The organism is Burkholderia sp. AU33423, from assembly GCF_002223135.1.
Taxonomy (GTDB): domain Bacteria; phylum Pseudomonadota; class Gammaproteobacteria; order Burkholderiales; family Burkholderiaceae; genus Burkholderia; species Burkholderia lata_D.
The window spans coordinates 56,284-281,034 of the sequence record NZ_NKFH01000005.1; the positions used below are offsets into that span (position 1 = coordinate 56,284).

Annotated in this window: 210 protein-coding genes, 3 tRNA genes, 1 other RNA gene and 1 riboswitch (2 of these 215 cut by a window edge); of the genes, 97 read left to right on the plus strand and 117 right to left on the minus strand. The window is 67.0% G+C overall.

All coding sequences use genetic code 11. From position 1 onward, the window contains the following. Window positions 1–1,538, plus strand: partial view of an ArnT family glycosyltransferase gene (locus CFB50_RS12705; RefSeq protein ID WP_089446121.1) — the 3' portion only. Its footprint begins 355 nt before the window's first position; the window shows 1,538 of its 1,893 coding nt (coding positions 356–1,893); its start codon lies beyond the left edge, outside the window; its stop codon occupies window positions 1,536–1,538. Between the two features lie 185 nt (window positions 1,539–1,723). Here CFB50_RS12705 and CFB50_RS12710 read toward each other — a convergent pair whose 3' ends face one another. From CFB50_RS12710 to CFB50_RS12785, 17 genes are all read right to left on the minus strand, one after another. Continuing rightward, complete coding sequence (locus CFB50_RS12710; RefSeq protein WP_089446122.1) at window positions 1,724–2,341, minus strand: DUF924 family protein; 618 nt, start codon at window positions 2,339–2,341, stop codon at window positions 1,724–1,726. After that, window positions 2,338–3,069, minus strand: a complete 732-nt coding sequence (locus CFB50_RS12715; RefSeq protein ID WP_089446123.1) for an alanyl-tRNA editing protein — start codon at window positions 3,067–3,069, stop codon at window positions 2,338–2,340. The genes CFB50_RS12710 and CFB50_RS12715 overlap by 4 nt, the downstream gene beginning before the upstream one ends. Before the next feature lie 104 nt (window positions 3,070–3,173). Beyond that, window positions 3,174–3,584: a group II truncated hemoglobin gene (locus tag CFB50_RS12720; protein WP_089446124.1), complete on the minus strand. Its 411-nt coding sequence runs from the start codon at window positions 3,582–3,584 to the stop codon at window positions 3,174–3,176. Between the two features lie 43 nt (window positions 3,585–3,627). Continuing rightward, complete coding sequence (locus tag CFB50_RS12725) at window positions 3,628–6,243, minus strand: ABC transporter permease (RefSeq protein ID WP_179254186.1); 2,616 nt, start codon at window positions 6,241–6,243, stop codon at window positions 3,628–3,630. After that, the gene (locus CFB50_RS12730) at window positions 6,240–6,857 is read right to left on the minus strand and encodes a DUF4126 domain-containing protein (RefSeq protein WP_069248492.1); all 618 of its coding nucleotides are present in this window, start codon (window positions 6,855–6,857) and stop codon (window positions 6,240–6,242) included. Before CFB50_RS12730 ends, CFB50_RS12725 begins: the two co-directional genes overlap by 4 nt. 210 nt (window positions 6,858–7,067) lie before the next feature. Further along, window positions 7,068–7,388, minus strand: a complete 321-nt coding sequence (gene sugE / locus CFB50_RS12735; protein ID WP_089446125.1) for a quaternary ammonium compound efflux SMR transporter SugE — start codon at window positions 7,386–7,388, stop codon at window positions 7,068–7,070. A gap of 138 nt (window positions 7,389–7,526) precedes the next feature. Further along, window positions 7,527–7,811 (minus strand): putative hemolysin, encoded by a 285-nt coding sequence (locus CFB50_RS12740; RefSeq protein ID WP_089446126.1) that lies wholly within the window; start codon window positions 7,809–7,811, stop codon window positions 7,527–7,529. A gap of 158 nt (window positions 7,812–7,969) precedes the next feature. Next, window positions 7,970–8,668 (minus strand): two-component system response regulator KdpE, encoded by a 699-nt coding sequence (gene kdpE, locus CFB50_RS12745; RefSeq protein WP_069248495.1) that lies wholly within the window; start codon window positions 8,666–8,668, stop codon window positions 7,970–7,972. Continuing rightward, the gene (locus CFB50_RS12750; RefSeq protein WP_089446127.1) at window positions 8,661–11,504 is read right to left on the minus strand and encodes a DUF4118 domain-containing protein; all 2,844 of its coding nucleotides are present in this window, start codon (window positions 11,502–11,504) and stop codon (window positions 8,661–8,663) included. The genes kdpE and CFB50_RS12750 overlap by 8 nt, the downstream gene beginning before the upstream one ends. 162 nt (window positions 11,505–11,666) lie before the next feature. Continuing rightward, complete coding sequence (kdpC, locus tag CFB50_RS12755) at window positions 11,667–12,248, minus strand: potassium-transporting ATPase subunit KdpC (RefSeq protein ID WP_089446128.1); 582 nt, start codon at window positions 12,246–12,248, stop codon at window positions 11,667–11,669. 25 nt (window positions 12,249–12,273) lie between these two features. Then, on the minus strand, window positions 12,274–14,358 hold the full coding sequence (gene kdpB, locus CFB50_RS12760; RefSeq protein ID WP_089446129.1) for a potassium-transporting ATPase subunit KdpB: 2,085 nt from the start codon (window positions 14,356–14,358) through the stop codon (window positions 12,274–12,276). A 54-nt stretch (window positions 14,359–14,412) separates the two neighbouring features. After that, on the minus strand, window positions 14,413–16,218 hold the full coding sequence (gene kdpA, locus CFB50_RS12765; RefSeq protein WP_089446130.1) for a potassium-transporting ATPase subunit KdpA: 1,806 nt from the start codon (window positions 16,216–16,218) through the stop codon (window positions 14,413–14,415). Beyond that, window positions 16,215–16,307, minus strand: a complete 93-nt coding sequence (kdpF, locus tag CFB50_RS12770) for a K(+)-transporting ATPase subunit F (protein WP_006752209.1) — start codon at window positions 16,305–16,307, stop codon at window positions 16,215–16,217. The genes kdpA and kdpF overlap by 4 nt, the downstream gene beginning before the upstream one ends. Then, a complete protein-coding gene (locus CFB50_RS39975; RefSeq protein ID WP_256093628.1) occupies window positions 16,304–16,426 on the minus strand; it encodes a hypothetical protein in 123 nt (40 codons plus the stop codon). Before CFB50_RS39975 ends, kdpF begins: the two co-directional genes overlap by 4 nt. 192 nt (window positions 16,427–16,618) lie before the next feature. Then, a complete protein-coding gene (locus tag CFB50_RS12775; protein WP_089446131.1) occupies window positions 16,619–17,593 on the minus strand; it encodes a quinone oxidoreductase family protein in 975 nt (324 codons plus the stop codon). 177 nt (window positions 17,594–17,770) lie between these two features. After that, window positions 17,771–18,163 carry a methylglyoxal synthase gene (locus tag CFB50_RS12780; RefSeq protein WP_011352738.1) on the minus strand — a complete coding sequence of 131 codons (393 nt, stop codon included), beginning with the start codon at window positions 18,161–18,163 and terminating at the stop codon, window positions 17,771–17,773. Between the two features lie 48 nt (window positions 18,164–18,211). Beyond that, window positions 18,212–18,991 (minus strand): SDR family oxidoreductase, encoded by a 780-nt coding sequence (locus tag CFB50_RS12785; RefSeq protein ID WP_069257219.1) that lies wholly within the window; start codon window positions 18,989–18,991, stop codon window positions 18,212–18,214. A 230-nt stretch (window positions 18,992–19,221) separates the two neighbouring features. On the opposite strand from CFB50_RS12785, the gene upp reads away from it, so the two are divergent. The 11 genes from upp to CFB50_RS12840 all read left to right on the plus strand — a co-directional run bounded on the left by upp (window position 19,222) and on the right by CFB50_RS12840 (window position 29,244). Then, window positions 19,222–19,872: a uracil phosphoribosyltransferase gene (gene upp, locus CFB50_RS12790; protein WP_011352740.1), complete on the plus strand. Its 651-nt coding sequence runs from the start codon at window positions 19,222–19,224 to the stop codon at window positions 19,870–19,872. 217 nt (window positions 19,873–20,089) lie between these two features. Next, entirely contained in the window at window positions 20,090–20,818 is a 729-nt protein-coding gene (locus CFB50_RS12795; RefSeq protein WP_011352741.1) for a YebC/PmpR family DNA-binding transcriptional regulator, read from the plus strand. Between the two features lie 104 nt (window positions 20,819–20,922). Continuing rightward, on the plus strand, window positions 20,923–22,200 hold the full coding sequence (gene purD / locus CFB50_RS12800; protein ID WP_089446132.1) for a phosphoribosylamine--glycine ligase: 1,278 nt from the start codon (window positions 20,923–20,925) through the stop codon (window positions 22,198–22,200). 118 nt (window positions 22,201–22,318) lie between these two features. Next, on the plus strand, window positions 22,319–23,242 hold the full coding sequence (gene hemF, locus CFB50_RS12805; RefSeq protein WP_089446133.1) for an oxygen-dependent coproporphyrinogen oxidase: 924 nt from the start codon (window positions 22,319–22,321) through the stop codon (window positions 23,240–23,242). Beyond that, entirely contained in the window at window positions 23,239–23,970 is a 732-nt protein-coding gene (locus CFB50_RS12810; RefSeq protein WP_083265903.1) for a nicotinate-nucleotide adenylyltransferase, read from the plus strand. The genes hemF and CFB50_RS12810 overlap by 4 nt, the downstream gene beginning before the upstream one ends. Window positions 23,971–23,974: 4 nt before the next feature. After that, on the plus strand, window positions 23,975–24,421 hold the full coding sequence (gene rsfS / locus CFB50_RS12815) for a ribosome silencing factor (RefSeq protein WP_069248505.1): 447 nt from the start codon (window positions 23,975–23,977) through the stop codon (window positions 24,419–24,421). Window positions 24,422–24,446: 25 nt separating this feature from the next. After that, window positions 24,447–24,917, plus strand: coding sequence for a 23S rRNA (pseudouridine(1915)-N(3))-methyltransferase RlmH (gene rlmH / locus CFB50_RS12820; protein ID WP_011352746.1), 471 nt, complete (start codon window positions 24,447–24,449; stop codon window positions 24,915–24,917). Between the two features lie 51 nt (window positions 24,918–24,968). Then, window positions 24,969–25,601: a Maf family protein gene (locus CFB50_RS12825; protein ID WP_069248506.1), complete on the plus strand. Its 633-nt coding sequence runs from the start codon at window positions 24,969–24,971 to the stop codon at window positions 25,599–25,601. 7 nt (window positions 25,602–25,608) lie between these two features. Next, entirely contained in the window at window positions 25,609–27,078 is a 1,470-nt protein-coding gene (gene rng / locus CFB50_RS12830; protein ID WP_069248507.1) for a ribonuclease G, read from the plus strand. A gap of 127 nt (window positions 27,079–27,205) precedes the next feature. Next, a complete protein-coding gene (locus tag CFB50_RS12835) occupies window positions 27,206–27,541 on the plus strand; it encodes a YggL family protein (RefSeq protein WP_039370464.1) in 336 nt (111 codons plus the stop codon). 479 nt (window positions 27,542–28,020) lie between these two features. After that, window positions 28,021–29,244 (plus strand): collagen-like triple helix repeat-containing protein, encoded by a 1,224-nt coding sequence (locus CFB50_RS12840; protein WP_089446134.1) that lies wholly within the window; start codon window positions 28,021–28,023, stop codon window positions 29,242–29,244. On the opposite strand, the gene CFB50_RS12845 is transcribed toward CFB50_RS12840, so the two are convergent. Continuing rightward, window positions 29,237–29,473: a hypothetical protein gene (locus CFB50_RS12845; protein ID WP_179254187.1), complete on the minus strand. Its 237-nt coding sequence runs from the start codon at window positions 29,471–29,473 to the stop codon at window positions 29,237–29,239. The genes CFB50_RS12840 and CFB50_RS12845 overlap by 8 nt on opposite strands. 184 nt (window positions 29,474–29,657) lie before the next feature. Between CFB50_RS12845 and CFB50_RS12850 the strand changes: the two genes are divergently transcribed. Genes CFB50_RS12850 through CFB50_RS12860 form a run of 3 tightly spaced genes read left to right on the plus strand, consistent with a single transcriptional unit; the run spans window position 29,658 to window position 32,487 of the window. Continuing rightward, entirely contained in the window at window positions 29,658–30,623 is a 966-nt protein-coding gene (locus CFB50_RS12850; protein WP_089446135.1) for a PRC-barrel domain-containing protein, read from the plus strand. Then, complete coding sequence (locus tag CFB50_RS12855) at window positions 30,620–31,879, plus strand: MFS transporter (protein WP_089446136.1); 1,260 nt, start codon at window positions 30,620–30,622, stop codon at window positions 31,877–31,879. Before CFB50_RS12850 ends, CFB50_RS12855 begins: the two co-directional genes overlap by 4 nt. A 41-nt stretch (window positions 31,880–31,920) precedes the next feature. Then, a complete protein-coding gene (locus CFB50_RS12860; RefSeq protein ID WP_069249338.1) occupies window positions 31,921–32,487 on the plus strand; it encodes an FUSC family protein in 567 nt (188 codons plus the stop codon). A gap of 64 nt (window positions 32,488–32,551) precedes the next feature. On the opposite strand, the gene CFB50_RS12865 is transcribed toward CFB50_RS12860, so the two are convergent. Next, entirely contained in the window at window positions 32,552–32,932 is a 381-nt protein-coding gene (locus tag CFB50_RS12865; RefSeq protein ID WP_089446137.1) for an RcnB family protein, read from the minus strand. A 106-nt stretch (window positions 32,933–33,038) separates the two neighbouring features. Continuing rightward, the gene (gene msbA / locus CFB50_RS12870; RefSeq protein ID WP_256979117.1) at window positions 33,039–34,790 is read right to left on the minus strand and encodes a lipid A export permease/ATP-binding protein MsbA; all 1,752 of its coding nucleotides are present in this window, start codon (window positions 34,788–34,790) and stop codon (window positions 33,039–33,041) included. 226 nt (window positions 34,791–35,016) lie between these two features. Here msbA and CFB50_RS12875 point away from each other — a divergent pair, with 226 nt between their 5' ends. The 3 genes from CFB50_RS12875 to CFB50_RS12885 all read left to right on the plus strand — a co-directional run bounded on the left by CFB50_RS12875 (window position 35,017) and on the right by CFB50_RS12885 (window position 38,148). Beyond that, window positions 35,017–35,769, plus strand: a complete 753-nt coding sequence (locus tag CFB50_RS12875; RefSeq protein ID WP_089446139.1) for a glycosyltransferase family 2 protein — start codon at window positions 35,017–35,019, stop codon at window positions 35,767–35,769. A 120-nt stretch (window positions 35,770–35,889) separates the two neighbouring features. Further along, window positions 35,890–36,732, plus strand: coding sequence for a glycosyltransferase family 2 protein (locus CFB50_RS12880; RefSeq protein WP_089446140.1), 843 nt, complete (start codon window positions 35,890–35,892; stop codon window positions 36,730–36,732). Between the two features lie 135 nt (window positions 36,733–36,867). Beyond that, window positions 36,868–38,148, plus strand: a complete 1,281-nt coding sequence (locus tag CFB50_RS12885; protein ID WP_089446141.1) for an O-antigen ligase family protein — start codon at window positions 36,868–36,870, stop codon at window positions 38,146–38,148. Window positions 38,149–38,294: 146 nt separating this feature from the next. Here CFB50_RS12885 and CFB50_RS12890 read toward each other — a convergent pair whose 3' ends face one another. The 3 genes from CFB50_RS12890 to dnaE form a co-directional block, all read right to left on the minus strand. Continuing rightward, entirely contained in the window at window positions 38,295–39,473 is a 1,179-nt protein-coding gene (locus CFB50_RS12890; protein ID WP_089446142.1) for a glycosyltransferase family 9 protein, read from the minus strand. Window positions 39,474–39,648: 175 nt separating this feature from the next. After that, complete coding sequence (locus tag CFB50_RS12895; protein ID WP_089446143.1) at window positions 39,649–40,740, minus strand: glycosyltransferase family 9 protein; 1,092 nt, start codon at window positions 40,738–40,740, stop codon at window positions 39,649–39,651. Window positions 40,741–41,047: 307 nt separating this feature from the next. Beyond that, on the minus strand, window positions 41,048–44,578 hold the full coding sequence (gene dnaE, locus CFB50_RS12900; RefSeq protein WP_089446144.1) for a DNA polymerase III subunit alpha: 3,531 nt from the start codon (window positions 44,576–44,578) through the stop codon (window positions 41,048–41,050). A gap of 216 nt (window positions 44,579–44,794) precedes the next feature. On the opposite strand from dnaE, the gene CFB50_RS12905 reads away from it, so the two are divergent. Together CFB50_RS12905 and gluQRS are read left to right on the plus strand one after the other, a co-directional pair. After that, complete coding sequence (locus CFB50_RS12905; protein WP_089446145.1) at window positions 44,795–45,649, plus strand: sulfurtransferase; 855 nt, start codon at window positions 44,795–44,797, stop codon at window positions 45,647–45,649. A 20-nt stretch (window positions 45,650–45,669) separates the two neighbouring features. Further along, the gene (gluQRS, locus tag CFB50_RS12910) at window positions 45,670–46,563 is read left to right on the plus strand and encodes a tRNA glutamyl-Q(34) synthetase GluQRS (RefSeq protein ID WP_089446678.1); all 894 of its coding nucleotides are present in this window, start codon (window positions 45,670–45,672) and stop codon (window positions 46,561–46,563) included. Window positions 46,564–46,748: 185 nt separating this feature from the next. Here gluQRS and CFB50_RS12915 read toward each other — a convergent pair whose 3' ends face one another. The 4 genes from CFB50_RS12915 to purT all read right to left on the minus strand — a co-directional run bounded on the left by CFB50_RS12915 (window position 46,749) and on the right by purT (window position 50,604). After that, entirely contained in the window at window positions 46,749–48,329 is a 1,581-nt protein-coding gene (locus tag CFB50_RS12915; protein WP_089446146.1) for a DEAD/DEAH box helicase, read from the minus strand. A 394-nt stretch (window positions 48,330–48,723) separates the two neighbouring features. Then, complete coding sequence (locus CFB50_RS12925) at window positions 48,724–49,104, minus strand: MliC family protein (protein ID WP_089446147.1); 381 nt, start codon at window positions 49,102–49,104, stop codon at window positions 48,724–48,726. Between the two features lie 81 nt (window positions 49,105–49,185). Continuing rightward, window positions 49,186–49,371 (minus strand): DUF6726 family protein, encoded by a 186-nt coding sequence (locus CFB50_RS12930; protein ID WP_069248523.1) that lies wholly within the window; start codon window positions 49,369–49,371, stop codon window positions 49,186–49,188. A gap of 18 nt (window positions 49,372–49,389) precedes the next feature. Then, window positions 49,390–50,604 (minus strand): formate-dependent phosphoribosylglycinamide formyltransferase, encoded by a 1,215-nt coding sequence (purT, locus tag CFB50_RS12935; RefSeq protein WP_089446148.1) that lies wholly within the window; start codon window positions 50,602–50,604, stop codon window positions 49,390–49,392. Between the two features lie 213 nt (window positions 50,605–50,817). Here purT and CFB50_RS12940 point away from each other — a divergent pair, with 213 nt between their 5' ends. After that, a complete protein-coding gene (locus CFB50_RS12940) occupies window positions 50,818–51,363 on the plus strand; it encodes an META domain-containing protein (protein ID WP_089440712.1) in 546 nt (181 codons plus the stop codon). 159 nt (window positions 51,364–51,522) lie between these two features. After that, the gene (locus tag CFB50_RS12945; RefSeq protein ID WP_089446149.1) at window positions 51,523–56,457 is read left to right on the plus strand and encodes a DNA translocase FtsK; all 4,935 of its coding nucleotides are present in this window, start codon (window positions 51,523–51,525) and stop codon (window positions 56,455–56,457) included. 100 nt (window positions 56,458–56,557) lie between these two features. Here CFB50_RS12945 and CFB50_RS12950 read toward each other — a convergent pair whose 3' ends face one another. After that, on the minus strand, window positions 56,558–57,802 hold the full coding sequence (locus tag CFB50_RS12950) for a lactonase family protein (RefSeq protein WP_089446150.1): 1,245 nt from the start codon (window positions 57,800–57,802) through the stop codon (window positions 56,558–56,560). 166 nt (window positions 57,803–57,968) lie between these two features. Between CFB50_RS12950 and CFB50_RS12960 the strand changes: the two genes are divergently transcribed. Then, complete coding sequence (locus tag CFB50_RS12960) at window positions 57,969–59,798, plus strand: glycoside hydrolase family 15 protein (protein ID WP_089446151.1); 1,830 nt, start codon at window positions 57,969–57,971, stop codon at window positions 59,796–59,798. 212 nt (window positions 59,799–60,010) lie between these two features. Further along, window positions 60,011–61,477, plus strand: a complete 1,467-nt coding sequence (locus tag CFB50_RS12970) for a polyhydroxyalkanoate depolymerase (protein ID WP_089446153.1) — start codon at window positions 60,011–60,013, stop codon at window positions 61,475–61,477. An 88-nt stretch (window positions 61,478–61,565) separates the two neighbouring features. On the opposite strand, the gene CFB50_RS12975 is transcribed toward CFB50_RS12970, so the two are convergent. Then, window positions 61,566–62,198, minus strand: a complete 633-nt coding sequence (locus tag CFB50_RS12975) for a TetR family transcriptional regulator (protein ID WP_069248530.1) — start codon at window positions 62,196–62,198, stop codon at window positions 61,566–61,568. 156 nt (window positions 62,199–62,354) lie between these two features. On the opposite strand from CFB50_RS12975, the gene rsxB reads away from it, so the two are divergent. Together rsxB and nth are read left to right on the plus strand one after the other, a co-directional pair. Continuing rightward, window positions 62,355–63,356 (plus strand): electron transport complex subunit RsxB, encoded by a 1,002-nt coding sequence (rsxB, locus tag CFB50_RS12980; protein WP_089446154.1) that lies wholly within the window; start codon window positions 62,355–62,357, stop codon window positions 63,354–63,356. Continuing rightward, window positions 63,353–63,997 (plus strand): endonuclease III, encoded by a 645-nt coding sequence (gene nth, locus CFB50_RS12985; protein WP_069248532.1) that lies wholly within the window; start codon window positions 63,353–63,355, stop codon window positions 63,995–63,997. Before rsxB ends, nth begins: the two co-directional genes overlap by 4 nt. A gap of 161 nt (window positions 63,998–64,158) precedes the next feature. On the opposite strand, the gene CFB50_RS12990 is transcribed toward nth, so the two are convergent. Further along, window positions 64,159–65,088, minus strand: coding sequence for a DMT family transporter (locus CFB50_RS12990; RefSeq protein ID WP_089446155.1), 930 nt, complete (start codon window positions 65,086–65,088; stop codon window positions 64,159–64,161). A gap of 260 nt (window positions 65,089–65,348) precedes the next feature. Between CFB50_RS12990 and CFB50_RS12995 the strand changes: the two genes are divergently transcribed. Further along, window positions 65,349–65,783, plus strand: coding sequence for a DUF1841 family protein (locus tag CFB50_RS12995; RefSeq protein ID WP_069248534.1), 435 nt, complete (start codon window positions 65,349–65,351; stop codon window positions 65,781–65,783). A gap of 99 nt (window positions 65,784–65,882) precedes the next feature. On the opposite strand, the gene CFB50_RS13000 is transcribed toward CFB50_RS12995, so the two are convergent. Further along, the gene (locus tag CFB50_RS13000) at window positions 65,883–66,242 is read right to left on the minus strand and encodes a c-type cytochrome (protein ID WP_011352792.1); all 360 of its coding nucleotides are present in this window, start codon (window positions 66,240–66,242) and stop codon (window positions 65,883–65,885) included. A 40-nt stretch (window positions 66,243–66,282) separates the two neighbouring features. Next, on the minus strand, window positions 66,283–66,642 hold the full coding sequence (locus CFB50_RS13005) for a c-type cytochrome (RefSeq protein ID WP_011352793.1): 360 nt from the start codon (window positions 66,640–66,642) through the stop codon (window positions 66,283–66,285). Window positions 66,643–66,887: 245 nt separating this feature from the next. Between CFB50_RS13005 and CFB50_RS13010 the strand changes: the two genes are divergently transcribed. The 5 genes from CFB50_RS13010 to CFB50_RS13030 all read left to right on the plus strand — a co-directional run bounded on the left by CFB50_RS13010 (window position 66,888) and on the right by CFB50_RS13030 (window position 72,020). Further along, a complete protein-coding gene (locus CFB50_RS13010; protein ID WP_089446156.1) occupies window positions 66,888–67,730 on the plus strand; it encodes an AAA family ATPase in 843 nt (280 codons plus the stop codon). Between the two features lie 27 nt (window positions 67,731–67,757). Continuing rightward, window positions 67,758–68,933: a vWA domain-containing protein gene (locus CFB50_RS13015; protein ID WP_089446157.1), complete on the plus strand. Its 1,176-nt coding sequence runs from the start codon at window positions 67,758–67,760 to the stop codon at window positions 68,931–68,933. 55 nt (window positions 68,934–68,988) lie between these two features. Next, entirely contained in the window at window positions 68,989–70,200 is a 1,212-nt protein-coding gene (locus tag CFB50_RS13020) for a benzoate/H(+) symporter BenE family transporter (protein ID WP_089446158.1), read from the plus strand. Window positions 70,201–70,368: 168 nt separating this feature from the next. Next, on the plus strand, window positions 70,369–71,322 hold the full coding sequence (gene tal, locus CFB50_RS13025; RefSeq protein WP_089446159.1) for a transaldolase: 954 nt from the start codon (window positions 70,369–70,371) through the stop codon (window positions 71,320–71,322). 242 nt (window positions 71,323–71,564) lie between these two features. Beyond that, complete coding sequence (locus CFB50_RS13030; protein WP_089446160.1) at window positions 71,565–72,020, plus strand: VOC family protein; 456 nt, start codon at window positions 71,565–71,567, stop codon at window positions 72,018–72,020. 67 nt (window positions 72,021–72,087) lie between these two features. Here the strand turns inward: CFB50_RS13030 and mctP are convergent, their stop codons facing one another. The 3 genes from mctP to CFB50_RS13045 all read right to left on the minus strand — a co-directional run bounded on the left by mctP (window position 72,088) and on the right by CFB50_RS13045 (window position 74,993). Continuing rightward, complete coding sequence (gene mctP / locus CFB50_RS13035; protein WP_069248539.1) at window positions 72,088–73,638, minus strand: monocarboxylate uptake permease MctP; 1,551 nt, start codon at window positions 73,636–73,638, stop codon at window positions 72,088–72,090. Beyond that, the gene (locus tag CFB50_RS13040) at window positions 73,635–73,877 is read right to left on the minus strand and encodes a DUF3311 domain-containing protein (RefSeq protein WP_011352801.1); all 243 of its coding nucleotides are present in this window, start codon (window positions 73,875–73,877) and stop codon (window positions 73,635–73,637) included. Before CFB50_RS13040 ends, mctP begins: the two co-directional genes overlap by 4 nt. A 198-nt stretch (window positions 73,878–74,075) precedes the next feature. Then, window positions 74,076–74,993 (minus strand): spermidine synthase, encoded by a 918-nt coding sequence (locus tag CFB50_RS13045; protein WP_089446161.1) that lies wholly within the window; start codon window positions 74,991–74,993, stop codon window positions 74,076–74,078. A gap of 142 nt (window positions 74,994–75,135) precedes the next feature. Here CFB50_RS13045 and CFB50_RS13050 point away from each other — a divergent pair, with 142 nt between their 5' ends. Continuing rightward, complete coding sequence (locus tag CFB50_RS13050) at window positions 75,136–75,390, plus strand: hypothetical protein (RefSeq protein ID WP_089446162.1); 255 nt, start codon at window positions 75,136–75,138, stop codon at window positions 75,388–75,390. A 19-nt stretch (window positions 75,391–75,409) separates the two neighbouring features. On the opposite strand, the gene CFB50_RS13055 is transcribed toward CFB50_RS13050, so the two are convergent. From CFB50_RS13055 to CFB50_RS13070, 4 genes are all read right to left on the minus strand, one after another. After that, window positions 75,410–75,886, minus strand: a complete 477-nt coding sequence (locus tag CFB50_RS13055; protein ID WP_069249341.1) for a DNA-deoxyinosine glycosylase — start codon at window positions 75,884–75,886, stop codon at window positions 75,410–75,412. After that, complete coding sequence (locus tag CFB50_RS13060) at window positions 75,886–76,482, minus strand: chorismate--pyruvate lyase family protein (protein ID WP_089446680.1); 597 nt, start codon at window positions 76,480–76,482, stop codon at window positions 75,886–75,888. The genes CFB50_RS13055 and CFB50_RS13060 overlap by 1 nt, the downstream gene beginning before the upstream one ends. An 8-nt stretch (window positions 76,483–76,490) precedes the next feature. Further along, complete coding sequence (htpG, locus tag CFB50_RS13065; RefSeq protein ID WP_089446163.1) at window positions 76,491–78,389, minus strand: molecular chaperone HtpG; 1,899 nt, start codon at window positions 78,387–78,389, stop codon at window positions 76,491–76,493. Window positions 78,390–78,547: 158 nt separating this feature from the next. Next, the gene (locus CFB50_RS13070) at window positions 78,548–80,008 is read right to left on the minus strand and encodes an aminotransferase-like domain-containing protein (RefSeq protein WP_089446164.1); all 1,461 of its coding nucleotides are present in this window, start codon (window positions 80,006–80,008) and stop codon (window positions 78,548–78,550) included. Between the two features lie 230 nt (window positions 80,009–80,238). On the opposite strand from CFB50_RS13070, the gene CFB50_RS13075 reads away from it, so the two are divergent. The 7 genes from CFB50_RS13075 (at window position 80,239) to CFB50_RS13110 (ending at window position 88,594) form a co-directional block, all read left to right on the plus strand. Further along, complete coding sequence (locus tag CFB50_RS13075) at window positions 80,239–80,931, plus strand: VOC family protein (RefSeq protein ID WP_089446165.1); 693 nt, start codon at window positions 80,239–80,241, stop codon at window positions 80,929–80,931. 54 nt (window positions 80,932–80,985) lie between these two features. Then, window positions 80,986–81,894 (plus strand): DMT family transporter, encoded by a 909-nt coding sequence (locus CFB50_RS13080; protein WP_089446166.1) that lies wholly within the window; start codon window positions 80,986–80,988, stop codon window positions 81,892–81,894. Between the two features lie 151 nt (window positions 81,895–82,045). Beyond that, window positions 82,046–83,227 (plus strand): aminotransferase-like domain-containing protein, encoded by a 1,182-nt coding sequence (locus CFB50_RS13085; protein ID WP_089446167.1) that lies wholly within the window; start codon window positions 82,046–82,048, stop codon window positions 83,225–83,227. Window positions 83,228–83,269: 42 nt separating this feature from the next. After that, the gene (locus CFB50_RS13090; protein ID WP_011352811.1) at window positions 83,270–83,728 is read left to right on the plus strand and encodes a RidA family protein; all 459 of its coding nucleotides are present in this window, start codon (window positions 83,270–83,272) and stop codon (window positions 83,726–83,728) included. Window positions 83,729–83,741: 13 nt separating this feature from the next. Continuing rightward, the gene (locus CFB50_RS13095; RefSeq protein WP_069249342.1) at window positions 83,742–84,623 is read left to right on the plus strand and encodes a PhzF family phenazine biosynthesis protein; all 882 of its coding nucleotides are present in this window, start codon (window positions 83,742–83,744) and stop codon (window positions 84,621–84,623) included. 219 nt (window positions 84,624–84,842) lie between these two features. Further along, on the plus strand, window positions 84,843–87,182 hold the full coding sequence (locus CFB50_RS13105; RefSeq protein ID WP_069248548.1) for a bifunctional diguanylate cyclase/phosphodiesterase: 2,340 nt from the start codon (window positions 84,843–84,845) through the stop codon (window positions 87,180–87,182). Window positions 87,183–87,385: 203 nt separating this feature from the next. Next, window positions 87,386–88,594 (plus strand): chromate transporter, encoded by a 1,209-nt coding sequence (locus CFB50_RS13110; protein WP_089446168.1) that lies wholly within the window; start codon window positions 87,386–87,388, stop codon window positions 88,592–88,594. 66 nt (window positions 88,595–88,660) lie between these two features. On the opposite strand, the gene CFB50_RS13115 is transcribed toward CFB50_RS13110, so the two are convergent. Beyond that, the gene (locus tag CFB50_RS13115; protein ID WP_071334964.1) at window positions 88,661–89,107 is read right to left on the minus strand and encodes a multidrug/biocide efflux PACE transporter; all 447 of its coding nucleotides are present in this window, start codon (window positions 89,105–89,107) and stop codon (window positions 88,661–88,663) included. A gap of 113 nt (window positions 89,108–89,220) precedes the next feature. On the opposite strand from CFB50_RS13115, the gene CFB50_RS13120 reads away from it, so the two are divergent. Next, window positions 89,221–90,105 carry a LysR family transcriptional regulator gene (locus CFB50_RS13120; protein ID WP_089446169.1) on the plus strand — a complete coding sequence of 295 codons (885 nt, stop codon included), beginning with the start codon at window positions 89,221–89,223 and terminating at the stop codon, window positions 90,103–90,105. 53 nt (window positions 90,106–90,158) lie between these two features. Here the strand turns inward: CFB50_RS13120 and CFB50_RS13125 are convergent, their stop codons facing one another. From CFB50_RS13125 to CFB50_RS13145, 5 genes are all read right to left on the minus strand, one after another. Further along, entirely contained in the window at window positions 90,159–90,617 is a 459-nt protein-coding gene (locus tag CFB50_RS13125; protein ID WP_089446170.1) for a CopD family protein, read from the minus strand. 250 nt (window positions 90,618–90,867) lie between these two features. Then, the gene (parC, locus tag CFB50_RS13130; RefSeq protein ID WP_089446171.1) at window positions 90,868–93,189 is read right to left on the minus strand and encodes a DNA topoisomerase IV subunit A; all 2,322 of its coding nucleotides are present in this window, start codon (window positions 93,187–93,189) and stop codon (window positions 90,868–90,870) included. Window positions 93,190–93,258: 69 nt separating this feature from the next. Continuing rightward, window positions 93,259–95,241, minus strand: coding sequence for a DNA topoisomerase IV subunit B (locus CFB50_RS13135; RefSeq protein WP_011352819.1), 1,983 nt, complete (start codon window positions 95,239–95,241; stop codon window positions 93,259–93,261). Window positions 95,242–95,482: 241 nt separating this feature from the next. Further along, window positions 95,483–97,432 (minus strand): ATP-binding cassette domain-containing protein, encoded by a 1,950-nt coding sequence (locus tag CFB50_RS13140; RefSeq protein ID WP_069248554.1) that lies wholly within the window; start codon window positions 97,430–97,432, stop codon window positions 95,483–95,485. Between the two features lie 309 nt (window positions 97,433–97,741). Continuing rightward, a complete protein-coding gene (locus CFB50_RS13145; protein WP_089446172.1) occupies window positions 97,742–98,146 on the minus strand; it encodes a DUF4399 domain-containing protein in 405 nt (134 codons plus the stop codon). 199 nt (window positions 98,147–98,345) lie between these two features. On the opposite strand from CFB50_RS13145, the gene CFB50_RS13150 reads away from it, so the two are divergent. The 4 genes from CFB50_RS13150 (at window position 98,346) to CFB50_RS13165 (ending at window position 101,506) form a co-directional block, all read left to right on the plus strand. Then, window positions 98,346–98,528, plus strand: coding sequence for a rubredoxin (locus CFB50_RS13150; RefSeq protein WP_006398668.1), 183 nt, complete (start codon window positions 98,346–98,348; stop codon window positions 98,526–98,528). A gap of 155 nt (window positions 98,529–98,683) precedes the next feature. Then, window positions 98,684–98,758 (plus strand) — tRNA-Arg (locus CFB50_RS13155). Between the two features lie 163 nt (window positions 98,759–98,921). Then, window positions 98,922–100,136, plus strand: coding sequence for a tyrosine-type recombinase/integrase (locus CFB50_RS13160; RefSeq protein WP_089446173.1), 1,215 nt, complete (start codon window positions 98,922–98,924; stop codon window positions 100,134–100,136). Between the two features lie 101 nt (window positions 100,137–100,237). After that, the gene (locus tag CFB50_RS13165; RefSeq protein WP_089445088.1) at window positions 100,238–101,506 is read left to right on the plus strand and encodes an IS256 family transposase; all 1,269 of its coding nucleotides are present in this window, start codon (window positions 100,238–100,240) and stop codon (window positions 101,504–101,506) included. A 118-nt stretch (window positions 101,507–101,624) separates the two neighbouring features. Here CFB50_RS13165 and CFB50_RS39810 read toward each other — a convergent pair whose 3' ends face one another. The 12 genes from CFB50_RS39810 to CFB50_RS13230 form a co-directional block, all read right to left on the minus strand. Further along, window positions 101,625–102,443 carry a toll/interleukin-1 receptor domain-containing protein gene (locus CFB50_RS39810; protein ID WP_060254821.1) on the minus strand — a complete coding sequence of 273 codons (819 nt, stop codon included), beginning with the start codon at window positions 102,441–102,443 and terminating at the stop codon, window positions 101,625–101,627. Window positions 102,444–103,207: 764 nt separating this feature from the next. Beyond that, window positions 103,208–106,069, minus strand: coding sequence for a DUF927 domain-containing protein (locus CFB50_RS13180; protein ID WP_179254188.1), 2,862 nt, complete (start codon window positions 106,067–106,069; stop codon window positions 103,208–103,210). A gap of 127 nt (window positions 106,070–106,196) precedes the next feature. Continuing rightward, window positions 106,197–106,523 carry a hypothetical protein gene (locus CFB50_RS13185; RefSeq protein WP_013699103.1) on the minus strand — a complete coding sequence of 109 codons (327 nt, stop codon included), beginning with the start codon at window positions 106,521–106,523 and terminating at the stop codon, window positions 106,197–106,199. Between the two features lie 9 nt (window positions 106,524–106,532). After that, window positions 106,533–106,880 carry a hypothetical protein gene (locus tag CFB50_RS13190; RefSeq protein ID WP_004522498.1) on the minus strand — a complete coding sequence of 116 codons (348 nt, stop codon included), beginning with the start codon at window positions 106,878–106,880 and terminating at the stop codon, window positions 106,533–106,535. After that, window positions 106,873–107,085, minus strand: coding sequence for a hypothetical protein (locus CFB50_RS13195; RefSeq protein ID WP_006765346.1), 213 nt, complete (start codon window positions 107,083–107,085; stop codon window positions 106,873–106,875). The genes CFB50_RS13190 and CFB50_RS13195 overlap by 8 nt, the downstream gene beginning before the upstream one ends. Next, window positions 107,078–107,380, minus strand: coding sequence for a hypothetical protein (locus CFB50_RS13200; RefSeq protein ID WP_089446682.1), 303 nt, complete (start codon window positions 107,378–107,380; stop codon window positions 107,078–107,080). Before CFB50_RS13200 ends, CFB50_RS13195 begins: the two co-directional genes overlap by 8 nt. Then, window positions 107,373–107,549, minus strand: a complete 177-nt coding sequence (locus CFB50_RS13205) for a hypothetical protein (protein WP_038798397.1) — start codon at window positions 107,547–107,549, stop codon at window positions 107,373–107,375. Before CFB50_RS13205 ends, CFB50_RS13200 begins: the two co-directional genes overlap by 8 nt. A gap of 361 nt (window positions 107,550–107,910) precedes the next feature. Further along, a complete protein-coding gene (locus tag CFB50_RS13210; protein WP_179254189.1) occupies window positions 107,911–108,195 on the minus strand; it encodes a hypothetical protein in 285 nt (94 codons plus the stop codon). Continuing rightward, a complete protein-coding gene (locus CFB50_RS13215; protein ID WP_089446176.1) occupies window positions 108,195–108,446 on the minus strand; it encodes a helix-turn-helix transcriptional regulator in 252 nt (83 codons plus the stop codon). Before CFB50_RS13215 ends, CFB50_RS13210 begins: the two co-directional genes overlap by 1 nt. Before the next feature lie 113 nt (window positions 108,447–108,559). Continuing rightward, on the minus strand, window positions 108,560–109,453 hold the full coding sequence (locus tag CFB50_RS13220) for a hypothetical protein (RefSeq protein ID WP_089446177.1): 894 nt from the start codon (window positions 109,451–109,453) through the stop codon (window positions 108,560–108,562). A 190-nt stretch (window positions 109,454–109,643) separates the two neighbouring features. Beyond that, on the minus strand, window positions 109,644–110,291 hold the full coding sequence (locus CFB50_RS13225; protein ID WP_089446178.1) for a hypothetical protein: 648 nt from the start codon (window positions 110,289–110,291) through the stop codon (window positions 109,644–109,646). Continuing rightward, window positions 110,288–110,545 (minus strand): hypothetical protein, encoded by a 258-nt coding sequence (locus CFB50_RS13230; protein ID WP_089446179.1) that lies wholly within the window; start codon window positions 110,543–110,545, stop codon window positions 110,288–110,290. Before CFB50_RS13230 ends, CFB50_RS13225 begins: the two co-directional genes overlap by 4 nt. Window positions 110,546–110,884: 339 nt before the next feature. On the opposite strand from CFB50_RS13230, the gene CFB50_RS13235 reads away from it, so the two are divergent. Then, entirely contained in the window at window positions 110,885–111,460 is a 576-nt protein-coding gene (locus CFB50_RS13235) for a recombinase family protein (protein WP_089446180.1), read from the plus strand. An 81-nt stretch (window positions 111,461–111,541) separates the two neighbouring features. Here the strand turns inward: CFB50_RS13235 and CFB50_RS13240 are convergent, their stop codons facing one another. Beyond that, window positions 111,542–114,307, minus strand: coding sequence for a ParA family protein (locus CFB50_RS13240; protein WP_089446181.1), 2,766 nt, complete (start codon window positions 114,305–114,307; stop codon window positions 111,542–111,544). A gap of 8 nt (window positions 114,308–114,315) precedes the next feature. Next, window positions 114,316–114,684 (minus strand): hypothetical protein, encoded by a 369-nt coding sequence (locus CFB50_RS13245; protein WP_089446182.1) that lies wholly within the window; start codon window positions 114,682–114,684, stop codon window positions 114,316–114,318. 728 nt (window positions 114,685–115,412) lie between these two features. Here CFB50_RS13245 and CFB50_RS13250 point away from each other — a divergent pair. Together CFB50_RS13250 and CFB50_RS13255 are read left to right on the plus strand one after the other, a co-directional pair. Continuing rightward, window positions 115,413–115,489 (plus strand) — tRNA-Met (locus CFB50_RS13250). Window positions 115,490–115,700: 211 nt separating this feature from the next. Further along, entirely contained in the window at window positions 115,701–116,033 is a 333-nt protein-coding gene (locus CFB50_RS13255) for a hypothetical protein (protein ID WP_089446183.1), read from the plus strand. A gap of 54 nt (window positions 116,034–116,087) precedes the next feature. On the opposite strand, the gene CFB50_RS13260 is transcribed toward CFB50_RS13255, so the two are convergent. Beyond that, on the minus strand, window positions 116,088–116,828 hold the full coding sequence (locus tag CFB50_RS13260; RefSeq protein ID WP_089431554.1) for an SDR family NAD(P)-dependent oxidoreductase: 741 nt from the start codon (window positions 116,826–116,828) through the stop codon (window positions 116,088–116,090). A gap of 115 nt (window positions 116,829–116,943) precedes the next feature. Between CFB50_RS13260 and CFB50_RS13265 the strand changes: the two genes are divergently transcribed. Next, window positions 116,944–117,558: a TetR/AcrR family transcriptional regulator gene (locus CFB50_RS13265; RefSeq protein ID WP_089446184.1), complete on the plus strand. Its 615-nt coding sequence runs from the start codon at window positions 116,944–116,946 to the stop codon at window positions 117,556–117,558. A 39-nt stretch (window positions 117,559–117,597) separates the two neighbouring features. On the opposite strand, the gene eco is transcribed toward CFB50_RS13265, so the two are convergent. Continuing rightward, window positions 117,598–118,098 carry a serine protease inhibitor ecotin gene (gene eco / locus CFB50_RS13270; protein ID WP_069248570.1) on the minus strand — a complete coding sequence of 167 codons (501 nt, stop codon included), beginning with the start codon at window positions 118,096–118,098 and terminating at the stop codon, window positions 117,598–117,600. 141 nt (window positions 118,099–118,239) lie between these two features. Here eco and CFB50_RS13275 point away from each other — a divergent pair, with 141 nt between their 5' ends. After that, entirely contained in the window at window positions 118,240–118,566 is a 327-nt protein-coding gene (locus CFB50_RS13275) for a hypothetical protein (protein WP_089446185.1), read from the plus strand. A gap of 195 nt (window positions 118,567–118,761) precedes the next feature. On the opposite strand, the gene CFB50_RS13280 is transcribed toward CFB50_RS13275, so the two are convergent. Continuing rightward, complete coding sequence (locus CFB50_RS13280) at window positions 118,762–119,163, minus strand: hypothetical protein (protein WP_089446186.1); 402 nt, start codon at window positions 119,161–119,163, stop codon at window positions 118,762–118,764. A 117-nt stretch (window positions 119,164–119,280) separates the two neighbouring features. Here CFB50_RS13280 and CFB50_RS13285 point away from each other — a divergent pair, with 117 nt between their 5' ends. After that, window positions 119,281–119,661, plus strand: coding sequence for a DUF5594 family protein (locus CFB50_RS13285; protein WP_089446187.1), 381 nt, complete (start codon window positions 119,281–119,283; stop codon window positions 119,659–119,661). 159 nt (window positions 119,662–119,820) lie between these two features. Next, window positions 119,821–121,188: an MFS transporter gene (locus CFB50_RS13290; protein ID WP_089446188.1), complete on the plus strand. Its 1,368-nt coding sequence runs from the start codon at window positions 119,821–119,823 to the stop codon at window positions 121,186–121,188. Window positions 121,189–121,219: 31 nt separating this feature from the next. Here the strand turns inward: CFB50_RS13290 and CFB50_RS13295 are convergent, their stop codons facing one another. From CFB50_RS13295 to CFB50_RS13305, 3 genes are all read right to left on the minus strand, one after another. Continuing rightward, on the minus strand, window positions 121,220–121,813 hold the full coding sequence (locus tag CFB50_RS13295; protein WP_089446683.1) for an AAA family ATPase: 594 nt from the start codon (window positions 121,811–121,813) through the stop codon (window positions 121,220–121,222). Then, a complete protein-coding gene (otsA, locus tag CFB50_RS13300) occupies window positions 121,806–123,227 on the minus strand; it encodes an alpha,alpha-trehalose-phosphate synthase (UDP-forming) (RefSeq protein ID WP_089446189.1) in 1,422 nt (473 codons plus the stop codon). The genes CFB50_RS13295 and otsA overlap by 8 nt, the downstream gene beginning before the upstream one ends. 141 nt (window positions 123,228–123,368) lie before the next feature. Continuing rightward, window positions 123,369–123,581 carry a hypothetical protein gene (locus tag CFB50_RS13305; RefSeq protein ID WP_069248575.1) on the minus strand — a complete coding sequence of 71 codons (213 nt, stop codon included), beginning with the start codon at window positions 123,579–123,581 and terminating at the stop codon, window positions 123,369–123,371. A gap of 288 nt (window positions 123,582–123,869) precedes the next feature. On the opposite strand from CFB50_RS13305, the gene CFB50_RS13310 reads away from it, so the two are divergent. Continuing rightward, a complete protein-coding gene (locus CFB50_RS13310) occupies window positions 123,870–124,421 on the plus strand; it encodes a hypothetical protein (protein ID WP_089446190.1) in 552 nt (183 codons plus the stop codon). Beyond that, complete coding sequence (locus CFB50_RS13315) at window positions 124,418–124,912, plus strand: hypothetical protein (protein ID WP_069248577.1); 495 nt, start codon at window positions 124,418–124,420, stop codon at window positions 124,910–124,912. The genes CFB50_RS13310 and CFB50_RS13315 overlap by 4 nt, the downstream gene beginning before the upstream one ends. A gap of 67 nt (window positions 124,913–124,979) precedes the next feature. Here the strand turns inward: CFB50_RS13315 and CFB50_RS13320 are convergent, their stop codons facing one another. Continuing rightward, window positions 124,980–126,317, minus strand: a complete 1,338-nt coding sequence (locus tag CFB50_RS13320) for an ABC transporter ATP-binding protein (RefSeq protein WP_089446191.1) — start codon at window positions 126,315–126,317, stop codon at window positions 124,980–124,982. 22 nt (window positions 126,318–126,339) lie between these two features. Beyond that, complete coding sequence (locus CFB50_RS13325) at window positions 126,340–128,097, minus strand: ABC transporter permease (RefSeq protein WP_069248578.1); 1,758 nt, start codon at window positions 128,095–128,097, stop codon at window positions 126,340–126,342. A 514-nt stretch (window positions 128,098–128,611) separates the two neighbouring features. Between CFB50_RS13325 and CFB50_RS13330 the strand changes: the two genes are divergently transcribed. Beyond that, the gene (locus tag CFB50_RS13330; RefSeq protein WP_011545926.1) at window positions 128,612–128,878 is read left to right on the plus strand and encodes a double-stranded DNA-specific endonuclease; all 267 of its coding nucleotides are present in this window, start codon (window positions 128,612–128,614) and stop codon (window positions 128,876–128,878) included. A 42-nt stretch (window positions 128,879–128,920) separates the two neighbouring features. On the opposite strand, the gene CFB50_RS13335 is transcribed toward CFB50_RS13330, so the two are convergent. Both CFB50_RS13335 and CFB50_RS13340 read right to left on the minus strand, forming a co-directional pair. Then, the gene (locus CFB50_RS13335) at window positions 128,921–130,237 is read right to left on the minus strand and encodes an ATP-binding protein (protein ID WP_089446192.1); all 1,317 of its coding nucleotides are present in this window, start codon (window positions 130,235–130,237) and stop codon (window positions 128,921–128,923) included. Then, window positions 130,221–130,946, minus strand: coding sequence for a response regulator (locus CFB50_RS13340; RefSeq protein ID WP_009693256.1), 726 nt, complete (start codon window positions 130,944–130,946; stop codon window positions 130,221–130,223). Before CFB50_RS13340 ends, CFB50_RS13335 begins: the two co-directional genes overlap by 17 nt. 224 nt (window positions 130,947–131,170) lie before the next feature. Here CFB50_RS13340 and CFB50_RS13345 point away from each other — a divergent pair, with 224 nt between their 5' ends. Then, window positions 131,171–131,722 carry a periplasmic heavy metal sensor gene (locus tag CFB50_RS13345; protein WP_089446193.1) on the plus strand — a complete coding sequence of 184 codons (552 nt, stop codon included), beginning with the start codon at window positions 131,171–131,173 and terminating at the stop codon, window positions 131,720–131,722. Window positions 131,723–131,791: 69 nt separating this feature from the next. On the opposite strand, the gene CFB50_RS13350 is transcribed toward CFB50_RS13345, so the two are convergent. Further along, window positions 131,792–132,487: a pirin family protein gene (locus tag CFB50_RS13350; protein ID WP_089446194.1), complete on the minus strand. Its 696-nt coding sequence runs from the start codon at window positions 132,485–132,487 to the stop codon at window positions 131,792–131,794. 369 nt (window positions 132,488–132,856) lie between these two features. Here CFB50_RS13350 and CFB50_RS13355 point away from each other — a divergent pair, with 369 nt between their 5' ends. The 4 genes from CFB50_RS13355 to CFB50_RS13370 all read left to right on the plus strand — a co-directional run bounded on the left by CFB50_RS13355 (window position 132,857) and on the right by CFB50_RS13370 (window position 136,069). Further along, on the plus strand, window positions 132,857–133,639 hold the full coding sequence (locus CFB50_RS13355; protein WP_144020652.1) for an ABC transporter substrate-binding protein: 783 nt from the start codon (window positions 132,857–132,859) through the stop codon (window positions 133,637–133,639). Window positions 133,640–133,871: 232 nt separating this feature from the next. Next, complete coding sequence (locus tag CFB50_RS13360) at window positions 133,872–134,561, plus strand: ABC transporter permease (protein ID WP_021158491.1); 690 nt, start codon at window positions 133,872–133,874, stop codon at window positions 134,559–134,561. Beyond that, a complete protein-coding gene (locus CFB50_RS13365) occupies window positions 134,558–135,271 on the plus strand; it encodes an ABC transporter permease (RefSeq protein ID WP_059233487.1) in 714 nt (237 codons plus the stop codon). Before CFB50_RS13360 ends, CFB50_RS13365 begins: the two co-directional genes overlap by 4 nt. A gap of 18 nt (window positions 135,272–135,289) precedes the next feature. Continuing rightward, on the plus strand, window positions 135,290–136,069 hold the full coding sequence (locus CFB50_RS13370; RefSeq protein WP_089446196.1) for an ABC transporter ATP-binding protein: 780 nt from the start codon (window positions 135,290–135,292) through the stop codon (window positions 136,067–136,069). 54 nt (window positions 136,070–136,123) lie between these two features. Here CFB50_RS13370 and CFB50_RS13375 read toward each other — a convergent pair whose 3' ends face one another. After that, window positions 136,124–136,621 (minus strand): GNAT family N-acetyltransferase, encoded by a 498-nt coding sequence (locus CFB50_RS13375; RefSeq protein ID WP_089446197.1) that lies wholly within the window; start codon window positions 136,619–136,621, stop codon window positions 136,124–136,126. An 88-nt stretch (window positions 136,622–136,709) separates the two neighbouring features. Between CFB50_RS13375 and CFB50_RS13380 the strand changes: the two genes are divergently transcribed. Both CFB50_RS13380 and CFB50_RS13385 read left to right on the plus strand, forming a co-directional pair. After that, on the plus strand, window positions 136,710–137,681 hold the full coding sequence (locus CFB50_RS13380; protein ID WP_231937721.1) for a LysR family transcriptional regulator: 972 nt from the start codon (window positions 136,710–136,712) through the stop codon (window positions 137,679–137,681). 561 nt (window positions 137,682–138,242) lie between these two features. Continuing rightward, window positions 138,243–139,322 (plus strand): porin, encoded by a 1,080-nt coding sequence (locus CFB50_RS13385; RefSeq protein ID WP_069249348.1) that lies wholly within the window; start codon window positions 138,243–138,245, stop codon window positions 139,320–139,322. 177 nt (window positions 139,323–139,499) lie between these two features. Here the strand turns inward: CFB50_RS13385 and CFB50_RS13390 are convergent, their stop codons facing one another. Together CFB50_RS13390 and CFB50_RS13395 are read right to left on the minus strand one after the other, a co-directional pair. Beyond that, entirely contained in the window at window positions 139,500–139,838 is a 339-nt protein-coding gene (locus tag CFB50_RS13390) for a P-II family nitrogen regulator (protein ID WP_006398637.1), read from the minus strand. Between the two features lie 83 nt (window positions 139,839–139,921). Then, the gene (locus CFB50_RS13395; protein WP_089446198.1) at window positions 139,922–141,628 is read right to left on the minus strand and encodes an NAD+ synthase; all 1,707 of its coding nucleotides are present in this window, start codon (window positions 141,626–141,628) and stop codon (window positions 139,922–139,924) included. Window positions 141,629–141,738: 110 nt separating this feature from the next. On the opposite strand from CFB50_RS13395, the gene CFB50_RS13400 reads away from it, so the two are divergent. The 3 genes from CFB50_RS13400 (at window position 141,739) to CFB50_RS13410 (ending at window position 145,113) form a co-directional block, all read left to right on the plus strand. Further along, complete coding sequence (locus CFB50_RS13400) at window positions 141,739–142,917, plus strand: GNAT family N-acetyltransferase (protein ID WP_089446199.1); 1,179 nt, start codon at window positions 141,739–141,741, stop codon at window positions 142,915–142,917. A 302-nt stretch (window positions 142,918–143,219) separates the two neighbouring features. After that, window positions 143,220–144,254 (plus strand): AraC family transcriptional regulator, encoded by a 1,035-nt coding sequence (locus CFB50_RS13405; protein WP_089446200.1) that lies wholly within the window; start codon window positions 143,220–143,222, stop codon window positions 144,252–144,254. A 49-nt stretch (window positions 144,255–144,303) separates the two neighbouring features. Beyond that, on the plus strand, window positions 144,304–145,113 hold the full coding sequence (locus CFB50_RS13410; RefSeq protein ID WP_089446201.1) for a GIY-YIG nuclease family protein: 810 nt from the start codon (window positions 144,304–144,306) through the stop codon (window positions 145,111–145,113). A 54-nt stretch (window positions 145,114–145,167) separates the two neighbouring features. On the opposite strand, the gene ppa is transcribed toward CFB50_RS13410, so the two are convergent. After that, complete coding sequence (gene ppa, locus CFB50_RS13415; protein ID WP_034178734.1) at window positions 145,168–145,695, minus strand: inorganic diphosphatase; 528 nt, start codon at window positions 145,693–145,695, stop codon at window positions 145,168–145,170. Between the two features lie 372 nt (window positions 145,696–146,067). Between ppa and CFB50_RS13420 the strand changes: the two genes are divergently transcribed. From CFB50_RS13420 to CFB50_RS13430, 3 genes are all read left to right on the plus strand, one after another. Next, entirely contained in the window at window positions 146,068–147,507 is a 1,440-nt protein-coding gene (locus tag CFB50_RS13420; RefSeq protein ID WP_069248587.1) for an aldehyde dehydrogenase family protein, read from the plus strand. Window positions 147,508–147,599: 92 nt separating this feature from the next. Next, window positions 147,600–148,358, plus strand: coding sequence for an SDR family oxidoreductase (locus CFB50_RS13425; protein ID WP_069248588.1), 759 nt, complete (start codon window positions 147,600–147,602; stop codon window positions 148,356–148,358). A 164-nt stretch (window positions 148,359–148,522) separates the two neighbouring features. Next, window positions 148,523–149,827 (plus strand): MFS transporter, encoded by a 1,305-nt coding sequence (locus CFB50_RS13430; protein WP_089446202.1) that lies wholly within the window; start codon window positions 148,523–148,525, stop codon window positions 149,825–149,827. A 332-nt stretch (window positions 149,828–150,159) separates the two neighbouring features. On the opposite strand, the gene CFB50_RS13435 is transcribed toward CFB50_RS13430, so the two are convergent. Genes CFB50_RS13435 through hemC form a run of 3 tightly spaced genes read right to left on the minus strand, consistent with a single transcriptional unit; the run spans window position 150,160 to window position 154,324 of the window. Beyond that, window positions 150,160–151,347 carry a heme biosynthesis protein HemY gene (locus CFB50_RS13435; RefSeq protein WP_069248591.1) on the minus strand — a complete coding sequence of 396 codons (1,188 nt, stop codon included), beginning with the start codon at window positions 151,345–151,347 and terminating at the stop codon, window positions 150,160–150,162. A 2-nt stretch (window positions 151,348–151,349) separates the two neighbouring features. Further along, complete coding sequence (gene hemDX, locus CFB50_RS13440) at window positions 151,350–153,320, minus strand: fused uroporphyrinogen-III synthase HemD/membrane protein HemX (protein ID WP_089446203.1); 1,971 nt, start codon at window positions 153,318–153,320, stop codon at window positions 151,350–151,352. Next, a complete protein-coding gene (gene hemC, locus CFB50_RS13445) occupies window positions 153,320–154,324 on the minus strand; it encodes a hydroxymethylbilane synthase (protein ID WP_069248593.1) in 1,005 nt (334 codons plus the stop codon). The genes hemDX and hemC overlap by 1 nt, the downstream gene beginning before the upstream one ends. Before the next feature lie 207 nt (window positions 154,325–154,531). On the opposite strand from hemC, the gene ppc reads away from it, so the two are divergent. Continuing rightward, the gene (gene ppc / locus CFB50_RS13450) at window positions 154,532–157,558 is read left to right on the plus strand and encodes a phosphoenolpyruvate carboxylase (RefSeq protein WP_089446204.1); all 3,027 of its coding nucleotides are present in this window, start codon (window positions 154,532–154,534) and stop codon (window positions 157,556–157,558) included. A gap of 118 nt (window positions 157,559–157,676) precedes the next feature. On the opposite strand, the gene CFB50_RS13455 is transcribed toward ppc, so the two are convergent. Continuing rightward, the gene (locus tag CFB50_RS13455) at window positions 157,677–158,429 is read right to left on the minus strand and encodes a class I SAM-dependent methyltransferase (protein ID WP_089446205.1); all 753 of its coding nucleotides are present in this window, start codon (window positions 158,427–158,429) and stop codon (window positions 157,677–157,679) included. A gap of 215 nt (window positions 158,430–158,644) precedes the next feature. On the opposite strand from CFB50_RS13455, the gene CFB50_RS13460 reads away from it, so the two are divergent. The 3 genes from CFB50_RS13460 to CFB50_RS13470 all read left to right on the plus strand — a co-directional run bounded on the left by CFB50_RS13460 (window position 158,645) and on the right by CFB50_RS13470 (window position 161,781). Next, complete coding sequence (locus CFB50_RS13460; RefSeq protein WP_089446206.1) at window positions 158,645–159,454, plus strand: helix-turn-helix transcriptional regulator; 810 nt, start codon at window positions 158,645–158,647, stop codon at window positions 159,452–159,454. Window positions 159,455–159,593: 139 nt separating this feature from the next. Beyond that, window positions 159,594–161,003, plus strand: a complete 1,410-nt coding sequence (gene argH, locus CFB50_RS13465; protein ID WP_089446207.1) for an argininosuccinate lyase — start codon at window positions 159,594–159,596, stop codon at window positions 161,001–161,003. Between the two features lie 94 nt (window positions 161,004–161,097). Continuing rightward, window positions 161,098–161,781: an HAD family hydrolase gene (locus CFB50_RS13470; RefSeq protein ID WP_089446208.1), complete on the plus strand. Its 684-nt coding sequence runs from the start codon at window positions 161,098–161,100 to the stop codon at window positions 161,779–161,781. Between the two features lie 88 nt (window positions 161,782–161,869). Here the strand turns inward: CFB50_RS13470 and CFB50_RS13475 are convergent, their stop codons facing one another. From CFB50_RS13475 to apbC, 5 genes are all read right to left on the minus strand, one after another. Further along, window positions 161,870–162,670 carry a lysozyme inhibitor LprI family protein gene (locus tag CFB50_RS13475; RefSeq protein WP_373452958.1) on the minus strand — a complete coding sequence of 267 codons (801 nt, stop codon included), beginning with the start codon at window positions 162,668–162,670 and terminating at the stop codon, window positions 161,870–161,872. A gap of 26 nt (window positions 162,671–162,696) precedes the next feature. Then, window positions 162,697–164,976 (minus strand): arginine/lysine/ornithine decarboxylase, encoded by a 2,280-nt coding sequence (locus CFB50_RS13480; protein WP_069248599.1) that lies wholly within the window; start codon window positions 164,974–164,976, stop codon window positions 162,697–162,699. Between the two features lie 81 nt (window positions 164,977–165,057). Then, window positions 165,058–165,627, minus strand: coding sequence for a dCTP deaminase (gene dcd / locus CFB50_RS13485; RefSeq protein ID WP_006398615.1), 570 nt, complete (start codon window positions 165,625–165,627; stop codon window positions 165,058–165,060). 112 nt (window positions 165,628–165,739) lie between these two features. Beyond that, entirely contained in the window at window positions 165,740–166,276 is a 537-nt protein-coding gene (gene sodC, locus CFB50_RS13490) for a superoxide dismutase [Cu-Zn] (protein WP_069248600.1), read from the minus strand. Between the two features lie 133 nt (window positions 166,277–166,409). Continuing rightward, on the minus strand, window positions 166,410–167,501 hold the full coding sequence (apbC, locus tag CFB50_RS13495; RefSeq protein ID WP_089446210.1) for an iron-sulfur cluster carrier protein ApbC: 1,092 nt from the start codon (window positions 167,499–167,501) through the stop codon (window positions 166,410–166,412). A 348-nt stretch (window positions 167,502–167,849) separates the two neighbouring features. On the opposite strand from apbC, the gene CFB50_RS13500 reads away from it, so the two are divergent. Beyond that, the gene (locus CFB50_RS13500) at window positions 167,850–168,494 is read left to right on the plus strand and encodes an OmpA family protein (protein WP_043189806.1); all 645 of its coding nucleotides are present in this window, start codon (window positions 167,850–167,852) and stop codon (window positions 168,492–168,494) included. Between the two features lie 376 nt (window positions 168,495–168,870). Then, complete coding sequence (gene metG, locus CFB50_RS13510) at window positions 168,871–171,027, plus strand: methionine--tRNA ligase (protein WP_069248602.1); 2,157 nt, start codon at window positions 168,871–168,873, stop codon at window positions 171,025–171,027. 57 nt (window positions 171,028–171,084) lie between these two features. On the opposite strand, the gene CFB50_RS13515 is transcribed toward metG, so the two are convergent. Together CFB50_RS13515 and CFB50_RS13520 are read right to left on the minus strand one after the other, a co-directional pair. Further along, window positions 171,085–175,167, minus strand: coding sequence for a translocation/assembly module TamB domain-containing protein (locus CFB50_RS13515; protein ID WP_089446211.1), 4,083 nt, complete (start codon window positions 175,165–175,167; stop codon window positions 171,085–171,087). A 28-nt stretch (window positions 175,168–175,195) separates the two neighbouring features. Beyond that, the gene (locus tag CFB50_RS13520; RefSeq protein ID WP_089446212.1) at window positions 175,196–177,010 is read right to left on the minus strand and encodes an autotransporter assembly complex protein TamA; all 1,815 of its coding nucleotides are present in this window, start codon (window positions 177,008–177,010) and stop codon (window positions 175,196–175,198) included. 249 nt (window positions 177,011–177,259) lie between these two features. Between CFB50_RS13520 and CFB50_RS13525 the strand changes: the two genes are divergently transcribed. The 4 genes from CFB50_RS13525 to panD all read left to right on the plus strand — a co-directional run bounded on the left by CFB50_RS13525 (window position 177,260) and on the right by panD (window position 179,859). Next, a complete protein-coding gene (locus tag CFB50_RS13525) occupies window positions 177,260–177,448 on the plus strand; it encodes a DUF3460 family protein (RefSeq protein ID WP_006478107.1) in 189 nt (62 codons plus the stop codon). 4 nt (window positions 177,449–177,452) lie between these two features. Continuing rightward, window positions 177,453–178,325: a segregation and condensation protein A gene (locus CFB50_RS13530; RefSeq protein ID WP_021164248.1), complete on the plus strand. Its 873-nt coding sequence runs from the start codon at window positions 177,453–177,455 to the stop codon at window positions 178,323–178,325. A gap of 265 nt (window positions 178,326–178,590) precedes the next feature. Next, on the plus strand, window positions 178,591–179,430 hold the full coding sequence (gene panC, locus CFB50_RS13535; RefSeq protein WP_089446213.1) for a pantoate--beta-alanine ligase: 840 nt from the start codon (window positions 178,591–178,593) through the stop codon (window positions 179,428–179,430). A gap of 42 nt (window positions 179,431–179,472) precedes the next feature. Continuing rightward, complete coding sequence (gene panD, locus CFB50_RS13540) at window positions 179,473–179,859, plus strand: aspartate 1-decarboxylase (RefSeq protein ID WP_069248606.1); 387 nt, start codon at window positions 179,473–179,475, stop codon at window positions 179,857–179,859. Between the two features lie 131 nt (window positions 179,860–179,990). Here the strand turns inward: panD and CFB50_RS13545 are convergent, their stop codons facing one another. From CFB50_RS13545 to CFB50_RS13555, 4 genes are all read right to left on the minus strand, one after another. Further along, on the minus strand, window positions 179,991–180,659 hold the full coding sequence (locus CFB50_RS13545; RefSeq protein ID WP_089446214.1) for a ParA family protein: 669 nt from the start codon (window positions 180,657–180,659) through the stop codon (window positions 179,991–179,993). A gap of 137 nt (window positions 180,660–180,796) precedes the next feature. Then, entirely contained in the window at window positions 180,797–181,210 is a 414-nt protein-coding gene (locus CFB50_RS13550; protein WP_089446215.1) for a DoxX family protein, read from the minus strand. 150 nt (window positions 181,211–181,360) lie between these two features. Further along, on the minus strand, window positions 181,361–181,501 hold the full coding sequence (locus tag CFB50_RS39500) for a hypothetical protein (protein WP_166896785.1): 141 nt from the start codon (window positions 181,499–181,501) through the stop codon (window positions 181,361–181,363). Between the two features lie 81 nt (window positions 181,502–181,582). Next, window positions 181,583–183,085 carry a cobyric acid synthase gene (locus tag CFB50_RS13555; RefSeq protein ID WP_089446216.1) on the minus strand — a complete coding sequence of 501 codons (1,503 nt, stop codon included), beginning with the start codon at window positions 183,083–183,085 and terminating at the stop codon, window positions 181,583–181,585. Between the two features lie 74 nt (window positions 183,086–183,159). Here CFB50_RS13555 and cobU point away from each other — a divergent pair, with 74 nt between their 5' ends. The 4 genes from cobU to CFB50_RS13575 are packed head-to-tail and all read left to right on the plus strand — an operon-like array spanning window position 183,160 to window position 186,575. Then, window positions 183,160–183,714, plus strand: a complete 555-nt coding sequence (cobU, locus tag CFB50_RS13560) for a bifunctional adenosylcobinamide kinase/adenosylcobinamide-phosphate guanylyltransferase (protein ID WP_089446217.1) — start codon at window positions 183,160–183,162, stop codon at window positions 183,712–183,714. Further along, the gene (gene cbiB / locus CFB50_RS13565; protein ID WP_089446218.1) at window positions 183,708–184,652 is read left to right on the plus strand and encodes an adenosylcobinamide-phosphate synthase CbiB; all 945 of its coding nucleotides are present in this window, start codon (window positions 183,708–183,710) and stop codon (window positions 184,650–184,652) included. Before cobU ends, cbiB begins: the two co-directional genes overlap by 7 nt. Further along, window positions 184,645–185,664, plus strand: coding sequence for a threonine-phosphate decarboxylase CobD (cobD, locus tag CFB50_RS13570; protein WP_089446219.1), 1,020 nt, complete (start codon window positions 184,645–184,647; stop codon window positions 185,662–185,664). The genes cbiB and cobD overlap by 8 nt, the downstream gene beginning before the upstream one ends. Then, window positions 185,661–186,575: a cobalamin-binding protein gene (locus CFB50_RS13575; protein WP_089446220.1), complete on the plus strand. Its 915-nt coding sequence runs from the start codon at window positions 185,661–185,663 to the stop codon at window positions 186,573–186,575. The genes cobD and CFB50_RS13575 overlap by 4 nt, the downstream gene beginning before the upstream one ends. Before the next feature lie 89 nt (window positions 186,576–186,664). Here CFB50_RS13575 and cobC read toward each other — a convergent pair whose 3' ends face one another. The 5 genes from cobC to CFB50_RS13600 are packed head-to-tail and all read right to left on the minus strand — an operon-like array spanning window position 186,665 to window position 191,035. After that, window positions 186,665–187,249, minus strand: coding sequence for an alpha-ribazole phosphatase (gene cobC / locus CFB50_RS13580; protein ID WP_089446221.1), 585 nt, complete (start codon window positions 187,247–187,249; stop codon window positions 186,665–186,667). Further along, window positions 187,234–188,010 carry an adenosylcobinamide-GDP ribazoletransferase gene (locus CFB50_RS13585; protein WP_089446222.1) on the minus strand — a complete coding sequence of 259 codons (777 nt, stop codon included), beginning with the start codon at window positions 188,008–188,010 and terminating at the stop codon, window positions 187,234–187,236. Before CFB50_RS13585 ends, cobC begins: the two co-directional genes overlap by 16 nt. After that, window positions 188,000–189,055, minus strand: a complete 1,056-nt coding sequence (cobT, locus tag CFB50_RS13590) for a nicotinate-nucleotide--dimethylbenzimidazole phosphoribosyltransferase (RefSeq protein WP_089446223.1) — start codon at window positions 189,053–189,055, stop codon at window positions 188,000–188,002. The genes CFB50_RS13585 and cobT overlap by 11 nt, the downstream gene beginning before the upstream one ends. Window positions 189,056–189,107: 52 nt before the next feature. Further along, window positions 189,108–189,923 carry an ABC transporter ATP-binding protein gene (locus CFB50_RS13595; RefSeq protein ID WP_089446224.1) on the minus strand — a complete coding sequence of 272 codons (816 nt, stop codon included), beginning with the start codon at window positions 189,921–189,923 and terminating at the stop codon, window positions 189,108–189,110. Continuing rightward, window positions 189,920–191,035, minus strand: coding sequence for a FecCD family ABC transporter permease (locus CFB50_RS13600; protein WP_089446225.1), 1,116 nt, complete (start codon window positions 191,033–191,035; stop codon window positions 189,920–189,922). Before CFB50_RS13600 ends, CFB50_RS13595 begins: the two co-directional genes overlap by 4 nt. Before the next feature lie 42 nt (window positions 191,036–191,077). After that, a riboswitch (cobalamin riboswitch) is annotated at window positions 191,078–191,328 on the minus strand. A 154-nt stretch (window positions 191,329–191,482) separates the two neighbouring features. On the opposite strand from CFB50_RS13600, the gene CFB50_RS13605 reads away from it, so the two are divergent. From CFB50_RS13605 to CFB50_RS13625, 5 genes are all read left to right on the plus strand, one after another. Further along, window positions 191,483–191,833 carry an ATPase gene (locus CFB50_RS13605; protein WP_089446226.1) on the plus strand — a complete coding sequence of 117 codons (351 nt, stop codon included), beginning with the start codon at window positions 191,483–191,485 and terminating at the stop codon, window positions 191,831–191,833. Further along, a complete protein-coding gene (locus CFB50_RS13610) occupies window positions 191,830–192,144 on the plus strand; it encodes a cell division protein ZapA (protein ID WP_011352906.1) in 315 nt (104 codons plus the stop codon). Before CFB50_RS13605 ends, CFB50_RS13610 begins: the two co-directional genes overlap by 4 nt. A gap of 81 nt (window positions 192,145–192,225) precedes the next feature. Continuing rightward, a non-coding RNA gene (gene ssrS / locus CFB50_RS13615) (6S RNA) lies at window positions 192,226–192,407 on the plus strand. Between the two features lie 69 nt (window positions 192,408–192,476). Continuing rightward, window positions 192,477–192,938: an EVE domain-containing protein gene (locus CFB50_RS13620; protein WP_006478090.1), complete on the plus strand. Its 462-nt coding sequence runs from the start codon at window positions 192,477–192,479 to the stop codon at window positions 192,936–192,938. A gap of 180 nt (window positions 192,939–193,118) precedes the next feature. Beyond that, a complete protein-coding gene (locus CFB50_RS13625; protein WP_089446227.1) occupies window positions 193,119–193,859 on the plus strand; it encodes an SIMPL domain-containing protein in 741 nt (246 codons plus the stop codon). 109 nt (window positions 193,860–193,968) lie between these two features. On the opposite strand, the gene lgt is transcribed toward CFB50_RS13625, so the two are convergent. Next, entirely contained in the window at window positions 193,969–194,859 is an 891-nt protein-coding gene (gene lgt / locus CFB50_RS13630; RefSeq protein WP_089440814.1) for a prolipoprotein diacylglyceryl transferase, read from the minus strand. A gap of 89 nt (window positions 194,860–194,948) precedes the next feature. Next, a complete protein-coding gene (locus tag CFB50_RS13635; RefSeq protein ID WP_089446228.1) occupies window positions 194,949–195,863 on the minus strand; it encodes a LysR substrate-binding domain-containing protein in 915 nt (304 codons plus the stop codon). A gap of 135 nt (window positions 195,864–195,998) precedes the next feature. On the opposite strand from CFB50_RS13635, the gene ilvD reads away from it, so the two are divergent. Together ilvD and CFB50_RS13645 are read left to right on the plus strand one after the other, a co-directional pair. Further along, a complete protein-coding gene (gene ilvD, locus CFB50_RS13640; protein WP_069248623.1) occupies window positions 195,999–197,672 on the plus strand; it encodes a dihydroxy-acid dehydratase in 1,674 nt (557 codons plus the stop codon). A gap of 128 nt (window positions 197,673–197,800) precedes the next feature. Further along, window positions 197,801–198,127, plus strand: coding sequence for a c-type cytochrome (locus CFB50_RS13645; RefSeq protein WP_089446229.1), 327 nt, complete (start codon window positions 197,801–197,803; stop codon window positions 198,125–198,127). A 145-nt stretch (window positions 198,128–198,272) separates the two neighbouring features. Here the strand turns inward: CFB50_RS13645 and CFB50_RS13650 are convergent, their stop codons facing one another. Genes CFB50_RS13650 through CFB50_RS13660 form a run of 3 tightly spaced genes read right to left on the minus strand, consistent with a single transcriptional unit; the run spans window position 198,273 to window position 201,028 of the window. Then, on the minus strand, window positions 198,273–199,040 hold the full coding sequence (locus CFB50_RS13650; protein WP_089446230.1) for a DUF2486 family protein: 768 nt from the start codon (window positions 199,038–199,040) through the stop codon (window positions 198,273–198,275). Between the two features lie 25 nt (window positions 199,041–199,065). Beyond that, window positions 199,066–199,482, minus strand: a complete 417-nt coding sequence (locus CFB50_RS13655) for a DNA polymerase III subunit chi (RefSeq protein WP_039368072.1) — start codon at window positions 199,480–199,482, stop codon at window positions 199,066–199,068. 34 nt (window positions 199,483–199,516) lie between these two features. Further along, entirely contained in the window at window positions 199,517–201,028 is a 1,512-nt protein-coding gene (locus CFB50_RS13660) for a leucyl aminopeptidase (protein WP_089446231.1), read from the minus strand. Window positions 201,029–201,150: 122 nt separating this feature from the next. Between CFB50_RS13660 and lptF the strand changes: the two genes are divergently transcribed. The 3 genes from lptF to CFB50_RS13675 are packed head-to-tail and all read left to right on the plus strand — an operon-like array spanning window position 201,151 to window position 203,805. Continuing rightward, window positions 201,151–202,242: an LPS export ABC transporter permease LptF gene (lptF, locus tag CFB50_RS13665; RefSeq protein ID WP_089446232.1), complete on the plus strand. Its 1,092-nt coding sequence runs from the start codon at window positions 201,151–201,153 to the stop codon at window positions 202,240–202,242. Between the two features lie 3 nt (window positions 202,243–202,245). Beyond that, window positions 202,246–203,394 carry an LPS export ABC transporter permease LptG gene (lptG, locus tag CFB50_RS13670; protein WP_089446233.1) on the plus strand — a complete coding sequence of 383 codons (1,149 nt, stop codon included), beginning with the start codon at window positions 202,246–202,248 and terminating at the stop codon, window positions 203,392–203,394. A gap of 27 nt (window positions 203,395–203,421) precedes the next feature. After that, a complete protein-coding gene (locus tag CFB50_RS13675; protein ID WP_089446234.1) occupies window positions 203,422–203,805 on the plus strand; it encodes a sirohydrochlorin chelatase in 384 nt (127 codons plus the stop codon). Window positions 203,806–203,885: 80 nt separating this feature from the next. On the opposite strand, the gene cobA is transcribed toward CFB50_RS13675, so the two are convergent. The 6 genes from cobA to CFB50_RS13705 form a co-directional block, all read right to left on the minus strand. After that, entirely contained in the window at window positions 203,886–204,635 is a 750-nt protein-coding gene (cobA, locus tag CFB50_RS13680; protein ID WP_089446235.1) for a uroporphyrinogen-III C-methyltransferase, read from the minus strand. A 70-nt stretch (window positions 204,636–204,705) separates the two neighbouring features. Continuing rightward, the gene (locus tag CFB50_RS13685; RefSeq protein ID WP_089446236.1) at window positions 204,706–206,022 is read right to left on the minus strand and encodes a sulfate adenylyltransferase subunit 1; all 1,317 of its coding nucleotides are present in this window, start codon (window positions 206,020–206,022) and stop codon (window positions 204,706–204,708) included. Window positions 206,023–206,044: 22 nt separating this feature from the next. Further along, window positions 206,045–207,007 carry a sulfate adenylyltransferase subunit CysD gene (gene cysD / locus CFB50_RS13690; protein ID WP_059576774.1) on the minus strand — a complete coding sequence of 321 codons (963 nt, stop codon included), beginning with the start codon at window positions 207,005–207,007 and terminating at the stop codon, window positions 206,045–206,047. 76 nt (window positions 207,008–207,083) lie between these two features. Next, window positions 207,084–207,836 carry a phosphoadenylyl-sulfate reductase gene (locus CFB50_RS13695; protein WP_089446237.1) on the minus strand — a complete coding sequence of 251 codons (753 nt, stop codon included), beginning with the start codon at window positions 207,834–207,836 and terminating at the stop codon, window positions 207,084–207,086. Then, the gene (locus tag CFB50_RS13700; RefSeq protein WP_089446238.1) at window positions 207,833–208,390 is read right to left on the minus strand and encodes a DUF934 domain-containing protein; all 558 of its coding nucleotides are present in this window, start codon (window positions 208,388–208,390) and stop codon (window positions 207,833–207,835) included. Before CFB50_RS13700 ends, CFB50_RS13695 begins: the two co-directional genes overlap by 4 nt. Window positions 208,391–208,415: 25 nt before the next feature. Beyond that, window positions 208,416–210,095: a nitrite/sulfite reductase gene (locus tag CFB50_RS13705; RefSeq protein ID WP_089446239.1), complete on the minus strand. Its 1,680-nt coding sequence runs from the start codon at window positions 210,093–210,095 to the stop codon at window positions 208,416–208,418. A gap of 216 nt (window positions 210,096–210,311) precedes the next feature. Between CFB50_RS13705 and CFB50_RS13710 the strand changes: the two genes are divergently transcribed. The 4 genes from CFB50_RS13710 to CFB50_RS13725 all read left to right on the plus strand — a co-directional run bounded on the left by CFB50_RS13710 (window position 210,312) and on the right by CFB50_RS13725 (window position 214,043). Continuing rightward, on the plus strand, window positions 210,312–211,253 hold the full coding sequence (locus tag CFB50_RS13710) for a CysB family HTH-type transcriptional regulator (protein ID WP_089446240.1): 942 nt from the start codon (window positions 210,312–210,314) through the stop codon (window positions 211,251–211,253). A gap of 64 nt (window positions 211,254–211,317) precedes the next feature. Then, entirely contained in the window at window positions 211,318–212,475 is a 1,158-nt protein-coding gene (locus CFB50_RS13715; RefSeq protein WP_089446241.1) for an ABC transporter substrate-binding protein, read from the plus strand. 96 nt (window positions 212,476–212,571) lie between these two features. Then, window positions 212,572–212,656 (plus strand) — tRNA-Leu (locus CFB50_RS13720). Window positions 212,657–212,828: 172 nt separating this feature from the next. After that, window positions 212,829–214,043: a tyrosine-type recombinase/integrase gene (locus CFB50_RS13725; RefSeq protein WP_089446242.1), complete on the plus strand. Its 1,215-nt coding sequence runs from the start codon at window positions 212,829–212,831 to the stop codon at window positions 214,041–214,043. Window positions 214,044–214,660: 617 nt separating this feature from the next. Here CFB50_RS13725 and CFB50_RS13735 read toward each other — a convergent pair. From CFB50_RS13735 to CFB50_RS13785, 10 genes are all read right to left on the minus strand, one after another. Further along, a complete protein-coding gene (locus CFB50_RS13735; RefSeq protein ID WP_179254190.1) occupies window positions 214,661–217,522 on the minus strand; it encodes a DUF927 domain-containing protein in 2,862 nt (953 codons plus the stop codon). Between the two features lie 254 nt (window positions 217,523–217,776). Then, window positions 217,777–218,103, minus strand: a complete 327-nt coding sequence (locus tag CFB50_RS13740) for a hypothetical protein (protein WP_089446244.1) — start codon at window positions 218,101–218,103, stop codon at window positions 217,777–217,779. 10 nt (window positions 218,104–218,113) lie between these two features. Continuing rightward, window positions 218,114–218,461: a hypothetical protein gene (locus CFB50_RS13745; protein WP_011545898.1), complete on the minus strand. Its 348-nt coding sequence runs from the start codon at window positions 218,459–218,461 to the stop codon at window positions 218,114–218,116. Next, entirely contained in the window at window positions 218,454–218,666 is a 213-nt protein-coding gene (locus tag CFB50_RS13750) for a hypothetical protein (RefSeq protein WP_089446245.1), read from the minus strand. Before CFB50_RS13750 ends, CFB50_RS13745 begins: the two co-directional genes overlap by 8 nt. Beyond that, window positions 218,659–218,961, minus strand: coding sequence for a hypothetical protein (locus CFB50_RS13755; protein ID WP_089446684.1), 303 nt, complete (start codon window positions 218,959–218,961; stop codon window positions 218,659–218,661). The genes CFB50_RS13750 and CFB50_RS13755 overlap by 8 nt, the downstream gene beginning before the upstream one ends. Continuing rightward, a complete protein-coding gene (locus tag CFB50_RS13760; protein ID WP_038759735.1) occupies window positions 218,954–219,130 on the minus strand; it encodes a hypothetical protein in 177 nt (58 codons plus the stop codon). The genes CFB50_RS13755 and CFB50_RS13760 overlap by 8 nt, the downstream gene beginning before the upstream one ends. Before the next feature lie 327 nt (window positions 219,131–219,457). Beyond that, complete coding sequence (locus CFB50_RS13770) at window positions 219,458–219,982, minus strand: hypothetical protein (protein ID WP_089446246.1); 525 nt, start codon at window positions 219,980–219,982, stop codon at window positions 219,458–219,460. Continuing rightward, on the minus strand, window positions 219,979–220,290 hold the full coding sequence (locus CFB50_RS39980; RefSeq protein WP_256979038.1) for a helix-turn-helix transcriptional regulator: 312 nt from the start codon (window positions 220,288–220,290) through the stop codon (window positions 219,979–219,981). The genes CFB50_RS13770 and CFB50_RS39980 overlap by 4 nt, the downstream gene beginning before the upstream one ends. A 572-nt stretch (window positions 220,291–220,862) precedes the next feature. After that, entirely contained in the window at window positions 220,863–221,669 is an 807-nt protein-coding gene (locus CFB50_RS13780; protein WP_256979039.1) for an HNH endonuclease, read from the minus strand. A 289-nt stretch (window positions 221,670–221,958) separates the two neighbouring features. Further along, the gene (locus CFB50_RS13785; RefSeq protein ID WP_144020654.1) at window positions 221,959–222,822 is read right to left on the minus strand and encodes a hypothetical protein; all 864 of its coding nucleotides are present in this window, start codon (window positions 222,820–222,822) and stop codon (window positions 221,959–221,961) included. 148 nt (window positions 222,823–222,970) lie between these two features. Between CFB50_RS13785 and CFB50_RS38725 the strand changes: the two genes are divergently transcribed. Next, window positions 222,971–223,366 carry a hypothetical protein gene (locus tag CFB50_RS38725; protein WP_144020655.1) on the plus strand — a complete coding sequence of 132 codons (396 nt, stop codon included), beginning with the start codon at window positions 222,971–222,973 and terminating at the stop codon, window positions 223,364–223,366. Here CFB50_RS38725 and CFB50_RS13790 read toward each other — a convergent pair. After that, window positions 223,298–223,894, minus strand: coding sequence for a plasmid pRiA4b ORF-3 family protein (locus CFB50_RS13790; RefSeq protein ID WP_089445534.1), 597 nt, complete (start codon window positions 223,892–223,894; stop codon window positions 223,298–223,300). The two genes, CFB50_RS38725 and CFB50_RS13790, sit on opposite strands and share 69 nt — an antisense overlap. 38 nt (window positions 223,895–223,932) lie before the next feature. Continuing rightward, window positions 223,933–224,751 carry the 3' portion of an IS66 family transposase gene (gene tnpC / locus CFB50_RS13795; RefSeq protein ID WP_089445533.1) on the minus strand. The gene runs 744 nt beyond the window's last position, so only the last 819 of its 1,563 coding nucleotides appear in the window; the start codon falls outside the window, past its right edge; its stop codon occupies window positions 223,933–223,935.

A 224,751-nucleotide genomic window follows, 5' to 3' on the forward strand; every position in this document is an offset into this window, starting at 1 on the left:
TTTACGCGTGGGTCGCGACCAGCCTCGCATGGCTGCTGCAGCGCGTGATGCCGCTGCACGACGCGGCCCGGCTCGCGAGCGCGCTGTTCGCCGCACTTGCATTCGGCTTCATCGCGCGCGCGGCGCGCGTCGCCAGCCGCGCAGACTCCTGGTTCGACCTGCGCGTGATCGGTCCCGTCGTGCTGAGCGCCGGCACGCTCGTCGTCATCAAGCACGTGCACGACATGATGACCGACGTCGCGCTGTTCGCCGGCACGGCAATCGCGTTCTGCGGGCTGCTCGAACTCGTGATGCAGCACGTCGCGCGCGCGCAGCAGATGCGGCACGGGCTGCCGGTCCGGCCGTCGGGCCGCTGGGCCGCGCCGATCTTCGGCGCGGGCGTCGGCATCGCGCTGATGACGAAGGGGCTGTTCGTGCCGCTCGTGTTTGCAGCCACGCTCGTCGGCGCGCTGGTGCTCTATCCGGCCTGCCGCACCCGCGCGTTCGCGCGCTCGCTCGGTGTCGCCGCACTGGTGTTCGCGCCGTTCGCGCTCGTCTGGCCGACCGCGCTGTTCCTGCGCTCCGAGACACTGTTCATGACGTGGTTCTGGGATAACAACGTCGGCCGCTTCTTTGGTTTCTCCGTCCCCGAACTGGGCGCGGAAAACGACAAGCCGTTCTTCATCCTGCGCGCGTTCCTGCTCGTCGGCTTCCCGGTCGCGCCGCTCGCGATCGTCGCGCTCGCGCGGGGTGCGTGGCGCGACTGGCGCACGCCGCGCATCGCGCTGCCGGTGATGTTCACGGTCATCGGGCTCGTCGTGCTGCAAGTGTCCGCGACGTCGCGCCAGCTGTACATCCTGCCGTTCTTCGCCCCGCTCGCGCTGGTCGCCGCGCAGGCCATCGGCCGCCTGCCGCGCCAGCTGCATCTCGCGTGGGATTACCTGAGCCGCATCCTGTTCGGCACGGCCGCCGCGCTCGCGTGGGCCATCTGGGCGGTGATGGCCGATCCGGCCGCGTCGCGCAAGGATGTCGCGCTGCTCGGCCGCTGGCTGCCGCTCGACTGGACGATGCCGATCGAACCCGCGCTGGTGATCGGTGCGCTCGCGCTGACGGTCGGCTGGCTGACGCTGCTGCCAAAGCTGCGCACGACCGGCGTCTGGCGCGGCGCGCTGTCGTGGGGCGCCGGCGCACTCGTCGCATGGGGGCTCATTTACACGCTGCTGCTGCCGTGGCTCGACGTCGCGAAGAGCTACCGCTCGGTGTTCGACGACCTGAACGCGCACCTCGCGCTCGAATGGAACGACGGCGACTGCATGGCGAGCCTGCACGGGCTCGGCGAATCGGAAGCGCCGATGCTGTACTACTTCTCCGGCATCCAGCACACGCCGATCGCCGACGCGAAGACGACGCGCTGCACCTGGATGATCGTCCAGGGCGTGCGGGCCGTCGATCCGGCGCCCGGCGACGAATGGAAACTGTTCTGGACGGGCGCCCGCCCGGGCGACAACGAGGAACTGCTGCGCGTGTACGTGCGCACGCCCGAACAGCACGCGGAGTAACGCGGGGAGGCCCGGCGCGCCGCCGTGCTTGCCCTCATGCCGGGCGTGGAGCGGTGAGCGCCACCGCCCGAGCAGCGAACCGCCATCCGGAAATACGCGCCGCCGACCGGCGCCCCTTGCCGCCTCCGTGCCCGCGTGACGCCGTGGGCCGCCCTCCTCCCCGCGTCACGCCGCTGCTCGAATCGTCAGAACGAGGAACCGGGCTCGCGAAGAAACGCCGTCTCCTCGTCGCTCGATACCCGACCAAGAATCGCGTTCCGGTGCGGAAAGCGGCCGAAGCGCTCGACGACGGCCGCATGCAGCAACGCGAAGCGGTGATAGCTCTCGCATCCTGCCTCGTCCCGGATGCCCGCGCACAGGCGCACGGCCTCACGCTGGCTCTCGACCGACTCGTCGTGCTCGAACGGCAGATACGCGAACGCGCGGTGATGCCCGCTCGGCAACCGCGCGTCCCAGCCGGCCGCGACGACGCGGCGCGCGAGCGCGAGCGCCTTCGAATCGGCGGCAAACGCGCGCGGCGTGCCGCGATGGATGTTGCGCGAGAACTGGTCGAGCACGACGATCAACGCCAGTGCCCCCAACGGCGAGCCTGCCCAGTGATCGCAAGCGCCGTCGCACGCGGCGTCGAGCAAAGCGCCGTAGCGCGTGCGCAGCACGTCGTCGAACGCCGCGCCACCGTTGAACCAGACCTTGCGGTCCTGCCCGAATTCGGCCGAGCCCGGCTCGCCGAACCAGAAATCCAGAATCTCCCGCGCTTGCGGATCGAGCGCCGCCGCGCCCGCGTGGGTAGTGTCAATCGTCATGCAAACTCCAGTACGAGGCGCCGGGTGCGCGCGCTCTTCTTTTCCAGTTTCGCGACCCGCAGCTCGCCGATTTCGGACGTATTGCGCACATGCGTGCCGCCGCACGGCTGCAGGTCGACCTGCTCGATGCGCAGCAGCCGCACGCGGCCGAGGCCCATCGGTGGCTTCACGCTCATCGTGCGCACGAGATCCGGCCGTGCGGCCATCTCGTCGTCGGTGATCCATTCGGTCGTGACCGGGTGCGCGCCGTCCACCAGGCCGGCGAGGCGCCGCTCGACGTCGTCGCGGTCGATTGCGTCGGACGTCGCGAAATCGAGCCGCACGTAGTCGGCCGTCACGCTGCAGCCGTCGACCGCATACGGCAGCACCGCGCACATCAGGTGTGCCGCGGTATGCAGCCGCATGTGACGATAGCGGCGCAGCCAGTCGATCTCCGCAACCACGCGCGTGCCGGGCTCGAGCGTCGCGACGCTCGCCTCCTGCCCCGGTGCGGGCACGTGCACGGCGTCGTCGGGCGTCGCGCCGTCGAACTTGGCCTTGCGCGTATCGGCAATCGTGATCGTGCTGCCGTCGGGCAGCGTCAGCGTGCCGGTGTCGCCGGCCTGGCCGCCGCCGAGCGGATAGAACACGGTGCGGTCGAGCCGGATGCCGTCGTCGCCGACGGCCAGGACGACCGCATCGCATTGCGTGAGGTACGCGTCTTCGCGAAACAGCGCTTGTGTCGTCATCGGGCGAGCCTCGTATCGATTGGGAAAGCGGCCAGTGTCGCGCCGCGCGGCGCGCGCGCCCAGACGCAGATCGCCCCGCGCGCGGGCGGCGGCGTACCGGTCGATCAACCGGGCCGGTTGCGCATCCAGTCGGCCGTGTCGTAGAACGAATGCATGAGCCGCTCGCGCAGCGGCTCGGGCAGCCCGATGTCCTCCATCGCCCACGCCATGCAGCGCAGCCACTGGTCGCGCTCGACCGACGCGATCGGGAACGGCAGGTGCCGCGCGCGCAGCCGCGGATGGCCGAACCGGCTGATGTAGTGGTCGGGGCCGCCGAGCCACCCGCACAGGAACCAGAAAAACTTGTCGCGTGAACCGTCGAGCGATGCCGGGTGCAGCGCGCGAATCTGCGCGAACTCGGGCTCGAGGTCCATCAGGTCGTAAAAGCGGTCCACCATCTCGCGCACGCGGGCTTCACCACCCACGAGCTCGAACGCCGTCGGTTGCGACGGCGCATCGTCATTCACATCGGTCATACGGATAGTCGGAAAACGGGATCTTCGGGGCTGCCGGCGACGCTCATGCGTCGCGCAGCGACTGCAGCGCGGGGCGCCGCAGCACATTATGCAGGCTCAGCCAGCCGGCCGCACCGGCGCACGCGACGCCGGCCGCAATGCCGGCCGGCACGAGCCACGGATCGACGGCGAGCTGGAAGTCGAACACGCGCGACGCGAGCACCCAGCCGACCGCGATCGCGCCCGCCGATGCCAGCGCACCGGCCAGGGTGCCGACCACGACGAACTCCGCGCGCTGCACCGCGTTGACCTGCGCGCGCGACGCGCCGAGCGCGCGCAGCAGCGCGGCCTCGCGCACCCGCTCGTCGCGCGTGCCGGCAAGCGCCGTGTACAGCACGAGCACGCCGGCCGCGAGCGTGAACATGAACAGGAACTGCACCGCGCCGACCACCTGCAGCATCATCCGCTGCAACTGCGCGAGGATCGGTGCGACGTCGATCGCGGTCAGGTTCGGATAGCGCGCGATCAGCGGATCGAGCAGCGCGGCATTCGATGCCGGCAAATGGAAGCTCGTCAGGTACACGGCCGGGAAATCCTTCAGCACCGGCGGCGGCATCAGCACGAAGAAATTGACGCGGAACGAACCCCAGTCGAGCTTGCGCACGCTGGTGATCGGCGCATCGACCGTCAGCCCCGTCACGTCGAAGCGCAACACGTCGCCCGGCTTCACGTTCAGCGTCTTCGCCAGGCCGGCCTCGATCGAGATCTGCGGCGTCGCCGCGGTGCCGAACCAGTCGCCTTCGATGATCCGGTTGTCGGACGGCAACCGGGTCGTATAGGACAGGTTGAACTCGCGGTCGACGAGCCGGCGCGCCTCCTCGGAAGGGTATGCGTCCGGATTCACCGGCTTGCCGTTGATCGCGACGAGGCGGCCGCGCACCATCGGCTCGGGCACCGCGTCGCGCACGCCGTGCGCGGCCAGATAGGCCGCGACGTCGGCGCGCTGGTCGGGCTGGATGTCGATCAGGAACTGATTCGGCGCATCGGGCGGCGTCGACTGCTGCCAGCCCGCGACGAGGTCGTTGCGCGTGATCGCGATCAGCAGCAGGCACATCAGGCCGAGCGCGAGCGCGGTGATCTGCAGCGCGCTGGCCGTGCCGCGCCGGTGCAGCGACGCGAGCGCGTAACGCCAGCCGACGCCCGCGGCCACGCGCGCGTTGCGCACCGCGCGCGCGGCGGCGAACAGCACGAGCCGCGCGATCAGCGCGAAACCGACCAGCGCGCCGGCGAAACCGCCCGCGACGATCAGCCCGAGTTTCAGGTTGCCGGCGGCGGCAATCAGCAGCCCCGCGAACAGCACGACGCCGATCGCATACGCGGCCCACGCCGTGCGCGACGCATCGCCCCACTCGCGCCGCAGCACGCGCACCGGCGGCACGCGCGTGAGCGGCACGAGCGGCGGCAACGCGAAGCCGAGCAGCAGCACCAGCGCGGCGCCCACGCCGATCAGCGCCGGCCACGGCGTGGGGGGCGGCAGCACCACGTCGATCAGGCCGCCGAGCGCGGCCAGCAATGCCCAGTGGCCGCCGTAGCCGAGCATCGCGCCTGCGGCACCGGACACGATCCCGATGCCCGCGAATTCGAGTGTGAACAGCGCGCCGAGCGTGCGGCGGCTCACGCCGAGGCAGCGCATCGTCGCGCAGCCGTCGAGGTGGCGCCGCATGTAGCGCTGCGCGGCCATCGCGATCGCGACCGCCGCGAGCAGCGCGGTGAGCAATGCGACGAGCGTCAGGAAGTGGCGCGCGCGATCCAGCGTCTGCCGCACCTGCGGCTGGCCTTCCTGCAACGACTCGAGACCGGCGCCGCGCAGTTTCCCGCCGTCGACACGTGCGTGCGCATACGCTTCGAAACGCGCGACGGCCTGCTGGTCGCCGGCGACCAGCAGCCGGTACGTGACACGGCTGCCGTAGCCCGTGAGCCCCGTCGCCGCGAGTTCATCGGCGCGCATCATCAGCCGCGGCGAAAAATTGACGAAGGAAAAACCGCGATCGAGTTCGCGGGAGATCGACGCGGCGACCTTGAACGTGCGCAGCCCGACGCGCACCGTGTCGCCCGCCTTCAGGTGCAGCGCATCGAGCAGCGCCGGATCGGCCCATACGGTGCCGGGAGCGGGAATCGCTGCCGCCTTCTGCGCGGTGGCCGCGCCGGCCGGCAGGATCTCGACCGCGCCGCGCAACGGATAGCCGGGCGACACGGCCTTCACGGCCGCGAGGCGCGAGGGCGCCGCGTCGGTCGCCTGCCCGCCCGCGGCGGACGCGATCATGCTCGGGAAGATGGCGGTCGTCGCGGTACGCAGGCCGAGTGCGCGGGCCTGCTGGTCGAACGACGGATCGACGGGGCGATCGGCCCGCACGACGAAATCGGCGCCAAGCATCTGGCGCGCGTCCCGCTCGAGCCCCTGGCGCAGCCGGTCGGCGAGGAAGCCGACGCTCGTCAGTGCCGCGACCGCGAGCACCAGTGCAAGGACGAGCAGCGTCAGCTCGCCCGCGCGCCAGTCGCGCGCGGTCATGCGGGCGGCTTGGCGGATCAGGTCGCGCAGCCCGAAGCGGCCGGCATGCGCGCTCACCTCATGGCCGGGTTGCCCGGCCGGCGGCTGCGCCGCGTGTTGCCGCCCCTTCAATCGCGCTTCCCCCCGATCGAGTTGAGCCGCGACACCATGTGGTTCGCCATGCCGCGAAAGCCGCCCGAGACACCGCGCCACAGGCGCGGGAGCGCCCATGCGGACGCTGCGATGAACGCGGCAAGCAGCACGAGGAACGCGAGCGGAACGAAGAACGCGAGCACGAGCCCGCCGACCACGAGGCCGTCCTCGGTCGATGAGGCGATCCAGTTCGAAATCGGTTCCGGCGACAGGTTGATCATCGCGCGCGTGCCGGCCTTCGCCACGTGTGCGGCACCGGCGAGCGAGCCGCCCGCGAGCCCCGCGACCGCGAGCATGGTCGGATCGGCATGGCCGAGCGCGCCGGCCGCGAGCACGGCGCCGGCCGGAATGCGGATGAAGGTGTGCACGGCATCCCACAGCGAGTCGAACGCGGGGATCTTGTCGGCAAGGAATTCGGTGACGGTGAGCACGGCCGCGGCACCGATGACCCACGGCGACATCAGGACGGCCAGCGTGTCGGGCAGGTGGAGCCAGCCGAAACGCGCCAGCACGCCGGCGATCAGCACGGTCAGGTACAGGCGCAGGCCGCTCGCCCACGCGAGCCCCGCGCCGAGCGAAATGGCTTCGATCATGGCCCTCTCCTTGCACTTTCCGTGCGATTTGCCGATTGATCGGATCGGGTCGGACAGACTGGCCGCGCGGCGCGTGGCGACCGGCACCGCGTGCTGCGAGAAGCACGACGGTATTCAGGCCCGAATGCGTTCCATTATAGACAGGCTAGACGCACGGCCGGCGCAATTCCGCAGTGCGGCACCGGGCGCGTGCGCACCCGGATGCCGTCGTCAGGCAGCAGACGACAGCTTGAGGCCGATCAGCCCCGCGACGATCAGCACGGCGCTCGCGATGCGCGCGACGGTCAGCGCCTCGCCCATCATCACGATGCCGAACACGAACGCACCGACCGCGCCGATGCCCGTCCACACCGCGTACGCGGTGCCGAGTGGCAGCTGGCGCATCGCGACCGCGAGCAGCCCGAAGCTGGCCAGCGCCGTCACGATCGTAAACACCGACGGACCGAGCTTCGTGAAGCCGTCCGACGATTTCATGCCGGCCGCCCAGGCCACTTCCAGCAACCCGGCAATGAACAACCATACCCACGCCATCTCGACGTACTCCGTATCGGATGGGGCCGTCCCCGTTGAAGCGAATGACTCGGGGTCGTCCCCGGGCGGCGCCGAGTATAACAAGATGCTTACGGACACGGCGCGCGGCCGATCGGGGGCGCGACCGGCCGGGCCCGGTCAGTTCGACGCGCGCTTCGGTGTGACGCCGCCGACGCAGCGGTCGTCGCGGTACAGCGCCCACTCCTCGCACACGCGGCCGTCCTTGAACACGCACATGCCGACCTGCCCGCTCGACAGGCTGCGGATCGTGTGGCGGCCGCCGAGCTTGGCGCAATTGACCGACGCGGGATTGGCCATCGCCTGCTGCTGCGACGACGGTTGCTGCCCGGGCGGCAGCGGTTGGGCGAACGCGCCAGGCGCAGCAAGCGCCAGCGCACAGATGACGACCAGACGGACGGACATTGCACGCTCCTCGTTTTCGCTCGCGGAACGGTCAGGATAACGGGGAATGAGCGCCGGGTGTGCAACGCGCGCGCCGGCCGCGAGACTGTCGCGCCGACGCAACCCTGCCGGCACGCGACGTCACGCGCACGGGTGCCGCTGCGACCCGGCGACGCCCGTCATGCGGCGCCGACCAGCCGGTAACCGACGCCCGTCTCGGTCACGATGTGCTCGGGCTGCGCCGGGTCGCGCTCGAGCTTCTGGCGCAGGTGCGCCATGTAGATACGCAGATAGTGGTGGCTTTCTACGTGCGACGGCCCCCACACGTCGCGCAGCAGCTGGCGGTGCGTCAGCACGCGCCCCGCGTGCCGCACGAGCGTCGCGAGCAGCCGGTATTCGAGCGGCGTCAGGTGCACGATCTCGTTGTCACGCCACACCTGGCGCAGCGCGAGATCGACGGTCACGGTGCCGAAGGTCACTTTCGGCGACTCGTTCGCGCCGCCCTGGTTGCGCCGGCGCAGTTGCGCGCGGATCCGCGCGCGCAGTTCGGACACGCCGAACGGCTTGGTCAGGTAATCGTCGGCGCCCGCGTCGAGCGCCGCGACCTTCTCTTCCTCCTGCGTGCGCGCGGACAGCACGATCACCGGCACCTCGGACCAGCCGCGCAATTCCCGGATCACGTCGAGGCCGTCGGTATCGGGCAGGCCGAGGTCGACGATCACGAGATCGGGCTTGCGGGTCGCCGCGTCGATCAGCCCCTGCTTGCCCGTCTCGGCCTCGAACACCGCGATGTCCTCCTCCTCGAGCGCGGCGCGCACGAAACGGCGGATCTGTTTTTCGTCCTCGATCAGGACGACGGTCAGGCTGGGTTCACTCATGATCTGGCAATGATTCGGATGGGGACGACGCACCCGGCACTTCGGGTTCGTCGTCGGGTACGGCAGGCGCGGCCGGCGGTGTCTCGACCGGCAGCGTGAACCAGAAACGCGCGCCCGTCACGTGGCCGTCGGGTGCCGTCCGGTTGAACGCGCCGATTTTACCGCCGTGCGCTTCGACGATCGCGCGGCAGATCGCGAGGCCGAGGCCGATGCCCGGCGTCGCCGATTCCTTCTCGCCGCGCGTGAACTTGTCGAAGATCCGCGTTTCCATCCCGGCCGGCAGGCCGGGACCGTAATCGTCGACGAGCACGCGCACGAACGGCAGCCCGTCGTCGGTCACGCGCTCGGCGCCGATGTCGAGCGGCGTATCGGCCGGCGTGTACTTCGCCGCGTTCTCGAACAGGTTGGTGAACAGGCGCTCCATCAGCACCGCGTCCATCTGCAGGAGCGGCAGGTCGGCCGGCAGCACGACGCGCGCGGGATGGCGCGCAAGCACGCGCTTGCAGGCGGCGAGTGCGGCACCGACGGCTTCCTCGAGCAGCGACCACTGACGCTTCAACTGCAGGCTGCCGGCCTGCAGCCGCGCCATGTCGAGCAGGTTCGTGACGATGCCCGTCATCCGCAGCGCCTCGTCGTGGATCGCATCGACGAGTTCGCCCTCGCGCTGCGCGAAGCGTTCGGCCGCCGCGGCGTCGCCGCCCTGCGCGGCCGCGCGCCCGTTCGCGAGCATCGACGAGAAGCCGACGATCGTCGTGAGCGGCGTGCGCAGGTCGTGCGAGATCGCCGACAGCAGCGAGTTGCGCAGACGCTCGGATTCCATGTTGACGAGCGCGTCGCGCGCGATCTCCACGTAGTGCACGCGTTCGAGCGCGAGCGCGATCTGCGCGGCGAACGCGTCGAGCATCCGCTGCTGCTCCGGCACCTCGAGTTCACGCGGCTCGCGCGATGCGACCGCGAGCACGCCGCGCGTGCGCATCGGCGCCTTCAGCGGCAGGTACAGCGCGGCCGTCGCGGGCAACGTATCGGTGCCGCGGCCGGCCGGCTTCTGCTGGTCGTACACCCACTGGCCGACGTCGCTGTCGAGATCGGCGCCCGTCAGCGTGACGGCCGCATCCGGCTCCTCGATCTTCTGGCGCACCTTGTCCGCGCTGTCGGGCAGCAGGAAGGCGACGCGCGCGCGGAACACCTCGCCCACGTGACGGCTGCCGATCTCGACGATCTGCTCCGTCGTCAGCGCCGCGCCCAGCTCGCGCGCCATCGCGTAGATCGCGCCAGTGCGGCGCTCGCGGCGCTGCGCGACGCTCGCCTGGCGCGTCAGCGTCGACGTCAGGTGGCTGATCACGAGCGACGTCAGCAGCATCCCGAAGAAGGTCAGCAGGTATTGCGTGTCACTGACCGAAAACGACATGCGCGGCGGTACGAAGAAGTAATCGAACGCGGCCACCGACAGGAACGACTGCAGCACGCCCGGGCCGCGCCCGAGCCGCACCGCCGAAAACACGACGCCGAGCAGGTACAGCATCACGAGGTTCGTGAGGTCGAGCCGCTCGGACACGAGGCTCGCGACGACCGTGATCGCCGCGCAGATCGCGGCCGCATACACGTAATGCCGCGGCGGTGAACGATGCGTGCCGAACTGCGCGAACGCGTCGCGCCAGTCGCGCGCACGCGCGTCGAGGGGTGCCGCGCGCGCCTCGTCGCTCGCGGACGCCCGGATCAGCATCAGGTCGACGTCGCCCGCGCGTTCGGCAAGCTGCTCGCCGAACGGCCGCACGAAGCGGCGCACGAGCCCGACCTTCGGCGAGCCGCCCGCGACGATCTTCGACACGTTGCGCACCTTCGCATAGCCGATCAGCGCGGCAACCGCGTCGGCGCCGGCGAGCGTGGCCGTCTCCGCGCCGAGCTCGGCCGCGAGCTTCAGCGCGTCGAGCGTGCGCTGCCGGCGCGCAGCGGGCAGCCGCTGCAGGCGCGGCGTTTCCACATAAACGGCGATCCAGTCGGCCTTCAGGCTCGCGGCGAGCCGCGCGGCCGCCCGCACGAGCGTCGGCGCTTCAGGGCCCGGGCCGACGCACACGAGCAGCCGCTCGCGTGCCTGCCAGATGCGCTGGATCGAACGATCGGCGCGATACTCGCGCATCTGCGCGTCGACGCGGTCGGCTGTGCGCCGCAGCGCCAGTTCGCGCAGCGCAATCAGGTTGCCCTTGCGGAAGAAGTTGCGCACCGCGCGCTCGGCCTGCTGCGCGAGATAGACCTTGCCGTCGCGCATCCGCTCGAGCAGTTCCTCGGCCGGCAGGTCGACGAGCGTGACTTCGTCGGCCGCGTCGAACACGCGATCGGGCACCGTCTCCCACACGCGGATGCCGGTGATCGCGCCGACCACGTCGTTCAGGCTTTCGAGGTGCTGGACGTTGACGGTCGTGTAGACGTCGATGCCCGCGTCGAGCAGTTCGTACACATCCTGCCAGCGCTTCAGGTGCCGCGCGCCCTGCACGTTCGAATGCGCGAGTTCGTCGACGAGGATCAGTTGCGGCTGGCGCGCGAGCGCGCCGTCGAGATCGAATTCGGCGAGCGTGCGGCCGCGATAGTCGATGCGCGCGAGCGGCAGCACGTCGAGGCCGTCGAGCAGTGCGGCGGTTTCGCTGCGCCCGTGGGTCTCGACGATGCCGACGACGACGTCCACGCCTTCCTGCAGGCGCTGGCGCGCGGCCTGCAGCATCGCGTAGGTCTTGCCGACACCGGCCGATGCGCCGAAGAAGATCTTGAGCTGGCCGCGCCGCTGCTTTTCTTCGTCACGCTGCAGTTTGTCGAGGAGTTGGTCTGGATCGGGACGATTCATGCGTCAGAAAGGCGGAGCGCCCGGATGCGCGCGAGTACGAGCATTGTTGTTCCAAATCGCCGCAAAAGGCAAAGACGGCGCACGCGCCGTCGGGAAAAAACGCGTCCGGCGCGGATCGGGCCGCGCCGGACGCCGGTTGTCGTCGGAAGCCCGGGCGCGCGCTCAGTGCGCGGCCTGCGCCGCGTCGAGCGCGAGGTTCAGCTGCAGCACGTTCACGCGCGGTTCGCCGAGCACGCCGAACTGGCGGCCCTTCGTGTTCGCGGCGACGAGCTGCGCGACCGCGTCGGGCGCCAGGTTGCGCGCCTTCGCGACGCGTTCGACCTGGTATGCGGCGGCGGCCGGCGTGATCTCCGGATCGAGGCCGCTGGCCGACGCCGTCACGAGGTCGACCGGCACGGGCTTCGACATGTCGGTGCCCGCGTCGCGCAGCGCGGCGATGCGCCCCTTCACCTGGTCGGCGAGCGACGGGTTCAGCGGGCCGAGGTTCGAGCCGCCGGAGCCGGTCGCGTTGTACGGCATCGGCGTGGTGGCCGACAGCCGGCCCCAGAAATACTTCGGCGCTTCGAACGGCTGGCCGATCAGTGCGGAGCCGACTGCCTTGCCGTCCTTCTCGATCAGGCTGCCGTTCGCCTGCGACGGGAACACGGCCTGGCCGAACACGGTCATCACGGCCGGGTAGGCGAGCCCCGTCACCGCGGTCAGCACGACAAAGATCACGACGAGCGGACGAATCAACGTTTTCATGATGTTTCCTTCAAATACGGCCGGCTCAGGCCCAGCCGAGTGCAGCGAGCGTCATGTCGATCAGCTTGATGAACGGGAACGGCAGCAGCACGCCGCCGAGGCCGTACACCAGCAGGTTGCGGCGCAGCAGCGATGCGGCGCCGAGCGGCCGGTACGTGACGCCCTTCAGCGCCAGCGGAATCAGCGCGACGATGATCAGCGCGTTGAAGATCACCGCCGACAGGATCGCCGACGCCGGTGACGTCAGGTGCATGATGTCGAGCACGCGCAGCTGCGGGTACGTCGTCACGAACGCGGCCGGGATGATCGCGAAATACTTCGCGATGTCGTTCGCGATCGAGAACGTGGTGAGCGACCCGCGCGTCATCAGCATCTGCTTGCCGATCTCGACGATCTCGATCAGCTTCGTCGGGTTCGAGTCGAGGTCGACCATGTTGCCGGCTTCCTTCGCCGCCTGCGTGCCGGTGTTCATCGCCACGGCGACGTCGGCCTGCGCGAGCGCCGGCGCGTCGTTGGTGCCGTCGCCGGTCATCGCGACGAGGCGCCCTGCGGCCTGGTGTTCGCGGATCGTCGCGAGCTTGGTTTCCGGCGTCGCTTCCGCGAGGAAATCGTCGACGCCCGCTTCCGCCGCGATCGCCGCGGCCGTCAGCCGGTTGTCGCCCGTCACCATCACGGTCTTGATGCCCATCTTGCGCAGTTCCGCGAAGCGCTCCTTGATGCCGCCCTTCACGATGTCCTTCAGCTCGATCACGCCGAGCACGCGCGCCGCGCCTTCATACAGGTCGGCCACGACGAGCGGCGTGCTGCCGCGGCGCGCGACTTCATCGACCGCGCGGCGCACTTCTTCCGGGAAGCGGCTGCCGTGCGTCTCGACGTAATTGCGGATCGCATCGGCCGCGCCTTTGCGGATTTCACGGCCCGGGAGGTCGACGCCGCTCATCCGCGTCTGCGCGGAGAAGCCGATGAACGTCGCGTGCAGTTGCCCCATGTCGCGCTGGCGAATGTTGAAGCGCTCCTTCGCGAGCACGACGATACTGCGGCCTTCCGGCGTTTCGTCGGCGAGCGACGACAGTTGCGCGGCATCGGCCAGCGCTTCCTCGGTCACGCCCGGCGCCGGCACGAACGTCGATGCCTGGCGGTTGCCGAGCGTGATCGTGCCGGTCTTGTCGAGCAGCAGGACGTCGACGTCGCCCGCGGCTTCCACCGCGCGGCCCGACGTCGCGATCACGTTCGCCTGCATCATCCGGCTCATCCCGGCCACGCCGATCGCGGACAAGAGGCCCCCGATCGTCGTCGGGATCAGACACACGAGCAGCGCGACGAGCGCGGTGATCGTCACCACGTGGCCGGCCTTCATCGCTTCGACCGAGAACATCGAGAACGGCAGCAACGTGGCGGTCGCGAGCAGCATCACGATCGTCAGCGCAACGAGCAGGATCGTCAGCGCGATCTCGTTCGGCGTCTTCTTGCGCTTCGCGCCTTCGACCATCGCGATCATCCGGTCGAGGAACGCCTCGCCGGGGTTCGCGGTGACCTTGACGACGATCCAGTCCGACAGCACGCGCGTGCCGCCCGTGACCGACGAGAAGTCGCCGCCCGATTCGCGGATCACCGGCGCGGATTCACCGGTGATCGCCGATTCGTCGACCGACGCGACGCCATCGACCACCTCGCCGTCGGCCGGGATCACGTCGCCGGCCTCGACCAGCACGACGTCGCCCTTGCGCAGCTCGGTCGCGGTCGTGATGCGGATCGGCGACTTCGGATGCGGCTCGTTGAGCTTCTTCGCCATCACGTCTTTCTTCGCGCTGCGCAGCGATGCGGCCTGCGCCTTCGAGCGCCCTTCGGCGAGCGCTTCGGCGAAGTTCGCGAACAGCACGGTGAACCACAGCCACAGCGCGATCGCGAGGATGAAGCCCGCGGGCGCCTCGGCCTGGCCGGCGAGCGCCGCGATCCACAGAATCGTGGTCAGGATGCTGCCGACGTACACGCAGAACATCACCGGATTGCGGAACTGCGTGCGCGGCGTGAGTTTCTTGAACGAGTCCACGATCGCCGGGCGCAGCAGCGCCGGATCGAACATGGACCGTGTTGCGGAATGTTGAGTCATTGCGATCTCTTCAATCTCTTCAGTCTTTTCAATGTGTCGCCATGCGGGCGCGCATCACGCGCCCAGCCACATCATCAGGTGCTCGACGCCCGGGCCGAGCGCAAGCGCCGGCACGTAGGTCAGCGCGCCCACCAGCAGCACGGTGCCGAGCAGCAGCACGACGAACAGCGGACCGTGCGTCGGCAGCGTGCCGCTCGTCGCCGCGATGCGCTTCTTCGCGGCGAGCGAGCCGGCGATCGCCAGCACCGGCACGATCGTGCCGAAGCGGCCGAACCACATCGCAATCGCGGTCGTCCAGTTATAGAACGGCGTGCCGACCGTCAGGCCCGCGAACGCGCTGCCGTTGTTGTTGGCGGCCGAGCTGAACGCGTACAGGATTTCCGAGAAGCCGTGCGGCCCCGGGTTCGCGATGCCGGCCTTGCCTGCATCGGCGAGCACGGCGATCGACGTGCCGACCAGCACCAGCAGCGGCGTGAGCAGCACGACGATCGACACCATCTTCATCTCGTACGATTCGATCTTCTTGCCGACGTATTCCGGCGTGCGGCCGATCATCAGGCCGGCGACGAACACCGCGAGCAGCGCGAACACGAGCATCCCGTAGAGACCCGAGCCGACCCCGCCGTAGATCACTTCGCCCAGCTGCATCAGCAGCAACGGCACGAGGCCGCCGAGCGGCGTCAGCGAATCGTGCATCGTGTCGACCGCGCCGCACGACGCGGCCGTCGTCGCGACCGTGAAGATGCCGGTCTGCGCGATGCCGAAGCGCGTTTCCTTGCCTTCCATGTTGCCGCCAGGCTGCAGCGCGCTCGCCGACTGGTCGACGTGCAGCACGGCGAGCGTCGGGTTGCCGCCCTGCTCGGCGCTCACCTCGAAGCCGATCGCGATCACGAACGCGACCGTCATCGCCGCGAGCACGGCGATGCCCTGCCGGCGGTCGCCGATCATGCGGCCGAACACGAGGCACAACGCGGCCGGGATGATCAGGATCGCGAAGATCTGGATGAAGTTCGCGAACGGCGTCGGGTTCTCGTACGGGTGCGCGGAGTTCGCGTTGAAGAAGCCGCCACCGTTGGTGCCGAGCATCTTGATCGCTTCCTGCGACGCGACCGGGCCCATTGCAAGCGTCTGCTTCGTGAGCGGGGTCGGCACCGTCACCGCGTTGCCCTTGTCGTCCTTCACCGGATTGCCCTGCGCGTCCAGCTTCGGCGCCGCATAGGTGCTCGTCTGCAGCACCGGCACGTCCTGGTACGACTTCATGTTCTGGATCACGCCCTGGCTCATCAGCAGCGCGGCGATGATCACCGACATCGGCACGAGCACGTACATCGTCACGCGCGTGAGGTCGACCCAGAAGTTGCCGATCGTCTGCGCGGTATGACGTGCGAAACCGCGGATCAGCGCGATCACGACGACGATGCCGGTTGCCGCCGACAGGAAGTTCTGCACGGTCAGGCCGAGCATCTGCGTCAGGTAGCTGACGGTCTGCTCCGGCGTGTAGTCCTGCCAGTTCGTGTTGGTGACGAAGCTGACGGCCGTGTTGAACGCGCCGTCGACCGTCATCGCGCCGAACTGCTGCGGGTTGCCGGGCAGGAAGCCCTGCAGGCGCAGGAGGCCGTAGAGGAACAGCGCGCCGAGCGCGTTGAACGCGATCGTCGCGATCGCGTACTGCTTCCAGTTCATCTCGCTGCCGGCATCAACGCCGGCGATGCGGTACAGCGCGCGCTCGAGCGGCCCGAACACGCGCACGACGCGCGAACTGCCGTCCATCACCGCGGACAGATAGCGGGCGACCGGCACGGCCGCCGCCAGCAGCACGACGATGAAGAGCAGCGTCTGAAAGAGATTGTTCGCGTTCATTCAATGTCCTCCGCGCGCAGCAGCGCAAAGACGAGATACGCGAACAGCAGGGCCGTCGAGGCGCCCGCCAGCCAAAGCATCCAGGTCATGCTCGCCCCCCGCGACCGTATTGCACGAGCTTGTCGCAACCGGCAATCAAACCGAGGATCAGCGCGGTGAAGAGCACCAGTGCGCCGATAAATACCCCATCCATTTTTCTGTTCTCCATCGTCGAAATCAGACGACTAGAACCTTATGGGAACGCACGTAAAGGACGGGTCAAAGGTATCGGGGCACGTATAAAAAACGCGTAAACGTGGCATTCGGGGGAGGACGGCAGGAACCGGGAGGCGGGACGGACGGCGCCGTGGCGCCGCCCGGACAAGCGCGTGCCGGCATGGCGCCGGCACGGAGAGACAGGTCAGGGAACGAGGATCGTCGAGCCGGTGGTCTTGCGCGCTTCGAGATCTTCATGCGCGCGGCCGACTTCCGCGAGCGGATAGCGCTGGTTGATGCTCGTCTTCACCTTGCCCGACAGCAGCACGTCGAACAGCTCGGCGGCCGCGGCTTCGAGATCGGCGCGCTTCGCGATGTACGAGAACAGCGTGGGGCGTGTAAAGAACAGCGAGCCGCGCGACGAGAATTCCTTCGAGTCGATCGGCGGCAGCGGGCCCGACGCGTTGCCGAAGCTGACGAAATAGCCGAGCGGCGCGAGGCAGTCGAGCGAGCCGATGTAGGTGTCCTTGCCGATCGAGTCGTAGACGACCGGCACGCCCGCGCCGTTCGTGATCTCCTTCACACGCTGCGTGAAGTTCTCGCGCGTGTAGACGATCGGATGGTCGCAACCGTGCGCCTTCGCGAGCGCGGCTTTCTCGTCGGAGCCGACCGTGCCGATCACGGTCGCGCCGAGCGCCTTCGCCCACTGGCACACGAGCAGGCCGACGCCGCCGGCCGCCGCGTGGATCAGGATCGTGTCGCCGGCCTTCACCGGATACGTGCGGCGCAGCAGGTAGTGCGCGGTCAGGCCCTGCAGCATCACCGACGCCGCGTCGTCGTAGCTGATGCCGTCCGGCAGCTTCACGAGCCGCTCGGCCGGCATCACGCGTTCCTGCGCGTATGCGCCCGGCGGCTGCCCGACGTACGCGACGCGGTCACCCGCCTTGAACGTGGTCACGCCTTCGCCGACGGCCGTCACCTCGCCCGCCGCCTCCATCCCGAGACCGCCCGGCAGCGCTTGCGGGTAAAGGCCGGTACGGAAATAGACGTCGATGTAGTTGAGGCCGACCGCGTGCTGCCGGATGCGGACTTCGCCCGCCTTCGGTTCGCCGACCTCGACATCGACCCACTTCATCACGTCCGGGCCGCCCGGCTGGTCGTATCGGATTGCTTTCGGCATCGTTTCGCTCCTCGTTTCTGATTCTGTCAGGGAAAATCCGGGTCGCCGATCCGCGGAGCCGGCCGGGTCATGCAGGAACCGGGCAGCAGGCGCGTGTCGCGAAGCACGATTCTCGCGCGCCGCGGCCGCCCGTGCATGGCCCTGCCGCCAGCAGGGGCAATCGGGCGCGGGCGGCCCTTAGCAGACGTCCTGCATGTTGCGCGCCAGATCGTCGAGCAGCATCCGCGCGGTGGCGACGTTGGTCGCGACCGGCACGTCGTGCACGTCGCATGCACGCACGAGCGCGGTGATGTCGGGGTCGTGCGGCTGCGCGGTCATCGGGTCGCGCAGGAACACGACGATGTCGATGCGGCCGTCGGCCAGTTCCGCACCGATCTGCAGGTCGCCGCCGAGCGGCCCCGACAGCTTGCGCTCGACCTCGAGCCCGTGCGCGTCCGCGATGCGGCCGCCGGTCGTGCCGGTCGCCACCAGCCGGCATTGCGCAAGCGTCGCGCGGAATTCGCCCGCGAGCGCGACGATCTCGTCCTTCTTCGCGTCGTGCGCAATCAATGCGATGCGGGGTTTGCTCATCTCCAGATCCTTCGTTTCAGGTGGTTATCGTGAAAGGCGGCGCGCGCGTCAGAACGTGCCCGGATACGCACCGCCGTCGAGCAGCCAGTTCTGCCCGGTGATGTAGCCGGCGTGCACGCTGCACAGGAACGCGCACGCCGCGCCGAATTCCGCACGGGTGCCGAGGCGCCCGGCCGGGATGTCCTTCGTGCGACGCGCGCGCATCTCGTCGACGCTCACGCCCTGCGCCTTCGCCGACGCGGCGAGCGTGGTCGCGATCCGGTCGGTGTCGAACAGGCCCGGCAGCAGGTTGTTGATCGTCACGCCCTGCCCCGCGACCTTGCGCGACAGCCCCGCGACGAAGCCGGTCAGCCCCGAGCGCGCGCCGTTCGACAGCGCGAGCACGTCGATCGGCGCCTTCACGGCCGAGCTGGTGATGTTGACGATCCGGCCGAAGCCGCGCGCGATCATCCCGTCGACGGTCGCGCGGATCAGCTCGATCGGCGTCAGCATGTTCGATTCGAGCGCGCGGATCCAGTCGTCGTGGGAGAAGTCGCGGAAGTCGCCGGGCGGCGGGCCGCCGGCATTCGTCACGAGAATGTCCGGCTGCGGGCACGCGGCGAGCGCGGCCGCGCGCCCGTCCGGCGTCGTGATGTCGCAGGCGACTGCGGTCACCGACACGTTCGCGCCGGCCCGGATCTCCTCCGCGGTTTCCTCCAGCGTGTCGCGCGTGCGCGCGACGATCACGAGGTTCACGCCCTCGGCGGCCAGCGCTTCCGCGCAGCCGCGACCGAGCCCCTTGCTTGCCGCGCACACCAGCGCGGTCTTTCCTTCGATGCCGAGATCCATCGTCGATTCCTTGGTGGCGACACGCGCCGGCTCGGCCCCATCGCCCGGCGCATGGACCCCGGGCGGGTCAGGCGGGCAATCGGGCGGGCGCGGGCGCGCGGATTGTCGTGAGACGTCGATATTATCCGGATCATGTGGCGCGCCTTGGTAAAATTGCGGACATAAGCGCGCGGCCGGCTTGCGCCCGCCACCGCCCCCGATCCTCTTTTGCCGCCAAGGCGCCCCCCGTCATGAAACAGGACAGCCGTTTCCCGAATCTCTTCATCACCGATCACCCGCTGATCCAGCACAAGCTCACGCACATGCGCGACAAGGACACGTCCACGCGCACGTTCCGCGAGCTGCTGCGCGAAATCACGCTGCTGATGGGTTACGAGATCACCCGCAACCTGCCGATCACGACCAAGCGGGTCGAAACCCCGCTCGTCGAGGTCGACGCGCCGGTGATCGCGGGCAAGAAGCTGGCGATCGTGCCCGTGCTGCGCGCGGGCATCGGGATGTCGGACGGCCTGCTCGACCTGGTTCCGTCCGCCCGCGTCGGCCACATCGGCGTGTACCGCGCCGACGACCACCGCCCGGTCGAATACCTGGTGCGCCTGCCGGATCTGGAAGACCGCATCTTCATCCTGTGCGACCCGATGGTCGCGACCGGCTACTCGGCCGTGCACGCGGTCGACGTGCTGAAGCGCCGCAACGTGCCGGCCGCGAACATCATGTTCGTCGCGCTGGTCGCCGCCCCCGAAGGCGTGCAGGTGTTCCAGGACGCGCACCCGGACGTGAAGCTGTTCGTCGCGTCGCTCGATTCGCACCTGAACGAGCACGCGTACATCGTGCCGGGCCTCGGCGACGCGGGCGACCGCCTGTTCGGCACCAAGAACTGAGCCCCGGTACGGCCGCGCGGCGCGCGGCCCGGCTCGCGACGGCCCGCCTGGCCGTCCGGCCATGCGCGGCGGCCCCGATCCGGCGGTCGCCGCGTGATAAAATCTCGATCCACTCGACACGCGCGGCCCCGCGGCTTCATGCCCGCCGAAACGGCCGCCGATTCAACGACACATTGAAACAATCGCCCGCGCTGTGCGCCCGGGCACGGAGAAAGGTATGGCTGGTCATTCGAAATGGGCCAACATCAAGCATAAGAAGGCAGCGGCCGACGCGAAGCGCGGCAAGATCTGGACCCGCCTGATCAAGGAAATCCAGGTCGCGGCGCGCCTCGGCGGCGGTGACGTCAACTCGAACCCGCGCCTGCGTCTCGCGGTCGACAAGGCGGCCGACGCGAACATGCCGAAGGACAACGTCAAGCGCGCGATCGATCGCGGCGTCGGCGGCGCGGATGGCGCGAACTACGAGGAAATCCGCTACGAAGGCTACGGCATCAGCGGCGCGGCGATCATCGTCGACACGCTGACCGACAACCGCACCCGTACGGTCGCGGAAGTCCGCCATGCGTTCTCGAAGTTCGGCGGCAACATGGGCACCGACGGCTCGGTCGCGTTCATGTTCGATCACGTCGGCCAGTTCCTGTTCGCACCGGGCACGTCGGAAGACGCGCTGATGGAAGCCGCGCTCGAAGCCGGCGCGAACGACGTGAACACGAACGACGACGGCTCGATCGAAGTGCTGTGCGACTGGCAGGCATTCTCGGCGGTGAAGGACGCGCTCGAAGCCGGCGGCTTCAAGGCCGAGCTCGCCGAAGTGACGATGAAGCCGCAGAACGAAGTCGAATTCACCGGCGACGACGCGGCGAAGATGCAGAAGCTCCTCGACGCGCTCGAGAACCTCGACGACGTGCAGGACGTGTATACGAACGCCGTCATCGTCGAGGAATGATGTGCCGGCCGCCGTGTTCCTGTCGCGGCGGCGGCCCGACCGAATCCGCGGCCGGCGCGCCTGAGCGTGCCGGCCGCCCTGTTTTCTAGTCTGCGGGGAATCCCATGAAACTACTCGTCGTCGGTTCCGGCGGCCGCGAACATGCGCTGGCGTGGAAGCTCGCGCAGTCGCCGCGCGTCCAGATGGTCTACGTCGCGCCCGGCAATGGCGGCACGGCGCAGGACGAGCGCCTGAAGAACGTCGACATCACGGCGCTCGACGAACTCGCCGATTTCGCGGAACGCGAAGGCGTCGCGTTCACGCTCGTCGGGCCGGAAGCACCGCTCGCGGCCGGCATCGTCAACCTGTTCCGCGCGCGCGGCCTGAAGGTCTTCGGCCCGACCCGCGAAGCCGCGCAACTCGAGAGCTCGAAGGATTTCGCGAAGGCGTTCATGAAGCGCCACGGCATCCCGACCGCCGAGTACGAAACGTTCTCCGACGTGGCCGCCGCGCACGCGTACATCGACGCGCAGGGTGCGCCGATCGTCGTGAAGGCCGACGGCCTCGCGGCCGGCAAGGGTGTCGTCGTCGCGATGACGGCGGAAGAAGCGCACGAAGCCGTCGACATGATGCTGTCGGGCAACAAGCTCGGCGACGCCGGCGCGCGTGTCGTGATCGAGGAATTCCTCGATGGCGAGGAAGCGAGCTTCATCGTGATGGTCGACGGCAAGCACGCGCTGGCGCTGGCGTCCAGCCAGGACCACAAGCGCCTGCTGGATGAAGACCGCGGCCCGAACACCGGCGGCATGGGTGCGTATTCGCCCGCGCCGATCGTCACGCCGCAGATGCACGCACGCGTGATGCGCGAGATCATCATGCCGACCGTGCGCGGGATGGAGAAGGACGGCATCCGCTTCACGGGCTTCCTGTATGCGGGCCTGATGATCGACAAGGAAGGCAATCCGCGCACGCTCGAGTTCAACTGCCGGATGGGCGACCCGGAAACGCAGCCGATCATGGCGCGCCTGAAGAGCGATTTCTCGAAGGTCGTCGAGCAGGCGATCGCGGGCACGCTCGACACGGTCGAGCTCGACTGGGACCGCCGCACCGCGCTGGGCGTCGTGCTGGCCGCGCACGGCTATCCGGACGCGCCGCGCAAGGGCGACCGCATCAACGGGATCCCGGCCGAGACCGAACAGGCCGTCACGTTCCATGCGGGCACGACGCTCGACGGCGACAAGCTGACGACGTCCGGCGGCCGCGTGCTGTGCGTGGTCGGCCTCGCCGATTCGGTGCGCGAAGCGCAGCAGCATGCGTACGAGACGATCAACCAGATCAATTTCGAAGGCATGCAGTACCGCCGCGACATCGGCTTCCGCGCGCTCAACCGCAAGAGCGCCTGACGTTGCAATCGCCGCCCCGCCCACGCGCGGCGGCGGCCTCTCTGCCGGGGTTCGTTAGAATGCCCGGCAGAGGCCTTTTTTACGGCCCCCGCTTCGGGCGGGGGCACCCAGTCCAGACATGACCGATTCGACCTACGACGTGGCGCGCGTGCGCACGTACCTCCAGGGCCTGCAGACACGCATCGCCGACGCGCTCGGCGCGCTCGACGGCACGCCGCTCGCGACCGACGCATGGCAGCGCGGGCCCGCCGAACGCCTGCGCGGCGGCGGCTGCACGCGGATTCTCGAAGGCGGCCGCGTGTTCGAACGGGCGGGAATCGGCTTTTCCGACGTCGCGGGCGATGCGCTGCCGCCGTCGGCGAGCGCGGCGCGCCCGCAGCTCGCGGGCCGCGGCTTCGAGGCGCTCGGCGTGTCGCTGGTGCTGCACCCGCGCAATCCGTACTGCCCGACCGTACACATGAACGTGCGGATGCTGATCGCGACGAAACCGGGCGAGGAGCCCGTGTTCTGGTTCGGCGGCGGCATGGATCTGACTCCGGTTTACGGTTTCGAGGACGACGCCCGGCATTTCCACCAGACCTGCAAGGATGCGCTCGACCCGTTCGGCGTCGAGCTCTACCCGCGCTTCAAGAAATGGTGCGACGAGTATTTCTTCCTGAAGCACCGCAACGAGATGCGCGGCATCGGCGGGATCTTCTTCGACGATTTCTCGGAGCCCGGTTTCGAACGCTCGTTTGACATGATGCAAAGCGTCGGCGACGCGTTCCTGCAGGCCTACCTGCCGATCGTCGAACGGCGCACCGAGCTGCCGTATGGCGAGCGCGAGCGCGACTTCCAGGCGTACCGCCGCGGCCGCTACGTCGAATTCAACCTCGTGTTCGATCGCGGCACGCTGTTCGGCCTGCAAAGCGGCGGCCGGACCGAGTCGATCCTGATGTCGATGCCACCGGTCGCGAACTGGCGCTACAACTGGCAGCCCGAGCCGGGTTCGCCGGAGGCGCGCCTGTACAGCGACTTCCTCGTACCGCGCGACTGGGTCTGACCCTGCTTCAAGACAAGGACGCGTTTCTGGACACCACCGCCCGCCCCGCCCCGCTGCCGCGTCGTATCGGCTTGCTGGGCGGCACTTTCGACCCGATCCACGACGGCCATCTCGCGCTCGCGCGCCGGTTCGCCGAACTGCTCGGCCTGACCGAACTCGTGCTGCTGCCCGCCGGGCAGCCGTACCAGAAGCGCGACGTGTCGGCCGCCGAGCATCGGCTCGCGATGACGCGCGCGGCCGCCGGCTCGCTGTCCGTGCCGGGCGTGACCGTGACCGTCGCCACCGACGAGATCGAGCACACCGGCCCGACCTACACGGTCGAGACGCTCGCGCGCTGGCGCGAGCGGATCGGCCCTGACGCGTCGCTGTCGCTGCTGATCGGCGCCGACCAGCTCGTGCGCCTCGATACGTGGCGCGACTGGCGCACGCTGTTCGACTACGCGCACATCTGCGTGTCGACGCGCCCGGGGTTCGACCTCGGCGCGGCGCCGCCGGAGGTCGCGCAGGAAATCGCCGCGCGGCAGGCCGGCGCCGACGTGCTGAAGGCCACGCCGGCAGGCCACTTGCTGATCGATACGACCCTTTCGTTCGACATTGCCGCGACCGACATCCGCGCCCATCTGCGCGAATGCATCGCACGCCATGCGCAAATGCCCGACGCGTCGGCCGAACATGTGCCGGCCGCCGTATGGGCCTATATTCTTCAACATCGCCTCTACCATTCCTGAATCCATGGATATTCGCAAACTGCAGCGCGTGATCGTCGACGCCCTCGAAGACGTCAAGGCGCAAGACATCAAGGTGTTCAACACCAGCCACCTGACCGAACTGTTCGACCGCGTGGTCGTCGCTTCGGGCACCTCCAACCGCCAGACCAAGGCGCTCGCGTCGAGCGTGCGTGACAAGGTCAAGGAAGCCGGCGGCGACATCGTCAGCTCCGAAGGCGAAGACACCGGAGAATGGGTGCTCGTCGACTGCGGCGATGCGATCGTGCACATCCTGCAACCGGCCCTGCGCCAGTACTACAACCTCGAGGAAATCTGGGGCGACAAGCCCGTGCGGATGAAGCTCGGCAGCGGCAAGGGGAACGGCTTCGCCCAGGCCAGCGAAGGCGACGAGGACGAAGAGGAAGCCGCGCCCGCGCGCCCGGCACGCAAGACAGCCGCCCGCCGCCGTTGAGCCCCGATTCGTTACACGTCTTCCGATGAAGCTTTTCATCCTTGCGGTCGGCCACAAGATGCCGGGCTGGATCGCATCCGGCTTCGACGAATACACGAAGCGGATGCCGCCCGAGCTGCGCATCGAGTTGCGCGAGATCAAGCCCGAACTGCGTTCGGGTGGTCGCAGCGCCGAAAGCGTGATGGCGGCCGAGCGGCAGAAGATCGAGGCCGCGTTGCCGAAGGGCGCGCGCCTCGTCGCGCTCGACGAGCGCGGCCGCGACTGGACCACGATGCAGCTCGCGCAGGCGCTGCCCGGCTGGCAGCAGGACGGCCGCGACGTCGCCTTCGTGATCGGCGGTGCCGACGGGCTCGATCCCGAACTGAAAGCGCGTGCCGACACGCTGCTGCGCATCTCGAGCATGACGCTGCCGCACGGAATGGTGCGCGTGCTGCTCGCCGAACAGCTTTACCGGGCGTGGAGCATCACGCAGAATCACCCCTACCACCGCGCATGACGTGTCGTCCTCGAGACGCGCGCCACGCGCGCACACCGAGATATCGACACCATGCCGTCCAGCACGCCCCCCGCGCTTTTCCCGATCCTTTACCTCGCTTCGCAAAGCCCGCGCCGCCAGGAGCTGCTGCAACAGATCGGCGTACGCTTCGAGCTGCTGCTGCCGCGCCCGGACGAGGACGCCGAGGCGCTCGAGGCCGAACTGCCCGGCGAAGCCGCCGATGCCTACGTGCGGCGCGTGACCATCGCCAAGGCCGAGGCAGCGCGTGCACGCCTCGTCGCGAGCGGCAAGCCGGCCTCGCCGGTGCTGGTCGCCGATACGACCGTCACGATTGACGGCGCGATCCTCGGCAAGCCGGCCGACGCCGACGACGCGCTCGCGATGCTGACGCGCCTCGCGGGCCGCGAACATGCGGTGCTGACCGCCGTCGCCGTGATCGATGCCGACGGCGAACTGCTGCCGCCCGCGCTGTCGCGCTCGTCGGTGCGCTTCGCGGCCGCGTCGCGCGACGCGTACGCGCGCTACGTCGAATCGGGCGAGCCGTTCGGCAAGGCCGGCGCGTACGCGATCCAGGGGCGCGCCGCCGAGTTCATCGAGCGAATCGACGGTTCCCATTCAGGTATCATGGGTCTGCCCCTTTTTGAGACTGCCGCGCTGCTACGCACCGCGCGCGTCGCCTTCTGAACCCACCATGAACGAAGAAATCCTGATCAACCTCACGCCGCAGGAAACGCGGGTCGCACTCGTCCAGCAAGGCGCGGTGCAGGAGCTTCACGTCGAGCGCACGCTGTCGCGCGGGCGGGTCGGCAACATCTATCTCGGCAAGGTCGTGCGCGTGCTGCCCGGCATGCAGTCGGCGTTCATCGACATCGGCCTCGAACGCGCGGCGTTCCTGCACGTCGCCGACATCTGGCATCCGCGCCTCGCGGGCGAGCCGCAGTCGGGCACGCCGCACCAGCCGATCGAGAAGATCGTGTTCGAAGGCCAGACGCTGATGGTGCAGGTGATCAAGGATCCGATCGGCACGAAAGGCGCGCGGCTGTCGACGCAGGTCAGCATCGCGGGCCGCACGCTCGTCTACCTGCCGCAGGAGCCGCATATCGGCATCTCGCAGAAGATCGAGAGCGAGGCCGAGCGCGAGGCCGTGCGCGCGCGCCTGACGGCCGTGATCCCGCCGGACGAGAAAGGCGGCTACATCGTGCGCACGATCGCCGAGGATGCCACCTCCGACGAGCTCGCCGGCGACGTCACGTACCTGCGCAAGACGTGGGCGACGATCGTCGCCCAGGCACAGCGGCTGCCGGCGACGAGCCTGCTGTACCAGGATCTCGATCTCGCGCAGCGCGTGCTGCGCGATTTCGCGAACGACGACACGACGCGCATCCAGGTCGATTCGCGCGAGACGTACCAGCGCCTCTCGGAATTCGCGGGCGAATTCACGCCGGCCGTGAGCCCGAAGCTGCACCACTACACGGGCGAGCGTCCGCTGTTCGACCTGTACAACATCGAGACGGAGATCCAGCGTGCGCTGTCGCGCCGCGTCGACCTGAAGTCGGGCGGTTACCTGATGATCGACCAGACCGAGGCGATGACGACGATCGACGTGAACACGGGCGGCTACGTCGGCGCGCGCAACTTCGACGACACGATCTTCAAGACCAACCTCGAGGCCGCGCATACGATCGCGCGGCAGCTGCGGCTGCGCAACCTCGGCGGGATCATCATCATCGACTTCATCGACATGGAGAACGCCGAGCATCGCGACGCGGTGCTGTCCGAGTTGAAGAAGGCGCTGTCGCGCGACCGCACGCGCGTGACGGTCAACGGCTTCTCGCAGCTCGGGCTCGTCGAGATGACGCGCAAGCGCACGCGCGAATCGCTCGCGCACGTGCTGTGCGAGCCGTGCCCGACCTGCCAGGGCAAGGGCCAGGTGAAGACGTCGCGCACCGTATGCTACGACATCCTGCGCGAGATCCTGCGCGAGTCGCGGCAGTTCAACCCGCGCGAATTCCGCGTGATCGCCGCGCAGCAGGTGATCGACCTGTTCCTCGACGAGGAGTCGCAGCATCTCGCCATGCTGATCGACTTCATCGGCAAGCCGGTGTCGCTGCAGGTCGAATCGAACCTGAGCCAGGAGCAGTACGATATCGTGCTGATGTAACGTTCCGTCCATCCGCCGCCGGCATCACCGCGCGGCGCTTCGATGCGGCGCCCGGGCCGCCCGCGCATGTCGCGCCGGCACCCGCCGCCGCCCTTTCACCCTACCCTTTTCGCATTCACCACACACCATGAGCCAAGGCCACAACCGCCGCCAGCGCAAGAAACTCCACATCGGCGAATTCCAGGAACTCGCGTTCAACGCCACCGCGCATTACCGCAACGAAATGACCGACCTCGAGCGCGGCGAACTGATCGACGCGTTCATCGACTTCGTCGAAGCGAACGGGCTGCTGACCGTCGCGTCGGCGGATGAAGGCATCGGCGCTTACGTGATTTCCGGTGCACCGCGCGGCACGACGACCGACGCCGACCGCGAGCTCGTGCGCGGCTGGCTGGCCGCACGGCCGGAACTGTCCGACGTCAAGGTCAGCGAATTCACCGACGCGTGGTACCCGGAAGCCTGAGTTTCCGGCTTCACGCCCCTCGCGCAGCGCCCGCGCCTGCCCGCCGCCACGGCGGGTGAGGCCGGCGCCGCCCCGCTCCCTCTGCCTCGCCTGCGCATCCTCTTCCGCCATCGCGCGACATCCGCGCCACCGGCACCGACTCACACGATTTCCGCCGCGTCGACAGTAATTACCCCGATTTCGGCAGTGAATCGGACGCTTACTTCAATTTAACGTTGCTTAAAAGACGTCTCGCGCCGGCAGACCTACCCTGATCGCCAGGAATCCGATGTTTTCCGGTGCGATCGGCAAGCAAGACGAAAGAATGCAAATCCCTCGCCCGACAGATGCTCCGGATTCCGGTACGGGCGAAAACGCGACGCGGCGACAGGTCAATCAGGGAGACAACCAACGATGCGCCAGCCGCTTCCCCATCGCAGCGACACATTGACGCACGCGAAGGCCGCCTGACCCCACTCTCCAACGAATACGAGGACGACATGGATACGCCGACCACCCATCAGGCAGGACTCCGAATGATCATGATCGCGGCTGGCGTCGCAGCGCTGGTGTCGCTGTCCGCTTGCGGCGGCTCCGGCTCGCTGAGCCAGGGCACCGGCGGCGCAGGATCGGGCTCGGGCGACACGACGGCCACGACCGGCGGCACGAGCAACGGCTCGGGCAGCGGTTCCGGCAGCGGCTCGACCGTCGGCAGCACGGGCAGCGGCTCGGGCACCGGCTCGGCGGGCAGCGGCGCATCCGCCAATGCGCTCGGCCAGACGATCGGCTCGTCGAGCAACATCGTGACGGCCGCGGGCGGCGCGGTATCGAGCGTCGGCACGACGATCGCCGGCCAGTCGCTGCCCGGCACCAATGCGTCGACCACGCAAGGTCTCGGCACGGTCGTGCAGGATGCCGGCGCGGCCGTCACGACGCTCGGCACCGGCCTCGGCTCGGGGCTCGGCCAGCTCGGCGCATCGTCGAACCCGGTCGGCACGACGGTCGCGAGCACCGGCGGCGTGGTCACGAACCTCGGCGACGCGGTCGCGGCGACCGGCGGCGTCGTGTCGAGTCTCGGCGCCAGCGGTTCGGCGCTGGCGCCGCTCGCGCCCGTCACATCGCCGGTCGGCGGCGCGGTCACGATGCTGGGCAATACGATCGCAGGCGGCGGCGCAACGCTCGGCACGCAGTTGTCGACCGGTCCCGTCGCGCAGGTCACGGGCGCCGCCAGCTCGGCGATCACGCCGATCACGACGCAGGTCGGGTCGGTCACGCAGACCGTCGCGTCGAGCACGCCGCTCGGCGCACCGCTCACGAACCTCGTGACGACGGTCGGCAACAGCGTCGCGAACGCCGGCACGACGATCGCGAAAACCGGCGGGAATCCGGTGACGACCGGCATCGGCAACGTCGTCACCGCGACCGGCAACACGGTGGCCACCGCCGGCACGGCGCTGCTGGGCGGTGGCGGCGCCACGACGAGCCCGCTCGCACCGGTCACGGGGCTCTTGTCGACGGGCGCACTCGGCGGCGCAACGGGTGGCAGCAACCCGGCAGGTGCACTCACGTCGGCGGTCGGCACCGTGACGGGAGCGGTGTCGGGCGCAGCCGGCGGCTCGCCCGTCGCGGGGCTGACGGGCGGCAGCGGCACCGGTGCGCTCTCGAAAACGGGCGGCGGCGTGCTCGCCCCCGTGACGACGACGCTCGGCGCGCTGGTCAAGTAAGCAGCAGTCCGGCACGGCGCCCGCATCGTCGCAGACGATCGGGCGCCTTGGCCTTGGCCTTGGCCTTGGCCTCCTTAGCCTTAGCCTTAGCCTTAGCCTTAGCCTTAGCCTTAGCCTTAGCCTTAGCCTTAGCCTTAGCCTTAGCCTTAGCCTTAGCCTTAGCCTTAGCCTTAGCCGAAGCCTTAGCCTTAGCCTTAGCCTTAGCCGAAGCCGAAGCCGAAGCCGGCATCCAACCCCTTCCCCACCCCGCGATCCCTTCCTTTTCCCGACAGTCCGCCTCCAGCCAGCCATCGAAATCGGTCCTGAAAGCAAGACACGTTAAAATCTCACCTCGCGTGGTGCGCCGCCCGCACCCGCCATCCATCGCCAGCCGCGTGCCCTCGGGCCGCCCCCGACCCATGGAGTGAGTGTCAATGAGCGGCGGACTTCCGTTTCCCGCATCCCGCAGCAAGTCGTTGCCGTCCTCGACGGTCTTCCTGATCCTCGCCGCCGCCGCGCTGCTGTCCGGCTGCGGGCTGCTGCCGGTGCAGAATCCGCCCGCGCCGATCAGCGAGGCGCTCGTCGAGCCCGTCGAGGAAACCGCCGGCGAACCGCTGACGATGCCGCCCGTGCCGGCGCCGACGCACCCGGAGGAACCGGAAGCGCCGAAGAAGCCGCACCGCGAAGTCACGCGGCCGAAGCCCGTGCAGCGCCCCGAATCGCCGACACCGCCGCCGCCTCCGCCACCGCCGATCGTCGCGACGCGCCCGCTCGACCGCACCCAGATCCATGCACTGCTCGACAGCGAAGTGGCGCGCCGCAACGGCAAGGTGATCGGCCGCGCGGTCGACATGGTGACCGACGCGAGCGGCAAGCCGCGCGAGATGATCGTGAACCTGCAGGGCTTCATGGGCGTGGGCGACCGCAAGGTCGTCTTCCCGTGGAACGTGTTCCGCTTCACGCCGGGCGGCAAACAGGAGCCGATCGTGCTCGACGTGCCGTCGGGCGACCTGCCGCCGGCCGCGCGGCCCAAGGCCGTGCCGCTGTCCGGTTCGGCCGCCGCCTCGCCCGCGACGCGGCTGCCGATGCTCGACAGCGACGTCGAGCGCCCGAACGGCACGAAGATCGGCCGTATCGTCGACGTGCTGATCGACCGCGCATCGCAGCCGCAGGCGGTCGTGCTCGACCTCGGCGGCCTCGTCAATACCGACCGCCGTTCGATCGCCGCGAGCTGGGGCGCGCTGCGCTTCGTCACGCGCGACAAGGCGCTGCATCCGCAGCTCGACCTGAACGACGCACAGATCAAGGCGTCGCCGCCCTACGCGGCCGACAAGCCGATCGTCGCGGTTTTCCCGCCCGTTGCTCCGGCACCGGCTTCGTCTGCGAGCGCGACCCGATGACGATCAAGCATTCCGTCAGCGCACGCAGTCTCCGGTCCCTTGACTGGCTCAACTTCTTCGTTGCAAACGTTCAAACAGGGTTCGGTCCGTTCATCGCGTCCTACCTCGCGTCGCACAAGTGGACGCAGGGCGAGATCGGGATGGTGCTGTCGATCGGCACGATCAGCGCAATGGTCAGCCAGGTGCCGGGCGGCGCGGCCGTCGATGCGCTGAAGAACAAGAAAGGCGCGGCCGCGTGGGCGATCGCGGCCATCATCCTGTCCGCGGTGCTGCTCGCGTCGAGCCCGACGATCGTGCCGGTGATCGCCGCCGAGGTGTTCCACGGCTTCGCGAGCTGCATGCTCGTGCCGGCCATGGCCGCGATCTCGTTCTCGCTCGTCGGCCGCGCCGACCTCGGCGACCGGCTCGGCCGCAACGCGCGCTGGGCGTCGATCGGCAGCGCGGTCGCGGCGGGCCTGATGGGGCTCACCGGCGAGTACTTCTCCGCACGCGCGGTGTTCTGGCTGACCGCCGTGCTCGCGCTGCCCGCGCTGTTCGCACTCGCGATGATCCAGCCGACGCACGAGGTGATCCCGCAGTCGTCGAAGCCCGACGATCGCGACGAAGCCGGCGAACGCGAAACGCTGCTCGAACTGCTGCGCGACCGCCGGATGCTGATCTTCGCGGCGTGCGTCGTGCTGTTCCACCTGTCGAACGCGGCGATGCTGAACCTCGCGGCCGGCGAAGTCACGGCCGGGATGGGCGAAAACGTGCAGCTCGTGATCGCCGCGTGCATCATCGTGCCGCAGGCGATCGTCGCGATGCTGTCGCCGTGGGTCGGCCGCTCCGCGCAACGCTGGGGGCGCCGGCCGATCCTGCTGCTCGGGTTCTCGGCGCTGCCGGTGCGCGCGCTGCTGTTCGCCGGCGTGAGCAGCCCGTACCTGCTGGTACCGGTGCAGATGCTCGACGGCATCAGCGCGGCCGTATTCGGCGTGATGCTGCCGCTGATCGCGGCCGACGTCGCGGGCGGCAAGGGCCGCTACAACCTGTGCATCGGGCTCTTCGGGCTCGCGGCCGGGATCGGCGCGACACTCAGCACGGCCGCGGCCGGCTACGTCGCCGATCACTTCGGCAACACCGTGAGCTTCTTCGGGCTCGCGGGCGCCGGTGCGCTCGCGGTGCTGCTGGTCTGGCTCGTGATGCCCGAAACGCGCGTCGCGAACGGTGACGCGGCCGCCGACGAACCGGCCGCCGCCTCGCCCGAACAGGCGCGCTGACACCGACGCGCCGCCGTTACCCGCTTCTTGGCCAACGCATGATGGATACGATCAGGACACTCAACGAAGCCCGCCAGCAGATCCAGCAGTCGATCTTCGATCTGTTCAAGGGGCTGTCATTCAGCGAGCGGCTCGCGCAAGGCGGGCTGATGGCGCTGCAGGCCGTGTGCGGCGCAAGCCTCGCGTACGTGATCGGCCGCGCGCTGCACACCGAGCAGGCCGTGTGGTCGGCGATCACCGCGATCGCCGTGACCCAGCACAACTACTCGGACACGATGTCGCTGTCGCGCGACCAGTTCATCGGCGCGATGGTCGGCGGCGTGCTCGGCTTCGCCGGCGCGGCGCTCGGCGGCGACCGCCTCGTCGCGTATGCGATTACCGTCGCGGTCGTGATCGTCTGCTGCTGGTGTCTGAACGTCGGCAGCGCGGCACGGCTCGGCGGCGTGACCGCGACGATCGTGCTGCTGTTTCCGGGCAACGGCCCGCTGTGGGACATTCCGCTGATGCGGCTCGGCGAAGTGACGCTCGGCACCGTGTGTGCGCTGGGCGTGTGCTGGGTGATGTCGAAAATCGAGCGCCGCTGGTTCCGCCACGCGGCGGCAAAGTGACGCGTTGATCCGGTTGCCCGGCGTGCATCGCGGCATCGCGATCCGTGCCGGGCCGTCAGCCATGTCAGTCGCCGATCCGCAGCACGATGCCGGAACCGATCTGCACCAGCAGGTGATCCCCGCCGACGCCGACCCATTGATAGCCGCGCGGCGGCGGGCTCAGGCGATAGCCGCGCCAGTCGTCGATCACGTACTGGCGATCGCGGAACTCGGGCGGAAGCCGGTCGCCCTTGTGCCACTCGCGGCGCGGCTGGTCGGCCCAGCGCGGCGGCACGTCGTCCTCACGGCGCATCTGGCCGGGCGGCATGTGTTTCGGGCCGTGGCCGCGCTGCATGCCGTGGCCGCCCTGGTCGTCGTGGTTGTCGTGGTCCTGCGCCATCGCGGCCAGCGCGGCAAAACCCGCCGCGATCAGCGCAGCCAGCATCATCCCGTGCATCTTCTTCATCGTGCCTTCCCTCCGTGTTGTCACGTCGAACGAAACCACCCGGACTGCCCGATGAAGACTAGCACACGGTATCGCGGGGCCACATGACCGCACATATGACCGCGCGTTACGCCGCCTGCTGCTGGTACTGGATCCGGTGCAGGTGCGCGTAGAGGCCGCCGTGGCGCAGCAATTCGTCGTGGCTGCCCTCCTCGACGATCTTGCCGGCCTCGAGCACGAGAATGCGGTCCGCGCGCTCGATCGTCGACAGCCGGTGCGCGATCACGAGCGTCGTGCGGCCTTCCATCAGCCGCTCGAGCGCGGCCTGCACGTGGCGCTCCGATTCCGAGTCGAGCGCCGACGTCGCTTCGTCGAGGATCAGGATCGGCGCGTCCTTGTAGATCGCACGCGCGATCGCGAGCCGCTGGCGCTGGCCGCCGGACAGCCGCATCCCGTTGCCGCCGACGAGCGTGTCGAGCCCGTCGGGCATCGCGGCGACCGCATCGGCGAGGTTCGCGGCCTCGAGCGCGGCCTGCACGCGCGCGCGGTCGGGCGTCTGCCCGTACGCGACGTTCGCGGCGATCGTGTCGTTGAACAGCACGACGTCCTGGCTGACCATCGCCATCTGGCCGCGCAACGCGTGGAGGTCGTAGTCGGCAACCGGCACGCCGTCGACCAGGATCGCGCCGTCGGTCGGGTCGAAGAAGCGCGGCAGCAGGTTCACGAGCGTCGTCTTGCCGCTGCCGGACGGGCCCGCGAGCGCGATCATTTCACCGGGTGCGACCTTGAAAGAGATGCGGTCGAGCGTCGGCCGCTCGGCCGCGCCGTAGTCGAACGTCACGTCGCGGAACTCGATGTCGCCGCGCGCCTGGGCCAGCGGCCGGCCGCCGCCCTGCGGCTCGGCCGGTTCGTCGATCAGCCCGAAGATCAGCTCGGCGGCCGTCATCCCGCGCTGCAGCGGCTGGTTGACGTCGATCAGGTGCTTGAGCGGCGAGATCACCAGCAGCATCGACGTGACGAACGCGACGAAGCCGCCGACCGTCGTCTGGTCGTTCGACGACTGCACCACCGCGATCGTGATCACGACCGCGAGCGCGATCGACGCGAGGAACTGCGTGAGCGGCTGCGCGAGGCCGCCGGAGATCGTCATGCGCATCGCGTAGCCGCGCAGGCGCTTGCTCATCTGCGTGAAGCGGTCCATCTCGTACGCTTCGCCGTTGTGCACCTTGACGACCTTGTAGCCGCCGACCGTCTCCTCGACGATGTACGACAGCTCGTTGGTCAGCGTCTGGTGCTCGCGGTTCAGGCGGCGCAGGCGGCGGTTGATCTTGCTGACGAGCCAGCCGATGCCCGGCAGGATCACCGCGACGATCAGCGTGAGCCGCCAGTTCAGGTAGAACAGGTAGCCGAGCAGGAAGATCACCGTCAGCGAATCGCGCACGAGCGTGACCATCACGCCGGTCAGCACCGACAGGATCTGGTTGACCTCGAACACTATCGCGTTGATCACCGTGCTCGCCGTCTCGCGCTGGAAGAACGACGCGCCCGTGTGCAGCATCCGCTGGAACATCTCGAGCCGCAGTTGCAGCAGGATGCGGTTCGACACGTAGTTGAGCAGGTAATTCGACGCGTACTGCGACACGCCGCGCACGAGCGCGAGCCCGATCACGGCCATCGGCACGTACCATTTCGCGCGGTCGCTGCCGTGCGAGCCGAAGCCGTGGTCGAGCAGCGGCTTGAGCAGCGCCGGAATACCGGCCTCGGTGGCCGCGACGACGCCCATCGTCATCACGGCGAGCACCACGATGCCGATCAGCGGCCGGATGTACGGCCACAGGCGCTTGAGGACCGTCACGGGCGAGGTGCCCGTGCCGTCCATCGGTTTGCGAAGAGTGTTCTGGGTTTCCAAGGCAATCCTTCTTGAGCCGCGAAGCGGCGCCCGGACGTGGCCGCCCGGAATGTCGCCCTGTCGGGCGGGTGCCGAAAAGGGCTCAACATTATAGCCGCACCGCCCCGGCCGGCTCGGTCATGGCCCCGATGCGGGCGGCGGCCGGGCCGCGGGTATACTGCCGCTCACCGTTTTCTCCGCCTGTTCCGACGATTTCATGGCTGAACCCTCCCTCGGCGTCGCCCTCATCGCCCTCAACGCGTCCGCGCGGCTCGCGCAGTGCCTGGCCGCACTGTCGTTCGCCGACGACGTCGTCGTCATCGACGGCGGCAGCACCGACGATACCGTCGCGATCGCGCAGGCGCACGGTGCGCGCGTGATCGTCGAGCGCGACTGGCCGGGCTTCGGCCCGCAGAAGAACCGCGCGCTCGACGCGCTCGACACCGACTGGATCCTGTCCCTCGATACCGACGAAGTCGTCACCCCCGAGCTCGCGCAGTCGATCCGCGACACGATCCGCGCGCCGGCCGCGCAGGTCTATGCGGTCGACCGGCTGTCGAGCTTCTGCGGCCAGTGGATCCATCACAGCGGCTGGTATCCGGACTGGATCCCGCGCCTGTTCCGGCGCGGCGCCGCGCGCTTCTCGGACGATCTCGTGCACGAACGCCTCGTGTTCGACGGCGCCGCTCAGCGGCTGTCCGGCAAGCTGATGCACTACTCGTACGAGGATTTCGAAACCGTCGTGCGCAAGCTCGACGCGTATTCGACGGCCGGCGCGCGCCAGCGCCGCGCGGCCGGCCAGCGCGGCGGCTTCGGCAAGGCGCTCGCGCGCGGCGCCTGGGCGTTCGTGCGCACCTACATGCTGCGCCGCGGCTTCCTCGATGGCCGCGCCGGTTTCATGATCGCCGTGTTCAACGCGGAAACCGTGTACTACCGCTTCCTGAAGCTCGGCCACGAACGGGGCCGCTGAGCGCCCGGCCGGCATGCAGCCGGCCCGGCGTTACAATGCCGGCCTGCCCGCGCCGCGCGTGCCCGCCCGACCGGCGGCGCCACGCGCCGCCCGCCACGACGACTATCGAATCCGACCGCCATGTTCTCCATCATCATTCCGACCTGGAACAACCTGCCGTACCTCAAGCTCGTCGTCGACAGCCTGCGCCGCCACTCCGCGTACGACCACCAGATCATCGTGCACGTGAACGACGGCTCGGACGGCACGCTCGACTGGGTGCGCAGCGAAGGGATCGAGCACACCGCCTCGCCGACCAACATCGGCATCTGCCACGCGGTGAACTGGGCCGCCGCGCGCGCGACGCGCGACTACGTCGTCTACATGAACGACGACATGTTCTGCTGCCCCGGCTGGGACACGGCGCTGGTGCGCCGCATCGAACAGATGCCGACCGACCTCTTCATGCTGTCGGGCACGATGGTCGAGCCGGTCGACACGCGCAACCCGTGCGTCGTGGTCAGCAATTTCGGCCGCGACGCTGAACATTTCGACGCGGCGGGCCTCGTCGCGGCGGCTCCGAAGCTCGCGCGCGCGGACTGGCTGGGCTCGACCTGGCCGCCGACGCTCGTGCACCGCGACTGGTGGAACCGGATCGGCGGCTACAGCAGCGAGCTGTCGCCCGGCATGAGCAGCGACAACGACTTCTCGATGAAATTCTGGGACGCCGGCTGCCGGATCTTCATCGGGGTCGGCGACAGCCTCGTCTACCACTTCCAGCAGAAGAGCACGGGCAAGATCGTCAAGAACGATGGCCGCCGCCAGTTTCTGAACAAATGGGGCATGACCCAGGCGACGTTCGACCGCCACTACCTGCATCGCGGCGAGCCGGCGGGCACGCGCGTCGCGCTCGACACGCCGGCCGTGGAAGGCAGTCTGAAGCGCGCGCTGCTGCGCTCGCGGATCAAGCGCGCATTCAGCTGATCGCGCCCCGAAAACGACACGGAAACGCGCCCTGCTTCGCGTATACTCTGCGCCGTTCGTCCCGGATCTCCCGCCGGGGCGCGCGGCGCGCAGCACGACGTACGCAAGCCGCATTCGTCCATTCGACAGGTTCCGATGCTTTCGTTTTCCGCTCCCGCCTCGCGGCGCCTGACCGCCGCCCGCGCATTCGCCGTCGCCGCGCTCTGCATGGTGCCCGTCTCGACCGCGCTGACCAACGTGTTCTGCGGGCTGTTCGCCGCCGCGCTCGTGATTTCCCCCGAATTCTGGCGCGACCTGCGCTCGTTCGTCACCGACCCGGCCTCGCTCGCGGCGCTGCTGATCCTGGCCGCGCTGGCCGCCAGCGTCACCTATACGGTCGCGCCGCATAACAAGGCGTGGAACTGGGTCGCCAAGTACGACAAGCTGCTGTTGCTGCCATTCGCCGTGCTCGCCTTCCGCCATTCGAACTGGGCGCCGATCGTGCGGCGTTGCTGGTTCGGCACGCTGTGCGTGATCCTGCTGTTGTCGACCACCAACTATCTCGGCCTGACCGCGATCGGGCCCGCGCACGCGACCGAGCTGCCGCTGTCACGCGCCTGGGTGTTCAAGAACCACATCGCCGCCGGCATGTTCGGCGCGCTGCTGTTCTACCAGGCGGCCGATCTCGCGTTGGCGGCCCGCACGGCGCTGTCGCGTGCCGCGTATGCGGGCGTTGCCGCGTGGTCGCTCGTCAACGTGTTCGTGATGCTGCAGGGACGCACCGGGCAGGTCATCGCGCTGCTGCTGATCCTCGTCGTCGCCGTGCGTTTCGTGCTGTTGCTGCGCCGGCAATCGGCGCTGCGCGCGGGGCTCGCCGCCGGCGTGTTCGTGCTGGCCGGCATCGCGCTCGTGATCGCCGCGTGCACGGTTCACAACGGCCGGCTGACGAAGGTCGTGACGGAAGTGCAGCAATACCGGCAAAGCGATGCGGCCACGTCGACCGGTCTGCGCCTCGAGTGGTACAAGAAGGGGCTCGAACTGTATCGCCAGCACCCGGTGATCGGCTATGGCGCGGGCGGCCTCGAATCCGAATTCGAGAAGCTCACGGCCGGCAAGACGGCGGCCGAAGGCCAGCTCACGTCGAACCCGCACAACGAATACCTGCTGATGGCCGTGCAGCTCGGCACGCTCGGCCTGGTGCTGTTCGTCAACCTAATCGTGCAGATTGCGCGCGGCAGCCGCACGCTCGATCCGCGCTCGCGGCATCTGCTGCTCGGCTGGCTCGCGATCTTCGCGATCGGCAGTCTCGCCAATTCGCTGCTGCTCGATTTCGCCGAAGGGCACCTGATCGTGCTGCTGGCCGGCATCCTGCTCGGCTGCGGCGAGCGCGCCGAGGCGCTGCCGCGCGAAACGTCGGCGATCCGGCGCAGCGCGTAACGCGCAGCGGCGGTACGCCCCGCCGGCGGCCGGCTTCGGCCACCGCGGCGCGTTCACGCTCGATCTTCGACGGAAACGGGCCGGGCGGCTGGCTCGTCGCCAAACAAGCCGCCGGCAACCGGCAGGAAACGCGCGTCGCCCGCGCGTCAGTCGGATCCGGTGCGATGCAGTCGCGACGTATCGACGACGGCTTCGGCCGGGCCCGGCGGATTCAGCCCGAGCATCTCGGCCGCCGCGGCTTTCACGCGCTGCGCACCGAGATTGACGAGGCAGTCGCTGCGGCTGTCGACCTTGCGCTCGCAGCCCTCGTGCCGGCACGGCACGCAATCGCCCTCTCCCTGCAGCAGCCACACGTTCCCGTGCCGCCCCGAACCGCGCAGCGGCCAAGGATTCTCGGTCGCCGGCCAGTGCTGCGGCCACGGCCCCCAGCGCACGGGGTCGGACGGGCCGAACAGCGCGATCGTGTCGGTGCCGGTCGCGGCCGCGACGTGCATCGCGCCGGTGTCGGGCCCGATGAAAAGCCGTGCGCGCCGCACGAGTTCGGCGCTTTCGCCGAACGTCAGGCGACCGACCAGGTTCAGTACATCGCCGCCCGCTTCGGCTGCGACCTGCTCCGCATACTCGCGCTCGCTGTCGGCCGGGCCGCCCGACAGCGCGACCGCAAAGCCGTGCTCGCGCAGCCAGCCGATCATCTCGACCCAGCCGTCGAGCCGCCATTGCTTGTAGCGGAACATCGGATACGGATGCAGGACGACCAGCGGCTTGCCGGCGCGGATCGCCGGCGATTCGGCCAGCCACGCGTCGAAGCGCGCGCGCCGCGCCGGATCGTCGCCGATGCCGGGCGCGACGACCTCGGACACCGGCTCGATGCCGATCACGGGGGCGAGCGCCAGCGTGCTGACGACCGTATGCGCGGATTCGTGGTGATTGATCGCGATCCCGTTCAGCATCATCCGCGTGAGCCACGTCACGCGGTTCGGATCGACGAGGCCGACCCGCTTGCGGCCCGCGAACCAGCTGTAGAAGCGCGGCCGGTCGGAGCTCAGCGCCGCGCACGCGAGATCGTAGCGACGCCACATCGACAGCGCGTCGCGCAGCCGCTCGCGGAATCCCGCGCGTTGCGCGACGACGATCACGCGCCGCACGTCCGGATTGTGCTCGAGCACGCCTTCGGTGCCGCGAAACACCAGCATGTCGATCTGCGCTTCAGGCCAGCGGGCCTTCAGCGAACGGACGAGCGGCGTCGTCAGCAGCACGTCGCCGATACGGCGCGGCGCGGCAACGAGGATGGTTCTGGGCGGGCGGGCAGAAGAAAACAGGGCCACGGCGGGTGTGTCTGGCTGGCTGAACAAGGCTGGCAATGTACAGGATTTTGCAGCAGCCGGCGCGACAGGGCGAATCGGCGGTGCGGTTGCCCTGATACGGCCCCGCTCGCCCGGCCCAACGCGGCAGGCGCACCGCGCGCCGGTGGCGTACGCGGTGCCTGCGATGCCCGTGGCGCTACGAAGCGATGGTCATGATCACCGGCGTCGCAGCCGCAGCCGCCGGCTGCGCGTGTACGGCGTCTGCCAACGGTTCGTCGCGATGGGCGGCCTGCGGCAGCAGGTGATTCACTGCACGCTCGACCGCGTCGACGCCGATCGCGTCGACGGTCGCGCCAGCGCGCAGGATCACGTGCGGCACGCCGAGCGGATGCCAGCGCAGGTATTTCTCGGGACGGTCCTCGAACAGCGCGGCGACGGGCACGCCGAGTGCCGACGCGAGATGCACCGGGGCGCTGTCGGCGGAGACGATCACATCGAGCAGGCTCGCCGCGGCCACCAGCTCGGCGACCGACGACGGCGCAACATGGCGCGCGCACACGTCGCGCCACGAGTCGTCCTCGGGGGCATGGCCGACGGCCGGGTCGCGGAACACGATCACGTCGGCGTACGGCGCGAGCCGCTCGGCGAGGTCGCGCCAACGATCCGCCGGCCAGCGGCGCTCGACCGCCTTGTTCGTGACGAACAGCCCGACGCGCGGCTTCGTGCGCGCGCCGAGCAGCCGGTGCCACGCATCCTGCAGCGCGCGGTCGGGATGAACCGACAACGCGAGGCGGTCGATATCGGCGCGGCCGAGTTCGGGTACGAGCCGGAAACCCGACAACGCCTCGTGGCACATCGGCCGCTCGGCGACATGCTCGGGCTTGCGATCGTCGAATTCGGTCTCGGCATCGTGCCAGCGGCAATCCTTCGCGCCGATCTGGCGCGCGAACTGCACGCTGCTGCGATGCATGCCGCCGTTCGGCACGACCACGAGGTCGAACCGCAAGCGACGCAGGCGGCGCACGAGCCGCAGCCGGTCGAAGAGCGCGCGCATCCGCCCGGGACGGTCGTTGCGCTCGCATTGACGGCTATAGACGTAGGTGTGGATCGTGTCGACGTCCGGGTTTCCCGCCAGCGCGGCCGCGTTGTAGCGGTTCGCGACCACATGGAGTTCCGCGCCGGGCCAGCGCTCCTTCAGCGCGCGGAGAAACGCCGTCGTGCACAGCATGTCGCCCAGAAAATCGATCCGGATCACGAGGATCCGCTGCATCGGGTTCACATTGGCCATGGTCAAGTGGGGACTGTCAGTTTTTTGTCGTCGCGACGAGCCATTTCACGGCGTCCGGTTCCGGGACGGCCTGGTCGCATGTCGCCGCTCGCCGCACGGATCCGCCCCCGCTTATGTGCGCGATACCGGCGCAATCCGCCCGACAAGCGGCGGTCAGCGCCACGTTCGTGCGGCTAGCGCCGGATTGTATAGCGTCCGGATGGCCAGCCCAAGACCCGTTTGCGTGAACATGCAAAAACGGCCCGCGCACCGCACGATGGCGATGCGACGGGCCGCATGGCGCGACAGCCGGTTGGCGAAGGCGCGATCAGTACGTGATTTCGACGACGCTGCCGTCGAACGTCGCACGCAGCTCCGCGAGCAGCACGTCGCTCGGCTTCACGCGCCATGCGTCGCCGAGGCGCATTTCACCCTGTGCCCGCGCGTTGCTGTAGTGGACCTGGACCGCAAGCCCGTTCGGCAGCGGCGCCTGCGGGCGACGACCGCCATCGCGCCCGCCGCCGCGCGGTGCCGGCGCCTCGACCACGTTCGCCGCCGGATCGTCCTTCGACACGTGCGGCTCGAGCACGCGGCGCAGTGCGGCCGCGTCGGCGTTGCCGTTCATCGTCAGCCGGACGGCCTGCGCATAGCGGCTGCGCGCGCGCTCGAGATCCATCACGGTATCGGCCGTGAAGCGGATGCCGCCCGTGAACGCATCGTTGCGCGCCTGCCCTTGCACGATCAGCAGCTCGTCTTCCTTGAACAGCGCCTTGTTCGCCTCGAACTGCTCGTTGAAGATCGTGATCTCGCACTGGCCCGAGCCATCGTCGAGCAGCGCGATCAGCATCTTGCCGCGCTGGGTCATCTGCGTGCGCAGCGACGCGATGATGCCGGCCACGAGCTTGTCGCGCCCTTCCTTCAGGTCGCCGACCTTCTGCCGCACGAAGCGGCGCACCTCGTCGCGATACGCGTCGAACAGGTGGCCGGACAGGTAGAAGCCGAGCGCGCCCTTCTCTTCCTGCAGGCGGCGCTTGTCGTCCCACGCGGGCTCGTCGACGAGCGCATGCGCGTGCGGCGACTCGGCGCCCATGTCGAACAGGCCGGCCTGCATCGCGTTCGCCTCGGCCTGGTCGGCCGCTTCCATCGCCAGCGGCACCGACGCGATCAATTGCGCACGGTTCGGGTTCAGCGAATCGAACGCACCGGCACGGATCAGCGCCTCGACCGTGCGGCGGTTGACGACACGCCGGTCGATCCGCTCGCAGAAGTCGAACAGGTCGGTGAACGCCTTTTCCTCGCGGGCGCGCAGGATTTCCTCGATCGCGTTCTGGCCGCTGCCCTTCACCGCGCCGAGGCCGTAGCGGATCGTGCGCGAGCGCCTGCCGTCGGCTTCGGCGACCGGCTCGAAGCGGTAATGCGACTGGTTGATGTCCGGCGGCAGCACGGCGAGGTTGTTCACGACGCAGTCGTCGAACAGGATCTTCACCTTGTCGGTGTCGTCCATCGCGAGCGTCATGTTGGCCGCCATGAATTCAGCCGGATGGTGCGCCTTCAGCCACGCGGTGTAGTACGCGAGCAGCGCATAGGCGGCCGCGTGCGACTTGTTGAAGCCGTAGCCCGCGAACTTCTCCATCAAGTCGAAGATCTCGTCGGACTTCTCGCGCGTGAGGCCGTTCTTCGCCGCGCCCTCGGCGAAGATCTCGCGGTGCTTGGCCATCTCCTCGGGCTTCTTCTTGCCCATCGCGCGACGCAGCAAGTCCGCGCCGCCGAGCGAGTAGCCGCCGATGATCTGCGCCATCTGCATCACCTGCTCCTGATAGACCATGATGCCGTAGGTCTCTTTCAGGACGGGTTCGACGCGCGGATCCGGATAGTCGACCTTCTCGCGGCCGTGCTTCCGTGCGCAGAAGCTCGGGATCAGGTCCATCGGGCCCGGACGGTACAACGACACGAGCGCGATGATGTCCTCGAAGCGGTCGGGCTGCGCATCCTTCAGCATGCCCTGCATCCCGCGGCTTTCCAGCTGGAACACCGCGACCGTGTTGGCCTTCTTCAGGATCTGGAACGAGGCGGGATCGTCGAGCGGCACCTGCGCGAGCGACCAGTCGGCCTTCGACGGATCGAGGCGGCGGATGTAGCGCTCGGCCCAGTCGAGGATCGTCAGCGTCGTGAGACCCAGAAAGTCGAACTTCACGAGGCCGACGGCTTCGACGTCGTCCTTGTCGTACTGGCTGACCACGCCGCCGTCGTCGCCCTGCGTGTACAGCGGGCAGAAATCGGTCAGCTTGCCGGGCGCGATCAGCACGCCGCCCGCGTGCATCCCGACGTTACGCGTGAGGCCCTCGACGCGCTGCGCGAGATCGAGCAGCTGGTGCACCTCGTCCTCGTGGTCGTAGCGCTCCTGCAACTGCGGCTCTTCCTTCATCGCATCGGCGATCGTCACGTGCTTGCCCGGCTTGAACGGGATCAGCTTCGCGATGCCATCGGTGAACATGTAGCCGAGGTCGAGCACGCGGCCGATATCGCGCACGGCCGCCTTCGCGGCCATCGTGCCGAACGTGGCGATCTGCGACACGGCGTCTGCGCCGTACTTCTCCTTCACGTACTGGATCACGCGGTCGCGGCCGTGCTGGCAGAAGTCGATGTCGAAGTCGGGCATCGACACGCGTTCCGGGTTCAGGAAGCGCTCGAACAGCAGGTTGTAGCGAAGCGGGTCGAGGTCGGTAATGCCGAGCGCGTACGCGACCAGCGAACCGGCGCCCGAGCCGCGGCCCGGGCCGACCGGCACGCCGTTGTTCTTCGCCCAGTTGATGAAGTCCGCGACGATCAGGAAGTAGCCCGGGAAGCCCATCTTCGTGATGGTCCCGCACTCGAATTCGAGGCGCTTGTAATACGTGTCGCGCTGCGCGTCGCGCTCGGCTTCGACCGGATACAGCTGCGCGAGACGGGTCTCGAGCCCTTCCTTCGACAGCTGGACCAGGTAGTCGTCGAGCGACATGCCGTCCGGCGTCGGGAACAGCGGCAGTTTCGGCTTGCCGAGCTCGAGCTTCAGGTTGCAGCGCTTCGCGATTTCGACCGTGTTCGCGATCGCCGACGGCAGGTCGGCGAACAGCGCGACCATGTCGTCCTGCGTGCGGAAGTACTGGTCGGTCGTGAAGCGCTTCTGGCGCCGCGGGTTCGCGAGGATGTCGCCTTCCGAGATACACACGCGCGCCTCGTGCGCGGTGAAATCGTCGTCGGTCATGAACTGCGTCGGGTGCGTCGCGACGACCGGCAGCTTCAGCGCCGCGGCGAGCGTCGCGGCCTGCTGGATGTAAGCCTCGGCGCCCGGCTGGCCGTAACGCTGCAGCTCGATGTAGAAGCCGCCCGGGAACACCTTCGCCCAGCGCTCGGCGTGACGGCGCGCGGCGTCTTCGTTGCCCGCGGCAAGCGCGAGCCCGATATCGCCCTGTTGCGCGCCCGACAGCGCGAGCAGCCCTTGCGAGAGTTCGCCGTCGAGCCAGCTCGCGTCGAGCTCCGCACGGCCGCGGTACTGGTTCGTGAGCCACGCCTTCGACAGCAGCTCGCACAGATTCAGGTAGCCGACCTTGTCCTTGACGAGCAGCAGCAGCCGCGACGGCTTGTCGCGGTCGTCCGGATTGGCGATCCAGACGTCGCAGCCGGCGATCGGCTTGATGCCCTTGCCGCGGGCTTCCTGGTAGAAACGGACGAGGCCGAATGCGTTGCCGAGATCGGTGAGCGCGAGCGCGCCCTGACCGTCCGCGGCCGCCGCCTTGACGATGTCGTCAATGCGCACGATGCCGTCGGCAATCGAGAATTCGGAGTGAACGCGAAGATGGACGAAGCGAGGATCTGACATGGGCGCTATTGTAGCCGCCCCGCCGCGCAGGCTGCCCAAAAAATCCCCGCGCTGGCCGTTCGGCCGATGTGCGCGACCGCCCGTCGCATGGCTGGCCAAACGGCAGGGTGCCGGCCTGAGCGCGGTTTGCGGGATAATACGGTTTTTCGAATCAACGCCCCGGCTTCGCACCCTTTTTTGCGGGCCGCCGTGCGGCCGTTTTCCCGTCGGACCATCATGACCATCGTCAACCTCGCCGCCTACCACTTCGTGTCGCTCGACACGAACGAGCAATGGCGCCCGCTCGTCACCGCCCGCTGCAACGAACTCGGCCTGCGCGGCACGATCCTCCTCGCGCCGGAGGGCATCAACCTGTTCATCGCCGGCACGCGCGAAGCCACCGACGCGTTCATCGCGTACATCCGCCACGATCCGCTGTTCGAAGGCAAGTTCGCGACGCTGCAGTTCAAGGAAAGCCTGTCCGACTCGCAGCCGTTCCGCCGCATGCTCGTGCGCCTGAAGCGCGAGATCATCACGATGAAGAAGCCGGCGATCAAGCCGGAACTCGGCCGCGCGCCGTTCGTCGACGCGAAGACGCTGAAGACGTGGCTCGATCGCGGTCACGACGACACGGGCCGCCCGGTCGTGATGCTCGACACGCGCAACGCGTTCGAAGTCGACGTCGGCACGTTCGACGACGCGCTCGACTACCGGATCGACAAGTTCAGCGAATTCCCCGAAGTGATCGACGCGAACCGCGCCGACCTCGAAGGCAAGACGGTCGTGTCGTTCTGCACGGGCGGCATCCGCTGCGAGAAGGCCGCGATCCACATGAAGGAAATCGGCATCGAGAACGTGTACCAGCTCGAAGGCGGGATCCTGAAGTACTTCGAGGAAGTCGGCGGCGCGCACTATCACGGCGACTGCTTCGTGTTCGACTACCGCACCGCGCTGAACCCGCAGCTCCAGCCCACCGAGAACGTCACGTGCTTCGCGTGCCGCGCGGTCGTCACGCCGGAAGCGCAACAGTCGCCGAACTACGTGCCCGGCAAGTCGTGCCCGGCCTGCGCACCGGCGGCCAGCGCCGCGTAAGCGCGCTGCCCCGCACCCCGATGACCGGCTATCGCGGCCGCTTCGCGCCGTCGCCCACCGGCCCGCTGCATTTCGGCTCTCTGGTCGGCGCACTCGCGAGCTGGCTCGACGCGCGCGCGCACGGCGGCGCATGGCTCGTGCGCATCGAGGATCTCGACGGCCCGCGCACGGTGCCCGGCGCCGCCGACGACATCCTCGCGACGCTCGCGCATTTCGGCATGACGCCCGACGAGCCGCCCGTCTGGCAAAGCACGCGCGATGCCGCGTATACGGCCGCGCTCGAGCGGCTCGTCGCGGCCGGGCTGGTCTATCCGTGCGGCTGCACGCGCAAGGAAATCGCCGATTCGCTGCGCGCCGCGCACGAGCGCCACACGACGCTCGCCTACCCGGGCACCTGCCGCACCGGCCTGCACGGCAAGCCCGCGCGCGCGTGGCGGCTACGCGTGCCGGACGGCGACGACGCGATCGTCACGTTCGACGATCGCTGGCAGCACACGCAATCGCAGAACCTCGCGACCGAAGTCGGCGATTTCGTGCTGAAGCGCGCGGACGGCCAATGGGCCTACCAGCTCGCGGTCGTCGTCGACGATGCCGACGCGCACATCACGCACGTCGTGCGCGGCGCCGACCTGCTCGACTCGACCGCACGCCAGATTCACTTGCAGCGCTGCCTCGGCGTGCCGACGCCGCAATACCTGCATGTGCCCGTCGTCGTCGATGCGAACGGCGAAAAGCTCAGCAAGCAGACGGGCGCGACCGCGCTGGAACGCGACGATCCGCTGCCGGCGCTGCAGGCCGCGGCCGCACACCTGGGCCTCGCCCCCGACGGTGCGCTCGCGGGCACGACGCTCGATACGTTCTACGCCGCCGCCACGGCCGCATGGGCGATGCGCTTCGGGCCGCAGGCCGGCTGACGCACACGGCGCACCGGTTTCGCGGCGATCGGGCGCAAGCCTGATGCCGACTGCATCGCCCGCCGCCGGCGCCCCGCGCCCTCCCCCAAGCAAACCGCAGCCCCAATGAAAAACGGGCACATGCTCATCGCATGCACCCGCTTCTCCTGCAGCGCTCGCGCGCCGCGCCGTCACGTCCGCCCGGCTTACGCCGACGGCTTGCGCGGCATCCCGAACCCGCCGAGCAGCGCGGCGACCTGACGCTTCGGCCCCTTCTTCTCGGGCTGCTGCGCAGGCTGCGCGTCGTCCTGCTGCTTCGCCGGCGCCGACGGCTCGTACGGCTTCAGGAAGAAATCGTCGACCGGCGCTTCGTGGCGACGGTGATGACCGCGCTCGGAACCGCCCGGGCGGCGCCCCGATGCACCGCGATGCTCGTCGCGATCGCGACGGCCGCCTCGTTCACCGCCTCGTTCACCGCCTCGTTCGCCACCGCGCTCGCTGTTGCGATCGCCGCCGCGGTCGTTGCCGCGCTCGTCGTGACGATGGCGCGCCGGCTTGTCGAGCGCGAGCGTCTGCACTTCGAGCGGACGCTTGATCAGCTTCTCGATATCGGCGAGCTGCTTGCGCTCGTTCGGGCTGCACAGCGACAGCGCGTCGCCCGTCGCACCCGCACGGCCGGTACGGCCGATCCGGTGCACGTAGTCTTCCGCGCTGAACGGCAGGTCGAAATTGATCACGGCCGGCAGTTCGGCGATGTCGAGGCCGCGCGCGGCCACGTCGGTCGCGACCAGCGCCTCGATCTCGCCGCGCTTGAACGCGTCGAGCGCCTGCATCCGCTCGATCTGCGTCTTGTCGCCGTGGATCGCCGACGCGACCACGCCGTCGCGCTCGAGATTGCGCGCAAGCCGGCTTGCGCCGATCTTGCTGTTGCAGAACACGATCACCTGCTTGAGGCCGCGATCGCGCAGCAGTTGCACGACGGCCGCCTGCTTGTCGCCTTCGGCGACGTCGTAGACGATCTGCGTGACGTTCGCGTTCGTCGAGTTGCTGCGCGCGACTTCGATCGTCTGCGGGTTGCGCAGGTAGGTCGACGCGAGCTTCTTGATTTCTCCCGAGAAGGTGGCCGAGAACAGCAGCGTCTGGCGCTCCTTCGGCAGCAGGTTCAGGATGCGCTGCAGATCCGGCAGGAAGCCCATGTCGAGCATCCGGTCGGCTTCGTCGAGCACGAGGATCTGCACCTGGCCGAGGTTCGCCGTCTTCTGCTGCACGTGGTCGAGCAGGCGGCCCGGCGTCGCGATCAGGACCTCGACGCCGCGGCGCAGTTCGGCCATCTGCGGGTTCATGTCGACGCCGCCGAACACGACCGCGCTGCGCAGCGGCGTGTGCTTCGCATACGCGTGCACGTTCGCGGCGACCTGGTCGGCGAGTTCGCGGGTCGGCGTGAGGATCAGCGCACGCACCGGGTGGCGCGCCGGAGACGCGCTCGTGTTGGCCTGCGGCAGCAGGCGCTGGATGATCGGCAGCGAGAAACTCGCGGTCTTGCCGGTGCCCGTTTGCGCGGCGCCCATGACGTCGCGGCCGGCGAGCACGACCGGAATGGCCTGCGCCTGGATCGGCGTCGGCGTCGTATAGCCCTGCTCCGCAATGGCTTTCAGGATATCGGCGGCAAGGCCGAATTGATCGAAGGTTGCGTCGACGGGCTTGGCGACAGAATCGGACATGGTGGCGTTTCGCTCAAAAGGCGCGGCGGGGACATCGTGCGTCAGGCCAGCCGGGCCTGCGCTCATCACAATTCGGAAATAGACGGAGCCGCGGCGCGCCGCGCGGCGCCGCTCTGGCGCTTGGGACCGGTTCAATGTGAACGCTGGACGCCAGGCCGTGCGGACTCCGTTCGGCGCGAATGCCGGCGGAAAGGGCCGTATTGTAGCACTGCGCGGCCATCTGTCCGTGACAACGCGGCGAACGGCCACAACGGCGGTTCGCGCGGCAGGCCCGGGCTGACCCGCGCGGTAGACGGCTGACCCGATCGGACTAGCCCGATGGGCCGGCGGATGATTTCAGGGGTCCGATCGTGGATCGCTTGGTCGAATCGTCTGCGGCCAGCCTGCGTACCGGGCCATCAGGCCCGGGAACCGGCCGTCGAGCGGCACCGGCAGCACGATCCACGTTCCCGCCCGGCGCTCAGCCCTTCTTCTTTTTCTTCTCGACCTGTACGCAGTCGCCCAGCAGCGGCGGCGCACTCTGGTCGGCGATCTCGTCGCGCAGCGTCGCTTCCTTGCCCTTCGTCCACCACGTATAGCGGCCGGCCTGGTAACGCGCGCCCGACGCCGACACGGTATCGACGAACAGCATCTGCTTCCCGTTGACCGGCACGAGCGCGAAGCTCTGGCCGTTGCCCGCGAGCCAGTACGACACGCGCACCGGCTGCTTCTGGTTCGCGCACTGGTAGACGGTGAACTGGCGCGAATCGGCGTCGATCTCTTCGACGGTCAGTTGCGCGGCATGCGCGACGGAAACAGCCGTGCCGGCGAGCACGAGCGCGGCGAGGGTTTGGCGAATCATGCAGGTCCTCTCACGAAACAGGTGGAAACGCGCCCTCGCGGGGCGCGTGATTATTGTTGGCGATCGGGTCGGGTAGCGGGATTAGGGATCGATGACGTCGGCACACGCGTCGGTCGGTGCGGCTGCGACATGGCCGACGAGCGGCACGATCTTGAGCCCGGCCGAGGCCACCCGGCACGGTGCGGCCGCGAGCCCGCAACCCGCGAGGTTCACTGCAAGCGCCAGCGCGGCGGCCAGCTTCCCGATACGCAGCCACTTCGGCGTCATCGTCCTCTCCTGATTACGTCAGCGGGTCGACACGGGCCGGACGGCCGCGGCGGCACGCTTCGCGCGTTCGCGGGCTTCGTCGACGGTCGCGCCGGTCGCCAGCGCGACGCCCATGCGCCGCTTCGCGAAACTTTCCGGCTTGCCGAACAGGCGCAGGTCGGTGCCCGGCACCGCGAGCGCGTCGCGCACGCCCTCGAACGCGATCCCGCGCTCGTCGAGCCCGCCGTAGATCACGGCCGACGCGGCCGGCGTACCCAGCGCCGGATCGACCGGCAGGCCGAGAATCGCACGCGCGTGCAGCTCGAATTCCGACTGGCGCTGCGACGCGAGCGTGACGAGGCCCGTATCGTGCGGCCGCGGGCTCACCTCGGAGAACCACACGTCGTCGCCGCGCACGAACAACTCGACGCCGAACATCCCGCGCCCGCCGAGCGCCTCGGTGACCTTGTGCGCGATCTCGCGCGACTTCTCGAGCGCCACCGCGCTCATCGGCTGCGGCTGCCATGACTCGACGTAGTCGCCCGCGACCTGCACGTGGCCGACCGGCTCGCAGAAATAGGTGCGCGTGGCGTTCGTCGCCGGATCGATCGCGCGCACGGTGAGCTGCGTGATCTCGTAGTCGAAATCGACGAAGCCCTCGACGATCACGCGGCCGTGGTTCACGCGTCCGCCCGCCATCGCGTAATCCCACGCCGGCTTCACGTCGGCCTCGGTCTTCACGACCGACTGCCCCTTGCCCGACGACGACATCACGGGCTTGACGACGCACGGCATGCCGATCGTCGCGATCGCCGCGCTGAACGCCTCGAACGAATCCGCGAACGCATACGGCGAGGTCGGCAGGCCGAGCTCCTCGGCCGCGAGCCGGCGGATTCCTTCGCGATTCATCGTGAGCTGCGTCGCGCGCGCGGTCGGGATCACTTCGGCGAGGCCGGCGGCCTCGATCGCCGCGAGCGCGTCGGTCGCGATCGCCTCGATCTCCGGCACGATCAGGTGCGGGCGTTCGGCTTCGACGATCGCGCGCAGCGCGGCGGCGTCCGTCATGTCGATCACGTGCGCGCGATGCGCGACCTGGTGGCCCGGCGCGTCCGGATAGCGGTCGACCGCGACGACTTCGACGCCGAGCCGCTGCAACGCGATGATGACTTCCTTGCCGAGTTCGCCGGCGCCGAGCAGCATGACGCGCGTGGCCGAGGGTGAGAGCGGCGTACCGAGCCGCTGACCGATCTGCATGTGATTACCCGCTTCTGGTGGAGGACGAAAACGGCTCCGATGTTAACACGCGCCACGGCGCCGGTTTTGCGCGTTTCGCCGCGCCGGCGCCCGGCCGCGGGCCGCTCGCAAGCAGGCTGCGAACGTTTTCACGCGTGAAGTGTCGGCTCGCCTGCCGCGGGGCGGGTGCGTTACTCTTACGCCTTGATCAGAATCCGATGAGGAACGAGGCTCATGTCCCACCTGTCCGCCGCCGCACGCGCACGCACCGGCCTGCTTCGCCCGTTGCGCGCGCCGCTCTGCGCGTTGACGCTTGCCACGCTTCTCGCCGCCTGCGCGATGCCGACCCACCCCGATTCCGCCGCCCCCGCACCCGACCCGTACAACCCGGCCGCCGTCCAGCTGCTCGACGACACGAGTTGGGAACTCACCAGCTGGCTGAATGCCGACGGCACGCAACGCGCGATCCCGCACGGCGACAACGGCGAGCCGATCAAGCTCGCGCTGTCGACCGACTCGGGCATCCGGCGCGCCAGCGGGTTCTCGGGCTGCAATCGCTACATGGGCACCTATGCGATCAAGAACGGCCTGTTGAGCTTCGGGCCGCTCGCCGGCACGCGGATGGCCTGCCCGAATACGCTCGGCGGCCAGCTCGAAACCGCGTACCTCGACGCACTGGCCCACGTCGACAAGACCGGCGTGCAGATGCGCGAGCCGCAGCAATTGCAGATCGTGACCACATCCGGCGCAACGCTCACCTTCACGCACCGGAGCCCCTGATGCACGGCGCGCGCGGAGGCCGACCGACCGCCTTCGCGTGGCGCGCACACGCGTCGCGCGGCGTGCATCGGATGCACGCCGCGTTAGAGTCTTGTTCGCCGGCCGGTTAAACTCGGCGGGTCGCGCCCCGCGCGCCCCTCCCCACTCCTGTTTCAAAGCATGCACACGGTTGTCTTCGGCTGGTTCGGCATCTCCGCCGTCTGGTTCCTCCTTCTCTTCTGGCGTCTCGTGCAGGCGATACTGCCTGGCGGTGTCGGGCTTGCCGGCCGCGGCTCGATCCGTCTGTGGCTCGGCTTCGCCGCGGTGTTCGTGGCGAGCTGCACGCTGACGAGCCCGCTGTCGGGCCCCGACACGAACGCGCTCGGTCATGCGTTCTCCGCAGGCTTCGCCCACGTGCTCGGCCCGATCGGCACGCCGGTCGCGATGGTCGTGCTGTTCTTCGCCGGGCTGCCCTGGCTGACCGGCATCGGCTGGCGGCAGTTCGCCGCGTGGGTCGATACGTCGTTCGGCGTCAAGCTGGCGCGCGACGGCGGTGACGACGAAGCGCGCGGCATCGCCGACCTGCCACGCAGCGCATTGCATCGCGACGACGACGTCGTCCAGCCGACCACCGCGCATACCGTCAATTCGATGGCGCCGCGCCAGAACGGCCGGTATTCGCGCCCGACGCTGTGGAAACCCGACCCGCAGGCGCGGCCGAAGCCGCGCAGCAGCACGCCTGCGCGTCCGCACGTGGAACCCGTGGCGCCGTCGGGCTGGTTGAAGCCGGCCGCGCCCCAGCGCAGCCTGCCGACACCGCCCGCGCCGATCACGCCGGCCAGCGCGATGCCGCCGCCGACGACCGGCAGCACCGCCAGCCTCGCGCGCGCAGCAGCGAATTCGCAAGTCCCGCGGCCCGATCCGGCCCCGCTTCCTGCCGGATTCGAACCCGTCCGTCCGCGGCCGACTGGCGCGCGACCGGCCACCGCCGCGTTGAAGCCAACCCCGCCGCGTACCACGGTCACGCCGCGGCCGGCCACCGCGCAGCCGCAGCGCCCGCCCGTGCGCCCCACCGCAGGAGCCGGCTCGTCCGGCCTGACGCCGGATGCGGCACGACGTCGCCCGCCGCAGCCAACGCCGGCGCGTGCACCGCTTTATGCGTGGACGGAAAAAACCGCCGCGCCGATTACGCCGGCGCCGAGCGTGCACGACACGCTGCGCTCGATCGAGGCCAGCACCGCGCAGTGGGCGACGCTGGGCGGTGCGCAGGACGATGCCGGGCACGCGGCGGCGGCAGCAGCAACCGTGGCCGGTGTGGCCGCGGCAGCAGCCGGCATTGCAGCGCCCACCGCAGCGGCCGTGCCGACCGGGATCGCCTCCGCGGCCCACGGCCTCGGGGCGCATGACGCCAGTGCGCCGCTCGCCAGCGATCCGGCGCCGGTGTACGACGACAACGCACCGATCGTGCTCGACGCGTTCAATCCGACAGCCCCCGCTGTCCATGCACCGGTCGCCGATACGGGCGCCGTGACGCTCGACGCCGCCGCACCGCCTGCGTCGTCGAATACCGGCGTCGACGATGCCGCGTTCCCGCATCACGCCAATGACGAGATCCGGCACGCCGACGATGCCGCTGCCGCACCGGCATCGGGCATCTCGCCCGCACCGGCGTCCGACGCGCCCATCGACCTCGCGCCGTGGGAGGACCTCGCCAGCCAACCGGTTCCCGCGTTCGACGCATCCGCCTGGAACCCGGTCGCCGAGTCATCGTCCGATGGGACGGGATCGGAACCGGCCCATGCCGCCTTCGCGCAACCGAGGAGCGAGGCGGTTCAAGACCTCGCCGCGAGCAACCCGCCGGCATCCATCGATGCCGACGACCAGTACGCCGCACAACCGGCTCCTGCAATCGATCGCACGGCATCGGCACGCGTGCCGCAGGGCATCGCCGATGCGCACGCCGACGTGAAGCCCGCCGGGAACATCGCGCCGTTCGCGGCCCTCCCCTCTTCGCCGACCGCCGAAACGACGCCGCGCGCAAGTGCCGAAAGCAGGCCGTTTGCGGCGGCGGCACCGGCCGCATCGGGAGCCGCCAAGCCGGACACGATGGAACCTGCGGCACCGACGACAGCATGGACGTGGACGCCTTCGACGGCGCAACCGGCCACGACGAATACGCCTGTCACCGCGGAGTTGCCGAAATCGCCGGTCGCCGCTCAACCGTTTGCCGCCGCGCAAACGACTTCGGCAAGCACTGCGTCGCCGCTCGTCGGCGCCGCGCACGGTTCGACCGTGCAAGCGCCTGCATCCGCCTCGGGCATTGCGCCTGTCGCCGTTACCGCCTCGTCAGAGGGTGTGATCAACACGGCATCCGGTTCGCTGGCTCGACCGGCTGCGTCGACCGTTGCAGCCGTTCCGTCGGCATCTCCGATCGACGTAACCGGCACTGCGTCGACCTCGCTTTCGCAGCCAGCCGCTTCGGCATCGAACGCTCCACCCGTCGCGCCGGCATCCACGATCGGCATGACCAGCGCTACGTCGGCTTCGATTTCGCAGCCCGCCGCTTCGACATCGAACGCTGCATCCGTCGCGCCGGCATCCCCGATCGGCATGACCGGCGCTACGTCGGCTCCGCTTTCGCAGCCAGCCGCTACGGCGTCGAACGCTGCATCCGTCGCGCCGGCATCCACGATCGGCATGACCAGCGCTACGTCGGCTTCGATTTCGCAGCCCGCCGCTTCGACATCGAACGCTGCATCCGTCGCGCCGGCATCTCCGATCGGCGTGACCGGCGCTACGTCGACCTCGATTTCGCAGCCAGCCACGTCGGCATCGACCGTTGCGGACACGACTTACGGTTCGTTCCCCCGCGCCTCAACACCCGCATCGCCCGTTGCGCCCGCCGTGACACCGTCGACGGCCAGCCCGACGGCCTCGGCATCCGGTTCGAGCGCGCCGACGATCGCTACCACGACGCCCGTGAATATCGTGTCCGGCTCCGTCGCTGCGCCGTCCGCCGCACCTGCCCCGACGCATCCGACCACCCCATCAGCCTCGTCGACCGGTACGACGTTCGGCACTTTCGCCCCCTCCGGCACAATCGCATCGCAGCCGGCCGCAGGCCTGCCCGTGCCGCCGGCCCCTGCCGCCACGACGGCAACGTCCTCCGCCGCAGCCGCCCCGATCACCGCCGCCGCGGCGCCTTCCGCGCAACCGATCTCCAGTTCGCCCGTCGCTCCGGCCGGCTCGCTGACGTCCTTCGGCGCAACCACCGCGGCGCCGGCTCCGTCGATCGCTTCCGCACCTGCGGCCATCGAAGCCACGACGTTCGCCACCCCGGCTACCCCAGCCTCGTCGCCGGCAAGCTGGCCCGTGTCGAATGTCTCTGCGGCACCGTCAGCCGCATCACCCGTGGCACCGCCGCAACCCGCAGCAACGATCCCCGGCGCGAGCCTGTCCGCACCGGCGGCAGTCACGACCGTACCGGCGATCCCCACTGCCCCGCCGGCCGAATCGACCACCCCGGCAACCGAACCGACCGCACCTGCCGCAGCCGGCTCCCCGGCCCCCGACACCCCCGCGCGGCAGCCGCGCCCGAACGCATTCGAATTCCACGCACCCGCGTCGTTCAGCGTCGAACTGCCGACGCTCGATCTGCTCGAGCCCGCGTCCGCGTCCGGCGACATCGAAACGATCACCGACGAACACCTCGCGCAAACAGCGCAGGTGATCGAACAGCGGCTGCAGGAATTCAAGGTGCCGGTGACGGTGGTCGGCGCGTCCGCCGGCCCCGTGATCACGCGCTTCGAGATCGAACCCGCGCTCGGCGTGCGCGGCAGCCAGATCGTCGGGCTGATGAAGGACCTGTCGCGCGGCCTCGGCCTCACATCGATCCGCGTCGTCGAGACGATTCCCGGCAAGACCTGCATGGGCCTCGAACTGCCGAACGCGAAGCGCCAGATGATTCGCCTGTCGGAAATCCTCGAGTCGCGCCAGTACCAGCACTCGGCGTCGCAGCTGACGATCGCGATGGGCAAGGACATCACCGGCCACCCGGTCGTCACCGATCTCGCGAAGGCGCCGCACATGCTCGTCGCCGGCACGACGGGCTCAGGCAAGTCGGTCGCGATCAACGCGATGATCCTGTCGCTGCTGTACAAGGCGACACCCGAGGACGTGCGGCTGATCATGATCGACCCGAAGATGCTGGAGCTGTCGGTCTACGAAGGGATCCCGCACCTGCTCGCGCCGGTCGTCACCGACATGAAGCTCGCGGCGAACGCACTGAACTGGTGCGTCGGCGAGATGGAGAAACGCTATCGGCTGATGTCGGCCGTCGGCGTGCGCAACCTCGCGGGCTTCAACCAGAAGATCCGCGACGCGGAAGCGAAGGAAAAGAAGATCGGCAACCCGTTCTCGCTGACACCCGAGGATCCGGAGCCGCTGTCGACGCTGCCGCTGATCGTCGTCGTGATCGACGAGCTGGCCGACCTGATGATGGTCGCCGGCAAGAAGATCGAGGAACTGATCGCCCGCCTCGCGCAGAAGGCGCGTGCGGCCGGTATCCACCTGATCCTCGCGACGCAGCGTCCGTCCGTCGATGTGATCACGGGCCTGATCAAGGCGAACATCCCGACGCGCGTCGCGTTCCAGGTGTCATCGAAGATCGACTCGCGCACGATTCTCGACCAGATGGGCGCCGAATCGCTGCTCGGGATGGGCGACATGCTGTTCCTGCCACCGGGCACCGGTTACCCGCAGCGCGTGCACGGCGCGTTCGTCGCGGACGAAGAAGTGCACCGGGTCGTCGAGTACCTGAAGCAGTTCGGCGAGCCGCAGTACGAGGAAGGGATCCTCGACGGCCCGGCCGCCGACGGCGCGACGCAGGACCTGTTCGGCGATGCGCCCGACGCGGAAGCCGATCCGCTGTACGACGAAGCCGTCGCGTTCGTCGTGCGCACGCGGCGCGCGTCGATCTCGTCGGTGCAGCGGCAGTTGCGCATCGGCTACAACCGAGCCGCGCGCCTCGTCGAGCAGATGGAGGCGGCCGGGCTCGTGTCGGCGATGGGCATCAACGGCAGCCGCGAGGTGCTCGTGCCGGCCGCGGCCGACTGAACGCGGCGGCCGGGCGGCCGCCGTCAACCGATACGGGCGCGCCGGGAAACCGGCCGCCCCGAAAAACGAAGGGCGCTGCATCGGCAGCGCCCTTTTTCATTTACAGCACCGGCACCAGCTTGAAGTCGACCGGCTTGCCGACCGCCACCTTCTGCGGATTCGGGCCGAGTTGCCCCGTTTCGACATTGCGGCTGAACACGTAGAACGTATCGCTGTCCTGGTTGCCGACGATCAGCCACTTGCCGGTCGGATCGATCAGGAACTCGCGCGGCGTCTTGCCGAGGCTCGACTGGCGGCCGACCTGCTTCAACCGGCCGTCGGCCTGGTTCACCGCGTAGATCACCAGGTCGTTCGCGTCGCCGCGATTGCTCACGTACAGGAAGCGGCCGTCCGGCGACAGGTGGATCGCGCCGCCGCCGACCTTGCCCTTGAAGCCCGGCGCGGTCATCGGCACCGTCTCGACCGGCGTCAGCTTGCCGTCGTGGTAACCGAACACCTCGACCGACGCGTTGAGCTCGCTCGTCACGTACGCATACCGGCCGTCGGCGCCGAACACCATGTGACGCGGGCCCGAACCTGCCTTCACCGGCGTGTAGCGCGTGTCGGTCGGGCTGATCAGCCCGCGGCTGCCGTCCACCGTATAGCGGTAGCCGTAGATCTTGTCCGCGCCGAGATCCTGCACGAACAGGTAACGGCCGTCCGGCGAAAACACCGTCGAATGCACGTGCGCGCCGTCCTGGCGGCCCTTCACGGGCCCCGTGCCTTCATGGTGCACGGTCAGCGCGGCCTGGCCGACCGCGCCATCGTCGCGCAGCGGAAACACCGCGAAGCTGCCGCCCGGATCCTTCGCGACCGAGTAGTTGGCGGTCACGAGGTACTTGCCGTCGGGCGACAGCGCGAGATAGCAAGGATCGTTCCCTTCCGCCGACACGCGGTCGATGAAGCTCAGCGCGCCCGTCTTCGCGTCGAAGCGGAATGCGCTGATGCCGCCGCGCGTCGTCGCCGGCCCGTCGTCGCCGGGCAGTTCGTTGACCGCATAGACGGTGCGACCGTCGCGGCTTGGCAACAGGTACGACGGATTCACGGTCTTCGCCGACGACACGGGCGCGACGCTGCCGGTTTTCGTATCGAAGCGGTAAACATAGATGCCGTCGCTGCCGCCCCCCGTATAGGTGCCGACGAGCAGGTTGTAGACGCCGTCGGCCGGGGCGGGCGATTGCTGCGCAAATGCGTGGGTCGCGGAAAGGGAGAGCACGATCGCGAAACCTTTCATCCAGTGAGCGAGCCTAAGCGGGAACCCTCGTGTCGAAGCGCGTGCGTCACGCTCGCGTAAACGGTTGGGCATTGAATCCTCCTTGCATCGAGTCGCTTCAAGTGTTGAGATAGGACGAAACGCCGGCCGTTCATGCGCTCCGCCGCCCGGCCGAGTATACGGGGCGCGGTGCCAGCGCGTGAAGCCTTGGCCGGCGCCGTCCGCATTGTGAACTCGAATACCCAAGGATCGCCTGCCCATGCCTGCCCTGATCGAAGACTACGCCCTCGTCGGCGACGGCCACACCGCCGCGCTGATCGCTAAAGACGGCTCCGTCGACTGGCTGTGCTGGCCCCGCTTCGATTCGGGCGCCTGTTTCGCGGCGCTACTCGGCACCCCCGAGCACGGCCGCTGGCTGCTCGCGCCGGCCGCCGACGCCGCGATCACGCACACGACGCGCCGCTATCGCGGCGACACGCTGATTCTCGAAACCGACTACGAAAGCGCCAACGGCGCCGTCACCGTGGTCGACTTCATGCCGCCCGGCAACGGCTGGTCCGAACTGGTGCGGATCGTGGTCGGCCGCCACGGCACGATGAAGATGCGCATGGAGCTCGTGTTGCGCTTCGACTACGGCTTCTCGATCCCTTGGGTCACGCAGTTGACCCGCGAGGACGGCATGAAGGCGATCGCGGGCCCCGACACCGTCGTGCTGCGCACGCCGGTGCCGCTCACCGGCCAAAACCTTCATACGCTCGCGGAATTCACGGTGAGCGCGGACGAACGCGTGCCGTTCTCGCTCAGCTATGCGGCATCGCACCTGCGGCTGCCGCCCGCGCGCGATCCGCTGTCGATGCTCGCGCGCACCGAGAACTACTGGCTCGAATGGTCGGGCCGCTGCCAGGTGCAGGGCCGCTACGCGGCCGCCGTGCGCCGCTCGCTGATCACGCTGAAGGCGCTCGCATACGAGCCGACCGGCGGCATCGTCGCCGCGCCGACCACGTCGCTGCCCGAGAAGATCGGCGGCAACCGCAACTGGGACTACCGCTACTGCTGGCTGCGCGACGCGACGATCACGCTGCTCGCGCTGATGCGCGGCGGCTACTACGACGAGGCGCGCGCGTGGCGCACGTGGCTGGGCCGCGTGATGGCCGGCTCGCCCGAGCAGATCCAGATCATGTACGGGATCGCCGGCGAACGCCGGCTGCCGGAAATGGAGCTCGACTGGCTGCCCGGCTACCAGGACTCGCAGCCGGTGCGCATCGGCAATGGCGCCGCGAACCAGCTCCAGCTCGATGTGTTCGGCGAGGTGATGGCCGCGCTGCACCTCGCGCGGGTGGGCGGCCTGCAGGCCGACGACACGGTCTGGTCCGTGCAGTGCGCGCTGCTCGACCATCTCGAGAAGATCTGGCAGGAACCCGACGAAGGCATCTGGGAAACGCGCGGCGGCCGCCGCCATTTCACGTTCTCGAAGGTGATGGCGTGGGTCGCGTTCGACCGCGCGATCAAGTCGGCGGAAATGTTCCGGCTGCCCGGCTCGCTCGACCGCTGGCGCGCGCTGCGCGACCAGATCCATGCCGACGTGTGCACCAACGCGTGGCATGAAAGCAAACAGGCGTTTGCACAGAGCTACGGCAGCGACGAGCTCGACGCCAGCGTGCTGCTGATGCCGCTGCTCGGCTTCCTGCCGCCGGAAGATCCGCGCATCGTCGGCACGGTCGAGGCGATCGAGCGGGAATTGCTGCACGACGGGCTCGTGATGCGCTACCGCACGACCGACTACGACGACGGCCTGCCGCCCGGCGAAGGCACGTTTCTCGCGTGCAGCTTCTGGCTGGTCGACAACTATGCGCTGCTGGGCCGGATCGACGACGCGCACCGCCTGTTCAGCCGGCTGCTCGCGCTGTCGAACGACCTCGGGCTGCTCGCGGAGGAGTACGATCCGGTGGACGGGCGGCTCGTCGGCAACTTCCCGCAGGCGTTCTCGCACGTGGCGCTCGTGCATACCGCGATGAACCTGATGCACCACGAGGACGCAATGGCGCGCGCCGCCGGCCAGCCCGCGCCGGCCGTGGCGACGGGGCGCTGAACGGGGGCGCGAGCGGCTTGGTCAGAGAACGTCAAATCGCAAAACTTTGATGAAAAATCGGGGAAATGTTGCATTGCACCACCCATCGTTGTCCGATATGATCGACGCGATTGTCCGGCTGCAATGCAACATGGCCGGTCGCTGACCCACACGGCACGCCGCGACGCCTCACGCCGCCCTTGCGCACCGTCCCCCACGCGGGAGTAGTCTGCATGCTTTACCAACTGCACGAATTCCAGCGGGCCATGCTGAGCCCGCTCACGGCCTGGGCCCAGGCCGCTTCCAAGTCGTTCGCCAACCCGTCCAGTCCGTTCTCGCTGATGCCCGGTGCGCCGCGGATGGCCGCCGCGTACGAACTGATGTACCGGCTCGGCAAGGATTACGAGAAGCCCGAATTCAACCTTCATCAGATCGTCAAGGACGGCCACAACATCCCGATCGTCGAGCAGACGATCGTCGAGAAACCGTTCTGCCGGCTGCTGCGCTTCAAGCGCTATTCGGACGATGCCGATGCCGTCACGCAGCTGAAGGACGAGCCGGTCGTGCTGGTCTGCGCGCCGCTGTCGGGCCACCACTCGACGCTGCTGCGCGACACCGTGCGCACGCTGCTGCAGGATCACAAGGTCTACATCACCGACTGGATCGACGCGCGGATGGTGCCGGTCGAGACCGGCCCGTTCCACCTGCACGACTACATCGCGTACATCCAGGAATTCATCCGCCATATCGGTGCGCGCAACCTGCACGTGATCTCGGTATGCCAGCCGACGGTGCCGGTGCTCGCGGCGATCTCGCTGATGGCGAGCCGCGGCGAGGACACGCCGCTCACGATGACGATGATGGGCGGCCCGATTGACGCGCGCCGCAGCCCGACGTCGGTGAATTCGCTCGCGACGCAGCACTCGACCGCGTGGTTCGAGAACAACGTGATCCACACGGTGCCGGCGAACTATCCGGGCGAAGGCCGCCAGGTGTATCCGGGCTTCCTGCAGCACACGGGCTTCGTCGCGATGAATCCGGAGCGGCACGCGCAATCGCACTGGGATTTCTACCAGAGCCTGCTGCGCGGCGACGAGGACGACGCCGAAGCGCACCGCCGCTTCTATGACGAATACAACGCGGTGCTCGACATGGCCGCCGAGTATTACCTCGAGACGATCCGCGTCGTGTTCCAGGAATTCCGCCTGGCGGAAGGCACGTGGGATGTCGAAGGCGAGCGCGTGCGCCCGCAGGACATCCAGCACACCGCGCTGATGACGATCGAGGGCGAACTCGACGACATCTCGGGCAGCGGCCAGACGCACGTCGCGCACGAGCTGTGCACGGGCATCCCGCAGGACCAGCGCCGCAGCCTGACCGCCGAGAAGTGCGGTCACTACGGGATTTTCTCGGGCCGCCGCTGGCGCACGATCATCTATCCGCAGCTGCGCGATTTCATCCGCGAGCATGCACCGGAGCCGAAGCACGGTGCGACGAAAGATGTCCCGGAAGCGCCGGCCACCAAGACGCTCTCCGCCGTGCCGGCCGCCGACGCGCCGGCCGAAACGACGCGCGCCACGACAGCGAAGCGCGCGAAGGCGCCGGCGAAGGCCGCCGCCCCCGCCAAGGCCGCACCGGCCGCGAAACGCGCCGCCGCCAGCCCGCGCGCAAAAGCCGTGCGCACGCGCAAGGCCGCCTGACGCACCGCGTTCCGACGAAAAAACGCCGCCGTTGCCTGCGCACGGCGGCGTTTTTACATCGGGCGCCCGCTTCGGCGCGGTCAGTGCGTCAGCGCCGCAGCAGATACGCGAGCAGCACTTCGGTGTTCATCCGGACCATCTCCGCGCGCTCGTCGGCGTCGGTGAAGTCGCGGCCCAGCGTCGCGGCGAGCGTGAAGCGGTTCGACACGATGTAGTAGCCGAGCCCCGACAGCGTCACGTAGAAGCGCAGCGGATCGACGTCGGTGCGGAACAGCCCGGCCTTCTGGCCGCGCGTCAGCACGTTGCCGAGCTTCGCGACGATCGGCGACATCATCTCGCGGATCCGCGTCGACTTGTGCAGGTAGCGCGCTTCGTGCAGGTTCTCGTTGTTGATGAGCCTGAGCAGTTCCGGATGGTCGCGGTAGTAGTCCCAAACGAAATGCGCGAGCCGCGTGACGGCTTCGACCGGCGCGACGCCGTCGAGATCGAGCTCGCGCTCGACCTCGGTCAACGCGGAGAACGCGTGTTCGAGCACCGCCGTGAACAGCTGTTCCTTGCTGCCGAAATAGTAATAGAGCATGCGCTCGTTGGTTTCGGCCCGGCGCGCGATCTGGTCGACACGCGCGCCGAACAGCCCTCCACTCGCGAACTCTTCGGCTGCCGCCATCAGGATGCGGCGGCGCGTACCTTCAGGATCTCTTTTGATTTTTGGCTGATTCATGGTGGCGTTTTGCTATGTGAGCCGCTTGATCCGGACCGGCACCCCCACCGCCTTGGCGCCGGCCGCCCTGGAACGGGCGCGCCGCGGGCGGCCGCCCTCCTGCTGAGCCCCTGCAAAAAAGCGGTTCGATTATGCGCACAGACGGCGTCCAGCGCAATGCGGGAAATCGGCGATAATCAAGCTTTGGCAAACCTTTCCGGCCGCGCCCGACGCGGCCGAGAGCCATTCGGCGCCGCTGCGCCCGTTGTCACCGTGACCGATTCCAAAACACTCGCAGATCGCATCGAAGATCTGCTTCCCCAGACGCAATGCACGAAGTGCGGCTATAACGGCTGCCGTCCGTACGCCGAGGCGATCGCTGCCGGCGACGCGAACTACAACCAGTGCCCGCCCGGCGGCGCCGAAGGCATCGTGCGCCTGTCGAGCCTGCTCGGCAAACCGGTGATTCCGCTGAACCCCGTCAACGGCAGCGAGCATCCGCGCGCGGTCGCCTTCATCGACGAAAACCTGTGCATCGGCTGCACGCTGTGCATGCAGGCGTGCCCGGTCGACGCGATCGTCGGCGCGCCGAAGCAGATGCACACGATCATCGAGTCGCAGTGCACCGGTTGCGACCTGTGCGTGCCGCCCTGCCCGGTCGACTGTATCGCGATGCTGCCGGTGACCGGCGAACGCACCGGCTGGGACGCGTGGTCGCAGGAGCAGGCCGATGCCGCACGCGAGCACCATGACCTGCGGCTCGCGCGCCAGCGCCGCGAACGCGAGGCCGCCGAAGCGCGCGCGGCCGCACGCCGCGCGGCCAGTGCCGCGAAACCGGCTGCGGCACAAGCGGAAACGCCATCCTCCGCACCGGCCGCCGCACCTGCGGACGACGCCGAAGCGAAGAAGCGCGCGATCATCGCCGCCGCGCTCGAACGGGCGCGCAAGAAGAAGGAAGAGCTGTCCGGGCAAGGCGCCGGGCCGAAGAACACCGAAGGCGTGAGCGCGGCCGTCCAGGCGCAGATCGACGCGGCCGAGGCGCGCCGCAAGCGGCTCGCCGAACAGCAGGCCCAACGCGACGCCGAGGCGGCCGCCGCGAGCGGCAACGACGAAGAGAACGACGCAGGCAACGACGGCCCGGGTGGCCCGTCCGCACCGCCCGACCAGAACGCTCCATGAACGCCAGCAAACGACGCGCGATCTACGAAACGCTGCAGAGCCTCAATCCGCATCCGACCACCGAGCTCGAATACTCGACGCCGTTCGAGTTGCTGATCGCCGTGATGCTGTCCGCGCAGGCGACCGACGTGTCGGTCAACAAGGCAATGCGGAAGATGTTTCCGGTCGCGAACACCCCGCGGCAAATCGTCGCACTCGGCGAAGAAGGCGTCACCGAGTACATCAAGACGATCGGCCTGTACCGGACCAAGGCGAAGAACGTGGTCGCGACGTGCCGGATCCTGCTGGACCGCTACGACGGCGAGGTGCCGGCCGATCGCGAAGCGCTCGAAGGGCTGCCGGGTGTGGGCCGCAAGACCGCGAACGTCGTGCTGAACACGGCGTTCGGCCAGCCGACGATCGCGGTCGACACGCATATCTTCCGCGTCGCGAACCGCACCGGGCTCGCGCCGGGCAAGGACGTGCGCGCCGTCGAGGCCGCGCTCGAGAAGTTCACGCCGAAGGAATTCCTGCAGGACGCGCATCACTGGCTGATCCTGCACGGGCGCTACGTGTGCAAGGCCCGCAGGCCCGAATGCTGGCACTGCGCGATCGAGCCGCTGTGCGAATTCCGGCCGAAGACGCCCCCGCCGAACGAGTGACGCGCCACCGCGGCTGACATGCCGCAGGCCGCCCGGCGCCAGGCGGCCGCGCGCATGATGCACGCCGCGCCCGCCGTTAGTCGGCCGTCTAACCGCAGCCGCAGCCGCAGCCACGATAGCGCGTCGCCACCCGCGCCATCGCGCCGCTTCCCCCTTCCCGACTACGCGTTGGACGTCGCCGTCGCGTCGTCTGCCGCCGCGCCGCCCGCGCGCACCAGCGCCAGCACGGCAGCCAGAATCGCGACGCCGCCCGCCCACTGCAGCGGCGACAGCGCTTCGCCGAACAGCAGCGCCGCAAGCGCGACCGTCACGACCGGTTCGAGCGTCGACAGCATCGACGTGCGCGCGGCCCCGAGCCGTTCGAGCCCGGCAAAGAACGCGAGCATCGCCGCCACCGTCGACACCAGCGCGATCGCGAGCATCGACGCCCAGCCGCCGGCCGTCGCGGGCCAGCGCGGCGGCGCGCCGAACGCGGCGGTCCGCACGACGGCGATTGCCACGAGCGTCGCGGTTGCCGACAGGCAGATGATCGCGGTGGTCGCGAGCGGATCGACGCCGCGCGTCGCCTTCGTGCCGCCGACGATGTACAGCGAATAGATCACCGCAGCGGCCAGCGCGAGCGCGATCCCGAGCGGCTCGCCATGCCCGCCGCCGACCATCAGCGCCGAACCCGCGACGCACAGCACGAGCGCGACGGCCTTCGCGCGCGTGAGGCGCTCGCCGAGCCACCATGCGGCCAGCAGCGTGACGAAGGCCGGATACAGGTACAGCAGCAGCGCGACGAGGCTCGCCTGCGCGTGCTGCAGCGCGCTGAAATAGCAGAACGACTGCCCGACGTAGCCGAGCGCGCCCATCGCCACAAGCGGTGCGAGCGCGCGGCCGCGCGGCCACGCGACACGGCGATGCCGTGCGATCGTGGCGAGCACCGCGCCGCCGATCGCGAAGCGTACGATCAGCAGCCCGAGCACGTCGACGCCGGCCGCATACGCGTAGCGGCCGAAGATCGCCATCGCGCCGAACGCGGCGGCAGACAGCGCGACATAGAGCGTGCCCTGCAGGGCGGCGGACGACGTGTGGGTGGTGGCGGTCATGATGGAACGGGGACGATCGGCGTGGCGCCGGAAATCGTCGGAGTGTAACGGCGCGGCGGCGGCGAGCCTAGCCCGCGCTTACCCGTTCCCGGGCGCCGGCTCAGGGCGCCGGCAACCCGCCGGCGCCGCGCGACTGCGCACCTGCTCGCCCGGCAGGCCGCCGCGTAACCCGTTCCCGCCCGCCGCCAGCGCCGTCCGCCGACCCGGCGTACAATGCGCGACGCGGCATCACGCCGTCCGAATCACGACGTTTCCCCACCATGTTCAATCCAAGCCGCGACGAAGTGCGTCGCTTTTTCACCGAGACCTGGCGCAAGCAGCGCGCCGGCGAGATCCTGACGCCGCTGGAAGCGATCGCAGCCGACTGGATCGTCGAGCATCCCGAATACCACGACGAACTCGCCGACGCCGATGGCGCGACCGCACGCGAGTACACGCCCGAGGAAGGCCGCACGAACCCGTTCCTGCACCTGTCGATGCATCTCGCGATCAGCGAGCAGTTGTCGATCGACCAGCCGCCCGGCATCCGCGCCGCGCACGACAAGCTCGCGGCCAAGCTCGACTCGACCCACGACGCGCAGCACGTGATCATGGAATGCCTCGGCGAGACGATCTGGGAAGCCCAGCGCACGAACACGCCGCCCGATACCGACGCGTACCTGCAGCGCATCCTGCGTCGCGCATCGCGCGACTGAGCGCCGCGGCGCCGGCCCACGGGCGCCGGCGCGCGGACAAAAAAATACCCCGCCGAGGCGGGGTATTTTTGCTGCGCGAGCCCGTCGGGCCCGTCGCGCTTACTTCTTGAACACGAGATCGGTTTCTTTCAGCGACTCGATGTAGGCCGCGATGTCCTTCATGTCGCTGACCGAGAGGCTCTGCACCTGCGCCTGCATGATCGCGTTGTTGCGACCGAGCAGCGGATTCGTCAGGCCCATCTGGTACTGGCGCATCGCCCACACGAGGTAGTCGGCGTGCTGGCCGGCGAGGCGCGGATATTCGGCGTTGATCGGCTTGTTCATCTGCGCGCCGTGGCAGGCGGCGCAGTTGTGCGATTCGACCAGTTCCTTGCCCTTCGTGGTGTCCGCCGCGTGCGCGGTACCGATCGCGAGGCCGGCCGCCAGTGCAACCGCCGCCGTCTTGAATGCGTTGTTCATGAATGCTCCTGTCCCGCCGGTCAGATCGGCGGCGCGCGCTTTACTTGTAGGGATTGTCCTTCGTGTCGGCCTTCTGGACGGCGTAGTACGCCGCCAGATCCGCGATGTCCTGGTCCGTCAGCGAACCGGCGATCGCATTCATCGACGGGAAGTGACGATCCTTCTTGCGATAGGCCTTCAGCGCGTTCTCGAGATATTGCTGGTTCTGGCCGCCGAGGACAGGCACCCGGTAGACCTCCGGGTACGCCGCGCGGTAGTCCTGGATGCCGTGGCAACCGATGCACATGGCGGCCTTGCTCGCCCCGTCCTTCGGGTTGCCGACCACACCGGCCGCCTGCGCGCTGCCCGCGAGCGCCACGAGCGCTGCGACAACGACGTGTTTGCCGACGAATTTGTTCATAGCTCTTGTAACCTAGCTTGAGGGGAAACTGGCGCCGAAGCGGCAACGGCCCGCGCCGTTATGCTTATCAGGTCGCCACGCAGGCCAAAAAAACGGCCAGATTGTACCGCGTCGGCGGGGAACGCGTCCACAAGGCACCCCGGTTCTCCCCGCCACAGCCCCGCAACGATACGCGGGCGTGGCCCAACCGGACAGCCCTTCTGACTTATACTGGGTTTTTTTCCCCGATTGAGAAGAGCGCCGCCATGCGTTTCGAAGGGTCCTCGCACTACGTCGCCACCGACGATCTGAAGCTCGCGGTCAATGCCGCGCTGACGCTGCAACGCCCGCTGCTGATCAAGGGCGAGCCCGGCACCGGCAAGACCATGCTCGCCGAGGAAGTGGCCGCCGCGCTAGACATGCCGCTGCTGCAATGGCACATCAAGTCGACCACGAAGGCGCAGCAGGGCCTGTATGAATACGATGCCGTGTCGCGGCTGCGCGATTCGCAGCTCGGCGACGAGCGCGTGAAGGACATCTCGAACTACATCGTCAAGGGCGTGCTGTGGCAGGCGTTCGATGCCGAGCACCCGAGCGTGCTGCTGATCGACGAGATCGACAAGGCCGACATCGAATTCCCGAACGACCTGCTGCGCGAGCTCGACCGGATGGAGTTCCATGTGTATGAAACACGGGAAACGGTCCGCGCGAAGCACCGCCCGCTCGTCATCATCACGTCGAACAACGAGAAGGAGCTGCCCGACGCGTTCCTGCGCCGCTGCTTCTTCCACTACATCCAGTTTCCCGACCCGGCGACGATGCAGAAGATCGTCGCGGTCCATTTCCCGGACATCCGCGAGGAGCTGCTGCGCGCGGCGCTCGAGAGCTTCTTCGAATTGCGCGGCGTGTCGGGCCTGAAGAAGAAGCCGTCGACGTCCGAGCTGCTCGACTGGCTGAAGCTGCTGCTCGCGGACAACATCCCGGCCGACCAACTGCGCGGCGTGGATGCGAAGCAGATCGTCCCGCCGCTCGCGGGCGCGCTGCTGAAGAACGAGCAGGACCTGAGCCTGCTCGAACGGCTCGTCTACATGAACCGGCACAACCGGTAATCCTCTCTCACCCGCGAAGGCCCGGCCATGCTGCTCAATTTCTTCTACGCGCTGCGCGCAGCCAAGCTGCCCGTCTCGGTGAAGGAATACCTGACGCTGCTCGAATCGCTGAAGGCCGGGCTGATCTCGCCGTCGATCGACGCGTTCTACTTCCTCGCGCGGATGACGCTCGTCAAGGACGAGCAGTACTTCGACAAGTTCGACCAGGCGTTCGGCGCGTATTTCCACGGCGTGTCCGCGCTGCCGTCCGAAGCGTTCGACATTCCGCTCGACTGGCTCGAGAAGCGCCTCGAGCGCGAGCTGTCGCCCGAGGAAAAGGCGCAGATCGAGGCGATGGGCGGCCTCGACAAGCTGATGGAGCGCCTGAAGGCACTGCTCGACGAGCAGAAGGAGCGCCACGAAGGCGGCAACAAGTGGATCGGCACCGGCGGCACGTCGCCGTTCGGGCACGGCGGCTACAACCCGGAAGGTGTGCGCATCGGCGGCCCGTCGAACGGCAACCGCACCGCGGTGAAGGTGTGGGAAGCACGCGCGTATCGCGACTACGACGATTCCGTCGAGATCGGCACGCGCAACATCAAGGTCGCGCTGCGGCGGCTGCGCCGCTTCGCGCGCGAAGGCGCCGCCGAGGAGCTCGACCTGCCCGGCACGATCCGCAGCACCGCCGCGAACGCGGGCTGGCTCGACCTGCGGATGGTGCCCGAGCGCCACAACAACGTGAAGGTGCTGATGCTGCTCGATGTCGGCGGCTCGATGGATGATCACATCAAGCGCACCGAAGAACTGTTCTCCGCCGCGAAGGCCGAATTCAAGCACCTGGAGTTCTTCTACTTCCACAACTGCGTGTACGACCACCTGTGGAAGAACAACCGCCGCCGCCACTCGGAACGCACCGCGACGTGGGACGTGCTGCACAAGTTCACGCCCGACTACAAGCTGATCTTCGTCGGCGATGCAACGATGAGCCCGTACGAAGTGCTGCAGCCCGGCGGCTCGGTCGAATACAACAACCCGGAAGCCGGCGCCGTATGGCTGCGCCGCCTCGCCGACCAGTTCCCCCAGCATGCATGGCTGAACCCCGAGCCCGAGCGGCTATGGGAGTATCGCCAGTCCGTCTCGATCATTCGCGACGTGCTAGGCCATCGCATGTATCCGCTCACGCTCGCGGGCCTCGAAACCGCGATGCGCGCACTCAGCAAGTAACGACACCCACCAAGACACGAAGGCCGCGTCCGAGCGGCCTCCCCCCGGAGATAGCATGAACCCCTCGCCCACCGCGAGCGCCAGCCGCGCCGGCGGCCGCCGCTTCTTTGCCGATACGTCCGTGTCCGCGCTCGTCGCCGGCTTCGTCGCGATGATGACCGGCTATACGAGCTCGCTCGTGCTGATGTTCCAGGCCGGCCGCGCGGCCCACCTCACCGATGCGCAGATCTCGTCGTGGATCTGGGCGCTGTCGATCGGCATGGCGCTGACGACGATCGGCCTGTCGCTGCGCTTTCGCGCGCCCGTCGTCGTCGCGTGGTCGACGCCCGGCGCCGCGCTGCTGATCGCATCGCTGCCCGGCGTGCCCTACCCCGAGGCGATCGGTGCGTTCGTCGTCTGCGCGGTGCTGCTGACGGCCGTCGGCGTGAGCGGGCTGTTCGACACGCTGATGCGCAAGATTCCGGCCGGCATCGCCGCCGCGTTGCTCGCGGGCATCCTGTTCGAGATCGGCATCGAGATCTTCCGTGCCGCGCAGTTCCAGACGGCGCTCGTGCTCGCGATGTTCTTCACGTACCTGATCGTCAAGCGGCTCGCGCCGCGCTATGCGATCGTCACGACGCTGATCGTCGGCACGGTAGTCGCCGGCAGTCTCGGCCTGCTCGACTTCAGCGGCTTTCACATCGCGTTCGCGAAGCCCGTATTCACGATGCCCGCATTCTCGATCGCGTCGATCGTCAGCATCGGCATTCCGCTGTTCGTCGTCGCGATGGCGTCGCAGAACGTGCCGGGCATCGCGGTGCTGCGCGCGGACGGCTATCAGACCCCGTCGTCGCCGCTGATCGCGACCACCGGCCTCGCGTCGCTGCTGCTCGCGCCGTTCGGCTCGCACGGCGTCAACCTCGCGGCGATCACGGCCGCGATCTGCACCGGTCCGGAAGCGCACGAGGATCGCGCGAAGCGCTACACGGCCGCCGTGTGGTGCGGCACGTTCTACCTGGTCGCGGGGATCTTCGGCGCGACGATCGCCGCGCTGTTCGCGGCGCTGCCGAAGGCGCTCGTCGTGTCGGTCGCCGCGCTCGCGCTGTTCGGCTCGATCATGAGCGGCCTCGCGAACGCGATGCAGGACGTGAAGCAGCGCGAAGCTGCGCTCGTCACGTTCATGGTCACCGCTTCGGGCCTCACGCTGCTGTCGATCGGCTCGGCATTCTGGGGGCTCGTCGCGGGGATCGTCACGCAGGTGATCCTGAACGCGCGCCGCCCCGCGTGACGCGGCGCGGCCCCCGCCGCTGCGGCCCTCGGACACGCCAGAACGTGCCCGACACGAATCGGGCCTAGAATAGCGGATCGGAGGCGGTGCCCGGCGCCGCCTCGCTTCGCCGCCGCGTTCGCGCGGCCCGTGAGAACCCGGCGCCTTGCGCCCTTCTTCCGAATCGCCATGACTACCGCACTCGACCAGCTGAAGCAGTACACGACCGTCGTCGCCGACACGGGCGATTTCCAGCAGCTTGCGCAATACCAGCCGCAGGACGCGACCACGAACCCGTCGCTGATCCTGAAGGCCGTTCAGAAGGATGCGTACAAGCCGATCCTCGAGAAAACCGTCCGCGATCATCGCAACGAAAGCACCGATTTCATCATCGACCGCCTGCTGATCGCATTCGGCACCGAGATCCTGAAGCTGATTCCCGGCCGCGTGTCGACCGAGGTCGACGCACGCCTATCGTTCGACACGCAGCGCTCGATCGACAAGGGCCGCGAGCTCATCAAGCTGTACGAAGCAGCAGGCATCGGCCGCGAGCGCATCCTGATCAAGCTCGCATCGACGTGGGAAGGCATCCGCGCGGCCGAAGTGCTGCAGAAGGAAGGGATCAAGTGCAACATGACCCTGCTTTTCTCGCTCGTGCAGGCCGCCGCATGCGCGGAAGCCGGTGCGCAGCTGATCTCGCCGTTCGTCGGCCGCATCTACGACTGGTACAAGAAGCAGGCCGGCGCAGCGTGGAATGAAGAGCAGGATGGCGGCGCGAACGATCCGGGCGTGCAGTCGGTTCGCCGCATCTACACGTACTACAAGACGTTCGGCTACACGACCGAAGTGATGGGCGCGAGCTTCCGCACGACCAGCCAGATCACCGAACTCGCCGGCTGCGACCTGCTGACGATCAGTCCCGATTTGCTGCAGAAGCTGCAGGACAGCAACGAGACGGTCGCGCGCAAGCTGTCGCCGGAAGCGCTGCAGGACAAGCCGTCCGAGCGTGTCGCGATCGACGAGGCCGCGTTCCGCTTCCAGCTGAACGACGACGCGATGGCAACCGAAAAGCTCGCCGAAGGTATCCGCGTATTCGCCGCCGATGCGGTGAAGCTCGAGAAGCTGATCGACTCGCTGCGCTGAGCCGCTACAAGCGACAGCGGCTGTCAGCAACACTGGCAACAGCCGTCAGCACGCACGCCGCATACGGCCGCGAACGTCATGTTCGCGGCCGTTTTATTTTTCATTCCATCGTCAAGCACGCGCACTACAATCCACGTCACGGGTGCGTCGGCCGCCTCCCGAGGCCCCCTTTCCCAGTCAGTCTCGCACGACGCCGAACCCGCGCGAATGCGCAGGCCGGCTCCCCACTCCAGGAGACAACGATGCAAGTCCAACCGTACCTGACGTTCTACGGTCGCGCCGACGAAGCCCTTCAGTTCTACGAAAAGGCACTCGGTGCGAAGACGATGTTCAAGATGCACTTCAAGGACGCGCCGCCGAACCCCGACCACCCGATGACGCCGGAGATGGCCGACAAGGTGATGCACGCGAGCTTCACGATCGGCGACTCGATGATCATGTGCTCGGACGGCGACTGCAGCCAGCCGGCCGGCGCGGCGCACGCCGGCTATTCGCTGTCGCTGAACCCGGCAACCGTCGAAGAGGGCCAGAAGCTGTTCAATGCGCTCGCCGACGGCGGCGAAGTGACAATGCCGTTCGGCAAGACGTTCTGGGCGCTCGGCTTCGGGATGGCGAAGGATCGTTTCGGCGTGCACTGGATGGTCAACGTCGAAGACCTGTCGCAACGCGAGGACCTCGCGAAACGCGCGCAGGGATAACACGAACGACAAAGCCCGCCACCTTGCCGGTGGCGGGCTTTTTCATGGCGTGGCCGTGCAGGCAGCGTCAGCCTTCCACCACGTCGAGATAGTCCTCCGGCCGCGTGCGATCCTCAGCATGCGCCATGCCCATCACGCGCACCAGCACGCTCACCACCACCGCCACCACCAGGTTCACGACCAGCGACCACACGGCCGCGTAGCCAGGAATCGCGAGACCGAACAGGTGGATCGTGAAGATCGAGCTGGCCAGCTTCAGCGAGATCGCCATCCACGTGCCGCACACGATGCCTGCCGCCCAGCCGGCCAGCAGGCCGCGATGGTCGAGCACGCGCGTGTACAGGCCGAGCACGATCGCGGGCAGCGTCTGGATGATCCAGATCCCGCCAAGCAGCTGCAGCTGGATCGCGTAGGTCAGCGGCAGCCCGAGGATGAACGCGACGGCGCCGACCTTCACGATCAGCGACACGAGCTTCGCGACGTGCGTTTCCTGGTCGTGCGACATGTTGCGGTTCACGAACTCGCGGTGAATGTTGCGCGTGTACAGGTTCGCGGCCGCGATCGACATGATGGCCGCCGGCACCAGCGCGCCGATGCCGATCGCCGCGAACGCGACGCCGACGAACCACGACGGGAAATACTCGAGGAACAGCGCGGGCACCGCGAAGTTCGGGCCGAACGCCTTGAAGTACGGCGCGTACTGCGGCATGTCCTTCACGCCCGCTGCGAGCGCCATATAGCCGAGCAGCGCCAGCAGGCCGAGCACGAACGAGTACGCGGGCAGCATCGCCATGTTGCGGCGGATCGAGTTGCCGGACGACGACGACAGGATCGCCGTCACCGAGTGCGGATACAGGAACAGCGCGAGCGCCGAGCCGATCGCGAGCGTCGCGTACGCGCTGTAGCCGTTCAGGCTCATCGCGTCGGGCGCTTTCAGCAGCAGCTTCGCGGGCGGCACGCTCGCGAAGATGTGTCCGAAGCCGCCGAGCTTCGCGGGGATCACGATGACCGCCGCGGCGATCGTGATGTAGATCAGGATGTCCTTGACGATCGCGATCATCGCGGGCGCGCGCAGGCCCGACGTATACGTATATGCGGCGAGGATCGCGAACGCGATGATCAGCGGCAGGTCGCCCACGAAGCCGGTCGTGTCGAAGCCAAGCGCGCCGATCACCACCTCGATGCCGACGAGCTGCAGCGCGATATACGGCATCGTCGCGACAATGCCCGTCACCGCGATCGCCAGCGCGAGCATCCGGCTGCCGTAGCGCGCATTGACGAAGTCGGCGGCTGTCACATAGCCGTGCCGCTTCGCGATGCTCCACAGCTTCGGGAACACGACAAACGCGAACGGGTAGATCAGGATCGTATAAGGCAGCGCGAAGAAGCCCATCGCGCCGGCGCCGAACACGAGCGCGGGCACCGCGACGAACGTGTAGGCCGTGTAGAGGTCGCCGCCGAGCAGGAACCACGTGACGATCGTGCCGAAGCGGCGGCCGCCGAGGCCCCATTCGTCGAGATGGGCGAGATCGCCGCGCCGCCAGTTCGCGGCCAGGAAACCGATGATCGTGACGCCGATGAACAGCAGCACGAAGACGAAGGTTGCGCCGAGATTCATCGCGCACCTCCCTGCGGGCCGCTCGCCTTCCACGCGTTCTTGGTCTTGAAGTACACGAACGCGGTGATCACCGCGCTAATGAAGACCCAAAGCAGCTGGTACCAGTAGAAAAACGGAAAACCCAACCATTGCGGTTCGATCTTGCTGTACGACGGTACCCAGACCATCGCAATCAGCGGCAGTACCAGCAGCCAGAGCCAGCGCTTGGCGGCCCGGTTGGCGTCGGCATCGTGAGCCATGACGTCTCCTCATCTTTCCCGGTTATCGATCTTGTTGAGCGGGTACGGCGCCGAGAGGAGCGCAAAACGGGTAGGCTGCGGCTCCCCTGGCTTCGCGCCAGTATAGGAGCCGCCAGCACGCGGTCAAGCAGGGGCGAACCCGAGGTGATCCGCCCCTTGACGCGTGGTTGCACCGGCATGCCGCCGGTGCATGAAGCGTCAGATCGCGAACGCGGTGTCGCGTGCGCCGGTCGTTTCTTTCAAAGCTTTCACCCACTTGCGTGCGGGCAGCTTCAGCGTGTCCTCGATCAGCTTCGCCCGTTCGTCGAGCTGCGCGAACGACACGTCGAGCGCGGGGCCCGAGAACGCGATCGCGATCCGGTTGCCGTCGTGCACTTCCGGCAGCGCGATCACGCGGTGATCGAACGCCGCGTTCAGGTGCTTCATGTTGCGCACGAAACTCGGATGATCGCCGAACAGGTTGATCGTCGCGATGCCCGCGTCGGCGAGGCAGCCGCGCACCGCGCGGTAGAACGCGACGCTGTCGAGCACCGGGCCGCGCGCGGTCGCGTCGTACAGGTCGATCTGGATCGCGCCCGTCGTGCCGCGGTTGGCCGGATCGTTGACGAAATCCCAGGCGTCGGCTTCGTGCACGGCGAGACGTGCATCGTCGGGCGGCAGCGCGAACATCGTGCGCGCGGCGACGATCACCGCCGGGTTCAGCTCGACGGCCTCGACCTTCGCGTGCGGCAGGAAGCGGTGCGAGAACTTGGTCAGCGCGCCGGTGCCGAGCCCGAGCTGGACGACCCGCTCGGGCGTTTCGAGGAACAGCAGCCACGCCATCATCTGCTGCGCGTATTCGAGCTCGATATGCAGCGGCTTCGAGATCCGCATCGCGCCCTGCACCCATTCGGTGCCGAAGTGCAGGAAGCGCACGCCGCCTTCTTCGGAGAACGTAACGGGCGCGAAGCGCGGCTTGCGCGGGGCTTCGAGCACGGGCACGTCGTCGTGCTCGTCGATGTCCGGGCGGCGCTTCACGCGCGGCGGCTGGAGCTTTTCGGAGCCGTTGTAGGCGGACGGCTTGCTGCGCTTGGACGCGCGCGCCTCGGCGGACGCGCGCTTGATCAGTCGGGTCATGTGTGAATCTCGCTGGGTGAAGCTGGTTTTAGCGGACGAGAGGATAGCATTGGTGCGTGGTGACGGCCGCGACGAGCGCCCGACCATGCATGACATCGAATCCCGTTGGCGCTACGCTGCCTCACCGATCGAAGGAGAACATATGAACTCGACCGACAAGAAGATCTGGTTTCCGGCGAAGCGCTACGGCTGGGGATGGGGGTTGCCGGTCGCGTGGCAAGGCTGGGTCGTCCTGCTGCTCTTTGTGATGGGAATCGTGGCGGTCACGACACGCGTCTCGCCCGCCCAGTCACCACTGGCGTTCGCGGCTTGCATCGTGGTGCTGGTGGCTGCGCTCACGATCGTGTGCTGGCTGAAAGGCGAAAAGCCGAAATGGCGCTGGGGCAAGGACGAATAAGCGACGATCCGTCGAATCGTCAGGCACGAATCCCGTGCCACTGCGCGAGCTTCTGCTCGAACGTCAACATCGCATTCGCCGGGCTCGACGAAGGCAGCACGAGCGTGTCGTACCCCGCCGCGCCGATCACCTCCGCAAACCGGCCCGCCGTCTTGCCGTTGAAACACACGCGCTTGAGCAACGGCGCATGCTCGCGCAACGACGCGAAATCGTTCGGCTTCGCATGCCGGATCGCCGAATCGAGGCTGCCCTCGCGATGGCACGCGGCCAATACATCCCAGATACCAATCCCGTGCGACAGCACGCGCTCGAGCCGCGCGTCGTACGCGAGCTCGTGCAGCCCGTGCTCGCCGAGCACCGTGCCGAGCAGGCGCCAGAACTGGTTACGCGGATGCGCGTAATACTGCGCGGCGTCGAGCGACGCCTCGCCCGGAAAACTGCCGAGGATCATCGTATGCGTATGCGCCGCGACGACCGGCGGAAAACCCCGCAACATCACGCGCCTCCGCCCGGCCCGCCCGAGCGCGGCCCGTCGCCGTGCGCATCGAGATGGCGCCACAGCGCCGGCAGCATGCACTCGGTGACCATCAGCGGCTTGCCGTGACGCTGGAACACCGAGCGCCGCGCGGCGAACGAATGCGGTGCACGCACCCCGCCAAGCGCATGCGTCGCCAGCGCATACAGCGGATGGCCGGCGATCACGCGCCGGCTGACGAGCGCCGAACGCTCGACCTGCGGATCGCTGTACAGCAGCTCCGCCAGCGGCCGCGTGCGCAACCGCCGCATCGCCTGCCACACGCCCTTGCTGGCCGCGAGCGGCGCGATGCTGTGCGCGGCGACGAACGGCGTGCCGTCGACCGACAGGATCACCTCGCGCACCCACATCGGTGCGCGCGGCGCACTGGCGAGCGCGACCGGCTCGTCGAACCACGGGCAGTCGACGGCCTCGCGCGTCACGCGCACGTTCACGCGGCCGAGCCGCGCGAGGTGCGCGGTCAGCGATCCGCCGCGCGTCAGCCAGTCACGCTGGTCGAGCGTGCAGCCAGGCCGTGGCGTCTCGCGCCAGCCGGCCTGACCGCCGTCGAATCGCATGCGTGCGTTCACGCGGCGCGCGACAGCAGCAGCGCGTTGGTCCGCTTCACGAAGCTTGCCGGATCGTCGAGCATGCCGCCTTCGGCGAGCAGTGCCTGATCGAACAGCAGATGGCACCAGTCGCCGAAATCGGCGCTGTCGGCATTCAGCTGCTTCACGAGCGCGTGCTCGGGATTGATCTCGAGGATCGGCTGCATCGCCGGCGCGTTCTGGCCGGCCGCCTTCAGCATCCGCTGCAGGTAGCCGCTCATGTCGTTGTCGTCGGCAACGAGGCACGACGGCGAATCGGTCAGACGGAACGTGACGCGCACTTCCTTCACCTTGTCGCCGAGCGCTTCCTTCATCTTCTCGACGACCGGCTTGATCGCCTCGCCCGCCTGCTCCTGCGCCTTCTTCTCCTCGTCGTTCAGCTCGCCGAGATCGAGATCGCCGCGCGCCACGCTCGCGAGCGGCTTGCCGTCGAATTCGTGCAGGAACGACAGCATCCATTCGTCGACGCGGTCGGTCAGCAGCAGCACCTCGACGCCCTTCTTGCGGAACACTTCCAGATGCGGGCTGTTCTTCGCGGCCTGCCACGTATCGGCAGTCACGTAGTAGATCTTGCTCTGCTCGGGCTTCATGCGCGACACGTAGTCGACGAGCGACACGTCCTGCGCGTCGGTGTCGCCGTGCGTCGACGCGAAGCGCAGCAGCTTCGCGATGCGCTCGCGGTTTGCGTGATCCTCGCCGAGGCCTTCCTTCAGCACCTGGCCGAACGCGCCCCAGAACGTCTTGTACTTCTCCTTGCCGGCATCCTCTTCCGCGTTCGCGAGCTCTTCGAGCATCGACAGCGCACGCTTCGTCACGCCTTCGCGGATCGCCTTCACGTCGCGGCTTTCCTGCAGGATTTCACGCGACACGTTCAGCGGCAGGTCGGCCGAATCGACGACGCCCTTCACGAAACGCAGGTATTGCGGCAGCAGCTGCTCGGCGTCGTCCATGATGAACACGCGCTTCACGTACAGCTTCAGGCCGCCGCGATAGTCGCGGTTCCACAGGTCGAACGGCGCGTGCGACGGCACGAACAGCAGTTGCGTGTATTCGCTGCGGCCCTCGACGCGGTTATGCGTCCACGTGAGCGGATCCTGGTGGTCGTGCGCGATGTGCTGGTAGAACTGCGTGTACTGCTCGTCGGTGACGTCGCTCTTCGAACGTGTCCACAGCGCGCTCGCCTGGTTGACGGTCTCGTCCTCGTCCTTCAGGACCATCTCGCCCTTTTCCTGATCCCATTCTTCCTTCTGCATCAGGATCGGCAGCGCGATGTGGTCAGAATACTTCTGGATGATCGACTTCAGCCGGTGCGACGACAGCAGGTCGTCCTCGCCTTCGCGCAGGTGCAGCGTGATCGTCGTGCCGCGCTGCGCGCGCTCGATCGCGTCGATCGTGAAATCGCCCTCGCCCGCGCTTTCCCAGCGCACGGCCTCGTTCGCCGGCAGGCCGGCGCGACGCGTCTCGACGGTGATCTTGTCGGCGACGATGAAGCCCGAGTAGAAACCGACGCCGAACTGGCCGATCAGCGCCGCGTCCTTCTGCTGGTCGCCGGACAGCTTCGTGAAGAACTCCTTGGTGCCCGAACGCGCGATCGTGCCGAGGTTCGCGATCGCCTCGTCGCGGCTCATGCCGATACCGTTGTCGTCGATCGTGATCGTGCGCGCGGCCTTGTCGTAGCCGATGCGGATGCGCAGGTTCGGATCGTTCTCGTACAGCGCGTTGTCCGCGAGCCCTTCGAAACGCAGCTTGTCGGCCGCGTCGGACGCATTCGACACCAGTTCGCGCAGGAAGATTTCCTTGTTGCTGTAGAGCGAATGGATCATCAGGTGGAGGAGTTGCTTGACCTCTGCCTGAAAGCTCATCGTTTCGTGTGCCATGGATGCTGTTTCCTCTTACTTGAACTTGAATGGTATGGCGCGACCGCCCGGCGCGCGATGCCGGCCGGCCCGTAACAGACAACCGCCCGGCGCATGCGGTTTGCGCGCGTATCTGGAGGCGGCACACCCGATTTCAAGGGCGGGCGTGCCGCGCCGCGTCATGATGCGCGGCGCACGGCCGAATCGATATAGCGCGACAGCAGCGCCGGCAGCGCCGGATCGCCGCAGTTCGCGACGTTGAAGCGCATCCACGTGGACGGCGATTGCTGCGGCGAGAACAGGCTGCCCGGCGTCAGCAAAAAGCCGGCCTCGTGCGCGACCGCCGCGAGCGCGTCCGAGTCGACACCCGTGTCGGCCCACAGGAACATCCCGGCTGCCGGCATCGTGAAAAGGCCGAGCCCCGTGCGCTCGAGCATCCGCGCGGTCTTGTCGCGCACCCCGTCGAGCCGCGCGCGCAGCCGCTCGACGTGGCGCCGGTAATGCCCTTCGGTCAGGATCTTGTACAGCACGCGCTCGTTGAGCTCGGGCGTCGTCATCCCGACCAGCATCTTCTGATCGGTGACCGCCTTCGCGATCTCCGGCGCGCACGCGACATAGCCGACCCGCAGGTTCGCCGCGAGCGTCTTCGAATAGCTGCCGAGGTAGATCACGCGCTTCAACTGATCGAGGCTCGCGAGGCGCGTGGCCGGATAGCTCGGCGGGCACAGGTCGCCGTACACGTCGTCCTCGACGACGAGGAAGTCGTATGCCTCCGCGAGCTTCAGGATCCGGAACGCCTGCGCGGCCGATAGCGACGTGCCGGTCGGGTTCTGCAGCACCGAATTGATCACGAGCATCTTCGGCCGCCACATCTGCACGAGCGTCTCGAGCGCGTCGAGATCGGGGCCGTCCGGCGTGTACGGCATCCCGACGAGCTGCGCGCCCTGCGCCGCAAAGCGGCCGAACATCTGGAACCAGGCCGGATCGCCGACGATCACCGCATCGCCGGGCTTCACGTAGATCCGCGAGATCAGGTCGATCGCCTGCGTGATCCCCGACACCAGCACGATCTGTTCGGGCTTCGCGCCGATTTCCACTTCGGCGAGGCGCGTCTGCAGTTGCTGGCGCAGCGGCAGGAAGCCCTGCGCGGTGCCGAAGCCGAGCATCTGCGCACCGGACTGGCGCCCGAGCGCACGCAGCGCACCGGTGATCAGTTCGCCGTCGAGCCAGCGGCCCGGCAAATAGCCGAGACCCGGCCCCTTTTCCGGGCTGACGGTGTGCAGCATGTTGCGCAGCAGCCAGACGACGTCGATCGTGTTGTGCACCGGCGCGGCCTCGGCCACGCGCGCAACGCTGTCGGCCGGCTGCGGGCCGGCAGCCGTGCGCTCGCGCACGTAGAAGCCCGAGCCGCGCCGCGAGTCGAGGTAACCCTGCGCGACGAGGCGCTCGTACGCCTCGACGACGGTGAAGCGCGACACGCTCTTGTCGAGCGCGAGCTTGCGGATCGACGGCATCCGCATGCCGGGCCGGAACACGCGTTCGTCGATGCGCCGTCGCGCCCACTGGACAAGCTGGTCGACGAGCGTGAGCGTGGCCGTGTCGTGCGGCACGGGAATCTGGGCGAGTGGGACGGTGGACATGGGCGGCAGCTCCAACTGTACCGAAGGCTATCGCGCCGATTGTACCGTTACTGTGCCGGTAGCGACGATTACAGTTGACCGGAATGGCGACCGTGCGGCCACCGTTCCGGCCCCGCCGCACTTGGCGCCGCGCCCACCGGCCCGCATCGCGGCCGGTACGCCGGCCGGTCCGGCTACCGCCCGGCGCATCGCCTGCCCACCATGACACTTTCGCTTCCCGACCGACGTTCATGCCAGCCCGCTCCCTGACACTCGACCATCTCGTGATCGCCGCGCGCACGCTCGACGAAGGCGTCCGCCATGTCGCCGACGCGCTCGGCATCGAACCGGCCGGCGGCGGCCGCCACCCGCTGATGCGGACCCACAATGCGCTGTTCGGCGCGTGGGGCGGGCTCTATCTCGAAGTGATCGCGATCGATCCCGATGCGCCTGCGCCGAACGCCGGCGCCGAGCCGCCGCGCGCGCGGCTGTTCGGGCTCGACGAGCCGGCCATGCACGCGCGGCTTGCGCAAGGCCCGTTTCTCGCGCACTGGGTCGCACGCGTCGAGCGTCCGCGCCAGCTCGCGCTGTGGCAAAGCCAGTACCCGGCGCGCATCCCGCCGGTCGTCGCGATGCGGCGCGGCGACCTGAGCTGGGGCCTCACCGTGCCCGACGACGGCACGTTCCCCGCGTGGCAAGGCGCGGGCGACGGCCTCCTGCCGTCGCTGATCCAGTGGGACAGTGCGCGCCACCCGGCCGAATCGCTGCCGGGCGACGGCGTCGCGCTGAAGGCGCTCAAGGGCGTCCACCCGCGTGCGGACACGATCCGCGAGCAGCTCGACTGGCTCGGCGCCGCCCACCTGCTCGAACTCGAAGCCGCCGACGGCCCGCCCGCGCTGGTCGCCGAATTCGACACGCCGCAGGGTGCGCGCACGCTGCGCTGAACGCCCCGCCGCCCCCAACTACACCCATACCGGCAACACGGAGACACCCATTTCATGAATTCGCGCGAAACCCGGGGCATGCTGCTCGGCCTCATCGGCGTGATGATTTTCAGCCTGACGCTGCCGATGACGCGCATCGTCGTCGCCGAACTCCACCCGCTGCTCAACGGGCTCGGCCGCGCGCTCGCCGCCGCGGTACCGGCCGGTTTGCTGCTGTGGTGGCGCCGCGAGCCGCTGCCGACCCGCACGCAGCTGAAAAGCCTCGCGATCACATCGCTCGGCGTGATCATCGCGTACCCGGTGTTCTCCGCATGGGCGATGAAATCGGTACCGGCCTCGCACGGCGCGGTGGTCAACGGCCTGCAGCCGCTGTTCGTCGCGCTGTATGCGGCGTGGCTGTCGCACGAGCGGCCGTCGAAGGCGTTCTGGGCCAGCGCGGTGGCCGGCAGCGCGCTCGTGATCGCGTTCGCGCTGCGCGACGGCGGCGGCACCGTGCAGGCCGGCGACGCGCTGATGCTCGTCGCGGTCGGCATCGGCGCGCTCGGCTATGCGGAAGGCGCGCGCCTCGCGCGCCAGATCGGCGGCTGGCAGGTGATCTGCTGGGCGCTCGTCGTGTCCGCGCCGTTCCTCGTACTGCCGGTCGGCTGGCTCGCGTGGATGCAGCATGCCGCGCATCCGGGCCCGCTTGCGCTGCGCACGTGGCTCGCCTTCGGCTACGTGACCCTCTTTTCGCAATTCATCGGCTTTTTCGCGTGGTACGCGGGGCTTGCGATGGGCGGCATCGCGCGCGTCGGCCAGGTGCAATTGCTGCAGATTTTCTTCACGATTGCCTTTTCCGCGCTGCTGTTCGGCGAAACGGTGACGCCGTCGACATGGCTGTTCGCGGCCGCGGTGATCGCCACCGTGGTGCTCGGGCGCCGCTCGGCGGTCGCCACCGCCGCGCAACCGGCTCGCGCCGGCTGAACAGCTGCGCCATAATGGACGTTTTGCCTGATCGGTTTGCCCACCCGGCCGCGAAGGCTCGATCGCGCTCGTGCCCGCCCACCCGGCGGCGTCGAAGCGATGCGCCCGAACGACCTTTCTTGACTGACCACGATATCCGAACGAGGAGACTATGAATCCGAGCGACCTGCATCCGCCGCACTGGCAGCTTTCCGAACGCGCACGCAAGCTGACGAGCTCTGCCATCCGCGAAATCCTGAAGGTCACGGAACGCCCCGAGGTCATCTCGTTCGCCGGCGGCCTGCCCGCCCCTGCCACGTTCCCGGCCGAACGCATGCGCGCCGCCGCCGATCGCGTGCTGCGCGACGCGCCGGCCGCCGCGCTCCAGTACAGCGCGACCGAAGGCTACCTGCCGCTGCGCGAATGGATCGCCGAACGCTACAGCGTGCGCGTGTCGCAGGTGCTGATCACGACCGGCTCGCAGCAGGCGCTCGACCTGCTCGGCAAGGCGCTCGTCGATCCGGGCAGCCCGATCCTCGTCGAAACCCCGACCTACCTCGGCGCGCTGCAGTCGTTCTCGCTGTACGAGCCGCGCTACGTGCAGGTGCCGACCGACGAGCAGGGCCTGCTGCCGGACGGCCTCACGCCCGCACTCACGCAAGGCGCGCGCCTGCTGTACGCGCAGCCGAACTTCCAGAACCCGACCGGCCGCCGCCTGCCCGTCGAGCGCCGCCGCGCGCTCGCCGCGTTCGCGCAGTCGAGCCCGTTCCCGGTGCTGGAAGACGATCCGTACGGCGCGCTGAACTACCGCGGCGAGCCGCTGCCGACGATGCTGTCGATGGCGCCCGATCACATCGTGCACCTCGGCACGTTCTCGAAGGTGCTCGCACCGGGCCTGCGGATCGGCTACATCATTGCGCCCGAGGAACTCCACTTCAAGCTCGTGCAGGCCAAGCAGGCCACCGACCTGCACACGCCGACGCTCACGCAGCGCATCGCGCACGAAGTGATCAAGGACGGCTTCCTCGACGAGCACATCCCGACGATCCGCGAGCTGTACAGCGCGCAGTGCGACGCGATGCTCGGCGCGCTCGAGCGCCACATGCCGGAAGGCGTCACGTGGAACCGCCCGGAAGGCGGGATGTTCATCTGGGTGAACCTGCCCGCGCAGATCGACACCATGAAGCTGCTCGCCACGGCCGTCGACAATCACGTCGCGTTCGTGCCGGGTGCGCCGTTCTTCGCGGACAACGCGCAGCAGAACACGCTGCGCCTGTCGTTCGTGACGGTGCCGCCCGAGAAGATCGAGGAAGGCGTCGCGCGCCTCGGCAAGCTGCTGCGCGAGCGTCTCTGATCCCCTTTTTCCTGTCACGACTCTCTACGAGGAATCGAATCCATGGCTAACGTCTACGACAAGCTGAAGTCGCTCGGCATCGAGCTCCCGACCGCCGGCGCACCGGCCGCCGCCTACGTGATGAGCGCGCAAACCGGCAACACGGTCTTCCTGTCGGGCCACATCGCGAAGAAGGACGGCAAGGTCTGGGCCGGCAAGCTCGGCGCGGATCTGCAGACGGAAGACGGCAAGGCCGCCGCCCGCTCGATCGCGATCGACCTGCTCGCGACGCTGCACGCACACACCGGCGACCTGAACAAGGTCACGCGCATCGTCAAGCTGATGAGCCTCGTCAACTCGACGCTCGACTTCACCGAACAGCACGTCGTGACGAACGGCGCGTCGGAACTGATCGCGGAAGTGTTCGGCGACGCCGGCAAGCACGCGCGCTCGGCATTCGGCGTGGCGCAGATCCCGCTCGGCGCGTGCGTCGAGATCGAGCTGATCGCCGAAGTTGCGTAACGAACGCAGCACGATGCCCGGCCGTCTCGTCCGTTTCAAGCAGGTCGACGTGTTCACGTCGGTGCCGTTCAAGGGCAACGCGCTCGCCGTGGTGTTCGACGCCGATTCGCTCGGCGACGACGACATGCTCGCGATCGCCCGCTGGACGAACCTGTCGGAAACGACGTTCCTCTGCACGCCGACTGATCCGGAAGCCGACTACCGCGTCCGGATCTTCACGACGGAGGGCGAACTGCCGTTCGCAGGCCACCCGACGCTGGGCACCGCGCATGCGTTTCTGGAAAGCGGCGCGCGGCCGCGCACGCCGGGCCGGCTGATCCAGCAGTGCGGGGTCGGCCGGGTCGCGCTGCGCGAGCAGGCCGACGGCTGGGCGTTCGCCGCGCCGCCGGCACGCGTCACGCCGCTCGACCGTTCAGACTACGCGGCGCTGGCTGCCGCGCTGCGCAGCGACGCGCTCGATCTGGATGCCGAGCCGTGCGCGGTCGACAACGGCGCGCCGTGGCTGGTCGTGCGGCTGAAGTCGGCCGATGCCTGCATCGGCCTGACGCCCGATCCGGCCGCGCTGACGGCGCTCACGCACCGCTACGGCACGGACGGCCTCGCGGTCTACGCGCCGCACGCCGAAGGCGGCCCCGCGACGTTCGAAATCCGCTGCCTGATGACGGGCGGCAATTTCGGCTTCGGCGAGGATCCCGTCACCGGCAGCGCAAACGCCGCGCTCGCCGGGCTGCTGACGCGGCAGGAACGCCGCCCCGGCCAGTCGTATACGGCCCGCCAGGGTACGGCGATCGGCCGCGACGGCCGCATCTTCGTCAGCTATGACGAAGACGGCACCACATGGATCGGCGGCCATGTCGTCACCGTCGTCGACGGCACCTTCCTGTCACCCGCCTGACATTTCGCGATGTGCGATGGCGCCGGCCCGCCCGGCGCCCCCTCCGATTCGCCCAACTATCGCAAAAACGTTCCAACCAGTAATATCGGGCCTAATCCGTTGTTTCGGAGGTCTGTCCATGGTTGCGTGTCCCGCGAACGAACAGACGTCGGGACAATCCCAACCCATAGTCAGCCATCCAGACGGGTGGCGCACGCGAGCAGGACGCCACCCTCTTCGATGAGCTCCGCCCGGTCCAACCACACGCCGCCGACCCGGCCGCTACGCGCGCCGCGCAAATCGCGCCGGCGTGCGCTCTTTGCGATCCCGCTGCTCGGGATGCTGGCGCTCGCGCTGCTGTGGGCCGTGATCATCGCACGTCTGTCGGTGGAGAAGGACAGCGCGTACAAGGAAGCAGCGGCTTCCGCCGCGATCCTGTCCTCCGCGCTCGAGCAGCATACGGTCAAGGCGATCCACCAGGTCGACCAGATCACCCGCTTCGTCAAGTTCGAATTCGAGAAATCGCCCGCCCGCTTCAACCTCGCCAGCGCCGTCGAGAAAGGCGTCGTGCCGAGCGACACGCTGATCCAGGTGTCGCTCGTCAACGCGAAGGGCATCCTGTTCGCGAACACGGCCGAGCTGCATCCGCAGCCGATCAACTTGGCCGACCGCGAGCACTTCAAGGTCCACCTCGCGCACAACGACGACCGCCTGTTCATCAGCAAGCCCGTACTCGGCCGCGTGTCGAGCCACTGGACGCTGCAGATGACCCGGCGCCTGAACAACCCGGACGGCAGCTTCGCGGGCATCGTCGTCGTGTCGGAAGACCCGAGCTACTTCACCAACGACTTCTACAACAACGCGGCGATCGGCAAGGAAGGCGTGATCGCGGTGGTGTCAGATACGGGCGCGGTGCTCGCGCGGCGCACGGGCTCGGTCAGCAACGCGCCCGGCGCGTTTTCCGCGTCGGGTGTTTACCCGATCGCCGAGCGCGTGACGGGCACGATCATCGACCCGATCGACGGCGTGACGCGCATCGTGTCGTACCGCCACCTCGACGGCTACCCGCTCGCGGTGATGGTCGGGCTGTCGCAAACCGAGGAATTCGCGGACTACTACCACACGCGCAACGTCTACCTGCTGATGACGAGCTTCATCACGCTCGCGATGCTCGCGTTCTTCGGCGTCGCGACGGGCCTGATCGGGAAGCTGCTCGGCCGTGAGCGCGAAATGACGCAGCTCGCCGAATACGACCTGCTCACCGGCCTCGCGAACCGCTATGCGACGCTGCGCGGGCTGCGCAACGACGTGTCGATGCCGGCGAGCCTGTCGCGGCTCGGGCTGCTGTTCATCGATCTCGACAACTTCAAGACCGTCAACGATACGCTCGGCCACAACGCCGGCGACATCGTGCTGCAGATGACCGCGTCGCGCCTGGCCGATGCGGTCGGCGACGAAGGCTCGCTCGCGCGCATCGGCGGCGACGAGTTCGTCGTGGTGATGAAGGGCGACGACGTCGAGCGGCGCGCGGTGCGGCTCGCGGAAGCGATCATCCGGATGTTCGGCGAACCGTTCGACGTGCGCGGCAGCTCGTTCGTGCTGCATGCGAGCATCGGCATCGCGCTGCACACGGTGGCGAACGAAAGCGAGATCGACCTGCTGAAGAAGGCCGACCTCGCGATGTACAGCGCGAAGGACGCCGGCAAGAACTGCTACCAGTTCTATGCGCCGCACCTGTCGCACCGCGCCGACCACCTGATGCGCTGGGAACAGCAACTGCGCGTCGCGCTCGCCGAGGGGCAGCTGTTCCTCGCGTACCAGCCGAAGATCGACCTCACGCACCGCCACATCACCGGCTTCGAAGCGCTCGCGCGCTGGGATCACCCCGAGCACGGCGTCATCTCCGCGAACGAATTCATTTCGATTGCCGAATCGACCGGCCTGATCGTGCCGATCGGCGACTTCGTGATCCGCACCGCGTGCGAGCAGATCGCGCGCTGGCGCGACGACGGCCACGACACGCTGACGCTCGCGGTCAACATTTCGCCCGTGCAGTTCTGGCGCGGCGACCTGATCGAGACGATCTCGCAGGCGATACAGGACACCGGCATCGACGCGAACCGGCTCGAGATCGAGATCACCGAGACCGCGATGATGGAATATCCGGAGCTCGTGTCCGAGAAAATCGTCGCGTTGAAGAAGCTCGGCATCCGGATCGCGCTCGACGATTTCGGCACCGGCTATTCGTCGCTGTCGTACCTGCACCGCTTCTCCGTCGACACGCTGAAGGTGGACCGCTCGTTCGTGCAGGCCATCCCGAACGATCGCAGCGTGTGCGTGATGGTGTCGTCGATCGTGCATCTCGCGCGCTCGCTCGGCCTGACCGTCGTCGTCGAAGGCACGGAAACCGAGGAGCAGATCACGTGGCTGGCCGCGCTCGGCGAGATCGAGGCGCAAGGCTTCCTGTTCTCGCGACCGGTGCCCGCCGACGCGATTCCCGCGCTGATCGCACGCTTCGGCGTGCGCGGCGAACATCCGAACGTCGTCGCGCATCGCGCGACCGGCAGCACCGGCGCCTGAGCTCCGCACCGCTGCAGCCTGGACGTGCATTGCGCACTGCCGCAATTATTTCGTTTTCCGATCGAATCGTTTGGTTCATTAACTAGCGTTTTCGCGCATGGCAGTGTCATGATGTGCGGTGGACAATCGGGAGGGCCGACGTGTCGGCGGGCCGCCGGCCTGGTCACATACGAGAGATTTGGCGCTGTGCCATCCACACAATCATGACAACCGTCGAAGTCGAAGCGACCGCTCGTGTCGAAGAGGCACCGGCATCCCTATGGACCTTGTTCAAGGTCGTCGCCAGCATTTCGGCCGTCTCGTGGGGCGGGCTTTCGATGATGGCGCAACTCGAACGCCATTACGTGGAGCGGCTGCGGCGCATCGAGCCGCACGTCTTTGGCGATCTCGTCGCGCTCGCGTGGCTCGTGCCGGGCCCCGTCGGCTGCAACGTCGCGGTGCAGGTCGGCCAGACGCTGCACGGCCGCGCCGGGGCATGGGTCGCCGGCATTGCGAGCGTGCTGCCGTTCTCCATCCTGATGACGCTGTTCGCGATCTTCTATCAGACGCCGCTCGTGCGCTCGCTTGCCGCACCGGTGCTGATCAATCACTTCGGGATGGTGCTCGCCGCGCTGATCGGCGTCACGTGGGTCAAGCAGTTGCGCTCGCTCGCGCGCACGCGGCTCGAACAACTGATCGCCGCGCTGTCGACGATTCTGCTCGGTTTCGCCCATAATCCGGCCGCCTTCGTCGGGATTCTCTTCGCTGCGTTCGCGGCCGGCTGGCTGACGGGGCCGCCGCAACGCGACGCGGTCGATTTCACGTTGTCGACCCGCGACCGCAACCTGCTCGTGCTGCTCGGCGTACTCGTCACGCTGTTCGCGGTGCCGCTGCCCGGCGATTACCAGGCAACGCTGCTGTGGCCGCGTCTCGCCGGCGCCGGCATGACGCTGTTCGGCGGCGGATTTTCCGCGCTGCCCGTGCTCAAGACGCTGTTCGTCACGCCCGCAACGGGCATCTCCGATCACGACTTTACGCTGGCGTTCGCGCTGTCGCCTGTCGCGCCGGGGCCGCTGCTGAACGTCGTCCCGTTTCTCGGCTACCTGACCGACGGCTGGGTCGGCGCGCTGCTCGCCACGGCCGCGCTGTTCATTCCGTCGGGGTGCCTCGTCGTGTTTGCGCAGAACCACCTGTTCCGGCTCAAGCGCCATTCGCGCTTCGAGCACGGGATGCGCCTGCTGCGCGCGGCGACGACGGGCTTTCTCGTTGTCGCCGTCGTGAAGATCCTGCATCGCGAACCGGCCGACCCGGTTTACTGGCTGACGGGCGCCTTCGCGACGCTGTGCTTCACGCGCTTCAAGGTGCCCGTCTATGCCGTGTACGGCACGGTCGCGGTTGCTTGCGGCGTGTGGCTGCTGGCCGCCGCGCGCTGACAGGCGGCGGCCGCCCTCCAGCCGCGCGCTACCGGCATTCGCCGCGCTCGCCCGTCCAGCCCGTCCTCAACCTGCCTGCACCGCGACCCGGCGTGCCATCCAGCGGGCGCGCAACGCGTCGTAAGCGAGGTTGAAGCAGAACGTGTAAGGCAGGAAGAACAGCACGATGCCGAGGTCGAGCAGCAGCGCCTCGACAAGGCTCACGTTCAGCCACCACGCGGCGACCGGCACTACCATCGCGACGAGGCCGAGCTCGAACGTGACCGCATGCGCGATCCGCATGCCGAGCGTGCGGGTCAGCCCCGCGCGACGCTCGAAGCGGTCGAACAGCGTATTGAACGCCATGTTCCACGCCATTGCGATCAGCGACACCATCACCGTCAGCACGCCGACGTGCGACACCGGCATGTCGAGCAGCCACGCGCCGATCGGCGCGCACAGCGCGATCGCGACCAGCTCGAACGTCAGGGCATGCAGCAGCCGTTCCGTCACCGTTTTGTTGACCTGTTTCATGATTCCCTCCGATTCGTCTACTTCGTTCATGGTCGCCATTTTGATCGGCGAAACCGGGTGAATCCAGTTTGATATCATCGGTTTTACCGATATATCGTACTCAGGAGCACCGCATGCGCCATGCCCCCGAAGCCCTGCTCGCCTTCGCCGAAGCCGCGTTGCTCGGCTCGTTCACGGCCGCCGCGCGCAAGCTCGGCAAGCGCCAGTCGACCGTGTCGGAGGCGATCGCGAATCTCGAGATCGATCTCGGCGTGCAGTTGTTCGACCGCTCGACGCGCGCACCGACGCTGACCGATGCAGGGCGCGCGCTGCTGCCGCGGGTGCAGCGCGCGCTCGAGGCCGGCGCGGCGATCGACCGCACGGCCGCGCGGCTCGCGCGTGGCGAGGAAGCGCGGCTGACGCTCGTCGTGTCCGATACGTACCAGTCGAAGCGCTACGAGGAAACGTTGATGGCGCTCGAACGGCGCTTCCCGGCGCTCGAGCTCGAATGCCAGATCGCCGAGCACGAAGACGTGCTCGACCTGATCCAGCAGGGCCGCGCGCAGCTCGGGCTGATGGCCGCGCGCGCGGCCTACCCGGCCGACATCGGCGCGGCGACGATCGCGGAGGAGTCGGAAATCGGGCTGTTCGTCGGCCGCACGCACGCGCTCGCCGAATACGGCGACGCCGACGTGCCGCACGCCGCGCTGCGCGACGTGCGCGAACTGCGCCTCAATACCTATGTGAAAACGGAAGGACGCGGCGCCGACGACCGGATCGTCGTCGGCACGCAGCACTGGCTGGCACCGAGCTACCTGATGCTGCTGGAGATGGCCGTGCTGGGGTTCGGCTGGGCCGAACTGCCGCGCTGGATGGTCGACCACTTCGCGCGCGATCGCCTGTGCGAACTGCGTGCGCGTGGCTGGCCGCGCCGTGTGCGGGTCGATGCGGTCTGGTCGCGCAACCGGCCGCTCGGCCCGGTCGGCTCATGGCTGCTCGATGCGATGCTGGCCGCGTAGCGGTGCTTGCCGGCCCACCCGCGGCTGCGCGCGGGCCGGCCGGCTCCGGTCAATCAGAAACCGCGCGACAACACCGCCGCGCCGATCGTGACGACGCCGAGCACGAGGTTCACGAGGACGAGCAGCCGCACCGTATTCACCGCGCGCGCGCCGTCCGGCCACTTCTGCGCCTGCACCGCACGGCGGATGCGCGGGAACAGCGCGAACCGGATATGCCCGAAGATCAGCATCATCACGACGCCGAGCCCGGCCATCGCGTGCAGCGACCACGTCGCGTGCGCACCGCCGAACTGCACGAGCAGGAAGCCGCCGGTCAGCAGGATCACGATCACGGAACCCGATACCCAGTTGAAGAAGCGGCCGAACACGCCCTCGATCAGCGGCAACCGAAGCTGCGGCGACAGGTCGGACAGCGCCGGACGCAGGCAGAAGTTGGCGAAGACCATCCCGCCCACCCACACGGCGACGGCCAGCAGATGAAGAAACAGCGCGACGGAGATAGCATGGGACATGACGGCAATCCTGTGAGGAGGTGGGTGCGGCGAACGGCCGCGTCGCACGCGGCATCGAGCGACGTTCGACCCGATTGTCGCTGCGCGGTTCAGACCCCAGGCGCGATTTCACACTATTTTGCAAGTTCCGCGTGACAGCGCCACGCTTGCTTACCCGAATCCCCCCTCCAAAAGAAAAAGCCGCACGTCCGCCGGAGCGGAGGTGCGGCCTTCGATCGCGACCGAGCCGGACGATCGAACGTGTGCAGCGTCAGCCGAGCAGCGGACGCAGTTCGCTGACGACCTTGAGCTTCGTGTCCGGCGCGCGGCCCTTGCGCGCGCGCTTGCCGACGTGCGGCGCCAGCCCCGCATACGACAGCGTCTCGTCCATCGCCTTGCCGCCGCGGCCGGTGCCGATCAGCACGACGCCGGCCGGATCGATCGCGAGCGCCTGCACGAGCGTTTCCTTGTCGTCGAGCGCCATCAGGATCACGCCGCGACCGCCGCCGGACAGCGTCTTCATCTCGTCCATCCCGAACACGAGCAGGCGGCCGCCGCTCGACAGGCACGCGACCTGCGTCGCGTTCGGCAGCACCGGCATCGGCGCGAGCGGCACCGCACCTGCGTCGATCGTCATGAACGCCTTGCCGGCCTTCACGCGGCTCACCATGTCGCCGACCTTCGCGAGGAAGCCGAAGCCGTTGCTCGACGCGAGCAGCAGTTGCTGGTCGGCCGGCGCCGCGAAGTAGTGCATCAGGTGCGAGCCCGATTCGAGCTCGATCAGCGACGTGACGGGCACGCCGTCGCCGCGCCCGCCAGGCAGTACCGACACGTCCACCGAGTACACGCGGCCGCTGCTGCCCCATGCGATCAGGCGGTCCGGCGTGCGGCACTGGAACGCCGCGTACAGGTGGTCACCCGCCTTGAACGTGAAGCCGGCCGGATCGAGCCCGTGGCCCTTCAGCGCGCGCACCCAGCCCTTCTGCGACACGACGACCGTGACCGGCTCGTCGACCACCTTCGCCTCGAACGTCGCGCGCTTTTCCTGCTGGATCAGCGTGCGGCGATCGTCGCCGTACTGCTTCGCATCGGCCTCGATCTCCTTGATCATCAGCCGCTTCATCGCGCTTTCGTTCGCGAGCAGTTCCTCGAGCTTCGCCTTCTCGTCGCGCAGCGCTTCGAGTTCCTTCTCGATCTTGATCTTCTCGAGCCGCGCGAGCTGGCGCAGCCGGATTTCGAGAATGTCTTCAGCCTGCCGTTCGCTGAGGCCGAACGCGCTCATCAGCGCGGCCTTCGGCTCGTCCGACTCGCGGATGATGCGGATCACCTCGTCGATGTTCAGGAAGACGATCATCCGCCCTTCGAGGATGTGGATGCGGTCGTCGACCTTCGCGAGGCGATGGCGGCACCGGCGCGTCATCGTCAGCTGGCGGAACTTCACCCATTCGTCGAGGATCGTCAGCAGGCCCTTCTGGCCCGGCCGGCCGTCGGCGCCGATCATCACGAGGTTCAGCGTCGCATTCGATTCGAGGCTCGTGTACGCGAGCAGCGTGTTCACGAATTCCGTCTGGTCGATCGTGCGCGACTTCGGCTCGAACACGAGCCGCACCGCCGCTTCCTTGCCCGACTCGTCGCGCACCGCGTCGAGCAGGTCGAGCATCGCCTTCTTCGTGTTGAGCTGTTCGGGCGTCAGCGTCTTCTTGCCGAGCTTGATCTTCGGGTTCGTCAGCTCCTCGATTTCCTCGAGCACCTTCTGGCCCGACGTGCTCGGCGGCAGCTCGGTTACGACGAGCTGCCACTGGCCGCGCGCGAGATCCTCGATCTTCCAGCGCGCGCGCACCTTCAGGCTGCCGCGGCCGGTTTCATAGGCCGCCGCGATTTCGGCGTCGCTCGAGATGATCTGGCCGCCGCCCGGGAAATCCGGCCCTGGAATCAGGTTCATCAGCTCCGCGTGCGAGAGCTTCGGATTGCGGATCAGCGCGACCGCCGCGCCCGCGACTTCACGCAGGTTATGCGACGGGATTTCGGTCGCGAGACCGACCGCGATGCCCGACGCGCCGTTCAGCAGCACGAACGGCATGCGGCTCGGCAGCGTCTTCGGCTCCTCGAACGAGCCGTCGTAGTTCGGCATGAAGTCGACCGTGCCCTGGTCGATCTCGTCGAGCAGCAGCTTCGCGATCGGCGTGAGGCGGGCTTCGGTGTACCGCATCGCCGCCGCGCCGTCGCCGTCGCGCGAGCCGAAGTTGCCCTGCCCGTCGATCAGCGGGTAGCGCAGCGAGAAGTCCTGCGCGAGACGCACCAGTGCGTCGTATGCCGACTGGTCGCCGTGCGGGTGGTATTTACCGAGCACGTCGCCGACCACGCGTGCCGACTTCACCGGCTTCGCGTCCGGGCCGAGGCCCATTTCGTTCATCGCGAACAGGATCCGGCGCTGCACCGGCTTCTGGCCGTCGCACACGTCGGGCAGCGCGCGGCTCTTCACGACGCTGACCGCGTAGCTGAGATACGCCTGCTCCGCGTAGTTGCCGAGCGTCAGCGCGTCGGCGTCCGGTGCATCGGAGCTGGCGAAGAGATCGGAAGTGTTGTCGTCCATCTGAATTCCGTATTCGTAAGTGGCGTGAGGCCGCGCCGGGCGTCGTGCCCGGCCGCGCAGGTGTTCGGCTTAGATGTCCGCTTCGACGTCGTTGCCCTTTTCCTCGAGCCATCCGCGTCGCGCGGCTGCCTCGCCCTTGCCCATCAGCATCGTCATGCGTGCGACGGTCGCCTCGTAGTCGAGCTCGCCGAGCTTCACCGGCATCAGGCGGCGCGTATCGGGGTTCATCGTCGTATCCCACAGCTGCTCGGCGCTCATTTCGCCGAGACCCTTGAAGCGGCTGATGCTCCATTGCGTCTCGCGCACGCCGTCCTTGCGCAGCTTGTCGAGGATCGCCTCGAGTTCGCCGTCATCCAGCGCATAGAGCTTCTGCGCGGCCTTCTTGCCGCGCGCGGGCGCGTCGACGCGGAACAGCGGCGGGCGCGCGACGCACACATGGCCGCGCTCGATCAGTTGCGGGAAATGCTTGAAGAACAGCGTGAGCAGCAGCACCTGGATGTGCGAGCCGTCGACGTCCGCGTCCGACAGGATGCAGATCTTGCCGTAGCGCAGGTTCGACAGGTCGACGCTTTCATCCGGGCTGTGCGGATCGACGCCGATCGCGACCGAGATGTCGTGCACCTCGTTGTTCGCGAACAGCCGGTCGCGCTCGGTTTCCCACGTGTTCAGCACCTTGCCGCGCAGCGGCAGGATCGCCTGGTACTCCTTGTCGCGACCCATCTTCGCGGAGCCGCCTGCCGAGTCACCCTCGACCAGGAACAGCTCGTTGCGCGCGATATCTTCCGTCTCGCAGTCGGTCAGCTTGCCGGGCAGCACCGCGACGCCCGAGCTCTTGCGCTTCTCGACCTTCTGGCCCGCGCGCGTGCGCGCCTGCGCCTGCTTGATCACGAGTTCGGCGAGCTTCTTGCCGTGCTCGACGTGCTGGTTCAGCCACAGCTCCAGCGCCGGGCGCGAGAACGACGACACGAGCTTCACCGCGTCGCGGCTGTTCAGGCGCTCCTTGATCTGCCCCTGGAACTGCGGATCGAGCACCTTCGCGGACAGCACGAACGACACGCGCGCGAACACGTCTTCCGCGAGCAGCTTCACGCCCTTCGGCTGCAGATTGTGCAGTTCGACGAAGCTTTTCACGGCCTGGTAGAGACCGTCGCGCAGGCCGGATTCGTGCGTGCCGCCGGCCGGCGTCGGGATCAGGTTCACGTACGACTCGCGCACGAGCGAGCCTTCCTCGCTCCATGCGACGACCCACGACGCGCCCTCGCCTTCGGCGAAGGTGTCGTCGCCCGAACGCGAATCAGCAAAGCGCTCGCCTTCGAACAGCGGGATCAGCAGCTCGCTGCCGTTCATTTCGTCGAGCAGGTAGCCGCGCAGGCCGTCTTCATATTTCCACGTCTGGCGTTCGCCCGACTTCTCGTTGACGAGCACGACCTCGACGCCCGGCAGCAGGACGGCCTTCGAGCGCAGCAGGCGCTGCAGTTCGCCAAGCGGCAGGTTCGGCGAATCAAAATACTTCGGATTCGGCCACACCTGTACCCGCGTGCCGGATTTCTTCTCGCCGCGGCCCGCGCCCTGCGTCGCGAGCGGTTTCACGACATCGCCTTCGGCGAAGCCGAGCTCCGCGATCTTGCCGTCGCGCCAGACCGTCACGTCGAGGCGCGTCGCCAGCGCGTTCGTCACCGACACGCCGACGCCGTGCAGGCCGCCCGAGAACGTGTAGGCGCCGCCCGCGGCCTTGTCGAACTTGCCGCCCGCGTGCAGGCGCGTGAACACGATCTCGACGACCGGCACGCCTTCTTCGGGGTGCATGCCGAACGGGATGCCGCGGCCGTCGTCCTCGACCGAGACCGACTGGTCGGCGTGCAGCGTGACGGTGATCTGCTTGCCGTAGCCGCCGAGCGCCTCGTCGGACGCGTTGTCGATGACTTCCTGGATGATGTGCAGCGGATTCTCGGTACGGGTGTACATGCCGGGCCGCTGCTTGACCGGCTCGAGACCCTTGAGCACCTTGATCGATGCTTCGCTATAGGCCGCGCTGGGTTTCTTCGTTGACATAGGCGCTGAATTTCGTCATTCATCGGGACGTTGTCCACACCTCGTGTGGATAACGTCGTGGACAAAACGTTGAGTTCCGTAAAAAAGCGAATCGAAACAACGGTGTGCTTGGACTGCTCCGAAAGCGGGCGCGCGGCGTGCGCTGCGCTGCCCGGGACGCGCGGTATTCTACTGGTTCCGCGTGGCACGCCAATCGCGGAATCGCGCGCAGCGGCCGCCGGCCGCGCGGCGCGTCCGCGTTTTACGCGGGCTTGCGCTTCGCCTCGAGCGTTTCCCACCGTTCGAGCGCTTCGAGCAATTCGTCGTCGATCGCCGCGAACCGCTCGGTCAGGCGCGTGCCTTCCTGCGGATCCTTCGCGAAAATCGAGCCGTCTTCGAGCCGCGCATTGATCGTCTTCTGCTCCTCTTCCAGCGCCGCGATCTTCTCCGGCAGCGCATCGAGCTCGCGCTGCTCGTTGAACGACAGCTTCACCGTGCGTTGCGTGTTGCGGCCCGCGGCGCTTTTCGCCGCCTCTTCCTTGACCGGCGCGGCTTCCTTGACCGCTCGCTTCGCAGCTTCCTGCTGCGCGAGCTGATCCGCGCGCGCGCTCTGGATCTGCCAGTCGCTGAAACCACCGACGTATTCGCGCCACTTGCCGTCACCTTCGGCCGCGATCACCGACGTCACGACGTTGTCGAGGAACGCGCGATCGTGGCTGACGAGCAGCACCGTGCCGTCGTAGTCGGCCAGCAGTTCCTCGAGCAGTTCGAGCGTCTGGATGTCGAGGTCGTTGGTCGGTTCGTCGAGCACCAGCACGTTGGCCGGACGCGCGAACAGGCGCGCCAGCAGCAGCCGGTTGCGCTCGCCGCCCGACAGCGACTTCACCGGCGAACGCGCGCGCTCCGGCGCGAACAGGAAATCGCCGAGATAGCTCATCACGTGCTTGCGCACGCCGCCGATCTCGACCCATTCGCTGCCGGGACTGATCGTATCCGCCAGGCTCTTCTCCTGGTCGAGCTGTGCACGCATCTGGTCGAAATAGGCGACCTGCAGGTTGGTGCCGATGCGCACCGTGCCTTCGTCGGGCTTCAGTTCGCCGAGAATCAGCTTGAGCAGCGTCGTCTTGCCGGCGCCGTTCGGGCCGATGAAGCCGATCTTGTCGCCACGCATCACCGTCGTCGAGAAACGATCGACGACCGCGCGGCCGCCGTAGCGCTTCGTCACGTCGGTCAGTTCCGCGACGATCTTGCCGGACTTCTCGCCCTGCGCGACATCCAGCTTCACGTTACCCAGCGTGTTGCGGCGCTCCGCGCGCTCGTTGCGCATCTGCACGAGCCGCGCGATGCGGCCGACGCTGCGCGTGCGGCGCGCTTCGACGCCCTTGCGGATCCACACTTCTTCCTGCGCGAGCAGCTTGTCGAACTTCTCGTTTTCCACGCGCTCGATTTCGAGCTGCTGTGCCTTGCGCGTCTGGTACGCGGAAAAATTGCCCGGGTACGACAGCAGCCGGCCGCGATCGAGATCGACGATGCGCGTCGCGACGCGGTCGAGGAACGCGCGATCGTGCGTGATGAACAGCAGGCCGGCGCGCTGCGCGACGAGCAGCTCTTCCAGCCAGCGGATGCCGTCGAAGTCGAGGTGGTTGGTCGGTTCGTCGAGCAGCAGCACGTCCGGCTGCAGCACCAGTGCGCGCGCCAGCGCGACGCGCTTCTGCATCCCGCCCGACAAGGCGTCAACAGGTGCATCGACGTCCGCCAGGCCGATCTGCGCGAGCGTCATCGACACGCGCGTGCGCCAGCTCCACGCGTCGTGCGCATCGAGCGACGACTGCAGCGCGTTCATCCGCGCGAGCAGCGCATCATGCTCGGCGCCTTCGGGTATATCCGCGAGGCGATGCGCGATCGAATCGTATTCTTCAAGCAGTTCGCGCGTGTGCGCGAGCCCCGATGCGACTGCATCGAACACCGTCGCGCCCGGCTCGAATTCGGGCTCCTGCGGCACGTAGACGGTCACGAGTTCCTGCTGGCGCGTGACCAGCCCGTCGTCGGGCTTCGCGAGCCCGGCGACGATCTTCAGCAGCGACGACTTGCCCGCGCCGTTGCGGCCGATCAGGCCGACGCGCTCGCCGGCTTCCAGCGAGAAATCCGCGTGATCGAGCAACGCGACGTGACCGAACGCGAGCTGCGCGCCGGAAATGGAATAGAGCGACATGGGGAGACGGCGAAGAGAGAAATCGGAAGCGCCCATTGTACCGGTCGCGGGCGGCGTCACCGGCATGGCCGGACGGATAAGGCCGACAAACGGGTTGGGAGGCGGGTTGGAACCTGCATTTGACGGCTGGCAGGCGGCCATCGACGCGCAGCGACGCGATGCGATGGCGCGCCGGGTGCGGCCGGCTTCCGGCAGCGGACGCCGGCCGCGAATTCCGAGCGAAAGGGCCAACGTCGGCCGGATGCCTGCAGCCGGCCGATCGCCCCTCCCGCGCCGGACGCCTCGGGCGCCCGTACGCGGCACACGCAGTTACTTCACGTTGACCGTGATCGTCGAGCTCAATTCGGGGCCGTACGAGCGGTGGATGCCGTCGCCCAACTGCAGCGTCAGCGTGTGCTGGCCGGGCGGCAGCTTGATGTCGGTTTCGGTCTGGGCCTTGCCGAAGTGCAGCGAACGCTCGCTCGCGGGAATCACATCGCCCTTCGGAATCGGCCGGCCGTCGATCAGCAGGTGATGATGGCCACTGTTCGGCGTGTGGTCGCCGGCCGGTCGAAGCTCCATTCCTTCGAGCCCGAACTTCACATGCACCGGGTTCGACACCGTCGCGCCCTCGCTCGGCGCTTCGAAATACACGCGCGCCTCGGCCCGCGCCATCGTCGACACGGCCATCGCCGCCACACATACCGCACCTGCGATCCACTTTCTGTTCAGCATCGCATTCTCCTTATGATTGGATAGCCCGCGAAGCATACACCGCACGCACGGGATATGTGTTTCGGTTGCGTTGTTCGCGATGCGTACGTTTAAAACGACGTTGCGGAGCCGTTCGACGAAATTCCGGTACCATTGCGCCTTTCGTCCGCCGGCCAGGCCGCGGACGGCATCACCGGATTTCCATTTTCCCGAGCGCTACATGAGTGAAGTAACCGAATACCAGAGCTGGGTCTGCCTGATTTGCGGGTGGGTCTACAACGAAGCGGAAGGGCTGCCCGACGAAGGCATCGCGCCCGGCACCCGCTTCGCCGACATTCCCGCCGACTGGCGCTGCCCGCTGTGCGATGTGGGCAAGGAAGATTTCGTCGTCGTCGATTTCTGATTCGCTGACACGCTGATTTCCGATCGCGGCTGATTGCGCGATCACGCGTGTCGGCATGCATTCCGCCCCGCCGACGCGCCGCGCGTTTGTTATACTCTGCGCGCTGTCCACACTGCCGTCCGGTTCGCGTTTTTTGCGTTTCCCCGGACATGGCTCTCCCCGTAGTTCAATGGATAGAACAAGCGCCTCCTAAGCGCTAGATACAGGTTCGATTCCTGTCGGGGGGACCAGTCATGCCCCAAACCTCCCCCAAGATTCACAAGAAACTCCCCGCTCAAGCCCGTCTGGCGGCCTTCTCGCGCCCATCGTTACCCAACATTGCTCAGTGACAGCCAGAGAAAGTGTTGGTATTTTTGTTGGTATCAGCAGATACCAACAACACAGATACCAACAATGCCTCTCACTGACATACAGGTACGGAACGCAAAGGCCAGCGCCGCACCGTACAAACTCACGGACGGCAACGGGATGTTCTTGCTCGTCCAACCGAACGGCGCGAAGTACTGGCGCTTGTCCTACCGCTTCCTTGGCAAGCAGAAGACGCTCGCCCTCGGCGTGTATCCGGCCGTCACGCTTGCGACGGCACGGAAGAAGCGCGACGAGGCCCGCGAGCAGATCGCGGCCGGCACCGATCCGGGCGAGGCGAAGAAGGACGCAAGACGGGCCGCCGAAATCGCGGCGGCCAACTCGTTCGAAGCGGTAGCCCGCGAGTGGTTCGACTCTCAACGTCCGGGCTGGAGCGACGGCTACGCGGAGAAGGTGTTGAATTCGCTTGAGGTCGACGTGTTTCCGAAGATCGGCCCTCGCCCAATCACGGAGATCGATTCGCCGCAGATGCTCAGCATCGTTCGCGAGGTCGAGGCGCGCGGCGTGCGCGAGACGGCGAAGCGGATTCTCCAGCGCTCGCGCGCGGTCTTCCAGTACGGGATCATGACGGGGCGATGCTCCAGGAATCCAGCGGCCGACATCGATGCGCAGACGGTCTTGAAGAAAGGTCCGGGCGTACAGCACATGGCACGCGTCAAGGCGACGGAGATCCCGCAGCTCATGCGCGACATTGACGCCTACCAAGGCGACCTAGTTACCCGGCTCGCGCTCCGCCTGATGGCGCTGACCTTCGTGCGGACAACGGAAATGATCCGTGCAGAGTGGTCAGAGTTTGACGAAGCCGCCGCAGAATGGCGCGTGCCGCCGGAACGCATGAAGATGCGCGATCCGCACATCGTGCCCCTATCGCGGCAGGCACTCGACGTGCTCGCCCAGCTTCGCGCGCTCAACGGCCAGCATCGATTCGTGTTCTACAGCGTGCAGGGCCGGAGCCACATATCGAACAACACCATGCTTTACGCACTCTATCGCATGGGCTACAAGTCGCGAATGACGGGGCACGGGTTTCGCGGCCTTGCGGCTACGGCTCTGCGTGAACTTGGCTTCGGCCGAGACGTTGTAGAGCGCCAGATGGCACACGCCGAACGCAATCAAGTGACGGCCGCGTACGTTCACGCTGAATACCTACCGGAACGCAGACGAATGATGCAGGTGTGGGGAGATCACCTCGACAAACTTAAAGCCGGGGCGGAAATCATCCCGATCGCGGCGGCAAGATAGAGCCGTGCCGCCGCGCGTATGAGCCTGAGTCAGATCAGGTCCGGAGCCTGTCAGATTTTTAGTGTGCCGAGGTCATGAGACGATAACGGAAATAACGTCCTATGACCGATGTAACAGTGACCAAGAAGAGCAAGAACCCGAAGGCGCCGAAGCTGTTCCCCGATGAGCTAATCGATCAACTGCTTGCCCAGGTACAGAGCAAGGACGCCGAGTCGATCCTGGGCGAATCGGGCCTGGCCGGCCAGCTCAAGAAGCAGCTGGCCGAGCGCATGCTTGCAGCCGAGTTGAGCCACCATCTCGAAGCCGAGGCCGAGCAAGGCAAGGCCGGCAACCACCGCAACGGCACCAGCCCCAAGACGGTCCTGACGCCCAACGGCGAGCTGAAGCTGGATATTCCGCGCGATCGGCAGGCGACGTTCGAGCCGCAATTGGTCGGCAAGTATCAACGCCGGCTGCCTGGCTTCGACGACCACGTCATCAGCATGTATGCGCGCGGCATGAGCGTGCGCGAGATTCAGGGCCATCTGCTGGAACTGTACGGACTGCAGGTGTCGCCCGACCTAATTTCGACAGTCACCGACGAGGTGCTGGCCGACGTCGAGCAATGGCAGCAACGCCCGCTCGAGGCCATGTATCCGATCGTGTACTTTGACGCGCTGCGACTGAAGATACGCGACGAAGGCACGGTCAAGAACAAAGCGGTCTATCTGGCGCTGGGCATCCGCGCCGACGGCCGCAAGGAAGTACTGGGTTTGTGGATCGAGCAAACCGAAGGCGCCAAGTTCTGGCTGAAGGTCTTCAACGAGCTGAAGAACCGCGGTTTGCACGACATCCTGATCGCGGTGGTCGACGGTTTGCGCGGCTTTCCCGAAGCGATCGAGGCGGTCTATCCGGCCGCCCAGATCCAGACCTGCATCGTGCATCTGATCCGCAATTCGCTGAATCTGGCGAGCTGGAAGGACCGCAAGCCATTGGCCGCCGCGATCAAGCCGATCTACCAGGCCGCCACGGCCGAGGCGGCGGCAGCGGCGCTGGATGCCTTTGCGCAAAGCGAGTGGGGCCGCAAATTCCCCACCGTCGCGGCCATGTGGCAGCGCCAATGGGAGCAGGTAATACCCTTCTTCGCCTATCCGCCCGAGGTGCGTCGAATCGTATATACGACCAACGCCATCGAGAGCATGCACATGCAGTTGCGCAAGATCGTAAAGAATCGCGGCCACTTCCCGAGCGACGAAGCCGCCAGCAAACTGCTGTTTCTTGCCTTGCGCAACATCGAAAAGGATTGGAAGATGCCGCCTATCACCTGGCGGCAAGCAGTCAATCAGTTCGCCATTCTGTTCGGCGAGCGATTCACCTCCGCCATCAGCTGAGATTTTTAACCGGCCTCAGCACACGAAATTCCTGACACGTCCCAGGTCCGAGATCGCTTGGGCCGCGATCGACTCTCCGCCGTAATGTTGAAGCACGCTTTAAACGGCGGCCGTCGCTTCACTTCCTCCAAACTGTCGGCCCCAGTTGCAAGGGGAGCGCCTTAACGATCTCAATAAACGCTTCCAATTCCGTCGCGGGCGACTTCCACACATACGACTTCAAGAGCTCCGGCACCTCACCGACCTTTCCCTCACTGTCCGCGAGAACCAACGTAACGATAGAGAATCGATCCCCCTTCCGCCGCTTCTCCTGGATTGCATAGTTGACCTCGCTTGCAAGATATCCGCTATCCGCATAGTTTGGTGTTACGAAGAAAACCGCAGCGCAGGAACTCTTAAAACCAGCCAGCAGCGCCCGTTCAAGCTCGGCACCCGCGACCATGGCTTCCTCGTCCAGCCATGGCTCAAACCCAACCACCTCCAATGCGGCCTTGAATCTCCGAATCACGGGCTTATCGACACCCTTGTGACTCAGGAAGATTTTTCTCTCCATTTTTTCCCTCACAATTTCCGGCGTAATCACGAACTTGACGTACGTCCGATCCTCTTCTCGATCAAACACAGGCACTCGCCTAATATCGTGGTCCATTTCGAGCTCGAAATCCCCACTCAACCAACTTCCAGCTTCGTAGCCGGGGAAGAAGTCTTTGAACTTGTCCGAACGGAACAGCCAAGCCCCTCTGTCGAGGCGAAGCCATTCAACCGAATTTTGTGCGAGCGCCTCTGCAACAATTTTGCTTGCTTCCTTGGTAGTCGCTCTATGAAAGATGGGCAAACTAATCGTTATTCCGTCCTCGGCATATGCGCCGCCCATAGGACCGAGATCCTCCCATTTGATGGCCCCTCCGACAAGAAGGTGACAAACGATGAATTTCATTCGTTCAAGATCCTATCTTCACTGGTGCAGTTATCGGCATTTCATATGATGCCACGCGAGCGGCCGCTGACTGACGCGAAACCGACACCCGAACGTCAGACCCATGCCCGAGTGAAACGACGCGTGATGGCCGAAATGAGTCAAACGATCTAGCGCTACCAGCCCATATGCCCCCCTTGCAGCGCACCTCCCACCGATTTTTCGGAGTTGACACCGCACTGTCGGCTCCCTGCATTTCGGTATGAATATGCCCCCCCTTAGGCGGGCCGGGAGTAGGAAAAACACGCGGGTGTGAGCCCCCGCGTCTTTGCCCTAGACGCAGGGTCCCCCGCTTTCCGGCCGCCTCGACACTTGCGGTCAGCGCAACAATGTCCGATCGAGGCGCATCGCGGACACCCCCTCAAAAACACGCTGTCGACGCCCGTCAAATCCCGGGGAGCCGCGCCCCGCTTGGCTTCGAGATTGATGCAGTCGGTCGACGCCTGCCCGCTCAGTGCAAAACGAGTTGGAGATTTGGAGATAAATGCCCGAATCGGCCGCAAAGCCTTGTGCGGTAAGGCTTCGCGTGTCTCCAAACGATTTGGAGAACGCTGGAGATACTGGAGATAAACCGGGCTGGATTGTTACGGCTACGGCAAGATTCGCGGCAGCCGCCGGCCCGGTTCCATCTGGTGCGGACCGCTCAAAGTAACTTTGACGCGCAGGCCAAAAATGCCGCGCAAAGGAATGCCCGCCACCGCCCTCCCGGACGGCGGCGGTGCATTTCACAGTTCGAGCGTGAAGATGGACGGCAACACGCGATAGACCATGAACTTGCCGTGACCGGGGATGTACTCCTGCCGGTACGGATAGCCGTCGCTACGCGGCATCAGCACGCCCCGCTTCATCAGTGCCTTGGCGACGATCTTGTGATCGAAGCCGGCGCACACGTCCTTGCGGAACACGGCTGCTTCAATCAGGTACTCCGTCTCGACGCTCTCGGCATCGTCGGCGCTCATCTTGCCGCCGAACTCGGCGTAATACTCGCGATCGGAGGCGATGGGCGTGCGCCGCTCGTCGCGCTTCACGTGCTGCTTGAAGCCCGCTCGATGCGGCACGTTCGGCCGGTGGTCGTCCTGCGCACGGTTCATCCACACGAAGCGGTTGTCGCCGTGTGCGGCGAGGAAATGCTGTACCTGCCGCACGGCTTCCGCTTCGTCGGAGTTTCCGGTGCCGCCGCGCAGTTCGAGCCAGCCTTCGAAGCAGCGACGGGCGGCCTCGACCGCTTCGCCCTGTGGCCAGCCGGTCAGCCCGTGCGCCGTAGCAAGCTCGCCGGCCACCGCAACGAGGCAGAACCGTTTGGCGACGCGCGCGACCTGCGAATGCGAGCCGTCCGGCACCCATTGCCCGACCAGCTCGTCGACGCGCATGCGCAGATGCTCGGCCAGCTCGCCGGCCTGCGACGACGCCCACTCGATGAACGCGGGGCCGGCCGTGCCGTAGTGCATGCCGGCGTGCCGCTCTAGATGCTCGATCAGCGCGGCCGGCGTCGGGAAGCCGTGCAGCTTCTCCACGACGCCCATTTCGCCCACCTCGGCCGGGATCGCGGGCAAGCGCACCTCGATACCGCCTTTCATGGGCTTGTTGCCCTCGGCCATCAGCGCCGACACGCTCTTTTCGCCGTTCGACAGGAACAGCAGCCGCCACGTGAGAACCGGCTTTGCCGAGCCGCTACGCGAAGCGCGCGCCTTGCCCGACTCGTTCGCGAGCATGTAGATCACATCGCCGACCAAGCGCGGCTCGACTTGCCCGATTTCATCGAGGATCAGCAGCGCGTCGCTATGCTGCGTGGCGACGGCTTCGAGCGCGTTGTCGGTCGCTTTCCAGCTCCGCACGTAGTCCGGCGAGCCGAACACGGACGCGGCGATGACGCCGCCGGTCGACTTGCCCTTGGACGTCGTGCCGAGCAAGTGGAAGCCGCCCGACTGAAGCCCGGAGAAATGCAGCAGCGGACCAGCGAAGGCGGTTGCGACGCAGAACAGCAGCCGGCTATTGCCAACACAGTAGGTCGCGACCTCGCGTCGCCAGTCGTCCAGCGTGCCGCGCTCCTTGAACTGGCTCTGGATGGGCGTGTCGGCCTGATAGATCAACGCCTCTTTGCCCGTGCCAATCACGCGGTCAGGCAGCACGAACGCGCCGTGATGCCAGCCCACGCGCGGCACGCAGCGCACGCGCTCGTCCGGCTGCGCCATCTGCACATAGTTCGCGATCTGCGTGCGGGCGATCTGCGTCACGCCAAGCTTCACACCCATATCGAGCAGCATGCGCCGCAGCTCCGTGCCGTCCCCGGCAAAGAGGCCGGCCGGCACTGCCCACCGTTTCAGGATGCCGTCGCGATCGGTGAATTCGAGCAGGTAGCCCCACTCGCTGTTCATCTCGTTCCGGGTCTCCGCAATCACGTCGATTCGCGTACTGACCCAATGCGGCGGCAGCGGATCGCCCTGATTGTTGAAGCCGTGAAACCACACGCCCTTGTCGTCGACGACGAACCGCGACTTGCCGTCCTGAGCGCGGGCCGTTTTGGGGCGTTTGGCGGGCTTCGCGGTGACTGGGGCGGCCTTGCCCTTGCCGGCATCCGCCGAGCCGGCCGGTGCGAGCGCAGCGCGCACGGCGGCGGCCACCGCATCCGGGCCGACGTGCGCAGCCAGGTCGTTAAAGTCGGTGCCGGCCGCTGGGCGATTCGGACCGAAGTCGGGCACGGCCACGATGCCGGCGACGGCCTCGGCCGCCGCGCGAGCCTTCGTCACGCCCGGATTGCCCTTCGTCGTGTGGTCGTCGTCGGCGCACACGACGATGCGGGTGTCCGGATACTGGCCGCGCAGCGCCGTCGCGACCGCGTGCAGATTGCCGGCGTCGAACGCGACGGCGGCCGGATAGCCCGTCGCGGCCGCGAGCGTGGCGCACGTGGCGTAGCCCTCGCCAATCAGCAGCGTGGACGGCGCGGAAGATAGCGGGCCGCCAATCAGCGAGAAGCAGCCCGCCTTACGGCCGTTCGGCAGATAGCGCTTCTGGCCGTCCGTCAGGACGAACTCCAGCGTCCACAGCTTGCCGTCCGCGTCACGGGCCGGGATGACGAGTGCGCCGTCGCATGCGGCCGTGCCGATGCACAAGCCGCCGCGATAGACGCGCAGCGCGTCGACCGGGATGCGCTTTCGAACAAGATACGGATGATCGGCCGGTGCCGGCTCGGCCGCCGACCAGATCGATTCGGCGAGCGCCGACGCGGCTTGCTGTTTCTCGGTCAGTTCGGCCAGCTCGGCCGCTTCACGTGCCGCGCGCTCGGCTTTCTGCCGCTCGCGCTCCGCTGGATCGACCGGCTTCGCCCGATGCGCGCGCGGATCGAACCCGCCGAGCTTGGCGAGGTGAAACAGCGTGTTGATGGTGATCTTGCCGCCCTTGAACGACTTCCACACATCGCGCGCGTCCTTGCCGTTGTAGTTCTGCGCGCCTTGGCTCCATTCGTTCCAGAGGGCGAAGCCCTCCTCGCCAAACTCGGCCTTGAGCGCCATTCCCGCCTGACTCCACGTGTCGCGGTCGTCGGGCGGAACATAGCCGAGCGCGACTCTCGCCCGCTCGAATTCGGACATGGGTGCGTTACTCATAGGTTCCCACTGGACGCGCGTCGGCAGGCTTCCGATTAGTAGTCCATATCGGGCAAGCAGCTACCCGACGCGCGAAGAATTGAATGATGCGAAGATGCCTAGCGGCGGAGCGTCAGCCGGCCGCGCGAGGCACCGACAGAACCGCACCGCCGGCCGTGACGTCGTTGCTGTAGACGTAGCGGCCGAGCCGCGACTCGCCGAGTGCGTCGTTCGCCGCCTCCAGCGCTGCGCCGATCGACGGCAGGGACGCGCGGAACAGACTCAGCACAAGCCAGTAGTCGTCATCGGACATGGCCTTGTCGGCCGCCCAATGCAGGCTGTCCAGCAGCTCCATCGCATCGCTGATCCGTGTCCCGATGCGGGTAGGATCGGGGCGGTTCACCTCGGCCACGAAGTGCGACGCGAGCGGCTGCACGGCATTCTTGTTCGTCTTTGCCATGGCCGCCCCTTAGTGCGTCGTGCGCGGTTCGCGCGTGACGAGGCCGAGCGCCGCGAACAGGTGCTGTTGTACGCGCCCCATCAGGCCGGCTGCAAACGCTTGGCGGCTGATCGTCACGCGATGCGCGTCGACGTCGCCCGCGTCCTGCATGGCGGATTCCATGCCACGCGCGAACGCAGCGGCTTGATGTGCCGCGTAGTCGTGCAGCCGCACGTCGCCTTTCAGGTCGAGCCATGCGTCGGCGCAGATCGCGCCCAGGTCGACGGCGAATTGCAGCTCGATCGGTGCGCCCGTATCGAGTGGCGGTGCGTTGTCGAATCCGTCGACAACCGCGGTTCGGATGCGCTGATCAGTCATGGCACACCTCCGGCTGCGCCGTGCGGCGCATTTCGGCCGAATAGCGGCTCGCAACGCTTTGCCCCATGTCGACGAGCGCGCGCTCGTAAGTGCCCTCCGCAAGATGCGAGCGGACGGCATCGAACAGGGCTTCGAGCTGGGCGAACTGATGGGCCGCACACATGGCGATCATCGTGACTTCGTTCGGCAGGCGGTATTTAGACATGGCGCACCTCCAGAATCGACGCGAGGAGTTGCCCGACATCGATCGTGCAATCCAGCTCCGCTTCGCCGCGAATCGGCGTGAGGTTCCAGTCAAAGACGGCCGCGTGCGCGAAATCGCCAGACCGGCGACCGCAGACGCTACGCCCCGAGACGGGGCCGCCCAAGATCCGCACGCGCCAATCGTGATCGGGCGTCGGACGAGCCGATGCCACCTCGACCAGCATGCCGATACGCGAGCGAGCATCGCACTTCGTGACGATCGCCAGATCGCCGATCCTGCAGCGCAGCTCAGCCATGACGCACCTCCGCACGAACGAGCGCGGCGATGGCCGCCAATGCTGCGCCGGTTGCATCGAGCGCGTCTTGGTACGTGTTGGCCGTTGCCGCGTCGCGCAGGGCTGCGCGGACGATGGATTGAATGAGGTGGGATTGCTGCCCGGTATGGGCGTGCGTGGACTGGCGCATTGGCTGCGACCTCCTTTTGCTGGGTTCGGAACCCGGCCCCCGCTGTCAAACGGGGTGGCCGGGCACATGGCGGGGTTGACAGACCGGCGCAAAAGGGAACCGGCGTGCGCGAACGCACCCCCACCAAGGCCCGACCATAGAAGGCGCAAGGTGTACGGACGTAAAAAAACCGCACAGCGGCGGTTGTCCGCCTTTTGCAATTTCCGGCTGTCACCCCGGGCCGCTGTTGTCTCAGCGACGCCCACAGGATACTGCGCACCGCCGCGATGCGCAAATCGAGGAAAGGACAGACCAGCGCAGCTGGCGTAACGTGGCCGACTCCCCGCTACCTTCGCCATTGCAAAGTGACTTTGGCGCGACGTCATGCCGGAGCCTTCGGATCGAGCATAAAAACCGCATGCTTGAGAAGATCGACGGCACGCTTGGCACGAGATGGCATACGTTCAGCGTCACGCTCAAACACCATCGCTGCCGTCGCAATCCAGCACGCAGCTTCGCGTCGCGCTTCGTCCACGCAGCGCCCGTGTGCATCGGAGAAGCGCTCACGCTGGCGCTCCAACTCGCCTTCATAGAAAGCCGCATCCGCTTGCTTCTTTGCGTCACGCGCCGTTGCGCGCGCGTCCGTTACATCCAGGCGGCTCGTCATCACACGCCCTCCGTTACGTCGACTGCACGATAGTTCAGCGGATCAGCGAGATAGCGATGGATTTCGCGATTGCTCCAGACGGTGCAGCGCTGAGTCAGGCGGATCGAGGGTGGAAATCTCCCCTCACGCTCCCGCTGACGGACAGTTTCACGGGACAACTGGATGGACGAACGAAGACTTTCCCAGCGAGAAAGACCATCAAGCGGCAGCGCGGTCGGGCTAGGCAGTGTGGCGGTGTTCTTTACGGGCATATGTGCTCCCTAGGCATGCCTACGTCACCATTGACATAGACGGGAGCAACTATCGCTGCGCGATCAACACCTTTTAAAGTGGAATGTCCCGATTGCAGGAATGTCCTGCAATTTCACGCTGAAATGTCCGTAGCTGAATCGTCGTCGGCAAGTTGTTCGACCAAACGGCGCACGTGGCGCTCTGAAATATCCAGCTTTTTCGCGATTGCTTTTCGCTCGTCGATTCCGATCCGGACGCCACGATTTCGATAGCGTGCAACTTCCGCCTTCACCAGTGCACGCGTTGCCGCGCCCTTTGCGACATTGGCATCCCGACCAACAGATCCGTCTCGCTTCCGCTTCTCGCGGCGCGCCACTTCTGCTTCCAGAGTCGCCGTAGCGGTGGTCAATCGCCGCCGCTGATGAAGCTCAAGCGCAGCGGTAAAAGCATGGGTGATGCCGCAATAGGCAAAGGCGTAGATCCGCCGCTCACGTTGAGTGCTGCTGACATCAGCGGAAACTGCAAATTCAATCGCACGCTCCATATCGGGCCATAGCTTTCGAATCTGTGCATAGACGGCTCTATCCGGCTTCGACAGAGGAGAAAGATCGCCGCCGTCGCGTGCTCGCAGCTTAGCCTCCGCGACTCCGCGCAAATACAGGGCGTACATCCATTCCGCCCGCTCGTACTTCCCGGCGCTTAGACGCGCAACGCGCCCCGCATTCTGTTCCAGCGGATACGGCAATGAATCGCCCAGGGCAAGGCGTCGCGCCCGACGCAAATCGAGGCGTTCCATCTGGAAATGCTCGCGCTCCCACCGCTCATACTCCGCATTGACTAGCTGAATAGCGGCAGCCCGTACCGCAGGGCTATCTCTATCGGCTGGATCGAGACGGGGATAATGGTCGGAGACTTGATTGATTTTGGCGGACGCACCGCTGTCGACAAACGCGGCCAGCTCTTCCCTAGATACCGGTTCCTCGTCGGGATCTATTTCCTCGTGCCCGAGGTTGCGCGACTTTCTCATGTCCACCCTTCGCGTGGACCTTCACGAAGAACGCCGAGCCAGCCGGTGAAGGTGTCCGGTTTTCAGGTGGCCGCCCTAGGCTCGACTGGCTGCATTTTCTCACGACCTGCTACGTGAACGGTTCACGAGCTATGCGCAGGCTGTACGCGAATCGGCTGGCTGTCGGGAGGATGTTGTTACGCCTCATGTCTCAACCAAAGTCTGTCCATGCTACAGCCTGCGGTTCCAACGGCTCCGGCAGCTTATCTAAGTACTCGACGTGGATATGAAACGGCCTGTTCATTAGCGATTTGAGCGTCTCAGCCAGAGTACTATCTGGCGGAAGCTGAAGCCTCATATCGACCAACCTCGACCCATTCTTCTGTAGAGGAGGTCCGAGCAGCGTCCCGGTATTCGCAATACGCAACTGGTCCGCAGTATTCCGAAGGTCAGCCCGAAAGCCTTCCCACCACACGTCGTCCGGGGCACGAAATTTCTTCATCGAGTGCATGTAGTTGCCAAGCTTCTCCCCGCACTTCTGAAGTGATTTTGATACAGGCGTATGGTAAAAAACGATGAACAGCGTCGGCGAGGCATCGCTGTGGATTGCCCACCGTACGACCTTGTTGCCTAGGCGAAACGCCTGTTCGACGTTACGACCAAGCTGGGTAATCTGCCAGCCGGTCTTCTGTTTTTTGCCTATGTGATCCCAAGCACCGAGGTATTCTTCCATACGGGCCTCGATGCCACAGCGGAGCTCAAAGGCAGCGTAAAACAAAGATGCGGGGTCCCGCTCCTTCAGGCGAAGCTCAGCCCGCTTCAGATACTCTACTGACGAGATACCATAGCGTGTGCTCATTCCGCTTGCGTCTTCCCAACCAGAGCCTGTAGTGCCTTGCTTTTCCGCGCCAGCTTGAACTGCACCTTTCCATTTTTTCTCGACCGCAAAGCCGTTATATATCGACTTACCGCCTCATATGCGGCCGGGTCGGCGGCTTCATACCAGCCTGATTTGTAAGTTAGCCGACCAGCGGCGACCATGCTCTCTAGATCGGGGTAGTTGTTGACGTGATCAGCGATTCGCTTTTTCAATTCTTCTTTCGTCGGTAGCATCGGTGCCGTCCTGATGGAGAGAGATTAGCTAACGTTACCGATTATGCCTTGCCTTGTGGTAGCGAATGGCTGTCGGTCTTTAATATCGCCCATCCTACGAACAGCAACCGAATCGCGGCAACGGGTTGAACCGCAGTCGATCGTTATCACTCGACCTGTGGCACCTGTCGACCTGCCCCGGCATCCGCCTGAATGATTGTCAGCTGCTTGGCCGACGCACACGTCCGAAACCGTTCCCTTTCGGACATATGCACTCAACCCTGTCCGAAAATAAGCCAATCCAGCTTTCGTACATGGTGTATTATTCGGACACCCTTTTCGAACACATAAGAGCGCAACATGTCCCGGACTTTCGCATACGCTCGCGTCAGCACAGCCGACCAAACGGTGGCCAACCAACTTCGTGAGATCGAGGCAGCTGGCTTTGCCGTGGACAAGCGTCGAGTCGTTACGGAAAGCATTTCCGGTAGCGTCAGCGCGAACCAACGGCCGGGATTTGCACAACTGCTGCTCAGAATGGAAGAAGGCGATGTATTGATTGTCACTAAGCTTGATCGCCTCGGCCGAAACGCAATGGACGTGCGTGCAACAGTTGAAAATCTGGCCGATCGCGGTATTCGTATTCATTGCCTCGCGCTTGGCGGTGTTGACCTTACGAGCGCTGCCGGTCGAATGACAATGCAGGTCCTAAACGCAGTGGCAGAATTTGAACGCGATCTACTGATCGAGCGAACTCACGCCGGCATCGCGCGAGCGAAGGGGGAGGGAAAGCCAATGGGTCGGCCGCCCGCGCTAACGAAGTCACAACAAGAGGACGTGCGGCGGCTACTGAGTGAGGGTACTCCTATCGCGAGTCTGGCAAAGCAATTCAACACAAGTCGCCAAACGATTATGCGCGTCCGCGCTGGAATGTGATGTTCGACGTTGCTCGAACCAAGAGGCCAGACAAGGTGCAACGAAAGGCTCCATTGCACCTCGATCTCGCGGTTCACATCGTTAGAACGGCAACGATCCCAGCGCCCGTTGCAGTAGTGCTTGAACACGAGGACGCGCACCTGCTCCGGAACCGAGACTCAGCCCGTGACGGTAAATTTCAGGCACATAAAGTCGATCCGCGGCGCTCTTCTCAATGTCTTCATAGATGACGCCGATCTCTTGTAAGTTCTGCCGCAAGCGACCATCAAGACCGAGATCCTCAGCGACAAACGGAATCTTCTTTTTCGATGAGTCAATGTCGGCGAGCCTGTCGACCCATTCTTTGAGGGGGGGATACTCCTTAATGGCCTCCTCGACCTTCTTCTGGCTCGTCGGAAGTAAAGCCCCTCGAATTGCGCTTGGCGGCAATACCCGGTCGCTCCAGGCAGCAAGTCTCTTCGCGCCTGCTTGACGAGCTGCGCTACCAAGAAATCGAACAGCATCGCGCGCCTGAAGGCGACCGCGTAGATCGCTAAGCGCCGCATACACCCACCGTGCGGAGTACGCTTCAGCAGCATCATCGCGACCGAGCTTCTTACCCCATAGCCTTTCAAGTCGCTCGACTATCTTTTCCGTCTCTAGCGAGTCGACCTCTTGCTTGCTTGCCCATTCAATTTCAGCGTCGGCGCAGAGCCATAAGACCAGCTGTAAAAACTCGCGCGGAGACCAATCAAGCCTAAATTTTCCATAGCGCGACTGGAATTGCCCAAAGTTCTGCGTTTTCACTGCTTTCGCGTAGTCTTCACGCACAAACGCAAGAACACCAATCGCTGGCTCCCGCAGTTCACGAATTCGATTTGGAAGCTCAATGATTGCTTCGACCGCAACCCTCTCGATTTCCTCCGTAAGCACGTTTCTCAATACGTCTTCGATGCCGTCGAACAAGTAGACGACGTTCAGCCCCGTCGCCAGCACGTGTTGGTTCAGCTCCGAAAGGCTTACCGCATCCGACCCAACTGCCTTGGCCATGATTGATGTCCAGAACGACACCCAATCCGACAATTGTGTAGAAGCAGCCATACGCTGCTTCTCTACGCGATCTTGAATCTGGCTCAACGTCATCACCGGAGGAGCAACACTAAGCTTGCCGGTCACGGTCGACTGAACCTCTTCAAAATTCCGATTTACGAGATTGGAATTGTCGTTGCCAAGCTCATTCGACCGAAGAAGCGGAAGTACAAGCACCTCTTTTGTCGCGTTGGACTCGACGCCGATCTTCTTAAGAAAATCGGGCCATGTCTTTGCGGACGATATTTGAAGGAAACTGAACGTCTTCCCGCTGCCTTTAGCTCCCAACAAGACAGCGTTCGGCAAGTCTTCGATGAACGAGCGGCCAAGATTCCGCAACGCTTCCGTAATGAGGAGATCGCTCGGCTCTTGATTCTCGGCAAACTCCTTCGCCTCACAAGTTTCGGCAAGCTTTTTCGCCTGAGCGTCAAGCTGATCGATCGTAGTCGGCCCAGCCGAAACGGTGGTCGGTTGCTCAGTTGTCGAGAACCAAGACGATGCGCTTTCAATCAGCGAAGATCGCTTAACCGCCGTCAACGCCTGATCGAAGTTGCTAAAGACCATCAAGTCGGTCGCAAAGTTGCTTTCGAAGAAAGTCAGAAACGACTGAAGTAATTCGTCGGCTTCTGGAGCATCTACTGTGTCCGCATCTGTCTGGTCGATTGCACCATATGCACGCTCCAGTCGTTCGCGAACATCAACGTATTCCGTGCTAGTTTTGAGCGCATCGGTCAACATCGACAAGACAATGTACGGATGCCGCGCACCTTCACTACTCGTCAGTGAATTCCATACCTGACGTAGCGTCTGAAGAAGTAGCTCAGCTCCGCGCATGGACTGCTCGGCCATCGTCGTGACAACAAACCGATGAAACCTCGGGTCAAACAGTATCGGACTCGCTAGCTCGCTTAGGCCAGCACGCAAATCGACAAAAGCTTGCTCAGCGCCAAGCAAGGTAGCCAGCCGGTAAAGGTGGTCGCCAAGTGCCCATGCATCACTAGGTGCACGAACAAGATGCTCAGGCGACACCTTCGCATTGAGAAGGTCTGTCTGATCGACAAACGCGGGAAGCACGAATACTTGTGTACCGTCGACGTCTATAGCGTTCTTCTGAATTTCCTTGGCAAAGTACTGGAGGACATCCTCAACGTTAGTAGGCGGAGAATGCAGCGCCTCTAGAAGTCGCACATAAGAAACACTCCCCCTCTGCGCCCGACTGAGCCAGTACGTCACGCCCGGAGCCTCGGTATCGGCGTCGATGATCAAGATGCGTCCACGCGCTTGTTTCGCGGACACTTGTGCGATCCGAGCAGCTATAAACGCAATGAGACTAGTAGTCCGGCCGACACCACCTTTGAACGAATGGAACGCGATCATTGTCGGGCCAGATTTGAACGCTGAAGGCGCATGGAATGCGGCCTTATCGTTATCGCCCATATAGACTAGCCGTCGCCACAGCGGGACAAGCTGGGGTGCCTTCTTCCAAGCCCCAGCCTCTTCTGACCAATTCACCGGCAGTGCCGAATCAGCCCCAATGCGAAGCAGAATTCGGCAAACAGCACCGCTGTCGTCGAACTCTGCTTCAGTGAACCAATTTCTCACCGCCGCAACGACCTGCTGCCTGTCCGCTCCCTGAGCAACTGCCAACTCAACAGAATCGGAATAAACGGACACGCTCAAAATCGGCGCAGGCAAGTCCGTCAAGCCCTTGGTGCATTGAGCGATCCGACGCTCGACGTCGAACCACGTGAGAAGATCGCTTCTATCGCTATTCTGCATGTCTATTCCTATTGGGCCGCGAGCTGCTCATCTATCCACTGCGCCACCGAGTTCAGTCCGGCCTCGATATCGGCGTCACTTGGCCTGTCCGCGACGCAGCCGTAGCGCCACATTTGATTTATGTCCCCAACGCTACAGTTCCTCGCCACGTTCGCAACGTGATCTCGAATGAGCACGTTACTGGCGAGGCGAAGCTTGGCACCGGCCCCTGCTCGATCGAGCAATCGATTCAGATTGTGTAGTTCACTACTGAAGTCGGCCTCGCCGTCCCGTGTTCGCTCCATCCGCATAATCAGCGCCTTCAGGCCGTTCTCAACAGCATAAAAAAGAAGCAGCCTATGAGCGTTGTTAGTCTGGGCGCCATGAGCAATCGACATGTAGACCGCTCTTGCGCGTGCCCACCCCTTTTCAAATTCTCTGCGTGTGACTTGAATCATCTCGGTTGGCAGGTCCCTTCTGATGAGTGCCGTGCAACGAAATTTTACCCCGTGCGAGTCTCCGACAATACATGCAAGCCGCGCCGGACGGGGCGGCGGGGCGGGGATATTCTTCGCGCGCAGGGCACCAGATGGCGAGCAGCTCATACCCCGGCGGTGACAACCACCAACGCTCGGCAACCTATCTCCAACATTCTCTCCAAGAAAATGTGTACTTTGGAGATAGACTTGGAGATAACCACATCCTTACCAGACAAGGCTTACAGGCCGATACAACCGTCTATCTCCAAATCTCCAAATATTTTTGCTTCCGGCGACACAGCAACGTTGCGTACAGCACCGACCTTCGACCGATCAAGCCTACGCCGATACGCCTGTTGGTATTTCTGTTGGTATCTTCTGAACTACGTCGGCGGAACAGCACACGCAGCATAGCGATATGAATTCTGTCGGGGGACCAGCCATCCTCATGGCCTCATCCACTTTCCCCACGACCAAGTACCGCAACGACGCCGACGAAAAGCGTCTGACGTCGAAGCAGATCGGGAAGCATCGGCAGGCAACCTGCACGCCGGATCGTCGCGCGCAGAGAAGGTGGGCCGCCGATTCCATTCGACGTAATTCACCAATCGATTGACTCTCCACATCAGCCCTAGTACACTTCGCGCCGCGGGGTGGAGCAGTCTGGCAGCTCGTCGGGCTCATAACCCGAAGGTCGTAGGTTCAAATCCTACCCCCGCAACCAATACCGAAGCCCGCTCTGCGAAAGCAAGCGGGCTTCTTGCTTTCCGCGTGCACTGCTGCGTGCTCAAAGCCTGCCAGCATCACATACGGATCGACGAGCATTCAGCCGCCGGCCTCCCTGCGACACACGATCGCATCTCGCCCGATCGCCACGGCCCTGCGCCGCATATTGCGTAGAATTCCGAACCTTCTTCAGCACCCGGACTCACGCAATGATTCGAGCGATCGCGGCACTCGCCGCGCTTTCAGCGATGACCGGCACGGCAAACGCCGCCGACACCCTTACCGCACCCGCGAAGCCGCGCTATGTCAGCCCCGGCGTCGCCAACATCACGAACGCGGCAGCACCGCACGCGGAAAACCCCTCGCCCGACTCACGCTGCCGTGAACTGGCCGCCGGCATCGACGCCGTCACGCACGCCCCCGACCGCGGCCAGAAGGTCGTGCGCGGGATGGGTCCCGACGGCAAGCCACGCAACGAACTGCGCGCTTACGACAAGCGCGCCGATCTCGAAACCGAGCATCACCGGCTCGGCTGCCGATAACGAACGCAACACCGCCCGGTCGAAAACTCACGCCGGGCGTCGGCATTCACGCACTCACGCGTTCGCACCGCCATCGATCGTCAACCCGGTCCCGTTGATCGACCGCCCTTCCGGCCCGACGACGAACGCGACAAGCGCCGCCACGTCGTCGGCCTTGCCGTACTGCGGGATCGCCATCCGCGAACGCTGCGCACCGGCATGTTCGCCGTCGGCCGGGTTCATGTCGGTATCCGTCGACCCCGGATGCACGATATTGACCGTGACGCCGCGCGGGCCGAGATCGCGCGCAAGCCCCTGCGTCCAGCCGATCAGCGCGGCCTTGCTCGCCGCATAGAGGCTCATCCCCGCATCGGGCACGCGCGTGGCGAGGCAACTGCCGGTCGACACGATGCGCCCACCCTCGCCGAGATGCCGCGCCGCCGCCTGCGACGCGACGATCACCGCGCGCACGTTCACGTTCAACGTCGCGTCGATATCGTCGAGCGTGAGGTCGTCCAGCGCACCGGCCCGGAAAATCCCCGCGTTGTTGACGAGAATGTCGAGACCGCCGAACGCCTCCGCCGCACGATCGACCGCGTCGCGCACGGCCACCGGATCGGCGCTGTCCGCCTGGATCGCGACGGCGCGGCGGCCCAGCGCCTCGATGCCGGCGACGACGGCCTGCGCCCGCTCCGCCGATTTCTCGTAGGTAATCGCGACGTCCGCGCCCTCGGCCGCCAGCCGTTTCGCAATTGCCGCACCGATGCCGCGGCTGCCGCCCGTGATGAGTGCACGCTTGCCCTGAAGTCGATTCATGTCTGTTCCTTTCCTCATTTATGTAACGACCGACACAGAATGTGGCAAGTTGCGCGACACAGTCAATTGATTTAATTTATCGATCGACACAGAAATCGACGAAGGGACGGACACAATGGCTGAACGGGGCCGACCGAGAAGCTTCGACAAGGAAGCGGCGCTGGATCGCGCGATGGAGGTGTTCTGGCGCCTCGGCTACGAAGGCGCGTCGATGGCCGACCTGACGGCCGCGATGGGCATCGCGTCGCCGAGCCTGTATGCGGCGTTCGGCAGCAAGGAAGCGTTGTTCCGGCAAGCGCTCGATCACTACGGCGCAACGGAGGGGCGGGAAATCTGGGCGGGCGTCGAACAGGCCGGCAGCGCGCACGACGCCGTACGGAACTACCTGATGGATACCGCACGCGTGTTCACGCGTCGGTCGAAGCCGGCGGGCTGCCTGATCGTGCTGTCGGCACTGCATCCGGCCGAGCGTTCCGATACGGTCCGGCAAACGCTGATCGCGATGCGCGAGCGCACGGTCGAGAACCTGCGCGAGCGCCTCAGGCAAGGCGTCGCGACCGGCGAGATCGCGGCACACGCGAACCTCGACGCAATCGCGCGGTACTACGTGACGGTCCAGCAGGGGATGTCGATCCAGGCGCGCGACGGTGCAAGCCGTCGCGATCTGGAGGCCGTCGCGCAAGCCGCGCTGGCCGCGTGGCCAGCGCTCGTCGGTACGGGCGGCGCGTAGCGCCAGGACGCCGCCGCCACGCGCGGCCGCGCCGTGGCGTTACTGCTTCGCCGCGTGCTGCACGTCCTTCGACGCATGCCACACGCGATAGCGCACCTCGAAGCCGTCCGGCACATAGACGACGAGCGGCAGGCGGCTGTTGTAGCGCAGCAGCTGGCCGTCACCACGCACCTGCACGAATCGTTGCTGCGGCGCCTGCCCCGGGCATGCCATCAGCGTCGATGCCGGCCCCTTCACGTCGGTGAGCCGGTAGTACGTATAGCCCCAGCCCTTCACGTCCTCGGCGGTCAGCTCGCCGCCGAACCACTGCTGGTTGCAGTCGGTCTGCAGCGTCTTGCCGATCATCAGCTCGACGCGCGCATCGCCTTCGCTCTCGAGCGCGGGCAGCGCGATCACGACGCGCTGCTGGCCGGCCGCTGCCTGCGGAAACATCTTGATCGACTCGGCCGTCACGGCGGGCGCCGAAGCGGGCCCCGCCACGCAGGCGGCGGCTGTCGTCACGCAGAAGGCGGCCAGTGCGGCCCGGATCGCGAATTTCATCGATGTGCTCCTGAAAAACAAATGAGCCCCGGATGCTAACACTGTCGCCGCAGGACCTTACGGCATGTAATTTGAAGACACAATTGCAAACAGCTGGCAATTCCCTTGCGCGGTACTTATAGCGAATCAACGGAGAACATCATGCTGAAGCTCATTGCTGCCGCCGGCGTCGCGACCCTGCTGGCCGGCTGCGTCGTCGCCCCGGACGCCGGATACGGGTACGGGCAGCCCTACTATTCCGATCCCGGCTACGGGTACGCGCCGTCGCCCGTGTACGGCACGGTCAATATCTGGGGCGGCGGTGGCGGCGGACGCGACTGGGATCGCGGCCGGCGCGATTACCATCGCTGGGACGGCGATCGCGGCAACCGTGGCGATCGCGGCAACCGCGGCAACGGCTGGGGGCACGGCGACGGGCGCCGCGGCGACTGGAACGATGGCGACGGTGGCGGCGGCCATCGCCACTGACGCATATTTGCAACCGTTTGTATCCGAGCACGGCCCGCCGACGGCCGACCCGTCACGCAGACGAACGGACGGCCGCGCAAAAGACGACGGCCCTCGCATCAAGCGAGGGCCTTTTGTCGTCCACTGCGGCGAAGTGAACGTCGGCGGTGCCGGCCGTCCGGCGCCGACCGATCACACGTCGCGCGGCCGCCCCGCTTACCAGCCTGCCGGCCGCGCGTAGCCGCCCGACACGGGCGCGCCGCACACATACGCGCGCTGGTAGCGGTCGTAGCAATAGCTGGGGCCGTCGTCCTGGTACTGCGCCTGCTGGTAGGTCGGATACGCAGACTGCTGGTACGCGGGCGCCTGGTAGTACGTCGGCGGCTGATAGGCCGGTGCCTGGTACGCGGGCGCCTGATACGCGACGGGCGGATTCATCGCGGACGTCACGATCGCGCCGAGCACCGCGCCGCCGATCAACGCGCCGATGACGGCGCCACCGTCGCGGCCATGCGCGGACGCCGGGCCTGCCACGGCAAGCGAACCGGCGAGGACACACACTGCGGCAATTTTTTTCATGATGGACTCCCACGCGAAGTGGTACTGGATGCGATGCATTGTGGCGGCTCGCGGCCGTAATAGATGCAGCAAGTGGTAACGCGCGATTACCGGTATCACGTCCGTCGAAATGCGCCGTGGCCGTGCTACGATTTTCGACATACAGGAGACGCCGTCATGCAGCCCGAAACCGCCCGCCGTTTCGATACGGAATTCGCCCCGCGCATCGCACAGGCAATCGCCGCCTTCTTCGCCGAACACGTGCTGACCGACGTCGTCCCGTATGGCGGACACGGGCACCCGACGCGCGTGCAGATCCGCAGCGCGCCGCACGAGCACGTCAGCGGCTTCGACCATCCGCTGAACCTCGAACTGACCTGGGACACCGACGAAATCGAGCGGTTGATGGAGTCGGACGGCCCGCAACGCTTCGAGCACTACCTCGCCGCGCTGCCAAAAAAGCTGGGGGCATGGCAGAGCGCGCGCGACATCGATCTCCTGTCGCGCACGCAGGCCGACCCGCTCGTGCGGCTCGGCGGCCTCGACTTCGAAGGCTGAGCGCCGGCGTCGCGCCATGCGGCCCGGTGATACACTCGACCGGCCCCGCTCCGGTGCAGTTGCGCCGGCCGGGCCGCTCATCGCCGCCTCCACCCTTGCACATGGTTGCGCACGCAACCGGCAACCGGGCGCGCGGACAACCACGCCTCTGCTCCCGCCATGAACGCCGATACCGGCCTGCCCCTTCCGCAACGCTACTGGGCGATCGTCTGCGTCGCACTGGGCATCACGCTCGCCGTGCTCGACGGCGCCATCGCGAACGTCGCGCTGCCGACGATCGCGCGCGACCTGCACGCATCCGACGCCGCCTCGATCTGGATCGTCAACGCGTACCAGCTCGCGGTCACGATCACGCTGCTGCCGCTTGCTTCGCTCGGCGAGCGCGTCGGCTACCGCCGCATCTACATCGCGGGGCTCGCGCTGTTCACCGCGGCGTCGCTCGGCTGCGCGCTCGCCGGCTCGCTGCCGATGCTGGCCGTGATGCGCGTGATCCAGGGCTTCGGCGCGGCCGGCATCATGAGCGTCAACGCCGCGCTCGTGCGGATGATCTACCCGTCGTCGATGCTCGGGCGCGGGCTGTCGATCAATGCGATGGTGGTGGCGCTGTCGTCGGCGATCGGGCCGACGGTCGCGTCCGCGATCCTGTCGTTCGCCTCGTGGCCGTGGCTGTTCGCGGTCAACGTGCCGATCGGCATTGCCGCGGTATTCGGCAGCCTGCGCGCGCTGCCGGCCAACCCGCTGCACGACGCGCCGTACGATTTCGCGAGCGCGCTGATGAACGCGTGCGTGTTCGGGCTGCTGATCACGGCCGTGGACGGGCTCGGCCACGGCGAAGGCCATGCGTACGTCGCGGCCGAGCTGGCCGTTGCATTCGTCGTCGGCTACTTCTTCGTGAAGCGCCAGCTGTCGCAGCCGGCGCCGCTGCTGCCGGTCGACCTGATGCGCATCCCGATGTTCGCGCTGTCGGTCTATACGTCGACGGCGTCGTTCACGTCGCAGATGCTCGCGTTCGTCGCGCTGCCGTTCTGGCTGCAGAATTCGCTCGGCTTCTCGCAGGTCGAGACGGGCCTGTACATGACGCCGTGGCCGCTCGTGATCATGTTCGCCGCGCCGCTCGCGGGCGTGCTGTCGGATCGCTATTCGGCCGGCATCCTCGGCGGAATCGGGCTCGCGCTGTTCGCGGCCGGGCTGCTGTCGCTCGCGACGATCGGCGCGCACCCGGGCACCGTCGACATCGTGTGGCGGATGGCGCTGTGCGGTGCGGGCTTCGGGTTGTTCCAGTCGCCGAACAACCGCGCGATGCTGTCGTCGGCGCCGCGCGAACGCAGCGGCGGCGCGGGCGGCATGCTGAGCACCGCGCGGCTGACCGGGCAGACGCTCGGCGCCGCGCTCGTCGCATTGATTTTCGGGCTCGCGCCGGATCGCGGGCCGACGATTGCGCTCTATGTCGCCGCGGCATTCGCGGCGGTGGCCGCGGTCGTCAGCATGCTGCGCATCACGTCGCCACGGCCGGACACGGCGACCTGACGCCACCGCGCACCGCATGCGCGGCCGAGCGTCATGCCACGTCGAGCGCGTCCAGCACGAAGCGCACGCGCGTCTTCACGCTCTCACGCGGCAATTCGATCAGCCGGTAGCCATATGACGTGTAGCAATCGACCATCGCGTCGTAGGTGCGCACGGCTTCCGCGAAGTCCTGCCTGCGTTCGGTGTCCTGCGCATAGATGTCCGGCCACGGCGGCGCGATGAACACGCGCCGGTGGTAGCGGAAACGGCGGGCCGCGGCTTCCGCATGCGCGGGCACCGCGAGCCCTGTCAGCCGTAGATAGCCGACCACGTCCGGCACGCCTCGATCGAAGAACACGGGCCCGCGCGCGTGGCGCGCGAGATCGTACGAGCGCATCTCCCAGCTCAGCATCAGCTCGGCGAACGCCGCCGGGTCACGCCATGGCAACGCGTGACCGTCGATCGCCATCTGGTCGCGGATCACGCCGCGACCGGCTTCCTGCGAGCGCGCGAAACCGGCGTGCTCGAGCGCGTCGAGCAACGTGCTCTTGCCCGAGCCCGGGCCACCGGTGACGATAAAGAAGCGGCGTGCGGCTTCTTCGCTCGCATCGTCGGCGACGCCGGGCACGTGCACGACCTCACGCATGCGCAACGCGCCGGCCCGCGCGCCGCGTGACCGACGCGGCCGCCGCGACACTGCGCAAGTCGGCAACGAACGTATCGCGCCAGACCGACAGGTCGTTCGCGCGCAGCCGCGCGAGGTTCTCCTCGTGACGCGCCTGCCGCTCCGCGAGCGGCATCGACAGCGCGCGCTCGAGCGCCTCGGCCATCTGCGACAGGTCGTACGGATTGACGAGGAGCGCGCCGGTCAGCTCGGCTGCCGCGCCCGCGAACTCCGACAGCACGAGCACGCCGGGATCGGCCGGATCCTGCGACGCAACGTACTCCTTCGCGACGAGATTCATCCCGTCGCGCAGCGGCGTCACGTAGCCCACCTGCGACATCCGGAAGAACGCCATCAGCAGGTTGCGCTCGTACTTGCGGTTCAGGTACTGGATCGGCGTCCAGTCGAGCTGCGAGAAGCGGCCGTTGATGCGGCCGGCCTCACCCTCGAGCGTTTCACGGATGTCCTGATAGGTCTTCACGTCGGAACGCGTCGGCGGCGCGATCTGCAGGAGCGACACGCGCCCCTGCCAGCCCGGCGCGTTCGCGAGCATCCGCTCGAACGACTGGAAGCGCTCGACGAGCCCCTTCGAATAATCGAGGCGGTCGACGCTCATCACCAGCTTGCGCCCGTCGAGCGCCTCGCGCAGCCTCTTCACCGGCTTGCGCGTGCCGTACTGGACGGCCGCCTGCGCGATCGCGTCGGGATGCACGCCGATCGGATAGGCGGCGACCTTCACGACGCGGCCATGCGCGTGCAGCATCCCGTCGTCGCTCGCCGCGCCGATCCCGCGCCGCTCGATGTAGTCGGTAAACGCCTGCTTGTCTGATTCGGTCTGGAAGCCCGCGACGTCGTACGCGCACATGAATTTCACGAGCTCCTCGTGCGGCGGCACGAGACGCAGCATGTCGGGCGACGGAAACGGAATGTGCAGGAAGAAGCCGATCGGGTTCTTCACGCCGAGTTCGCGCAGGTAATGCGCGAACGGCAACAGGTGATAGTCGTGCACCCAGATCAGGTCGTCGGGGCGCAGCAATGCGGCGAGCTGCTTCGCGAGCATCGCGTTCACACGCAGATAGCCCGCGTACTCCTGGCGGTCGAAGCGCGCGAGATCGCCGCGGTAATGGAACACCGGCCACAGCGTCGCATTCGAGAAACCGCGGTAGTACTGGTCGTAGTCGCGCCGGGTCAGCCCGACCGTCGCGTAGGTGACGTTGCCGTCCCGCTGGATCGCGGGCGCGGTGTCGGGTGCGTCGACGATCTCGCCGTTCCAGCCGAACCAGACGCCGCCCGTTTCCTTCAGCGCGTCCATCACGCCGACCGCCAGGCCACCCGCGCTCGGGCGCGTGTCCTCACCGGCGGCGACACGGTTCGATACCACGATCAATCTGCTCATGCGGCTTCCCCTCCTCGATTCGATTGGCTGGCGCGCGGCGCGCGCCAAGGCGGACACGGCGGCCCGAAGGCGGCCGTGCGGCGATTCAGATGTGAGCAATGCAGGTGTGAATGACAGCGGCGGAATACGGCGGCAACGGCATCAGGCGTCCTGCTCCTGGCCGAGATCCCGCTGATAGTCGAGCCCTTCCGGGCGCGCGCCACCCTGGTTGTGATCGCCGTCGGCCGGCGTCTCGCCGGGCGCGCCGGCGGGCGGTGCCGGCGGCGCGTCGGTCGGCGGACGCGGGCGGTCCGTCTCCGGATGGCCGGTCCCGGCTTCGGGCGGCCGGGGCGAAAGCCGTTTCGAACGGCGCATGGCTGGGTGTCTCATGTGGGTCGCGGCCCGAGGCCGTCGTAGAAACATTCCATAACTCAAAAGTCTAGGTCGCTTCCCTGCATGCCAAGGTAACAATTGCCTTCAATTTGTAACGTTTCGACCCCTCTCGATTCATCTGTTCGACAATGGCCACGCGCGCACGCGCGCGGCCTGCCGTCCGGCGATTTGTCAAAGCTTTGCAGTTTTCCTATGACAATTGCGAAACAATGACGCGGCATGACGGCGTGCATGCGACGCCGCTCACCCAGACAGGACTTGCACTCAGGGATGAACATTCGTTTCGAATCGACGCGCCGGGCCATGCCGGCGCGCGTCGTGCTGGCCGCGTTCGCCACGGCCGCACTGCTGTCCGGCTGCAACTCGCTGTACAGCGAGGGCGCGACAGCCGGCGCCGGTATCGCGGGCGCCGCGATCGCCTCCAAGGTCACCAACAACGCCGCCGTCGCGACGGGCATCGGCCTCGGCGCCGTCGCCGGTGCGCGGGCGGGCGTCCAGTACTCGCAGCGGGTCGCACACCGTTACACCCAGGAACAGATCGCGAAGGCTGCGGGCCCGCTCGATGTGGGCGGCGTTGCGCCGTGGTCGACGCACCACTCGTTCCCGATCGAGGACGACGAGCAGGGGCGTGTGACGGTCAGCCGGATGATCAGCATCGGTCCGCTCGACTGCAAGGAAATCGTGTTCGCGGTCGATACGCCCGCGAAACCCGACAAAGCCGCGCAATCGGCCTTCTACGTCGCCACGATCTGCCGCGACGGCCCCGTGTGGAAATGGGCATCGGCCGAACCGGCGACCGAACGCTGGGGCGCGCTGCAATGAGCGTCGCACTCCGTATCGCGGCCATCGGCGCGCTGTGCGCGGCGATGGCCACGCTGTCGGGCTGCGGATCGGTCGGCGCGGCGAGCGGCGCCCTCGCCGGCGCGGCGACGGGCCTCGTCACCGCGAACCCGGCGGTCGGCGTCGGCGTCGGGATTGCCGTGCAGGCCGCGACCGACGAAGCCGTCAACCGCACGATGAAGCAGCTCCATCAGAACCAGCAGGACGCGATCGCGAAGACGGCCGGCAGCCTGGCCGTCGGCGAAGTGAAGCCGTGGAAGGTGAAGAACACGCTGCCGCTCGAAAACGGCGAAGGCGAAGTGCGCGTCACGCGTGCGTACGCATCGGCGCTCGCGATCTGCAAGGAATTCGCGTTCTCGGTGAAGGATGGCGACAAGGCCGACTGGTATTTCGCGAATGCCTGCCAGCAAGGCGCGCACTGGAAGTGGGCGTCGGCGGAACCGGCGGTCGACCGGTGGGGGAACCTGCAGTAACCGCGCGACACGCCGCGCATGATGCGCGGCGCACACGCATGCCGGGCCGCACGGCCCGGCACGTCGATCACGACTCGACGTCCTCGAGACTGAAAATCTCGGTCTGGTCGTTGTACGAGAAGATCTCGCCGTAACGGCCCCAGTCGATCACCGCGTCGAGCGTCTCCTCGGCGGCGCCGTCCGACAGGAAATCCTCCAGCTCCTGCTCGAAGCGCACGCGCGGCGCACGATGGCCCGGGCGCTCGTTCAGCACCTTCTTGATCCGCGCGGCGAGCGGCACGTGCTTCAGCAGGTGATCCGCGAACATCAGCTTGCGCTCCTGCGTACCGAATTCCGCGAACACGCGCCCCGGCGGCGTCAGGAACACGTCCCCTTCCCGCACGTCCGCGAAGCCGAGGTACTGCAGCACTTCGGCGATCGGGAACAGATCGTCGACTTCCAGATGCAGCGTACGCGCGATTTCCGGCATGTCCGCGCGGCCGTGGTACGGCGCCATCGCGAGCGTCTCGATCAGGCCGGCCATCAGGTTGGTCGACACCTGCGGCAGCCAGCTGCCGAGCTCCAGCCCCTTCTTCGTCGCCTCGCCGGTCTGGCGGGCCGTCATCTTCGCGTAGATGTCGTCGACGAGCTTGCGGAACGCCGGGTCGAGCCGGTTGCGCGGATGCTTGAACGGCACCTTGATCTCGGCGATCACGCGGCCCGGGTTCGACGACAGCACGAGGATCCGGTCGCACATGAACACCGCTTCCTCGATGTTGTGCGTGACGATCAGCACCGACTTGATCGGCATCCGGCCCTGCGTCCACAGATCGAGCAGGTCGGTACGCAGCGTCTCGGCCGTCAGCACGTCGAGCGCGGAGAACGGTTCGTCCATCAGCAGGATCGTCGGATCGACGACGAGCGCGCGCGCAAAACCCACGCGCTGGCGCATGCCGCCCGACAATTCGCGCGGGTACGCGTTCTCGAAGCCGTCGAGACCGATCAGGTCGATCGCGGCCAGCGCACGCTCGCGCCGCTCGCGTGCGCCGACGCCGAGCGCCTCGAGGCCGGCTTCCACGTTCTGCAGCACGGTGAGCCACGGGAACAGCGCGAAGGTCTGGAACACCATCGCGACGCCTTCGGCCGGCCCGCGCAGCGGCTGGCCGAGATAGGTCACTTCACCGCCGGTCGGCTCGATCAGCCCGGCGATGATGCGCAGCAGCGTCGACTTGCCCGAGCCGGAACGGCCGAGCAGCCCGACGATCTCGCCTTCGCGCAGCGCCAGGTTCGCATCGTCGAGCACGAGCAGTTCGCCCTGCGTCTTGTTGAAGCCGCGACAGACGTGATCGACGCGCAGGATTTCCTCACCGAGGCGCGGCGGCTGGTTCGTCTGGACGGGGGCGTTTACAGCATTCGGATTGTGCATCGCGTTTCGCTCTCAATCGGTCTCAGTCGAGCCGCAGCTTCGCTTCGGCGAAGGCATACAGCGGACGCCACAACAGGCGGTTGAACAGGGTAACGAACAGGGACATCACGGCGATGCCCAGGATGATCTTCGGAAAATCGCCGGCGGCGGTGGTCTGCGCGATATAGGCACCGAGGCCGTGCGCCTCGATCTTGGTATTGCCCCACTGGACGGCTTCCGACACGATGCTCGCGTTCCACGCGCCGCCCGATGCGGTGATCGCACCGGTCACGTAGTACGGGAAGATGCCGGGCAGGATCGCCTGCCGCCACCACTGCCAGCCACGGATGCGGAAGTTCGTCGCCGCTTCGCGATAGTCGTTCGGGTAGGACGTCGCGCCGGCGATCACGTTGAACAGGATATACCACTGGGTGCCGAGCACGATCAGCGGCGACAGCCAGATATCGGCGTTCAGGTGGAAGCGCGCGATCACGATCACGAACACCGGGAACAGCAGGTTCGCCGGGAACGCGGCGAGGAACTGCGCGAGCGGCTGCAGCTTTTCGGCGAGCTTCGGGCGCAGCCCGACCCACACGCCGATCGGCACCCAGATCACTGATGCGATGGAGATCAGCACGACCACGCGCAGCAGCGTGATGAGCCCCAGCACCAGCACGTGGCCGACCTCGGCCATCGTCACGCCGGTCGACACGAAGCTGATGACGCGCCACACGATATAGGCCGTGCCGAGCAGCACGAGGGTCGCCCACGCGATGTCGACCGTGCGTGACGCCTTCTTCTCGACTTTCGGCAGCGAGAAGCGCATCGCCCCCGACAGCGGCAGCCGCAGCGGAATCCGCGCGGCCTTCGCGAAGAACCAGCCGGCCGGCACGAGCAGTTGATGAATCAGGCGCGTGCGGCGCACGAGGTCGAGCAGCCAGGATTGCGGCGCATCGCCCGACGCGGTGTTCTCCATCCGGAACTTGTCGGCCCACGCGATCAGCGGGCGGAACAGCAGTTGGTCGTACGCGACGATCACGACCGTCATCGTGAGGATCACCCAGCCGATCGCACCGAGATTCTTGTCCGAGATCGCCTGCGCGAGATACGCGCCGACGCCCGGCAGCGTGATGGTCTGGTTGCCGACGGTGATTGCCTCCGACGCGACGACGAAGAACCAGCCGCCCGACATCGACATCATCATGTTCCAGATCAGGCCCGGCATCGAGAACGGCACTTCGAGCTTCCAGAAGCGCTGCCACGACGTCAGGTGGAAACCCCGCGACACTTCGTCCAGGTCGCGCGGCACCGTACGCAGCGACTGGTAGAAGCTGAACGTCATGTTCCACGCCTGGCTCGTGAAGATCGCGAAGATCGCCGCGAGCTCGGCGCCGAGCACGCGGCTCGGGAACAGCGCGAGGAAGAACGTGACCGTAAACGAGATGAAGCCGAGCACCGGCACCGACTGCAGGATGTCGAGGATCGGGATCAGCACCATGCCGGCACGCCGGCTTTTCGCGGCGAGCGTGCCGTAGATCAGCGTGAACGCAAGCGACGCGACCATCGCGGCGAGCATCCGCAGCGTGGTGCGCAACGCGTATTCGGGCAGGTTCGACGGGTCGAGCGAGATCTTCTGCGTCTGCAGGGTACCGATCGGCGCCATCGTTTCGTGGAAACCGACGATCGCCATCGCGAGCAGGCAGATGATCAGCGGAAACGCGATGAAATCCCACCGGTTCGGCAGGACGCGCCACGCGGACGCGTTGGCGGTCCGGTTCGGATTGAAGAATCCGACGTCCATCAGGCGCCCTCCCCGGTAAGGCCGAACGAAGCCGGCAGTCGATGTTGATTCATGGCAAAGCGCACGGGTGCGGTAATTCGATTGACTGACGATCGCGCGCGAGCGCGGTGCGCCGTGCGTGCACGCGCTGCCGCGCCCCGGACGAGTCGGCCGCGACGGCACGACACTACACCAACCTGTATTTCAGGTACAACCGTCCCGTCCGGGAACGGCGCAGGCGGCGCACGGATCATGCCTGGCGCGTGGGCGGATGGCGGGTGCGCGGGTCGGCAGCCCCGGCCGCAGTCTTTCGGCCGGCATGCAGGCCCGAATTATGCCGTGATCCGGCTCGCCCGGGAACCCGCCAGCCGCACGTACGCGACAAACCATGTCGCGCGTCACCAGCCGGATACGACTAAGCGGGTATGATCAGGGCTGGCCCTCGGGATCTGTTGCGGACGGTCCGATGGCAACGCATGCGCGTGCCCGATGTCAACAGGCCCCGGGGATCGATCGACGAGCGGGAGGAAAGGGAATGGCAGGAAACTTGGTGATCGTCTGCCGCGATCAGGATGCCGACGCGTTCTACGAACTGATGCAGGAGTACGGGTCGTTCCAGACGCGGCTGTCGTCGACGGCGTGGTACCTGAACATGAACGTCGTGCCTGAATCGCTGCAGGAGGAAATCCTGGAGCGCCTCGGCCGGTACACGACCGTCTACATCTTCGAGGCCACCACCGTGACCTACAACACCATCGACAGCAACGCGGCCGAGACGCTCGGCACGCTGTTCGGCGAATGACGGCACGCGGCGCCAGCCCGGACGGGCCGGCGCCGCAGCCGCTCATGCGGCTTGTGCGTGGGGTTCGTCCTTCGGCACGACCTCGAACGGGAACGTCATCGCGACGCGCAGGCCGCCTTCGGGGCGGTTGCCGATGTCGCACGCCCCGCCCAGCCTGAGTACGAGCCGCTCGACGATCGCGAGCCCGAGCCCGCTGTGGCCGTTGCCGCCTCGCGCGGGGTCGAGCCGCACGAACGGCCGCGTGGCCGCCGCGAGGTCGCGCGGTGCGATCCCGCCGCCGCTGTCGCTCACCGACAGCACGTAGCCGGTCGGCGTGCGCGCCGTCTCGATGAGCACGGGCGGCGCACCGTACGCATGCGCGTTGTCCAGCAGGTTCGACAGGATCCGGTCGAGCGTCGCCGTCGGCAGCCGGAAGCCCGGATCGGCGTCGAGCCGGGTCTGGACCGTCGGCGCGTTCGGCGCGACCGCGCGATAGCTGCGCGCGATCCGCTCGCACGCCTGATCGACCGGCACCGGCTCGCTGCGATCGGACCCGCCGTGCGCAAACACCAGGAATTGATCGACGATGTGCGACATCGAATCGACGTCGCGCACGACGCCGTCACGCAGCCGGGCGTCGTCCATCATTTCCGCCCGCAGCCGCATCCGCGCAAGCGGCGTGCGCAGGTCGTGCGCCACGCCCGCGAGCATCACCGCGCGGTCGCTCTCGGCCTGCGACACCTGTTCCACCATCTGGTTGAAGCCATGCGTGAGCTGGCGCAGCTCGCGCGGGCCGCGCTCACGCAGCGGCGGCACCGGCTGGCCGCGACCGAAGCGCGCGACCGCGCGCGCGAGCGAGCGCAGCGGCTGCTGCAGCTGCCAGGCCGCGAACAGCGCGGCGATCACGCCGGCCGAGAATATCGTGCCGAGCCACAGCAGCATCCGGTCGAGCGAGCGCGGCGGCCGCAGCGGCTGCACGGGCACCACGATCCAGTTGCGGTCGGCCGGCTCCTTCACCCACAGCACGGGCGGATGGCCGGGCGTGCCGATCTCGACCTGCGTGCCGGGCGGCATGCGGTCGCTCACGTCGTCGCGGAACCGCTTCAGCGGCGGCGGCAGCCCTGCATCGCCGCCCTTCGGCACGTCGGCGCTGTCCGGCGACACGAGCCGCACGCGCGACGGCAGCGGCTGGTCGGGCGTGCGCGCGACGTGCTGGCGCACCGCGTCGACGAGGAACGCGGCCTCCTCGACCGCATAACGCGTCTGCATCTGGTTGCGCTCGAGCCGCATCGCGAAAAACCACGCGAAGTGCGACAGGAGCAGGACGCCGACGACGAGCAGCGCCAGCCGCCCGAACAGTGAATCAATGGGTTTGCGCATGGGCCTCGCCGTCGGGCACGAACACGTAGCCGCGCCCGCGAACCGTCTGGATGAAGCGCGGCGTCGACGGATCCGTTTCGAGGATGCGGCGCAGGCGCCACACCTGGACGTCGATGCCGCGGTCGGTGCCGTCGTACTCGGGCCCGTGCAGCAGCTCGAGCAGCCGCTCGCGCGTGAGCGTGCGCAGCGCATGGTTCACGAAGATCTTCAGCAGCGCGAATTCACTGCTCGACAGCGTAGCCGGCTTGCCGTCGACCGACAGCGTGCGCGCCTGGAAGTCGAGCACGAAGCGGCCGAACGCGAACGGCTCGCGCTGTTCGGGCGCCGCGGCCGACGGCGTCGCGCGGCGGCGGCGCAGTACGGCCTGCACGCGCGCGAGCAGCTCGCGCGGGTTGAACGGCTTGCCGAGGTAGTCGTCCGCGCCGAGCTCGAGCCCGACGATGCGGTCGACGTCGTCCGCACGCGCGGTCAGCATGATCACGGGGATGTCGTCGCCGGCCGCGCGCAACTGGCGCAGCGCGGTCAGGCCGTCGACGCCCGGCATCATCAGGTCCAGCACGATCAGGTCGGGCCGCTCGCGCTCGAGGCGCTTCTCGAGCGTCGCCGCGTCGTGCAGCACGGACACTTCCATCCCCTGGCGCACGAGGTAGTCGCGCAGCAGGTCTCGGAGTTCTTGGTCGTCGTCGACGATGAGGATCTGGGTAGTCATGGTTCGAAGTTTACCGCGCGAGGGCGGAGTCGAAGAACGAAACAAAGGGACGAAAGGGTTACTGCGGGTTACCGCGCAAGGGAACTGTAATGCGCGGTAACCCGGCCACCGCCCCACGTAACACCGGCCGCAGCCTGCATCGCTAACCTGCGTCTTACCGGATGCGGCACCCGGTTTTCCCGGTACCGCATCGCCGGACCCTTTGGATACAAGGAGTTTCTGAAATGTATAAGAAGACTTCCCGCGTGGCCATCGCGGCCGCCACCCTGCTCGCTCTCGCATTCGGCACCGCGCATGCCGCGCAGCCCGACGACATGCCGCCTCCGGGCGGCCCTGGCGCCCACCAGATGCACGGCGGGCACGAAGGCGGCCCGTTCGGCGCGATCATGAAACTGCACGACCAGCTGAAGCTCAACGCGTCGCAGGAACAGCAATGGCAGGCGGCCGTCAACACGATGAAGCAGAACCGTGACGCGATGCGCAAGAGCCACGAGCAGATGCGCGACCAGTTCAAGGCGCAGCAGAACCAGCCGATCCTCGACCTGAGCGCAATGCACTCGGCACGCCAGCAGGCCGAGGCGCAGAACGCGCAACTGCGCGAGCAGACGTCCGCCGCGTGGCTCACGTTCTACAACGGGCTGAACGACCAGCAGAAGACGATGGTCAGCACGGCGCTCAAGCAGCAGTTCGCGAAGATGGAACAGCGCCACGAGAAGATGAAGGAGCGCTGGGAGCAGCATCGCGCGGCCAAGGCCGCGTCGGCGCCGGCGCAGTAAGCCGGCGGGCCGCTCCGCGGAGCGGCATCGAAGGGGACGCGGGCACCGGCCCGCGTCCCCTTTTTGCAGTCAGGCGACGTCGAACAGCAGCACCTCGGCCGCCTGGCCGCGCGCGAACGCCACCGCGTCCACGCCGCCGATCCGCACGCCGTCGCCCGCGGCCAGCGCACAGCCGTTCACCTCGAGGTCGCCGCGTACCACGTGCACGTACGCGCGACGCCCGGCCGGCACGTCGAACGCCGCCGCCTCGTCGCCGTCGATCAGCCCCGCGAAGATGCGGGCGTCCGCACCGATCGGCAGCGCACCGTCGCCACCGTCCGGCGCCGCCACTATCCGCAGCCGGCCGCGTTTCTCGTCATCGGCAAAGCGCGTCTGCACGTAGCCGGGCCGGCCGCCTGCCCCGGCCGGCGCGAGCCAGATCCGCAGCAGGCGCAGCGGCTCGTCACGCGACGCGTTGGTTTCGCTCAGCATCACGCCGGTGCCGGCGCTCATGCGCTGCACGCCGCCCGCACGGACGATCGCCCCGTTGCCGAGGCTGTCGCGATGCGCGAGCGCGCCGTCGAGCACGTAGGTGACGATTTCCGCGTCGCGGTACGGCCGCATCCCGTAGCCGCGGGTCGGCGCGATGCATTCCTCATTCAGTTCGCGCAACGCGCCGAACGCCGGCGGTCCGCTCCGGCCGGACGCCCAAGGAAAGCTGTGAAGGAATTCGTGCCAGCCATGGCTGCGCTGGTCGCGATCGGCGGCGCGGCGGATCTGGAACATGGGACGGACACTCCGTGAGATGCGTGGTTCTGCCATGCCATCACTGTATGAGTGTGCCAATCGCGCCACAATCCGCCGCCTGCGCACCGCATCGTTGCACCTGCGGATGCAATCGACGCAATGGTCATTGCGAATACGACGATTATCGCAACAGCGGGATCAATGCGTCGAAGAATCGATCGGTCGGCCCGGATTGCCGGTTTCCGGGTATCGCGTTCGGGTAAAATACCGGCCTTTTGGCGTTCGCCGTTCCGGCGGCCGCCATTGCCAGAGCGCCGTTCGGCGATTTTTGGCCGTCTAGAATACGCCGCGGCGCCCGTTCCGACCGGCCGCGAGCGCTCCCGGAAAGTCAGCAACAGAAGGATGGAAATGAAGAAGGCCGCCCTGTGCGCCGCCCTCGCCCTCATGGCGGGCAGCGCCTTCGCGAAGGAGTGGAAGACCGTGCGGATCGGCGTCGACGCCAGCTACCCGCCGTTCGAGTCGACCGCGCCGAGCGGCGAGATCGTCGGTTTCGACGTCGATCTCACCAAGGAAATCTGCAAGCGAATCAACGTGAAATGCGTGTGGGTGGCGCAGGATCTCGACGGGATCATCCCGGCGCTGAAGGCGAAGAAGTACGACGTCATCGTGTCGTCGCTGACCGTCACGGACAAGCGCCGCGAACAGATCGACTTCTCCGACAAGGTATATGACGCGCCGGCGCGGATGATCGCGAAGACCGGCTCGCCGCTGCTGCCGACGATCGTGTCGCTGAAGGGCAAGCGCGTGGGCGTCGAGCAGGGCTCGACGCAGGAAACCTACGCGAAGGCGTACTGGGAACCGCAGGGCGTGACGATCATTCCTTACCAGAACCAGGACCAGGTCTATGCCGATCTCGGCTCGGGCCGTCTCGACGCGACGCTGCAGGACGAGCTGCAGGCCGACTACGGCTTCCTGCGCACGCCGCGCGGCAAGGGTTTCGCGTTTGCCGGGCCGGAAGTGAAGGATCCGAAGACGATCGGCGACGGCACCGCGATCGGCCTGCGCAAGGAAGATACGGACCTGAAGCTCAAGATCAACAAGGCGCTGGCCGACATGCACAAGGACGGCACGTACGACCGGCTGTCGCACAAGTATTTCGCGTTCAGCGTCTATTCGGCTTCGGCCCGCTGAGCAACGAAAAGAAGAGACGACGGATGCGGGGGCGGCCTCGTATCCGGGCAGTACAGGCAGTCAACCACGCGCCGCCCGCCCCCTTGCCCGTCGTTCGCGCGACAGGCAGGCCCGGCACCGATGCCGGGGCGGACGGTCATGATACGCACGGGGCGTTCCGCGCAGCTTGGGCGGAACGCGTCTTTCGCGGCGCACCGCGTGCGCCCTAAGGGACCACACCAGGGACCACTCAATGTTTCTACAAGGTTACGGCCCGCTGATCCTCGCTGGCACCTGGCAAACCGTCAAACTGGCGGTGCTTTCGCTTGCGCTGTCGTTCCTGCTGGGCCTGCTCGGCGCGGGCGCGAAACTGTCGCGCAACCGCTTCACGAACGGCGTCGGCACCGTCTACACGACGCTGATCCGCGGCGTGCCCGACCTCGTGCTGATGCTGCTGCTGTTCTACAGCCTGCAGATCTGGCTGAACATGGCGACCGACGCGCTCGGCTGGGACCAGATCGACATCGACCCGTTCCTCGCCGGCGTGCTCGTGCTCGGCTTCATCTACGGCGCGTACTTCACCGAGACGTTCCGCGGCGCGTTCCTGTCGGTCCCGCGCGGCCAGCTCGAGGCCGGCAGCGCGTACGGGATGACGAACTGGCAGGTGTTCACGCGGATCATGTTCCCGCAGATGATGCGCTTCGCGCTGCCGGGCATCGGCAACAACTGGCAGGTGCTCGTGAAGTCGACCGCGCTCGTGTCGATCATCGGCCTCGCCGACGTCGTGAAGGCGTCGCAGGATGCCGGCAAGGGCACGCTGCGGTTCTTCTTCTTCACGCTGATCGCGGGTGCCGTCTACCTCGCGATCACGACGATCTCGAACTTCGTGCTGATGTGGCTCGAAAAGCGCTACTCGACCGGCGTCCGCAAGGCTGACCTATGATCGAACTCATCCAAGAATACTGGCGCAACTATCTCTACACCGACGGCTATCGCATCACCGGTGTCGCGATCACGTTGTGGCTGCTGGTCGTGTCGATCGGCCTCGGCTTCTGCCTGTCGATACCGCTCGCGGTCGCACGCGTATCGAAGAAGAAGTGGCTGTCGAGCGCCGTGTGGCTCTACACGTACGTGTTCCGCGGCACGCCGCTCTACGTGCAGCTGCTGCTCTGCTACACGGGCCTCTACAGCCTGCAGGCCGTGCGCGGCACGCCGATGCTCGACGCGTTCTTTCGCGACGGGATGCACTGCACGCTGCTCGCGTTCACGCTGAATACCTGCGCGTACACCACCGAGATCTTCGCGGGCGCGATCAAGGCGACGTCGTACGGCGAGATCGAAGCCGCGCGGGCGTACGGGATGTCGACGTTCACGATGTATCGCCGCGTGATCCTGCCGTCGGCGCTGCGCCGCGCGCTGCCGCTGTACAGCAACGAAGTGATCCTGATGCTGCACGCGACCACCGTCGCCTTCACCGCGACGGTGCCGGACATCCTGAAGATCGCCCGTGACGTCAACTCGGCGACCTACATGTCGTTCCATGCGTTCGGCATCGCCGCCCTGCTCTATCTCGTGATCTCGTTCACGCTCGTCTGGCTGTTCCGCCAGGCCGAGCGCCGCTGGCTCGCGTATCTGCGCCCGCAAGGCAAGTAAGTTTTCGCAGGACTATTGATGAATTCCCAGACTCAGAAGCTTTTCGTCGACGATCTGCACAAGCGGTACGGCGACAACGAGGTGCTCAAGGGCGTGTCGCTGAAGGCGAACTCGGGCGACGTGATCAGCGTGATCGGCTCGTCCGGCTCCGGCAAGAGCACGATGCTCCGCTGCATCAACTTCCTCGAGCAGCCGAACGCGGGCCGCATCTTCGTCGACGGCGAGGAAGTGCGCACCGCGCTCGACAAGACGGGCGCGCTGCGCGCGGCCGATTCGAAGCAGCTGCAGCGCGTGCGCACCAAGCTGTCGATGGTGTTCCAGCACTTCAACCTCTGGTCGCACATGAACGTGATCGAGAACGTGATGGAAGCGCCGGTGAACGTGCTCGGCATCCCCAAGAAGGAGGCCGAGGAGCGCGCACGCGAGTATCTCGAGAAAGTCGGCCTCGCGCCGCGTGTCGAGAAGCAGTATCCGTCGCACCTGTCGGGCGGCCAGCAGCAGCGCGTGGCGATCGCACGCGCGCTGGCGATGCATCCGGACGTGATGCTGTTCGACGAGCCGACGTCGGCGCTCGACCCGGAGCTGGTGGGCGAAGTGCTGAAGGTGATGCAGAAGCTCGCCGAGGAAGGCCGCACGATGATCGTCGTCACGCACGAGATGGGCTTTGCGCGCAACGTGTCGAACCACGTGATGTTCCTGCACCAGGGCCGCGTCGAGGAGGAAGGTGTGCCGTCCGAGGTGTTCGCCCACCCGAAGAGCGAACGCCTGCGCGGGTTCCTGTCCGGCAGCCTCAAGTAACGCACGCTGGTCGAGCGGGCGCCCGCGGTTCGCCGCGCGGCGCCCGTTTTGCGTTTACGCGGCGCTCACCGGCGCGCTGTCGGCAAACGCACGCAGTTCGTCGCCCGCGAGCCGGTAGCGCACCCATTCGCTCTGCGGCGCCGCGCCGACGCTCTCGTAGAAGCGGATCGCCGGCTCGTTCCAGTCGAGCACGCTCCACTCGAAACGCCCGCAGCCCGACTCGACCGCGATCCGCGCGAGCGCCTTCAGGAGCCGCAGCCCGGCGCCCGCGCCGCGAAAACGCGGCGATACGTACAGATCCTCGAGATACAGCCCCTGCCGGGCAAGCCACGTCGAATACGAGAAGAAATACACGGCGAAGCCGGCCGGCTCGCCGTCGACCTCGCACATCAGCGCGCGCGCCGGCGATCCGTCGCCGAACAGGCTGCGCTCGAGCGACGCGGGCGTCGCGATCACTTCGTGTTCCGCCTTCTCGTAGATGGCCAGCTCGGTAATGAAACGCAGGATCTGCGGCACGTCGGCGACGGTGGCGGAACGGATGTCGATTTGCACGGGTTGAGCCCTCCTCCGGCCCGGGTGTGAAACGGGAAACGGCGCCGCGCAGCCGCGCTGGCACCCATCAGAGCGTCATGCTACGTTCATGCAGCCCCTGCAGGAAGTGCAGTTTCTTCATCCGGACCTGAACATGATGCATCCCGATCTGCGCCGCCTCGACCTGAACCTGCTCCTCGTGTTCGATGCGCTGTACCGCCACCGGTCCGTCGCCGCGGCCGCGCACGAGCTCGCGTTGAGCCCGTCCGCGTTGAGCCACGCGCTCGCGCGGCTGCGCGACGCGATCGGCGACGCGCTGTTCGTGCGCCTCGGCAACGAGATGCAGCCGACCGTGCGCGCCGACGACATCGCCACGTGGGCCGGCGACGCGCTCGACACGATGTCGAAGGGGCTCGCCCGCGCACGCCGCTTCGATCCCGCACAAAGCGACCGCACGTTCGTGTTCGCGGCGACCGACTACACGGCATTCGCCGTGCTGCCGGCGTTTCTCGCCCGCATCCAGCATGTCGCGCCGCAACTACGGATCCGCGTCGTGCATTCCGACCGGAAGATCTCCGTCGACGAACTCGCGGCCGGCCGCATCGATTTCGCGCTCGGCTACCACGAGGAATCGGCGGCCGACGCGCCGGGCATCGAGGACTTCGACTGGTTCTCCGACGACTACGTCGTGATCGCGAGCGCCACGCATCCGGAGATTCGCCGGCGCCTGACGCTCGACCAGTACCTGGCGGCACGCCACGTGGTCGTCACGCCGTGGAACGAGTCGCGCGGTGTCGTCGACCATGTGCTCGACCGGCTCGGCCTCGCGCGGCAGGTCGCCGTGCAGTTGCCGACCGTGCTGGCCGCGCCGTTCGTGATCGCGGAATCCGCGCTGCTGATGACGGTGCCGAACCGTGCCGCGCAGGCACTGCGGCATGCGGCGCCGATCCGCCTCTTTCCGGCGCCGTTCGAGATCCCGCGCTACACCGTGAAGGTCTACTCGCATGCGAAGCATGCACGCACCGATGCGCATCGCTGGATTCGCGCACAGTTGCTCGACGCAAGGCCCGCCGCTGCCTGACCGACACAGGTTGTACATCGCGCCGAGCGTTGCCAGACAAGCGTTTCAGGCACCCGCCGGCCCTATCCGGCAGCCTTCCATTCATTACGAAATACTTACCAATTTCTCGTATCCGACGCCTACGCCCGCGCCCTCTCAGCGTCAATAGTGGCAATCCTTGACCCCTGTTTGCAAAATTCGTGTCTCCCTTGCAGGACAAGGGTTTTCCGTTAATTGCAAACCCTTGGCACCCCTATTGCCCACCGTGTTGCATGGCAATTTGGCGACACGTGTTAGTCAAACAACGATTTCCATCGCCACAAAATTGTATTTTTGCTAAATTAGTAACCAAAGTAGCAAAACGAAGTTCGTGAAATGTAGTTTAGCTTCACGACACTACAAGGAGACCCCGCAGGCCGACCTGGCTGCGCGGGACCGCTCAACGGTTTTCCGTCCGCTTGCCCGCGTGCTGCGCTTACCGGCCCTGCACGAGGTCTCCCTGGTTATCCCGCTTTTGCCCGGCGCTCGCGCTCCGGGCATCTCGTGCAGTCTGGGTTGACTTTTTGACAGGGTATGGAGGAGATGATGAAGAAAGCTTTGGTCGCGGCCGCGCTGATGGCTGCTGGGGTGGTGACGGCGCACGCGCAGAGCAGCGTCACGCTGTATGGCCGCCTGGATGCCGGCATCGAATACCTGAACGGCCTGCAAAACGGCCACCAAGTGCGCGCGGAAAGCGGCGACTGGGGCACGAGCCTGTGGGGCTTGAAGGGTAGCGAGGACATCGGCGGCGGCAACAAGGTCCTGTTCCACCTCGAAGGCGCGTTCAACACGATGACCGGCGGCTTCAGCGGCTCGATCTGGGATCGTTTCGCGACCGTCGGTATCTCGAACGACCAATACGGTACGCTGCTGTTGGGTCGCGAGCTCGCGATCGCCAACGGCGTGTGGGACTTCGACCCGTTCGGCCAGTCGGCCTGGTCGACGGCATCGCTGGTGCGCGGCCGCAACTGGAACAAGACCAGCAACAACGTGTCGTACCAGTCGCCGTCGCTCTACGGCCTCGACTTCTACGGCCAGTTCTCGTTCTCGAACTCGACCAGCTTCAACGGCAACACGACGGCCGGCCAACCGGGCCGTGCAATGGGCGGTCAGGTCACCTACACGAACTCGCTGTTCCAGTTGCGCGGCATCTACGACGAAACGCGCGACAGCAACGGTCGCTTCTCGGACGTGTTCAACTACTCGCGTGAATACTTCGCGGGCGTGAACGTGTTCCTCGGCCAGTTCAAGGTTCAGGCGGCCTACCAGGCATCGCGCGCCGACGGCAGCGGCGGTCCGGCAGTGAACGCCGGCGTGACCGGTACCCAACAAGTGTGGGGCGGCGTGACGTGGCAGGCAACGCCGGCAGCGGCGCTGATCGCGGCCGTGTATCACGTGAACGCGAACCACGGCGGCGGCAACGCGAACATCTACACGATCGGCGGTTCGTACAACATCTCGAAGCGCACGCTGTTCGACCTGCAGGCCGCGACGGTGCGCAACAGCTCGTCGGCCAACTTCGGTCTGAACGCGAACGGTGCAGGCACCGCCGTGTCGACCGGCAACCCGCATCCGGGCGGCAGCCAGACCGGCGTCTACGCCGGCATCCAGCACCTGTTCTGATCAGGCGCCGTCAAAGAACGATTCGACAACACTTTCCACGCTGCTGCGAGAGGCGCGTATCGGTGCGGTACCCAACCGGGTATCCGCACCGTTTTTTCTTGGGCGGCGAGTTCTTGCGACCCGTGGCCCGATCGGCCGAAGCGGCCGGGAAGTGATCGAATGGCGCGGACGCGGCGCTCAGACGGCCGCTTCGTTCTCTTCGCCGGTGCGGATGCGGATCACGCGCTCGACGTCCGACACGAAGATCTTGCCGTCGCCGATCTTGCCGGTGCGCGCCGCGCCGATCACCGCATCGATCACCTGGTCGACCTGCGCTTCCGCAACGACCACCTCGATCTTCATCTTCGGCAGGAAGTCGACGACGTATTCGGCGCCGCGATACAGCTCGGTATGGCCCTTCTGGCGGCCGAAGCCCTTCACTTCCGTCACGGTCAGGCCCGTGAGACCCACTTCGGCGAGCGCTTCGCGGACTTCGTCCAGCTTGAACGGCTTGATGATGGCAGTGATGCGTTTCATGGTGGTTGTCCCCCAATGCTCGTTTGGATGAAAAATCGCGACCCCGATTGTAAGCCTGCGGGCCGCATGCGGCCCAGCACCGCTCAATCGAGACGTTCGGTGAAACGTGACGTGATCGGATAGCGCCAGTCGCGCCCGAACGCGCGATGCGTGACGCGAATGCCGATCGGCGCCTGGCGGCGCTTGTATTCGTTGATCTTGATGAGCCGCGTCACGCGTTCAACGTCGGCCTGCGCATAACCGGCCGCGACGATCTCGGCGAGCGGCCGGTCCTCTTCCATGTACATCCGCATGATCGCGTCGAGCACGTCGTACGGCGGCAGGCTGTCCTGGTCGGTCTGGTTCTCGCGCAGTTCGGCCGACGGCGCGCGGGTGAGAATCCGCTCGGGAATCACGTCGCGCAGCGGGTAGTCGGCCGTTTCGTTACGATAGCGGCACAGCCGGTACACGAGCGTCTTCGCGATGTCCTTGATCACCGCGAACCCGCCGGCCATGTCGCCGTACAGCGTGCAGTAGCCGACCGCCATCTCGCTCTTGTTGCCCGTCGTCAGCACGATCGAGCCGAACTTGTTCGACAGCGCCATCAGCAGCGTGCCGCGAATGCGCGCCTGGATGTTCTCCTCGGTCGCGTCTTCCGCCCGGCCCGCGAACTCGCCCGCGAGCGATGCGCGGAACGCATCGAACATCGGCGCGATCGCGATCTCGTCGTAGCGCACGCCGACCCGCCGCGCCATTTCCGCCGCGTCGGTGGTCGAGATGTCAGCCGTGAAGCGCGACGGCATCATCACTGCGCGCACGCGCTCCGGCCCGAGCGCATCGCATGCGACGGCCAACACCAGCGCCGAATCGACGCCGCCCGACAGCCCGATCAGCACGCCCGGAAACCCGTTCTTGCCGATGTAGTCGCGCACGCCCGTCACGAGCGCGCGGTACACCTGCGCGTCCGTCGACAGCTCGGGCGCGATCGGGCCCGGCAGCGGCCGCGCGCCGTCGAATTCGACGATTGCGTGCCCTTCGTCGAACTGCGGCATCTTCGCGACGAGCGCGCCCTGCGCGTCGAGCACGAACGAGCCGCCGTCGAACACGAGCTCGTCCTGGCCGCCGACGAGGTTCACGTACACCATCGGCAACCCGGTTTCGCGAATCCGCGCGCGCAGGATGTCGATGCGCACCGCTTCCTTGTTCATGTGGTACGGCGAGCCGTTCGGGATCAGCAGCACCTGCGCGCCGGCCGCCTTGGCAATCTGCGCGGCCGATGCGTGCCACGCATCCTCGCAGATGATCACGCCGTATTTCACGCCGTTCAGCTCGAACACGAGCGGCTCGGCGTCCGTCGCGAAATAGCGCTTCTCGTCGAACACCTCGGCGTTGGGCAAATCCTGCTTGCGATAGGTGCAGAGGATCTCGCCGCCGACGATCAGCGATACCGCGTTGTAGGTATCGGTGGGCGGCACGCCGCGCTCGATCGGTCGGTTTGCATTACCATCGACGGCTGGCGCGTGCGCGCCTTCGCCCATGCCTCGCAACGGATGGCCGACCAGCACCGCGAGCCCGTCGAACGCTTTCAATGCGTCGGCGAGCGCGTCGAGTGCCGAGGCCGCCGCCGCGTAGAACGCGGGCCGCAGCAGCAGGTCTTCCGGTGGATAGCCGGACAGCGCGAGTTCCGGCGCGACCATCAGCTGCGCACCATCGTTGTGCGCGGCGCGTGCGGCCGCGACGATCCGCGCGACGTTGCCGGCGAAGTCGCCGACGGTGACGTTGATTTGGGCGAGAGCGAGTCGGGTCTTCATGGCGGGATCGGCGCAGCCCGGCGGCGCGCCCTGAACGGCTGACGAAATCGTCCCGGTGCGGGCCGCGCAGGCCCGCGCATCCGGCGACACAGAACGGTACGGATTCACGCTTGAAACACGAACGCATCGATTATCGCACGGGCATCCTGTCGTCCCCCGCGGAGGTGCCGGCCGAAGAATGGAACGCGCTGCTCGCCCGCGACGCGCAGCCGACGCCCTTCCTGCGCCACGAATTCCTCGACGCGCTGCACGTCGCGCGCTGCGCGGTCGACGATACAGGCTGGTCGCCGCACTTCGTCACGCTGACCGACGAGCGCACCGGCCGCCTCGCGGCCGCCGCGCCGGTCTACGCGAAGCAGCATTCGTACGGCGAATACGTGTTCGACTGGGCGTGGGCCGACGCGTACCAGCGCAACGACCTGCCCTACTACCCGAAGCTGCTGTGCGCGGTGCCGTTCACGCCCGTGCAGGGCACGCGCCTGCTCGCGGCCGACGATGACGCGCGCCGCCGGCTCGCGGCCACGCTGCTCGCGTTCGCCGAGCAGAGCGACGTGTCGTCGCTGCACGTGCTGTTCCCGACCGGCGACGAAGCGGCGCTCCTCGAATCGATGGGGATGATGCTGCGCGAAGGCGTGCAGTTCCACTGGATCAACGACGGCTACCGCCACTTCGACGATTTCCTCGGCACGCTCGAGCAGAAGAAGCGCAAGAACATCCGTGCCGAGCGGCGCAAGGTGCACGACGCGGGCGTGACGTTCCGGCGGCTCACCGGCGACCAGATCACCGACGCCGACTGGCGCTTCTTCTCGCGCTGCTACCGGCAGACCTATCGCGAACACTATTCGAGCCCGTACCTGAATCTCGACTTCTTCCGCACGATCGGCGCGACGATGCCCGAGAACCTGCTGCTCGTGATCGCGGAAGCCGGCGGGCAGCCGATCGCGAGTGCGCTCGCCGTCTACCGGCGCGGCGAAAAGGGCGGCGGCACGCTGTATGGCCGCTATTGGGGCGCGCTCGAACACGTGCCCTGCCTGCATTTCGAAACGGCCTACTACCAGTTGCTCGAATTCTGCATCGAGGCCGGGCTCGATACGTTCGAAGGCGGCGCACAGGGCGAACACAAGCTCGCGCGCGGCTTCCTGCCGACCGTCACGCACTCCGCGCACTGGCTCGCGCACCCGGCGTTCTCGGACGCAGTCGCACGCTTTCTCGAACGCGAGACCGAGCATATCCACGCGTACGTCGACGAACTGCGCGAACACGATCCGTTCCGGCGCGGCAGCGAGTAACTTCGTCAAGGGTCCCGGCATGCGACGAAGCCACGGCCGGCTTCGCTGCATGCCACACGGCTCCTTCGGCTCGGTGCGCGGCGAGCGTCACCGTCATCGGCAGCGCCTCGATCACCCACGCGACGCAATCGTCGAACGCCGGAACAGCGAAGTTTTCATTGATCCGCCTGAATCGATCTGTTGTACTTGTCACCACACTCCAGCGTCCCGGTTTAAAAAATCGACCGGTCACCATGCTTGACCGGCAGGAGCAGTACCTGACCTCTCGCAGCGGGGGCAACCCGAAGGTCATGGAGAGAGACATGGAGTTACGACAGAAATCGGTATCCGTCCGGGTCTACCGACAGGCGCTCGACGACATGCGCCGCAACGGCTTCGACGTCGCGCCGCTGTATGCGACGCTCGGCATCGGCGCGGCCGATCTCGCCGACGACGCGCGGCGCATCCCCGGCGATCGGCACGTCGCCGCGATGCGGCTGATGAGCGATTGGCCGTTGTCCTGGCATCGGCCGCCGCCGCAGGTCGTGCCGTGGCTCGCACCGTTCCCCGAGCTCGCGGGCATCACCTGCAACGCCGCGACGCTGCGCGACGCGCTGCACGGCTACCTGCGCTACCGCGAGCTGATCGGCAACGTCGACTGGCTTTTCGCGCATGAAACGGGCGACGCGATCGCACTCGAGTACGTGAACGAGGGTGACGGCCGGCCCGCCAGCAGCGCGTTCGCGAATTTCGCGATCCTCGTCGCGCTCGCGCGCCTGTACGATCCGCACGTGCGGATCGACGAAGCCGCGTTCGCGGGCCGCGCGTTCGCGCCGACGGCCGCGTTGCGCGACCTCCTCGGCGCGGCGGTGTCGTTCGATGCCGCATGCAACCGCGTCGTGCTGCGCTCAGCGCGCTTCGACACACCGTTCGAGCGCTACAACGCGCCGCTCGCGGACATCCAGCGCCATGCGGCCGACGCCGCGCGCGAGCGCGTGCGCGCCCGCTCGACGTTCGGCTCGTCGGTCGAGCAATGCGTGCGCGACTGGCTGCGCACGTCCGACGACGCCGACGTGCCGGCCGACACATTGATGGAGCACGTCTGCGCGCGCTTTGCGATGTCGCGCTGGACACTGCGCCGGCGGCTGCATCGCGAAGCGGTCGGGTTTCACGCGCTCGTCGCGCAGGCGCGGCTCGGTGAAGCGCGCGACCTGCTGCTGAATACGCAACTGCCGATCGGCGAGATCGGCGCGCGGGTCGGCTTCCGTTCGACGAGCGCATTCACACGCTTCTTCACGCGCGAACTCGGCGCGGCGCCGAGCCGCTTCCGCGACGGGCACGGTGATCGGTGGCGTTGACGGGCGCTTTTTCTGAGACACTGGCGGCTTCGCATCCCGCCGCCCTGCCATGTCCTGGTTTCTGTATCTAATCGAATGCTCCGACGACAGCGTCTATACGGGCATCACGACCGACGTTGCCGCGCGCTTCGACGAGCACGCATCGGGCAAGGGCGCGCGCTATACGCGCTCGCGCAAGCCGCGCGCGGTGCTCGCGTCGTTTCCGCTGCCCGACCGGTCGAGCGCGTCCCGCGCCGAATACTGGGTGAAACGGCTCACGGCGGTGCAGAAGCGGGAACTGGCGGCCGGGCTGCGGACACTGGAGTCGGTACTGCCGGCCATGGTGGCCGTCGATACGAGCGGTGACGCGGCCGGGTCGAAGGCCGGTGCGCGCGGGCGGAAGAAGGCGAAGAACGTCGATAGTGCGGAGAAGACGATCGAGACGGGCAAAAACCCGAAGAAGGCCGGGAAAGCCGAAAAGGTCGACAAGCCTGCAAAAGCCGCCAAGCCTCCCAAGGCGACAAAGGCCACACCGGTCGCGAAACGCAAGAAGCCCGACAGCGATGCGGTCGCAAGAAAGACTTCATCGTGCGACACCCCGGTAAAAAAGGACAAACCGGCCGCGCCTTCTTCGTCGAAAATAAAAACGCAGACAGCCAGCGGCAAACCCGTTACGAACGGACGCGAAAACACCGCGCCCGCACCGGCCCGCCGCCGCCCGCCTGCTACCCAAGCCGCCGAAGCGCCCGCGGCTCCCGTTGCCCCTCCCCGCGCGAAGCGCACGAAGGACGCGCCGTCCACCGCCACGTCGCCTGCGGCCGTACCCGTCTCCGTGCGCAAACGACCCGAACGCACAAAACAAAACCGCGCGGCCTCCTGAGGAGACACGCGCGGTTTGCGTTTCGCACGAACCGGCCGTCGGCCGGTACGCCGCTTACTTCTTGTAGTTCGCTGCGCCGTCGGTGATTTCCTTGTGCGCGGCTTCGATGCCGGCCCAGCCTTCGACCTTCACCCACTTGCCCTTCTCGAGCGCCTTGTATTGCTCGAAGAAGTGCTTGATCTGGTCCTTCAGGTACTCGGGCACGTCGTCGATCGACTTCAGGTTTGCCGTCATCGGGCAGATCTTGTCGTGCGGCACGGCGACCAGCTTCGCGTCGACGCCCGACTCGTCGGTCATCTGCAGCATGCCGAGCACGCGCGAGCGCACGATCGAGCCGGCCAGCAGCGGGAACGGCGTGATCACGAGCACGTCGACCGGATCGCCGTCGCCCGACAGCGTCTGCGGGATGTAGCCGTAGTTCACTGGATAGCGCATGCCCGTGCCGATGAAGCGGTCGACGACGAGAAGGCCCAGTTCCTTGTCCGCCTCGTACTTCACCGGATCGCTTTGCGCGGGAATCTCGATGATCACGTTGAAATCTTGCGGCAGGTCCTTGCCGGCCGGAACATGATTGAAGCTCATGAGCACTCTCTGTAGGTCGATGGGAATTCGGGACAGGGCGCCGCGGCCGATGCATCGCCGCAGGCGTCCCGCAAGGGAATGCGCCATTATAGCCAATCGACCGGTGGCGTCCGGATGACGATCGGCCGATAATCGTTCCGGATGCCCGGCCGTCGAACCACCGGCGGCGTTACATGGAATCGGCGTCGGCGGCTGAGGCGCTGCCGCCGGCCGACCGCGAAACATGGGGCCTGGGTGAGCGCTGAAGCGCCAACTCGGGTCGACCGCGAAGCATGGGGCCTGGGTGGGCGCTGAAGCGCTAACTCGGATCGACCGCGAAGCATGGGACCCGAGTAAGCGCCGAAGCGCCAACTCGGGTCGACAGGAGGAGGCATGGAAGAGGCGAAGCACTTCATCGCGGGCGAATGGACGTTGCCCGCGCAACTGGAAACCATCGCGGTCGTCGATCCCTCCGACGGCCAGCCATTCGCGTCGATCGCCCGCGGCACGGCGCCCGACATCGAGCGCGCGGTCGCCGCGGCCCGCGACGCATTCGCGGGCCCGTGGGGCGCCGCCAGCGCCGCCGAGCGCGGCCGCGTACTGATGCGGCTGTCGGCGCGTGTCGCCGCCTCGATCGAGGAACTCGCCGCGATCGAAGCGCGCGACACCGGCAAGCCGCTGAAACAGGCACGCGCCGACGCAGCCGCGCTCGCGCGCTACTTCGAGTTCTATGCAGGCGCCGCCGACAAGCTGCACGGTGAAACCCTCCCCTATCAAGCCGGCTACACGGTGCTGACGGTGCGCGAGCCGCACGGTGTCACGGGCCACATCGTGCCGTGGAACTACCCGATGCAGATCTTCGGGCGCAGCGTCGGCGCCGCGCTCGCGGCCGGCAATGCCTGTGTCGTCAAGCCGGCCGAGGATGCGTGCCTGTCGTTGCTGCGCGTCGCCGAGCTGGCCGTCGAGGCCGGGCTGCCGGCCGGTGCGCTCAACATCGTCACCGGCTACGGCCATGAAGCCGGCGCCGCACTCGCGCGCCATCCCGGCATCGACCACATCTCGTTCACGGGTTCGCCGGCCACCGGCAAGCTGGTCACGCAGATGGCGGCCGAGAACCACGTACCCGTCACGCTCGAACTCGGCGGCAAGTCGCCGCAGATCGTGTTCGCCGACGCCGATCTCGAAGCGGCGCTGCCCGTGCTCGTGTCCGCGATCGTGCAGAACGGCGGGCAGACCTGCTCGGCCGGCAGCCGCGTGCTGATCGAGCGCGCGGTGTACGAGCCGCTCGTCGAGCGCCTCGCCACCGCGTTCAACGGGCTGCGCGTCGGCCCGAGCCGCGCCGACCTCGACTGCGGCCCGCTGATCAACGCCAAGCAGCAGCAGCGCGTGTGGGATTTCCTGTCCGATGCACAGCACGACGGCATTCCGATGGCCGCGCACGGGCAAGTCGTCGCCGACGCGCCCGAAAGCGGCTTCTACCAGGCGCCCGCGCTGTTGCGCGACGTGCCGCCGTCGCACCGGCTCGCGCAGGAGGAGGTGTTCGGCCCCGTGCTCGCCGCGATGCGTTTCGTCGACGAAGACGAAGCCGTCGCGCTGGCGAACGGCACGCCGTACGGCCTCGTCGCGGGCATATGGACGCGCGACGGCGCGCGCCAGATGCGTCTCGCACGGCGCCTGCGGGCGGGCCAGGTGTTCATCAACAACTACGGCGCGGGCGGCGGCGTCGAGCTGCCGTTCGGCGGCGTCGGCCACTCGGGGCATGGCCGCGAGAAAGGCTTCGAGGCACTGTACGGCTTCACCGCACTGAAAACGATCGCGATCCGGCACGGCTGACCGCGCCGCAAACAGCACTTGGCACGCGGCCGGCAGCGCCCGGCCGCGTGCCGAAGCACGACGACACTCATATCCAGCACAGGAGACACACCATGCGGTTGAGCGGCAAGACGGCAATCGTCACGGGCGGCGGCTCGGGATTCGGCGAAGGCATCGCGAAGACCTATGCGCGCGAAGGCGCGAACGTCGTCGTCAACGACCTGAACGGCGCGGCCGCCGAGCGCGTCGCGAGCGAAATCGCGCTCGCGGGCGGCAAGGCCATCGCGGTGGCCGGCGACGTGTCGAGGCAGGACGACTGGCACGCGCTGCTGCAAGCCGCGCTCGACGATTTCCATGCGGTGCAGATCGTCGTGAACAACGCAGGCACCACGCACCGCAACAAGCCGGTGCTCGATGTAACGGAAGCCGAATTCGACCGCGTGTACGCGGTCAACATGAAAAGCCTGTTCTGGTGCGTGCAGACCTTCGTGCCGTACTTCCGCGAACAGGGCGGCGGCGTGTTCGTGAACGTCGCGTCGACGGCCGGCGTGCGCCCGCGCCCCGGCCTCGTCTGGTACAACAGCACGAAGGGCGCGATGATCACCGCAAGCAAGTCGCTCGCGGCCGAACTCGGCGCCGACCGCATCCGCGTGAACTGCATCAACCCCGTGCTCGGCGAAACGGCGTTGATGACCGAATTCATGGGCTGCGAGGACACCCCCGAGAACCGCAGCCGGTTCCTCGCGACGATCCCGCTCGGCCGCTTCTCGACGCCGCAGGACATCGCGAACGCGGCGCTTTACCTTGCCTCCGACGAAGCTGAATTCATCACGGGCGTTTGTCTCGAAGTCGACGGCGGACGCTGCATCTAGCCGCTCCTGTCGCGCCGGAATACACCCATCGGCCGACACCCAAGCATTGCTTCGCACGAAACCGGGCCTGGCATCGATACGCCGGCCCCGGCCAACTACAAGGACAGCGGTGCATGGGATCCAAGTAACCGCTAAAGCGCTAACTTTGATCGACAGGAGACAACATGGCAACATCGACGCAGTCGCTGCCGGGCTCGTCCGGCGCATTCGAGGAAGCAACCTATCGCAAGGTGTCGTGGCGGCTCGTGCCGCTCCTGCTGCTGTGCTACGTGGTCGCGTATCTCGACCGCGTGAACGTCGGGTTCGCGAAGCTGCAGATGGCGACCGACCTGAACCTCAGCGACACCGTCTACGGGCTCGGCGCCGGGATCTTCTTCTTCGGCTATTTCCTCTTCGAAGTGCCGAGCAACATCATCCTGCACAGAGTCGGCGCACGCGTGTGGATCGCGCGGATCATGGCGACGTGGGGCGTGATCTCGATCCTGACGATGTTCGTCACGACGCCCGCGATGTTCTACGTGATGCGCTTCCTGCTCGGCGTCGCCGAGGCGGGCTTCTTCCCCGGCGTGATCCTCTACCTCACCTACTGGTATCCCGCGCACCGGCGCGGCCGGATGACGACGTTCTTCATGACGGCCGTCGCGCTGTCCGGCGTGATCGGCGGGCCGCTCTCGGGCTTCATCCTGAAGGCGTTCGACGGCATCAGCGGATGGCACGGCTGGCAATGGCTGTTCCTGCTCGAGGGTATCCCGTCGGTGCTGGTCGGCGTGGTCGTGTTCCTCAAGCTGGACGAGCGGATCGAGAAAGCGAACTGGCTGACCGACGACGAAAAGGCGCTGCTCACGCGCAACGTCGATGCTGAAGAAGCCACCAAGGAAGACCCGCCGCTCGGCGCCGTGATGTCGAGCCCGCGCGTGTGGCTGATGGCGCTGATCTACTTCTCGTTCGTGATGGGGCTCTACGGCGTCGGCTTCTGGCTGCCCACCATCATCAAGGCCACCGGCGTGACCGACACGTTCATGATCGGCCTGCTGTCGGCGATTCCGTATGCGGCCGCCGTGGTCGCGATGATCCTGATCGCACGCAGCGCGGACCGGCACCGCGAGCGCCGCTGGCACGTCGCGATTCCGGCCGCGATCGGCGCGCTCGGGCTCGTGCTGTCGGTGATCTGGGCGCACCAGACCGCGCTCGCGATGCTTGGCCTCACGCTCGCGACGATCGGCATCCTGACGACGCTGCCGCTGTTCTGGAGCCTGCCGACCGCGTTCCTCGGCGGCACCGCGGCCGCGGCCGGCATCGCGATGATCAACTCGATCGGCAACCTCGCCGGCTTCCTGAGCCCGTACATGATGGGCTGGCTCAAGCAGGCAACGGGCGCCAACGATTCGGGCATGTACATGCTCGCCGGGTTCCTCGTGCTCGGCGGGCTGCTGGCGCTGTCGGTGCCGAAGCGGCTGGTCGACAAGTGATGCGCGGCGCGTAACTGCGCATTTGCCCCCGCGAACAACCGAACACGCCGGTCGATCGCCGGCCCCACGCAGCGCCCCGACGTCCGGCATTGCCCGGCCGCTGGGGCGTTTTCGATTCCGGACAGGCAAAACCCGTACCGGCCGGATGCTTCGCCGGCCAGATGACTGCATCGCGCGCTGCCGCTGCCTCGCGACGGACGCAAAAAGCCCCGAAGGCCGATCGGCGTTCGGGGCTTTTACGGCAGCGCCGCGTCAGACCACGGTGATCACCAGCGCGCTTTCGCGGTAGTGCTTCGCAGCCTTGTCGGTTTCGCCGAGGTGCTCGAAGCGCGTCAGACCACCGTAATCGCCAGCGCGCTTTCGCGGTAATGCTTCGCCGCCTTGTCGGTTTCGCCGAGATGCTCGAACAGGCGCGCGAGCGCGCGATGCGCACGCACCTTCAGCGCCTCGTTGTCGGCCAGCTTCAGTGCCGATTCGAGGAACGACTGCGCCTTGCCCCACAGCTGCTGCTGCTGGCACAGGCGACCGAGCGCGAACAGCAGGTCGGCATCCTCCGGATGATCCTTCTTCCACCCTTCCGCCTTCTGGATCAGCGGCAGCGCATCGGCACCGGCCGTGTCCGGATAACGGCGCAGCAGGCGCGCATCCCAGTTGTGCGCGAGCGCGTCCTCGACGATGCGGCGCGCTTCGTTGCGGCGCTCGAGCGGGACGAGCAGATCGGCGGCGAGATCGGCGAGACGTGGCGACTGGCGCTCGACCGGCGACAGCGACTGCCACACCTCGAGCAGCGCGTCCGGGTCGTGCCGGCGTTCGCGCAGCAGGTTTTCCGCGGCCTGCTGGCGCAGCCGCACGGCCGCAGCTGGATGCAGCGCCTCGCGCTTCTCGAGCGCCTTCGCAAGCTTCAGCACCTCGGCCCAGTTCTTCAACTGCTGCTGCGCGCGCAGCGCGACCTGCTGTGCATGGATGCGCTTGCCGCCCGCCTGCAGGTCGGCCAGCGCGGCCAGCGCGCCGTCGGCATCACGCGCATCCGCGCGCATGTCGGCCGCGGCGAGCAGCCGCGCGTCCTGCCATTCCGGCGCGTCGACCTTCGACAGCCAGTCGTCGCGGCGCGTGTACTCGTGCATCCGGTGCGCGGCAGTGGCCGCGACGAGACTCGCGGCGCCCAGGTTCGCATCGACCGACAGTGCTTCACGCGCGGCCTTCTCCGCGCGCGAGAAGCGGCCCGCGTACAGGTTCGCGATCGCGTCGCGCAGCGATGCCTGTGCCTTCTCGTTGCGCGAACGCGCCCGATACGCGGCGACCCGCTGCGGCATGCGCCAGATGTTGCGCACGATGCGCAGCAGCGCATACACGACGATGAACAGCACGACGATGGCGATCACGAACAGGTTCAGCGACACGTCGATCCGGTACGGCGGATAGACGAGCAGCACCTGCCCCGCATCGAAGCGGCCGACGGTGGCAAGCGCAGCGGCGATCGCGAACAGGACCGCGAGCCAGACGATTCCTCGAAGCGTCATCGTTACCCCCGGCTCTTGAACTGCTGAACGGCGTTCAGGCTCGTGTTCAGGTTCGGCACCGCAACCGTCAGCGATGCGCCGTCAACCTGCTTGAGCAGATCCTCGACGGTCTGCGTGTCCTTCGATGCCTGGTCGAAATACTTCCCGAGCGACGCCTGTGCGGCGTGCAGGTCGGCCTTCATCGCGCTGTCGTTGCGCGCGAGCAGCGACAGGCGGGCGGTCAACAGGCGCAGCTTCACGTTCTCGCGCACGAAGTAGCCCTGGTCGGGCGACGCGAGCATCGCGTCCGCGTTGTCGATGCGGCGCACCTGCACGAGCCCCTTCAACTGCTGGCCGAGGCCGGCCGAGAAGTCGTGCCACCACACCTTCCAGCGCGGCTCGCCGGCCACGGCCGACGACGCGGCGTCGGCCGGCGCGGCCTTCGGCGCCTCGTGCGGGACGATCGCCTCGCCGGACAGCGGCAGCGCGTCGATCTTCGCGATCGCATCGTCGAGCTTGATCGCCAGGCCCGTGAGGTCGGCGGCCGGTGCGGCCTTCAGCTTCTCGATGTCCAGCGCGAGCGCCTTGCGGACCGTGACGGCCTGCGCGCTCTGCGACGTTGCGAGGCGCGCGTCGGCGTTCTGCAGCGCGATCAGCGCGAGCTGCGTGTTGCCGGTCAACTGAAGCTGCTGGCTCGCGCTCGACAGCATCTGGTCGATTTCCTCGAGCATCCACGCATCGCGGTTGCGCGACAGGTCCTGGTATTGCTGCTGCAGCGCCTGCTGTGCGCTCTGCGCGTCGGCGAGCTTGCCGTCGAGCTGCGCAAGCTGCGTGTCGACCTGGTGCGTGCTCGCGAGCGCCTGCTCGGTCTTCATGCGCGTCTCGGCCGTCTGCGCGTCGAGCGCCTTCTGGCGCGTGACGAACGTGCCATCGAGCCGGTCGATCTTGCGGTTCAGCGCGTAGCCGCCGACGCCCGCCGCGCAGCCGAGCACGACGACGACGAACCACAGCACCGCGCTGCCGCCGCGGCGCGCGGGCGGTTCGGCGCCCATGTAGGCAGGACGGGACGGCGGTGCGGATGCAGCGGCCGGCTGGGAAGCGACGCTTTTGGAATCGTTGGTATCTGTCATGCGTTTAGTCACCGGTGCGGCTGTCGCCGGTTGGACGGCCTCGTCGGCCATCGTTCGAAACGCGCGGACGATGCGCTCATCGCCCGCGCCGGTCAGCGTAATCCTATCAAAACCCAATGAACGCGCGGTCTGCTCGATCCGCGGATGCGGCGTCACGAGCGGCGCGTGCTTCAGCGCGTCGATCTCGGCATCGTTCAGATGCGCCCGCGCGAGTTCGTGCAGGTTGCGCACGCCTTCCGAGCTCGTGACGAGCCACGCATGCGGTTCGCCGTGGAGCAGCGCATGCACGCGCTCCCACGCGCCGACGCGCGGCTCGGGCACGACGCGCCGGTACGCGGCGACGAGCGTGACGTCCGCACCGGCCTCGCGCAATCGTTCGGCGAGCCATTCGCGCCCGCCGTCGCCACGCACGATCAGCACGCGCTTGCCCGCCAGCGCCTGCGCGCCGCCGAACGCGGCCTCGATGCACGCGAACAGGCTTTCCGAATCGTAATGGGGTACACCACCGTCGGCCGGCGCCTGCGGCGCGATCACGCGATGCGCGGGCGCCGCGATGCCATGGCGCTCGAGCGCCGCGACGCTGCCGGGCCCGACCACGCCGACCGGCAGCGCGTTCGGCCAGATCGCGCCGTACTGCGCGAGCGCGCGGTCGATCGCGTTCGGCGATACGAAAATCACCAGCGCGTAGTCGGCGAGCGCCACGAATGCCGCGTCGAGCGGCGCCGGATCGTCGACCGGCGCAATGTCGATCAACGGAAATTCGAGCACGTCGCAGCCGGCCTCGGCCAGTTGCGACGCAAGCGCGCCGGACTGGCCGTCCGGGCGCGTCAGGACAGCGGTGAACGCGCGCGCGCCGCCCGCCATCAGGCGTCGCCCTTGCCGGCCGCCTGCGAGCCCGCGAGCAGCGCCCGGACGATGTCGAGCGCACCTTGCGCCTCGAGTTCGTCGGATACCGCGCGGCCGAGCGCGAGCGCATCGGCGACGGTCATCACGGCCCCGCACTCCTCGGCCGTCAGCACGCGCTTGCCGTCGGTCGTCGATACGCGGCCCGTCAGGTACAGTTCGCCCGCGCGCCACACCGCGTGCGCGGCGAGCGGCACCTCGCAGCTGCCGCCGAGCGCGCGCGACACCATCCGCTCGGCCTCGACCGCGAGCGCGGTCTGCGGGTCGTGCAGCGGCGCGAGCCATGCGGCGACGTCGTGGCGATGCGAGGCGATCTCGATGCCGAGCGCACCCTGGCCCGCCGCGGGCGGGCTCGCTTCGACGTCGATCAGCGTGCGAATGCGCGCTTCCAGGCCGAGGCGTTTCAGGCCGGCGGCCGCGAGGATGATCGCCGCGTAGTCGCCGCGATCGAGTTTCGACAGGCGCGTGTCGAGGTTGCCGCGCAGCGGCAGCACGTCCAGGTGCGGGTAGCGCGAGCGCAGCATCGCTTCGCGGCGCAGGCTCGACGTGCCGACCACGGCGCCGGCCGGCAGCGCGTCGAGCGACGCGTAGTCGTTCGACACGAATGCGTCGCGCGGGTCCTCGCGCTCCATGATCGCGGCGAGCGAGAACCCGTCGGGCAGCGCCATCGGCACGTCCTTCAGCGAATGCACGGCGAGATCGGCGCGGCCGTCGGCCAACGCGGCCTCCAGTTCCTTCACGAACAGGCCCTTGCCGCCGACCTTCGACAGCGTGCGATCGAGAATCTGGTCGCCGCGCGTCGTCATCCCGAGGATTTTCACGTCACAAGCTGGATATAATTTGCGCAGCGCATCACGCACATGTTCGGCTTGCCACATCGCCAGGCGGCTTTCGCGCGAAGCAATCGTCAACGTCGCGGGCGGCTGTGCCTGTTGCGGCCCGGCCGCAGGGGTCTCGGAATTCATTGCTGGAACATCGAAGGACGGGATTGAAGATCGAACAATGGTAGCACGCACGCCCCTGCCCGCCCGGGCCCGGAGCCTGCGCCCGGCCTGCCGCCGAGCGGGTCGCCGCGCCGATGTGCGGATGTGCCGCACGTAGCTGGTTGCTTGACCGCAGTTTCGCAGTTTCCGCAGTTCCTTTTGACTCGAGCTTTCCCAAGGAAACCCATCGTGAAGTCTTCCGGATCGGCGCGCACGGCGCGCCGCAATGCTGCCCTGTCCTCCTCCGACGCCTCGACGGACACCGTCGCCACCGCCGCGAACGGCCGTGCGAAAACGGCAACGAAACCGAAAGACCCGATACGTCAGACAAAACGCGCGACGAAAGCCGCCGGCCCGGCTGCCCGCACCGCGGCCCGCGCGGCCGGTGCGCCGAAGTCCGGCACGCGCACGCGCGAGGACAAGGACGGCCCGCTGTTCGAAGACATCCGCTTCCTCGGCCGCCTGCTCGGCGACGTCGTGCGCGAGCAGGAAGGCGACACCGTGTTCGACGTCGTCGAGACGATTCGCCAGACGGCCGTCAAGTTCCGCCGTGAGGACGACAGCGAAGCCGCGCAGACGCTCGAGAAGAAGCTGCGCAAGCTGACGCCGGAACAGACGGTGAGCGTCGTGCGTGCGTTCAGCTATTTCTCGCATCTCGCGAACATCGCGGAAGACCGCCACCACAACCGCCGCCGCCGCATCCACGCGCTGGCCGGCTCCGCGTCGCAGCCCGGCACGGTCGCGTACGCACTCGAACAACTGAAGACGACCGGCAACGCGTCGAAGCGCCTGCTGCAACGCTTCTTCGACGATGCGCTGATCGTGCCGGTGCTGACCGCGCACCCGACCGAAGTGCAGCGCAAGAGCATCCTCGACGCCCAGCACGACATCGCGCGCCTGCTCGCCGAACGCGATCAGGAACTGACGAGCCGTGAGCGCCAGCACAACGAATCGATGCTGCGCGCGCGCGTCACCGCGCTGTGGCAGACCCGCATGCTGCGCGACTCGCGCCTGACGGTCGGCGACGAGATCGAGAACGCGCTGTCGTACTACCGCGCGACGTTCCTCGACGAACTGCCCGCGCTGTACGGCGACATCGAGGCCGCACTCGCCGAGCACGGCCTGTCCGCGCGCGTACCCGCGTTCTTCCAGATGGGCAGCTGGATCGGCGGCGACCGCGACGGCAACCCGAACGTGACCGCGCCGACGCTCGAGGAAGCGATCAACCGCCAGGCCGCGGTGATCCTCGAGCACTATCTGGAACAGGTGCACAAGCTCGGCGCCGAGCTGTCGGTGTCGAACCTGCTCGTCGGTGCGAACGACGCCGTGAAGGCGCTCGCGGCAGCTTCGCCCGACCAGTCGCCGCACCGCGTCGACGAACCGTATCGCCGCGCACTGATTGGCATCTACACGCGCCTCGCCGCAAGCGCGCGCGTGCGGCTCGGCGAAGGCACGGTGCCGGTGCGCAGCGCAGGCCGCGGCGCGCCGCCCGTGCGTGCGGTCCCGTACGCGGATTCCGAAGCGTTCGTCGCCGACCTGAAGGTGCTGACCGCGTCGCTCGACGAACACCATGGCACGTCGCTCGCCGCGCCGCGCCTCGCGCCGCTCGTGCGCGCGGCCGAAGTGTTCGGCTTCCATCTCGCGAGCATCGACCTGCGCCAGAGCTCCGACATCCACGAAGCCGTGGTCGCCGAACTGTTCGCCCGCGCGGGCGTCGAGGCCGACTACGCGGCGCTCGCCGAGGAAGACAAGCTGCGCGTGCTGCTCGCCGCCCTGGCCGACCCGCGTCCGCTGCGCTCGCCGTACTTCGAATACTCGGCGCTCGCGCAGAGCGAGCTCGGCGTGTTCGAGAAGGCGCGCGAAGTCCGCGCGCAATTCGGCGCACGTGCGGTACGCAACTACATCATTTCGCATACGGAAACCGTCAGCGACCTCGTCGAGGTGCTGCTGCTTCAGAAAGAGACGGGCCTGCTCGAAGGCGCGCTCGGCGTCCCGGACGGCGATGCGAAGAACAGCCTGATGGTGATCCCGCTGTTCGAGACGATTCCCGACCTGCGCGACGCCGCGCGCATCATGCGCGAGTACTTCGCACTGCCGGGCATCGACGCGCTGATCGCGCACCAGGGCGCCGAGCAGGAAGTGATGCTCGGCTACTCGGACAGCAACAAGGACGGCGGCTTCCTGACGTCGAACTGGGAGCTGTATCGTGCGGAGCTCGCGCTCGTCGACCTGTTCCGTGACCGCAAGATCACGCTGCGCCTGTTCCACGGCCGCGGCGGCACGGTCGGCCGCGGCGGCGGCCCGACCTACCAGGCAATCCTGTCGCAGCCGCCGGGTACCGTGAACGGCCAGATCCGCCTGACCGAACAGGGCGAGGTGATCGCGAGCAAGTTCGCGAACCCGGAGATCGGCCGCCGGAACCTCGAGACGGTCGTCGCCGCGACGCTCGAAGCCACGCTCCTGCCGCAGAACAACGCGCCCGCACAGTTGCCGGCGTTCGAGGCCGCGATGCAGACGCTGTCCGATTCGGCGATGGCCGCGTACCGCGCGCTCGTCTATGAAACCCCGGGCTTCACCGACTACTTCTTCTCGTCGACGCCGATCACCGAGATCGCCGAGCTGAACATCGGCAGCCGCCCGGCTTCGCGCAAGCTGCAGGATCCGAAGCAGCGCAAGATCGAGGACCTGCGTGCGATTCCGTGGGGCTTCTCGTGGGGCCAGTGCCGACTGCTGCTGACGGGCTGGTACGGCTTCGGCAGCGCGGTGAGTGCGTACCTCGACGGCGCGCAGGACGACGCCGAGCGCACGAAGCGCGTCGCGCTGCTGAAGAAGATGAACAAGACCTGGCCGTTCTTCTCGAACCTGCTGTCGAACATGGACATGGTGCTCGCGAAGACCGACCTCGCGGTGGCGTCGCGCTACGCGCAGCTCGTTTCCGACCGCAAGCTGCGCAAGCACGTGTTCGAGCGGATCGTCGCGGAATGGGAGCGCACGTCGCAGGCGCTGGCGGAAATCACCGGTCACGAAGGCCGCCTCGCGACCAACCCGCTGCTCGCGCGCTCGATCAAGAACCGCTTCCCGTATCTCGATCCGCTGAACCACCTGCAGGTCGAGCTGATCAAGCGCCACCGTGCGGGCGACACGAACGCGCGGCTGCGCCGCGGGATTCACCTGACGATCAACGGGATCGCGGCCGGCCTGCGCAATACGGGCTGATCCGCCTGCGGCGCGGTGCGATTCCGCGCCGACTGACGTCTTGAAAGCCGCGATACGCGATGGGGCGTATCGCGGCTTTTTTCATGCGCGGGCACAAGCGCAGCGACACACCTCGCGCTCAGTGCGCGTCGATCAGCAACGCGTCGTGTTCGAACGAACCGTCGGGCTGCACCGCGTAGTAGCCGCGCACCTCGTCCGGCGCATGCGCCCACAGCGCGCGAATGCCGGCGACGCTGTCGGCCGGCGTGCGAATGCGCGCGACCCACGTATCGAAATCGATCGGCAACCGCCAGCGGCTGTGCACGTGCGCGTCGAAGCCGGCTTCGCGGAACATCGCGAGCCATTCGTCCGCGCGGTAGTCGCGCACGTGCGACGCGTCGCGCAGCACTTCCGCGGCCTGCAGGTACGTATCGAGAAGCGGATGGTCGTTGCCGGCGATATCGATCATCAGCACGCGGCCGCCCGGTTTCAGCACGCGGTGCACCTCGGCGAGCGCCGCGCGCATGTCGTGCCAGTGGTGCGCGCTCATCCGGCTCACGACCCAGTCGAACGTCGCCGTGTCGAACGGCAGTTGCTCGGCCGGGCCCTGCTGCGTGCGGATGTTCGCGAGCCCGCGTTCGCGCGCGGCGGCGTCGACGGTCGCGAGCATCTGCGCGGCGAGATCGTAGGCGACCACGTCGCGCACGTGCGGCGCGACGGCGAAGCTCGCGTGGCCGGCGCCACAGCCGAGATCGAGCACCGCGGCATCGGGCGTCGCGCGCACCGCGTCGGCGAGCGTCTGCAGATCGGCGCCCGTCGCGTGGACCGTGCTCGTCAGATAGGCGGCAGCCGTCGTGCCGAATGCGTCGGCGACCTGGTCGTGGTGTTTCATCGTTCGCTCCTTTGTACTGTTGCCGGTGCGCCAGACGCCTCAGCACCTGCTCCGGCCCCATGCAACGCGTTTTGTGGGACGCTCGCTGCCTTGCCAGCGCGCGAGCCGCTACAATAGGCCGGCGCTTGTACCAGTACAAGTTAAGCAGTTATTCTGGTATTCGATACACCTGTCTGCCCGTTGCCGCGCCTCCGTTTCCATTTCGCCGTTTCCGCATGAACCACCCGTCCTCCGTCTCCGTCCCGCCGCTCGACGCCACGCCCGCCCGCGCACTCGGCGAATTCATCCGCGCCCACCGCGAGCGGCTGTCGCCGCAGGCCGTTGGCCTGCCGCCCGGCCCGCGCCGCCGCACGCCGGGGCTGCGGCGCGAGGAAGTCGCGCAACTGTGCGGCGTCAGCCCGACCTGGTACACGTGGATCGAACAGGGCCGCCCGGTGTCGGCGTCGGCCGACGCGCTCGCGCGGATCGCCGTCGCGCTGCAGCTGTCGAAGGCCGAGCGCGCATACCTGTTCGAACTGGCCGCGCAGCGCGACCCGGCCGAGCCCGACGTCGCGGGCGGCGACCTGCCGCCGACGCTCGCCGCGACCGTCACGGCAATCGCGACGCCCGCGTACGTGCTCGACCGGCAATGGAACGCCCTCGCATGGAACGCGCCGGCCGCCGCGCTCTTTTCCGGCTGGCTCGACGGCGAGCACGACCGCAACCTGCTGCGCTTCACGTTCATGTCGCCGGCCGCACGCACGCTGATCGTCGACTGGGAAACCCGCGCGCGGCGGCTCGCGGCCGAATTCCGCGCCGATTCGATCCGTCACCTGACCGACGCGCCCACGCGCGCGCTGATCGACGCGCTGACCGCCGGCAGCGACGCTTTCGCGCAGTACTGGGCATCGCAGGACGTGTTCGAACGCGAAGGCGGCCTGCGCGAATTCGACCATCCGGCCGACGGCCGCCTCGTGTACCAGCAGATCACGCTGAAGCCCGCGCACCGCGAGGACCTGAAGCTGGTCGTGCTGGTGCGCGACTGAACGGGCCGGCCTGCGCCAGCCACGGTCGGCAGGCCGCCGCGAACGGCTGCGCGCCGCGGCGGGCAGTCCCGCGAATGTTAGAATCGCGGGATTCCCTCGGCGGCGCACGCCGCCCAAACATCCCCTTCGAAGAATCGCCATGACGTCCCAACTGCACAAAAAGGGCGAGGCCTGGTCGGCCCGCTTCTCGGAACCGATGTCCGAGCTGGTCAAGCGCTACACGTCGTCGGTATTTTTCGACAAGCGCCTCGCGCTCGTCGACATCGCCGGCTCGCTCGCGCACGCGAACATGCTCGCCGCGCAGAAGATCATCAGCGCCGACGACCTGGCCGCGATCGAACGCGGGATGACGCAGATCAAGGGTGAAATCGAGCGCGGCGAATTCGAATGGCAGCTCGACCTGGAAGACGTCCACCTGAACATCGAGGCGCGCCTGACCGCGCTGATCGGCGACGCCGGCAAGCGCCTGCACACGGGCCGCTCGCGCAACGACCAGGTCGCGACCGACATCCGCCTGTGGCTGCGCGGCGAGATCGACCGCATCGGCGGCCTGCTGAACGACCTGCGCGGCGCGCTGCTCGACCTCGCGGAACAGAACGCCGACACGATCATGCCGGGCTTCACGCACCTGCAGGTTGCCCAGCCCGTCACGTTCGGCCACCACCTGCTCGCGTACGTCGAGATGTTCTCGCGCGATGCAGAACGCATGCGCGACTGCCGCACCCGCGTGAACCGCCTGCCGCTCGGCGCAGCCGCACTCGCCGGCACGAGCTACCCGATCGATCGTCACGCCGTGGCGAAGACGCTCGGCTTCGACGGTATCTGCGCGAACTCGCTCGACGCGGTGTCGGATCGCGACTTCGCGATCGAATTCACGGCTGCCTCCGCGCTCGTGATGACGCACGTGTCGCGCTTCTCCGAGGAACTCGTGCTGTGGATGAGCCCGCGCGTCGGCTTCATCGACATCGCCGACCGCTTCTGCACCGGCAGCTCGATCATGCCGCAGAAGAAGAACCCGGACGTGCCGGAACTCGCGCGCGGCAAGACGGGCCGCGTGAACGGCCACCTGATGGCGCTGCTGACGCTGATGAAGGGCCAGCCGCTCGCGTACAACAAGGACAACCAGGAAGACAAGGAACCGCTGTTCGACACGGTCGACACCGTCGCCGACACGCTGCGGATCTTCGCCGAGATGGTTGCCGGCATCACCGTGAAGCCGGACGCGATGCGCGCGGCCGCGCTGCAGGGCTTCTCGACCGCCACCGACCTCGCCGACTACCTCGTGAAGCGCGGCCTGCCGTTCCGCGATGCGCACGAAGCCGTCGCGCACGCCGTGAAGATCTGCGACGACCGCGGCATCGACCTGGCCGACCTGACGCTCGACGAGATGAAGCAGGAACTGCCGAACGTCGCGCACCTGATCGGCGAAGACGTGTTCGGCTACCTGACGCTCGAAGGTTCGGTCGCCAGCCGCAACCATCCGGGCGGCACGGCGCCCGACCAGGTACGTGCGGCGGTCAAGGCTGCGCGCGCCGCGCTCGACCAGTAAGCCTGCTGCTCCGGACGGACGCCTTCGGCGTCCGTTTTTCATTCGGGCGGCCGTCGCGCCGCCCATCGCCTTCCCTGCTTCCCGAATGCCGCCGATGACCTTTTCCGCCGCGCTCTTCGACATGGACGGCCTGCTCGTCGATTCCGAGCGGACCATCATGAACACGTGGATCGACGTGTCGAATGCGCACGGCGTCACGCTGACCACCACCGACTACCTGCAGATCGTCGGCCGTTCGTTCGCCGAGGGCCAGGTCATCCTGGCGCGGCTGATCGGCAACCCCGATACGTTCGACGCGGTGCGCATCCGCGTGCGCGAGCAGCTCGCGGCGCCCGAGCCGCACCCGAAGTTTCCGCTGAAGCCCGGCGCGTTCGCGCTGCTCGACGCACTCGCGCAGGCCGGCATTCCGTGCGCGGTCGCGTCGTCGTCCGCGTGCGAGGTCATCCGCGCACGGCTCGACGCGGTCGGCGTGCTGCCGTTCTTCCGTGCGATCGCGGGCGGCGACGAAGTCGCGCGGGGCAAGCCCGACCCGGCCGTCTACCGGCTCGCGGCCGAGCGGCTCGGCGTGCCGGCCCACGCCTGCGTCGCGTTCGAGGACAGCGACTTCGGTGCGCAATCAGCCGCCGGTGCGGGCGCATCGGTCGTCACCGTGCCCGACCTGAAGGCGCCGACGCCCGAAATCGTCGCGCTGAGCCTGCACGTGCTCGCGTCGCTCGACGATGCGGTCGCGCTCGTGCCGTCGTGGTTCGGCCTGCAGGGCACGTCGGCGTCCGCATAGGCGGCACAGGCAGCCCGCCACATGCAAAACGGGCACCCCAAGGTGCCCGTTTTGCCGTATCGCCGAACAAACGGCATCGCAATTGCGCTTACTTGTTGCCGGCCGTCTCCGACAGCCGCTTCATCGTCGCGATGCGCGCGCCGATCAGGTCGACGCGGCCGTCCTCGCCGACGAGCGGCGCCGTCGCATCGCGGAACCCGACCCACGCGCGCTGCGCGCGGACGAGCGTCGCGGCCGAATGCGCGGGCATCTTGCGGCGCAGCTTCTGGTAATAGCGGTTCAGGTCGAACAGCGCATGCTCGCACGCGGCGTCCTGTTCGCACGGCCGCACGCGGCGCACGGCGGGGTCGCGCGGCGCGTTCGCCGGCCTGGCGTTCGGTTTGACCGCGCTCGGCGCATCACTCGTGCCGCCCTGCGCGCCGCTCGTGGCCGCGACCGGCACGGCGGCGGGCGGCGGCGCATAGCGATCGGCCGCACCGCGCAGCGCCAGCGCGCGATCGCGCACCGGCTGCAGTTGCAGGTCGGCACTCGACATCGCGTACGACGTCCCGCGCGTGGTGTCGTACACGGCCTTCAGCAGATTCACTTCGTCCTTGCGCCACGTGAGCCAATGGCGCTGGCTGTCCTGCCAGCCGCGCCTCGCGTCGGCCGGCGCATCCTTCAACAGGCGCTGGTACGCGCCGTCCATCACGGCCTGCCACTGCTGCTGCGCCTCGCCCATGCACTGGATCTGGCCGGCCGGCGAAGACCGGTCGCGCCGCGCGAGACACTGCCGCATCGCGACGTCGATCGGGTCGGCCGCCGCGACTTCCGCGTGCGCGACCCCGACTCCCGCCAGCCCTGCCGACCCTGCCGCCCAGACGACGAGCGCGGCCAGCGCCGCACGCATCGCCTGGATTCGTCCATGCGTCGCCATCAGTCGCGCACGCAGTCGACGAAGTACTCGACGCGGCCGTTCACCTCTTCCGCGACGAGGCCGTGGATGTCGGTGTGGAAGCCCGGGAAGCGTTCGTTGAAGTCGCGCGCGAACCGCAGGTAGTTCACGATCGTCTTGTTGAAGCGCTCGCCCGGGATCAGCAGCGGAATGCCCGGCGGGTACGGCGTGAGCAGGATGCTGGTCACGCGGCCTTCGAGCTCGTCGAGCGGCACGCGGTCGATCTTGCGGTGCGCGAGCTTCGCGAACGCGTCCGACGGCTTCATCGCCGGTTCCATGTCCGACAGATACATCTCGGTCGTCAGGCGGGCGATGTCGTTCGCGCGGTACACGTCGTGGATCTGCGTGCACAGGTCGCGCAGGCCGACGCGCTCGTAGCGCGGATGCTGCGCGACGAATTCCGGCAGCACGCGCCACAGCGGCTGGTTGTTGTCGTAGTCGTCCTTGAACTGCTGCAGCTCGGTCACCATCGAGTTCCAGCGGCCCTTCGTGATGCCGATCGTGAACATGATGAAGAACGAGTACAGGCCGGTCTTCTCGACGATGATCCCGTGCTCGGCCAGATACTTCGTGACGATCGCGGCCGGAATGCCGGTCTCGCCGAACTCGCCGTCGACGTCGAGCCCCGGCGTGATGATCGTCGCCTTGATCGGGTCGAGCATGTTGAAGCCTTCCGCCAGCGGGCCGAAGCCGTGCCAGTGGTCGTTCGGCTTCAGCATCCAGTCCTCGCGCGAACCGATGCCTTCCTCGGACAGGTTGTCCGGGCCCCACACGCTGAAGAACCAATCGTCGCCGTATTCGGCGTCGACCTTGCGCATCGCGCGGCGGAAGTCGATCGCCTCGGCGATCGATTCCTCGACGAGCGCGGTGCCGCCCGGCGGCTCCATCATCGCGGCCGCGACGTCGCACGATGCGATGATCGCGTACTGCGGGCTCGTCGACGTGTGCATCAGGTACGCCTCGTTGAAGCGGTGCTTGTCGAACGTGCGGTTCTCCGAATCCTGCACGACGATCTGCGATGCCTGCGAGATGCCCGCGAGCAGCTTGTGCGTCGAGTGCGTCGCGAACACGAGCGCGCCGGTGCGCGGACGGCCGTCGCCGATCGCGTGCATGTCGCGGTAGAAATCGTGGAACGTCGCGTGCGGCAGCCACGCTTCGTCGAAGTGCAGCGTGTCGAGCAGGTCGCCGAGCAGGTCCTTGATCATCTCGACGTTGTAGACGACGCCGTCGTACGTGCTCTGCGTGATCGTCAGGATGCGCGGCTTCATGTCCGGGTTCTCGCGCATCGCTTCGCGCGCGAACGGGTTCGCCTCGATCTTCTTGCGGATGTTCTCCGGCTTGAATTCGTCGCGCGGGATCGGCCCGATGATGCCGAAATGGTTGCGCGTCGGCGTGAGGAACACCGGAATCGCGCCCGTCATCGTGATCGCGTGCAGGATCGACTTGTGGCAGTTGCGGTCGACCAGCACGATGTCGCCCGGGGCGACCGTCGCGTGCCAGACGATCTTGTTCGACGTCGACGTGCCGTTGGTCACGAAGAACAGGTGGTCCGCGCTGAAGATGCGCGCCGCGTTGCGCTCGGACGCCGCGACCGGGCCCGTGTGGTCGAGCAGCTGGCCGAGTTCGTCCACTGCGTTGCAGACGTCCGCGCGCAGCATGTTCTCGCCGAAGAACTGGTGGAACATCTGGCCGAGCGGGTTCTTCAGGAACGCGACGCCGCCCGAGTGGCCCGGGCAGTGCCACGAGTACGAGCCTTCGTCCGCGTACTTGACGAGTTCCTTGAAGAACGGCGGCGCGAGCGAGTCGAGATAGACCTTCGCCTCGCGGATGATGTGGCGCGCGACGAACTCCGGCGTGTCCTCGAACATGTGGATGAAGCCGTGCAGCTCGCGCAGGATGTCGTTCGGCAGGTGGCGCGACGTGCGCGTCTCGCCGTACAGGAAGATCGGGATGTCCGCGTTGCGGCGGCGCACTTCGGTGACGAACGCGCGCAGCTCGATGATCGCGGTCGCGAGCTCGGGCAGCTCGCCGTCCGAACCGGTTTCGCCGAGCATGAGTTCGTCGTCGTCGATCGACAGGATGAAGCACGACGCGCGGCTCGATTGCTGCGCGAACGACGTCAGATCGCCGTAGCTCGTGAGACCGAGGACTTCGACGCCCTCCTTCTCGATCGCTTCGGCCAACGCCCGGATGCCGGAGCCCGAGATGTTCTCGGAGCGGAAATCTTCGTCGATGATGACGACGGGGAAACGAAACTTCATGGGCGATTCTCCAAAAAGAACGACCGCGGCGCGTCACGCGCAGCGGTCACCCGGAAACTGGTGAGACGTTATGCAACCAGATCAGGTTTTCGGCAGCGTGACACCACGCTGCCCCTGATACTTGCCACCGCGATCCGCGTACGACACGTCGCACACTTCGTCGCTCTCGAAGAAGAGCACCTGGGCGACGCCTTCGTTCGCGTAGATCTTCGCGGGCAGCGGCGTGGTGTTCGAGAATTCCAGCGTGACGTAGCCTTCCCACTCGGGTTCGAACGGCGTCACGTTGACGATGATCCCGCAGCGCGCATAGGTCGACTTGCCGAGGCAGACGGTGAGCACGGTGCGCGGAATGCGGAAATATTCGACGGTGCGGGCCAGCGCGAACGAGTTCGGCGGGATGATGCACACGTCGCCCTTGAAATCGACAAACGAACCCTCGTCGAAGTTCTTCGGATCGACGATCGTCGAGTTGATGTTCGTGAAGATCTTGAATTCGTCCGCGCAGCGGATGTCGTAGCCGTAGCTCGACGTGCCGTAGCTGACGATCCGGCGGCCGTCCTCGGACGCGCGAACCTGATCGGGCACGAACGGCTCGATCATCTTGTGCTCTTCGGCCATGCGCCGAATCCATTTGTCGGACTTGATACTCATATCGGGGCGCCAGGAAACGCTGCGTGACAGTCAGGGAGGGCCGCTCGCGCGAGGCAGCGGCCGGGAAAGGCGCACATTTTACGCGATCATCGGCCCGCGCACGCGGCGGCCGTCAACGGATCACGCCGCAGGCGAGCGCGGGCCCCGCGCCGTGCTGCGGAAACGCGGGATCGCTCGGGTCGCGGTGCACCAGCGCCGCGCGGTTCATCGCCGAGCGCACGCCATCGAGGGCCAGATCGGGGGCGACGATGAAGCCGGCCGCGACGCCGTTCGCGTCCGCGTGGATGTTGCCGAGATCGCCGGCGACGCGGGCGCCCGCGCGCAGCCGGTCGGCCGCCGGGGCGAACACCTGGCCGGCGCTCGAGCCGTCGCCCGCGTTGCAGTCGCCGCGATCGTGTACCTGTAAAGCGTGATCGCTGTTCGGCGGCAGCCCGGCCAGGTTATAGGTCACCTGCACGCCGTCCGGACGCTCGACGAACGTCACCGCGCCGCGCGCCTGCGAGCCGACCGTCGGCTGCAGCTGTGCGTCGGCCCGTTTTTCGTGCGACGAGGAAAAGGAGGTGCAGCCGGCCAGCAGGCCCAGCGCGGCGGCGGCCAGCAGCGCGCACCGCACGCGGCCGGCGTACACGCCGTGATGTCGTTGTTTCATTCGATCCTCATGCCGGCTGGCGGCCGTTTGACACGACGGCCGCGCCGGGCGGGTAAAGGGACCCGGGAAAAGTCGCCATGATACCGCGCCTCGCGGCGCCGTAAACAGCGTGAGCCCCCGCCCCGCAAGGGTTTTACGTATTTTGAACAACGATCGACGGGAACTTCGACGTCATGTCGCGCGATCGCTCGGCAATCGCCAGCGCGACGCCGCGCGCGATTTCACGATAGCGACGCGCCAGCGCGCCTTCGGAATCGGCCACGACCGTCGGCGTGCCGCTGTCGGCGCGCTCGCGGATCGCGATGTCGAGCGGCAGGCTGCCGAGCACGTTCACGCCGTACTCCTTCGCCATCCGCTCGGCCCCGCCGGCGCCGAAGATGTGCTCCTCGTGCCCGCAGTTCGAGCAGATGTGGATGCTCATGTTCTCGACGATGCCGAGGATCGGAATCCCGACCTTCTCGAACATCTTCAGGCCCTTCTTCGCGTCGAGCAGCGCGATGTCCTGCGGGGTCGTGACGATCACCGCGCCCGTGACGGGCACGCGCTGCGCGAGCGTGAGCTGGATGTCGCCCGTGCCGGGCGGCATGTCGACGATCAAGTAGTCGAGCTCGCGCCAGTTGGTCTGGCGCAGCAGCTGCTCGAGCGCGGAAGTCGCCATCGGGCCGCGCCACACCATCGGGTTGTCTTCCTCGATCAGGAAGCCGATCGAGTTCGCCTGCAGCCCGTGGCCGACCAGCGGGTTCATCGACTGGTTGTCGGGCGACTCGGGACGCTGGCCGTGGATGCCGAGCATCGTCGGCAGCGACGGGCCGTAGATGTCGGCGTCGAGGATACCGACCGACGCGCCTTCGGCCGCGAGCGCGAGCGCGAGGTTGACGGCCGTCGTGCTCTTGCCGACACCGCCCTTGCCCGACGCAACCGCGACGATGTTCTTCACATTCGGCAGCAATTTCACGCCACGCTGCACCGTGTGCGCGACGATCTCCTGCGAGACCGCGACGCGCGCGTCGCGCACGCCGGCCACGGCCTGCAGCGCCGCGGTGATGCGGGCGCGCACGTCGCCGTGCTGGCTGCGCGCGGGATAACCGAGCACCACGTCGAGCGCCACGACGTCGCCGTCGATCGCGACGTTGCGCACGCCCTTGTTCGCCGCATACGGACGGCCGGTATTGGGGTCGACGACAGCCGCCAAAGCGGCGTCGACTTGTGCCCGGTCAATGCTCATCGAAACTCCGTGAAAACGTTTTTCTCGCGCGCAAACGTCAAAAAATATCAAATTACGGCGCGAAATTCGGGAAAAGTGAAAGAATCTGTTGCACGCCATTGCGCGAACGCGCGACCCGGCGCACTCTTCGCCTGCGGCATGCTATGGGGCCAAATCGGCCACTTACCGCCTATATTGTAGAGGCTGACGCGTCGCACTGTCCGAACAGCCACGCTGACGGGCAGGGCATGCAGCCACCTCGGCGGCTGCCGCGAGCACAGGCCTGCCCTCCTTTTTCGGGCGGCCCGCGCAGGGAGCCGTAACTGTTGTCGTCGTTGTCGACTCGTTCAACCAAGAGAGGAATTCAAGATGAACATGAAAATCGCGACTCGCTTGTCCGTCTTCGCATTGGCCGGCGCACTGCTGGCAGGCTGCGCCACGCAGCAAGGCAACAACGCGGCCGTCGGTACCGGCACGGGTGCGGCGCTGGGCGCAGGCATCGGCGCGCTGGCAGGCGGCGGCAAGGGCGCGGCGATCGGCGCAGGCGTCGGCGCACTGGTCGGCGGCGTGACGGGTTACAACTGGCAGGCGATCAAGAACAAGCTCGCACCGTCGGCAGCGCAAACGGGTACGCAAGTGACCGAGCAGCCGGACGGCTCGCTGAAGCTGAACGTGCCGAGCTCGGTGACGTTCGCGACGAACCAGTACGCGATCACGCCGGCCTTCACGCCGCTGCTGAACGACCTGGCGACGACGCTGAACCAGAACCCGCAAGTGACGGCATCGATCGTCGGCTACACGGACAGCACGGGCTCGGCCCAGCTGAACCAGACGCTGTCGCAGAACCGCGCGCAAAGCGTCGTGAACGCACTCGCCCAGCGCGGCGTGAACGGCGGCCGCCTGTCGGCGCAAGGCATGGGCGCATCGAACCCGATCGCGGACAACGCGACCGAAGCCGGCCGCGCACAGAACCGCCGCGTCGAAATCTACCTGCGCGCAGCGCAGGCGCAGTAAGCGCACGACGAGGGGAAGGCGCGGGCTCGTCGCCCGCGCAGCCCCGCCGGACAAGGCTGCCGTCGGGGCCGGTAACGAATCGAAAAAATTTTCGAACTTCTGTCGCAGGCCGTGGTCAGTATTTACGGTACGCGGCTGGTATTGCCGGCCCGTCACCATTCTCCTCTTGTCGTTGTTGCTCCGGGGCCGTATCCGCCCCGGTTTTTTTTGCCCGCAGAAATCGTGCTGCATCGCAGCACACTACTGTCGGGCACGCCGCTTGCGCGGCCGCGCCCGTTTCGGCGCCCGGTCAAGGGCGCCTGCCCGCGTCGCTGACGCGCGCCCCTGCTAGAATCGCAGTTTCCCGTCGTTTTTCCGCTGTTCCTCTACAGACCCTATGTCCGCATCCGACCTCACTTCCGTGCAGGCTGCGGCGCCGCAAGGTGGCCGCCAGATCCTCGTTACGTCCGCACTGCCCTATGCCAACGGGCAGATCCACATCGGCCACCTGGTCGAGTACATCCAGACCGACATCTGGGTGCGGACGCTGCGAATGCATGGCCATGAGGTCTACTACATCGGTGCCGACGACACGCACGGCACGCCGATCATGCTGCGCGCGGAGAAGGAAGGCCTGACCCCGAAGCAGCTGATCGATCGCGTGTGGACCGAACACAAGCGCGACTTCGACAGCTTCGGCGTGTCGTTCGACAACTTCTACTCGACCGATTCGGACGAGAACCGCGTGCTGAGCGAGAAGATCTACGTCGCGCTGCAGGACGCCGGCTTCATCGCCGAGCGCGAGATCGAGCAGGCGTACGATCCCGTCAAGGAAATGTTCCTGCCGGATCGCTTCATCAAGGGCGAGTGCCCGAAGTGCCACGCGAAGGACCAGTACGGCGACAACTGCGAAGTGTGCGGCTCGACCTACCTGCCGACCGAACTGCTGAACCCGTATTCGGTCGTGTCGGGCGCGACGCCGGTGCGCAAGACCTCGAAGCACTACTTCTTCCGCCTGTCCGATCCGCGCTGCGAAACGTTCCTGCGCGAATGGGTGAGCGGTCTCGCGCAGCCCGAAGCGACCAACAAGATGCGCGAATGGCTCGGCGACGCCGGCGAGGCCAAGCTCGCCGACTGGGACATCTCGCGTGACGCGCCGTACTTCGGCTTCGAGATCCCGGGCGCGCCCGGCAAGTATTTCTACGTGTGGCTCGACGCGCCGGTCGGCTACTACGCGAGCTTCAAGAACCTGTGCGACCGCAACGGCATCGACTTCGATGCATGGGTCCGCCCGGGCTCGACCACCGAGCAGTACCACTTCATCGGCAAGGACATCCTGTACTTCCACACGCTGTTCTGGCCCGCGATGCTCGAGTTCTCGGGCCACCGCACGCCGACCAACGTGTTCGCGCACGGGTTCCTGACGGTCGACGGCGCGAAGATGTCGAAGTCGCGCGGCACGTTCATCACCGCGCAGAGCTACATCGACACGGGCCTGAACCCCGAATGGCTGCGCTACTACTTCGCCGCGAAGCTGAACGCGACGATGGAAGACATCGACCTGAACCTCGACGACTTCCAGGCACGCGTGAACAGCGACCTCGTCGGCAAGTACGTGAACATCGCGAGCCGCGCGGCAGGCTTCCTGATCAAGCGCTTCGACGGCCGTGTGCAGGACAGCGCGATGAACCACCCGCTCGTCGCGAAGCTGCGCGAGGCAATCCCGCAGATCGCCGCGCACTACGAAGCACGCGAGTACGGCCGCGCGCTGCGCCACACGATGGAGCTCGCGGACGAAGTGAACGCGTACGTCGACGGCGCGAAGCCGTGGGATCTCGCAAAGGATCCGGCCAACGCCGTCGCGCTGCACGAAACCTGCAGCGTGAGCCTCGAGTCGTTCCGCCTGCTGTCGCTCGCGCTGAAGCCGGTGATGCCGCGCGTCGCCGTTGCCGTCGAATCGTTCTTCGGGATCGCGCCGCTCGCATGGGCCGATGCCGCGAAGCCGCTGTCGTCGGCGCAGCCGATCAAGGCGTACCAGCACCTGATGACGCGCGTCGACCCGAAGCAGATCGAAGCGCTGCTCGCCGCGAACCGCGACTCGCTGCAGGCCGAAGCCACCGGCGCGGCTGTCGCAAGCGCGAACGCCGCGAAGGATGCGAAGAACAACGCGAAGGCGAACGCGAAGCAGGCTGTCGTGAACGGCGCGGACGACGCACCGATCTCGATCGACGATTTCGCGAAGATCGACCTGCGCATCGCGAAGATCGTCGCGTGCCAGGCCGTCGAAGGCTCGGACAAGCTGCTGCAGCTCACGCTCGACGTCGGCGAGGAAAAGACCCGCAACGTGTTCTCGGGCATCAAGTCCGCGTATCAGCCCGAGCAGCTCGTCGGCAAGCTGACCGTAATGGTCGCGAACCTCGCGCCGCGCAAGATGAAGTTCGGCCTCTCCGAAGGAATGGTGCTCGCCGCGTCGGCCACCGACGAGAAAGCCGAGCCGGGCCTCTACATCCTCGAGCCGCACAGCGGCGCGAAGCCCGGCATGCGCGTGAAGTAAGCCGAACGCGCTGCCGCTTGCGCGAAAGGAAGCCCCGCACGATGTGCGGGGCTTTTTTCATGGCTGCTCGGCGCGCCGCCCGCGCCCGCCGTCACTGCTGAACCAGCGATCAAAACGCCGCGTGTAGTTCAGGTCGACGCCCTGGAACGTGCCGCCGTACGCGGATACCGACCAGAAGCGCGTCAGGTTGATCGTCGCCTTGAACGCGTTGGCTGCCGATTGCAGGCCCTGCTCGAAGCCGAGCACGAAGCGCTCGTTGATCGCCTTCGACACCAGCACGACCTGCGGATCGGTCAGGCCGACTTCGCTGCGGCCGACCGAAACCTCGTCGAGACCGAAGGTCTGCGCGACGCGCTTGCCGGTCACGCTGCCGAGCAGCCCGAGCGCCGCCGTCATCGCCCCCTGCTGGCCGACGTTGTTGCCCTGGTCGGTGCCGTGGCCGAACAGCAGCCACGACAGCTTTTCGTTTTCCGTGACGTTCGGCTCCGACACGAGCTTGACCGTCAGCGACTGGATCGTGCCCGTGACCTGCACGCCGGCCTCGACTTCCTGGTTGCGCCGCATCGCGAGGATGTTGACGCCCGGGTTCGACACGGGGCCGTTGAATGTGAAGAAGCCGTTCTCGACCGCGAGCTTGCGGCCGAACGACGTGTACGTCGACCCCTCGGTCACGCGCACGTTGCCGACCGCGCGCAGCGGCACGCCCGGCGCGCTCATCACGGTGATCGTGCCGCGCAACCCGAGATCCGCGCCGTGCCCCTTGAAGCGGAAGTTGTTGCCGAGGCCGATGTCGATGTTCGCGCGCGGCGCGAGCGACGGTGCCGGCTTGTCCTCGACCGGCTTCGGCTTCGCGACCGCGGAACCGGTCGGCGTCTCGCCGCGCACCGTGCCGCCCGGCTGCATGATCACCACGTCGTCCGACAGGTGCGGCGCAGACTCCTCGGGCAGGTCGAACAATGCGCGGTCGACGACGAACTTGCCATCGATCGACAGCGCGCCGCGCGGCCCGTCGTTTGCGACCGTCGCCTTGCCCGACAGCGACAGCTTGCGATCCGGCGCCGCGAACAGTTCGAGCTTGTCCGCGACGATGCTCGCGGTCAGGTCGGGCGCCTCGCCGTCGAGGCGCACGCGGCCGAGTGCGCGCAACGTACCGTCGCCGCCGTGGAACTCGACCTGCTGGAATTCGACGAGGTTTTCCGACAGCTTCACGCGCACGACGCCGTCCTTCAGCTGCACGCCCTGGTCGATGAGCGTCGCGGACAAATCGTCACCCGTCAGCATCCCCGACAGGCTCGGCTTCACCGGCGTGCCCGCGACCGTCAGCTTCAGCGCCGCGCGGCCGCCGAGTAGATAGCTCGGCCCGAACAGGTTGCCGGTCGTCTTCAGCGCGGGGATGTCGGCGTCGATGCGGCCCGACAGCGGGCCGTCGTTGACCACGCCGAACATGCCGTCGCGCAGCGCGAACGGCACGATGACGTTCGCGTCGAGCGTACCGACCCGGTTCGCCTTCGCGAGCGCCGTCACGTTGAGCCGGTTGCCGGGCATGAAGCTCGCGCGCGCGGACAGGTCGGTCAGCCCCAGCGATGCGATGCCGCGCCCGCTCTCGATCGTCACGTCGCCGCCGCGGCGCTTCACCTGCACGTAGCCCGTCGCGTTCGCGCCGAGCGAGAAATCCCAGTCGGCATCGAGCACGACGTCGGTACGCACCGGCGGCCGCTGGCCCGTCAGCTCCTGGCGGACCTCGAGGAAACGCGCGACCGACGCACCGGTCACCGAGCCCGCCGAGCGCATCTGGCCGTGATCGAACACGAACGATTTCAGGTCGATCGCCGCGCCTTCGAGCGTGAGCCGCGTCGCGCCGAGCGTCACGCGGCCGGCGCCGGCCGACACGGTCAGCGGCGACTGCAGCGCGATGTTCGGCGTGCCGCGGTTTGCAAGACGCGTGACGGTGCCGTCCCAGCGCATCCCGTCGCGATTCTCGACCACGCCGCCATTCGCCGCGAGCGTCATGTCGATCACGCGGCCGCCGGCCGCCCCGAGCGCCGACGCGTCGAGCGTGTGCTTCGCGCGCGTGCCGTCGAGGTTCGCACGCAGCGATTTCAGCTTCAGCGAGCCGAGCGCAATGTCGGACGCGTCGGCCGTGAACACGAGCGCACCGTGCGCGCCGTCGCGGATGTCCGCGCGGCCCTGCGCGGCACCGATCCGGTTCGAGCCGACGACGACGTGCTCGGCCTTGTAGGTCGCCGTCACGTTCGGGTGCGCGAAGCTGCCGGTCAGGTCGCCCTGCGCCTGCACGAGCCCTTCCACGCCGAAGCCGAGCCGGTCGAGCTGCGGCGCGTCGACGACGAAGCGCAGCCGGTCGCCGGGCGCGCCGAAGCTGCCGCGCAGGTCGACATGATTCCCCGCGATCGACAGGTTCGCGTTGCTCGGCAAGATGCGCGAGCCGGCGAGCTGCACGACGCCGGCGCCGGTCAGCGGCACGCCGTCGTACAGGCTGTCGCCGAGCTTGAAGGTCGCCTTCGTCGACACCTGCGGCGCGAATGCACCCGACGCCGTCAGCGTGCCCGACACGCGCGTCTCGCCGCGCTGGGCCGGCGCCTTCGCCGCCTTGGCGGGCGCCTTGCCGCCACCCGCCTTCGGCGCGCTCGCCGCGGCGAGCAGCAGCGGATCGAATGCCGTCAGCGTCGCCTTCGCGTCGTAGCTCGAATGCGCGTCGTGGCGGAACACGCCCGTCAGGTCGATCCGGCCCTTGCCCGCCGTCACGCGCGCGTCGGTCAGCACGGTCTGCTGCGGCGTCAACGCGACCTTCGCGCGTGCGCCGAGCGCGAGCTTCGGATCGTTCAGGTTGAAATCGACGGTCGTCACGTCGCCCGCGAGCGTCACGCCGAGCGGGCCGGCGAGGCGCATCGGCCGCAGCTCGGCGACGAACGCATTCAGGTCGAGGTTCGCGACCTTCAGGTCGAAGCGGCCCTTGCCGCCCGTCAGCGTGCCGTTGCCCGTCACACTGCCGTCGCGGATCAGCTTCAGCGCGAGATCGTCGATCCGCTGCGCGTGCGCATCGAGATGCACGTTCGCGTGCGCGTCGATCACCGGCAGCATGTGGTCGCCGAGCGTACCGGGCTTCGCGTTGACGATCGACACCGGGCCCGTCACCGCAAAACCCTTCGCGGGTTCGGCCCCGGCCGGCGCCGTCACCGGCGCGAGTTCCGCGCGCACCGCGAGATCGGCGGCCGGTGCGCCGGGCGAGAGCGCCTGCGGGTTCACGTGATCGAACGCGAGCGATGCGCGCGTGAGCGGCACTGCGCCGAACGGCGCGGCCTCGACATGCGCGCGCCCGTTCAGCTTCATCCCGCTTGCGTCGACTTCGGCGACGAGCGCTTCGAGCGAGCCCGACACGCGCGCGCGCGCGTCGACCGGCTCGTCCGACAGCTTGCCTGCATACGTGGCGTCACCCGTCAGCGCGAACGGCTTGACGCCGTCGAGCTTCGCGCGTGCGGTCAGCGCGCCGTACGGCGTATCGACGCCGTCGAGCACGAGTTCATGGTGACGGCCGTCGCTGCGGCCGTTCAGCGCGATATGGTCGAGCTGCGTCGTCGAGCCGCCGTCGTGGATCGCGAGGTGATCGACGCGCAGGTCGTCGATCCGCAACTGCAGCGGCAGGCTCAGGTCCTGCGGCGTCGTGCTCGGCGTCGACGGCCCCGGCGCGATCCGCACGTCGATCGTGCCGGCGCGAAGATACGCGATGGACAGCCGCCACGGCGCGCGGGTCAGGGCCCAGCGGCCGTCGAGCCGGTCGATGCGGATTTCGGTGCCGGTGCCGTCGGGGCTCGTCCACGCGAACCCGCGCAACCGCACGCCAGTCACGAGCGCGCCGCCGTCGAGCGTGCCCGCGAGCCGCGCGCCGAGTACGCGACCGGCCACCTGCCACGCGAGCCGCGTGCCGTGCTCGGTCGTCGCCGCGGCCAGCACGAGGCCGACCGCCAGCACGACGAGCAGCACGACCGTCGCGAGCGTCCACGCGACGAACCGCCCGATCCGCGCGACGGGCCCGCGGCGCGGCGCGCGCGGCGGCGCGTCGGGCGCGCCGTCGGGCGAGTCCGGATCGTGAGGCGGCGGCGTGTCGTTCGGGTCCTTCGTCATGCGGTTCGTCGTCGGTGAAGCGGTGCGGTCAGAAAGCGATGCCGAGCGTCAGGTACGGGCGCACGCTATGGTTGCGCAACCCGTACGCGACGTCGACGTTGATCGGGCCGACGGGGCTGCGCCAGCGCGCGCCGATGCCGACACCCGGGTAGAACACGCGCTCGCCCCACGCATCGGTGGCGGTGCCGATGTCGAAGAACGTCGCCGCGCCCCAGTCGCGGTTGAACCAGTGCTGGTATTCGGCGGTGCCCGTCATCAGGTACTTGGTCGGCAGCACGGAACCGTCGACGCTGTTACCGATGCTCTGGTAGCCGTAGCCGCGCACCGAGTTCGAGCCGCCCGCGCGGAACAGCAGCGACGCCGGCACGCCGGTCGAGCTGCCGCTCGTGAACACGCCGCCGAGCTCCGCGCGGAACACGAACAGGTCGCGCTTGCCGATCGGCAGGTACTGCTGGCCGCGCGCGTAGCCGCGGATGAAGGACTGGTCGGTCAGCACACCCTTGACCGCGAAGCCGGCCTCCGCGTGGATCAGGTTGCCCGAACGCGGAAACAGCGGATCGTCGACGTTGCGGCGCGTCCACGCCCATTGCGGCACGAGCGCGCGGCTCGTGGTCGGACCCGCGCCGTTCTGGTCGAGCCGGTCCTGGTAGTACATCAGCGAATACGAATAGTCGATGAACTGGCCGGTGCGCGTGCGCTGCACGCCGACCCGCGCGCTATAGATGCGCGTGTCCGACACGTTGGTGTTCGTGTACGACGCGAGCACGCTGTTGGTCCAGCCCTTCTCGCCCGGCGGCATCGACAGCTGGACCTGCCCGTATTGCTGGATCTGGTCGAGCCGGCCCGACACGGTCAGCGGCCACGCGGCACCGAACGTGTCGAGATACGTATAGGAGCCCTGCACGTGCGGCCCGGTATCGGTGGCAAAGCCGACGCCGCCGCGGATGTTGTTGTACGGGAACTCGCTGACCTTCACGTGCACGGGCGTGCGCTCGGGCTTCGCCGTATCGTCGCCGACGTCGATCGCGACGCTCGCGTAATACGGTGTGTTCTGCAACTGCCGCTGCAGTTCGGTGATCCGCCGCACGTCGTAGATCTCGCCTTCCGACAGCGGATTGACGTTCGTGACGATCTTTTCCGGATAGCGCCGCACGCCGTCGACGTCGACCTTGCCGATCGTGAACGTCGGGCCGCTTTCGAACGTGACCGCGAGCATCGCGCGCTGCGTGCGCGGGTCGATGCGCGCTTCGGACGACGCGATCTTCCCGCCGAGATAGCGGTGCGACTGCAGCTGCCTGAGCGCCGCGCCCTTCGCGCCGTCCCAGTCGGACTGTGTGAACGGATCGCCCGGCTTCAGCGAGAACGCGAAACGGGTCGCGGCTTCCTGCTTCGGATCCTCGGTGTCGATGGGCCCCTTGAAGGTCAGGTCGACGCTCGACACGATCGTCTGCTTCCCCGGATCGACCGCGATGCGCACGTCGCGCTTGCCGTCGCGCGTGCGCACGTCGGTGCGCACGACCGGCGAGAAATAGCCGGCCGTCGCGGTCAGGTCGCGCACCTGCTGCGGCGTGGCGGTCACGAGGAAGTCGAACTGGTCGTCGCTGATGTCGTCGCGCTTCGCGAAGCGGGCGATATCGAGATGCGTCTTCAGGAGCTTGCGGATCGAACGCGGCGCGTCGATGTCGACGTCGTACTTCGCGTAGGCCGGCAGCGCGAAGCACGCGGCCAGGCAACCCGCGAGGGCCGCCCGCGCGACGCGGGCCGCGGCGCCGGCGCGCTCGCGTGCCGCGCGCCGGCTCGCGTCATGCGCCGTGTGTGCTTGCTGGTTCGACTGCCCCGCCAAATATGACCTCGCCGTCTCGGAGTGTTACGGTTTCGTGGAAAACCCTGTATTTGACCACAGGGCGCCGACGTCACCGCCAAACGATTGTGAAAGAGTGCCAAGGCACCGGAAGGGCCACGGCACGATGTCCGCCGGTACCGGCCCGCGGTTTCGACGCGCGATTGGCGCCGGCTGTTCCCCGCGATGCGGTAAAATCCCGCCATCGAGAATCCGGCGCATCGTGCGCCGCCCGAAACGGAAGATCCAGCCATGCCGTACCAGTCCGACGTCACGCAGTTCCTGAACCAGCTCAAGCAGCAGAAGCCGACGCTCGAGGAAGAGCAGCGCAAGGGCCGCTCCCTGCTGTGGGACAAGCAGCCGATCGACCTCGAAGAACGCGCCGAGCAGCAGGAATCGCGCGTGAAGCAAACGTCGTACGTCTACTACCAGAACTTCTGACGACGTGAGCGCCGCCGACGAGGCCAGCGCCGCCCGGCAGGACGACGCGATCGCCGCGCCCGCGGGCGCCGATTCGACGCCCGACACGGTCGACGGCGTCGCGGCATTCGCTCGCCTGTACGGCGAGCCGCTCTTCAAGCTGCCGCAGGATCTCTACATCCCGCCCGATGCGCTCGAGGTCTTCCTCGAGACCTTCGAAGGCCCGCTCGACCTGCTGCTCTACCTGATCCGCAAGCAGAACTTCAACGTGCTCGACATCCCGATGGCGCAGGTCACCGCGCAATACCTGGGCTACGTCGACCAGATCCGCACGTCGAACCTCGAGCTGGCGGCCGAGTACCTGCTGATGGCCGCGATGCTGATCGAGATCAAGTCGCGGATGCTGCTGCCGGTCAAGAAGGCCGACACCGGCGAGGAAGCCGAGGATCCGCGCGCCGAACTCGTGCGCCGCCTGCTCGAATACGAGCAGATGAAGCTCGCCGCGCAGCGGCTCGACCAGCTGCCGCAGCTCGGCCGCGACTTCCTGCGCGCCGAGGTCTACATCGAGCAGAGCGTCACGCCGCGCTTCCCCGACGTGAATTCGGACGACCTGCGCGCCGCATGGGCCGACGTGCTCAAGCGCGCGAAGCTCGTCCAGCACCACAAGATCTCGCGCGAGGAGCTGTCGGTGCGCGAACACATGAGCCTGATCCTGCGCCGGCTGCAGAACGCGCGCTTCATGGAGTTCGCCGAGCTGTTCGACACGTCGCGCGGCGTGCCGGTCGTCGTCGTGAATTTCATCGCGATGCTCGAACTCGCGCGCGAGTCGCTCCTCGAAATCACGCAGGCCGAGCCGTTCGCGCCGATCTACGTGCGTCTCGCGTACCTGCCGGCGTAACACCCGCGCCCGCCCTTCCCGTTCTCCCGATTCCTCCCCGCACGCTCGCCGCTACGCCGCGGCCCGGCGCGGCCGCGCGAGCGGTTGCCGGCACGCCCGATTAAAAAGTGAACGACCGTTCTCTTTTCGATGCGTTTGGCGGCCAAATCCTCTACAATCCGCCGACGCCCGATGCGCCGCCCGCGCGCCGGCGTTCTCCGCTTCGACCCCGACGCCGCTGCTGCGGCGCCAACGCGCGCCAGCGCGAGGAACTCGCTACCCGATCATGAAAGTCATCAGCTCGATCCATGAACTGCGCGACCAGCTGCGCGGACAGAACCGCACGGCGTTCGTGCCGACGATGGGCAACCTGCACGAAGGGCACCTGTCGCTGATGCGCCTCGCGCGCCAGCACGGCGACCCGGTCGTGGCGAGCATCTTCGTCAACCGGCTGCAGTTCGGCCCGAACGAGGATTTCGACAAGTATCCGCGCACGCTCCAGGACGATATCGAGAAGCTGCAGAAGGAAAACGTCTACGTGCTGTTCGCGCCGACCGAGCGCGACATGTACCCGGAACCGCAGGAATACCGCGTGCTGCCGCCGGACGATCTCGGCGGGATCCTCGAAGGGGAATTCCGGCCCGGCTTCTTCACCGGCGTGTGCACGGTCGTGGCGAAACTGATGGCCTGCGTGCAGCCGCGCGTCGCCGTGTTCGGCAAGAAGGACTACCAGCAGCTGATGATCGTGCGCCGCATGTGCCAGCAGCTCGCGCTGCCGGTCGACATCATCGCCGCCGAAACCGTGCGCGACGAGGACGGCCTCGCGCTGTCGTCGCGCAATCGCTACCTGTCGACCGACGAGCGCAGCGAAGCGCCGGAACTCGCGAAGACGCTGCAGCGCATCCGCGAAAGCGTGCTCGGCGGCGAGCGCGACCTCGGCAAGCTCGAGGAACTGGCCCGCACGCATCTGGCCGGCCGCGGCTGGGCGCCCGACTACATCTCGATCCGCCGCCGCGCGAACCTGATCGCGCCGGACGCGGCCCAGCTCGAAGCCGGCGAACCGCTCGTCGTCGTCGCCGCCGCGAAGCTCGGCGCGACGCGCCTCATCGACAACCTGGAAATCTGACGGGCCGCCCCGCCCGCGCCTCTCACGCATCACGGAGACACCATGCAGCGCCACATGCTCAAATCGAAGATCCACCGTGCGGCCGTCACGCACTGCGAGCTGCACTACGAAGGCTCGTGCGCGATCGACGAAGACCTGCTCGACGCCTCGGGCATCATCGAGAACGAACGGATCGACATCTGGAACATCAACAACGGCGAGCGCTTCTCGACGTACGCGATCAAGGGTGAGCGCGGCAGCGGGATGATCTCGCTGAACGGCTCGGCCGCGCGTCGCGCGCAACTCGGCGACCTCGTGATCATCGCGGCCTTCGCGATGGTCGACGAAGCCGAGCTGCAGGCCGGCTGGAAGCCGAAGCTCGTGTTCATCGACGACGGCAACAAGATCAAGGGCCATCGCGATCACGTGCCGACGCAGAACTGGACCTGACCTGACCATCTGCCCGCGTGCCGTGGCGCGCGGGAGCGGCGGTGCCGCTGGTGGTCGAAGGGCCGGATGCCGTACTCGACGGCATCCGGCCCTTTCTCATTTCATCGCGCACCGGCCCAGCGGCCGCGCGATCAGGACGCCTTGGCGGCCTTCTCCGTCTTCGCTGCCTTCGGCGCCCGGCGTTCGGCCCATTCGACGATCGGCCGCCACTGTTCGAGATCCTTCTCGACGCGGCTCTTCGCGACGTCCCACAGCGTCAGGCCGTGCGCGGCGATCTGCACGTAGTTCTGTGTGTCGCGCACGTAGCCGAGCACCGGCAGGCCGAGCCCTTCGACGAACCGGTGAAGCTGGTCGGACGAGCGCGTGCGCACATCGACCCGCATCCCGACGATCCCGACCTCGACGTTGCCTTTGCGCACGGCCTTCTCGGCGGCGAGGCGCTCCAGAAACTGCTGCGTGGCCAGAATATCGAACATCGACGGCTGCAGCGGCACGATCACCTTGTCGGCCAGTTGCAGCGCGACGTTGAGCCGGTTGCCATGCAGGCCGGCCGGCGTATCGATCACCGCATATTCGAGGCCGCGCGGCGGCTTCGTCGGCGCGTCCGGGTCGAGTTCCCATGCCTCGATCGGCGGCAATCCGGCCGGCCGCAGGTCGAGCCACGCATGCGCGGACTGCTGCCGGTCCAGGTCGGCGAGCGCGACCCACGCGCCCTGCGCCGCGAAAAAGCCGGCAAGATTGGTGGACAGCGTGCTCTTCCCCACGCCGCCCTTCGGATTCGCCACCACGATCACCGTCATGAATTCCCCCGAAAAAGCCGCGCGGCGCCCGCCGCATGGCAGGCGCCGCTCGATTGCGGATACAGGGAGCGATGATATCGGCAAACGGGGTGTCACCGGAACGGGTTGCGCCGCCCCGGGTACGCTTACTTACCCCCTTACACACGCTGAACCGCGGCTTCCCGTGCGCCGAGCGCGAACGCGCCGCCGCCCAGCAGCGCCTGCACGGCGAGCGTGACGGCCCAGAACGCCGGATATTCCCAGCCGCCGTGCGGCGACGCGAAACCCCAGCCGTTCGGCAGATGCGCGGCAACCGCGCCGAGCATGAACGGCAGCAGCACGAGCGCGGCGACGCGCACGCGGAAGCCCGCGAGCAGCGCCAGGCCGCCGGCCAGTTCGACGAACGTCGTCAGGTACGCGAGCCAGCCCGGCAGGCCGATCGACACAAAGAACTGCGCGGTGCCGGGCAGCGTGAAGACGAACACCTTCTGCGCGACGTGCGCAAGGTACAGCACGCCGAGCGCGACGCGCAGCAGGGTCGCGGCGAAATCGTTGAGGCGATTGGGGTTCATGGCGAATTCCTTCGTTGAGTGGGTGAATGGATCGCACTCTATTCGAATCAATTCGACCGATAAACGCGCCAATTCGCTTTAACTGATTCCCAAATGGAGTTAATCGGGGCGTAAAAAGGGGCATGACCGATCATGCCCCCGCAACCTGCTTCAGTAACCGCTCTTGCCTTGTGTGGCGTCGCCGGAACCGGACTGGCTGCCGCCCGGTGTGTACGAATCGCACGCGTGCGCAACCGCCGACGCGCCCAGCAGCGCCGCGAGCAGCACGCTCCACCACCATCGAGCCTTCATCGTCGCACTCCTCCAGGCGGACCTCCGCCCTTCTGTGTTGTATGCGATCCGGCGGAAAAAGCGAGCACGGCCCAACCCGCGTCAACGAAACTCGGCGTACAGCGCGTCGAGGTCGAGATGGTTGGCGAACGTGTCGGCCAGCCGTTCGAGCGATGCCTCGCGCAGCGCCGGATAGTCGATGCGCTCCGCGCCGTCGAGCCCGGCCCACGCGAGCAGCGCCGTGCACGCGTCGGGCGAGTCGAACAGCCCGTGCACGTAGGTCGCGAGGATCTGGCCGTCGCCGGACACCGCGCCGTCGGGGCGTGTGCCGTCCTGCGCGGCGTCGGCTGCCAGCGCCAGCGCGGGAGAAGCAAGCGCGGGCCCGTGCGTGTCGCCCATGTGGATCTCGTAGCCGCGCACCGCGGCCCCGCCCGGCAGCGCGAGATGCCCCGTCACGTTCTTCAGCGTCTTGTCGGGCTGCAGCGTCGTGGCGAAATCGAGCAGCCCGAGCCCCGGCACGCTGCCGGGTGCGCCTTCGAGGCCGAGCGGATCGTCGAGCGTGCGGCCGAGCATCTGCATCCCGCCGCAGATGCCGATCACCTTGCCTCCGTAGCGCAGGTGGCGACGGATCAGCGTGTCCCAGCCCGCGTCGCGCAGCCACGCGAGATCGCGCTGCACGCTCTTCGAACCGGGCAGGATCAACAGGTCGGCGTCCGGCACGGGGCCGCTCTTCCAGTACGTGAATTCGACCTGCGGATGCGCACGCAGCGGATCGAAATCGGTGTGGTTGCTGATGCGCGGCAACGCCGGCACGACCACGCGCAGCACGCCGGCGTCGCCCCGTGCGGCGGCGCTGCGCGCCTGTGCGGGCAGCATGTCCTCGGCGTCGAGCAGCAGCCCGTGCAGGTACGGCAGCACGCCGAACACGGGCTTGCCCGTCTGCGCGCGCAGCCAGTCGAGCCCCGGTTCGAGCAGCTTGAAATCGCCGCGGAAGCGGTTGATCACGAAGCCGCGCACGCGCGCGCGCTCGCTGTCCGACAGGCACGCGAGCGTGCCGACCAGGTGCGCGAACACGCCGCCGCGGTCGATGTCGGCGACGAGCACGACCGGGCAGTCGACGCGTTCGGCAAATCCCATGTTCGCGATGTCGCCGTCGCGCAGGTTGATCTCGGCCGGGCTGCCTGCCCCCTCGACGATCACCGTGTCGTAGCCGGCACGAAGGCGCGCGTACGACTCGAGCACCGCGTCGAACGCGACCGGCTTGTAGTCGTGATACGCACGCGCATTGAGGTTCATGCGCGCCTTGCCGTGGATGATCACTTGCGCGCCGCGATCGCTCGTCGGCTTCAGCAGCACGGGGTTGAAATCCGTATGCGGCGCGACGCCCGCGGCCAGGGCCTGCAGCGCCTGCGCGCGGCCGATCTCGCCGCCGTCGGCCGTCACCGCGCTGTTGAGCGCCATGTTCTGCGGCTTGAACGGCGCAACGCGCGCGCCGGCGCGGCGGGCGAGCCGGCACAGGCCCGCGACCAGCGTGCTCTTGCCCGCGTCGGACGTCGTGCCCTGGATCATCAGCGTGCCGCGCGGCCGCGGCTCGGGTGCATTCATCGTGTAAAGGTCGTCGCGAAGCAAAGGCCGCATTATCCCCCGCGCCGCCCTGCCCGCGCCGTTACAATCACGCGATGATTCCGCACGACCTCACCTTCGTCCTCGGCGGCGCGCGCTCGGGCAAGAGCGCGCATGCCGAGCGGCTCGCCGCCGACAGCGGCCTCCCCGTCACCTACATCGCGACCGCGACCGCCGCCGATGCCGAATTCGCGCAGCGCATCGCGCACCATCGCGCGCGCCGGCCGGCCGACTGGGGTTTCGCCGACGCGCCCGTCGATCTCGCCGGCACGCTCGCGCGGCTCGACGATCCGCACGCGTGCCTGCTCGTCGACTGCCTGACGCTGTGGCTCACGAACCTGCTGTGTCCCGCCGACGGTGAACCGCTCGACGACGCGCAGTACGCGGCGCAGGTCGACCGGCTCGAGCACGCGTTGCGCGGCGCGCGCGCGAAGGTGATCGTCGTCAGTAACGAAATCGGGCTCGGCGTCGTGCCGCTCGGGTCGGTCACGCGCCGCTACGTCGACGAACTCGGGCGCCTGAACCAGCGCGTCGCCGCGCTCGCGACGCGAGTCACGCTGCTCGTCGCCGGGCTGCCGCTCGATCTCAAGACGGGCGCACCGTCATGCTGATGCTGTCGCTGCCCGTCGTCGCGATGTTCGCGGTCGCGGCCGCGATCATCGACCGCGCGATCGGCGAACCGGCCGGCTGGCACCCGCTCGTTGCATTCGGCCGCCTCGCCGCGCGTATCGAAGGCGCGCTGAACACGGGCCGGCGCGGCCGCGTGGTCGGCGTCGCCGCGTGGGTCGCGGCGGTCGTGCCGCCGGTCGCCATCGCCGCGTGGCTCACGACCGTGCTGCCGTGGCCGCTCGCGGCCGCGCTGCATATCGCGCTGCTGTGGTTCGCGCTCGGCGCGAAAAGCCTCGCCGACCACGTCGCACCGATCGCTGCCGCCTTGCTGCGGCATGACCTCGGCGCCGCCCGCACGCTGACCGCGCGCATCGTGTCGCGCGACACGAGCGACGCGGACGAAGGCGCGCTGTCGCGCGCGGCCGTCGAATCCGCGCTCGAGAACGGCAACGACGCGATCTTCGGCGCGCTGTTCTGGTTCGTCGTCGCAGGCGGCCCCGGCGCGCTGCTGTTCCGGCTCGCGAACACGCTCGACGCGATGTGGGGCTACCGCACGCCGCGCTTCCTGACCTTCGGCTGGGCCGCCGCGCGCCTCGACGACGCGCTGAACTGGATTCCCGCGCGCCTCACGGCCGCGAGCTACGCACTGCTCGGCGACACGGCCGCCGCATGGCGCTGCTGGCGCACGCAGGCGCGCCACTGGGACAGCCCGAACGCGGGCCCGGTGATGGCCGCCGGCGCCGGCAGCCTGAACGTGCAGCTCGGCGGCCCGGCCATCTATCACGGCGAGATCGAGGACCGTCCCGCGCTCGGCACCGGCGCCACGGCGACCGCCGTCCACATCGTCGCCGCGCTGTCGCTCGTCACGCGCACGCTTGCCCTGTGGCTCGCGCTGCTGGTCGCGAGCGGCGCACTCGCCATGGCCACCCATCATGTCTGACACCCACATCGCTCACGGCGGCAACCTGCATGAAGCCGCGCGCCGCCACGGCATTCCGTACGACACGTGGCTCGACTTGTCGACCGGCATCAACCCGGTCGGCTATCCGGTCCCGCCCGTCCCGGCCGACGCATGGCGCCGGCTGCCCGACGACGGCGACGGCCTCGCGGCCTGCGCCGCGCAGTACTACCATGCGCCCGATTCCGCACACGTGCTGCCGGTTGCCGGCAGCCAGGCGGCCATCCGCGCATTGCCCGCGTTGCTGCCGACCGGCGACGCCGGCGTCGCGGCGCTCGCGTACGGCGAATACGCGCCCGCCTTCGCGCGCCACGGCCATCGCGTCGTCGCGCTCGACATCGACGCGGATACACTGCCTCAAACGCTGCGTCACGTCATCGTCGGGAATCCGAACAATCCGACCGCCGAGTTCGTGCCGGCCGAGCGCCTGCTCGATTGGCACGCGCAACTGGCCGCGCGTGGCGGCACGCTGATCGTCGACGAGGCATTCGCCGATACGGGCGCGACGCGGTCGCTCGCGCCGCACGTCGATCGTCCCGGGCTCATCGTGCTGCGTTCGGTCGGCAAGTTCTTCGGGCTCGCCGGCATCCGCGCAGGCTTCGTGCTCGCCTGTCCTGACCGGATCGTCGCGCTGCGCGACCTGCTCGGCGCATGGACGGTGAGCGGCCCCGCCCGCCACGCGGTCGCCGCGGCGTTCGCCGACCGCGCATGGCAGGCCGCCGCCCGCGACAGGCTCGCGGCCGACGGCGAGCGGCTGGCCGCCTTGCTGCGCGTGCACGGCTTCGCGGTTCGCGCGACCCCGCTCTTCAGCTGGACCGACGATCCGCGCGCTGCAGCACTGCATGCAGCACTCGCGGCGCGCGGGGTCTGGACCCGGCATTTCCCGATACCGTCGAGCGTACGCATCGGTCTGCCGGGGAGCGAAGCGGAATGGCAGCGCCTCGGCGACGCGCTCGCACACTGCGTACCGGCGCTGCAACGGGAATCCGCATGAATCCGTCCATGTTTCGCCGGCGCGCGCCCGTCGCGTTACTGGCCGCGCTCGCTTACGCGCCACTCGTCCACGCCGATGTCACGACACGCGACGACGCCGGCAATACCGTCACGCTGCCGGCGCCCGCGCAGCGGGTAATCAGTCTCGCACCGCACGCCACCGAACTCGTGTACGCGGCCGGCGGCGGAACGAAGCTCGTCGGCACCGTCACGTACAGCGACTATCCACCCGCCGCGCAAGCGATACCGCGCGTCGGCGACAACAAGGCGCTCGATCTCGAGCGAATCGCCGCGCTGAAGCCCGACCTGATCGTCGTCTGGCGGCACGGCAATGCCGAGCGGCAGACCGATGCGCTGCGCGCGCTGCACATCCCGCTGTTCGTCAGCGAACCGAAGCATCTCGACGACGTCTCGTCGTCGCTGCGCCGGCTCGGCACGCTGCTCGGCACGCAAGCGGCTGCCGATGCGGCCGCGGCCGCCTATACGCGCGACATCGCGGCGCTGCGCACGCGTTACTCGGCGCAAGCGCCTGTCACGATGTTCTTCCAGGTGTGGGATCGGCCGTTGATGACGCTCAATGGTGCGCACCTGATCAACGACGTGATCGAGCTGTGCGGCGGCCGCAACGTGTTCGCATCGCTCAAGCCGCTCGTGCCGACCGTCACCGACGAGGCCGTGCTCGCGGCGAATCCGGAGGCGATCGTGACGACCAGTGCGGGTACGACGCGCTCCGACGAACCGCTGCCGAGCCTGGCGCGCTGGCGCACGTGGCCCGCACTGACAGCCGTGGCACGCAACAACCTGTTCGCGATCGACGGCGATCTGCTGACGCGGCCGTCGCCGCGGATCGCGCAGGGCGCGGCCGCGCTGTGCACGGATCTCGATGCCGCGCGTGCGCGGCGGCCGCGCTGATTGCCGGCGACTTGCGCGTTCATCGCGTGCCAGATGCCTGAGACGAGTTGACCGCGCGCTGCATCGTTCACATGCAGTGGCCAGCGCGACTATTCGTCCCAGTGCATCACGTCCCACGTTCGCGTGGCAGCATCCGCGCGCAGCCAGACGACACCCCCAGTCGGTACGGGTCGCGTCAGCAATGTATCGAGCGGCACGCGCAATACATGCGATGCAAACGCACGGATCACGCCCGCATGCGTGACGACCCACTGCGGCCTATCGAACTGCGCCACTGCGTCGACCCGCCCCGCGACCCGCGCGGCAAACCGCGCAACGCTTTCGCCGCCATGTGCACACGCATGCATCAGATCCGCCGCCCACGCATCGAGCGCCGCGCGATCGATATCGTCCCAGCGTCGCATTTCCCACGTGCCGAAATCCATTTCCTGCCAGCCGGCATCGCGCCGCAGCGGCACGTCGCATGCCTGCGCGAGCCGTTCGGCAACCGACGCGCAGCGCGTCAGCGGGCTCGTCCAGACCTGTTCGGGAAGCGGCGCGCGGAGTGCCGACAGATGCGCACGCACGGCCTGCGCGCCGGCGTCGGCAGATGCAGCGAGCGGCACGTCGGTGCGTCCGTAGCAGATGCCCGACTCGACGCCGACGGCCGGATGACGGATCAGGACGACGTCCATCCGAGCACCACGAGATAGATCGCCAGTTCGCACAGTTGCTGCGTGAAGCCGAGACAGTCGCCCGTATAGCCGCCGATCCGCTTCACGAAATAGCGGGCGGCCCACGCGCGCACGAGCACGAGCGCCACGCATGCGGCGACGCCCATGCGCCAGTCGGGCCAGAACAGCCAGGGCAATCCGAACAGCGCCGCGACGCATGCCGCGCGTGCGCCCATTCGTTGCGCGACCGGCTTCGCCTTGCCTTCGGGCCGCACGTAGTCGAGCGTCATCAGCAAGCTCACCGCTGCCGCTCGGCTCGCCGCGTGCGCGGCGATCATCGTCCACGCGGCACGCAACGGCAGCATGGACGCGAGCGCCTGCCATTTCACGCCGAGCGAGATCACGAGCGCGACCGCACCGAACGTGCCGATCCGCGAGTCGTGCATGATGCGCAGCACGTCGTCGCGCGTATAGCCGCCGCCGAACGCATCGCAGCTGTCGGCCAGGCCGTCCTCGTGGAAGGCGCCCGTTGCGAGCAGTGTCGCGGCCATCGACAACCCGACCGCGATCGACGGGGGCAGCGCGCGCAGCGCGGCGAGATAGACGAGCGCACCCCACGCGCCGACACATGCGCCGACGAGCGGGAAATAGCGCGCGGCCTGGTCGAGATCGCCGGCCACGTAGCCGATCGAGCGCGGCACCGGCACACGCGTGAAATAGCCGAGCGCGACGAAGAAGTAACGCAGTTCGGCCTGCACGCCGCGCGCGCGATCAGGCGTCACGATTGTCGACGCCGGCGGATTCGAAGCTCGCCATCTCCGTGAGGAATGCGGCTGCCGCCCGCACGAGTGGCAGCGCGAGCGCGGCGCCCGTGCCTTCGCCGAGCCGCAGGTCCAGCGCGAGCAGCGGCTTCGCGCCGAAATGCTCGAGCATGCGCCGGTGCCCGGCCTCGTGCGACGTATGCGAGAACACGCAGTAGTCGCGCACGCCGGGCGCGATCCGTTCGGCAACCAGCAGCGCGGCCGTCGCGATGAAGCCGTCGACGAGGATCGTCATCCGCTCGCTCGCGGCCGCGAGATACGCGCCCGTCATCATCGCGATCTCGAAGCCGCCGAACGTCGCGAGCACATCGAGCGGCGCAATCGCGTGCGAGTGCTTGACGAGCGCACGGCCGAGCACCGCGCGCTTGTGCGCGAGGCCCTGGTCGTCGAGGCCCGTGCCACGCCCGACGCACGCGTCGATCGGCACGCCGAGCAGGCGGCTCATCAGGCACGCGGCCGACGACGTGTTCGCGATCCCCATCTCGCCGAAACCGATCACGTTCGTGCCGAGCGACGCATGCAAGCGCACGCGCGCCGCGCCGGCCGCGAGCGCCGTCATCGCCTCGTCGCGCGTCATCGCCGGCTCCGCCGCGAAGTTGCGCGTCCCGCGCGCGACCGGCAGCGACACCAGCCGGTCGGACAGTGGCAGCGGCGACGCAACACCCGCATCGACGATCTCGAGCGTGCTCTGCGCGACGCCGGAGAACGCGTTGATCGCCGCGCCGCCGGCGAGGAAGTTCGCGACCATCTGCGCGGTCACCGCTTGCGGATAAGGACTCACGCCCTCGGCGGCGATCCCGTGATCGCCGGCAAATACGATCATCACGGGACGCTGCACGACCGGCCGCTCGGTGTGCTGGATCAGGCCGACCTGCAACGCGATCGCCTCGAGCTGGCCGAGGCTGCCGGGCGGCTTGGTCTTGTGGTCGATCACGTGCTGCAGGCGCTTGCGCAACACATCGTCGAGCGGCGCGATCGCGGGCGGGAAGGGGGTCGGGGTCGTCATCGAAAAGCCGTATCGTTGGCGCGGTATGCGCCGCGCATCGGAAAAGGAAAGATCATTGTCGCTCGGGCCACGCCGGCAGCAGCGCATCGCGGCCGTTCTCGCGGATCAGCACGAGCGGATAACCGAACGCATCGGTCGCGCGCTCGGGCGTCAGCACGTCGTGCACGGGGCCGGCCCACGCGTGGCCGCGGCCGTCGAGCAACAGCGCATGCGTCGCGAAACGCCGCGCGAGATTCAGATCATGGCACGAGAACAGCACCGTGCGCGGGCCCGCGTCGAGCCAAGCGGCCAGCGCGGTCAGGCAATCGATCTGGTGATGCAGGTCGAGATGGGCGAGCGGCTCGTCGAGCAGCATCGACGGCGCGTCCTGGCACAGCGTCGCGGCCAGCGCGACGCGCTGCCGCTCGCCGCCCGACAGCGACAGCACGTCACGCGACGCGAGCGCGGTCAGGTCGAATGTCGCCAGCGCATCGCGCGCGGCCGCGCGGTCGCCGTCGCGCTCCCAGCCCCAGCCGCCGAGATACGGAAAGCGGTTGAGCAGCGCCGTGTCGAACACTGTCGCGCTGAATGCGTCGTGCAGTTGCTGCGGCATCAGCGCGCGACGCTGCGCAAGCTGCTCGGGTGGCCACGCGGCAAGCGGCCGGCCGTCGACCTCGACGTGTCCGCCGGCCGGCGGCTGCAGCCCCGCGAGGGTCGCGAGCAGCGTCGTCTTGCCCGCGCCGTTCGGCCCGGCGACACACCAGATCTCGCCGGGACGAAACACCTGGGTGAAGCCGTCGAGCAGCGTACGCGCGCCGGCCTTCAGCGTCAGGCCGACGGCCGCGTAGTTCATGTCGCCGGCCGTGGCGTGCAGTGCGGCCCCCGTCATCGCATCGGCCTCCTCAACAACATCCACAGGAACACCGGCACGCCGATCAGCGCGGTCATCACGCCGACCGGCAGTTGCGCGGGCGCGATCACCGTGCGTGCGAGCAGGTCGGCCGCCATCACGCCGCCGCCGCCCGCGAGCATCGCGGCCGGCAGCAGCATTCGCTGGTCATTGCCGAAGGCGAGCCGCAGCGCGTGCGGCACGACGAGGCCGACGAAGCCGATCGTGCCGGCCGTCGTCACCGCTGCCGCGGCGGCCAGCGACGCGACGAGATAGATCCGCACGCGCAGGCGCGCAACGGGCACGCCGAGCGCGAGCGCGGTCGCGTCGCCGCGCAGCAGCACGTTCAGTTGCGGCGCGGCCGGCAGCGCGACGCAGGCGGCCACCAACAGCGCCCCCCACGCGAACCACGGCGCAGTCACGCCGTTCAGGTCGCCGGTCAGCCAGAAGATGATCCCGCGCAGCCGTGCATCGGGCGCGAGCGACAGCAGCAGCGTGACGAGTGCGCCCCACCCTGCCGCGATCACGACGCCCGTGAGCAGCAACCGCGGCGACGCATCGCGCGATTCGCCGCGCCACAGCTCGCGGCGCGCGAGACCGAGCACGAGCGCGACCGACACGAGCGAGCCGGCGAACGCCGACGCATCGACGAGCCACCACGCGCCACCCGCGATCATCGCGACGAGCGCGAAGCCGGCCGCGCCACCCGACACGCCGAGCACGTACGGCTCCGCGAGCGGATTGCGCAACAGTACCTGCAACAGTGCACCGGCCAGCGCGAGCAGCGCGCCGCACGCGAAGCCCGCGAGCGCGCGCGGCAGGCGCAGCGTGCGGACGATATCGGCGAACAGCGCGTCGCCGCCATGCGGCACGAGCGACGCGAGCGCCTGCCATGGCGACATCGGCACGCTGCCGATCGACAGCGACGCGACGAACAGCAACGCGACCGCCGCAGCCAGCGCGGTCCAGATCGCGGTGGCGCGCGCGGCGCTCATGCCGCGCACGGCGCCGCACACGACGTGCGGCGCACCCGCTTGCGGCAGCGGGCCGGTCGTGACGTGAGCGCCGCGCGGACGATTGGGGTCAGCATCGAAGAAGATTCCGTGAAGCATTGCGCGCCCCGCCTCCCCGCAGGCCGCGCGTCACGAAGCCCGTGCGGGCTCCCCGTCTCGGCCGGTATCCGGGCTGGCGGCGGTCCGGCTCGCCTTCCCGCGCGATCACGCGCAGTGGCCCGCGTCCGCATGCAGGACCTGCACGCGAAACGCGCCCGAGCCGGCCTGCGTCACGAGACGCGGCCGCTTACCGTTGCGGGGGCAGCGCAGGTTGGCGGGCTTCCGGCGCCCGCGCCCTGCTTCCCGTTTAACCGCGCGTTCCACGCGCGAGCACCGAGGCGGCGCCAGTTTAGGAGCGGGTCGCGCGAGCGTCAAGGAAGCGTCCGGACACGCACGGGACGCGCTGATTCGCGGCAAGAAGCAGGGGTGTTACGACTGGAAACGTTACAGATGTCGGATTGCGCGTTATTCCGCGCTAAAATGCTGGGTCTTTAGAGGACGCAGCAAATGCTCAACGAACTCGAAACCCTATCTCAAAATATTGGCCGTCTGATTTCGCTGAACAAGCGCTATCACTCGGAACGGCTCGCGCTCGAGGAGCAGGTCGCGCAATTGCGCGCGGATGCGGACACTGTCCGCGCGGAACTCGCGCAACTGCGCGACGAACGCGATGCACTTGCGGCCGAGCGTGACACGCTGTCGGCAAAGATCGACGACGCCCAGGTGAAACTGAACGCGATTCTCGAAAAGCTGCCGCGCTCGAAAAGTGTGGAGCAAGCCGACAACCAGCTCGACCTGCTGGATGCGCAGGCGCGTACGGATGGCGATGACGCGGCCAGCCACGGAGAACATGCATGAGCACCAAGCAGATCGAAGTCTCGATTCTCGGTCAGGCCTATCGGCTCGCCTGCTCGGCCGAGACCGAAGCGGCGCTGCTCGAAGCGGTCGCGCGCGTCGACGCCGAAATGTCGAAAATCCGCTCGAACAGCTCGGTACGCGGCACCGATCGCATCGCCGTGATGGCGGCGCTGTCGCTGGCGTCCGAATTGCTGCGACTGCAAACGAGCGTGCGGCACGGTGAAGCATTTCCGGCGGAGGAAATCCGTCGTACAATGCACCAGATGAACGAACAGCTCGGCGCGGTGCTCGCACAGCACGAGACGCAGTAACGTTTTAATCGATGCGTCGATTCCCCTTGATCTCGGCGATCAACGGTGGTCAAATTGGCGCATCGAATCACAGTTCAGTCAGCTTCCCTGCCTGGTTCGCCAAGGTCATATATTCCTTGAACCAATGCCATGTGCACGGTTGCGGAAATTTGTAGCACGGGCGCGCGCGTCACTCTGTCTGATGTACCCGAAGTGCTGCTAACTGCGACCAATTCTGAACCTCAGGTTCAGGATGCCGGCCTAGCGGCCAAGGCGGGGGCCTATCCAACGGCATCGGGAACTCCCGATGCCGTTTCCTTTTGCAACAGCCCTTTCTGCGTCGATCACGATCCATGCAATACTGGCTGATGAAGTCCGAACCGGACGAAGCAAGCATCGACGATCTCGCCAACGCACCGCAGCGCTCGCTGCCGTGGACCGGCGTGCGCAACTATCAGGCGCGCAATTTCATGCGCGACACGATGAAGATCGGCGACGGCGTGCTGTTCTATCACTCGAGCTGCCCCGAGCCGGGCATCGCGGGTCTCGCCGAAGTGTCGTCGACGCCCTACCCCGACCCCACGCAGTTCGATCCGAAAAGCCCCTATTACGACCCGAAGTCGACTCAGGAAGCACCGCGCTGGCTGCTCGTCGACGTGCGCTTCGTGAAGAAGTCGCCGCTCGTGCCGCTCGCGGCGCTGCGCGAACACGACGAACTCGCCGACATGCGCGTGCTCGCGCGCGGCAATCGGCTGTCGATCACGCCGGTCACGCGCGCCGAATGGCGCTTCATCACCGAAAAGCTGATGAAGTAGGCGCGCGCCAAAGGTCAAATCTGGTCAGTACGCGCCGCCGGCACGGAACTCGCGGCACTGTCGCGCGGCCTAAGCAACCGCTGTCGGCCGATCAGGCCGGCTGTCGTTTTTTCGTCGCGCGGTACGCCCGCGTCGTGCACGCGCAATCCGCGTGCACGCCCTCGCACAAGGAGTCCAACAATGACCAAGAAATCCGCACTCGCGCTGTCGCTCGCCCTTGCCGCCGCCGTTCCCGTCGCGCTGACGCTCGCGTCGACCGCCGCGCACGCGCAAACCGCGAACCCGCACTTTCCGGAGCCGGCAGGCGTGCTGTCGCTGTCGTCGCAGGCCAGCGCGGACGTGCCGCAGGACATCATCCACATCACGCTGTTCTACGAGCAGCAGGCCAAGGATCCGGGCAGCCTCACCGCGCAATTGAACCAGCGCGCCGATGCAGCGCTGTCGCAGGCAAAGGGCATATCGGGCGTCACCGCGCACACGGGCGCATTCTCCGTGTACCCGAGCACCGATCGTGACGGCAAGATCTCCGCATGGCGCGGTCGTACTGAAGTGGCGCTCGAATCACGCGATTTCGCTGCCGCGTCGAAGCTTGCGGGCCAGTTGTCGAACCTGATGCAGGTCGCGAACGTCGAGTTCTCGCTGTCGCCCGAAGCGCAGCGCGCGGCCGAGCAAAAGCTGACGACCGAAGCGATCAAGTCGTTCCGCGCCCGGGCCGATGAAGCCGCGAAAGCATTCGGTTACGGCAGCTACACGATCCGCGACGTGAACGTCGGCGGCGGCCGCAACGTACAGCCGTACCCGCGCATGATGGCGATGGCCGCGGCGCCGATGGACAGCGCGAAGATGAGCGCACCGATCGCGGTCGAAGGCGGCAAGGCCACCGTGTCGGTCACCGTCAACGGCTCCGTGCAGATGAAGTAACGCGCAGCGCACGGCAGTCCGAAATGAAAAACGCCGGCCCGAGGGCCGGCGTTTTGTTTACCTGCATGGTCCCGATGCACGCGCCGATCGCACGTGCATCGGCATCGCATCACGCCGCGGCATTCGCCGCGCGGCGGCGATACGCCCAGACCATCAGCGCGACGCCCGCGAGGATCATCGGCAGCGACAGCCACTGCCCCATCGACAGGCCGAGCGCGAGCAGGCCGAGGAAGTCGTCGGGCTCGCGCGCGAACTCGACCGTGAAGCGTGCGAGGCCATAGCCGATCAGGAACAGCGCGGACACGGCACCCATCGGCCGCGACTTGCGCGCGAAGAAGAACAGCGCGAAGAACAGCGCGATGCCTTCGAGCGCGATTTCATAGAGCTGCGACGGATGGCGCGGCAGCATCTGGTATTGCATGAACACGTCGGCAAGATGCCACTTCTCGACGAGCTCCGGATGCTTCGGCAACCATGCCGCATCGTCGCGCATCGCGCCCGGGAACAGCATCGCCCACGGTGCCGAAGGATCGGTCACGCGGCCCCACAGCTCACCGTTGATGAAGTTGCCGAGCCGGCCGGCCGCGAGCCCGGTCGGCACCATCGGCGCGACGAAATCGGTGACCTGCAGCCAGTGACGCTTGCGCTGCCACGCGAACAGCATCATCGCGAGCGTCACGCCGAGGAAACCGCCGTGAAACGACATGCCGCCCTCCCACACCTTGAATACGTCGAGCGGATGCGAGAAGTAGAAATCGGCCTTGTAGAACAGCACATAGCCGAGCCGGCCGCCGAGCACGGTGCCGAGCACACCGTAGAACATCATGTCGTCGATGTCCTTCGCGGTCCAGCCTTGCGCCGCGACGTGCGGCAGCTTCAGCCGGATCCGGCCGACGACGATCGCCGCGATGAAGCCGACGAGATACATGAGCCCGTACCAGCGCACGGCCAGCGGCCCGAGATGGATCGCAACGGGGTCGAAATTCGGGTGAATGATCATGGGTTAGCGAAGAAGTTTTCGAATGCGGTACGGCCGTCGCAAACGCGCAGCACCGCGCGTTGGACGACACCGGCGCGTCATCGTTCACGTCACGTGGCGAGGCCCTGCGCGCGCACGACGTCGATGAAGCCGGCCAGCACAGGGCTCACGTCACCGGTGCGCCACACGAGGCCGGTCTCGACGACCGGTGCGTGATCGGCAAGCGGCCGGTAGACCACGCCGGTGCGCCGCAGGTTACGCAGCGATTGCGGCACCAGTGCGACGCCCATGCCGGCCGACACGAGGCTGACGATCGTCTGCATCTGGATCGCCTCCTGGCCGATATGCGGCGTTTCCCCCGCCGCGCCGTAGCAGCCCGTAATGATGTCATAAAAGCCGGGCGCCAAACGACGCGGAAAGATCACGAGCGGCAACGCGGCAACCTCGGCGAGACGGACGGGCTCGTCTTCCGGTGCATCGCTCGCTGCCGCCGGCATCGCCACCATCAGCGGCTCGCGCATGACGGGCAGGTACGACAGCCCGGCCGCGTGGCGCGGCGGCACGGGCGGAATGACGAGCCCCGCGTCGATGCGGCCCGCGACGAGCTCGTCGATCTGCACGTCGCTCGTCGCCTCCGTGAGTTGCAGCCGCACCTGCGGATAGCGCGCGCCGAACGCACGCAGCAGCGTAGGCAGCAGCCCGTAATCGGCGGTCGACACGAACGCGAGCGACAGCGAGCCAGCCTCGCCGCGCGCGAGCCGTCGCGCAAGCGGCGGCAACGCATCGGCCGATGCGAGCAGCCGGCGCACGTCGGGCAGCAGCGCCGCCCCGACTGCCGTCAACGCCACCGAGCGCTTGGTGCGCGCGAACAGCGCGACGCCGAGCGCATCCTCGAGCGCACGGATCGCCTGCGACAGCGGCGGCTGCGTCATCGACAGGCGTTCGGCCGCGCGGCCGAAATGGCGCTCGTCGGCGACGGTCACGAAATAGCGCCACTGGCGCAGGTCGGGAGTCGGATCGGCCATGGCTCTCTCATTCGAAAAACGACTTAATTAGCGACAAATAATATATTGGACATCCCAATCCGGACACTCCATCCTTGATTGATCCGAACCGGCTCGCCGCTCGACGGCGTTGCCCAGACAACGATGGAGTCCCCCATGGCTTACAACCGTCGCTCGAAGCACATCACGCAAGGCGTGGCCCGCTCGCCGAACCGCTCGATGTATTACGCCCTCGGCTACCAGAAGGACGATTTCGACAAGCCGATGATCGGCATCGCGAACGGCCATTCGACGATCACGCCGTGCAATTCCGGCCTGCAACGCCTGTCGGACGCGGCCGTCGCGGCCGTGAAGGCGGCCGACGCGAACCCGCAGATCTTCGGCACGCCGACGATTTCGGACGGCATGTCGATGGGCACCGAAGGCATGAAGTACTCGCTCGTGTCGCGCGAGGTGATCGCCGACTGCATCGAGACCTGCGTGCAGGGGCAATGGATGGACGGCGTGGTGGTCGTCGGCGGCTGCGACAAGAACATGCCGGGCGGGATGATCGCGCTCGCGCGCCTGAACGTGCCGGGCATCTACGTGTACGGCGGCACGATCCGCCCCGGCAACTGGAAAGGCCGGGACCTGACGATCGTGTCGTCGTTCGAGGCCGTCGGCGAATTCACCGCGGGCCGCATGTCGCAGGAGGATTTCGAAGGCGTCGAGCAGAACGCCTGCCCGACGTCGGGGTCGTGCGGCGGGATGTACACCGCGAACACGATGAGCTCGTCGTTCGAGGCGCTCGGGATGTCGCTGCTGTACTCGTCGACGATGGCGAACCCCGACCAGGAGAAGGTCGATTCGGCCGCCGAATCGGCACGCGTGCTCGTCGAGGCCGTGAAGCGCGACCTGAAGCCGCGCGACATCATCACGAAGGAAGCGATCGAGAATGCAGTGTCGGTGATCATGGCGACGGGCGGCTCGACCAATGCGGTGCTGCACTATCTCGCGATCGCGCACGCGGCCGAGGTCGACTGGACGATCGAGGACTTCGAGCGCATCCGCAAGCGCGTGCCCGTGATCTGCGACCTGAAGCCGTCGGGGAAGTACGTCGCGACCGACCTGCACCGGGCCGGCGGGATTCCGCAGGTGTTGAAGATCCTGCTCGACGCGGGGCTGCTGCATGGCGACTGCATGACGATCACCGGCCGCACGATCGCCGACGAACTGAAGGACGTGCCGAGCGTGCCGCGCGCGGACCAGGACGTGATCTTTCCGATCGACCGCGCGCTGTACAAGGAAGGCCACCTCGCCATCCTGAAGGGCAATCTCGCGGAAGACGGCGCGGTCGCGAAGATCACCGGCCTGAAGAACCCGGTGATCACGGGCCCGGCACGTGTGTTCGACGATGAGCAGAGCGCGATGGATGCGATTCTCGGCGACCGGATCCGTGCCGGCGACATCCTCGTGCTGCGCTACCTCGGCCCGAAGGGCGGCCCCGGCATGCCGGAAATGCTCGCGCCGACGTCGGCGATCATCGGCAAGGGGCTCGGCGAATCGGTCGGCTTCATCACGGACGGCCGCTTCTCGGGCGGGACCTGGGGGATGGTGGTCGGCCACGTCGCGCCCGAGGCGTTCGTCGGCGGCACGATCGCGCTCGTGCAGGAAGGCGACTCGATCACGATCGACGCGCACCGGCTGCTGCTGCAGTTGAACGTCGACGACGCGGAACTCGCGCGCCGCCGCGCCGCATGGCAACAGCCGGCGCCGCGCTACACGCGCGGCGTGCTCGCGAAATTCGCGGCGCTCGCCCGCCCGGCGAACAAGGGCGCCGTCACGGGTTGATCCGGGCACGTCAAGACATGCGACCCCGATAAACATGGCCGCCGGGGGGAACGCGCAAAACGCGCTTTCCCTTTGCTTCTATAATGCGCGGACCATGTAGCCGGCCGTCCCCGCCGGCGGAGAACCGCATGAAACACTCGATATTGCGCGTCCTGCTCGCCACACTGCTGATCGGCAGCGGGCCAGCGGCGCGCGCCGACCAGGCCGACGGGCTCGCGCTGGCTCAGCGCAAGAACTGCATGGCCTGCCACGCGATCGGCAAGCCGCTGATGGGCCCGTCGTTCCGCGACGTCGCCGGCAAGTATGCGGCGCGCGGAGACGCCGTCGACTACCTTGCCCAATCGATCGTGAAAGGCAGCGTCGGCGTATGGAGCAGCGTGCCGATGCCCGCCAATACGCAACTGACGAATACCGAAGCCCACACGCTCGCGCAATGGGTGCTGTCGGTGCGCTGAACCGGGCGCCCCGGGCGGAATCGCCCACCTGCCGGATTCCACCGACTGGCGGACATGCCCCGGCTTAACGGTGCAATGCCTCGCCGGCAGCTTCACCGGCTTTTACTGGAATCGCACCCCGTTTTCACCGGAATGCCCATTGTGCTTAGCCGGAATGACCGGCGCGGCGGCGGGCGATCTCTTCGTCGACCGCGTCGCGAACCCAGTCCATCACCTCGGTTTCCAGCGCCAGCGCCACTTCGCGCGTGATCTGGCCGACCAGCCAGGCCGAATGCTCATGCAACGCGTCGCGACAGCGGGCTTCGATCGCGTCGCGCCCTTCCCCCGTCAGATAGTTCGTCAGGCGATTGCGCAGACGCTCGGCGATGTGCTGCGCATCTTCCGGTGTCAGCCCGGCTGCGGCCTGCGCTTCCGGCTGCAGCGCGGCGGCCGGTACGACGGCCTCCGGCATGTGCGCTTCACGCGCGTGCCCCACCGCCTCATGCGCCACCGCTGCGAACGCGGGTAGCGGCACTTCGTCGTCGGCCAGCGACGATTGCAGCGGCGCACTCATTGCCGTCGAATCTTCGGCGACCACGTGCTCCACGGCGCCGGGTTGGGCCGGCGCATCGGTCTCGCCCATCGCGGCCGCGGCAGCCGTTGCCACGTCGCCCGGCAGTTCGACCGCCGGCACGTGCGGCGTCGGCACGCATTCGACCACGACGGAATCGGGGTCAAATTCACTTTGCCTGGAATCGGCCGGTGCCGCCTCTGCGGCGTGCGGCGCGACCACATCGGTGAGCACCGGAATCGCCGCGCCGGCGGGCGGCTGCGGCGCGTCGGGCGCAGACGCGGGCGAGCGCGCCGGCACCGGCTTGCCCGGCACCAGCACGTCGGTCAGCGTCGGGATCGAGGATGAATCGGCTTCGGTCACGGGAACACTCCGTTGACGGTTGCGGCTAGCTGCCCTGCTTGTAGTTGTTCAGTGCATAGCCGCGGTCGCGGTAGAACCGGTAGCGGTCGCGGCCCGCGGCCAGCTCGTCCGGCGCATTGCCGACCACTTCGAGCAGGCGCTCGAAGCGGGCGAACTGCGCGGGCACGGCTGCGCCGAGGTTCAGCAGCACGTGATGATGCGGCGCGCGGTCGAGATCCGCGGCCAGCACGATCGGCGTGCCGGCTGCGTGCTCGCTGTCGACACCGCAATGCGGGATGAAATCGAGCGGCGAGAACGTCCAGAGCCGCTCGTCGAGCGCGCGCAGGCGCGCGGGCTCGGCGAGCACGACGACCGGCTGCCCGGCCAGGTAAGCCTTGCGCAGCAGCCGGCACGCGTACGCGAGCGAATCGCCGACGTTCGAGTGGAAATCGATCCGCGTCATTGCCCGCGCACCCGCAGCGTCGTCCACACCGCCATCACTGGCCGGCGCGGTCGATCAGGAACTGCGCGAGCAACGGCACCGGACGGCCCGTCGCACCCTTCGCCGCACCACCCTTCCATGCGGTGCCCGCGATGTCGAGGTGGGCCCACGGATAGCTCTCGGTGAAGCGCGACAGGAAGCACGCGGCCGTCACGGCGCCGGCCGGGCGCCCGCCGATGTTCGCGAGATCCGCGAAATTCGACTTCAGCTGGTCCTGGTACTCGTCGTCGAGCGGCATGCGCCATGCCGGGTCGTTCGCTTCGCGCGACGCGTCGAGCAGTTCGCCCGCGAGCGCGTCGTTGCTCGAGAACAGGCCGCTGTTGTGGCCGCCCAGCGCGATCACGCACGCGCCCGTCAGCGTGGCAACGTCGATCACGGCGGCCGGCTTGAATCGTTCGGCATACGTGAGCGCATCGCACAGGATCAGACGGCCTTCGGCGTCGGTGTTCAGCACCTCGATCGTCAGGCCCTTCATGCTGGTGACGATGTCGCCCGGTTTCGTCGCGTTGCCGCCCGGCATGTTCTCGCAGGTCGGCACGATCGCGACGACGTTGATCTTCAGGCCCATCTCGGCGACCGCACGCATCGTGCCCAGCACGGAACCCGCGCCGCACATGTCGTACTTCATCTCGTCCATGCCCTCGCCCGGCTTCAGCGAGATGCCGCCCGTGTCGAACGTGATGCCCTTGCCGACCAGCACGACCGGCGCGGCCTTCGCGGCGGCGCCCTGGTAGTGCAACACGATGAACTGCGGCGGCTCGACCGACGCGCGCGCGACCGACAGGAACGAGCCCATCTTCAGCGCCTGGATCTGCTTGAGCCCGAGCACTTCGGCCTTCAGGCCCCAATCCTTCGCGATCTTCTTCGCGGTGTTGCCGAGGTAGGTCGGCGTGCAGACGTTGCCCGGCAGGTTGCCGAGGTCGCGGGTGAGATCCATCCCGTTCGCGAGCGCGACGGCCTGCTTGACCGCGACCTTCGCGGCCTTTTCGTCGGACGGATCGACGCTGAACACGACGCGCTTGAGCGTGTGCGACGCCGGCTCCGGCTTGCTCTTCATCTGCGTGAAGCGGTAGGTCTCGTTGCGCAGCGCGAGGATTGCCGCGCGCACGCCCCAGTCGGAGCTGCGCTCGTCGACCGGCAGTTGCGCGAGCGTGAACGTGACCTGGACGACCTTGGTCGCCAGCAGCGCGCGCCATGCGGCCGTCACGGCATCGTTATAGGCTTTCTGATTGAAAGCATCCTGCTTGCCGAGGCCGACGAGCAGCACGCGCGACGCGCCGATGCCCGACACTTCGTGCAGGAACAGCGTCTTGCCGCGCTTGCCGTCCATGTCGCCGGCCTTGATCACGCGCGAAATCAGCCCCTTGGTGGCCGTGTCGATGTCGAGCGCCGCGCCCGACAGGGTCTGCGCCTCGAAGACGCCGAGCACGATGCAATCGGACTTCCCGGTCAGGAACCCCTTCGCCTCGCCTTTGCTCCAATCACAGCCTTTTATGCTAAAGTCCATCGCGCTTGTCCTCGGATAAAATCTGGGCTAAGGATGAAAGCCGCAATTATCCGCTATTTTTCCCGTGGCGGCGCGAGCGCTCCACCACGCGTGCGCAGCCTCCCGCCCTCTTCTCATCAAGAATGATCTTCGAACGCTCCCTCCAGCGCGAGCTTGCGTATACGGCTGGCGCCGTGTTCATGGTGCTGCTCACGATCATGCTCACGACGATGATGATCCGCATCGTCGGCTACGCCGCGTCCGGTGAAATCGATCCGCGGGACGTCCTCGTGCTGATCGGCCTCACCGTGATCGGCTACCTCGCCGTGATGCTCGTCGTCACGCTGTTCGTGTCAATCCTGTTCGTGCTGACCCGGTGGTACCGGGACTCCGAAATGGTCGTGTGGCTCGCGTCGGGCGTGAGCCTCACGCGCCTCATCAAGCCGATCGGCGTGTTCGCCACGCCGATCATCCTGCTGATCGCCTTCTTCGCGTTCGTTGGGTGGCCGTGGTCGAACCAGCAAAGCAAGATGATCAAGGCGCGCTTCCAGCAGCGCGACGAGATCTCGCTGCTCGCGCCGGGCCAGTTCCGCGAATCGGCCTCGAACCACCGCGTGTTCTTCATCGAGAAGATGACGCCCGACCAGAGCAAGGTGCAGAACGTGTTCGTGACCTCGACCGAGAACGGCAAGGTCAACGTGGTCGTGTCGCAGACGGGGCACACGGAAACGCGCGACGGCAGCCGCTTCGTCGTCCTGGAGGACGGCCGCCGCTACGACGGCACGCCCGGCCAGCCGAACTTCAAGATCATGGAGTTCGAGCGCTACGGCGTGAAGATCACGAGCACCCCGGTCACCAACGTGCAGACCACCAACAGCACGCCGACGCCGGACCTGCTGCGCACCCCGACGAAAGACAACCTCGCGGAATTCGCGTGGCGCGCGGGGCTGCCGCTGATCGCGATCAACCTGATGGTGCTCGGCATTCCGCTGTCGTACCAGAACCCGCGCCGCAGCCGCACGATCAACCTCGTGATGGCCGTGCTGATCTACCTCACGTACTCGAACCTGCTGAACGTGGTGCAGTCGCAGATCGAGCAGGGCAAGATGTCGTTCGGCGTCGGGCTCGTTGGCCTGCATCTGGTCGTCGCGGTGATCGTCGCGTTCATCTTCTGGTTGCGCGTGCGCAATCGTCCGCTGTTTACACGCGCGCTGTTCGGCCGCTCGGGAGCATGATCGATGCGGCTCTATGAAAAGTACTTCGCGCGACAGATCTACGTCACGTTCGTCTTCATCCTGTTCGCGTTCTCGGGCCTGTTCTTCTTCTTCGACCTGATCAGCGAACTGAACTCGGTCGGGCACGGCAACTACAAGTTCGGCTACGCGGTGCTGCGCGTCGCGCTGCAGACTCCGTCGCGCTTCTACGAAATCATCCCGGTCGCCGCGCTGATCAGCGCGATCTACGTGTTCGCGCAGATGGCCGCGAACTCGGAATTCACGATCTTCCGCGTGTCGGGCCTCGCGACCAACCAGGCGCTGCGCTCGCTGCTGAAGATCGGCGTGCCGCTCGTGATCGTCACCTACCTGATCGGCGAATTCGTCGGCCCGTACGCCGACCAGCTGTCCGAACGCGTGCGGCTGCAGGCGCTCGGCGCGTCGGTGTCGTCGAACTTCCAGTCGGGCGTGTGGGTGAAGGACACGCTCGCGGCCCGTGAAAACGGCGAGCAGGTCACGCGCTTCGTCAACGTCGGCAGCCTGTCGCCCGACTCGACGATCAGCAACGTGCGCATCTACGAATTCGATTCGAAATTCCAGCTGCGCAACGTGCGGATCGCGCAGACGGGCCGCTACGAGCCGCCCGGCCACTGGCTGCTGAAGGGCGTCAACGAAACCGAGCTGACGCCGATCAAGCCGATCAGCGGCCAGCCGGCCGACGCACTGAACCCCGTTTACCGGTCGCAGCAGGTCTCGCTGCCCGAATACCGGCTGCGCTCGGACCTGACGCCGCAGATCCTGTCGGTGCTGCTCGTGTCGCCGGATCGCATGTCGATCATCAACCTGTTCCGCTACATCCAGCATTTGCACGAGAACCAGCAGGACACGCAGCGCTACGACATCGCCTTGTGGCGCAAACTGCTGTATCCGTTCGCGGTGTTCGTGATGCTCGTGCTGTCGCTGCCGTTCGCGTACCTGCACACGCGTGCGGGCGTGGTCGGCGTGAAAGTGTTCGGCGGTATCATGCTCGGCATGAGCTTCCAGCTCCTCAATACGCTGTTCTCGCACATCGGCACGCTGAACACGTGGCCCGCGCCGCTCACCGCGGCGACGCCGGGCCTGATCTATCTCGCGCTCGGCCTGTTCGCGCTCAAGTGGGTCGACCGGCACTGAGCGCCGCGTCACGACGGAGGCTTCGACATGAGTTCGCACGGCATCGTCCTGTTCGGCCACGGCGCCCGTGACCCGCGCTGGGCCGAGCCGTTCGAGCGGCTCGCCGCGCGGCTGCGCGGCGCCCCCTCCTCCGCTGCACACGTGTCGCTCGCGTTCCTCGAACTGATGACGCCGTCGCTCGGCGACGCCGTCGCCGAGCAGGTCGCGGCCGGCTGCACGCACATCACCGTGGTGCCCGTGTTCTTCGGCCAGGGCGGCCATGTCCGCCGCGACCTGCCGCAGCTCGTCGACGCATGCCGGGCCGTGCATCCGGGTGTCGAGATCCGCTGCGCGACGGCCGTCGGCGAAGACGACGGCGTGCTCGACGCGATCGCGCGCTACTGCATCGACCAGATCGGCGACGGCGCGTAAATCACGAGTCACGGCCCACAAAGAAAAAGCGCCGGCTTCCGCCAGCGCTTTTTTCGTTTGGGACTCCAGCCGGATTCCGCTCAGGCCGCATTTCGCATCGGATCGCCCGCTTTCGCCTGCCCGGCGCGCTCGGCGAATGCATCGCCGATCATCAGCAAGCTCGGTTCCGCGGGATCGAGCCACGCCTGTGCGTCACCCGCCGCCATCTGTGCGAGCGTCAACGTCAGCGTGCGCTCGCGCGCGGTGCTGCACGCCTCGACGATCGCCACGGGCGTTGTTGGCGCACGGCCCGCGTCGATCAGTTCCTGCGCGATGCCGGGCGCGCTGTCGCGGCCCATGTAATAGACCATCGAATCGGCGCGCGCGGCTTCGCGAATCTCGTCGCTGCCCGGCGCGCGGCTGTGGGTCGCGAACGCGACGCTGCGCGACACGCCGCGCAACGTCAGCGAACGCTTCAGCGTCGCCGCCCCGGCCAGCGCCGCGGTGATGCCCGGCACGACCTCGTAGTCGATGCCGGCCGCTTCCAGCGCGCGCATCTCCTCTTCGGCACGACCGAACAACATCGGGTCGCCACCCTTCAGCCGGACGACACACGCATGCTCGCGTGCCGCATCGACGATCTGCTTGTTGATGAAGTGCTGCGCGGTCGAGCGCTGCCCGCAGCGCTTGCCGACGGCGATCCGGTGCGCATTCGGCGCGTAGTCGAGCATCGCGGGCTCGACGAGCGCGTCGTGCAGCACGACGTCCGCCTGCTCGAGCAGCCGCGCGCCGCGCACCGTGATGAGGTCGGCCGCGCCCGGCCCTGCTCCAATCAGATACACCTTGCCCATGTTTGTCGCTTCGCCTTCCAGCGGGCGTCGGCTCCGGCCCGCGCCGCCGCGAAGCGGCGCGGTTGCCCGGTTACGCCGAGAACGCCCGGATCATCCCAGCGGCGACCGTGTGATGCGTCGCCTCGTCGATCAGCACGAACGCACCGGTACCCGGATGCGCGTCGTACGTGTCGCACACGATCGGCTTCTGCAGCGTCAGCGCGACGCGACCGATGTCGTTCATCTTCAGATCGTGACGGTCGGTCGCGTGCGACAGCGTGTGCACGTCGAGCACCTGCTTGACGCCGCCGATCTTCGCGAACACCGTGCTGGTGGTCTGCTTCAGCAGGTACTTGCGCTGTGGCGACAGCGGCGTCTCGTCGAACCAGCACAGATCGGCTTCGAGCTTCTTCGCCGGCTCGACCGGCTCGGCGGACGTGACGAACATGTCGCCGCGCGACACGTCGACGTCTTCCGCGAGGCGGATCGTCACGGTCTGGCCCGCGGACGCGTGCGGCACGGACGCGGTGCCGCCCGGCACCGGCGCGACGATCTCGGCGATCGTGGCCGTGCGGTTCGACGGCAGCACGACGATCTCGTCGCCGACCTTCACTTCGCCCGACTCGATACGGCCCATGTAGCCGCGGAAATCGTCGGCCGAACTGCCGTCCTGGCGCGCGACCCACTGCACCGGGAAGCGCAGCGCGTCATGCGCCTGCGTCTCGACCGGCAGCGATTCGAGCACGTCGAGCAGCGGTTCGCCCGCGTACCACGGCATGCGCTCGCTCGCGCCGACGATGTTGTCGCCCTTCAGCGCCGACACCGGCACGAAGCGCACGTCGCTCAGGCCGAGCTGCTTCGCCAGCGTGACGTAGGCGTCGCGGATCTCGTTGAAGCGCGCTTCGCTGTAGTCGACCAGGTCCATCTTGTTGATCGCGACGATCACGTGCTGCAGCCCGAGCAGCTTCACGATCGCGCTGTGGCGCTTGGTCTGCGGCAGGAGTTGCACGACGCCGTTCTCGACCGAGATGCGCGTCGCGTCGATCAACACGATCGCCGCGTGCGCGGTCGATGCGCCCGTCACCATGTTGCGCGTGTACTGCTCGTGGCCCGGCGTATCGGCGATGATGAACTTGCGCTTCGCGGTCGCGAAGTAGCGGTACGCGACGTCGATCGTGATGCCCTGTTCGCGCTCGGCTTCGAGGCCATCGGTCAGCAGCGCGAGGTCGAGCTCGTCGCCGACCGTGCGCTTGTTCTTCGCACGCGACAGCGCGGACAGCTGGTCGGACAGCACGGCCTTGCTGTCGTACAGCAGGCGGCCGATCAGCGTGCTCTTGCCGTCGTCGACGCTGCCTGCGGTAATGAAGCGCAGCACGCCGAGGTCTTCGGTGTTCTCGATGATGCTCATGATGTGAATGTCCTCGTGTGCTTCAGAAATAACCTTGCTTCTTGCGCTGTTCCATCGCGGCTTCGGAGGCCTGGTCGTCCATCCGGGTCGCGCCGCGCTCGGTGATCTCGGTCACCGCCGTCTCGGCGATGATCTTCTCGACGTCGTCCGCGTCGCTCTCGACCGGGCACGTGCAGGAAATGTCGCCGACCGTGCGGAAGCGCACCTGCGCGAGCTCGCTCGTCTCGCCGTCACGCATCGGCGTGAGCGGCGTGACGGGCACGAGCAGCCCGTTGCGGCGCACGATCTCGCGCTGGTGCGCGTAATAGATCGACGGCAGTTCGAGGTTTTCGCGCGCGATGTACTGCCACACGTCGAGCTCGGTCCAGTTCGAGATCGGGAACACGCGCAGGTGCTCGCCCTTGTGCAGGCGCGCGTTGTACAGGCTCCACAGTTCCGGGCGCTGCGCCTTCGGATCCCACTGGCCGAATTCGTCGCGGAACGAGAAGATGCGTTCCTTCGCACGCGCCTTCTCTTCGTCGCGACGCGCGCCGCCGATCAGCGCCGTGTAGCCGTGCTGCTCGATCGTCTCGAGCAGCGTGACGGCCTGCGCGGCATTGCGCGAATCGGTTTCGCGGCGCAGCACGACCGTACCGCGCTTGATCGAATCCTCGACGTGGCCGACGACCAGCTCGGCGCCGAGTTCTTGCGCGCGGCGATCGCGGAAGTCGATCACTTCTTCGTAGTTGTGGCCCGTGTCGATGTGCACGAGCGGGAACGGCAGCGTCGTCTTGCGGTTCGCGCCGAGGCCGAATGCTTTCAGTGCCAGATGCAGCACGACGACCGAATCCTTGCCGCCCGAGAACAACAGCGCCGGCTTGCTGCATTCGGCGACCAGCTCGCGCAGGATGTGGATCGACTCGGCTTCGAGCCAGTCGAGGTGGCCCATGCGGCTGTCGGCACCGGCGGGCGGGGCAAAGGCGGATTGCTCGAGCGTCGTGCTCATGATTTCAGTCCTTCTCTTCTGGGTTCGTGCCGCCCGCTGTCGCAGGCGGCGCAATATTCAGTTTCTTGTCAGGCTTTCAGTGCGTGGCGCCGGCTTCGGCATCCGCGGGAATCGGCGTGATCGTCGTGATGTGCAGCCCGCATTCCTTCGTATCGCGCGACTCCCACCACCAGCGGCCCGCACGGCTGTCCTCGCCGGGACGGATCGCCCGCGTACACGGCTCGCAGCCGATGCTCGGGTAGCCGCGCGCATGCAGCGGGTTCACCGGCACGTCAAACGCCTTAAGGTACGCCCACACGTCGGCTTCCGTCCAGTCGGCGAGCGGGTTGTACTTCGCGATCCCGCGCGCTTCGTCCTGCTCTTCCTCGTGCAGCTCGGCACGCGTGACCGACTGCTCGCGGCGCTGGCCGGTGACCCATGCGCCGACGTCCGCGAGCGCACGATTCAGCGGCTCGACCTTGCGGATGTGACAGCACGACTTGCGCAGCTCGACGCTCTCGTAGAACGCATTCAGGCCATGCTCGGCGACATACTGGTCGACCGCGTCCTGCTGCGGATGGAACTGCTCGATCTCGTAGCCGTAGCGCTCGCGCACACGGTCGATCATGCCGAGCGTTTCCGCGTGCAGGCGGCCCGTGTTCAGCGAGAAGATGCCAATCCGCACGCCCTTCGACAGGATCGCATGCGTCAGCAGCATGTCTTCCGCCGCGAGGCTGCTCGCGAACTTCACCTTCTCGTGACGGGCGCCGATCTGCGCGAGCAGCGCGTCGAGGCGCTCGACCTTCGCGGCGAGTTCAGGCGTCAGCGCGGTGGCGGTCGCGGTGCTCATGCGCCCACCTTCGCGTCGGGCGTCGCTACGCCTGCCGACGCGGCGCGGCGGCGGAACAACGGCTCGGGCTGGTCGAACGCGCCCTGGTAACGCTGCGTGAATTCCGTGAACGCATTCAGCGCGTCGTGGATGTCCTTGTCGGCGCGCACCGCGTATGCGTCGAAGCCGCAACGCGACATGTACAGCAACTGGTCGCGCAGCACGTCGCCGATCGCGCGCAGTTCGCCCGTCCAGCCATGGCGCTCGCGCAGCAGGCGCGCGATGCTGTAGCCGCGGCCGTCCGCGAAGCGCGGGAAGTCGACCGCGATCAGCGAAATCGCGCCGAAGTCGGCCACGAGATCGGCCGGCTCGCTGTCCGGTGCGAGCCACACGCCGAGCGCGTCCTTCGTCTTCGCGGCGACGAGCGCCGCGCGCTCGGCCTGCCACAATGCGAACGGCACCAGCACCTTGCCGGCCGGCAATGCGTCGACCGCGGGCAGTGCACCGTCTTCCGCCGCGCGCACGACCTGCCATGCATCGTCGATCACTGCGCGGTTCTTGATAATCGAAGCCATCTGCTAATTCCTTCTACCCGGTTGGTTACGCGTTCACTGCCTGGCGCGCCGCATACACGCGCTCCTTGAACGGCGCGATGCCGATGCGATCGTACGTGTCGACGAAGCGCTCGCCGTCGATGCGCGATTCGACGAACGTGTCGATCAGCTTCGCGATCACGTCAGGCACTTCTTCCGCCGAGAACGACGGCCCGATCACGCGGCCGAGGCGCGCGCCGTTCCGGCCCGTGCCCTGCTCGCCGCCGAGCGACACCTGGTACCACTCGGCGCCGTCCTTGTCGACGCCGAGGATGCCGATGTTGCCGACGTGGTGGTGACCGCACGAGTTCATGCAACCGGAAATGTTCAGCGACAGGTCGCCGAGGTCGTACACATAGTCGAGATCGTCGAAACGCTGCTGGATCGCCAGCGCGATCGGGATCGACTTCGCGTTCGCGAGCGAGCAGAAGTCGCCGCCCGGGCACGCGATGATGTCGGTCAGCAGGCCGATGTTCGGCGTCGCGAAACCGGCTGCCTTCGCCTTTTCCCACACGGCAAACAGGTCGCGCTTCTTCACGTTCGCGAGAATCAGGTTCTGCTCGTGCGACACGCGCAACTCGCCGAACGAGTACGCGTCGGCCCAGTCGGCCACCAGATCCATCTGCTGGTCGGTCGCATCGCCCGGTGCGACACGGTGATCCTTCAGCGACAGCGTGACGGCGGCATAGCCGGCCACCTTGTGCGGGGCAACGTTACGCTCGACCCAGCGCGCGAACGCCTTGTTCTCGAGCAGATGCTGTTCAAACGATGCGTCGGTGTCGGCCAGCTTCTCGTAGACGGGCGGCTGGAAGTACTGCGACACGCGATCGACTTCCGCCTGCGTGAGCGTCGACGGGCCGTCCTTCAGGTGCTGCCACTCTTCCTCGACCTGCTGCGCGAACTTCGCGGGCGACAGCGCCTTCACGAGGATCTTGATGCGCGCCTTGTACAGGTTGTCGCGGCGGCCGTAACGGTTGTACACGCGCAGCACGGCTTCGCAGTAGGTGAGCAGGTGCTGCCACGGCAGGTCTTCCTTGATCACCGCGCCGATGATAGGCGTCCGGCCGAGGCCGCCGCCCGCGAGGATGCTCGCGACCACTTCGCCCTGCGCGTTCTTCTTCAGGTACACACCGAGGTCGTGGATCTGCACGGCCGCGCGGTCGTCCTTCGAGCCCGACACCGCGATCTTGAACTTGCGCGGCAGCCATGCGAATTCGGGATGGAACGTCGACCATTGACGCAGGATTTCCGACCACGGACGCGGATCGATCTCTTCGTCCTGCGCGACGCCGGCGAACTGGTCGGCCGTGATGTTGCGGATGCAGTTGCCCGACGTCTGGATACCGTGCATCTGTACCGATGCGAGCTTCGCGAGGATCTCGGGCGTTTCTTCCAGCTTGATCCAGTTGAACTGGATGTTCGAGCGGGTCGAGAAGTGGCCGTAGCCGCGGTCGTGTTCGCGGGCGATGCGCGCCAGCATCCGGAGCTGGTCGCTGCGCAGGTTGCCGTACGGAATCGCGATGCGGTGCATGTACGCGTGGCGCTGCATGTACAGGCCGTTCTGCAGGCGCAGCGGACGGAACTCTTCTTCGCTCAACTCGCCCGACAGCCGGCGGCGCACCTGATCGCGGTACTGCGCGACACGCTCGTCGACGATCGTCTGGTCGTATTGGTCGTACTGATACATTCGGGGACCCCAGGGTTTTCGTGGTGACCGCGCGACGTCCTAGCCACGTCGCGCCCGAATCTCCGTTCCGCCGCTATCGCCGGCCTTCCGCTGCCCGGCTGGATTGCTAATGACGAAAACAGATATCCATATTTGAAAAACTCCGGTGAATCGTAATAAACTCGCCTTATATTTCAAACGACTAAAAAATTCTGTTGATATGCGGAAGGGTTATAAATGAACCTGCACCAATTTCGCTTCGTGCGCGAGGCCGTCCGGCAGAATTTCAACCTCACCGAGGCCGCCAAGGCGCTCTACACGTCGCAACCGGGGGTATCGAAGGCGATCATCGAGCTCGAGGACGAGCTCGGCGTGGAGATCTTCACGCGGCACGGCAAGCGCGTGCGCTCGCTCACCGAGCCGGGCAGGATTATCCTCGCGTCGGTCGAGCGGATTCTTCAGGAGGTTGAAAGCCTTAAAAGGGTCGGGAAGGATTATGCCGCGCAGGATCAGGGCAACCTGACCATCGCCGCGACCCACACGCAGGCCCGCTACTCGCTGCCGGCCGCGATCGCCGAGTTCAAGAAGCGCTTCCCGAAGGTCCATCTGTCGATCCTGCAGGGCAGCCCGACGCAGGTGGCCGAGATGGTGATCCACGACCAGGCCGATCTCGCGATCGCGACCGAGGCGATCTCCAACTACAAGGAACTCGTGTCGCTGCCCTGCTTCCAGTGGCACCACGCGGCCGTCGTGCCGGCCGACCATCCGCTGCTCGAACGCAAGCCGGTCACGCTCGACGACCTCGCGCAGTACCCGCTGATCACGTACGACGATGCGTTCGCGGGACGCAAGAAGATCAACCATGCGTTCGCACTGCGCGGGCTGTCGCCGGACATCGTGCTCGAGGCGATCGACGCCGACGTGATCAAGACCTACGTCGAGCTCGGTCTCGGCGTCGGCATCATGGCCGATATCGCGTTCAATCCCGAGCGTGACCGCAACCTGCGGCTGATCCCGGTCGGCCACCTGTTCGGCAGCAACGTGACGCGCGTCGCGCTCAAGCAGGGCGCCTACCTGCGCAGCTATGTGTATACGCTGGTCGAACTGCTGTCGCCTACGCTGAACCGCAAGCTGATCGAACAGGCGCTCAAGGGCGAATCCGAATCGTACGAACTCTGAGCGGCGTGTATAAACACGGGGGCGCACATCGCGCCCCTTTTTGCTGTCCGACGGAGAATTCCGCATGACGCTTCCCGCCCTCCTGCGCCACGCCGCCGGCGCCGCCCTCGTACTGGCCTGCGCCGCCGCGCATGCCGACCTGAAGGTCGGTGTCGACCTGTCGTCGACCGGCCCGGCCGCCGCGATCGGCATCACGAGCAAGAACGCGATCCTGATGTGGCCGAAGACGATCGCCGGGCAACCGGTGCAGGTGACGGTGCTCGACGATGCGTCCGACCCGGGCACCGCGGTGCGCAACATCCGCAAGCTGGTCGACGAGGATCACGTCGACGTCGTGGTCGGGCCGAACATCACGCCGGCCGCGCTCGCGGCGCTCGATGCGGTGGCCGCCGGGCAGACACCGATGATCACGCTGGTCGGCTCCGGTGCGATCGTCGAGCCGCAGGAAGGCGCGCGGACCTGGGCGTTCAAGATGGCGCAGAGCGACCGCGCGATGGCCGACGTGATGACGCGCCATATGGCGAATCACGGCGTGAAGACGGTCGGCTTCATCGGCTTCGCCGACAGCTACGGCGACAGCTGGCTGAACGAGTTCACGCGCTTCGCGGACCTGCGCAAGATCCGCGTCATCGCGACCGAGCGCTTCAACCGCACCGACGCGAGCGTCACGGGCCAGGCGCTGAAACTGATCGCGGCGAAGCCCGACGCGATCCTGATCGCGGGCTCCGGCACGCCGGCCGTGCTGCCGCAGCGCACGCTGATCGAACGCGGCTACAAGGGCCCGATCTATCAGACGCACGGAATCGCGACGCCGGAATTCATCAAGCTGGGCGGCAAGGACGTCGACGGGACGCTGTTCCCGACCCAGCCGGTGGTCGTCGCGCGCACGCTGCCGGCCGATCATCCGGCCCGCAAGGCCGCACTCGCGTTCGTCGACGCGTACGAGGCGAAGTACGGCGCCGGTACGGTCACGCAGTTCGCGGGCGACGCGGCGGGCGTCTACCCGCGCCTCGCCGACGCGGTCGGCCGCGCGCTGAAGGCCGCGCAGCCCGGCACGCCCGCGTTCCGCGCGGCGCTGCGACGCGAGCTGGAGCGCGCGCACGAGCTCGTCGTGCCGAACGGCGTCGTCAACACGAGCGACAAGGATCATGTGGGACTCGACCAGCGCGCGAGCGTGATGGGGATCGTCAAGCAGGGCCGGTTCGTCTACCTGAGTCAGTGACGAGCACGACCCGCAACCGGGCAGCTTGCCCGGCGGCGGGATTTCGGACATAATCCGCGTTTCGCCGCGCACGATCACATGCGCGGCCAGGATCAAGCCCAGGTGGTGAAATTGGTAGACGCAGGGGACTCAAAATCCCCCGCCGCAAGGCGTGCCGGTTCGATTCCGGCCCTGGGCACCATGACATAGTTCCGGGAAATTCCCGGAAGTCCCAAAACCCGCGACAGCACAAGGCTTCGCGGGTTTTTTCATTCCGGCAAAGTGCCGTGTGGTGCGTAGACAGCCGGGGGCAAGCGGGGGCAACATTGGGGGCAACCCATCCGAAATTGCCTTACCTGTCAGGAGTTGCCCCCGTGCCATTAACCGATACAGCCATCCGGAACGCCAAGCCTGCCGACAAGCCCGTGCGCCTGTTCGACGGAGGCGGCCTTTATCTGGAAATCGCCCCGAGCGGGGGCAAGTGGTGGCGCCTCAAATACCGATTTGGGGGCAAGGAAAAGCGCTACTCGCTCGGCGTCTACCCGGAAGTTACATTGGCGACCGCGCGGAAGAAGCGCGACGAAGCCCGCGAAAAGCTCGCTGCCGGCATCGATCCGGGTGAAGCGAAGAAGGCGGAAAAAAGGGCCAGCCTGCTCGCGGCCGCCCATTCGTTTGAGGTTGTCGCCCGTGGCTGGATGGCCGAGCGCAAGACGACCGTGGAGCCAGCGCAGCATGCCAAGACGCTCGCCCGCATGGAGAACGATGTATTCCCATGGCTCGGCAAGCGCCCTATCGCTGAAATCGACGCCCCGGAGATACTGGCCGTGCTGAAGCGCGTAGACGGGCGTGGAGCCAGATTTACCGCCCATCGCATCCGCAGCGAGATTAGCCGGGTATTCCGCTACGGCATCAAAGAGGGGCACTGCAAGGCCGATCCGGCCCGCGATCTGGTAGATGCAATCCCGCCCGCGCAGACAACACACTTTGCCTCGATCACTGAGCCGGAGAAAGTGGGCGAGATGCTTCGCGCGTTCGACGGCTTCACCGGCACGTTCCCGGTTCTCTGCGCGCTCAAGCTAGCCCCGATGCTGTTCGTTAGGCCGGGCGAGTTGCGGAAGGCAGAATGGGCGCAATTCGACCTCGACAAAGGCGAATGGCGCTATTTCGTCAACAAAACGAAAACGGATCACCTTGTTCCGCTGGCCGCGCAGGCTGTCACGATTTTGCGCGAGCTTCACGCCCTGACTGGCGAAGGCGTCTACGTGTTCCCCGGTGCTCGCGACCGAAATCGGCCGATGAGCGAGGCCGCTATCAATGCAGCCCTTCGTCGGCTCGGCTACGACACTCGCACCGAGATTACGGGTCACGGCTTCCGGGCAATGGCACGGACGATCCTGCATGAAGAGTTGGAGGAAAAGCCGGAAGTGATCGAGCACCAACTAGCGCATACCGTCCCTGACAGCCTTGGGCGGGCGTACAACCGAACAAAATTCATCAAGGCACGACGTTCGATGATGCAACAGTGGGCGGACTACCTCGACAAGCTCAAAGCCGGGGCGGAAATCATCCCGATCGCGGCGGCAAGATAGACCCGTGCCGCCACGCGTATGACCCCCTTGCGGCGCGCCTCCCACCGATTTTTCAGAGTTGGCACCGCACTGTCGGTCCCCTGCATGTCGGTATGAATATGACCCCCCTTAGGCGCGCCGAGAGTAGGAAAAACACGCGGGTGTGAGCCCCCGCGTCTTTGCCCTAGACGCAGGGTCCCCCGCTTTCCGGCCGCCCCGACACTTGCGGCCGGCGCAACAATGCCCGATCGGGGCGCATCGCGGACACCCCCCTCCAAAACACGCTTTTGATGCCCTTCAAATCCCGGAGAGCCGCGCCCCGTCTGGCTTTATGGTCGACGCAGACCGTCGGCGTCTGTCCGCTCAGTGCAAAACGAGTTGGAGATTTGGAGATAAACGCCTGAATCGGCCGCAAAGCCTTGTGGGGTAAGGCTTCGTGTGTCTCCAAACGATTTGGAGAACGCTGGAGATACTGGAGATAAACGAGCCCGGATTGTTACGGTAGCGGCAAGATTCGAGGCAACCGCCCGCCCGGTTCCGTCTGGAGCGGATCGCTCAAAGTAACTTTGACGCACGGGCCAAAAAAAGCCGCGCAAAGGAATGCCCGCCACCGCCCTCCCGGACGGCGGCGGCGTCTTTCACAGTTCGAGCGTGAAGATCGACGGCAGCACGCGATAGACCATGAACTTGCCGTGACCGGGGATGTACTCCTGCCGGTACGGGTAGCCGTCGCTACGCGGCATCAGCACGCCCCGCTTCATCAGTGCCTTGGCGACGATCTTGTGATCGAAGCCTGCGCACACGTCCTTGCGGAACACGGCCGCTTCGATCAGGTATTCCGTCTCGACGCTTTCGGCATCGTCGGCGCTCATCTTGCCGCCGAATTCGGCGTAATACTCGCGATCGGACGCGATGGGCGTGCGGCGCTCGTCGCGCTTCACGTGCTGCTTGAACCCCGCTCGATGCGGCACGTTCGGCCGATGGTCGTCCTGCGCCCGGTTCATCCACACAAAACGGTTGTCGCCGTGTGCGGCGAGGAAATGCTGTACCTGCCGCACGGCTTCGGCCTCGTCCGAATTGCCGGTGCCGCCGCGCAGTTCGAGCCAGCCTTCGAAGCAGCGACGCGCGGCTTCGACCGCTTCGCCCTGCGGCCAGCCGGTCAGTCCGTGCGCCGTCGCCAGCTCGCCGGCCACCGCAACAAGGCAGAACCGCTTCGCCACGCGTGCAACCTGCGAATGCGAGCCGTCCGGCACCCATTGCCCGACCAGCTCGTCGACGCGCATGCGCAGATGCTCGGCCAGCTCGCCGGCCTGCGACGACGCCCACTCGATGAACGCGGGGCCGGCCGTGCCGTAGTGCATGCCGGCGTGCCGCTCTAGATGCTCGATCAACGCGGCCGGCGTCGGGAAGCCGTGCAGTTTCTCCACGACGCCCATTTCGCCAACCTCGGCCGGGATCGCGGGCAAGCGCACCTCGATACCGCCTTTCATGGGCTTGTTGCCCTCGGCCATCAGCGCGGACACGCTCTTTTCGCCGTTCGACAGGAACAGCAGCCGCCACGTGAGCACGGGCTTGGCCGAGCCGCTACGCGACGCGCGGGCCTTGCCCGACTCGTTCGCGAGCATGTAGATCACATCTCCAACCAAGCGCGGCTCGACCTGCCCGATTTCATCGAGGATCAGTAGCGCGTCGCTATGCTGCGTGGCTACGGCTTCGAGGGCGTTGTCGGTTGCCTTCCAGCTCCGCACATAGTCCGGCGAGCCGAACACGGACGCGGCGATGACGCCGCCCGTCGACTTGCCTTTCGACGTCGTGCCGAGCAGGTGGAAGCCGCCCGACTGGAGCCCGGAGAAGTGCAGCAGCGGACCAGCGAAGGCGGTAGCGACGCAGAACAGCAGCCGGCTATTGCCGACGCAGTAGGCCGCGACCTCGCGTTGCCAGTCGTCCAGCGTCCCGCGCTCCTTGAACTGGCTCTGGATGGGCGTGTCGGCCTGATAGATCAACGCCTCTTTGCCCGTGCCAATCACGCGGTCAGGCAGCACGAACGCGCCGTGATGCCAGCCCACGCGCGGCACGCAGCGCACGCGCTCGTCCGGCTGCGCCATCTGCACATAGTTCGCGATCTGCGTGCGGGCGATCTGCGTCACGCCAAGCTTCACACCCATATCGAGCAGCATGCGCCGCAGCTCCGTGCCGTCCCCGGCAAAGAGGCCGGCCGGCACTGCCCACCGTTTCAGGATGCCGTCGCGATCGGTGAATTCGAGCAGGTAGCCCCACTCGCTGTTCATCTCGTTCCGGGTCTCCGCAATCACGTCGATTCGCGTACTGACCCAATGCGGCGGCAGCGGATCGCCCTGATTGTTGAAGCCGTGAAACCACACGCCCTTGTCGTCGACGACGAACCGCGACTTGCCGTCCTGAGCGCGGGCCGTTTTGGGGCGTTTGGCGGGCTTCGCGGTGACTGGGGCGGCCTTGCCCTTGCCGGCATCCGCCGAGCCGGCCGGTGCGAGCGCAGCGCGCACGGCGGCGGCCACCGCATCCGGGCCGACGTGCGCAGCCAGGTCGTTAAAGTCGGTGCCGGCCGCTGGGCGATTCGGACCGAAGTCGGGCACGGCCACGATGCCGGCGACGGCCTCGGCCGCCGCGCGAGCCTTCGTCACGCCCGGATTGCCCTTCGTCGTGTGGTCGTCGTCGGCGCACACGACGATGCGGGTGTCCGGATACTGGCCGCGCAGCGCCGTCGCGACCGCGTGCAGATTGCCGGCGTCGAACGCGACGGCGGCCGGATAGCCCGTCGCGGCCGCGAGCGTGGCGCACGTGGCGTAGCCCTCGCCAATCAGCAGCGTGGACGGCGCGGAAGATAGCGGGCCGCCAATCAGCGAGAAGCAGCCCGCCTTACGGCCGTTCGGCAGATAGCGCTTCTGGCCGTCCGTCAGGACGAACTCCAGCGTCCACAGCTTGCCGTCCGCGTCACGGGCCGGGATGACGAGTGCGCCGTCGCATGCGGCCGTGCCGATGCACAAGCCGCCGCGATAGACGCGCAGCGCGTCGACCGGGATGCGCTTTCGAACAAGATACGGATGATCGGCCGGTGCCGGCTCGGCCGCCGACCAGATCGATTCGGCGAGCGCCGACGCGGCTTGCTGTTTCTCGGTCAGTTCGGCCAGCTCGGCCGCTTCACGTGCCGCGCGCTCGGCTTTCTGCCGCTCGCGCTCCGCTGGATCGACCGGCTTCGCCCGATGCGCGCGCGGATCGAACCCGCCGAGCTTGGCGAGGTGAAACAGCGTGTTGATGGTGATCTTGCCGCCCTTGAACGACTTCCACACATCGCGCGCGTCCTTGCCGTTGTAGTTCTGCGCGCCTTGGCTCCATTCGTTCCAGAGGGCGAAGCCCTCCTCGCCAAACTCGGCCTTGAGCGCCATTCCCGCCTGACTCCACGTGTCGCGGTCGTCGGGCGGAACATAGCCGAGCGCGACTCTCGCCCGCTCGAATTCGGACATGGGTGCGTTACTCATAGGTTCCCACTGGACGCGCGTCGGCAGGCTTCCGATTAGTAGTCCATATCGGGCAAGCAGCTACCCGACGCGCGAAGAATTGAATGATGCGAAGATGCCTAGCGGCGGAGCGTCAGCCGGCCGCGCGAGGCACCGACAGAACCGCACCGCCGGCCGTGACGTCGTTGCTGTAGACGTAGCGGCCGAGCCGCGACTCGCCCGAAGAATTGAATGATGCGAAGATGCCTAGCGGCGGAGCGTCAGCCGGCCGCGCGAGGCACCGACAGAACCGCACCGCCGGCCGTGACGTCGTTGCTGTAGACGTAGCGGCCGAGCCGCGACTCGCCAAGGGCGTCGTTGGCCGCCTCCAGCGCCGCGCCTATCGACGGCAGGGACGCCCGGAACAGGCTCAGCACAAGCCAGTAGTCGTCATCGGACATGGCCTTGTCGGCCGCCCAATGCAGGCTGTCCAGCAGCTCCATGGCGTCACTGATCCGCGTGCCGATGCGGTCGCGGTCGGGGCGGTTCACCTCGGCCACGAAGTGCGACGCGAGCGGTTGCAAGGCATTCTTGTTCGTCTTTGCCATGGCCGGTCCCTCAGTGTGTCGTGCGCGGTTCGCGCGTGACGAGGCCGAGGGCCGCGAACAGGTGCTGTTGCACGCGGCCCATCAGGCCGGCCGCGAACGCTTGACGGCTGATCGTCACGCGGTGCGCGTCGACGTCGCCCGCGTCCTGCATGGCGGATTCCATGCCGCGCGCGAACGCAGCGGCTTGATGCGCCGCGTAGTCGTGCAGCCGCACGTCGCCTTTCAGGTCGAGCCATGCGTCGGCGCAGATCGCGCCAAGGTCGACGGCGAATTGCAGCTCGATCGGAGCGCCGGTATCGAGCGGCGGCGCATTGTCGAAGCCATTGATAACCGCGGTTCGGATGCGCTGATCAGTCATGGCACACCTCCGGTTGCGCGGTACGGCGCATTTCGGCCGAATACCGGCTCGCAACACCTTGCCCCATGTCGACGAGCGCTCGCTCGTAGGTGCCCTCCTCAAGATGCGAGCGGACAGCATCGAACAGCGCTTCGAGGTGGGCGAACTGATGGGCCGCACACATGGCGATCATCTTGACTTCGTTCGGCAGGCGGAATTCAGACATGGCGCACCTCCAGAATCGACGCGAGCAGTTGCCCGACGTCGATCGTGCAATCCAGCTCCGCTTCGCCGCGAATCGGCGTGAGGTTCCAGTCGTGGACGGCTGCATGCGTGAACTCGCCGAACCGCCGATCGTAGACACTGCGGCCCTTGACGGGGCCGCCCAAGATCCGCACGCGCCAATCGTGATCGGGCGTCGGACGAGCCGATGCCACTTCAACGAGCATGCCGATGCGTGAACGCGCATCGCATTGCGTGACGATCGCCAGATCGCCAATCTTGCAGCGCAGGTCAGCCATGACGCACCTCCGCACGGACGAGCGCCGCGATGGCGGCCAGTGCCGCGCCGGTTGCGTCGAGTGCGTCTTGATACGTGCTGGCGGTTGCTGCGTCGCGCAGTGCTGCGCGGACAATGGATTGAATGAGGTGGGATTGCTGCCCGGTATGGGCGTGCATGGACTGGCGCATGGATTGCGACCTCCTCTGGTGGGTTGAACCACCCGGACCTCAACGCCAATTGAGGTGGCCGGGCGCATGGCGGCGTTGGCGTACCGGACCCAGAGGAAACCGGCGAGCGCGAGCGCTCCACCACCAAGGCCCGACCGTAGAAGGCGCTTAGTGTGCGGACGTAAAAAAACCGCGCTGAGGCGGTCATCCGCCTCTGGAGATTGCCGGACGCCAATCCGGGTCGCTGTTGTCTCAGCGACGCGCACAGGATACCGCGCGATGCTGGACGACGCAAATCGCGACGCCCACGCCGTGTATTGCTTAGTGCAAAGTGACTTTGGGGGAGCATCAGGCGGCCTCCCCCTTGAGCACAGCGGTCGCCAGCTTGAGCTGTTCGATATCCAGTCGCGAGCTGCCCTGCGCCAGTGATTGGCCGAGCGCGACGCCTCGCAGCAGGGCGCTAACTTGCAAACGGCGCGTCCCGTCCGTGCACTGCGCATCGATGTCGTTGTAAAGCGCACGATAGGCTTTCCGCAGCTGTCGATACTGTCGACGACGATAGTTCGCCGAATCCTGTTCAGCAGCGGCGATCGCCTGGACGAACTTCTCGCAGGCGGTGCCAAGTTGCTTTGTCGTCAGATGCGGAGCTTCGAGCGCGAGCGTCGAGGCGAGCGTGACGGCGATCGCTACGAGCTTCCCGGTGTCGTCGCCACGGTTCCAGAAGCAACCCTCGATGTCATCGAGGATTCCTGCGAGCTTGCGGAGTCGGGCGTCACGGCAACGCACGAACGCGGCGTCGCGCGCCGTGACGGCCGCGCCCATCGCGCGACCATACGGGCCGCCGCGAGTGATCAGCGGGGCATGCGCGCTCATGCTTGCCCCCGCGTGGACTGACGGGATTCGACCCAATGCTGGACGTCTGTGGCGCGCCAGCCGACGCTCCTGGCACCCAACTGGACCGGCGCTGGAAACTTGCCTTCACGAATCCAGCGATACAGCGTTGTTTTCTTGACGCCGACGCAATCCAGCACACCAATAAGTCGAAGAATCTTAAGAGCCATTTTCTGTTCAGAAATGGCCTGTTCCGCAAGAAGGAGGAAAGCGGCGGCAATAAACCACGCCGTACTATCAAAGTACGGGCGCAATGAAGTTTGCGGAAGACGCACAAAGTAATCTTGCAAAGTTACTTTGCACGGCGCGCCGTGCGCGGTATCATTCGTCCTAACAAGAGCTATGCGTTTCCTAGGCGCGGTGGCTCTTGTCGTTCCTCCAATTATGGAACAGGCAGCCAAGCCAAAAAATCGCCGGCGGGATGTGTTGGTAGCACATCCCCCGGCACCCTCTCGTCAGCTCGGCGAATATGCTCAACGACTGAGCATTTCCCGCCTTTTTCCCTTGCATCGCCCACAGATTCTTAGAGCCGTGTTCGATTAGGTGCCAACAAGTACCGCAATTATATCGAAAGGTCTGCCCCCATAAAAGATTTGTCTCGGATTATCTAAGACCGCAATACATGGCGTCACTGTTCGGCCAAGGAGCTGCGTTTTTTGTCGTCCGCTGAGCCAGGACGTTGAGTGACAGCTTTCCTCAAAGCTCAGCGGCTGCAACGGGTCGATCCGCGCCGGTCGTGCGTCACAGAGCGGCGGTCAGCCGCGTTCGGCCATGAAGCGACGTTCGTTCTCCCACTTATCGAAACGTTCGAACGGCCGCTTTCCCTGGTAACCGACGTAAGTTCAGGCCGATAGATGTTGCATTATCCACGGTGTCGCGCCGCATCAATCGCCCGCTCCATTGCTGCGAAGATGTTTTCTTCAAAGCCGTCTGGAAGGGTGAGCACAAGCTGTAAGTGATGGGGTTCATCTTTAGAATTTTTCTTAAGGACATTTTCAATAAACTCTGGAATCCTCCGCGCTTGTTCGAATAAATCGCTCGCGACACCACTGAGCAATCCGTGTACCTCGGTGAAAGGCTCGTCAACTCGCGAGAAGCGCACTTGCTCTTCCCACGCAAGAGTACTAGCGCATACCTCGGCGAAAAGTCGACATACCGTAACGATTTCAGTATCAGAACCAGCAACGCCTAAATCTCCCCATGCGTGAGTGAACTCCGAATTTGCCAACGCAGAGAATGCTGTGATGATTTGCATGATTGCGTGCATACGGTCAGATAGCCATGGAACGAATTCGGATGGATCAATGCGCATCACGGGCTTAACGTATAGCCCTCGCTGGAGAGCTGACCAACGTTGAAAAATGGGAGCCATCTCATAACGCAACATTTCGACCGTCAGGCGAAATTCCCATGATTCTCCTTTTTCGAGAATAATTCGCTCAGCCAGATAGCTCAATCGCCCGAATTCTTCCAGATGCCGTTTCTCGTATCGCTGCCTAGCCTCAGCACCTGTTTTTCCCACCTGCTCCGCAATCCGACGCTCGTGCGCTCGCTGCCATTCAAAGAGAAGGCCGGCTGGGTACCTATTCGGATCGTCATCGACCATCTTATGACAATTGCCACACAGCCAGATCGCGTTCGTAATGGCGCTACGTTCCGTGGACGTCATACTCGGTTCGTAGCGAGCCGAACCGGGGTTGGCACCGTAAATGTGCGCAGCCTCACCTACGTTTACAGCATCATTCGGGTCGGCAGTGGGGCCACTCGTGATTGCCCCGCAGTCCGGATTGGAGCAGCGATTCGCTGCTCGCTTTACTAGTATTGCGATTACAGGCTGTTTGAATCTATCCTCAATCGACATTTACGCATCCCCTATGGTTAGGTTGTCCGATCTAAGCCCGTTTTGGCCTATAGAGGCTGTCCAATTGATTGCACTGAGGCGGCTGGGGGTACCAGCCTTACCGAAGGGCGGGGAGTGAAAACCAACAAGGCCCCACGTTGCCAATCTTATCCAAGTCGAAACCAAGGTACTTGAAGTTCATAGCGGTGGCATTCTCAATGCTGCCGTCAGGTGCCTCCAAGTCCATGAACTGGCGTAAGCCACCGGCATGGGCATGGGCCAGTTGTACGGTCCCGCTGATCCCCGAATAGCACTCTTCCTTTATTACCTCACGAATAACGTTACGAGGGGCATATTCACGCAATGAAGACCCGCGCGGCAGGCTCTGTCGTGCCGCCACAATTCTTTCACGTATTTCCACTTGATGCTCCCCGAGCAAGTGGAAGTGCTCGGGCATAGAAAAGTCAATTTCCTCGATGCTTATCACCTGTTTGAGGTTTCCACTACAGTCCTTTTGGGACGTTGGCGTCAAAACAAACACGCGGCGCGCGCGTTCCACCTTGCAGTAACCAAAGAGCGCGACTTCTACGCGCGCGAGTTTCCCGTACCGTTCTCCGTACGTTTGTCCGAACTCCAGCAAGAACACTTTGGCGAGATCGGCCACGTTGCGAATTGACACGTTTGCGCCGTGGCTGCCTCGCAGATTAGAAAGGATCGGCGTAAGCGCAGCATAGAGGTTGACAGCGAACAGGCTGCTTCCCGCATAGGCAAGGCCTATCGTGTGCTGAAAAGCTGCGACCTCCGGCACCGGGCCGTGCTCGATACAAGTGATTTGAAGCGGAAAGATTTTGGGACTGTGCCGAAGAAGTGGTAACGGTTCTGACTCGCTGTGCGTCGGAGGGTCGGAAATGCAGGAATCTGAACAGGCCCAGACAGACTCGTAGGGTTCGCGGTCCTGATACCAGATGGCAACGGTTGTCATTGTGGGCTCGTAGGGCAATCGGGGCGAGCGCTCATGATATGTCTAAAGGGCGTGGCCGTCGCACACACGATTCGCAAAGTGAATTGCGAAGTGCAATTAAGTATGATCTCATGGTGCTCGAACTAGGCTCACGGACGAATACGACACCATGACAAAGAACAAATACGTCCTCGCCGTGTTGCTGATCCTAGCTGCTGTGTTCGGTTTTTTTGTGGCGATGGTTTATCAAACCGGAACCTTTCTCACGGTAACCGACGCCGTTCAAAGGTGGTCGCTGTGGGGGGCAGTTGCCACCTGCGCAAGCGCCCTAATTGCGGCAGGCGCTATATGTGTCGCAGTGTGGAGTTACCGCGCTCAGGTACAACAAAGCAAAATTACGCTGGCCGTCCAGGTGTTAATGAAGCTTGAAGATGACTTTGACAGCCCGCGTATGCGGGCTAAACGTAAGCGCGTCACCAGCACCGTCGTGACGGAGTTATCGATTACCCCATCGATTGGTCGCGAGTCGCATCAACGCGGCGTTGGCAGCACGCAAATCGAATAGCTCCGGGTCGAATCCTGGGCCGACCCATTGACGATAGTTATCCGCTTCTTCGCTGTCAGGCCTGTCGCGCAACGTGGTCAGGAACGTTTCATACCCTGGCGCACCGCCGACGTCTTCCGGTGGGCAAGCGCGAGCACCATCGATCACCCTGGACTCGCCCCACGACTCGTCTGCAATCGTCTCAACGCTTTCGACCACGATCTGGTGATCCCAGCCGTCTCCGAAGTCATAGCGGTAGAGAATGCGCGAGTCAGGTCGCAGGACTTTGTTCAGTTTGGTTTTCCGGTCGTCGAATGTCTTCGATCGATCCATGAACTCTAGTGCCGCATCGACATCGAACATGGCGTAGGTTTTGCCGTCGATCAGGAAGTCGTGCATGTGTGTGCTTTCCCATCCGAAGGCTGCTTGCAGAATGTGGTGTAACTTGCGCAGCGAGTCGGGTCCTTCGACTGTGATCCGGCGCCAGATAGGCGGTTGGATATACAGTAATTGCACGTGCAAGGTATAGCGCTGAAACGACTTGGCCATCTGATCTCCGAGGTCTGGGCATCAGTGGCATTATCCCTTCACGGCGTGGGAAGGGGCACCGTCCAGGGCAGCAGTTCGTCGATTCGGTTGATCGGGTGATCGGCGATGCGCGCCAGGACATGACGCAGGTACGCCTCGGGATCGATACCATTGAGCTTGGCCGTGCCGATCAGGCTGTAAATCGCGGCCGCACGTTCACCGCCGGAATCCGCGCCGGCGAACAGGTAGTTTCGTCGGCCCAGGGCAACGCCGCGCAGTGCCCGCTCGACCGGCAGATTGTCGATTTCCAATTGTCCGTCGTCACAGTAGCGCGTCAATGCTTCCCACCGGTTCAGGGCATAGAGGATGGCCTGACTCGTGTCCGATTTGCGCGAGAGTGTTGCCAGCGCGGCGTTCAGCCACACATGGAACTGTTCGAGCAATGGTTTGGCGTTCGTCTGCCGGTGCGCTTGCCGCTCGTCTGGCGGTTTGCCCCGGATCGCTTCTTCGACCTCGTAGAGCGCGCCGATGCGTTCCAGCGCCTCCTTGTTCAGCGCGTTGGGCCGCGCCGCATACAGATCGTAGAACTTGCGCCGGGCATGCGCCCAGCAAGCCGCCTCAAGTACCTTGCCGGTCTCGTAGATCTTCTGATAGCCGCCATAGGCATCGGCCTGCAGCGTCCCCTTGAACTTGGCCAGATGCTGTTGCGGATGCTCGCCACGGCGATCGGGGGTGTAGGCGAACCAGACTGCCGGTGGCGCCTTGTCGCCCGAGTTCCGGTCATCGCGCATATAGACCCATAGCCGCCCGGTTTTCGTCTTGCCATTGCCCGGCGCGAGCACCGGAACTGGCGTATCGTCGGCGTGCAGCTTCGTGGC

What these genes read in the sequence shown, in the direction of transcription:
- CFB50_RS12710 (WP_089446122.1), bottom strand. Translation starts at nt 2,341, where the DNA reads ATGACGATTGACACTACCCACGCGGGCGCGGCGGCGCTCGATCCGCAA.
- CFB50_RS12715 (WP_089446123.1), bottom strand. Translation starts at nt 3,069, where the DNA reads ATGACGACACAAGCGCTGTTTCGCGAAGACGCGTACCTCACGCAATGC.
- CFB50_RS12720 (WP_089446124.1), bottom strand. Translation starts at nt 3,584, where the DNA reads ATGACCGATGTGAATGACGATGCGCCGTCGCAACCGACGGCGTTCGAG.
- CFB50_RS12730 (WP_069248492.1), bottom strand. Translation starts at nt 6,857, where the DNA reads ATGATCGAAGCCATTTCGCTCGGCGCGGGGCTCGCGTGGGCGAGCGGC.
- sugE (WP_089446125.1), bottom strand. Translation starts at nt 7,388, where the DNA reads ATGGCGTGGGTATGGTTGTTCATTGCCGGGTTGCTGGAAGTGGCCTGG.
- CFB50_RS12740 (WP_089446126.1), bottom strand. Translation starts at nt 7,811, where the DNA reads ATGTCCGTCCGTCTGGTCGTCATCTGTGCGCTGGCGCTTGCTGCGCCT.
- kdpE (WP_069248495.1), bottom strand. Translation starts at nt 8,668, where the DNA reads ATGAGTGAACCCAGCCTGACCGTCGTCCTGATCGAGGACGAAAAACAG.
- CFB50_RS12750 (WP_089446127.1), bottom strand. Translation starts at nt 11,504, where the DNA reads ATGAATCGTCCCGATCCAGACCAACTCCTCGACAAACTGCAGCGTGAC.
- kdpC (WP_089446128.1), bottom strand. Translation starts at nt 12,248, where the DNA reads ATGAAAACGTTGATTCGTCCGCTCGTCGTGATCTTTGTCGTGCTGACC.
- kdpB (WP_089446129.1), bottom strand. Translation starts at nt 14,358, where the DNA reads ATGACTCAACATTCCGCAACACGGTCCATGTTCGATCCGGCGCTGCTG.
- kdpA (WP_089446130.1), bottom strand. Translation starts at nt 16,218, where the DNA reads ATGAACGCGAACAATCTCTTTCAGACGCTGCTCTTCATCGTCGTGCTG.
- kdpF (WP_006752209.1), bottom strand. Translation starts at nt 16,307, where the DNA reads ATGACCTGGATGCTTTGGCTGGCGGGCGCCTCGACGGCCCTGCTGTTC.
- CFB50_RS39975 (WP_256093628.1), bottom strand. Translation starts at nt 16,426, where the DNA reads ATGGAGAACAGAAAAATGGATGGGGTATTTATCGGCGCACTGGTGCTC.
- CFB50_RS12775 (WP_089446131.1), bottom strand. Translation starts at nt 17,593, where the DNA reads ATGCCGAAAGCAATCCGATACGACCAGCCGGGCGGCCCGGACGTGATG.
- CFB50_RS12780 (WP_011352738.1), bottom strand. Translation starts at nt 18,163, where the DNA reads ATGAGCAAACCCCGCATCGCATTGATTGCGCACGACGCGAAGAAGGAC.
- CFB50_RS12785 (WP_069257219.1), bottom strand. Translation starts at nt 18,991, where the DNA reads ATGGATCTCGGCATCGAAGGAAAGACCGCGCTGGTGTGCGCGGCAAGC.
- upp (WP_011352740.1), top strand. Translation starts at nt 19,222, where the DNA reads ATGAAACAGGACAGCCGTTTCCCGAATCTCTTCATCACCGATCACCCG.
- CFB50_RS12795 (WP_011352741.1), top strand. Translation starts at nt 20,090, where the DNA reads ATGGCTGGTCATTCGAAATGGGCCAACATCAAGCATAAGAAGGCAGCG.
- purD (WP_089446132.1), top strand. Translation starts at nt 20,923, where the DNA reads ATGAAACTACTCGTCGTCGGTTCCGGCGGCCGCGAACATGCGCTGGCG.
- hemF (WP_089446133.1), top strand. Translation starts at nt 22,319, where the DNA reads ATGACCGATTCGACCTACGACGTGGCGCGCGTGCGCACGTACCTCCAG.
- rsfS (WP_069248505.1), top strand. Translation starts at nt 23,975, where the DNA reads ATGGATATTCGCAAACTGCAGCGCGTGATCGTCGACGCCCTCGAAGAC.
- rlmH (WP_011352746.1), top strand. Translation starts at nt 24,447, where the DNA reads ATGAAGCTTTTCATCCTTGCGGTCGGCCACAAGATGCCGGGCTGGATC.
- CFB50_RS12825 (WP_069248506.1), top strand. Translation starts at nt 24,969, where the DNA reads ATGCCGTCCAGCACGCCCCCCGCGCTTTTCCCGATCCTTTACCTCGCT.
- rng (WP_069248507.1), top strand. Translation starts at nt 25,609, where the DNA reads ATGAACGAAGAAATCCTGATCAACCTCACGCCGCAGGAAACGCGGGTC.
- CFB50_RS12835 (WP_039370464.1), top strand. Translation starts at nt 27,206, where the DNA reads ATGAGCCAAGGCCACAACCGCCGCCAGCGCAAGAAACTCCACATCGGC.
- CFB50_RS12840 (WP_089446134.1), top strand. Translation starts at nt 28,021, where the DNA reads ATGGATACGCCGACCACCCATCAGGCAGGACTCCGAATGATCATGATC.
- CFB50_RS12845 (WP_179254187.1), bottom strand. Translation starts at nt 29,473, where the DNA reads ATGCCGGCTTCGGCTTCGGCTTCGGCTAAGGCTAAGGCTAAGGCTAAG.
- CFB50_RS12850 (WP_089446135.1), top strand. Translation starts at nt 29,658, where the DNA reads ATGAGCGGCGGACTTCCGTTTCCCGCATCCCGCAGCAAGTCGTTGCCG.
- CFB50_RS12855 (WP_089446136.1), top strand. Translation starts at nt 30,620, where the DNA reads ATGACGATCAAGCATTCCGTCAGCGCACGCAGTCTCCGGTCCCTTGAC.
- CFB50_RS12860 (WP_069249338.1), top strand. Translation starts at nt 31,921, where the DNA reads ATGGATACGATCAGGACACTCAACGAAGCCCGCCAGCAGATCCAGCAG.
- CFB50_RS12865 (WP_089446137.1), bottom strand. Translation starts at nt 32,932, where the DNA reads ATGAAGAAGATGCACGGGATGATGCTGGCTGCGCTGATCGCGGCGGGT.
- msbA (WP_256979117.1), bottom strand. Translation starts at nt 34,790, where the DNA reads ATGGACGGCACGGGCACCTCGCCCGTGACGGTCCTCAAGCGCCTGTGG.
- CFB50_RS12875 (WP_089446139.1), top strand. Translation starts at nt 35,017, where the DNA reads ATGGCTGAACCCTCCCTCGGCGTCGCCCTCATCGCCCTCAACGCGTCC.
- CFB50_RS12880 (WP_089446140.1), top strand. Translation starts at nt 35,890, where the DNA reads ATGTTCTCCATCATCATTCCGACCTGGAACAACCTGCCGTACCTCAAG.
- CFB50_RS12885 (WP_089446141.1), top strand. Translation starts at nt 36,868, where the DNA reads ATGCTTTCGTTTTCCGCTCCCGCCTCGCGGCGCCTGACCGCCGCCCGC.
- CFB50_RS12895 (WP_089446143.1), bottom strand. Translation starts at nt 40,740, where the DNA reads ATGGCCAATGTGAACCCGATGCAGCGGATCCTCGTGATCCGGATCGAT.
- dnaE (WP_089446144.1), bottom strand. Translation starts at nt 44,578, where the DNA reads ATGTCAGATCCTCGCTTCGTCCATCTTCGCGTTCACTCCGAATTCTCG.
- CFB50_RS12905 (WP_089446145.1), top strand. Translation starts at nt 44,795, where the DNA reads ATGACCATCGTCAACCTCGCCGCCTACCACTTCGTGTCGCTCGACACG.
- gluQRS (WP_089446678.1), top strand. Translation starts at nt 45,670, where the DNA reads ATGACCGGCTATCGCGGCCGCTTCGCGCCGTCGCCCACCGGCCCGCTG.
- CFB50_RS12915 (WP_089446146.1), bottom strand. Translation starts at nt 48,329, where the DNA reads ATGAGCGCAGGCCCGGCTGGCCTGACGCACGATGTCCCCGCCGCGCCT.
- CFB50_RS12925 (WP_089446147.1), bottom strand. Translation starts at nt 49,104, where the DNA reads ATGATTCGCCAAACCCTCGCCGCGCTCGTGCTCGCCGGCACGGCTGTT.
- CFB50_RS12930 (WP_069248523.1), bottom strand. Translation starts at nt 49,371, where the DNA reads ATGACGCCGAAGTGGCTGCGTATCGGGAAGCTGGCCGCCGCGCTGGCG.
- purT (WP_089446148.1), bottom strand. Translation starts at nt 50,604, where the DNA reads ATGCAGATCGGTCAGCGGCTCGGTACGCCGCTCTCACCCTCGGCCACG.
- CFB50_RS12940 (WP_089440712.1), top strand. Translation starts at nt 50,818, where the DNA reads ATGTCCCACCTGTCCGCCGCCGCACGCGCACGCACCGGCCTGCTTCGC.
- CFB50_RS12945 (WP_089446149.1), top strand. Translation starts at nt 51,523, where the DNA reads ATGCACACGGTTGTCTTCGGCTGGTTCGGCATCTCCGCCGTCTGGTTC.
- CFB50_RS12950 (WP_089446150.1), bottom strand. Translation starts at nt 57,802, where the DNA reads ATGCCCAACCGTTTACGCGAGCGTGACGCACGCGCTTCGACACGAGGG.
- CFB50_RS12960 (WP_089446151.1), top strand. Translation starts at nt 57,969, where the DNA reads ATGCCTGCCCTGATCGAAGACTACGCCCTCGTCGGCGACGGCCACACC.
- CFB50_RS12970 (WP_089446153.1), top strand. Translation starts at nt 60,011, where the DNA reads ATGCTTTACCAACTGCACGAATTCCAGCGGGCCATGCTGAGCCCGCTC.
- CFB50_RS12975 (WP_069248530.1), bottom strand. Translation starts at nt 62,198, where the DNA reads ATGAATCAGCCAAAAATCAAAAGAGATCCTGAAGGTACGCGCCGCCGC.
- rsxB (WP_089446154.1), top strand. Translation starts at nt 62,355, where the DNA reads ATGCGGGAAATCGGCGATAATCAAGCTTTGGCAAACCTTTCCGGCCGC.
- nth (WP_069248532.1), top strand. Translation starts at nt 63,353, where the DNA reads ATGAACGCCAGCAAACGACGCGCGATCTACGAAACGCTGCAGAGCCTC.
- CFB50_RS12990 (WP_089446155.1), bottom strand. Translation starts at nt 65,088, where the DNA reads ATGACCGCCACCACCCACACGTCGTCCGCCGCCCTGCAGGGCACGCTC.
- CFB50_RS12995 (WP_069248534.1), top strand. Translation starts at nt 65,349, where the DNA reads ATGTTCAATCCAAGCCGCGACGAAGTGCGTCGCTTTTTCACCGAGACC.
- CFB50_RS13000 (WP_011352792.1), bottom strand. Translation starts at nt 66,242, where the DNA reads ATGAACAACGCATTCAAGACGGCGGCGGTTGCACTGGCGGCCGGCCTC.
- CFB50_RS13005 (WP_011352793.1), bottom strand. Translation starts at nt 66,642, where the DNA reads ATGAACAAATTCGTCGGCAAACACGTCGTTGTCGCAGCGCTCGTGGCG.
- CFB50_RS13010 (WP_089446156.1), top strand. Translation starts at nt 66,888, where the DNA reads ATGCGTTTCGAAGGGTCCTCGCACTACGTCGCCACCGACGATCTGAAG.
- CFB50_RS13015 (WP_089446157.1), top strand. Translation starts at nt 67,758, where the DNA reads ATGCTGCTCAATTTCTTCTACGCGCTGCGCGCAGCCAAGCTGCCCGTC.
- CFB50_RS13020 (WP_089446158.1), top strand. Translation starts at nt 68,989, where the DNA reads ATGAACCCCTCGCCCACCGCGAGCGCCAGCCGCGCCGGCGGCCGCCGC.
- tal (WP_089446159.1), top strand. Translation starts at nt 70,369, where the DNA reads ATGACTACCGCACTCGACCAGCTGAAGCAGTACACGACCGTCGTCGCC.
- CFB50_RS13030 (WP_089446160.1), top strand. Translation starts at nt 71,565, where the DNA reads ATGCAAGTCCAACCGTACCTGACGTTCTACGGTCGCGCCGACGAAGCC.
- mctP (WP_069248539.1), bottom strand. Translation starts at nt 73,638, where the DNA reads ATGAATCTCGGCGCAACCTTCGTCTTCGTGCTGCTGTTCATCGGCGTC.
- CFB50_RS13040 (WP_011352801.1), bottom strand. Translation starts at nt 73,877, where the DNA reads ATGGCTCACGATGCCGACGCCAACCGGGCCGCCAAGCGCTGGCTCTGG.
- CFB50_RS13045 (WP_089446161.1), bottom strand. Translation starts at nt 74,993, where the DNA reads ATGACCCGACTGATCAAGCGCGCGTCCGCCGAGGCGCGCGCGTCCAAG.
- CFB50_RS13050 (WP_089446162.1), top strand. Translation starts at nt 75,136, where the DNA reads ATGAACTCGACCGACAAGAAGATCTGGTTTCCGGCGAAGCGCTACGGC.
- CFB50_RS13055 (WP_069249341.1), bottom strand. Translation starts at nt 75,886, where the DNA reads ATGTTGCGGGGTTTTCCGCCGGTCGTCGCGGCGCATACGCATACGATG.
- CFB50_RS13060 (WP_089446680.1), bottom strand. Translation starts at nt 76,482, where the DNA reads ATGCGATTCGACGGCGGTCAGGCCGGCTGGCGCGAGACGCCACGGCCT.
- htpG (WP_089446163.1), bottom strand. Translation starts at nt 78,389, where the DNA reads ATGGCACACGAAACGATGAGCTTTCAGGCAGAGGTCAAGCAACTCCTC.
- CFB50_RS13070 (WP_089446164.1), bottom strand. Translation starts at nt 80,008, where the DNA reads ATGTCCACCGTCCCACTCGCCCAGATTCCCGTGCCGCACGACACGGCC.
- CFB50_RS13075 (WP_089446165.1), top strand. Translation starts at nt 80,239, where the DNA reads ATGCCAGCCCGCTCCCTGACACTCGACCATCTCGTGATCGCCGCGCGC.
- CFB50_RS13080 (WP_089446166.1), top strand. Translation starts at nt 80,986, where the DNA reads ATGAATTCGCGCGAAACCCGGGGCATGCTGCTCGGCCTCATCGGCGTG.
- CFB50_RS13085 (WP_089446167.1), top strand. Translation starts at nt 82,046, where the DNA reads ATGAATCCGAGCGACCTGCATCCGCCGCACTGGCAGCTTTCCGAACGC.
- CFB50_RS13090 (WP_011352811.1), top strand. Translation starts at nt 83,270, where the DNA reads ATGGCTAACGTCTACGACAAGCTGAAGTCGCTCGGCATCGAGCTCCCG.
- CFB50_RS13095 (WP_069249342.1), top strand. Translation starts at nt 83,742, where the DNA reads ATGCCCGGCCGTCTCGTCCGTTTCAAGCAGGTCGACGTGTTCACGTCG.
- CFB50_RS13105 (WP_069248548.1), top strand. Translation starts at nt 84,843, where the DNA reads ATGAGCTCCGCCCGGTCCAACCACACGCCGCCGACCCGGCCGCTACGC.
- CFB50_RS13110 (WP_089446168.1), top strand. Translation starts at nt 87,386, where the DNA reads ATGACAACCGTCGAAGTCGAAGCGACCGCTCGTGTCGAAGAGGCACCG.
- CFB50_RS13115 (WP_071334964.1), bottom strand. Translation starts at nt 89,107, where the DNA reads ATGAAACAGGTCAACAAAACGGTGACGGAACGGCTGCTGCATGCCCTG.
- CFB50_RS13120 (WP_089446169.1), top strand. Translation starts at nt 89,221, where the DNA reads ATGCGCCATGCCCCCGAAGCCCTGCTCGCCTTCGCCGAAGCCGCGTTG.
- CFB50_RS13125 (WP_089446170.1), bottom strand. Translation starts at nt 90,617, where the DNA reads ATGTCCCATGCTATCTCCGTCGCGCTGTTTCTTCATCTGCTGGCCGTC.
- parC (WP_089446171.1), bottom strand. Translation starts at nt 93,189, where the DNA reads ATGGACGACAACACTTCCGATCTCTTCGCCAGCTCCGATGCACCGGAC.
- CFB50_RS13135 (WP_011352819.1), bottom strand. Translation starts at nt 95,241, where the DNA reads ATGTCAACGAAGAAACCCAGCGCGGCCTATAGCGAAGCATCGATCAAG.
- CFB50_RS13140 (WP_069248554.1), bottom strand. Translation starts at nt 97,432, where the DNA reads ATGTCGCTCTATTCCATTTCCGGCGCGCAGCTCGCGTTCGGTCACGTC.
- CFB50_RS13145 (WP_089446172.1), bottom strand. Translation starts at nt 98,146, where the DNA reads ATGCTGAACAGAAAGTGGATCGCAGGTGCGGTATGTGTGGCGGCGATG.
- CFB50_RS13150 (WP_006398668.1), top strand. Translation starts at nt 98,346, where the DNA reads ATGAGTGAAGTAACCGAATACCAGAGCTGGGTCTGCCTGATTTGCGGG.
- CFB50_RS13160 (WP_089446173.1), top strand. Translation starts at nt 98,922, where the DNA reads ATGCCTCTCACTGACATACAGGTACGGAACGCAAAGGCCAGCGCCGCA.
- CFB50_RS13165 (WP_089445088.1), top strand. Translation starts at nt 100,238, where the DNA reads ATGACCGATGTAACAGTGACCAAGAAGAGCAAGAACCCGAAGGCGCCG.
- CFB50_RS39810 (WP_060254821.1), bottom strand. Translation starts at nt 102,443, where the DNA reads ATGAAATTCATCGTTTGTCACCTTCTTGTCGGAGGGGCCATCAAATGG.
- CFB50_RS13180 (WP_179254188.1), bottom strand. Translation starts at nt 106,069, where the DNA reads ATGTCCGAATTCGAGCGGGCGAGAGTCGCGCTCGGCTATGTTCCGCCC.
- CFB50_RS13185 (WP_013699103.1), bottom strand. Translation starts at nt 106,523, where the DNA reads ATGGCAAAGACGAACAAGAATGCCGTGCAGCCGCTCGCGTCGCACTTC.
- CFB50_RS13190 (WP_004522498.1), bottom strand. Translation starts at nt 106,880, where the DNA reads ATGACTGATCAGCGCATCCGAACCGCGGTTGTCGACGGATTCGACAAC.
- CFB50_RS13195 (WP_006765346.1), bottom strand. Translation starts at nt 107,085, where the DNA reads ATGTCTAAATACCGCCTGCCGAACGAAGTCACGATGATCGCCATGTGT.
- CFB50_RS13200 (WP_089446682.1), bottom strand. Translation starts at nt 107,380, where the DNA reads ATGGCTGAGCTGCGCTGCAGGATCGGCGATCTGGCGATCGTCACGAAG.
- CFB50_RS13205 (WP_038798397.1), bottom strand. Translation starts at nt 107,549, where the DNA reads ATGCGCCAGTCCACGCACGCCCATACCGGGCAGCAATCCCACCTCATT.
- CFB50_RS13210 (WP_179254189.1), bottom strand. Translation starts at nt 108,195, where the DNA reads ATGACGAGCCGCCTGGATGTAACGGACGCGCGCGCAACGGCGCGTGAC.
- CFB50_RS13215 (WP_089446176.1), bottom strand. Translation starts at nt 108,446, where the DNA reads ATGCCCGTAAAGAACACCGCCACACTGCCTAGCCCGACCGCGCTGCCG.
- CFB50_RS13220 (WP_089446177.1), bottom strand. Translation starts at nt 109,453, where the DNA reads ATGAGAAAGTCGCGCAACCTCGGGCACGAGGAAATAGATCCCGACGAG.
- CFB50_RS13225 (WP_089446178.1), bottom strand. Translation starts at nt 110,291, where the DNA reads ATGAGCACACGCTATGGTATCTCGTCAGTAGAGTATCTGAAGCGGGCT.
- CFB50_RS13230 (WP_089446179.1), bottom strand. Translation starts at nt 110,545, where the DNA reads ATGCTACCGACGAAAGAAGAATTGAAAAAGCGAATCGCTGATCACGTC.
- CFB50_RS13235 (WP_089446180.1), top strand. Translation starts at nt 110,885, where the DNA reads ATGTCCCGGACTTTCGCATACGCTCGCGTCAGCACAGCCGACCAAACG.
- CFB50_RS13240 (WP_089446181.1), bottom strand. Translation starts at nt 114,307, where the DNA reads ATGCAGAATAGCGATAGAAGCGATCTTCTCACGTGGTTCGACGTCGAG.
- CFB50_RS13245 (WP_089446182.1), bottom strand. Translation starts at nt 114,684, where the DNA reads ATGTCGATTGCTCATGGCGCCCAGACTAACAACGCTCATAGGCTGCTT.
- CFB50_RS13255 (WP_089446183.1), top strand. Translation starts at nt 115,701, where the DNA reads ATGATTCGAGCGATCGCGGCACTCGCCGCGCTTTCAGCGATGACCGGC.
- CFB50_RS13260 (WP_089431554.1), bottom strand. Translation starts at nt 116,828, where the DNA reads ATGAATCGACTTCAGGGCAAGCGTGCACTCATCACGGGCGGCAGCCGC.
- CFB50_RS13265 (WP_089446184.1), top strand. Translation starts at nt 116,944, where the DNA reads ATGGCTGAACGGGGCCGACCGAGAAGCTTCGACAAGGAAGCGGCGCTG.
- eco (WP_069248570.1), bottom strand. Translation starts at nt 118,098, where the DNA reads ATGAAATTCGCGATCCGGGCCGCACTGGCCGCCTTCTGCGTGACGACA.
- CFB50_RS13275 (WP_089446185.1), top strand. Translation starts at nt 118,240, where the DNA reads ATGCTGAAGCTCATTGCTGCCGCCGGCGTCGCGACCCTGCTGGCCGGC.
- CFB50_RS13280 (WP_089446186.1), bottom strand. Translation starts at nt 119,163, where the DNA reads ATGCATCGCATCCAGTACCACTTCGCGTGGGAGTCCATCATGAAAAAA.
- CFB50_RS13285 (WP_089446187.1), top strand. Translation starts at nt 119,281, where the DNA reads ATGCAGCCCGAAACCGCCCGCCGTTTCGATACGGAATTCGCCCCGCGC.
- CFB50_RS13290 (WP_089446188.1), top strand. Translation starts at nt 119,821, where the DNA reads ATGAACGCCGATACCGGCCTGCCCCTTCCGCAACGCTACTGGGCGATC.
- CFB50_RS13295 (WP_089446683.1), bottom strand. Translation starts at nt 121,813, where the DNA reads ATGCGTGAGGTCGTGCACGTGCCCGGCGTCGCCGACGATGCGAGCGAA.
- otsA (WP_089446189.1), bottom strand. Translation starts at nt 123,227, where the DNA reads ATGAGCAGATTGATCGTGGTATCGAACCGTGTCGCCGCCGGTGAGGAC.
- CFB50_RS13305 (WP_069248575.1), bottom strand. Translation starts at nt 123,581, where the DNA reads ATGCGCCGTTCGAAACGGCTTTCGCCCCGGCCGCCCGAAGCCGGGACC.
- CFB50_RS13310 (WP_089446190.1), top strand. Translation starts at nt 123,870, where the DNA reads ATGAACATTCGTTTCGAATCGACGCGCCGGGCCATGCCGGCGCGCGTC.
- CFB50_RS13315 (WP_069248577.1), top strand. Translation starts at nt 124,418, where the DNA reads ATGAGCGTCGCACTCCGTATCGCGGCCATCGGCGCGCTGTGCGCGGCG.
- CFB50_RS13320 (WP_089446191.1), bottom strand. Translation starts at nt 126,317, where the DNA reads ATGCACAATCCGAATGCTGTAAACGCCCCCGTCCAGACGAACCAGCCG.
- CFB50_RS13325 (WP_069248578.1), bottom strand. Translation starts at nt 128,097, where the DNA reads ATGGACGTCGGATTCTTCAATCCGAACCGGACCGCCAACGCGTCCGCG.
- CFB50_RS13330 (WP_011545926.1), top strand. Translation starts at nt 128,612, where the DNA reads ATGGCAGGAAACTTGGTGATCGTCTGCCGCGATCAGGATGCCGACGCG.
- CFB50_RS13335 (WP_089446192.1), bottom strand. Translation starts at nt 130,237, where the DNA reads ATGCGCAAACCCATTGATTCACTGTTCGGGCGGCTGGCGCTGCTCGTC.
- CFB50_RS13340 (WP_009693256.1), bottom strand. Translation starts at nt 130,946, where the DNA reads ATGACTACCCAGATCCTCATCGTCGACGACGACCAAGAACTCCGAGAC.
- CFB50_RS13345 (WP_089446193.1), top strand. Translation starts at nt 131,171, where the DNA reads ATGTATAAGAAGACTTCCCGCGTGGCCATCGCGGCCGCCACCCTGCTC.
- CFB50_RS13350 (WP_089446194.1), bottom strand. Translation starts at nt 132,487, where the DNA reads ATGTTCCAGATCCGCCGCGCCGCCGATCGCGACCAGCGCAGCCATGGC.
- CFB50_RS13355 (WP_144020652.1), top strand. Translation starts at nt 132,857, where the DNA reads ATGAAGAAGGCCGCCCTGTGCGCCGCCCTCGCCCTCATGGCGGGCAGC.
- CFB50_RS13360 (WP_021158491.1), top strand. Translation starts at nt 133,872, where the DNA reads ATGTTTCTACAAGGTTACGGCCCGCTGATCCTCGCTGGCACCTGGCAA.
- CFB50_RS13365 (WP_059233487.1), top strand. Translation starts at nt 134,558, where the DNA reads ATGATCGAACTCATCCAAGAATACTGGCGCAACTATCTCTACACCGAC.
- CFB50_RS13370 (WP_089446196.1), top strand. Translation starts at nt 135,290, where the DNA reads ATGAATTCCCAGACTCAGAAGCTTTTCGTCGACGATCTGCACAAGCGG.
- CFB50_RS13380 (WP_231937721.1), top strand. Translation starts at nt 136,710, where the DNA reads ATGCAGCCCCTGCAGGAAGTGCAGTTTCTTCATCCGGACCTGAACATG.
- CFB50_RS13385 (WP_069249348.1), top strand. Translation starts at nt 138,243, where the DNA reads ATGATGAAGAAAGCTTTGGTCGCGGCCGCGCTGATGGCTGCTGGGGTG.
- CFB50_RS13390 (WP_006398637.1), bottom strand. Translation starts at nt 139,838, where the DNA reads ATGAAACGCATCACTGCCATCATCAAGCCGTTCAAGCTGGACGAAGTC.
- CFB50_RS13395 (WP_089446198.1), bottom strand. Translation starts at nt 141,628, where the DNA reads ATGAAGACCCGACTCGCTCTCGCCCAAATCAACGTCACCGTCGGCGAC.
- CFB50_RS13405 (WP_089446200.1), top strand. Translation starts at nt 143,220, where the DNA reads ATGGAGTTACGACAGAAATCGGTATCCGTCCGGGTCTACCGACAGGCG.
- CFB50_RS13410 (WP_089446201.1), top strand. Translation starts at nt 144,304, where the DNA reads ATGTCCTGGTTTCTGTATCTAATCGAATGCTCCGACGACAGCGTCTAT.
- ppa (WP_034178734.1), bottom strand. Translation starts at nt 145,695, where the DNA reads ATGAGCTTCAATCATGTTCCGGCCGGCAAGGACCTGCCGCAAGATTTC.
- CFB50_RS13420 (WP_069248587.1), top strand. Translation starts at nt 146,068, where the DNA reads ATGGAAGAGGCGAAGCACTTCATCGCGGGCGAATGGACGTTGCCCGCG.
- CFB50_RS13425 (WP_069248588.1), top strand. Translation starts at nt 147,600, where the DNA reads ATGCGGTTGAGCGGCAAGACGGCAATCGTCACGGGCGGCGGCTCGGGA.
- CFB50_RS13430 (WP_089446202.1), top strand. Translation starts at nt 148,523, where the DNA reads ATGGCAACATCGACGCAGTCGCTGCCGGGCTCGTCCGGCGCATTCGAG.
- CFB50_RS13435 (WP_069248591.1), bottom strand. Translation starts at nt 151,347, where the DNA reads ATGACGCTTCGAGGAATCGTCTGGCTCGCGGTCCTGTTCGCGATCGCC.
- hemDX (WP_089446203.1), bottom strand. Translation starts at nt 153,320, where the DNA reads ATGGCGGGCGGCGCGCGCGCGTTCACCGCTGTCCTGACGCGCCCGGAC.
- hemC (WP_069248593.1), bottom strand. Translation starts at nt 154,324, where the DNA reads ATGAATTCCGAGACCCCTGCGGCCGGGCCGCAACAGGCACAGCCGCCC.
- CFB50_RS13455 (WP_089446205.1), bottom strand. Translation starts at nt 158,429, where the DNA reads ATGAAACACCACGACCAGGTCGCCGACGCATTCGGCACGACGGCTGCC.
- CFB50_RS13460 (WP_089446206.1), top strand. Translation starts at nt 158,645, where the DNA reads ATGAACCACCCGTCCTCCGTCTCCGTCCCGCCGCTCGACGCCACGCCC.
- argH (WP_089446207.1), top strand. Translation starts at nt 159,594, where the DNA reads ATGACGTCCCAACTGCACAAAAAGGGCGAGGCCTGGTCGGCCCGCTTC.
- CFB50_RS13470 (WP_089446208.1), top strand. Translation starts at nt 161,098, where the DNA reads ATGACCTTTTCCGCCGCGCTCTTCGACATGGACGGCCTGCTCGTCGAT.
- CFB50_RS13475 (WP_373452958.1), bottom strand. Translation starts at nt 162,670, where the DNA reads ATGCGTGCGGCGCTGGCCGCGCTCGTCGTCTGGGCGGCAGGGTCGGCA.
- CFB50_RS13480 (WP_069248599.1), bottom strand. Translation starts at nt 164,976, where the DNA reads ATGAAGTTTCGTTTCCCCGTCGTCATCATCGACGAAGATTTCCGCTCC.
- dcd (WP_006398615.1), bottom strand. Translation starts at nt 165,627, where the DNA reads ATGAGTATCAAGTCCGACAAATGGATTCGGCGCATGGCCGAAGAGCAC.
- sodC (WP_069248600.1), bottom strand. Translation starts at nt 166,276, where the DNA reads ATGAAACAACGACATCACGGCGTGTACGCCGGCCGCGTGCGGTGCGCG.
- apbC (WP_089446210.1), bottom strand. Translation starts at nt 167,501, where the DNA reads ATGAGCATTGACCGGGCACAAGTCGACGCCGCTTTGGCGGCTGTCGTC.
- CFB50_RS13500 (WP_043189806.1), top strand. Translation starts at nt 167,850, where the DNA reads ATGAACATGAAAATCGCGACTCGCTTGTCCGTCTTCGCATTGGCCGGC.
- metG (WP_069248602.1), top strand. Translation starts at nt 168,871, where the DNA reads ATGTCCGCATCCGACCTCACTTCCGTGCAGGCTGCGGCGCCGCAAGGT.
- CFB50_RS13515 (WP_089446211.1), bottom strand. Translation starts at nt 175,167, where the DNA reads ATGACGAAGGACCCGAACGACACGCCGCCGCCTCACGATCCGGACTCG.
- CFB50_RS13525 (WP_006478107.1), top strand. Translation starts at nt 177,260, where the DNA reads ATGCCGTACCAGTCCGACGTCACGCAGTTCCTGAACCAGCTCAAGCAG.
- panC (WP_089446213.1), top strand. Translation starts at nt 178,591, where the DNA reads ATGAAAGTCATCAGCTCGATCCATGAACTGCGCGACCAGCTGCGCGGA.
- panD (WP_069248606.1), top strand. Translation starts at nt 179,473, where the DNA reads ATGCAGCGCCACATGCTCAAATCGAAGATCCACCGTGCGGCCGTCACG.
- CFB50_RS13545 (WP_089446214.1), bottom strand. Translation starts at nt 180,659, where the DNA reads ATGACGGTGATCGTGGTGGCGAATCCGAAGGGCGGCGTGGGGAAGAGC.
- CFB50_RS13550 (WP_089446215.1), bottom strand. Translation starts at nt 181,210, where the DNA reads ATGAACCCCAATCGCCTCAACGATTTCGCCGCGACCCTGCTGCGCGTC.
- CFB50_RS39500 (WP_166896785.1), bottom strand. Translation starts at nt 181,501, where the DNA reads ATGAAGGCTCGATGGTGGTGGAGCGTGCTGCTCGCGGCGCTGCTGGGC.
- CFB50_RS13555 (WP_089446216.1), bottom strand. Translation starts at nt 183,085, where the DNA reads ATGAATGCACCCGAGCCGCGGCCGCGCGGCACGCTGATGATCCAGGGC.
- cobU (WP_089446217.1), top strand. Translation starts at nt 183,160, where the DNA reads ATGATTCCGCACGACCTCACCTTCGTCCTCGGCGGCGCGCGCTCGGGC.
- cbiB (WP_089446218.1), top strand. Translation starts at nt 183,708, where the DNA reads ATGCTGATGCTGTCGCTGCCCGTCGTCGCGATGTTCGCGGTCGCGGCC.
- cobD (WP_089446219.1), top strand. Translation starts at nt 184,645, where the DNA reads ATGTCTGACACCCACATCGCTCACGGCGGCAACCTGCATGAAGCCGCG.
- CFB50_RS13575 (WP_089446220.1), top strand. Translation starts at nt 185,661, where the DNA reads ATGAATCCGTCCATGTTTCGCCGGCGCGCGCCCGTCGCGTTACTGGCC.
- cobC (WP_089446221.1), bottom strand. Translation starts at nt 187,249, where the DNA reads ATGGACGTCGTCCTGATCCGTCATCCGGCCGTCGGCGTCGAGTCGGGC.
- cobT (WP_089446223.1), bottom strand. Translation starts at nt 189,055, where the DNA reads ATGACGACCCCGACCCCCTTCCCGCCCGCGATCGCGCCGCTCGACGAT.
- CFB50_RS13595 (WP_089446224.1), bottom strand. Translation starts at nt 189,923, where the DNA reads ATGACGGGGGCCGCACTGCACGCCACGGCCGGCGACATGAACTACGCG.
- CFB50_RS13600 (WP_089446225.1), bottom strand. Translation starts at nt 191,035, where the DNA reads ATGCTTCACGGAATCTTCTTCGATGCTGACCCCAATCGTCCGCGCGGC.
- CFB50_RS13605 (WP_089446226.1), top strand. Translation starts at nt 191,483, where the DNA reads ATGCTCAACGAACTCGAAACCCTATCTCAAAATATTGGCCGTCTGATT.
- CFB50_RS13610 (WP_011352906.1), top strand. Translation starts at nt 191,830, where the DNA reads ATGAGCACCAAGCAGATCGAAGTCTCGATTCTCGGTCAGGCCTATCGG.
- CFB50_RS13620 (WP_006478090.1), top strand. Translation starts at nt 192,477, where the DNA reads ATGCAATACTGGCTGATGAAGTCCGAACCGGACGAAGCAAGCATCGAC.
- CFB50_RS13625 (WP_089446227.1), top strand. Translation starts at nt 193,119, where the DNA reads ATGACCAAGAAATCCGCACTCGCGCTGTCGCTCGCCCTTGCCGCCGCC.
- lgt (WP_089440814.1), bottom strand. Translation starts at nt 194,859, where the DNA reads ATGATCATTCACCCGAATTTCGACCCCGTTGCGATCCATCTCGGGCCG.
- CFB50_RS13635 (WP_089446228.1), bottom strand. Translation starts at nt 195,863, where the DNA reads ATGGCCGATCCGACTCCCGACCTGCGCCAGTGGCGCTATTTCGTGACC.
- ilvD (WP_069248623.1), top strand. Translation starts at nt 195,999, where the DNA reads ATGGCTTACAACCGTCGCTCGAAGCACATCACGCAAGGCGTGGCCCGC.
- CFB50_RS13645 (WP_089446229.1), top strand. Translation starts at nt 197,801, where the DNA reads ATGAAACACTCGATATTGCGCGTCCTGCTCGCCACACTGCTGATCGGC.
- CFB50_RS13655 (WP_039368072.1), bottom strand. Translation starts at nt 199,482, where the DNA reads ATGACGCGGATCGATTTCCACTCGAACGTCGGCGATTCGCTCGCGTAC.
- CFB50_RS13660 (WP_089446231.1), bottom strand. Translation starts at nt 201,028, where the DNA reads ATGGACTTTAGCATAAAAGGCTGTGATTGGAGCAAAGGCGAGGCGAAG.
- lptF (WP_089446232.1), top strand. Translation starts at nt 201,151, where the DNA reads ATGATCTTCGAACGCTCCCTCCAGCGCGAGCTTGCGTATACGGCTGGC.
- lptG (WP_089446233.1), top strand. Translation starts at nt 202,246, where the DNA reads ATGCGGCTCTATGAAAAGTACTTCGCGCGACAGATCTACGTCACGTTC.
- CFB50_RS13675 (WP_089446234.1), top strand. Translation starts at nt 203,422, where the DNA reads ATGAGTTCGCACGGCATCGTCCTGTTCGGCCACGGCGCCCGTGACCCG.
- cobA (WP_089446235.1), bottom strand. Translation starts at nt 204,635, where the DNA reads ATGGGCAAGGTGTATCTGATTGGAGCAGGGCCGGGCGCGGCCGACCTC.
- CFB50_RS13685 (WP_089446236.1), bottom strand. Translation starts at nt 206,022, where the DNA reads ATGAGCATCATCGAGAACACCGAAGACCTCGGCGTGCTGCGCTTCATT.
- cysD (WP_059576774.1), bottom strand. Translation starts at nt 207,007, where the DNA reads ATGAGCACGACGCTCGAGCAATCCGCCTTTGCCCCGCCCGCCGGTGCC.
- CFB50_RS13695 (WP_089446237.1), bottom strand. Translation starts at nt 207,836, where the DNA reads ATGAGCACCGCGACCGCCACCGCGCTGACGCCTGAACTCGCCGCGAAG.
- CFB50_RS13700 (WP_089446238.1), bottom strand. Translation starts at nt 208,390, where the DNA reads ATGGCTTCGATTATCAAGAACCGCGCAGTGATCGACGATGCATGGCAG.
- CFB50_RS13705 (WP_089446239.1), bottom strand. Translation starts at nt 210,095, where the DNA reads ATGTATCAGTACGACCAATACGACCAGACGATCGTCGACGAGCGTGTC.
- CFB50_RS13710 (WP_089446240.1), top strand. Translation starts at nt 210,312, where the DNA reads ATGAACCTGCACCAATTTCGCTTCGTGCGCGAGGCCGTCCGGCAGAAT.
- CFB50_RS13715 (WP_089446241.1), top strand. Translation starts at nt 211,318, where the DNA reads ATGACGCTTCCCGCCCTCCTGCGCCACGCCGCCGGCGCCGCCCTCGTA.
- CFB50_RS13735 (WP_179254190.1), bottom strand. Translation starts at nt 217,522, where the DNA reads ATGTCCGAATTCGAGCGGGCGAGAGTCGCGCTCGGCTATGTTCCGCCC.
- CFB50_RS13740 (WP_089446244.1), bottom strand. Translation starts at nt 218,103, where the DNA reads ATGGCAAAGACGAACAAGAATGCCTTGCAACCGCTCGCGTCGCACTTC.
- CFB50_RS13745 (WP_011545898.1), bottom strand. Translation starts at nt 218,461, where the DNA reads ATGACTGATCAGCGCATCCGAACCGCGGTTATCAATGGCTTCGACAAT.
- CFB50_RS13750 (WP_089446245.1), bottom strand. Translation starts at nt 218,666, where the DNA reads ATGTCTGAATTCCGCCTGCCGAACGAAGTCAAGATGATCGCCATGTGT.
- CFB50_RS13755 (WP_089446684.1), bottom strand. Translation starts at nt 218,961, where the DNA reads ATGGCTGACCTGCGCTGCAAGATTGGCGATCTGGCGATCGTCACGCAA.
- CFB50_RS13760 (WP_038759735.1), bottom strand. Translation starts at nt 219,130, where the DNA reads ATGCGCCAGTCCATGCACGCCCATACCGGGCAGCAATCCCACCTCATT.
- CFB50_RS13770 (WP_089446246.1), bottom strand. Translation starts at nt 219,982, where the DNA reads ATGAGCGCGCATGCCCCGCTGATCACTCGCGGCGGCCCGTATGGTCGC.
- CFB50_RS13780 (WP_256979039.1), bottom strand. Translation starts at nt 221,669, where the DNA reads ATGACGTCCACGGAACGTAGCGCCATTACGAACGCGATCTGGCTGTGT.
- CFB50_RS13785 (WP_144020654.1), bottom strand. Translation starts at nt 222,822, where the DNA reads ATGACAACCGTTGCCATCTGGTATCAGGACCGCGAACCCTACGAGTCT.
- CFB50_RS38725 (WP_144020655.1), top strand. Translation starts at nt 222,971, where the DNA reads ATGACAAAGAACAAATACGTCCTCGCCGTGTTGCTGATCCTAGCTGCT.
- CFB50_RS13790 (WP_089445534.1), bottom strand. Translation starts at nt 223,894, where the DNA reads ATGGCCAAGTCGTTTCAGCGCTATACCTTGCACGTGCAATTACTGTAT.